This is a genomic window from Bradyrhizobium sp. USDA 10063, assembly GCF_054063735.1.
On sequence record NZ_JBSSGP010000002.1, the window covers coordinates 3,898,895 to 4,128,834 of the forward strand.

Here is a 229,940-nt window from a genome sequence, read left to right on the forward strand (position 1 = left end):
CGGCCTCGTTCTGCGCGGTTCGCGGTGACAAGGCGCCGAACACCACCAGCGTCTCGGTGTGCTGCGCGATGGTGTCGAGCGTATTGGCGCGACCGCCGCAGGCGTCGTCGCTGCCCAGCGTGTGCCGCAAGATCACGGGACCTGCCGCGATGGAATAGGTGTCCACATGCCTGGTGAAGCCGCCAACCAAGTTGAGCATGCGCTTCAGAAGCGACGAGGCATGGTGCAGGCGGCCCGAGTTCGTCCAGCCATAGGAGCCCGCGAAGATCGACGCGTTGCCGAAGGTGCCGGCCACGCGGCGTATTTCGTCGGCAACCAGCGTCGTCGCCTCGTCCCAGCTGACCGGCACGAATTTCTCCCGGCCGCGCCCCCGGCGATCGCTTTTCTCGCGCTTGTCGAGCCAGCCGGAACGCACCATCGGTCGCAGCACGCGGCGCTCCAGGTTCGCCCATTCGGCGACTGAGTGGATGATCGGGGAAGGTGCAGGATCGTGCTCGAAAGGCTCCACGCCTACAATGCGACCATCCTCGACGAGGATCGTATACGCACCCCAATGGCTGCAATGCGGGACCCGCTTGATCCTGCTCATGCGTCAACCGCCCCAAGTTCGCGCCGCATCTGCGCAGCGAATTCGGGATAGGTCTCGGCGAGTTCGTCGAACACGCGGCCGCGGAGCAGCTCCAGCGTCGATCCGTCGGGAAGCGCGGTCTGCTGTGGCTGAGCATCATGCTCGAACCGAAAGCCGGTCGATTGCCTGATTTCCGCAAGATCGTGCCCGGGATGCACACTCTCCAGCTCGAATCCCGGTCGGGTCTTGTCGAACCGAAAGAGTCCTTTGCCGGTCAGCAGAGCGATAGGGCCGCCGCTCCGGAAAACTCCCTCCGGGCTGATACCGGGGGCACTGATGAAGTCAACCTTATCGACGAAGACGCGCGGCGTATGCTCCTCCCGGAACAGGATGACTCGCGGCACGACGAAGTAGAGATAAGCCGATCCGAATGAGCCGGGCCAACGCACGCTCGAACGCGGATAGTTACCGGTTCCGACGAGGTTCACGTTGCCGAAGCCATCGATCTGGCCGCCGCCAAGGAAGAAAGCGTCGATCCGTCCCTGACCGGCACAATCGAACAGTTCCGCTGAACCGTTGGTGAAGAAATTGTGCTCGACAGAGCCGAGAATGGAGATGCGCGGGCCGACGGCACCGCTCGCTTCCTTCATCGCGCGCAGAAGCATCGCGCCGGCGGCGGGAATCGGAGAGGAGGCCCCGACGGCGACATGCCTGACCCCATCGAGCAGCCGCGCGATCGTGCAAATCAGCACTTCGCGAGGGAGAACGTCGGCCATCATGCGGGCTCCATCTGCGCCTGCGCCATATAGGCAGAGAAGCCCTCGGCCGTCCGTGCGGCTTTCGCATAGCGTGCGATCTCCGCGCTGTCGGGCGGATACTCGCCCCATAGACCGTAGGGCCACGCACCCTTTGGAGCGCGCGCGACGGCCGTGACGTAGAGTGCCGGCAGCACGCCGGCCGCGCTCATCTCGTCCGCGAGCAGGTTTTCCTCGACCACGCGCTCCACCGTGACGAGAACGGTGCGCGAGGCGTAAGCCATTGCGGCAAGCTCGCGGCGCCGCCCGATCCAGACATTGCCGAAGCGATCGGCCAGCGGCACGTGGAAGATCGTGACGTCAGGCGTGATGGCCGGAATTAGCACGATCGGATCGCCTCCGTCCGCCAGCGGATTGTCGACGACGCGCCAATCGTCGCGGTGACGAAGCAGATCCGTTCCGATCAGCCCACGAAGCGGCATGAAGGGACTGCCCTTCTGCGCCGCCATCAGCCCGGCATGGATGGCAGGACACGTCGCGTCCTTCAAGCGAACCGCGCCTTCCTTGACGGCAGCGTTGAACCGGGGCGCCCCACCCGCTTCGCCCAGAGAGACGGCGCTGGTCTCCACCGACCGCACCAGACCCGCGCCGACGAGCTGATCGACCTGCAATCCGCCGGTCGGCACGCAGACGAGATCGAGATTGCCCGCGCCGTGCTCAATGATTGGCAGCGTCATGGCCATGGACACGCCGGCGTAATCGACCGGCAGCGCAACCCGCATGCCGGCCTCGATGTGCTTCGCCAATGCGCGAGGCTCGCTCAACACCTTCATCCTCCCTGCGCTTGTTCTATATTATAGAACGCTATTCCAAAATTATGTTAGGCGGATTTGGACGGCACTGTCAATCTGACTTCGCCGGCGAGGCCTTTTTTTGCAGAGGTTCGCGCCTGCGCACCCGACTGCACCTGCGCGTGCTTGCGGGGCGGTCGGGCGGCTCGACTTGACAAGACGGCGCGCTGCGCCAACAATAAATGGAATATCGTTCTACAATATAGAACACATTGGGGAGGTGAGAATGGGTGAGCCTGCGGCTCTGCGCGCAATGCGTTCCGGCGATGCGAGCGCTCGGACGTCGCTGACCGGCCGCCTCCGGGAACGCGACGCCATCGGATCGGGCATCGCCGTCCGCGAGGCGGTGAAGACATACGGCAGCTTTCATGCCGTCGACCGGATCAGCATCGACATCGAGCCGGGCGAATTCATCACCCTTCTTGGCCCCTCCGGCAGCGGAAAGACGACGCTGCTCAACCTCGTGGCCGGATTCCAGAGCCTCGACAGCGGCGAAATCCTCGTCGACGGAAGGCCGGTCCACAATGTGCCGACCCACAAGCGCGGCTTCGGCATGGTCTTCCAGAGCTACGCGCTCTTTCCGAACATGACGGTCAGCCAGAACGTCGCGTTTCCACTTCGCATGGCGGGCGTCGATCGAGCGACCTCAGATCGACGCGTTGCCGAAACGCTGGAAATCATGCGGCTGACCGAGCATGCGACGAAATCTCCCTCCCAGATGTCGGGCGGGCAGCAGCAGCGCGTTGCGATCGCCCGCGCCATCGTCAAGAGGCCGAAGGTCGTGCTGATGGACGAACCCCTCAGCGCCCTGGACAGGCGGTTGCGCGAGTCGATTCAGATCGAGATCCGCGACCTCCATCAGACCATCGGCAGCACGATCCTGTTCGTCACGCACGACCAGGGAGAAGCGCTGACCATGAGCGACCGCATTGCGGTGCTCAACGCCGGCAAGATCGTCCAGATTGGACGGCCGCTGGACATCTATCGACATCCGACCGATCGTTTCGTCGCCTCGTTCGTCGGCGAGAGCAATCTGATCGAGGCGGAGATTCTCCAAAAGCGCGGATCGACGCTGACAATGAAGAACCGCGCGGGATATGTGTTCAGCGCCGAAAGCCGCGACACCATCGACGTTGGACGCGCAACCGTGCTGGTGCGTCCGGAACGCATTGCCGTGTCGAACGAGCCGACCGCGAATTCCGCGCCGGTCAGCGTCACATCTGCGATCTTCCTCGGCGAGATCCTGCGGATCGAGGCGCGAATGGAGGGCGGAGAGCCGCTCCTGATTCGGTGTACCGACATGGCCGACCGTCCCCTGCCGGCGGTCGGGGATCGCCTCCACGTGACCTGGGACGCCGCGGACTGCTGGGTGCTTGCATGACCTCCGCATCGATCGGCATCCAAGCGGACCGGCCTGCGGACCTTGATCTCATCAGGAGGTTGAAGGATCCGGCGCTGCTGCTCCTGCCTGCGCTTGCCTTCCTCGCCTTCATCTATCTTCTCCCGCTGATCGACCTCATCCGTATCAGCGTGAGCGGGCCGTCGTGGTCGTCGTATTTTCAGCGGGTCTTCGCGATACCGCTCTATTGGGATTCGCTCGTGCGAACGATGCAGATCTCGGTCACGGTCGCGGGTCTGTGCTTGCTGTTCGGATATCCGACTGCACTGCTCATTCACCGCAGTCGCGGCATCGCCCAGGTTCTGATCGCGACCGCGATCGTGCTGCCCTACTTCATTGCCATCCTGATCCGGACCTATGCCTGGATGGTCCTGCTCGGCCGCAACGGGCCGGTCAACAAGCTGCTGGTTTCGCTCGGCATATTGAGCGAGCCCGTGCAGCTTCTTTTCAACCGCGGCACGGTGCTTCTCGGCATGACCGCGGTGCTTCTGCCGCTGATGGTGCTGACGATCTATTCCAGCGTGGCGCGCCTGGATCAAAGCCTGACCCGGGCGGCGCTGGCGAGCGGCGCGGGGCCCATTGCGGCATTCTGGCGCGTGTTGCTTCCGCTGACCTTGCCCGGCATGGGCGCCGGCTTCCTGCTGGTCTTCGTCGCTGCGATCGGCTTCTTCATTACACCGACCCTGCTTGGAGGGCCCGGTGACCAGATGTTCGCCATGCATATCACCCAGCAGGCGGACTCGGTCACGTCGGAGGGATTCCTGCAAGCCTTGGGCGTGGTGCTGCTGACGATTACGTTGGCGGTGGTCGCGGTGGCCGGACGCTTCCTCGGCTTCGAGTTCATTTGGGGCGGTCGCAAGCTGACGGAGGCCACGCCAAGAGCCGCAGACCGCTCTGCAGCGGACGTCGGTCGCCGCAGTTTCGGCGCCTCGCTTGCCGACCTGATCGGTTGGCCGCTGCTACGGCTGTTCGGGCGTCTGCCGGCGAACTGCGGAACCTGGACCGTTCGCATCATGGGTGGCCTCGTCATCGCCATTCTCATCCTGCCGATCATCGTGGTGATGATCATTTCCTTCAGCAGCGCAAGCTATCTGACATTCCCGCCACCGGGCTTTTCACTCCGCTGGTACGAGCAGTTCTTCTCCGATTCGAACTGGATGCGGGCGTTCTGGACATCATTGATCGTCGCGGCGATGTCGGCCGGCATTGCGATCGTGCTGGGCGCGTCGGCGGCCCTCGGTATTGTCAGGAGCAGGATTCGCGGCAAGTCCGCCATCATGCTGCTTCTCGTGAGCCCGATCATCGTGCCCCCGGTCGTGCTCGGCCTGTCGCTCTACAGCCTGTTCCTGCGTTTCGATCTCGTCGGCTCCGTCTTTGGCCTCGCCGCCGCGCATACGATCGGCGGCCTTCCCATCGTCGTGGTCATCCTCTCCGCCTCGCTTCAAGGCGTCGATACCAGGCTCGAACAGGCCGCCGCCGTCCACGGCGCATCGTCGTTGACGGTGTTCCGACTGGTGACGCTGCCGGCCATCATGCCGGGCTTGGCTGCAGCGACGTTCTTCGCCTTCCTGCACTCATTCGACGAGCTAGTGCTGACGCTGTTCCTGTCGAGCGCGCAGCTCAAGACACTCCCGCTCATGCTGTGGGGCGACATCAATTATCGGCTCAATCCGGTACTGGCCGTGGTCTCGACGCTGGAGGTGCTGCTGGTGATCGCAGGGCTCGTCCTTGCGCGACCCGTTCTCGCCACGTCGCGAAAAACCGCATGATACAGATCAATTTCAGGTGGAGGAAAGAAAGAATGCTGGGAATGAAACGCTTGAGACCATCGGCTTCCGTATTGGCTTCGGCCCTGTTCATCGCGATGGGTACGGGCCTCGCTGAAGCTCAGAGCAACGTCGTAATCATGCAGGATCCGGGCGGCGGATATGGCGATGCATTGCGCAAGGTCATGTACGACCCGTTCGAGAAGGAGACCGGTATCAAGGTCGTGACCGTCCAGGAGGCCCGTAGCGGTCCGCGCATCAAGGCTCAAGCCGATGCCGGAAAGGCGCAATGGGACCTGACTTTCATCTTCGACCAGGAGACGAAGCTCCTCGGCGACTGCTGCCTGGCCGATATCGACTATTCCAAGCTTTCCGACGCGGCGAAACAGACGCTGGCGGCGATGCCGGACAATCTGAAGCGCAAGAAGGGCGTCGCATTGCAGGTGATCGGCGTCGGCCTCGTCTACAACAAGGACAAGTACAAGGGGGAAAATGTACCGACGAGCTGGGCCGACTTCTGGGACGTGAAGAAGTTTCCCGGCCGGCGTTGCATGCCTGCCTGGCCGCGTTTCGTGTTCGAAGCGGCGCTGATGGCTGACGGCGTGGAGAAGAGCAAGCTCTACCCGATCGACATGGAACGGGCGCTGAAGAAGGTGAAGGAGATCAAACCCCATATCGCCAAATGGTGGACGACGGCCGCACAGCCGCCGCAGCTCCTGCTTGACGGTGAGGCCGACATGTGCATGGCTTACACCGGTTCGATGAGCAAGCTCGCCCTTGAGGGCGCTCCGATCGACCTGACCTTCAATCAGGGCTTCGTCTACTACGACTTCTTCTCGATCCCCAAGGGGGCGCCGAACTACGACAACGCGCTGAAACTGCTTTCCTGGCGGCTTGACGCCAAGCGCGCGGCGCAGCTCACCTCGACCTTCCCGGTCGCCCTTCCCTCTCCGGTCGTGTTCGAGGCAGCAACCGACAAGAAGCTCGCCCGGTACTGGGCCAATAACCCGGACAACGTCTCGAAGGCGATCGAATGGAGCCCGGACTATTGGGGCGCACCTTCGCCGGCCGGAAATTCCACCAATGAAGAGTACGGGCAGGAGAAGCTCAACGCCTTGCTGGCACAATAGGCAGACCGATCAGCAGGTGGCCCCGATCCGCCACGATCGGGGCTGCCCATCCGCGGGCTATGGCCGATCGCCCGGCCATGCTAGATCGGTGAAAGATCATGCTATTTTGGCTGTTGGATGGATAAGGCTTTCACCAAGGGACTGCGTCTCCTGGAAGCACTTGCTCTGAGCGAGCAACCTCGCGGGGTCACGGACCTAGCGAGCGAGCTGAAGCTCACAAAAAGCAACGTGCATCGGCTGCTCATGACTTTGCAGTCCCAAGGATATGTGCGCCAGATCCCCCCGCACAGCACGTATGAGCTCACGACCAAGATCTGGGCGCTCGGCAGCCACGTCATCCACCGGATGGACCTCATCAACGTCGCGCGACCGGCGATGACGAAACTTGCCGAGATAACCGGCGAGACCATTCATCTTTCCGTGCTCGAGGATACCGACGTCGTTTACGTCGACAAGATCGAAAGCGCGCACCATATCCGCGCCCATACGAGCGTCGGCATGCGCGCCCCCGCCTTCACCATGGCGACAGGAAAAGCGATGCTCGCACATATGCCGGACGACTACCTGGAGCGATTCCGGCCTCATCTCAGGCGCTACACCGAAACGACGCGAACGACGATCAAGGAGCTGCGCGAGGACATCGAGCTGGCACGCGCGCAGGGTTACTCCGCCGTGCTGCATGGCGAGTGGCGCGAGGGCATCGCTGCCTGCGCTTGTGCGATCCTTGGCCGCTCCGGCGACCTCGTCGGAGCAATCGGCATGTCCGGGCCCGACACGCGCATCAAGCGCAAGCAGATCAAGGAATATTCGGTTCACGTGATGGAGGCGGCGCGAACCATCGGCGCTGCGCTTGGCTATTCCAACAGGCCGGCCTACCCCACCGTCAGAAGCGATTTGCCTGATCCTACGCCTTTACATCAATCACGACGCGCCCCTTGATCTTGCCGGCCACGATGTCCGCGGCAAGCTGTGGCAGCGCCGACAGGGGCTCGGTGCGGGCAATCTCGCCAAGATGCTGCTTGTCGAGATTGTCGGCCAATATCCGCCAGGCGCGCTCGCGCTTGGCGGGCGGTGCGAACACGCTATCGACTCCAATCAACGTCACGCCGCGAAGAATGTGAGGCGCGACGGAGGCAGGCAGGTCCATGCCCCCGGCCAGGCCGCAGGCGGCGACCGCGCCTCCGTAAACCGTTTGAGCAAGCACGTTGGCCAGCGTCGTCGAGCCGACCGAATCGACCGCTCCGGACCAGCGCTCCTTCTGAAGAACCGGCCCCTTCTCCGCGAGCGAGGCACGATCGACGAAACCACTCGCCCCTAGCGAAGCCAGATAGTCCTTCGTTTCGGACCGGCCGGTCGACGCCGTGACCGAATAGCCTTTCTTCGCGAGCAGTAAGATGGCCGTCGAGCCGACGCCGCCAGCGGCTCCGGTGACCAGGACTTCCCTGCCGCCGGGGCGCATGCCCCAGCTCTCCAGCGCGTCGACACATAGAGCCGCGGTGTAGCCGGCCGTGCCGATCGCCATGGCCTGTTCCAGCGTGAAGGCCTCCGGCAGGCGCGTGAGCCAATCGGACCTGACTCTCTGGAAGCGCGAATAGCCTCCCCATTCCGTTTCGGACAATCCCCAGCCATTGACGACGACCTTGTCGCCCGCTTTCCAGCCTGCCGACCGGCTCTCCACGACCGTGCCCGCGATGTCGATGCCTGCGACCATCGGAAGACGTCGAGCAATGCGCCCCTTGCCGGACACGGCAAGGCCGTCCTTGTAATTCAGGCTCGAGAACGCAATTTCCACCAACACGTCGTGTGCCGGGAGCTCGGCAAGGGTGAGATCGCGAAACTCAGCCTGGTGTTTGCCATCCCTCTCGACGATCATAAGGGCGCGGAAAGCGTCGGTCATTCACTCACTCCTGAACTACCGTGCGTGGTCACTTGCGTGCGGTCCTCTTGGTCAGCACATTCGTCAACAGATCGCGCATACCTTCGAGGTGTCGGCGCGTCAGGGTTGCAGCTTTCTCGCCATCGCGGGCTTCCACCGCATGCATGATCTGCTCGTGCGCATCGGCCGTGCCGCGCCGCTCGCGGGTTCGGTAGATCAACATGTTGGTGATGGGAATGAAACTCTCGATGACCATGTACATCATCAGGCGCAACGGAGCGTTCGCGGTCGCGTCGGCCAGAGCGCGATGAAACCGTACGTCCGAGGCGCAGAAGTCCTCATCCGAGAGGTCACCGCGCCGCTGCAATGCGATCTCGCTCTCCATTGCCCGGATGTCGGCCTCGCTGCGGTTTACGGCCGCCATCCTGCAGCAGACGGCCTCCGCCTCCATGCGCGCAACGATCATCTCGTCGACGTTGAAGGCGCCTAGACCGACCAGAAGGGTGGCGGCGCCGGTAATCGTCCGGCTCACGCCTTCGAGGTCCGGACGTACGACGAAATTTCCACCCGTGGGACCGCGGCGAGAGCGAACGAGATTTTGCGCGGCGAGGCGCTTGAGGGCCTCCCTGACGGTCGGGCGGGACACGCCGAAACGGCGTGCCAGTTCCTCCTCACCCGGCAACCGTTCATCGACCTTGAGATGCCCTTCAAGGATGGCCGTTCGAATGGCGTCGGCCACCTGTTTGGCAAGACCACCTTTGACGATCTCGTCGTACTTCAGAGACAAGCCTATCTCCCGTCTGCATCATGGGCACCCGAACAGTAGCATACCAATCCATTCAAATATAGGTTTGACAAATACAGAAACGACATTAGGGTCGACATGCATGCGTTTCCTTGGAGCAACGGTGCGGTGAAGCCGATCAAGTCTGGCGCCAATCCAGCCTCCCCTGAACCGGCCCGCCCGGCCCTGCTCGAACGGCTGTCCGCGAGATTGACGCCTGGCGCCCTTCTGGTCGGCGATGCCATCGACGCGCGCTACCGGGAAGACCGCAGAGGCAAGCACTCTGCGCCGCCTCGATTCGTCATGCGACCGACCTCAACGACGGAGGTTTCCGAATGCCTCGCCGCATGCAATGAATTTGAACAGCCGCTTGTCGTTCAGGGTGGTCGCACCGGCCTTTCGGGCGCACATCGGATCGTCGAGGGAGAGGCAATATTGTCGCTGGAGCGCATGACCGCTCTCGACGGGATTGGCGACGACAAGGCCACGATGCTCGTCGAGGCGGGATCACCGCTCCAGGCTGTGCAGGAGGCGGCTGACGCGGCCGGCTATCTTTTCGGGGTCGATATCGGATCCAGAGGCACGGCGACCATCGGCGGCAATATCGCAACCAACGCCGGCGGCATTCGCGTGTTGCGGTATGGGATGTTCCGGTCCCAAGTGGCAGGCCTGGAAACGGTGCTGGCTGACGGCACGATACTTTCCTCACTGCGCGGTCTGGACAAGGACAACACCGGCTACGATTTGAACCAGCTGTTCATCGGCAGCGAGGGCACGCTGGGCGTTGTCACGCGTGCGAGGCTCCGTTTGCACCCCAAGCCCGTCGCCGAGGCCAACGCTTTCCTCGCGGTGACGTCGGTCGAGGCCGCGCTGAGACTTCTTGGCCGGCTGCGGCGGGCTCTTGGCCCTTGTCTTTCGGCTTTCGAACTCATGCTTCCCGAAGCAGTCGACGGGGTCGTCGCGTTTCTCGACATTCCGCGGCCGATCCGGACCACAGCACCGGCCTACGTGCTCACCGAAGTCCAGTCCCTCAGCGATGCGTCTGTCGCCGAGACGTTTACTTCGTGCCTGATGCAGGAAATGGAAGACGGCCTCGCACTTGACGGCGTCGTATCGCAATCCTCGCGTGAATTCAGATCGTTGTGGGACATGCGCGATTCCTGCGCGGACTATGTCCGAAGCCTTCAATATGTCCTCGGCCTCGATATCAGCGTTCCAACCTGTCGGATCGCAGAATTTCTCCAGGACGGCCAAGCCGAGCTGAGGGCTGTCGATCCCTCAACCGATCCGATCGTGTTCGGCCATGTCGGCGACGGCAACTTGCACTATGTCATTCGAACACCCAGACAGGACGAGGCCGCAGAGAGGATCTATCGTCTGGTCGCCCGACACGGCGGCTCGATCTCGGCCGAGCACGGAATCGGCGTCGACAAGAAACCTTGGCTGCACCTTTCTCGAAGCCCGGCCGAAATCGCGACCATGCGTCGACTAAAGGCCGCTCTCGACCCAAATGCGATCTTGGGTCGGGGACGCATCTTCGACTGACCCGCTTGCGTGCAAACTCGGCTCAAGCACGGATCGCCTCGTCGGCACTAGAAGGTCACCTTTCTGAAGCACATCCAAGACCTTCAATAGGTTCTCTCAACTGACAAATTCTCGGCAGCGCTCCGACGGCTACCGTCCGGAGTGCAAAATCACGACGATCGTAGATTAGCGCACCAGATCGTTGCCGCTGGTAGCGGGGGAGCGCTAAATTGCGAAACCCACTATTTCGGAAGCCCTGTTTTCTTATCGGCGGGCAGCGTAACTGGTCTGCTGCAGCCTTTATAGTCCGCCAAGAGCCGCCATTTGTGCGCGATCTAACTATGCTTCGAATGTTATCGAGCAAGTTCAACCCCCGGACTTGCAACATCCGATTCTTGCGAATGGTCGAACGGGAAATCCGAGGGCTCATTGCATGAACGGAGTTGGCTCTGTGACCTTTCCCGAATCCCTGTATTCACTAACTTGCTGATCGCATCGACGAAGTAAGCCGCCGGACCGTTCCAGGCTAGTCCGGCGCTTACACCCGAACCGGATGTCCGTTGAGCCCATTTGGGCGCGCTGTCACCGCCGGCCGAGCCGATCTCTACGTAAATCTGCTAACAGCACCCCACGGAGCCCCAGTGCCTGACCCCACCCGATCGTGACAGCGGGCCCCTGACGTCGACCAAGAATGGTATTGGTTGTGCCATCGAGTCTATCATTTCACCATAGGGAGGTGAATACGTGGGAAATCCGAAGCAAAAGCGGCTCGCGGCGACCACACAACTGGTTAGATCTGGAACTCAACGGCTAAGCAAATCAGCCAGAAACGTCATAGCGTACGTGGAGAGCCACCCTAACGCGGTATTGGTGAGTTCTGCGGCGGATCTCGCGTCATGTATCGGCGCATCGGATGCCACGGTGATCCGCGCGATACAATCGCTCGGCTATGAAGGCCTCCCCCACCTGAAATCTGTCATTGCCGCCAAGCTCGACGCAGGAACGCGCGACGCGCCGGACAAGGTCAGCACCACCGTGAAGACGCTGAACGAGCGGCACGAGGCATCGCCGTTTGCCTTGACCGTGGAGGCCTATGCGCATTCACTCGAAATGCTGCGTCATTCGCATACCGACCTCTCGATCGCCGCTGCCGGGTCCGTCCTCGGCAAGGCGCGCCGAATCGCGCTGTATGGAGCCGGCCCCTCGGCCATGATCCTGCAGCAGACGGCAATCCATCTCAATCGGATCGGCCGACACGCTTATCTGCTGGCCGGCGCCGGCGGCTATTTTGCGGACAGCCTGCTGCAGATCCAAAAAGGCGATGCGCTTCTGGTTCTGGCCTACGGGCAGGTGCAGAAGGAAGGCATGCTCGCCCAAAAGGAAATCCGCAAGCATGGCGGCGACATCGTTGTGATTACCGACAATCCCACGGGCAGGATGGCCTCGCAGGCGAATGCGATCGTGGTCGTACCGCGCACCGAAGTCGGCAACATGACCCTGTACGGGACGATCCTGATGACCCTTGAGAGCATCGTCCTGTCCCTGACGCGCGAGGAGCCCAAGCTAGCCCTCGCAACAGCAGGGCGCCTGAGGGATTTCAGGGTTGACCTCGCCGTTACGCCGAAGGACGACCGTTAGCGGGTTCATCGCGCAGCCGTAGCATTTATTACGATTCTAAACTAGATTCGCACGCAGGTTAGCTGACATCCCTCCCCCGGATCTGCTATTGTTGCTGTATCAGACGTAATTTCATCCATTTAAATGTAATGAACGCTACGTCTGACGTGAATGACGCCTGCTGAGGTCGCGGGCGCTCTGAGAAGCTCTTGGCGACCCTCTGCGACCGACGTCCGGCACGTTCCCATGTTCAGGGAATACCATGATATCCCGAAGGTCGCTTTTGACGGCCGGCATCGCAACCGGTCTCGCTTCGCGCGCCTCCCTCGGCGCGGCCCGCGAGAGCAGAGTCCTTCAGGTTGTCTCTCCGCGTGAGATCACCAGCCTGGAGCCGCGCGATACAGGATTTCACTTCCGCCGGCTTCGCGTCGCCGAGTGCCTGGTAACAATCGACCCGACCGGCAAGCTCGTGGGCGAACTTGCCGAAAGCTGGCATGTCAGCGCGGACGGCAAGACTTGGCGCTTCAAGATCCGGCCCGGCGTCAGATTTCATGACGGCACGACCGCGAGCCCCGAAATCATACGCCAGTCTTTCGAGCGTCTTCGCCCGACATCCGAACTCGTGGCAACGGCGCCAATCGAGAAGGTAACGGCAGAGGGCGACGAACTCGTGTTCGGTCTCACCACGCAGTTCAGCCTGCTGCCGGCATATCTTACCGATGCAACCGCAATTATCCTGGCCCCTGTCTCATTCGATGCGCGTGGAATGGTCCGGCAAGTCATCGGGACAGGCCCCTATCGAGCCGTCAAGATCATCGGCAGGGATGCAATCGATCTCGAAGCGTTTGCGGATTACTGGGGTCCGCAACCCCATATCGCCAAGGTTCGCTTTGCGGCGGCAAAGACACCGGACGCACTCGCCAACCTTGCCGAATCCGGGCAGGCCGACCTCACCTTCTCCGTTCCGCTCCTGCTCAAGAACCGAATTGAGTCCTCGGGGCGCACGCGAGTCATTGTCGTGCCGACCGCCCGGACCCTGACGCTGAGGCTCAATGTCGCCGATCCACTGTTCTCGGATGTCCGCGTCCGCAGGGCACTCTCCCTGGCAGTCGACAGAACTGGAATCGCGACGGCGCTTTATGCGAATCCAACGAGTGTCGCCAATCAGTTGGTTTCAAACGCATTGCCGGAGTGGCATGATCGGTCCATTCCGCAAGCTAGGCGCGACGTCGATGGCGCAAGAGCTTTGCTCGAACAGGCCGGCTGGAAACCGGGTGCCGACGGCATTCTGCAAAAGAACGGCGGACGGTTCGTCTTCAATCTCTTTACAGGCCCAGATCCCGAATGGGCCACGCTCGGACAGGCACTCCAGGACCAGTTCAGGGAGATCGGAATCGAGGCGGTTCTTGAACCTGGCAAATGGTCCGTGCTCCTCGACAAGGTCAAGACAAACACCGATCAGGCAAACATCGGCGCCCGCAACTATGCGCAGGTCCCCGATGCGATTGCGACCCTGCGGGTCGACTATTCAGCCGAGACGGCGGTCAATCACGTCTGGGGCGGACGCAACTTCATGGCTCCCGAACTTGACGGCGCCCTCCATGCCTACCTCGCTGCGACAACACCGGATGCACGGACAGCGGCGCGCAGATCCATACAGGACATTCTCGTCAGCGGCCTTCCGGCCATTCCGATCACCTATCGTGACTACGGCGTGGCGGTTTCAAAGAGGATCGCCCCAGGCAGCGTGGTTGTCGATCCACTGGAGTTCAGCTTCTGGATCGATCGCATCAGGTGGGCGACATGACAGACACGCTTGGCTGGAGACTTGGCACGAGCGTGACGAGACACGCCGCAGCCGCCATTGGCGTCGCGCTGGTCGTCGCGACACTTGCCTTCATCGGCACCCAATCGCTGCGCGGCGACATTGCGATGCGGGTCGCGGAAGCGCGGTATGGCGACGCCATCACCTTTGCGCTGGCCGACGATATCCGGCGGCACGCGGGGCTCGATCAGGGAGTGCTCGCTCAATACGTCCGTTGGATCGGATCGATTGCCGCGGGCAATCTGGGCCGCTCGATCGTCAGCAACCGTCCCGTCGTCGAAGAGTTGGGGCGCGGCCTCGCACCGACCTTGACTGTGATCGGCCTGGCCGTGCCCCTCGCCGTCATCCTGAGCGGCGCTATCGGCTTTCTTGCCGGGGTCAACAAGGGCGGCCCTGTCGATCGCTTGATGCTGGTGGTGGCCGCCTTCCTGTCCTCGATCCCGGCATTCCTGACAGGCGCTCTGCTGGTGACGGTGTTCGCCATCAAGCTCCAGTGGTTTCCGGTCGCCGGGACCAACTTGTCGCTTTATTTCGTCCTTCCCGCGCTGACCCTGGCGATTGCACTCGTGCCGGATCTTTCCCGGATCACGCGCAACGCGGTCGTGCGTACGCTGCGCGATTTCTACGTCACCTACGGCCGGGTCAAGGGCCAATCCTGGCTCCGCATCGTCTTCGTCCACGCGTTGCGCCCAACGCTTGTTCCGGTCGTGGCCTACCTTGGCCCGCTCGTTGCGCACATGGTCGGCGGAATGATCATCGTCGACGTCCTGTTCAATCTCGGCGGCCTCGGCTCGATTCTCGTGGAAAGCGTGCTTGCCTCCGACATCCCGCTGGCGCTTGGCGCCGGACTGCTCATCGGTGTCTCTGTCGTCGTCATCAACGGCCTCACGGACGTCGCCGTCAAAGTGCTCGATCCACGCGATTCCCTGTCCGGGAGCCCCCGATGAGCATGATGGTAGCCGAGCCGCGCCACTCAACGACGCAGCTATCGGCCTCGCTCCTGTGCCTTGGCCTCGCCCCCGCCGCTGCCATGCTGTCGCTCGCCCTGGTCGGACCGATATTTCTCTCTGTCGATCCCAACAAGCAGTCGCTGATGGCAGCCTATGCGTCGCCGCTCGGCGACTACGTTCTGGGAGCGGATCATCTCGGCCGCTCGATCGCGGCGCGTCTCATAGCGGGAGCGAGAACATCGCTTGGACTGGCTTTCGCCGGCGCTGTGGCGGCAGCATGCACCGGCACGGTGCTTGGCTTTCTCTCCGCCTATTTTGGCGGATGGCTTCGCTCCCTGGTGATGCGAACCACCGATGTCATCATCGCCTGCCCGGCGCTGCTCTTTGTCATCCTGGTATCCGGATTAATTGGTGGGGGATTGGGACCGGTTTTCTTCGCCTTGTGGATGTCGCAATGGCCGGGTTTCGCCCGCCTCGCCAGCGCCGCCGCCGGCCGCGAACTGAACTCCGATCACGTTGAGTCGGCACGGCTCCTCGGTTTCTCGACGCCGTACATCATCATGCGTCACGTACTGCCGGGCGCAGGCCCTTATATCTACTCGCTCGCCGCTCTGACGTTAGGCGGCAATGTCCTGACGATTTCCTCGGTCGGCTTTCTCGGCATCGGATTGCGACCTCCTACGCCGGAATGGGGCGCGATGATCGCAGAGTCCTTGAGCTTCGCCCGAACTGCGCCGCATCTGGTGCTGGTACCCGCCGCCGCAATCCTGATCTGCACGCTCTCCGCGACGCTGATTGGCGAACATTATGGCGCGCTTCGCCGCGATGGGATCGGTGACGCATGACCGCACTCGGCGTTGAGAACCTTTCGATCGGGACACCGACGCGAGGCATCGTCAATAATATATGCCTTCAGGTCGCTCACGGCGAAATCATCGCCATTCTCGGCGAGACCGGAAGCGGCAAGAGCATGATTGGCAGCGCCATTATGGGTTTGGTGCCGCGCGGGATGGAGGTCAGCGGCCGGATCGTCGTCAACGATCGCGTGATTGCCGTAGCCGACACCAGCGGCCTTCGGCGGCTCTGGTCCAGTGACCTGTTTCTTCTGCCGCAAGAGCCGTTGAGCGCGCTCGCGCCGCTGCTGAAAGCGAGCAGCCAGGTTGCCGAGCAAATTGCCGCAAGCGCCAATGTGCGCCGCCGCCTTGCAGCCGACGCGCTTGCGGCGATGCATCTGCAGATTGAGCACCACGGCAAGCGGCCGCACGAACTTTCAGGCGGCATGGCGCAACGGGTGATGGCCGCAATCGCCTCAGTGACGCGTGCGCGAATCCTGGTCGCTGATGAACCGACCAAGGGGCTGGACGCGGATCGACGCGACGCCGTGGCGGAAATGTTCAATCTCCTCAAGAACGACGGCAGGGCAATCGTGCTGATCACGCACGATATCGCCCTTGTCCGGCAGGTCGCCGACCGCATCGCCTTCCTGGATGACAGCAGAATCGTGGAAGAAGGGCCGAGTGCGCAGGTGCTCGGGGCGCCGGCATCCGACTATGCGCGGCGATATGTGAGAAGCGATCCGCGAAGCTGGACAGCGCGCCCTTATGTACGCTCATCGACGCCGAAAGTTCTTGAGGTCGAGGATCTCCGGATCGGGGTTGCCGGACGCGTCCTTGCAGAGAACGTCAATTTTCATTGCCATGCCGGCCACATCGCCGCGCTGCTGGGAGAAAGCGGGATTGGCAAGACCACACTCGGACGCACGATTCTTGGGCTCTCCGCGCCGATGGCGGGGGCCGTGAGGCGCCGCTTTGCCAAGACGCGCCCTGACGCTTTGGCGATTCAGAAGTTGCACCAGGATCCGACACGGGTCTTCTCCCCATGGCAGTCCATCGGACGCAGCATGCAGGATCTCATCAGATTGCCGGGCGGCCAGGATGCGGTGAAAGCCATTCGAGCCCTCATGCGTCGTTTCGGCCTCAACCAGGATCTGCTTGATCGCCTGCCAGGACAGATCAGCGGCGGCGAGGCGCAGCGTCTGGCGCTGACGCGTATCCTCGCGCTCAGGCCGCACTTTCTGATCGCCGACGAGCCGACATCGCGGCTCGATCCGCCGGTCCAGGCCGAGGTGATCAGGCACCTGCGGGAGACAGCCGATGAGGGCGATCTCGCGATCCTGCTGATCACCCACGACCGGGAGTTGGCTGAGGCCGTGGCTGATCGTTGCATGCTGATGAGCGCCGACACTTCTGCCCCCGCACGATTGCGTGACATTACGCGGCGCCCTGTTGGTGCCGACCGGCCTTAAGCCGGCCTGAATTCATCGGCAACGGCCCCGCTCCCACCAAGGCCCCCTTTTCAGCCGCAAATATCGTAGTAAATACTACGGCAAATGTCCTGGGAGTGCTCAAATTCGCGTCCAGGAAAGTCCGTTCGTGTGCATATCGTGTCGATAATCGTAGGCATTTACGACACACGACTGACAGCGAGATCGTAGTAATTAATACGGCCGGCGAATTGAGGTCGGCTCCAGGAGACCGTCATGCACTTCGATGTCCAACTCTGGCGTGCGACCAGGGGTTTTCGCGGCCGCATCCTGTGGGCGATGACGCTCGGCTTCCTGTCGCTGGCGCTCGGGATTGCACGGTTCGTCGCACTGGGTTGGATTCTGGCGCGCCTGTTCGAGGGAGTAGAGCTTTCCAGCCTGCTTTGGCCGCTCGGCGTCCTCGTCATGGTCGTTCTGGGGCGCATGGGCCTCGAATATTGGCGTGCCGTGGTCGCGCATCACACGGCGATGCTGATACAGGATCGTCTCCGCCTCCAGCTCTACGACCAGTTGGTGCTGCTTGGGCCTGCATGGCTGGCCGGCAATCGCACCGGGGGCATCGTGCTTTCGACGGTCGATGGCGTCGAACAGCTTCAGACGTTCTTCGGCCAGTTCCTTCCGCAGCTCGCGATCGCGCTGCTGACGCCGTTGCTGATGTTCGCCATCCTCGCTTTCTGGGATGTGCCGGTCGCGGCCGTTGTCTCCATGGCTGCCATATTGGCGCTTGTCCTGCCCGTGGTTCTGAAGCGGATCGGCGAGGCGTCCACGATGCGCCGCGTGGAGTCGTTCCGGGCATTCGGCGAAGAACTCCTGGATGCCATACAGGGCTTGCCGACACTCAAGGCCTTCGGCCAGAGCGGCGCCTTCGGCCGGAAGCTGGCCGAGCGTGCACACCAGCTCGCCGAAAGCACCCTCTTTGTCGTTCAGGCCAGCCTGATGAGCCGAGCTCTGACCGATCTCGCTATCGCCGGAGGCGCGGCGAGCGCGGTCGCACTTGGTGCCTGGCGTGTCAGCCAGGGCGCCATGAGCATCGAGGCACTGCTCATCGTGCTCATGGCGGGAACTGAAGTATTCAGGCCGCTACGCGATCTCCGTTCGCTGCTCCACAAGGGGATGACAGCGAACGCCGCCGCAGTCGGTATCAAAGCGCTGCTCGATACCTCGCCGCCCAAGCCTCCTGTCGAGGGCGAGATGAGATCCGCGCTGGAACCGACCATCGCATTTACGGATGTTCGATTCAGCTATGACGACGAACGCGGCGAAGCGCTGAAGGGCGTCTCTTTCACGGTCAGCGCCGGGGAGCGGCTTGCCATCGTCGGCTATAGCGGCGCAGGCAAATCTACCATCGTCAAGCTACTGCTGAGGCTCCACGATCCGGCCGCAGGGCGGATTTCCTTCGGCGGGCATGACATCCACGAATTATCCAGCGATCACATTCGCAACCAGATTGCGGTTGTCCAGCAGGACACGTATCTTTTCTACGGCAGCGTGGAGGACAACATCCGTCTGGCGCGGCCCGGCGCAACACAGGCCGAGGTCGAAGCAGCCGCCCGAGCCGCCAACGCCCATGAATTCATCTCTGCGTTGCCGAACGGCTATGCCACGCTTATTGGAGAACGCGGCCTTCGCCTCTCGGGCGGACAACGACAAAGACTGGCGATTGCGCGCGCCGTGCTGCGTGATGCGCCGATACTCATCCTCGATGAAGCGCTGTCGTCGGTCGACGCGGAAAATGAGAGCGTCATACAGGCCGCGCTCGACGATTTGACAGTTGGACGCACCACCATCGTTCTGGCGCACCGCCTATCGAGCGTGATCGACGCGGACAGGATCATCGTCGTCGAAGACGGCAGGATTGTCGATACCGGCACTCATGCCGACCTGATCGTCAAGGAGGGCCCCTACCGTCGGCTGATGATCGAGCAGATCAATACCGACGACAACGACCGGATCATTGACGTCTCGCGGATCGAGCCGCAGATAATAGCCGAGGCCGCGCACTCGGTACCGACAACCAACGCCGCGCTCATTGCGACTGAGGGCGAAAGGATCGCGGCACGATTGAGCAGCTTTGCGACACTGACCACGCTCTTTCATTTTGTCACGCCTTGGCGCCGGCAACTCGTCCTGACGGTCGCTTCAGGCGTCGGCCGTGTCTATGCGCTGATCGCCGTCAGCGCGCTCAGTGCCCTGACTGTTGCAGCGGTCCAGTCTGGCGCGCAATTCGGATCGCTCCTCGCATGGATGACGGCACTCGTGCCGCTTGCCGCGTTGCTGCAATGGAACGAATCCTGGCGCTCGCACGATATGGCCTATCGGTTGCTGGCAGAGATGCGCATCGATCTCTATCGCAGCCTGGAAAAGCTGGCGCCTGCCTACCTGCTTCGTCGTCGCTCCGGCGAATTGGTCTCGCTGGGCACCCAGGATGTCGAGACCATCGAATACTTCTTCGCCCATGTCGTCGCGCCCGCGATAGTGGCCTTGCTGGTTCCCGCGACCGTTCTCATCGTGCTTGGCATCATCGCTTGGCCCGCGGCACTGATCCTGCTGCTATTCCTCCTCTATGCAGCATTGGCGCCGGTATTGGACCGGCGCCGCGTCGATGCGATCGGATCCAAGGCGCGAAAGGGACTTGGGCTGCTGAGTGCCTTCGTCCTCGATACCGTGCAGGGCATGGCCGAGCTCGTCGCGTTTCGCGCCGTCAAGGTGCGACGCGATACCTTCGTTTCGCTCATCTCCGACTATCAGAAAACGCGTATCGCGCTTAACGCCGATCTATCATTCCAGACTGCCAAGCAGGAGGCGATCAGTGCCCTCGGCGCAATCGCGGTGATGATGGCGGGCGCGGTCCTCGCCCAACATGCCGGGCTCGATCACGGTCTGATCCCATTGATGGCCCTGCTCGCCTCGGCCGCCTTCGTCCCCGTTTCCGAGCTTGCGCAAGCAGCCCGGCAGCTTGCAGATTCCATCGCCTCGACAAGGCGCGTTCATGCCGTGCACGCCGAGCCGGTCAGCATCGTCGATGGAAAAGGCGCTTTTCCGGCCGCGCGAGGCGGATCCACTGTTCAGTTCGATGGCGTTTTCTTCTCATATGACGGAGCTGGCGCGCCCGTGCTGCAGAATATCGACATCGATATTCCATCGGGAACGCGAGTTGCCATCGTCGGCTCGTCGGGAGCGGGCAAGACGACGCTGGCGAACCTGCTGCTGCGGTTCTGGGATCCGCAGCAAGGCCGGGTGCTGATCGATGGGCGGGACCTGAAAAACGTGTCACTCGACGATCTGCGCGGGCGCATCGCACTGGTCGCCCAGGACACCTACCTGTTCAACACGACGCTCGCCGAGAACATCCGCATCGCCCGACCCGACGCCGGCGATGAGGATCTCAAACAGGCCATCGAACGGGCCGCTCTTTCCGAATTCATCGCCACCCTGCCGCAGGGTCTTAACACAAAGGTCGGCGAGCGCGGTGTTCACCTGTCGGGCGGTCAGCGACAGCGCGTCTCGATCGCTCGCGCATTTCTCAAGGGTGCGCCCATTCTCATCCTTGACGAAGCCACGTCGCATCTCGACGCTGTAAGCGAAAAACGTGTACGCCGGGCGCTCGACGAGCTGATGACCGACCGCACAACGATCGCGATCGCCCATCGTCTATCGACCATCCGTTCCGCCGACATCATTCTCGTCATGCACAAAGGCCGCATCGTTGAACGCGGCAACCATGCCGAGTTGATCGCGAGAGGCGGCTTCTACGCGGACCTGGTGAACCGCCAGACAATCGATGCACAGGTGGCGGCCCAATAGCCAATGGATCGGCCCGCTGATCAAAGAAAGAGCCCGCCGGTAGATCTGCGGGCTCCGTTTGCGTCGAGCAGCTCCCTTCCTTTGCAAGATTTCAGAACTTGCTCCGGAGGGTGAAGGTGGCGTTGAACGGAGCGCCATAGTTGTTGTTGTAGGCGGACGCGCCAACCGTCTGATAGTATTTCGTGTCGGTGATATTTTCGAGATTGAGCGATGCCGTGACGTGCTCATTGATCTTGTAGGCAATACGGGCACCGAGCGTCGCATAGGCTGGTTGCACGTAGCCGTTGTTGCCGAACTCGCTGACCGCGTTGATGCCCATGCCGAAACTCCAGTCGCGCAAAACGCCTTCGGTGACGTCGTAATTGGTCCACAGCCGGAAGATATGCTCCGGCGTGACGGTGCTGTAAGGCTGACCCTGGTAATTCTGGTCCCGGGTGTATCTGGTCGGATTGTAGGTATAGCCGCCGACGACGTTCCAGTTTGCCAGCAGGCGACCGGTTAGCTGCAGTTCGACGCCCTTGCTCTCGATCTCGCCGCCCGACGGCAGATAATAGCCGGGATGCGTGTTGTCCAATTGCGCGGTGTTCGCCTGCTTGATCAGGAACACAGCCGCGGAAGCTTCGAGGCGTCCATTCAGCAGGGATTGTTTCAGGCCGACTTCGTATTGCTCTCCTTCCACAGGATCGAGCAACTGCCCCTGATAGGTCTGAAAATTCTGCGGCTGGAAGATGCTCGTGTAACTCGCGTAAGCCGATAGGTCGCGGGTGATGTCGTAGATCAACGCGGCATAGGGCGTGAAGACCGCGTCCTCGCCGTACTTTGTCGGAGCCTGCACTGTCGGATACAGGGTCTGGATTTTCGCATCGTACCAGCTCAGCCGGCCGCCAAGAATCAGCTTCAGTGGATCAGCCAGGCTGATCCTGGCCGAAGCATAGGCGCCGTACTGTATCGTGTCCGTGTCGGTTTTCGATCGAAAGGGAAGCGACGCCGGCAGCGGAATATTCGGCGAAAGATTGTAGACGTTGAACGGCCCCCGGGATGAGAATCGTCGCTCCCGGCGTGTAGAGATAGTCTTCGTTTCGCCAATTGAACCCAAAGACGAGCTCATGGGTGCGACCGAAGAGGTGCAACGGACCGCTCAGCGACGTGTCGAGACTGGTCTGCTTGTCGGTATAGAGGGTCCTGACGCCGTAGTAACCCGGGAAATTGTTGGTTAGCGGGTTGACGGGGCCGGTGGGATAGGCGCGTAGCCAGTCCGTGTCTTGATAGAAATAATCGCCGGCAGCGCGGAACTTCCAATCGTTCTCGAACTGGTGCGTGAATTCGAAAAAGGGATTTGCGGTCTCCGCCGGCCGTTTTCCCCATGCGGCGCCTACGAAGGTCGACCGAGGAACATCCAGCAATTTCCCATTGCTGTAGGCAGGCAGACCTCCCATCGGGATAGCATCATTCTTCTGGTAGCTTGCGCCGACGCGCAGCATCGTGTCAGGCGTCAGATCGGCTTCAACGGTGCCGTAAAACAGTGCGTTGCGATTATGCGACGTATCGTAGAAATAGTCGTTGTCCTGAAAGGACGTCACGAAGCGCCCGCGGACTGTCGCCGCCTTGTTGAGCGGCCCCGTGACGTCAAGCATCCCTCTGTAGAAATCGAAGGAGCCGACGCTCACGTCGCCCCTGACCGAGAACTGACTGAGTGCGCGCTTGCGAATGAGATTGATCGTGCCGCTTGGTTGGCCAGCACCGGTGAAAAGACCGCTCGGTCCGCGCAGTACCTGGATGCTGTCGTACATAGCCAGGTCAAACGGGCCATAGGCTTGGTTGTTTGCATATTCCAGCGGCACCCCGTCCTGCTGGACCGTCGTCAACGCAAAGCCTCTGGAGAAGAACGTACTCATGAACGTGTTGTTGTTCACAACCGTCACCCCGGGCGTCTGCTGCAACGCATCGGACAGTGTGACGAGGTTCTGCTCTTTGATCTGCTGTTGGGACACAACGCTGACGGATTGCGGCACTTCGCGTGGTGACACCGGGATCTTCGACCCGACGGTGATGGCGCGCGCCGTATAATCTCCCGTTCCTTCGGTCACCTCCTGGCTGCCGAGCTTGCCTGCTCTCGAGGCCTGGCTGGAGCGCTCCTCCCTTGGCGGCGGTGAACGCTTCGACGAGGCCCGCAATCTCGTCGAGCGTTGCGTCGACTGCTTGGCACTCGATCGTGGAGGGGGCGGCGCAGTGACCACGATCGGATCGAGCGCAACCGGGGGAGCCGGCTCAGCTCTCGCCACAACACTCGCCGCCGCTCCAATTAAAGTAATAGATACTACGATTTTTGTCGTTGCCGACATTTCATGCCCCCCGCACTCTAGCCCACATCACGGGAGGCTACTAAGCTAAACAAAAAAACCTTTCAAATACAATATTTTACAGAAGTTCTAAGTTGAATGGCGCTTCGTCTCCTTAGCGCTCCACCGAACACTCTGCAGGTCGATCGTCATCCCAAAACCAGTAGTAAATACTACGATTTAGCTGATCCCGATGGGCTTTCTCCAGCACAAAGGCCGGGGGCTCTTGATCCCTGCACTGGCCGGTTATGGATCGCGAAAGCCACTGCGTCGCCTGCCGGAGCGGCACGGCTGACCTGTTTTCAGGATGCATCTGGACGGCACGGGGTGTCGTGAGCCGTGCTCTTGCGGCTCTTGCGACCCTCCTTGGTTGGCTGTTCTTTTTGCTTTAGGATTTCAGCCTGACTGCGATAGGCACTCGCCAGAGTTTGAAGCTCGGCGACAATCTCCGGATCCCGTGCCCGGCTCGGCGGTGGCCCGCCGTCAGTTACACCGCGCCACGGGACACGATCCGTCTCGGGGTTTAGAGGAAGGAACGAAGGAGGCCCCGATCTCCTCCTACCGCTCGCTATGTACAGCAATCGAGTCCTTGCGATCAGGTCACGGTAACCGCCGACTCCCTTGCAGAGGTGACCCGAGAGTCCTTGCGAGCACGCCACCCAAACCATCCGATGCCCATGTTCGAGGAGTGAGGCTGCCAAACGACCTCAAGATCAGTGTAATTGGCCTAATCCAACTCGACCTCATCATGATGGCGGTGCGGAGTTATGTCTGCGCGCGGCTGTCCTTGCGATGTTTCCTCAGTTTGCCGGATCCCGCCTCCGCCGTTGCTCACCTTCGGCAACGAGTTTTTTCTCGTCGTCTGTCAGAAGGCTGGTCTGCTCCGCGCTGATCGGGCCATTGCCGAGAACGCGGACTGTACTGTCGGAGTCATAGTTCAAGCGACTTTGCCGGTTGTTGTTTTTCGGCTCAGCCGGATGCTCGTCCTCACCCGACCTGCCCCCAAAGCCGAGAAACTCGACGATGATGATCGACGCCTGACCGGAAGCAGTGTTCTGGGTCGGCATGGTGGTCTGTTGGGCCGCGCCGGCGAGGTTCGAGGCCTGCGTCAAGCCGCCGATATTCGGCGCCTGGACAGTCGGCACGCCGCTGACACCGCCCTGCGCCTGGATGTTCGCCGCGTTGACGATTTGCAGAGCGGCAACGTTGACCTTTCCGGAGGAACGGATGCCGGCTTCGCCCACGTCGATCGTGCCCAGCGGCGCGATCAGGTCGACACGGGCGGCCGGAATGTCCGGCACCGACGCGATGGCGGCAATGCCTGCACCGGTCGATGGCACAGTCGGACTGAGCAGCACATGGCCATAGGGATCATAGCGGCGTCGCGTCGGCGTGTAGATCACGGTCGTTTTCGAGCCGTTGCCGGCGTTGATGTCGCCCTCCGCCGACCAGCCGAGGATGTCGCCGCCAAGGGTGGTCATGATGCGCGAGAGACCAAGCAGGATCGAGCCCTTGCTGTAGATTTCGATATTGCCCTTGCCTTGCGTGACCAGCCCTGCCGTGCTCGGGGGAACCTCGCCTTCCACGCCCAACACCACTTTGCCGCCCGGTGCAAGCAACTGGATGTCGCCGCCGAATTCGGTCGTGACCCCCGAGCCGCCGAACAACGTGATATCACCCTGATAGCGGATCGGGTTGCCATTGGCGTCCCTGTCCGGGAAAAGCGTCGCGATCGACTGGCGACCGCGCAGATAGCTGCCATGACGCGGACTTTCCGCATCGTTGTATTCGATGCCGCTCTGGCGCAGCTCGTTGTAGAAGACGTTGCGCAGGAACACCGCCTGCAAATCGCGCGGCAAGGTCTGGAAATAGCTCAGCGCGTCCTCATCCTTGCCGGCAAAGCCGCGCTGCTCTTTCAACCAGGCAACAAGTTCCTTCTCATAGGTCTTGGCCACCTTGCCCGGCTGCTCGGCGAGCGGCGTGCCTGACATCGCAAGATTGGCCGGATCGAGATAGCGTATCAGCGGGGCGTAGTCCGGCCCGCTGCTACCCGCACCTGCTTGCAGAACGATCGAGGCGCCGGGGCGCGTATCGCCAGGCACGGCAGGGGCGATGCTTTGCAGCCTGCCTTGATCGGCCTGATAGATGTGGCGGCCTGCGGTGAGCGCGAGCACACCGGGACCTGATACCTGCAAGTTCGCATAGATGATGTCGCGGCCGGCCTGGATGACCGAGATATCATCGTCACGGCTGTGGATGATCAGCCCGCCGCCCCCGGCCTCGTCACGCCAATCGCTATTGGGATCGTCGACCCCACCGGCAGCGATGATGTCACGCCCGGCACGCATCCACACCGGTCCGCCGATGTAGAGGGTCACCGGCAGGTCGAATGTAGGTTGTTGAATATATCCGACGTGGAAATTGGTGATATCCCCGTGCACCGCATAGAAACGCATCGGATTGTGATCCGCGCCGTCTCCCAAGATGGAGAGATAATTGCCCTCTGGGTAGCTGGGATTGTAGCCGTAATGGATCGAATCGCGCGCCAACAGATCAAGCCGCGCGTTCGGCAAAGGCGTCAGATTTGCCTGGCCAAACACCAGCACATCACCACCGGCGGCCACGACGCCGAGAGCCGGTGGATACGGGCGCCCGGTGTAATAGCTGTAATAGTCGTTCGGGCCCCTTGAGTCGTAGGATGTGATGGGCGCGACCGATCCTCCCGCCGAGAAGAGGTCCAGGGCGGTGCGGTTGGTCCACAGCGAGAAGCCAGATCCACCAGTGGACGGCAGAAGACCACGAGAAGCAGCCGGATCAGGTAGGCCAGGATCGGTGGCGTACAGGATGACGAGGTCGCCGCGCGTGTTGATCGTGGCGCGGCTGTCGCCCAGCGCCAGGTACAGACCGCTATCGGGGTAGTAGTCATACGGGCGTATGGGATCGATCGGCCGCGGATCGACATAGCCCAGCGGAGTGCCGTAATTCATTTCGCTCACGAGGCCAATGGCGGAGGCGGTGACCGACACGTCGCCCCGGACATTGACGAGCGTGCCTCCACCCGGGTTGTTCGCATAGTAGAGCGGCGCCGTATTCAGGCGGCCGCCGATATTCATCACGAGATCGCCGCCGCCCGTCTGCCGCAGCACACCATTGGCATCGAGGTAGCCGCTGCCGCCGATTGCGACAACCAGAGCGCTGGCCCTGGTTTCGAACAGGGTGTTGATCGGGCTAATTTCCGAAATCTGCGGCGTCATGATGCCGGCGTCGCCGCCTGCGATCACATTCACATTGCCGCCACCCAGCGCGCCGATGCCGGAAAAGCCCACGAGTTGATTCAGCCCCCAGGAATCTGGAACGTAGGCGCCGAAATTGATGCCCCACACGCCATCCTGCCAGCGCAGCCATTCATTGATGCGACTCTGGTTCGTGTTCAGGTCGGACATATAGTTGTAGCCGGTCATGGTGCCGCCGGCCTCAACGCGCACGTCGCCTCCGCCTTCGGTGAGCCACAGGCCAGCATAGTTTTGCGTTTCGGCCAAAGCCGTGCCGGCGGTGTAGACGCCAAAGAGAGAGGCATGCCGGTAATCGCCGCCGGCGATGAGATCGAGATAGCCGGTGCCGGTACGCACCACACTCATCACTTCCAGGATCCAATCTCCGGCACTGTGCCGATCATCGAGCACGAGGTCGCCGCCCTGGCCGAGCGAATGGATGGGCTTGACCGCCCGCGTATCGCTCGCGCCGAGATCGGCCCCCGAAATGAAACGCATGGACCATGACAAGGACCCTGGCGCAAGCATCTCCGACACCGCCCACAAGCGTCCCGCACGGCCGTCTGCCCAGTTGTAGTCGTCCTGCGTGGGTGGCGGCGGCGCAAAGCCGTCATTGATGCTGCCGTTGACCGTGAAATTTCCGCCGGCGCGCACGACGAGCACACCGGGCTCACCTGAACCGCGAATGTTGGCGTCGGCCGCAGCGCCGTAGCGGTAACCCGAGAGATCGAGATCGCCGCTTGTCACAAGATCGCCTTCGCTCGTGATCTCCACACCAGGGCGCAGATGGAAGGCAGAACCATAGGCTTTCAGCCCGGCAAGCTGCGCCTGCAACGCGCCATTCACACTTGCTGCGTCGATGAAAGCCTGGCTGTCGGCATGGATGCCATCAAGATAGGCCTGATTGATAACACCGTCCAAAGGCGTGTAGTTGCGGAAACCATCCACGGCGATACTGCCCGCGCCGAGAATGTTGACACGGCTCGCCGCGTTGATCGCGATCCCGTCCGCGCCTACACGTGGCGCGTTGATCTCAAGCCTGCCGCGGAACACGCCATCCGCCGAGCGCATGTCGATCGTCGAGCCGCCCGCCAGCGTGATGGCGCCGTTCCTCGCTGTCAGTTCGATCGAACCGCGATTGGAGGCATCGATCGCCGCGCCGTAGCTATCGGTCTGCAACACGCTGCCATGCGTGTCGAGAACAGCATTCGATGTCAGCGTGAGATTGTCGCGCGCCGAAAGGCGGATAGTGCCAACCTTCTCACCGCTCGCATCGATCCTGCCGTTTACAACCAAGCTACCGCCATCGGCCGAAATATTGACGATGCGCGCTTTTACCTCATCGCCGATGATAAGATCACCGCTCTTGGTGGTGAAGCTACGTACGCCGAAGAAGCCGCTTGCGTTGAGCTTGGTATTGAGGCTAGCGAAATCGGCGATGGTGTTCGCAGCAAGCGAAAAACTGCCCGCGCTGGAGCCGCCGCTGCTCCCGCCGCGCAATGTGCCGCCGAATGTTGCCGTGCCGCCGACTGCGGACGCCTTGATCGCCCCCGCGTCGTTGTTGCTGGCCGATACATCGATGAGCGAGCCCGCAGCCTGGATGATGCTTCCAGCGCGGCTCTCCATTCCCAGCGTCCCGCCCCAACTGTATTTCGTCACCTCGTAAAAGGAGACCGCGCGGCCGGCGAGATCGATGAGCGCGCCGTTGCCGAGCACGATGTCGTTCTGCGCCGTCATGACCAGGCGCCCGCTCGGCAGAGCGACCGTCGTGTCGAGCGCGATGGCGGCGCCCTGCAGGCGTATCTCGCCGCCGAGATCGCCGCGCGTTGATGGATCGATGGTCTTGCCCCCGGCGTTGACCGTGATCGAGCCGCCGGCGCGGATGTCGATCATGGCGCCGCTGTCGGCAGTGAAGAGCGGCGTCGAGATGGTGAGATTGCCGCCGCCATAGGATGCCGCATCGGCACCGGTGTGATAGAACGACACGCTTCCGCGATTGTTGGCGGTGACCTTCTCGCTGGCCTCGAGGTTCACGCTGGAGAAGCCGAGAGCCAGCCGTTCAAGCTCGGCGCTGCTCTGGCTGCGCGCCAGCGGATCATAACCAAAATGGATCTCGCGCGCCTGGAAGGCAAGCCGGCCGGATCCGGTGCCGGCGCCGTTCGGCTGTACGGTCGGCGGCTTCAGGCTGGCAAAAGGATTCTGCACTGACCCGTCGCCGCTTGCGACACCGTTCCAGATCAGCGTGTCGGCAGCGAGGATGGCGGATGTACCATCGCCCCAACCGTAGATCGCCGGCGTATTGAGCACCACCATGGTCTCCGCCGAACCGCCGGCACGACTGCGCGCATCGAGCGTGACATCGCCATAGAACTTGATCGCATCACGCACCGAGATCGACAGCCGCTCGAGTGCGGCAAGATTCGTTGTCACAGGATTGAGCAGGCGATCCAGCGTTGTCTGCGTCAGATTCCAGCCGGTACCGAGCACACCCGCCGCTTCCGCGGCGGCAAGGGAAGCTTCCGTTCCCACGTTAACGGCCGGCAGACTCAATGCGAGATAGCGTGTGTTGAGCTGCGCTTGTCCAAGCGAGAGTTGATCGGCGGCGATAAATCCGATGGTCCCGCGGGTGCGCAGGATGGCGCCGTCTGCCACCGTCAATGTGCTCGGCCGCGCATTCTTCGGAACCACCGCCGGCAACAGATTGAACCATCCGTTCGCGACCACAAGCACAGAACCGAATGGCACGTTATCTGGAGAGTTGCCGTTCGCAAAGACATAACCAAGGGTGGAGTCGGGTACCGCAAAGACGCTGCGGGTCGTGTCGAGGACAGCTCCGTCTTCGACCAAAACCGCATTGCCTGCCAAGAGGATCTGACCCGCCTCAAGCACGGCGCCAGACCGCACCGTGATCGCATCGCTGCTACCGAAACTGTTTTGTTGAAGAGTGATAAAGCCCCGGTTTGCCCAATACTCCGTTCCGACGAGCAGAGTTCCGGCGTTGAAGCGCGATATGTCTTCCGCATCGAGCGACGCCATGCCCGTCGTGGCGGCAGCGCCGGATGCCTTGATTTCCAGCGGCTTGATGCTCTGGACCAGCAGGGTGCCGGCATAGCCGCCTTCGCCCGGTGCGAACCGCGCGGTGCCCTTGAAGTCGAGGACGTCGCCGGCCTCCTCGAAGGAAAGCACGAGTTGCTTGCCGTCGACGGCCAGCCGCGCTCGGGTGGTGCCGAAGCGGGCTGCGGTCTCCAGCGCGAAGGTGCTGTAGCTCGCCGCGTTGTACTGGGAATGCGTGCGCACCGTCTTTTCGGGCGTGACTATGATCTGGTTCGGCAAGACGGAGCGGATCGCCGTATTGGCGACGCCGAGATGGGCGCTTGCAACATAGGAGCCGTTGCCAAGCGGAACCGCGCCGTTCTCGCGCGGCAGGCTGCCGCCGATCTCGACGCGATAGGCGCCGGGCATGAGTGCATAGGTTGACGGCAGCAAGGTGTAGGTGCCGGCCGGAAGTCCGGGAATGCCCGACGGAATGGTGATCTGCTGGCCGATAGCCGGATCGCCTGCTCCCTTTTCCTGGACGATTGGCGCATAACCCGAGGCGTAACCGGGTATGATGGCATAGACCTTGTTGCCTGCCGCGCTGTAACTGAAGGCGGGATTGGCGCTCAACAGCGGCGTCTTGAGGACATCGACCGAGCCGCCGCGGCCAGCCATGAAGCCCGCGCCAGCCAGTTCGCCACCGCCGGTAAGATCGAGCACCGCGCTGGGCGCTGCCTCAAACCTATCCGACACGATCTCGATCTGGCCCATGGCTTTGAGAACCATCAGGTCGGGAAGCGTCAATTCCCGGCCATTGTAGACGTATTTGATTCCATCAACCGTGCCACCATAGGGCACCACAAGACCCGCGGCGCTGACCGAGGTTATGCTGCCGTCACCTAGAGTGACGTGACCACCGCTCTGGTATTGGAAGAAGCCCGCCTGGCCCACCGAACCGCCGAAACGAATGGTGCCGAGCGGCGCGCGCAGGACGCCATCCTGCTCGATGATGCCTGCAATAAGCCCGAGCGAACCAAAAACGGACGAGGGCAGTTCAGCGGTTTTGCCATTGCTGCGGATGGCGAGAACGCTATCCGGGCGCGGCATGATTCCCGATGAGTTGTCCGGCATAGCCCCCGCAAGGATCGTCGCGCTGGCCCCGGTGACGGGATAAATCTGTGTCGCAGTCAGTGCCAGATTGCCCGCGGTGGCAAGCGAGCCCTCTCGGAAACGGATGTCGCCATGGCTTACGAGATGAATGTCCGCGAAGCCCGGCACCTCGATCGGAACGGTAATGGTTTGGGGGTACGCACCCGGGCGGAAGGCGATGTCATACATGTCGGACGCGCCAAACCGGACCCAATTGCCGATGTCGATCAGGTCCGCGTCCACCGTCAGCCGGCCGCCATTCGTCGTACCCGGCCGCCAGCTTCCCGCCGAGACGTTTCGAAGGGTGGGATTGATACCTCCAGCGCCGCTGATTTCACGCCGCACCGCGCCCTCCAAGCGGACGACTGGCGCGGCGAGGACGACCTGCGCCTGCGGCGTCGTATCCGCCACGGAAATAACTCCGCGCTGCAGGGTGAGGCTCCGGTCGAGATGAAGTGAGACATCGCCTTCGAAGGCGATGATGTCGGAGCTCCAGAGCGACAGATCGCTGAAGCCGCCTGCCTCAACCTGCTCAGCACTCAGTCGTGCCTTGGTGTAGCCCAGCGCGGCATGGTGTTCGCCGGGCCGAAGATCGGCCGGCAGCGACGACGGCTGGCGCGCCTGCGTAATGGTGAGAATGCGCGGCTGCCTGATCACATCGAGCGACGACTCAAGCTGGAATGTCGATTCAAGGATCAGATTGAGGCTGCCGCCTGCCGCCCCGGCACCGCCTGCTGCGGCGCGCATCTTGCCATCCAGCACAAGCCCAGTAGTGGATGCCAGCGCAATCGCGCCCCCATTGCTGGCCAACGTCCTGACATCAGAGCCCGTAAGCGGGTTGCCACCGGCTGCGAGGTCGATCGTGGCGCTCGCGCCTGACGCGTCGAGAACGGCGCCCGGCCGTATGATCACAAAGGCCGGCGTGAGCGAATCCAGGAGGCCGTTCGCGTTCGGCGTGAGGGAGCCAGCACCGATCTTGATCGTGCCGCCATTCGGAACGAGCGCATACGGCCGCCCGAGGCGATCAACCCCGATGACCGCGCGCGCGGCGACATCAAGCACCGCGTTGCTGCCGATCCAAATCGAGAGTCCCGGCACAAAAACACTGCCCGCGTTTGCGCCTGTGCCGTTTTTGATGCTGATTGCACCGCCCCAGGCGTTGAGCCGTCCGTCGATCGTGACTTGCCCGAGCGCCGAAATGGCAATGGACTGGCCTGAATCGACCTCGATCAGCGAGCCCGTCCCGAGAGTAAACTCTCCAACGTCGCTGAGCGCGACGCTAGCGCCTTTACGCTGAACGAAAGTGCTGTTCTTGATGTTTTCGACATAGAGCGGCGGCGTCCAGATTTCCAGCGCAGTGGCGGGATCAGCGTCGCTGGCCGTGGCATAGGCCGCGTCTGTGAAGCGGTAGACCGGCATCTCCACATCGACCGCGGTTCCTTCCGCGACGGTGACACTGCCGCTGTTGATGAGGCTGCCCTTGATCTCGTACTGCGAGAAGCCCTTCTTGAAAAAGTCGGGATTCAGGAGAATCTGCCCGGCTTCAAGCGCAACGTCATTGTTGGCGATGAGCACGGATGCTCCCCCGATGCTGAGCTTGCCGCCGCCTTCCACCCCATAGCCGCGCAGCTCGCCATCGAGCACCAACCTGCCCACAGTTATGCTGGACGAACCTACATAAACATTGGCTTCGACGGTAACATCGCCGCCCTTGCCGCCCTTGGTCTTTCCGTCCACCAAGGATCGCAGCGCCCGACGACACGTCGATCATGCTGCCGGATTCCACGATGACGCTTTGCGACGATTGCAGCGAGACAGATCCGCCATCGATAGACGCGAGCCGCAGCGTTGTCCGATCCAGGAGACCGTTGCTCCACAGTCCGCTCGCATCGAGCGTGACGCCCGCATGCAAGGTGACGGCGGCGAGGCCATCCAGTGTCAGCACCGTATTCGTTCGCTGCAGCACATTGTTCGTGCTGATGCTGCCCCCATGGGCGGTGACACCGGCCTTGAAGTCGATGACCGGCGCGGTGAAGGACAGTGCGCCGCCGTCCGCCAGCGCGAGCGGCGCATCGACCGTGATGCTGTCGCGCGTCCTGATCTGAAGGCCGCCCAATCCCTGCGCATTCAGATGCGCGGCGTCGAACCAGGCGGTGTTGACGCGATCGGACGGCAGGCTGTCGCCCGGCCTGACCGTGTTCGCGCTCGGCAAAATCTGGCCGAGGATCACCTTGGTCACATAGGCGTCGCGACCTTCGGTCAGCGAATATTTTCCAAGTTCGAGCGAACCAGCCTGCGCGACCACGTTCTGGCCGAGCTTGTAGCCGTCGCTCACGCCCGAGGGCCGTTTGCCGGTTTGCCGCTCGCCCGCGACCACGTCGGCGAGGATGTCGCCTTCGAAGACCGCGGTCGGCGTCGACAGCACCAGATGACCGGCATCGCGGCCAACCGTGTAGCCGTCCTCCCAGCGGCGGCTCGTGCGGCCCTTGCCGAACGGGCTGGCCCATACCTCCTTGACGTTCCAATGCTCGTGAGCGCGGATGAAGCCCTCACCCAGACCGAAGAACTGCATATCTCCGCGCGCGTCGTTGATGTTGTACGTGCGGCCGTCGGCGCCGAGGAAGTTCGAGTTCGTGATATAGCCGCCTTCGTAGGTGACCGAGCCGCCGGAGATGTCGAAGATCGAGTGCTGTTGCGCGACGACCTCCTTGGCGGAGAGCGTGATGGTGCCGCCGACGGCCGTCCACTCGCCGATCTTGTGCGCGACGTTGCCGAGATATCCAGAGACCTCCAACAACCCGCCCGGCGTGTAATAGCGGTCGCTCTCATAGCCACCGGTCCCGCCCGGTACCAGAACGAGATCGCGCAGATCGATCCAGACATCGGCGTTCTTCAGGCTGCTGCTTTCGCGATTTACCGGCGAGTCGCGCAGCTCATTACCCTGGATGTTGACCTCGATGTTGTTGGCAGACATCGGCAGCAGAACACCGCGCGTGCCGGACACATCCAGCATGGCGTTGCTTTCGGCGAAGATGCGCGCCTTTGGCGCCTCCACCACGATCTGCCCGCCTTGCGCCTGGGTGATCGAACCGCCCTTGAACACGACACTGCCGCCGGTGACGATTTCCATGCGCGACTGGTCGAGCCGGTCGTCCATGGTGGAGAGATTGTCGAACTGCGCGTTCGCGATCGGACGGTGCGGGAGTTCACCCGAGGCCTTGATCAGCGCATCACGCTTGCCATTCAGCGCGGTGGCATCGCTTGTCAGCTCCGGCAGGATCGTCGTCACGCTGCCAGCACCGAGGATAACGCCGCCTTTCGTATCTGACACCGAGTTCACAAGATGGATCGTACCGCGCGTGTCGACCGAAGTAGTCGAGATCAAGAGGCCATTCTGCTCGATGGCGCGCCCCGCGAGCGTGATATCGCCCTGCTGGCTGAAAACGACCCCGGAATTCCGCACCAGCCCGCTTGCGCCCGAGCCATTCAGGAGCGGTACGATCTCATTGCCGTTCGTGGTCGAAGACTGGTTCGCGTCGGTGCCGTAGCCAGGCCTGAGGATGAAGTTGTCGCCGGCAGCAAACTGCGTTTGCCCTTTCGGCGTCGAGATCGATCCCGCATTGTCGACCTCCGTGCCCAGGAAAAGCACAAAACCGCCGCCCTGCTCCGCCTTTTGCGGCGCATGGGTATTGATCTGTGCGCCCGCCTCCACCTTGATCAAGCCACCGGCATCGATGAAACTTGGCTGATAAGGGCTGTTCTGCTCCTTCGTCGAATAGATGCCGCTGTTCAGAAACTGATCGTTGGTGATATTGGCGGTCGAAGCGATCAGCGTGCCGACATTCACCTGGGAGCCGCCGCCGAAGATGATTCCGTTCTGGTTGATGACATAGACCGAGCCGTCGGCCTTGATGTTGCCGAGGATCTGGCTCGGCCGCGCGTGCGCACTGAGGACGCGGTTCAGCGCGACCCAGTCGCGGTTGCCCTGCTGGTCGAAGCGCAGATCCGTCCGGCCGCCCACATTGAAGCTGTCCCAGGTCAAGATCGCCCTCTGCTCGCGTTGCTTGATGGCGACGTTGACGCGATCGCCATTGGCAAACTCGGTCGGAAGGTCCGCACCTCTCCACAGGTTCTGGTTTACGCTGCCGTCGGCGCCGACGACGCCGATCCCAATCCGCAAACCGCCCGGCCGCAGACCGTTCGGCACGCCATCCGGCATCGCCTGCAGCGCCGCCCTTGCCGCGTCTCGCGCCGCCTGCTGAGCGGCCCGCTGCGCCTGGATCGCCAGCGCCGCGCGGTTCAGCGAATTGCCGGCGGACTGCGCCGCTTGTGCTGCTTCCTGTGCCGCCGATTGTGCTGCGGCGATTGCCGCCGCAGACGGGGTCGGCGCCGAACCGCCCAGGGGACGAGCCGCCGCATGTGGGTTGGACAGGAAGAGTGCCGCAATACTCACTCCGGCGAGAAGGGCGGCGTAACGAGTCCTGCAACGTGCTGTATCGATGGAGGAAATTGCTGTTAGGGGGGACATCGGGTGGTTCCTTCAGCCGACAATGGACGACCGACGCAGCAGCGTGATGACGCTGCCGCCCCGGCAAAAATTGGCTCTCATTGAGGGAGACTGAGTGACCCCGCAGGTTGAGCAACGTCGGAGAAGAAATTCTTAAAAAAATTCTATAGTGGTCAGCTGAGCAGGATGATTCCGCCTGGAAGGCGTTGAAGCTTCGCCTGAAAAGTGTGCTCCAGCTGCAGCAATGCCCGCTCCATCTGGTCGATCCGGAAACGGCCGCTGAGCAGCCTTCGCCCGAGGGCGGGGTTCACGAGGATGATGCGGCCCGGCCGGTATCGGTTCATTTCCTCGACTGCATCCGCAAGCGGTGTGCTGCGGAACTCGACAATGCCCCGCCGCCATTCCGATTCGACGGCCAGATCGACCGTGCCGATCTCGCTCAGGCCGGCGCCGTCATACCGGGCCCGTTGTCCCGGGCGAAGCTCAGCGACATCATTCCGGAATTCGATCCGCAATTGGCCCTCGAAACAAGTCACGCTGACCGCGGCATGATCGCTGGTCGCAATGTACCGGACGTCAAACCGGCCAGAATCGCTCACCGTCTTGCCGCTTGCGGCAAACACAGCCAGTGACCGTGCCAGACGCCCCTGCGTCGCAAACGATGCTTCCCCGGCAATCAACTCGATGCAATCCTCCCGCGCGGTCGCCGGACGGACCGCGAGACTCGTCTGTGTATTCAGGTCGATCGCAACGGCCTCAACGAAGCGGATCGTCCGTTGCTGGCCGGTGCCGGTGCGAAAATCAGCCCGCAGCTCCGAAAGCGATGGCCACAGGCCAAGCGGTGGATTCATCACGCCGTAAATGGCCGCTGCTCCAATCGCGGCCGCGCCGCCACCCAGCATCATGCGACGGGTCATCGCCGCCTTACGCTGCCCGAACTCCTTCAAGGGCCCCACGAAGTCCATGTCACGGCCGTGCTGCGCACGGCCAACCACACTCATCCTGTTCCAGACGCGTTCCGCGTCCTCATAGGCCTTGGCATGAAGCGGGCTCTGCGCACGCCAGCCCAGCGCCGCCTGCAATTGCTCCGGCGTCGCTTCTCCAGACGCGACCTTTTGGACCCAACCGACGGCTTCATGCTCGATGCGGCTGAGATCCGGCCCTTGGCCACGCTCTTTGCTCATCGCACTTCCGCGCTTCTATCCGCCCGACGCCCAAGGATACGGCTCGTAATCTTCATAGCCCTTACTACTAAGACGATTCTGGAAAACCGAAAGAGCAACGCTATTCCATCAATTCTTTCCAGCGCGACAGACAATGCTTGTGCGCCAGCATCAGCTCTCTGGCGACCAGCCGTCGCGAAATCCTCATTTGGTCGGCAATGACCTGGCGAGGGACGTTGCCGACACGCGCCGCCAGAAAAATGGCGCGCCGACGCGGCGGAAGTTCTGCCATGATCGTGTTGAATGCTGCAAGCTCCGACCGGGCGATCAACTCCTCCTCCGCCGTCGGCTGTTCGTCTCGTATCTCCAAAGCGCTATCCAGCTCGACGTTGCGGCTGTGACGCTTCTCGCGCCGGCGTCGATCATCCGCCGCATTCAAGGCGGCTCGAAAAAGATAATGCTCAGGCCGCTGGACAACACCGACCGGCTCCAGTCGCGCCAGCCGCAACCACGTATCGTGCATGGCCTCCCCGGCGAGGTCAGCCGAGCCCAGGCGTTGGGTCATGAGCGTGCAGGCGAGCGTCTGCGGCTGCGCAGCCCGAATTCACGCCAGGACCTTGCGGCACGAACAGCAGGCGAACCGGCTGCACGAAATCCGCTGGCGGCGGCTCCCTGAATTTCAGTCCGCGCAATGTCTGGTCGATCAGTTGATCGGTGCTCGCGCTTCCCGACGTGCCGACACGCAAGAGATCTTCAACAGCGCCGCTTTGCCCAATCCAGAACACGGTGACAAGGCGGTAATGGCTGGGCCGCGCTTCGCGCAGCCGGCACAAGGCGTCGAGCACATCTTCCTGGATAAGCGCATGATAGCGACGATGCGCAGCCGGCGTCGCTTGCTTCGATCGCAGCTCGGGCGTGGGCGCGAGGATGAAGGTGCCGTCGGCAACGAAGCGGGCAACGAGGCCGGTCCCTGCCAGGAGCCGCTGCAAAGCCTCGGTTGGCGTGAGGCGCCCTTGCACGTCGGCCGAGATTCGCCCGTCCGCGAGACCGCCTTCATAAAGCGCCTCATTTCCCGTGGCATCGCCGTAACCGCTGAGCGCCGAGGCAAGCGGCTGCGGCGGGATCGAGAAATCGATGACTGTCTCGGCTCCGGCTGACTGCGCCAGAACCGGTCGTCCAGCCGGCATCATGCCGGTCAGCGCAAGGCCAATAGCCCAAGGGGCGACGTAGCTGAACCAGCAACGCTGCAAATTGCGGTATGACCTAACGGCAGTATCAGCCGCTCGAAGCATTTTCACTGCCCGTTCAGCAGTAGAAGCTTCGGAAAGACACTGGCTGCTGACGATTCAAGTTGAACGCCAGCACATCAATCCCCACGCCGACGAATGCGGCCAAGACTAAAGACGCGATATTACAGTTTCACGACACGCGCCAGCCCGCTGAAGGCTGTGCTTACATGAATTTGACTCTCAGCAAGCGGTACCCTGCAGCGACCGGCAGAACAGATTGTCCGTTTTGCTCGCCCGAATATCCTATTCTACGACGAGCACGTAATCGACCTGTCCCATCGCATCTGCGCGCTGTATCGAATGGGGTGAAGATACATAAGCAAGGAGAAGATGCAGTAATAAAGGAAAAGTCGCGCGGCAATCCAGCCGTGCGACGTCCGATCAAGAAAAACGTCGCACGAGACCCGTCTGTTCTCAACCGGCATCTGTCGAAGCCATTGGAAACCAAAGACTTTCTTTGGTGGGCGCACCAGGGCTCGAACCTGGGACCCGCTGATTAAGAGTCAGCCACGGGTCAAGAACAATCAATGACTTGCCGGTCGTACCCCTGGGCTTATCCGGCCGAAAATGGGCATCCGTCGCACGATCAAATTGTTTCGTTGTCTCGCCTGCTATCCAAGTAGTCGGGATATTTATTCCCGCCTACTACTCTCGCGATCCAAGTGGGGGACAAGGCAAGCGCGACGTCTTCGGAGGGCAGTTACAGATCACAGCGGTGACAGGCATATGATCAATCAAGACCATGTTGTAAGGTCGCTCCACCCAATTCGTTGCGATTTCGTTGCGAGTTCTCGGGACTGACGGCTCTCACCCTGGAAATGGGTTGTTCAGAAGCATGTGGCTCGGCGAGCAGGTGTTCTTCCCTGCCGCGAGCCGGACCCAACCTCCGGGCCTGGAGCAACTAGGACTTATTGGCCACGAACGAAGTAAGGACCGGCGCCTGCATGCCGCCAGTCACGAAGCTCGTGACTGCGGTGAACACCTCTTCAGTATCGTTAGGATTGCAGATGCCCGGCGCCATCACTTCCAGGCGATGGGTGTCGGAGAACGCATAGAGGTAGGCGCCGACCACCAGCGTCATGCGCCAGTAGACATCCTTGGGCGACAGGTGCGGCAGCGCTTCGCACAATGCGTCCGCGTAGGCGCGCGTGGAGTCGTCGTAGGCGGCGTTGCGCAGCGGATAGGAGATCTCTGGCGGCTCGGTGTGCAACCGCGCGTTCAGCCGCATGAAGGTGCGGCCGCCCGGCACGTCGCGCATGGCGAGCGCGGGCGCCAGGAAAGCGCCCACGATCGTGCGCACGTCGAGCTTCTTGCCGGATTGCCGCAGCGCCGCCAGGCTTGCCATACGCTGTTCGGAGACGAGACGTCCCCGGCGCAGGAAGACCTCCTCGTACAGGCCGTTCTTGGAACGGAAATAGTAGTTGATCAGCGCCTGAGTGACCTTCGCCCGCTCGGCGACGTCGCGCAGGCTGGTACCCGCATAGCCCCGCGCGGCGAATTCGATCTCGGCGGCGTCGAGAATCTCGTCGCGCACGTTGCTGACACCCTCGGGACGGCCCGGTCCGGAGCGTCGGCGCCGTCGGGTCGCGGTGCCGGAGGCGGCGGTCTTCTTCGCCGCCGGCTTGATCCGGCCTTTCGATCGGGCGTCAGTCATGAGCAGGTACAGCGGATATCGGGCCAGCGCGATGCAGCAATTTGCTCTGGCCTAGCACCCTTTGCGTCCATTCACAAAGTTAGAACCTGTTCCGAGGCAATGACATCACCATATTTCTGGCCGATGTCGAACAGGCTGGCGTCATGGGGCGCCTGCGCCCGATCGCCCACACAATCAGCCATCACAACCGGACGGAAGCCGAAGCACATCGCGTCCACGACGCTCGCCCGTACGCAGCCGCTGGTGGTGCAGCCGGCGACCAGCAAGGTTTCGACCCCCTGCCGCGTGAGCCAGGGTGCGAGCGCAGTGCCGAAGAACGCCGATGGGACATTCTTGCGCACCACGAGTTCGCCCGCGGCCGGAGCGAGCTCCGGCACGATGGCGCTCGCCGCCGCGTGCTCGGTCAGCGTCAGCATGCCCGGCACCTTGATCGAGAAAACGTTGGCGTCGGCGCCATCGTCGGCGTAGACGATGCGGCTGTGCGCGATCGCCCAGCCCGCCTTGCGGGCGGCCGCCAGCACGCCGCGCGTGCTGGCGATCGCTGACGGGATGTTGCCGCCGCCGAAGATGTCGCGGTCTGCAAAGCTGTTCACGAAATCCACGATTAGCAGGCCGAGCCGCCCCTGGATGCCTAGGGCGCGGCCGAAGCCCTGGCGTCGATAGACATCAACATCGGATGCGGGACCACTCATGCGGCCTGCTCCAGCGGCAATAGCCTGCCATCGCGCACGACCTCGCGGTTGTCGAGCAGCACCGTGCAGTTGCGCATCGGAATGTCGATATGACACGCGGTGGTGCGGGAACCGCCGGCCTCGTTGTTCGGCCCCATCGAGAACAGAAAATTGCCGGCAAAGGCGCGCGCGTCCATCCCGATCGTTTCCTCGCGATCATACAGGCCAAGCGTCGACCAGCGGGCGCGGGTTTGCTGGCCCCAGCCGATGTGGGAAATCGCGTAGGCCTCCTTGTCGTCGAACGCCGCCATGTAGTCGTTGAGCAAATCGGCATCGAGATCGCCGGTGATTGAAGTGACGTAGCCGCGCTCGACTGTCATCTCGATCGGCGTCGTGACATAGGACTTCATCGGCAGCAGGATATCGCCCCTGTCGAGCACGACGCGGCCCGACGCCTGCCCCTCGTTCGGGAAGGTGAGGCTGAAGCCGCTCGGCCAGTGATCCCAGCGGCCAGGCTCGTCGACGAAACCGTATTCCTGGATCACCGGAAACTCACCCATCGGCAGCCGCAGGTCGGTGCCGACCTTCGAGGTGACGCGCATCTCCTTCGCCGCCTGCAGCATGGCAGCGGCTTTACCGACGCGCGTTTTGTCCTCGACTGAGGGCAGCATCCGCACCAACACCTCCGGCGGCTCGACCGCGAGCAGGATCTTGGTGCCGCCCTCGAGGATCTCCGCCTGCTCCGGCGAGAACAGCAGCGTCATCAGGTCGAGCACCAGGTCGCTCTTCTTCAGCGCGGCAATAGCGGCATGATTGCCGGTCAATGGCGTGGTGCCGAGATAGGCAAGGCTGTCGCGGCTGTGCGCAAGCTCGGCGTTGACAGGCGAAAGATCGAGCCGGTTTACGGTCGCGCCCATGTTGGTGGCGGCAATGCGCGCCGTATTCAGGGTCTGCTGATGGGTATTCTGGCTGGTCAGGATAGTCACTGTCTGCTTCGGCTGCAGCTTGGAGAGCGACAGCACATGGGTCCAGGCACGAACCATGTCGGCGTCACTGACGGGCATGTTCAGAATCCTTTCATTCGTTGATAGAGGCAGATCAGAGCGGTCGGCCCAGGAACGTACCGAAGGCGCGGTAGAAGCCCTCCTCGTCGTCCCAGGGAATCATGTGTCCGGCACCCTCGACGCGGACGACCTGCAGGCGCGGCTGCAGGGCGCAAATCTCGCGCTCCTCCTCAGGCAGGATGACGTCGCCACGACCGGCGGCCATCAACAGCGCTGGGCAAGAGAGCGCTGGAAAGTCCACATGGATGTCGTCCTTCTGGAAATCCTCGAAAGCGCGGACGATCGCCGGCGTGTAGCAAGTGTGCAGCCACTCGGCCCGGAGCGCCCGCTGCGCGTCGGTCCAGGAGGGACAGAACAGGCGCATCGCTTCACCGTCGCAGCCGGCGGCGGACAGGCCGATCGAATCGACGTACCACGGCAGCGCCGCCGGATATGGCCGCCGCCCCGGACCGGAGACCGGCGGATCCACCAACACCGCGGCGGAGGGATGCGCGCCATGTCGAGCGATCGCTCGCAGCGAGATCCGCGCCCCCATGGAGTGGCCGACCAGTGCATAGTCGTCGAGTTGCAGCGCCGCAGCGAATGCGGTGACATCCGCGGCCATGGCGTCGAGGCCGTAGTCGAGCCCGTCGCCCGACTGCGAAAGGCCGCGACCACGTACGTCGAGCACATAGGTATCGAAGTTGCGGCCAAACCGCTCGCCAACAAACCCCCACGTTACAGCCGGACTGGTGATACCCGGAACCAAAATCACGGGGCGTCCTCTACCGCCGTAGCGCAGATAGTGCTGTCGAATGCCGTTGGCGTGGACGTTGCCACCGCCGACGAACGTACCGTCTCGGTCTTGAGTCATAGCCATCGTCTCAATACGCGCCCGACAACAGCGCGCCGGCGCCCGGCACACGTGACGGGAGCTCAAGCGCCTTCAGCATGGCGTAGGTGGTTGCCACCGCTGCGGTGACGACCGGACGGCCCGTGCGCGCCTCCACTTCGGCAATCGCGGGAAGCGAGGGCATCTGCACGCAGGCGGACAAGACGATTGCATCGACGCCATCAAGCGCCATGCCGGCGACGATCTGCGGGAGACGGGACGGATCGTGGCGCCCGACAGCAACGTTGTCCGGGATCTCCAGGGCCCGCCAATCCTTGACCTCGACGCCCTCGTGAACGACGTAGTCGACCACCAATTCGGTCAGCGGCTTCATGTAGGGCGCAACCAGTGCGACCCTTTTCGCACCCATCACCTTGAGCGCCTCCACCAGCGCGCCGGCACTGGTGACGACGGGCGCTGCCGCGCCGTTCTCAACCGTGCGGCCATGCAACCGCTGCTGGGAGACGCGGTGATAGGAGTGGCCCATGCTCATGATGGCGACGAGGCAGGCGTAGCCGAGCACATCGACCCGTGCGTCCGACAGCTCGAGCGCGCAGCGATCGGATTCGGCGTCCATCGCCGCGAGTTCGTCCTTCTTCACCGTCTTCATCCGCATCCGGCTCGAATGAAACGTGAAGCGCGTGCCGTGGGCAAGCGCATGCGCGTTCAGCATCGCCGGAATCTCGGTTTCCATCGTGGTGTTGGAGCTCGGAACGATCTGGCCAATCCGATAGATATTGCTGGTCATGAGAAGAACAATCTCCGCTCTCAGGCAACGAGACGCCGCGCGGCGTCGGGCGGGGCAGGACGGAATTTGCGGGCGTCGTATTCGTAGACCCAGTTGGCGCGAATGCCGGACGCCTGCGGGTTGAACAAACCGCGCAGCCAGTACATGAAATCGCGGCGCGCCTGTGCGAAGGCCGACGGCAGATGATAGGTACGGCCACGCTCGCGCGCCTCGAGTTGGACGCGGCTGGTACGCGGCAGGCGCTCGCGCTCGTAGTCATTGAGCGCCGCGGCGATGTCGTTGCCGTGAGCGGCAAGTGAGGCAGCCAGGACATAGGCGTCTTCGATCGCCATCGCCGCGCCCTGGGACAGGAACGGCAGCATCGGATGCGCCGCATCGCCGAGCAGCGTCACCCGCCCCTGCGACCATCGCGTCATCGGATCACGATCGAACAGGCCCCATTTGTAGACCTCGTCAACCCGCTGGAACAGCGTCTCGATGTTGCGGTGCCAGCCACGGAAGGCGCCGAGCATCTCTTCCCTGCTGGAGGCGACGTTCCAGGATTCCTCGACCCAATCGGCGGTCTCCGCCACGGCAACGATGTTCACCGCCGCGCCGCCGCGCACGTAGTAGGTGACGACGTGGCCGTTTGGGCCGAGCCAGAACGAGGTGTCCGGGCTCACATAGTCAACGAGGCTGCCGACAGGAACGACGGCGCGGTAGCACATGTGGCCGGTGAAGCGAGGTTCTTCGGCACCAAACAGCGCGGAGCGGATCGCCGAACGCACGCCGTCGGCGCCAACGATCAGGTCCGCCTCGAACGCGCTGCCGTCGGCGAACGTCGCCACCACACCGGCCTTCTGCTGATGCACGCCCGTGCAGGTGACGCCGAAGCGCGGCACGTTGTCCGGGATGCCGGAGGCGAGGATGTGATGCAGGTCAGCGCGATGGATGTGGATGAATGGCGCGTCATAGAGCTGCTGGCAGACATCGATCAGTGGCGTGCGGAAGTTCTCCCGCGCCGAGCGCCAGTTGCGCCCGACCAGCGCGTGCGGCAGGAAGCCCGCCTCGAGCATGCGATCGAGCAGCCCGAGCGCCTTCATCACCTTCACCGCGTTCGGCGTCATCTGGATTCCGGCGCCGACCTCGCCAAACTCCTTCGCCCGCTCGAACAGCCGCACCTCGAAGCCGCGCTGCAGCAGGCTCGTCGCCAGCGCGACGCCGCCGATGCCGCCGCCGATAATGCCGATCCTCAGTCTCGCCACCGTCCACTCCATCTCACATATAATTAATTGTTCGATCTTTTAATTTTCTGGCCGCACGCGGTCATGCCGCGGCCGGCGCGCCGCCGAGATAGGCCTGGAGCAGCGCGGGATCGCCGCGCAACTCTGCCGATGGCCGCGCCGCGGTGATCCGCCCGGTCTCGATGACGTAGGCGCGGCTCGCGATCGACAGCGCATTGTGGATGTTCTGCTCGACCAGCAGCACTGTGACGCCGTGGGTATTGATCGCCCGCACCACCTCGAACACCTCGTCAGCTATCCTTGGACTCAGACCAAGGCTTGGCTCGTCCAGCATCAGCAGCGCCGGCTCAGACATCAGCGCACGGGCGATGGCGAGCATCTGCTGCTCGCCGCCGGACAGCGTGCCGGCGAACTGCCCTGCCCGCTCGCGCAACCGCGGAAACCGCTCGAACGCCAGCGCAAGGCGCCGCCTGATCTCCTCGCGCGAGCGGCAAAGGTAGGCGCCGAGGCGGATGTTCTCCTCCACCGTCATGTGCGGCCAAACGTGGCGCTCCTCCGGGCAATGCGCGACGCCGGCGGCAACGATGCGATCCGGCGCGAGGTTGTGGATGGGCCGCCCTTGCCAGACGATGGTGCCGGAGCGCGCCTTCAGGAGCCCAGAGATCGCGCGCAACGTCGTACTCTTGCCGGCCCCGTTGGCGCCGATCAGCGCCACGGTTTCGCCGGCGTGAACCTCGAGCGAGATGCCGTGGAGCGCGGCCACGCTGCCATAGGCGACGCGCAGGTCATCGACGATCAGCACCGGTTTGGCATGAGTCTCGATCATGCGGCGGCCTTTCCGAGATAAGCTTCGATGACGTCCCGATTGGCCTGGATCTCGGCCGGCCGCCCCTCCGCCAGCTTCTGACCGAAGTTCAGCACCAGCACACGATCCGACACGGCCATCACCAGGCTCATGTTGTGCTCCACGAGCAGCAGCGCCTCCACATACGTTCCGACCAGTGTCTTGAGCACGTCGCCGAACATCGCCGCCTCGTGACTGTTGAGGCCGGCCGCCGGTTCGTCCAGCATCAGCAGCGACGGCTTCGCTGCCAGCGCCACTGCCACCTCGAGCAATCGCAATTCACCGCAGGACAACAGATGAGCCGGCGCATTCATGCGCCGTGCGAGGCCGATCCGCTGCACGATATCAGCAGCGCTGTCGCGCATCGCCTGTTCCTGCCTGCGGACCCGCGCGGTCGGCAGGAAGGTGCCAAGCAGCGTCTGGCAGCCAGCCATGTAGTGGCCCGCCAGTACGTTCTCGAATACCGACAGCGTCCTCATCACGTTGGTCTTCTGGAAACTGCGCACCATGCCGCGGCGGGCGATGGCGTGCGGCTTGCAGCGGGTGATATCCTCTCCCTTGAACACCACACGACCTTCAGTCGGCGTGTAGAATCCGGTGAGCATGTTGAAGCAGGTGGTCTTGCCGGCGCCGTTGGGACCAATGAGGCCGACGATCTCGCCGGGCATGATCTCGAAGCCGAACTGCCTGACTGCCGTAAGGCCGCCGAAGCGCTTGGTCAGGTTCTCGGCCCGCAGCAGCGGGGCCGTTTCGCGCGTCATGGTCATGCGACACCTTCCTTCGGGACGATGCGGGCGACATCGCGCGAGCGCTGCTCGCGGCGCGATCCCGTCAGGCTAACGAGGCCGCGCGGCAGGAACAGCACCACCAGGATCACGATCAGCCCGAACAGCGTCAGCCGCAATTCCTGCGCCTGACGGAGGTATTCCTCGAGAATGGTGACGATCGCCGCACCCAGGATGGGACCGATCAGCGTACCCTTGCCGCCGATCAGCACCATGATGATCATGCTCGCGGTGAAGGTGAACTGAAAGACCTCCGGGCCGACGAACGAGATGTAGTGGGCATAGAAACCGCCGGCGAGCCCGGCGAGAAAGGCCCCGAGCACGAAAGCGAGCAGCGCCGAACGGAACGGATCGACCCCGATCGATTGCGCGACGTAGCGGTTCTCCCGCACTGCCACTGCGCCGCGGCCGAGATTGGAATAGACGAAGCGATAGCAGAGGTAGAGCGTCAACGCGGCGATGGCGAGAATGACGTAGAAGAAGCCACGCTTGTCGGCGATACCGCCTTGACTGATGCCCGCAAGCCCCATTGGTCCGTTGGTGAGCGTAATGAAATTGTTGGCGACGATGCGCAGCACTTCGGCGAATGCCAGGGTAACGATGACGAAGTACGGGCCCTGCAGGCGCAGTGTGATCGCGCCAATCAGGTAACCGAACACGGCAGCCATCAAGCCCGCGAGCGGAATCGTCGCCCAGAGCGGCAGGCCGACGCGGCTCGATAGCAGCGCCGCCGTGTAGGCTCCCACGCCGAGAAACGCGGTATGGCCGAGCGAAAACTCGCCGATATAGCCGACGATCAGGTTGAGGCTGCTCGCCAGCACCACATAGATCAGCGCCATGATGGCGAGATGCAGCAGATACGGGTCAGTTATTGTCACCGGCAGCAATGCCGCCGCGGCGAGAAGGGCGATGAGGGTATTGCGTTCGAACGTCATGCTCAGGCCCTTTCCACCCGGGTCGCGAAAATGCCCTGCGGACGCGCCAGCAGGATCACGATCACGAGCGCGAAGCCGATGATGTCGACCATGCCGGTCGACACGTAGCCGCCCCACATCGCCTCGGCGACGCCGAGCAGCAGGCCGCCGGCAACCGCGCCGGCGAAGCTGCCCATGCCACCAAGAATGACCACGACGAAGCTCTTGAGGCTGACGAGCCCGCCGACCGAGGCCTGGGTGGAATAGATCGACGCGAGCAGCATGCCTGCCATCGCCGCCAGCGTGCAGCCGAGCGCGAAGGTGCAGGCGTAGACATGGTCGGTGCGGATACCGGCGAGGCTCGCAGCCATCTGGTCCTGGAAGGTGGCGCGCATGGCCTGGCCGAGGCGTGTCATGCGGATCAGGACATTGACGCCAACAATCAGCGCAATGCCGACTCCGACAGCGAGCAGGCGCAACTTGGTCACGACCACCGGACCGAGGAAGATGACGCCTTCCCCGATCGGCCCCACAACCTTCATGGGTGCAGGTCCGACCACCAGCAGCGTCAGGTTGGCGAGGAAGATCGACAAGCCGATGGTCAGCAGGATGCCGGCCTCCTCGCCCTTGTCGCGGACCCGCTCGATCAGGACGCGGTCGACCAGCCAGCCGAACGCCGCGATGACCATCGCCACCACAAGCAGCGCCGTGAAGAAGTTCAGCCCCAGTGCCGTCGTGAAATACCAACCAGCGACACCGCCAAGCATATAGATTTCGCCGTGCGCGAAGTTGACTACGCGCATCAGCCCGAAGATCAGCGTCAGGCCGAGGGCGGAGAGCGCGTAGAACGCCCCGACCACGATGCCGTTCGCCAGAAACTGCAGGAACAGGTCCATCTCGAAGCCCTCGCTCATAGATGTCTCAGTGCGGCAGCTCGACCGGCGCCGAGGCCATCACCTTCGGCTCCTTGTTCTCAATGCGGACCAGCACCGCCTCGAAGCCATAGGCCTGGCCCTTGGCGTCGAACTGATAGACACCGTTCGGCGCCTCGTAGCGGGTCTTGTGCAGCGCCTCGCGGATCGCCTCCGCATCTATGCTGCCAGCCCTTGCGATCGCCGCCGCGGCGATATGCAGCGCATTGTAGCCAGCGGCGCCGTACTTGCCGGGCTTGACCTTGTAGGCCGCCTCGTAGGTCTTCACGAAGATCTGGTTGCGAGGGGTATCGAGGCTCGAGACGTAGGGCACGGCGGCGTAGATTCCTTCAGCAGCTTCGCCGGCGAGCTTGATAAAATCGGCCGTCGCCCAGGAGCCGACGCCGAACACCTTCGTCGTCAAACCCATCTCGCGGATCTGCTTCACAAGGATGGAGCCGTCCTGGGTCTCCGCCGCCACGAACAGGCCGTCGGACTTGGCGGCGCGCAGCTTCGCCAGCAAAGTGAAGAAGTCCGTGGCGCCGTGATCGAAATACTCGACCAGCGCCGCCTTGACGCCAAGCTCGGACAGATCGCGGTTGAACTCGTCGACGCCGCCACGGCCCCAGTCATCATTAACGCCGACATAGGCGACGCTGTTGAGCTTCAGTCCCTGCGCAAGGATCTTGGCGAACGCGCGCGCCATCAGCGCGTCAGTCTCGGCGGCGCGGAAGAAGTAGCGATTACGCTGTTCGGTCAGATCCGCCTTCGATGACACCGCGGTGATCAGCGGGATCTTGTATTTCTGCGCCACCGGCATGATCGCCGCGGTCGCTGAGCTACAGAACGCCCCGACCAACAAGGCAACCTTGTCCTTCTGGACGAGCTTCTCCACCGCGTTGACCGACGCTGCCGGTTGGCACTGCCCGTCCTCAATCACAAGGCGGACCTGCTTGCCGAGAATCCCGCCTGCAGCGTTGACCTCGGAGATCGCAAGCTTCGCGCCTTCGACGACCGAGTTGCCGTTGTAGGCGACCGAACCGGTAAGCGGCTCGACGAGTCCGATTCTGACCTCTTCCTGCGCCATCGCAGGCGTCGCAACAGCGGCAAAGGCCAGCATCGCAGCCCGCAGAAACAACTTCTTCATAACGCCTCCCATCCTGATAGACTCCTGAAATACATAATGTTTTCAGGACCAGCCATTATTTATTGGCCAGACAATTAATTATTCAGATCATCGCGAACGCCCCCTCTGCTGTCAAGCTGAAACTTGTAGCAGCGAGCGCTAAACGCGCAGGCACACGATCAGCATTGGACGCCAGGACCCCGCACTAGCGCGCCTACCGCTGCGCGCGAGCGTGAGAACCGGCATGCCCAGGCCGTGGATGCGTTCACTCCGAGTGCAAAGATGCTGCGCGCAATGATGTTGTTACACACGAAAGTCCGCGCCAGCCTTCTGGCCAATGACCGCACCTCTCTCGCAAGGCCGGGTTTAGAAGTAACCCTCCGGTGAAGGCCGCGGGTTAGCTGCGTTTGGCGCGCTTGCCTGGGGGGTTGCGTGACCATTTTTTGGCGAGAGCCTCAACTTCCGTGGTGAGCCACTCGGCCTCGTCGGTGTCGGGATCGAAGTCGTCGCCGATCCATTCGGTGAGTTCGGCGTGGCGTTCGTGGGTGGGGTCCTTGATGGCTTCGAGGAGTTCGGCATAGCCCCAGGGACCGCCACAATCCTCGGGAGGACAGCGGCCGCGGACTTCGATCAGACGCGGATAGAGCCCGCCCGGCTCGGGATCGATGAGGCGCTCGACCTTGATCGAGTGCTCCCAACCGTCGCCGAAGTCATAGAGGTATGTGAGCTCCTTTATTCCAAGATCTTCGAGGGTATCGCTAAGCCGAGCCTTGCGGGCATCGAGGAACTCGCCGACGCCCCAATCCGCCTCCGGGTAAGGCGTGCTCCATCCGACGTCGCCGGCGCGCAGCTCGTAGAGATGGCTGTTGGTCCAACCCATGGCCGCCTGGATGGTCAGGTGCAGGCGGTCGAGCTTGATGTCGAACGGGACATCGACCCGGCGCAGAACCACCGGCTTGACGTCATCGAGCGTAATCCTGAGGCGAGCGATTCCGATCGTCATGCCGCCAGTTTACGACGCTCCGTCTCGCAGGCCCAGCTCCATGGCAAGAGTTCCTCGAGCCTGTGGACAGCGTGGTCGTTGATGCGGGCGAGCACGTCGGCGAGCCAAGCCTGCGGATCGACGTCGTTGAGCGTTGCCGTCATGATCAGCGTCGCCATGACGGCGGCGCGGTCGGAGCCACGTTCCGAACCGGCGAATAGCCAGGACTTGCGGCCGAGTACAAAGCCGCGCAGGGCGCGTTCGGCGGCGTTGTTGGTGAGGCAGATCCGCCCATGGTCCAGGAAGCAAGCGAACCGGTCCCAGCGGCGCAGCATGTAGTCGATCGGCTTGGCGACGGCGGAGGAGTTTGACAGGCGAACGCGCTGCTCGCGCAGCCATGCTTCCAATGCCGTTAAGAGTGGGGCGCTTTGTTCTTTGCGCACCCGCAGCCGCTCTTCGGCGCTCTGGCCGTTGATGCCGCGCTCGATATCGAACAGTGCATCGATGCGGTTGACCGCCTCCAGCGCGATCGGCGAGATCGCCGTGGCGTTCTTACCGCGCCTTGCATTGGCGGCGATGTCCGCCAGCTCAAAAAACTGCCGCCTGGCATGGGCCAACAGAGAGCGGGCGTGACCGGTCCCTGCGCGCGCGAGGCGTCATACAGCTCGTTATAGCCACTATCTATAGGCGTCGGCCTCGCTGGAAGGACTTGACGGTCTACGTCTGAGCTGCGGCCCTCTCAGCCGCCAGTTCGTCGTCGGTTGCGTTGCTTCCAGCTCCTCAAGCTGCAGCTCCATCTGCTCCAAGAGCCGTGCCTTGCGCTCCGAGCGGCTGCCGTAAATCTGGCGACGCATCTTCTCGATCTCGAGCTTGAGGTAACTGATCAGCGCCTCGGCCGCCTTCGCGTTGGCTGCTTCCGCTTTGGCGCTCGCCGCGACTGCTTCCGCTTGAAGGCGCTCGGCGAGGATCATCGCATGCGCGGCGGCAAGATCGGTGGGAAGCGATTCAGATGTGGTCACGGCGATGATGGAATCACATCCATCACGATCCGAGAAGCTCAAAAAAGCCTCATCCGACCGATGTCGGCCGCCACGTCTCTTGCGGGTGCCTCCAGTCGATGCCCGACAACGAAGGCGTCGGGAGATACCCATAAGAGTCACGATGACGTAGCCGCCGGCGAAGAGGTGGAAGTCGTTGATCCGCGTCATCCGCTTTATGGCCGGCGCTATCGATTGATCTCGATCGGCAAGGAGTCGACCACCCGTGGAGCGTGCAAGGAGCTCTTTGCTCGTGTACATTATCGATTCGGTCTCACGCGCTTCTTCTGCCGCTTGGAGTGACGAATCTTGAGCGGAACGGCTTGCCGTGCGCTACGCAGACTAAGCTGAGCCTCGACGCGCTGCAGAACTTACTCGCGTTGGCCGAAGAGAGCGGGGGCACATGCCCATCGAACCTCGAGAGGTCTGGCGCGGTTTTCATCCACTGCTCGACACCCGATCAACTCGTTGAGGTGGCCAACTATCTGTTCCGTGGCGAACGCGGTCTCGTGTTGCTTGTCATCGATCCAGATCGCGTGATCTCGCCTATCCGGTACGAGGACGCGGGCAACGGTAAGCTTTACCCGCACATCTATGGGCCCCTGAATTCGAGCGCCGTTGTCGCTGTCGAGCCTTTCGAACCAAGCCTGGATGGAACATTCGAACTGCCAAAAGGCCTCACATGAAGCGCTGCCGACGGGTGGCACACTCAAGGACCTACTTTGCCCGGCTTCGGCGCGGTCGCCGGTTGCGAGGCGGGATTTGATCTGAACGATTCCAGGCGGTTGTCGGAGAACTAGGGGACGTACTTTGCCTGGTGCTGCCCCCGAGCCTGAAACACATAAAACCCCGCCAGCGATGGCGGGGTTTTCATTTCGGATGCCGCCGATCGAGGACGAACTTCGACGAGCCGGCTTCCAGGATGGACGACGGGATCTTCAGGCCAGACGCGACCATAATCGCCGACGAACTTCACGCCCGGGAACTAATCCCTTTTGCGACCAATACTTCGTCGCCATCTTGGAGGCGAAGTCCGTTCTGGTCTAACGGGCGTGCGAAGACCCCACAAGCTCGATCCGGTCTACCCTAGAAAGCTGGGGATCTGGCGAAGTCTCGGCCTTAGGGGACGTACCTTGTTCACTAGCTCGCACTTGGTTGCCGAGTCCCGGAATCTGTCTCTGTCGCGCTCGCTGGCCCAGGAGTTGCGGTCAGCCCGGTTCTAGGCGCCGAACAGCCGGCGATCCCAAAACACCGGCTCGTGCAGGGTCGTGGTGATGTGACGGAATTCCGGGTGGGCAGGATTGATCAGCATGTTATGGTCAACCCGCGCGACGACGCTCGGCACCATCAAGATGAGACTCCTCTTTTCGAGACACCAGGCCTCGCCAAAACGCTTGCTGACCGTTACCGGCATCTGGTCCGAGCCGGGGAGTGAGGGGGGTGAAAAGACCTCGTATGTCATTCCACGTGGAATGGTAATGGTGATGAAATGCTGGTTCGGCGGCAACGCGCCGCTGCCATGCACCAGCTTTTCGAGCAGAGCCGTGGAATAATGCTCGCTTGCATAAATCATCGGGCTGCCGATGGTGTTCCAGCGCCCGGGCGCGATCGTCGAGCATGTCGCGTCGAAGATGGGATAAGCGCCGGCAGGGTCGCCAATGCGAAAACACGTTAGGCCGCGATCGAGAATCTGTGCCGTCACGCGGCCGTGCCGTATTTCAGACGGCCGAGAATATCGATGACTAACTCGGCCCCGAATTCGCTTTGGATGACGACGTCGATGGGCTGCTTGTCCTCGATCATGGGATGCGGCCGGAACAGAAAGTCGCGGGCGGCAGCTTCCGCTTGCCAGACATCGAGCGCCAGTGCCCAAACGCGGGCGACGCGGGCAAGCCGTCCGCCTTCCTCCGCGGAAAGCTTGTGCGCAGCCTTGCGGCGCTCATAGGTTGCCTTGGGAACGAGCCGGTATTTGAATTGAGCGTCGTCCGGCGCCAGGAGGCGCGCAACCCGGTCCAGGGCCGCCACGGGCAGACCGCCCTCGATCCGGGTGATCAGTGCGAAAGGCGAGTGGGACAGCCGCTGTTTGGTGCCCAAGCCCAACACATCCGCCACATTGCCGAAAGCGAGCATCATCGTCTCCATCCTCACATGAGGCGAAACATAGTCTCACTTGGGGCTTCCGGCAAAGGGTGGTTCGACGCCGCGGCTTTCTCAGGCCGGGCTTTCAGGTCCTCGTCCCAGTCGCTGGAACACGGGCGCAACCGGGCGAAGTCGCATCGTGCCTGTTCGGCGTACGGAGGCCTCGATCAATCTGAATATCGTCGACAATTACGTTGGCTGCTATCGCTTGCACGTCGCGATCACCGCCTGCGAGCTTTTGATCGTGTCCCCTGGCGTTGTGTAGCTGACGGCAGGTCACCGCCGATGCCCTGGCGGGTCGGGAAAAGCCTGTTTTTGAAGGACTTCTGCGCTGTCAAAAATCGATGGCGGAAAGGGAGGGATTCTCACCCCTCGACGCGCCGATCAAAATCCCTGAGCTGTAAAACAGAAAACCGCGAAGCGTCCGCGAATTCCTGAAGTATCTCGTCGCCGCAGCAAACGGTCCAGGTGAGGATCGGCGTGGATTTATACAGGCGTCGCGCGGCCCAATTGCAAGACCCCTCCCTGCTTCCCAATCTGCCCAACGGATCGTGTGATCTTTCAGGCCCGGGTTGGGCCCGAGAGCATTTCCCTTTCAACGGGCGCCCTCGACGGACTCGAACGGCAGAACGAAGGATTCGAATGCGAGCTCGACCTCAAGGATTCGACTATTGTTCACGAACTGCCTTGACGCTACCGAGTTGCTACGAAATTGGCACGCCAAATGCAATGTCCGGCGCGACAGACGTCAACCTTTTGATTTTAGGATATTTTCTTGGTAGCGGGAGAGGGACTCGAACCCCCGACCCCAGGATTATGATTCCCGTGCTCTAACCAGCTGAGCTACCCCGCCACGGCGGCGCCGTTGCGGCATGGAGATGCCGCGGCGCGAATGCGCGGCATATAAGGAGTGGGCGGACGGCCTGTCAAGCAAAGCAGGCCACCGGCGAAGTCCTCTGCCAAGTAGCTGCGAAACGGGGGCTATTTTGGCCGGACCGAGGGATCGCCGCCGGGGCTGCCGGGCGGTGGGATCACCGGGGTGTTGCCGCCGTCAGGGGCGGGTGCGTGCATGTCCGGGTCGACGCCCGCCGGCGGGCACAACACGCCGTCGGAACGCGAGAGCCTTTCGCCGAGCGGCTCGGATCGCTGGCCGGTGGTGGTGTCCGGCGCCGTGTTGGGGTTCGCCGGGCGTTGCATCGGCGTGCAGTTCTCGCCGCGTGGCGGCTGGGGCGGCGCGGTCTGGGCCGGAGGCGTCGTCGGCGCAGGCGGGGCCTGTGCGACCGCGGCACCCGAGGCAGCCATCAGCACACCGAATAAGAGGACTGACTGATTCATCCGCATGCCGAGAAAACGGCTCGCGCGCGCGGAGGTTCCGCGCCGACAACAGCCACGTTCACGATTTGCGGAAGCGGATCAGCGAAAAGTGCCCCATCGGCGGCATCGGGCGCCGCTCGGCGAGGATGACGCCGCCATGTTTCTTGGCCCAGTTGGCGAGCCGCGCCCATGGAAATTCCGGCCGCCAGCCAAGCCTTCGCGCAAATGGCGCAAAGGCTAGTTCGAACAGGCGCCGCGGCCCGCTTTCGGCGCCGATATGGTTGACCAGGATCAGTTCGCCGCCGGGCTTCAGCACACGGATGAAATCATCCAGCGTCGCCTCGGGATCCGGCACCGCTGTGATGACATATTGCGCCACCACCGCATCGAAGAATGAATCCGGGAACGCGAGGTTCTTGGCGTCCATCACCGCCAGCGTCTCGACATTGGTCAAGCCCAGCGCGCGCACGCGCTGCTGCGCCCGCCGCAGCATCGGCTCGGAAATATCGACGCCGCAAAGTCTGGTGCTGCGCGAATAGTCCGCCAGCGACAATCCGGTGCCGACGCCGACATCGAGCACGCGACCTCCGATCCGGTCGGCTTCCGCGATCGTCGATTGCCGGCCCTGATCGAACACCTTGCCGAACACGAAATCGTAGATCGGCGCCCAGCGCCCATAGGCCTTTTCGACCCCTTCGCGGTCGATATCCGCAGCCATCCCCTGCCCCGAATTTATCTCAGCGCACCGCCTCAGCGAGCGGCCGGGCCGCCGCAGCAACATTCCTCGCGGCTGCGCTCTTGATGAATCCGCCGCCGAGCACGCGCGCCTGGCCTGACGGCGCGTCGTAGAACACGCAGGCCTGCCCGGGCGATACGCCCTCTTCGCCGACAACGAGCTCGACCTCATAACCGCGATCGGTCCTGCGCAGCCAGGCCGGCTGCGGCGCGCGCGTCGAGCGCACGCGCACGAACATCTCGATGCCATCGCCGATGACACGATCGAGCGCGCCGTCGCCGATCCAGTTGACGTCGCGCAACAGAATACGATCCATGCGCAGCGCTTCGCGCGGGCCGACCACGACACGGCGGCTCGCCGCATCCAGCCTCACGACATACAGCGGCGCGCCGGTCGCGATCCCCAGGCCCTTGCGCTGGCCGACGGTGAAATGAACGATGCCCTGATGCTGGCCGATCACCCTGCCGTCGAGATCGACGATGTCGCCGGGCGCGACCGCATTCGGCTTCAAGCGGCTGATGATGTCGGTGTAGCGGCCGGTCGGCACGAAGCAGATGTCCTGACTGTCCTGCTTGTCGGCAATCTCGAGCCCAAAGCGGCGCGCGAGTTCGCGAACCTGCGGCTTGGTCATGTCACCGAGGGGAAAGCGCAAATAGTCGAGCTGCTCGCGCGTGGTCGCGAACAGGAAATAGCTCTGGTCGCGATCCGCGTCGGCGGCACACACCATCGCCCGCGATCCGTCGGCGAGGCGCCGCGAGGCGACATAATGCCCGGTCGCGAGCACCGCCGCGCCAAGCTCGCGCGCGGTCGCGAGCAGATCGCGGAACTTGATCGCGCGGTTGCACTCGATGCACGGCACCGGTGTCTCGCCAAGCGCGTAGCTGTCGGCAAAATTGTCGATCACCGATTCGCGGAAACGGCTCTCATAGTCGAGCACATAGTGCGGAATGCCGATCCGCTCGGCGACATTGCGGGCGTCATGGATGTCCCGCCCGGCGCAGCAGGCGCCCTTCCGATGGGTCGCGGCACCGTGGTCGTAAAGCTGCAGCGTGATCCCGACCACGTCATAGCCTTCCGACTTCAACAGCGCAGCCGTCACCGATGAGTCGACGCCACCGGACATGGCGACCACGACCCTGGTGTCCTCGGGACGGCCTTCGAGATCGAGACTATTGCGCATGGAAGAGGTCATCGATTTCTATCGCGAGCAGCTTTTGCCCCCGCGACCAGCGTTAAAAAGCGGACTTTGCCCAGAAGGCTTTGAAGCATCGCCGAAAAAGGCTGGTTTGCCTCGTCGCGGTGCAGGGAAAGCCACCCTTTAATATAGGCCGTATCGCCGCGAAGCAATCAGCCGTCCTTGGAAGAGATACAGACGGCAAATCTTGCCGCCGGGCAAAAAGCGAACCGCCGCAACATCGTTCCAAATTCGGCGCCGGCCTCCTAAGGCACTGTAACATAACGATATTTCGTCAAGCATCCAATGGCCCGCTCCTTGCTGATGGGGAACTGAAATTCCATCTCGAGGGTCCGTCGTGGTCAACGTCGCGCAAGAAGCATTGGCAAGCATGTCGTTTCAGGCCAATTCGCCGAGGTCGGCGCGGCCCGATTCCGGCCCCGCGGCCGGAAATGACAGTTTTGCCGCGCTGGTTGACAGCAACACGGCTGCCCGCGACGAGCGTCCCGACGATGGTTCCCGAGTGCCGCCTGCATTGGCGCGCCGGAACGATGATCCTGCTCCGGCAACGGACTCAAGGTCGCGCGATGACAACCGCGCGGGCCCTGACCGCCCTGAGCGGGACACTGTCGATGCGCGTAACGGCGCCGCCTCCAGCGGCCGGACGGACAAGCCCGATCGCGCCGATTCGAAACCCGAGACGCCGACGTCTGACCGGCCGAAATCCGATTCAGCGGAGGCGTCGAAGCCGAAGGACGATACCCCGGCCAAGGATGATGCCAAGGACGGCGACGAGTCCAAGCAGGACGACGGCACCGCTGCAACCACGGTGATCGCCGCAACGGTTTCCGCAGTCGTTACCGGCACCGCCAATGCATCGCCCGCGACGCCGCCCGCGTCCGACACGGCCACCGCTCCGCTCGCGACGGCGGCCGCCGCCATCGCGGCCGTAGCCTCGGTCGCCGGCGCAGCTCCGGCAGCGGCCAACGCCGTCAAGACCGATGCGCAAGCCGACGCCGAAGCGGTAGCTGCCGTTTCGGATGGTGCGCAGGCGGTTGGCTACACCGCCGCGACCGGCATCGCGCTGTCTGCAGCGTCGCCGACGCCGCAGGCGAAGGCAGCAGCCCAGTCAAAGCCGACACTGACCGCGAAGGACGCCATCCCGACATCAGGCCAGCAAGATAGCTCGACGGACTCTGCGCCGGCCGAAGCACCAACCGGCATTGTCCCTGATATCGCCCCGCCAACCGCGGCCGCGGGCAAACAGAAAGCCGAGCACGCCTTTGTTGACGCGGTGAAGGCGGACGCCTCGGGTAGTTCCGCGCAGACGCCGGCGGCACACGCGGCAATCCATGCGGAGACGGGTACCGCGAATGCGGCACAAACGCTTGCCGCCGCATCCGACAATGCTGCGCAGGCGGCCGCCATGATCCAGCCGCAGGTTCCGTCCGCGTCCGCGACGCCGTCGGCCAATTCGCAACTGACCGTGACCGCGGCAACGACCCATAACAACGCGGTGCCAGTCAGCGGTCTTGCGATGGAGATCGCGGCCTCGGCCAAGAACGGCAAGAGCCGTTTCGAGATCCGGCTCGATCCGCCCGAGCTCGGGCGCATCGATGTACGCATCCATGTCGACAACAATGGCCAGGTGACGTCGCATCTGACCGTCGAACGGCCGGAAACGCTGCAGATGTTGCGCCAGGACGCCAACCAACTGCAGCGCGCGCTGGACAATGCCGGTCTCTCGACCGGCAATAGCGGGCTGCAGTTCAGCCTGCGCGACCAATCGTCGTCGGGACAGAACGGCGGCAACCAGTCCAATCCCAATGCCCATCGCCTGATCGTCAGTGAAGAGGACAGCGTGCCGGCGACCGTCGCCGGCCGCAGCTATGGCCGCATGCTCGGCGCGAGCGGCGGCGTCGATATCAGAGTCTAGAGGAGACTGCCATGGCAACCGACGTATCCATGCCGTCGCCGGTCGTATCGGCGCCCGGGACCGGAACGAGCACCGGCAACAACGCCGCGTCAACCCAGACGCAGGGCATCGCCGACAACTTCCAGACCTTCCTGACGCTGCTGACGACGCAATTGCAGAATCAGAACCCGCTCGATCCGCTCGACACCAACCAGTTCACCGCGCAGCTCGTGCAGTTCGCCGGCGTCGAGCAGCAGCTCAAGATGAACGACCAGTTGAGCTCGATCGTCGCCCTGGAGAAGAGCGCGCAGTCGACGCAGGCGCTGATCTACGTCGGCAACACCGTTGCGGTCGACGGCAGCAAGGCGAATTTCAACGGCGCGGCGACCTGGAACATCAACTCCCCGAAGGACACCAACGCCACCATCACGATCACCGACTCGACCGGCCAGACCGCCTATTCCGGCACTTTTTCGCTGAAATCAGGTGGCTCCAGTTTCGTCTGGGACGGCAAGGGCAATGACGGCACGCAATGGCCGCCGGGCAGCTACACGCTGACAGCGACGGGCAAGGACTCGTCCGGCAACACCGTCGCGATCTCGACCGAAGTCCAGGGCATCGTCGATTCCGTCGACCTGACCGCCACCCCGCCGCTGCTCTCGATCGGTGGCGAGACCTATACGACCGACCAGATCAAGCGGGTGATCCGTCCGAGCACCGGCAACGGCAATGACAATGGCTCAGACTCCGGTTCTGACAACGGCTCCGGCTCCGATTCCGGCTCGAGCTAGTCCGCCGCGATGGCGGCGATGAAGAGCGCACAGGCCGCCGTGGAGGCGACCGTCCGCACGTGATTCCAGAATGTCCACTCCTTGAGATAGCGCGCCCACAGGGACGCCGCCTCAGTGCTCGCCGGATCGGCGTCGGCCAGCGCATTGTTGAGCGGCACGTTGAAGATCATCGTGACGACGAACATGCCCACCACGTAGACCACGCCGCCGGCGAGCATCGCCAGCGCGCCGGGCTCGCCCAGGCGGAAGACCGCGACGAGGGCCAGGATCGCGCTCACCAGCGTCGTACCGAGGAAGAGCGGCATGAACAGCGAGCGGACGATATCGACATTGATCGCATTCATCGCCGCGATGCCGGATGCCTGGCCGATGCGGCCGAGCGCGCCCATGATGAAGGTCGAGAACGCAAAATAGAGCCCAGCCATCAGGCCGCAGCCGAGCGCGGAGAACCAGAGCAGGATCGGCATTGCAATCTCGTGCACGGGCGAGCTTCCCCCCGGTTGTGATTCGACCCTCCCGGCGCCTGTCGGCGCCGGCCTGGTCGCTTTGCCACACTGGCACAGGTGCCGGGGCGGAGCCACCTTGCCGGCATTTCCAACGCGATTCGTATTGCACGCTTGCGCTTAGGTAAATTTTAAGCCGACACGCGTAGGTTGGCCGGGTGAGTTCAGTGGTCGAGAGTTTGTGAGTACGCCATGACAGAACCCCATCGCCCGAGGGTGAAATACGTCATCGGGCCCGACGGCAGTCCGCTAACCATCGCCGACTTGCCCGCGCCCGGTACAAAACGGTGGGTCATTCGCCGGAAGGCTGAAGTCGTTGCCGCGGTGCGCGGCGGTCTGCTCTCCCTTGAGGAAGCCTGCAGCCGCTACACGCTGACGGTCGACGAATTCCTTTCCTGGCAATTCTCCATCGATCAGCACGGCCTGGCCGGGCTGCGCACCACCCGGATCCAGCAATATCGCCAGTAAGCCCTCGAAACCAATCGAATTTGATGAAAACCGGCCTCGCTTTGCGAAGCCGGTTTTTTTCATGTCCTACATTCTGCCGCGGTTCTTAACCGTCGTTAACCAGATGGAAACCATACCCTAGGCAATAATTGCCCAGTCGGACCCTCGAGGGCCGAATCCCCTGGGGGCGGTTGGTGCAAAGTCTGGTTGCTTTCCTGAAGGGCCTGGGCGCGGCCCGGTTGGCGGCGATGGTGGCGGTCACCGCCGCGCTCATCGGCTTCTTCGCCTTCGTCATCATGCGCGTCACCACGCCGCAGTTGACGACCCTGTTCACCGATTTGAGCGTCGAAGACTCCTCCTCGATCGTCAAGGAGCTCGAGCGGCAGGCGATCCCGTTCGAGCTGCGCAATGACGGCGCCGTCATCATGGTGCCGAAGGACAAGGTCACGCGGCTGCGCATGAAGCTCGCCGAGGGCGGCATGCCCAAGGGCGGCGGCGTCGGCTACGAGATCTTCGACAAGTCGGACGCGCTCGGCACCACGAGCTTCGTCCAGAACATCAACCATCTGCGCGCGCTGGAGGGCGAACTCGCCCGCACCATCCGCGCCATCGACCGTATCCAGGCCGCGCGCGTGCATCTGGTGCTGCCGGAGCGGCCGCTGTTCTCGCGCGAGACGCCGGAGCCGTCCGCATCCATCGTGGTGCGGGTGCGCGGCACCCTCGAGCCGCAGCAGATACGCGCCATCCGTCACGTCGTCGCCTCCGCCGTCAACGGGCTGAAGCCGCAGCGGGTGTCGATCGTCGACGAGGCCGGCCAATTGCTCGCCGACGGCGCCACCAGCGATGCCGACAACGCGGTCGGCGACGAACGCCGCGCCGCTTTCGAGAAGCGGATGCGCAAGCAGGTCGAGGACATCGTGTCCTCCGTGGTCGGCCAGGGCCGCGCCCGTGTCCAGCTCTCCGCCGATTTCGACTACAACAAGATCACCCAGACCTCGGACAAGTTCGACCCCGAAGGGCGCGTGCTGCGCTCGAGCCAGACCCGCGAAGAATCCAGCCTCAGCGCCGACAACAGCGGCCAGGTCACGGTCAACAACGAGTTGCCGGGCAACCAGAACCAGGACAATGCCGCGCGCGCCCGCGACCAGAGCAAGAAGAGCGAGGAGACCAACAATTACGAGATCTCCCGCACCACCAAGACCGAGGTGACCGAAGCCGGCCGCGTCAACCGCATCTCGGTCGCGGTCCTCGTCGATGGCAGCTATGCCAAGAACGAGAAGGGCGAGATGGTCTATCAGGAACGCTCCAAGGAGCAGCTCGACCGCATCGCCGCCCTGGTGCGCTCGGCGATCGGTTTTGACCAGAAGCGCGGCGACCAGGTCGAGGTCGTCAACCTGCGCTTTGCTGAAGCGCCCTCGGTCACTCCGCTCAATGAACCGACCGGCCTGCTCGGCATGCTGCAGTTCACCAAGGACGACGTGATGTATGTGATCGAGCTCGGCGTGATGATGCTGCTCGGCCTGGTCGTGCTGTTCATGGTGATCCGCCCGCTGGTCAAGCGCATCCTGGCTGCGGAGGTCGTACCCAGCCGCGCCGAGGCCGCGGTGCCAGCGCTGACCGACAGCAGCGCACAAGCCGGCGGCGAAGGCGGACAAAGTCAGGCGCTCCTGCCCGGCGGCGGCGCTGCGCACATGATCGACGTCGCCCAGATCCAGGGCCAGGTCCATGCCCAGGCCGTGAACCGCGTGGGCGAACTGGCCGAACGCAATCCGAACGAAACCGTCTCCATTGTTCGCCAATGGCTGACCGAGCCTGCCGAGACCTGAGATGGCCAGCGTCCCACAAACCGCAAACGCCAACGACATCACGAGCGTCATCTCGACGCTGTCGAGTCGTCAGGGCGACCGTCCGAAGAGCAAGCCGATTTCCGGCCCGAAGCGCGCGGCGATCCTGATGCTGGCGCTCGGCGAGAAATATGGTGGCAAGGTCTGGTCGCTGCTCGATGACGACGAGGTGCGCGAGCTGTCGATGGCAATGTCGACGCTCGGCACCGTCGAAGCCGACGTGGTCGAAGACCTGCTGCTCGAATTCGTCTCGCGGATGTCGGCCTCCGGCGCGCTGATGGGCAATTTCGACGCCACCGAACGGCTGCTGCAACAATATCTGCCGCCCGACCGCGTCTCCGGCATCATGGACGAGATCCGCGGTCCCGCAGGCCGCAACATGTGGGAGAAGCTCTCCAACGTCCAGGAAGAGGTGCTCGCCAACTACCTCAAGAACGAATATCCGCAGACCATCGCCGTGGTGCTGTCGAAGCTGAAGCCGGAGCACGCCGCTCGCGTGCTGGCGATCCTGCCCGAGGACATCGCGCTCGATGTCGTGGGCCGCATGCTGCGGATGGAGGCGGTGCAGAAGGAAGTGATCGAGCGCGTCGAGCAGACGCTGCGCACCGAATTCATGTCCAACCTGTCGCAGACCCGCCGCCGCGACGCCCACGAAGTGATGGCCGAAATCTTCAACAATTTCGATCGCCAGACCGAGACTCGCTTCATCACCTCGCTGGAAGAGGAAAACCGCGAATCCGCCGAGCGCATCAAGGCGCTGATGTTCACCTTCGACGACCTGGTCAAACTCGATTCCGCCTCCGCCCAGACGTTGATGCGCCATGTCGACAAGGAGAAGCTCGGCATTGCGCTCAAGAGCGCCAACGAGGAGGTCCGCAACTTCTTCCTGGGCAACATGTCCTCGCGTGCCGGCAAGATGCTGATGGATGACATGGGGGCGATGGGACCGGTGCGCCTGCGCGATGTCGACGAGGCCCAGGCGCTGCTGGTCAATCTCGCCAAGGATCTCGCCGCCAAGGGCGAGATCATGCTGACCAAGAACCGTGCTGACGACGAGCTGGTGTACTGATGGCTGCGCCCGCAAAATTCCTGTTCGATACCGACTTCTCGGCGCCCGCCAAGTCGCGCGAGCGCGCCGCCACCGCCGCGGAGATCGCCCAGAAGATCGCGGAAGCCGAAGCGCGCGCCTATCGCAACGGCTACGATGCCGCCCAGCGCGAGGCGAAAGTGGAAAGCGACCGCCGCGCCGCGCTCGCGCTGGAAGAGATCGGACTCGCAATCAGGAACATCGCGTCGCGTTTTTCCGGCATCGAGGCGCGGATGGAGACCGAAGCCGTCGATGTCGCGGTCGCGGCCGCGCGCAAATTATGCAGCGAGCTGATCGCGCGCGAACCGCTTGGCGAGATCACGGCGCTGGTGTCCGACTGCTTCGCGCATCTGGTCTCGACGCCCCACATCGTCGTCCGCATCAACGATGCGCTCTACGACGGCGCGCGCGAGAAGATCGAGCGGCTGGCAACGCAGAGCGGCTTTCAGGGCCGCCTCGTGATCCTGGCCGAGCCGACAATTGCGACTGGCGATTGCCGGATCGAGTGGGCCGACGGCGGCATGGTGCTGGAACGCGCGGCCATCGAAGCCAAGATCGACGAGCTTGTCGGGCGCTACATGGCGTCCCGTGACCAACGGCCATGAGATTGAGCCAAAGGATCGACGATGAGTGACACCGACGCACATGTCCCGCTCCCCGACCTCAACTCGGCGGACGCACCAAGGGACGACGATGTGGGCTATCACGAGGATGAGCACGCTTCGCGCATCGCCTCCGACCTCGAGGCCGTCTTTGACGTACCGGTGCAGGTCTCGGCCGTGCTCGGCCGCTCCAAGATGGATGTCGGCCAGCTCCTGAAGCTTGGCCCCGGCACCGTGCTCGAGCTCGACCGCCGGGTCGGCGAAGCCATCGACATCTATGTCAACAACCGCCTGGTGGCGCGCGGCGAAGTCGTGCTGGTCGAAGACAAGCTCGGCGTGACCATGACCGAAATCATCAAGGCAGAGCGCACCTGATCATGATGAATCCACACTGGACAACGCCGAGACAGTGCGACGCCCCCTCTCCCGCTTGCGGGGGAGGGCTGGGGTGGGGGTCTCTCCGCGATGGGACAGTCTTTGAGTGGGGAAAGCCCCCACCCGGCGCTTTCGCGCCGACCTCCCCCGCAGGCGGGGGAGGTGAAAACAGGTTCATTTAACCGATAGACGCGCGACGGACGCGCGGGAGACAGGAGACACTCATGCGGCTTCTCATCGTTGGCACCCTCAAGGGCCAGCTCACGACCGCCACCAAGATCGCGATGGACAACGGCGCCTCCGTGACGCACGCGGAAGGCAACGAGCAGGCGATGGCGGTGTTGCGCAGCGGCAAGGGCGCCGACCTGCTACTGGTCGATGTCGGCCTCGACATCCGCGACCTCGTGATGCGGCTGGAAGCCGAGCACATCCACGTGCCGATCGTTGCCTGCGGCATCTCCAACGATGCGCGCGCCGCGGTGGCGGCGATCCGCGCCGGCGCCAAGGAATACATCCCGCTGCCGCCCGAGCCGGAGCTGATCGCCGCCGTGCTCGCCGCGGTCGCAAACGACTCGCGCGACCTCGTCTACCGCGACGAGGCCATGGGCCGTGTGATCAAGCTGGCGCAGCAGATCGCGGGCTCGGACGCCTCCGTGATGATCACCGGCGAATCCGGAACAGGCAAGGAAGTGCTGGCGCGCTACGTCCATTCCCGCTCAGCGCGCGCCAAGCGTCCGTTCATCTCGATCAACTGCGCGGCGATCCCCGAGCATCTCCTTGAATCCGAATTGTTCGGCCACGAGAAGGGCGCCTTCACCGGCGCGATCGCCCGCCGCATCGGCAAGTTCGAGGAAGCCACCGGCGGCACGCTGCTGCTCGACGAAATCTCGGAAATGGATGTGCGCCTGCAATCCAAATTGCTGCGTGCGATCCAGGAGCGCGTGATCGACCGCGTCGGCGGCACCAGGCCGGTGCCGGTCGACATCCGCATTATCGCGACCTCGAACCGCAATCTCGCAGACGCTGTGCGCGCCGGCACCTTCCGCGAGGACCTCTTGTTCCGCCTCAACGTCGTCAATCTGAAAATCCCGCCGCTGCGCGACCGGCCGGCCGACATCCTCGAGCTGGCGCAGCATTTCGCGAAGAAATACGCCGGGGCCAATGGCGTGCCGCCGCGGCCGCTGTCGGCCGAGGCACGGCGGGTGCTGACCACGAACCGCTGGCCGGGCAACGTCCGCGAGCTCGAAAACACCATTCACCGTTCGGTGCTGATGGCACAGGGCGATGAGATCGGCCCCGAGGCCATCGTAACCCCGGACGGCGATCGCCTCGACCTCGCCAGGACTGCGCCTGCGGTGGCGCATGCCACCCTCGCCGCCGAGCAGGTGACGCGCGCGCTGGTCGGCCGCACGGTTGCCGACGTCGAGCGCGACCTGATCCTGGAGACGCTGAAGCACTGCCTCGGCAACCGCACCCATGCCGCCAACATCCTCGGCATCTCGATCCGCACGCTGCGCAACAAGCTGAACGAATATGCCGACGGCGGCTTGCCGATCCCGCCGGCGGGATCTGGCACCGCCGATTATCAGCGCCTGGCGACGGCGGGGTAGCCCAGGCCACCAGCACCGTCATTGCGAGCGCAGCGAAGCAATCCATAGCACCGCACACGGAGACATGGATTGCTTCGTCGCTTTGCTCCTCGCAATGACGGATGCGGCTGCTTTCGCCTCGCAATGACGCCTCGGGCTATGAATATTCCGGCGCGTCGTGCTTTCTGAAGATGCGGATGGGATCACCGGGCGTAAGGTCGCGTCCGGTAAACGCGGCATAGGCATAGAGTGCGAGATAAGCGACCGCGAGCGCACCGATGCCGTAGAAGACCCAAGTTGCAAGACGTTTCATCAAGCCCATGATGCGCTTTGTTCCCCGGCAATAGAAGACCGATGCCTTCTATTGCGCGACAGGACAAAACGCCACGGCTGGCATCTCCGTTCCTAGCGCAGATGCACCCCGCGAGTGGGAACGCTGACGTCGGCCAGCTTGGCCGCATCCTCATCCTGGTCTACGGCGACATAACGGCCCTGCCAATAGGCGAGTGCGCCGGTGCGCGCAGAGACCTGCACATCGAGCACGCGCCCGATGACGATGGCGTGCGAATGGCGCTCCACGACGTCCTCGACTTCGCAATCGATCGCCGCCAGCGCGCCGACCAGAAGCGGCACGCCGGAGGCTCGCGTCGTCCATTGGGCGCCGGCAAAACGTTCGGCGCCCTTGAGCCCGTCCCTGCCGGTGAAGCGCTCGGCGATCTCGATCTGGTCCGAGCTCAGGATGTTCACACCGAAAACGCCGTGGCGTTTGACCAGCGGCCAGGACGATGCGGCGCGGTTGAGGCTCACGATCAGCGAGGCTGGCTCGACCGACAGCGAGGAGACCGAGGTCACCGTCATCCCGGAGATCTCCTTGCCCCGCCCCGCCGTGATGACGCTGACCCCGCCGGTCAGATGGCGCATGGCGCCGCGGAACTCGTCGGAGGTGACCACGGGATCGATCGCGATGTTGCGGACGGCGGAGTTCATGCAGGCCTCACAGGTCGTCGGAAGTGTCTTCGGTGCCTTTCAGGAGATTCTTCAGGATCGCACCCTCGAGCGCTGCGAGTTCTGCCGAGCCGCGCTCGCGCGGACGCGCGATGTCGACATTGAAATCGTGCGCGATGCGGCCATTTTCAATGACCAGCACCCGGTCGGCCAGCGCCACCGCTTCCGAGACGTCATGCGTCACCAGGATCGCGGTGAAGCCCTGATCGCGCCACACCCGTTCGAGCAGCCGCTGCATCGAGATCCGCGTCAGCGCGTCAAGCGCGCCGAGCGGCTCGTCGAATGCCAGTACCCGGGGCTGGCTGACCAGCGCACGAGCCAATGCGACGCGCTGCTTCTGGCCGCCCGAGAGCACCGAAGGCCATTGCCCGCGCTTCTCGCCGAGGCCGACCTCGACCAGCGCCTTTTCCGCGCGCGCCTGCGCATCCGCCTGCGACCGCTCGCGCCCGAGGCCGACTTCGACATTCGACAGCACGCGCGCCCAGGGCAACAGCCGCGGCTCCTGGAACATGACGCGGACATCCTCGGCGCGCGCCTGCTCGCCGAAACCGATGCTGCCGGCGGTCGGCTTTTCCAGCCCCGCGATCAGCCGGAGCAGCGTGCTCTTGCCGCAGCCGCTGCGGCCGACGATCGCGACGGACTGGCCGGCGGGGATGTGCAGGTCGATGCCGCGCAACACCTCGTTGTCGCCGAAGGATTTGCGCAAGCCGCGGATGGTCAGCGACAGCCCGCGCGACGGCACGTCGGGAGCACGGCGGAACTGGCGCGCCTCCTCGGCAAAATCCTCGCGCGCCACGGCCGCGGCCTCGAGCGAGCGAAAGCGAAGAACTTCCTGCATGTCTCTTCCTCAGTTCCTTAATGTTTCTGGAAGGCCGGGTGCCAGGACAGCGTCAGCCGCTCCAGCGCGCGCGAAGCGCTGTCGGCAAGCTTGCCGAGCAGGGCGTAGATCAGGATCGAGAGCACGACGACGTCGATCAGCATGAATTCGCGCGCCTGCATCGCCATGTAGCCGAGCCCCGAGGAGGCCGCGATGGTCTCGGCCACGATCAGCGTCAGCCACATGATGCCGAGCGCAAAGCGCAGGCCCACGAAGATCGACGGCAGCGCGCCCGGGAAGATCACGCGGCGGAACAACTCGCCGTCGCTCATGCCATAGATGCGGCCCATCTCGATCAATTGCGGATCGACGGTGCGGATGCCGTGCAGCGTGTTGAGATAGATCGGGAAGAACACGCCGAGCGCCACCAGGAACAGTTTTGCGGACTCGTCGATCCCGAACCACAGGATGACCAGCGGGATCAGCGCCAGGTGCGGGATATTGCGCACCATCTGCAGCGTGGTGTCGGTCAGTTTCGCCGAGAGCTGTGATAGGCCGTTGGCGAGGCCGAAAGCGAAGCCGATGCCGCCGCCGACCAGAAAGCCGATGCTGGCGCGCCAGAAGCTGACCCAGATATTGCGGACGAGTTCGCCCGACAACAACAGCTTCCATCCCGCCAGCGCGACGTCGGTCGGCGCCGGCAGCACCCGCGCGGGCACAAAGCCGGTGACGCAGGCAAGTTGCCAGATGGCAATGATGGCGAGCGGCACGATCCAGGGGATCAGGCCATCGGCCCGCGGCAATCTTGGCGCGCGGACGCGCGGGAGGCTGTCGATGAGGCTCATGATTCCGATACCTGTTTTTGCGGCCGATAGTCGTTGCCGATGGTCTCGCCGAACGGCCCGGTGTTGACGCGGATCGGCGTCACGTTGCCACCATGTTCGAGCGACAGCAGTGGGAACACCAGCTCGGCGAAGCGATAAGCTTCTTCGAGATGCGGGTAGCCCGACATGATGAAGGTATCGATGCCGAGGTCCTGATACTCCTTGATGCGCGCCGCCACCGTCTGCGCATCGCCGACCAGCGCGGTGCCCGCGCCGCCGCGCACCAGGCCAACGCCAGCCCACAGGTTCGGACTGATCTCGAGCTTGTCGCGGCGGCCGCCATGCAATTGCGCCATGCGCTGCTGGCCGACTGAATCCATCCGCGAGAAGATCTTTTGCGCCGCCGCCACCGTGTCGTCGGTGACGTACTGGATCAACTCATCGGCGGCCCTCCAGGCCTCCACATTGGTTTCGCGCACGATCACGTGCAGACGGATGCCGAAGGAGATCTTGCGGCCGCGCTTGTCGGCAACCGCCTTCACGCGCGCGATCTTCTCTGCCACCTGCGCCGGCGGCTCGCCCCAGGTGAGGTACTTGTCGACGGTGTCGACGGCGACGTCGATGCCCGCATCCGATGAACCACCGAAATAGAGTGGCGGCCGCGGCGACTGGATCGGCCGGAACAGCAGCCGGCCGTCCTCGATGCGGATGTGCTTGCCCTCGACATTGACGGTCTTGCCGGCGAGCAGGTCACTATAGACGTTGAGGAACTCGCGCGTCACCTCATAGCGCTCGTCATGCGCCAGGAAGATGCCGTCGCCCTTGTTCTCGACGGGGTCGCCGCCGGTGACGACGTTGATCAAGAGCCGTCCGTTCGACAGCCGGTCCAGCGTCGCGGTCATGCGCGCGGCGACGGCTGGCGATTGCAGGCCGGGCCGCACCGCCACCAGATAGCGCAGCCGCTCGGTCTGCGGCGCGACTGCGGAAGCGGCCACCCAGGAGTCCTCGCAGCTTCGCCCGGTCGGAAGCAGCACGCCGTAATAGCCGAGCTGGTCGGCGGCCTGCGCGATCTGGCGCAGATAGTTGAAGTTCACCTCGCGTCCGCCAATGGAGGTGCCGAGATAGCGGCCGTCGCCATGGGTCGGCAGGAACCAGAGGATGTTGGCGTTGGGTTGCTTAGTCACGATCCGGACCTCCGCGCGACGTCTGAAATCTTGATGGGTTTCGGCAACAGGCCGAGGGCAAAGAACGTGTCCGCCACCTTCTGCTGGTCGGCGACCACGGAGTCAGTGATCGGCTTGATGCCGTAGGACTGGCGCTTCAGCGCCACCTCGACTACCGGCACAGACAGGCCAATGGTCGGTGCAAGCTGCTCGGCGACTGCATGGATGTCGCCCTTGGCCCAATCATCGACCTCGCTCAATTGCGCGAGCACGAGATCGACGATGTCAGGATCGCTCTCCAAAAACCTCTTCGAGGAGAAATAGAATTGATAGTTGGAGACGATGCCGGTGCCATCAGCGAGCGTGCGTGCGCCGGTCGCAGCTTCCGCCGCGGCCTGGAAAGGATCCCAAATCACCCAGCCATCGACCGCGCCGCGCTCGAACGCCGCGCGTGCATCGGCGGGTGCGAGGAACACCGGCTCGATCTCGGAGTATTTAACGCCGGCCTTCTCCAGCGCCTTCACCAGGAGATAATGGACGTTGGAGCCCTTGTTCAGCGCGACCTTCTTGCCCTTGAGGTCGGCAACCGACTTCAGCGGGCTGTCCTTCGGCACCAGGATCGCCGTCGCCTTTCGGCGCCGGCGGCTCATAGGCGACATATTGAATGGGCGCACCGGCGGCCTGCGCGAAGATCGGCGGTGCTTCGCCGGTGTTGCCGAAATCGATCGCACCGACGTTGAGCGCTTCGAGCAGCGGCGGTCCGGACGGAAACTCGGTCCACACCACCTTGTAGCCGACCGCCTTCAACTTCTCCTCGAGCGTGCCCTTGCTCTTGAGCAGCACCAGCTTGCCGTATTTCTGGAAGCCGATGCGGACGGTTTTCTCCTGTCCGTAGGACGCGCTGACGGCCGCAGTGACGATGCTGACTGAAAGCACCGCGCTGGTGATCCAGCGTTGAACGATACGTCGCATAATGACCTCTGTGTGGAAATGAACTCAGCTCTGGGGATTGCGCCAGACGATGTCGCGGATCGCGATCTGTTTCGGGATCAGGCCGAGCTTGAAGAAGCGGTCGGCGACGCCCTGCTGGGTCGCGACGATGTCGTCGGTGACCGGCCCGATCCTGAACGCGGCTCGGTTGGCGGCGATGGTCTGGATGTCGAGCGGAATGCCGGTGACGGCGCTGAGCGATTTCGCCACGTCATCGCGGTGCGCCTCGGCCCACGTTGCCGTCGACGCGAGCACATCGATGACCTGCTGCAAAACGGGACCGTGATTTTTCGAAAAGTCGCGGTTGGCGATGAAGAACGAGTTGGTCTTGGTGATCTCGTGGGCGTTGACCAGGATGCGGCCGTTCTGCTTGGTCTCGCCGATCGCGAAATACGGATCCCAGATCGCCCAGGCGTCGATGCTGCCATTGGCGAACGCAGGTCCCGCATCAGGCGGCGCCAGATAGACCGGGGTGATGTCGCTATAGGTGAGGCCGGCCTTTTCCAGCGTCTGCACCACGATGTTGTGCGCGCTGGAACCCTTGGTGAAACCGATGCGCTTGCCCTTGAGATCGGCAATGATGCGGATCGCCGAATTCTGCGGCACCAGGATGCCCTGGCCATTGGTGATGGGCTGGCCTGCAGCGTAAACGATGGCCGCGCCGGCAGCTTGCGCAAAGACCGGCGGCGAGTCGCCGACCGCACCGAAATCGACGCTGCCGACGTTCATCGCTTCCATCATCGGCGGGCCCGAAGAGAACTCGACCCACTTCACCTCGATGCCGGCCGACTTGAAATGATTTTCCAACGTCGCGCGTTGCCGCGCGATAACAAGCACACCATTCTTCTGGTAGCCGATACGAACTTCCTTCACCGCCGCTTCGCCCCGCGCGCGCAAGGGCAGCGTAGCGACGGCGGCAGAGCCGAGCGAGAGCTTGAGGAACTCGCGGCGCTTCATCACAAAATTCTCCCGACGATCGAGCGCGTTATCGGCGCGCTATCATGCAACGTCATGAAATGATGGGGGGAGCGAATGAAGCTGTCGAGGACCCCGAAAAAATAGCGATGCCCGCACTGTCGTGCGGGCAATGCGCGTGACGTTTCTTTCAAAGCGCGGATTGTGCGTAGCGAAATTTTTTCTTCACGAAATCGGGATGCGAGTCGCGCTCTCCGCTGTCGTCCCGGGCTTGCGCGCCGCGGCGAAGCCCCTTGGCGTAGCCGGGACCCGGGACCCATGACCACAGGGCGTAGTTGTGCGCTCCGCTGCAACTGCTCCCTCGCCTCACAACTCCTCCCTGTGGTTATGGGTCCCCGCGTTCGGCAGGGCTATCGCATATGAAATAGAACTTGGTGGGCGGCCCTTCGCGGCCCATCCTTCGAGACGCACGCTTGCGCGTGCTCCTCAGGATGAGGTCTGATTTCGCGGCGGGATCTTAGACCGTCATGGTGAGGAGCGCCGCTTGCGGCGCGTCTCGAACCATGAGGCCCGCCTCGTTCACAGCCACCAAACTGCAATATGCGATAGCCCTGCCGCGTTCGCAGGGACGACGGCGGTGTGTGGTTTGCGAGAATCCGTCAGCCGGTCGCCACGACCTTCGGCGCCCCGCCGGGATTAATCGACAGTTTTCCGTAGCGATCCTTGAACGCTTCGGTGTCGATTTCCTCGAGCTTGATCTCGCCGCTCATCACGCCTTGCTTCCACGCATTGTGCTCGGGATCGCGCTGGAACTCCGGCATCACTTCCCTGGCGAACAATTCGAGCGACTCGCAGATATGCTCATGCGTGTTCTTGCCGGCTTGATTCAGCAGGATCACCTGGTCGATGTGGGAGGTGCGGAAGCGGCGCAGCTTCTTGCGGATGGTTTCAGGCGATCCGATCAGACCGCCGCGCAATGCAGCTTCCTGCGCTTCCGGATTCTCGCGCTTCCATTTGTTGTACTCGTCCCACATGTTGACGGCGCCTGGCGCCGGCCGCTGCCGGTTCTGCGACGCGCCATAATAGCGCAGCGCGAACTGGAAGAAGGTGGCGCCGTCGGCGCGCGCACGCGCTTCCTCGTCCGTCTTCGCGCACATGAAGAAGGAAACCAGCGCCATGTTCGGATTGATCTGGTAGTCGGCGAGCTTCTTCAGCCGCTTCGTGATCGCGTTGTAATAGGCATGCACCCAGGCATGCGCCGCTTCCGCGCTGACGAATTGGAAGCCGAGCGCGCCGAAACCGTGCTGCCCGGCGCGCTCGATGGTCGGCAATTGCGAGCACGCCATCCAAAGCGGCGGATGCGGCTTCTGCACCGGCTTCGGCACCACGTTGCGCAAGGGGATGTCGAAATATTTGCCGTGATGCTCGGTGCCGACCTTGGTGAACATCGGGAAGATCGCCGCGACCGCTTCTTCGAACACCTCCCGCTTGGTCTCCATATCGCGGCCGAACGGCGTCAGTTCGGTGATCGAGGCGCTCTCGCCCATGCCGAATTCGCAGCGGCCGTTACTGAGGAGATCGAGGACCGCGACCCGCTCGGCGACCCGCGCGGGATGGTTGGTCGTGAGCTGCAGGATGCCGTGGCCGAGCCGGATGTTCCGGGTGCGCTGGCTCGCCGCAGCCAGGAACGATTCCGGCACCGGCGAGTGCGAGTATTCCTCGAGGAAGTGATGTTCCACGACCCAGGCATAGTCGTAGCCGAGCCGGTCGGCGGTCTCGAGCTGCGTCAATGCGTCCTGGTAGAGCTTGAGTTCGTCGCCCTCGTTCCACGGACGCGGCAGTTGCAGCTCGTAGAAGATGCCGAATTTCATGGCGTCGCTCCCGTACGTCTTGTTTGTTTGCGCCAGTCTATTGCCGGGGCATGCGAAGTCCAGTCTCCGCCAATTCCGGGTGGCGGAAGATGCACGCTGCAACCAAACGGTAACCTTGCCGGTTGCCGCGCCGCCGAATCCCCTCCGTGCGGATACAATGCTGGCGCGCATTGATCTGGATCAGTGCTAAAATGTCCCAGCGACGTTACGTTTGAGGAAGGCAACGAGGCCTTCCCCCATACAACATGAATTGAAGCGAGACGACGTATGTCGGCAACCAGCGACGATGCGAGCGCGAGGCCGCGCCGTAGGCGCATGGAGATCTTCGCGTTTCTTTTTCTCACGGCAGTTGTGATGCCCGCTTTGGCCGTAGCCACGGTGGGCAGCTACGGCCTTGCTGTGTGGATCTATCAGATGATCGCGGGCCCACCGGGCCCTCCCCCGCCACATTGATCAGCCGACCTAAGGAGTACGCCATGATCAGAGCTCAGACTGCCATCGATCGCCGAGCGCTCATCACCGGCCGTGTCCTGCAAGCCGAGCCTGTCGTGCCGCCGCCCGGCGGCGAGATCGCCAGCATCCTCGTGCAGGTCCGGCCCGACCGGCTCGAAGCCACCGAGGCTGCGATCACGGCACTGCGCGGCTGCGAGATTTACGGTCGCGATGAGAAGGGAAAGCTCGTGGTCGTCGTGGATGCGCCCGATGCGAGTTCGCTCGGCGCCACCCTCAATGCGATTTCCGCGCTGCCCAACGTCTATTCCGCCTCGCTCGTGTTCCACGCCGTCGATCCAGGCGCTGTCTGATGTCGCGCGATCAAAGGCCCCTCAACCAAAGGGAAGGAAACGCCATGACCGCTCCCAAGCTGGATCGCCGTCAGGTCCTGAAACTGGAAGCCGCCGCGATGGCCGCGCTCGCCGGAGGCATGCCGGTTGCCGCAGGTGCCGCCAACCTCGTCACTGAGCGCGCCGAGAGCGAAATGAAGTGGGACAAGGCGCCGTGCCGCTTCTGCGGCACCGGCTGCAGCGTGATGGTCGCCACCAAGGACAACCGCGTCGTCGCCACCCATGGCGACATCAAGTCGGAGGTCAACCGCGGCCTCAACTGCGTCAAGGGCTATTTCCTCTCCAAGATCATGTACGGCCACGACCGCCTGACCAGGCCGATGCTGCGCAAGACGGGCGGCAAGTACGACAAGAACGGCGACTTCACCGAGGTCTCTTGGGACGAGGCTTTCGACGTGATGGCGGAGAAGTTCAAGGATGCGCTGAAAAAGCGCGGGCCGAGCGGCGTCGGCATGTTCGGCTCCGGCCAGTGGACGATCTTCGAAGGCTACGCGGCCTCAAAGCTGTTCAAGGCCGGTTTCCGTTCCAACAATATCGATCCCAATGCGCGGCATTGCATGGCCTCCGCAGCCGTCGGCTTCATGCGCACGTTCGGCATCGACGAGCCGATGGGCTGCTATGACGACATCGAGGCCGCCGACGCCTTTGTGCTGTGGGGCTCGAACATGGCTGAGATGCACCCGATCCTGTGGACTCGGGTCGCCGATCGCCGCCTCTCCGCGCCGCATGTGCGCGTTGCCGTGCTTTCCACCTTCGAGCACCGCTCGTTCGACCTCGCCGACATCGGCCTCGTGTTCAAGCCGCAGACCGATCTCTATCTGCTCAACGCGATCGCCAATCACATCGTCAAGACCGGACGGGTCAACAAGGATTTCGTGGGCAAGCACACGCTGTTCAAGCGCGGCCAGACAGATATCGGCTACGGCCTGCGGCCCGACCACCCGCTGGAGAAGAAGGCGACCGGCCGCGCCAAGGCGGGCGATGCCCAGGACATGAGCTATGACGACTACGTCAAGTTCCTCTCCGACTACACGCTGGAGAAAGCAGCCGACATGGCTGGCGTCCCGCTCAACCGGCTGGAAGCGCTCGCCGAGCTCTATGCGGATCCGAAGGTCAAGGTCATGAGCTTATGGACCATGGGCTTCAACCAGCACACCCGCGGAGTCTGGTGCAACAATCTCGTTTACAATCTGCACCTCCTCACCGGAAAGATCTCCGAACCCGGCAACAGCCCGTTCTCGCTGACCGGGCAACCATCGGCCTGCGGCACCGCCCGCGAGGTCGGCACCTTCTCGCACCGCCTGCCGGCCGACATGGTCGTGACCAACAAGGCGCATCGCGAGAAAGCCGAGCACATCTGGAAGCTTCCGGAAGGCACCATTCCCGACAAGCCCGGCTATCACGCCGTGCTGCAGAACCGGATGCTGAAGGACGGGCTGCTCAACGCCTACTGGATCCAGGTCAACAACAACCTGCAGGCCGCCGCCAACGGCAACGAGGAGACCTATCCCGGCTATCGCAACCCCGAGAATTTCATCGTGGTGTCGGACGCCTATCCGACCGTGACGGCGCTCGCCGCCGACCTGATCCTGCCGGCGGCGATGTGGGTCGAGAAGGAAGGCGCCTATGGCAATGCCGAGCGCCGCACCCATAACTGGCACCAACTGGTCTCGGCGCCGGGCGAGGCGCGCTCGGATCTCTGGCAACTCATGGAGTTCTCCAAGCGTTTCAAGGTTGAGGAGGTCTGGCCGGAAGAATTGATCGCGAAGATGCCGGAGTATCGCGGCAAGACGCTGTTCGACATCCTCTACCGCAACGGCCAGGTCGACAAATTCCCGGTCACCGACATCGAAGCCGGCTACGTCAATGACGAGGCGAAGGCCTTCGGCTTCTACGTCCAGAAGGGCCTGTTCGAGGAATATGCCTCGTTCGGCCGCGGCCACGGCCATGACCTCGCGCCGTACGACACCTATCATCAGGTGCGCGGATTGCGCTGGCCTGTCGTCAACGGCCAGGAGACCCGCTGGCGCTTCCGCGAAGGTCTCGACCCCTACGTCCAGCAAGGCACCGGCGTCCAGTTCTACGGCTTCCCCGACGGCAAGGCGCGGATCTTCGCGCTACCCTACGAGCCGCCGGCGGAATCGCCCGACAAGGATTTTCCGCTCTGGCTCTCCACTGGCCGCGTCCTGGAGCATTGGCACTCCGGCAGCATGACCCGCCGCGTTCCCGAGCTCTACCGGGCATTCCCGGAAGCCGTCTGCTTCATGCATCCCGACGACGCGGCCGAGCTGAAGCTGCGCCGCGGCGACGAGGTCAAGGTGGAATCGCGGCGCGGCTTCATCCGCGTCCGGCTCGAGACGCGCGGCCGCGACCGGCCGCCACGCGGGCTGGTGTTCGTGCCCTGGTTCGATGAATCCAAGCTCATCAACAAGGTGACGCTGGACGCGACCGATCCGCTGTCGCTGCAGACCGACTACAAGAAATGCGCCGTGCGCGTCGAGAAGGTGACGACGACATGATCGGAAAGTCCGCTATCGTTGTTCTCGCCATCGCGCTTGTTGCTGCTTCGAGCTCGATGCTCGCGCAAGGCGTCACATCCAGTCTGCGCGGTCCCGCTCCGCTCAACGAGGAGGGACCGGCGCCACCGATGACGCCGATGCGCAACACTGCGGAACGGGAGATCCGCAACTACCCGGAGCAGCCGCCGGTGATCCCGCACACGATCGACGGCTACCAAATCGACATGAACGGCAACAAATGCCTGTCCTGTCATGCCCGCGCCCGCACCGGCGAATCGCAGGCGCCGATGGTGAGCATCACCCATTTCATGGACCGCGACGGCCAGTTCCTCGCCTCGGTATCGCCGCGCCGCTACTTCTGCACGGAGTGTCACGTTCCGCAGAACGTCGCGACGCCGCCGGTGACCAATGATTTCGTCGACATCGACACCATCCTGAACCGCGCAGCACCGGGTGGCCGCCGATGAGCGACGTCGACAAGGCGCCGCCTCGCCCCGGCTTCTTCGCGCGGGCGTGGAGCTTTGCCCTCGAAATATGGGACGTGCTGATCCGGCCGAGCTCGGTGTTCGGGCTCGGCGTGCTGGTGCTCGCCGGCTTCGTCGCCGGCGTGATCTTCTGGGGCGGCTTCAACACCGCGCTGGAACTGACCAACACCGAAAAATTCTGCACCGGCTGTCACGAGATGCGCGACAACGTCTTCGCCGAACTGAAGTCCACCATTCACTTCACCAACCGCTCCGGCGTGCGCGCGACCTGCCCGGACTGCCATGTCCCGCACAACTGGACCGACAAGATCGCCCGCAAGATGCAGGCCTCCAAGGAAGTCTGGGGCCATATCTTCGGCAGCATTGACACCCGCGACAAGTTCGTCGACAACCGGCTCGAGCTCGCGCTGCATGAATGGGCGCGGTTCAAGGCCAATGATTCGCTCGAATGCCGCAACTGCCACAGCGCTGACTCGATGGACATCACCAAGCAGTCGCCGCGGGCGAGCGTGGCGCATCAACGCTTCCTGTTCACGGGCGAGAAGACCTGCATCGACTGCCACAAGGGCATCGCCCACCATCTGCCGGACATGCGCGGCGTTCCCGGCTGGCAATAGGTTTGGGTAGCCTCAGCGGCCCGGCCGGCACCTTGCGCCGGCAGCGCGAATGAGTAGGTTGAGGGGCCGAGTCGCGGCAGTATGTGCCCGCTCCTCTCCGCCCGAGACCCATGACCACCTTTACGCCGCATCAGGATTCTGCGCTGCAAGCCGTCGCCGACTGGCTCAAGGCAAAACCCGGCCGGAACGGAACACCGCCGATCTTCCGCCTGTTCGGCTATGCCGGCACCGGCAAGACCACGCTGGCACGCCACATCGCTGAAGGCGTCGACGGCGAGGTGAAGTTTGCGGCCTTCACCGGCAAGGCCGCGCTGGTGATGCGCAACAAGGGCTGCGAGAACGCCTCCACGATCCACTCCCTGATCTACCGCGCCCGCGAATCCGGCGTCGAGCAGCCGACCTTCGAATTGTGGGACGACGCGCCGGCATCGAAAGCCAAGCTGATCGTGATCGACGAGTGCTCGATGGTGGACGCCGAGCTCGGCCGCGACCTGATGTCGTTCGACTGTCCGCTGCTCGTGCTCGGCGATCCCGCGCAGCTTCCGCCAATCCAGGGCGCCGGCTTCTTCACCAATGCCGAGCCCGACGCGATGCTGACCGAGGTGCATCGCCAGGCGCAGGACGATCCGATCGTGCGGATGTCGATGGACATCCGCGAAGGCCGCGAGCTCGAGATCGGTCGCCACGGCGAGAGCGAGGTGGTGCCGCGCAACGAGCTCGATCCCGAGCGCGTCATGAACGCCGACCAGGTGCTGGTCGGCCGCAACAACACCCGCCGCGCCTACAACATGCGGATGCGACAACGGCAGAACATCGAGGATCCCTTGCCCGTCGCCGGCGACAAGCTGGTCTGCCTGCGCAACAACCGCAAGAAGGGCCTGTTCAATGGCGGGCTATGGCGGGTGAAGGCGCGCGCGCAATCGAAATCCAAGATCATCACCATGCGCGTGATGCCGGACGAGGATTTCGGCCACAAGGTCACCAAGGTCTCGGTGCGCGGCGAATGCTTCGGCGGCGCCATCGAGACCATCCCGTGGGAACAGCGCAAGCCCTATGACGAATTCGACTACGGCTACGTGCTCACCGTGCACAAGTCGCAGGGCTCGCAATGGGACGACGTCGTGCTGTTCGACGAAAGCTTCGCGTTCCAGGACAGCCGCGCCAGGTGGCTGTACACCGGCATCACCCGCGCCGCGAAGCGGCTGAGTGTGGTGGTGTAGGTATCTCCGCGCATTCAGCCCTCATCCCGAGGAGCCGCGAAAGCGGCATCTCGTGGGATGGCCGCGGGCGAGATCCGGGCCTCATGGTTCGAGACGGCGCTTCGCGCCTCCTCACCATGAGGGGCGGCAGCCGCACGAGGGCGGGTAGACAAGCGTGTGCTGCTCCATCTCCGAGCGACCAGCTTTCCCCTCATCCTGAGGAGCGCGAAGCGCGTCTCGAAGGATGAGGCCACCGGCGGCGCCGCCCTCGCATCCGCCTGCAGCGCCCTGGTTCACAGACTCGTGTCCGTCCGGCCGTAACAACCCCGTCCCCGGCCCGTATTTCCAGACATCCAGGGGAAGACCGCCCGATTTCCGAAACCCGGCTTCCGTTCTAGACTGGCCCCTACCCTCGCATCCCAAGAGGAAACCATGTCCACTCGCCCGTTCCGCCGCCTGTCGCTCGGCGCTGCCGCCCTCGGCGCGCTGGCCATCGCCTCCTTCGCCGCGGCCCCTTCGCGCGCCGCTGAAGACGCCGTGATCATTCCCACCCCCACGGCCGACGCCAAGGCCGCCGATGGCATCCAGACCGCGGTGCTCGCGGGCGGCTGCTTCTGGGGCGTGCAGGGCGTGTTCCAGCACACCGCCGGTGTCGTCAGCGCCGTCTCCGGCTATGCCGGCGGCAGCAAGGCGACCGCCGACTACAACATGGTCTCGACCGGCACGACCGGGCACGCGGAATCCGTCGAGATCAAGTACGACCCGAAGCAGGTCTCCTATGGCAAGCTGTTGCAGATCTTCTTCTCGGTCGTGCACGACCCGACGCAGTTGAACCGCCAGGGCCCGGACACCGGCACGCAGTACCGCTCGGCGATCTTCACAACCAACGACGATCAGAAGAAGGTCGCGGACGCCTATATCGCCCAGCTCAATGCCGCCAAGGTCTACAGGAAGCCGATCGTGACCAAGGTCGGTGCGCTGCAGGCGTTCTATCCGGCCGAGGCCTACCATCAGGACTACCTGACGCTGCACCCCAACCAACCCTATATTGCGTATAACGACATCCCGAAGGTCGAGAACCTGAAGAAGATCTTCGCGGAGAACTACATCGAGAAGCCGACACTGGTCGGCAACACCAAGGTCACGAATTAAGCGACCTCGCTTTCACTTCAAGGAGGTTAGATGTCCGACACCAAGACCCCAGACAAGGTCGTCAAGAGCGACGCCGAATGGCGCAAGGAATTGACGCCGATGCAGTATGCGGTGCTGCGCGAGAAGGCGACCGAGCGTCCTTTCACCGGCGAGTACGAGCACGAGCACCGCAAGGGCACCTATGTCTGCGCCGGCTGCGGCCAGACCCTGTTCGAGTCCGATGCCAAGTTCGATTCCGGCTGCGGCTGGCCGAGCTTCACGCAGCCGGCGACGGAAAGCCATATCGACGAGGAGACAGACGTCAGCCACGGCATGGTCCGCACCGAAGTGCTGTGCTCGAAATGCAGCGGCCATCTCGGCCACGTCTTCCCCGACGGCCCCGGCCCGACCGGCCTGCGCTACTGCATCAACTCGGCAGCACTGAAGCTGCAGCCGAAGTAACGGGTACTCCACCTCTCCCGCTTGCGGGAGAGGTCGCTGTGCTCGAAGAGCGCAGCGGGTGAGGGCTTTCTCCCCACGGACAGTCCCATCGCGGAAACACCCTCTCCCCAGCCCTCTCCCGCAAGCGGGAGAGGGAGCGCAGCCGATCCAATCTCATCACCTCTACGCCGCCAGCGCGCTGCGCTCCATCGCGAGCTCGGCCTCGAGACTGGCAATATCCCGATAGATCGACGCCACCGCGAGCACGCGGCCGCTTCTCTTGTACCGCACCACGCAGTCCCGCGCGGCAATATCGCCATCGACCTCGATCTCGTCCCACTTCTCGGCGTGGCCGACATAGTTGATCGGCACGTCGTAATGCTGGCTCCAGAAGAACGGCACCGCATCGTAGACCTCGCGCTGACCCAGCATGTTGCGCGCAGCTAGCTGGCCCTGGCGCTCCGCCACCACCCAGTGCTCGACGCGGATGTTCTCGCCGGAATGCGGATCCGGCCAGCGAGCAATATCGCCCGCCGCATAGATGCCGGGCTGACTGGTTTCCAGATAGGCGTTGACGGTGACGCCGCGATCGATCGCAAGTCCTGCCTTTTCCGCCAGCGCGAGGCGCGGCCGCACGCCGACGCCGATCACGACCAGATCGGCCTCGAGCACGCCGCCGCTCTGCAAGGTCGCGCGCTTGCCGTCGATCGCGGTGACGGTGTCGCCGAGATGAAAGACGACGCCGTGCTCCTCATGCAGGCTGCGGACGAAGTCGCCCATCTCAGGCCCGAGCACGCGCTCCATCGGCCGCTGCTCCAACCCGACGACGTGGACCTCGATGTCTCGCGCCCGCAACGATGCCGCGACCTCGAGCCCGATGAAACTGGCGCCGATCACGACCGCGCGGCGCGCGCCGCTCGCGGAAGCGATGATCGCACGGCAATCATCCAGCGAGCGCAAGAGATGGACATGGGGCTGGTCCGCGCCCGGGATCAGGAGACGCACCGGCTCCGCGCCGGTCGCCAATAACAACCGGTCGTAGGCAATCGCCTTGCCATCGGCGAGGACCACCTGGCGCGCCGACGGCTCGATCGACGCAGCCTTGGTCTTGAGCCGCAGATCGATCGCGGCGTCCGAATAGAAATCGTCCGGCCGCAGCGGCAGCCAATCCTCCGGTGCGCTGCCGGCAAGGTAGTCCTTCGACAGGTTCGGCCGATCGACCGGCGCTGCCGCCTCGCCGCTCAGCATCACGATGCTGCCGCGATAGTCCTGCCGCCGCAGCATCTCGGCGGCGGCAAATCCCGCCGCGCCGCCACCCACGATCACGATGCGGCCGGGCGCATCGATCACGCCCTTCACGCGGGGCTTGGGCTGCTCGACCTTCTCGCGGACGAAGATGCGCTCGCCCTCGTGCTCGACCTTCCACACCGCGAGCGCGTTCAAGGCCGGAGCGCGTGAAGCCTCGCCGGTCCGCAGATCGAAACAGGCGTGATGCCAGGGACAACGGACGCTTTCGCCGACGACGAGGCCTTCCGCGAGCGGCCCGTGATAATGGCTGCAATGGGCGTCGATCGCGAAGACGTCCGACCCTGAACGCACCAGCAGCACGTCCTCGTCGCCGACATGGCCGAGCAGGGTCGCGTCGGAGAAGTCGGCAGGCTCCACACCCTGCGACAGATCGGGACCGGAGGGCTGGGCTTGCTGGTCGGCCATGATTTCCTCCGCTTGTTTGAAACTTGGTCCCGCTTGAAGCCTATCCCGCCAGCGCCGCCTTCACCAAGCCGCTCGCCTTGGCGAAATCCATCTGCCCGGTGTACTTCGCCTTCAGCGCACCGATCACCTTGCCCATGTCCTTGACGCCGGCAGCATTGGTCTCGGCGATCGCGGCCGATATCGCGGTCTTCACCTCGTCCTCCGACATCTGCTTCGGCAGATAGGCCGAGATCACCGCGATCTCCTCGCGCTCCTGCGCGGCGAGCTCGGCGCGGCCGCCCTTGTCGTAGAGCTCGACCGCTTCCTGGCGCTGCTTGATCATCTTCTGCAGCACGCCAAGTAATTCGGCATCCGAAAGCGGCGGCTTACCCTGGCCACGCGCGTCGATATCGGCGTTCTTGATGGTCGAATTCACCATGCGCAGCGTGGAGAGTTTTCGCTCCTCCTTCGCCTTCATGGCTTCTTTCACTGCATTGTTGATGTCGTCGCGCAGCATGGCGGTATCCTTGAATGATCAAACCCCTCATCTAGGCCGTTCGTTCCGCGAGAACAACCTCAGTTCCGCAGCCACTCGACCAGTGCATCCGCCGTCGCCTCGGGCTGTTCCGGCTGCGGCAGGTGCCCGCAATTGGGCAGGATCACGAGCTTTGCGCCGGGAATGCCGTTCGCCATCTCTACCGACAGCGGATTCGGGATGGTGTGGTCCTCGTCACCGGTCAGCACCAAAGTCGGGCACTTGATCCAGGCCAGCGTCGGCCGCGAGTCGGGCCGACTGATCACCGCCGTCTGCTGGCGGATGAACCCCTCGACCCCGACATCGTCGCCCATGTCGTGGACGAGCCGGCGCAGGCTCGCATCCTCGCGCCGCGACGGATGCACGAAGCCGGGAAACAACTCATCCAGCACACCACGGAAATCGCCACTCTTGGCGCGGGCCATCATGCCTCGGCGGCGCTCGGAGGCCTCCGGCGTGTCGGGACGGGCCTGGGTGTTGATCAGCGCCAGCTTTGCCACCCGGTCCGGCGCCTGGCGCATGATCTCGAAAGCGATGTAGCCGCCCATCGAATGCCCGGCCAGCGCAAAGCGCGGCGGAGCTTCCGCCAGGATCCGGCGCGCGATCGCGCCCATATGGTCGTCGCGGATGTGGTTGGCGACCGTGACCGGCCCGAACCGCCACAACGCCGGCACGACCGGGGCAAAGATCCGCGGCGAAGAAACCAGGCCCGGGACGAGCAGGATCGGCATCGTATTGTCCATGCGGGGCTCCGAACCAGGCAATCTTGGCGGGAAACGAGGCTATGGCGGGAACCCTAGCTTAAAACCCCGGAACCGCCAGTCAAATAGGCGCAAAAACCCGTGTGAATGGACACCCTTTCGCTTTGACGCGGCAGGATGTGGGAACTATGTAAAGGGCTCATGACCACATCCGAAAACGCATCAGCCTGGCCGGACCTCAAGCCGACCGCGCTCCTCGTGCTCGCCGATGGCACCGTGCTGGAAGGCTTTGGCCTCGGCGCGGAAGGCCAGGCCGTCGGCGAAGTCTGCTTCAACACAGCCATGACCGGCTATGAGGAGATCTTGACCGATCCCTCCTATGCCGGGCAGATCATCACCTTCACCTTCCCGCATATCGGCAACGTCGGCACCAACGACGAAGACATCGAGACGGTGAACATGGCGGCAACGCCGGGCGCGCGCGGGGTGATCCTCCGCACCGCGATTTCAGATCCCTCGAACTACCGCGCCACCCGCCATCTCGATCAATGGCTGAAGGCGCGCGGCATCATCGGCCTCTCGGGCATCGACACCCGTGCGCTCACTGCGCTGATCCGCAGCAAGGGCATGCCGAACGCCGTCATCGCGCATTCGAAAGAAGGCCGGTTCGACCTGCACGGCCTCAAGGAAGAAGCGCGGGAATGGCCCGGCCTCGAAGGCATGGACCTGGTGCCGATGGTCACGTCCGGCCAGCGTTTCACCTGGGACGAGACGCCGTGGGAATGGGACAAGGGCTTTGGCCGGCAGACCCATCCCGAATTCAACGTGGTCGCGATCGACTACGGCATCAAGCGCAACATCCTGCGCCTGCTCGCCGGCGTCGGCTGCAAGGTCACGGTGGTGCCGGCAACGACTTCCGCCGAAGACATCCTGGCGATGAACCCGGACGGCGTGTTCTTGAGCAACGGCCCGGGTGATCCCGCGGCGACCGGCAAATATGCCGTGCCCGTCATCCAGAAGGTCATCGACTCCGGGACGCCGACCTTCGGCATCTGCTTAGGGCACCAGATGCTCGGCCTTGCTGTCGGCGCCAAGACCAGAAAAATGCACCAGGGCCATCATGGCGCCAATCATCCGGTGAAGGACGAGACCACCGGCAAGGTCGAGATCACCTCGATGAACCACGGCTTTGCCGTGGACCAGGCAACGCTGCCTGCGGGCGCAACGCAGACCCATGTCTCGCTGTTCGACGGCTCCAATTGCGGCATCCAGCTCGACGGCAAGCCGGTGTTCTCGGTGCAGTATCACCCGGAAGCATCACCCGGCCCGCGCGACTCGCATTATCTCTTCAAGCGCTTCGCCGACCTGATGCGCGAAAAGAGGCGCGCGTAGGAACGTAGGCGGCCAAAACGGGGTTGTAGGGTGGGCAAAGCGCAGCGTGCCCACCATCAACATTCCGCTCGCAATGGTGGGCACGCTTCGCTTTGCCCACTCTACGGGAGGCTTCCATGCCCGTCGTCAAAGCCGACGCAAAGCCGCTCACGATCGTCTTCGAAGATGACGGCCTGGTACCGAACAATCGGCTGCCGTTCCTGGTCTACAAGGCTACCGTCGAGGTCGACAACGACCACCCGGAGAAGACCATCGAAGGATTGTTCGGCGCCAATGGCTGGGGCGCGATGTGGCGCAACGGCATCTTCGATTACGTGCACTATCATTCGACCGTCCACGAAGTGCTCGGCGTCTCCCGGGGAAGCGCGCGCGTGCAGTTCGGCGGCGAGCGCGGCAAGGCGCTGGAGATCTCCGCCGGCGATGTCGCGATCCTGCCTGCCGGCACCGGGCACCAGTTGATTTCCGCAAGTGATGATTTCTGCGTGGTCGGCGCCTATCCGCCGGGACCACCGATGGAGATCACGCGGCCGACGCCCGAAAATCACGCCAAAGCGCTGAAGACGATCCCGCAGGTCGCGACACCCAAGACCGATCCGGTGATGGGCGAGAACGGGCCGCTGGTGAAGCTATGGAAGCGCGGCTGACCGTGCGGCCAAATGTCGTCGCGAGGGCGGTCGCGCGACTGAAAAAAACGGGAAGCCTGCGGGAATGCCCATCAGCGAGCACACGGCGCAACGCAACGCGGATGACCGGACTGGTTCACATTTCGCGCTTGTGCTAGATTGCTGCTCGTGGAGGTAGTCGAACAGTCGTTCTTCGACAGATGGTTCTTTAGCATTTAATTCAACAATCTGCAGGCGCCATACGGCGTCTTATGCAGCAAGTGCTGCATCCCCTCTTGCGCACGCGACGTTCCGTGCTTGAGCGCGAACACGTCGAAGTCGAAGCATCCAACAGTTGTAGAGGCCGGCCACCCCCACAAATCACGACAGCACATCAGTTGAGGAGTAGTCGACATGTTTCGAGGAATTCTGACGCTGACATTGTCTCTCTGCCTGGGCGCGGCGGCTGCGCCGACGGCGCTGGCACAAGCAGCGCCTGCAATCACCGAGCAGGAAGCACACGCCATCGCGGTGGACGCCTACATCTATTTCTACCCCATCCTGTCGATGGATGTGACGCGGAAGCAATTGACCAACGGCACGACCGGTCTCAAGGGGCCGATGAACACATTCGTCAACGTGCCCGAATATCCATCGGCGGATTTCAAAGGCGTGGTGCGCTCCAACTTCGACACGCTGTATTCCTCTTCATGGCTCGACATGACCAAGGAGCCCGTCGTGATCTCGGTGCCCGACACCGATGGGCGCTACTACCTGCTGCCAATGCTGGACATGTGGACCGATGTTTTTGCGTCGCCGGGGTGGCGAACGACGGGCACCAAGGCGGGCACCTTCCTGCTGACGCCCGCCGGCTGGCGGCCGGACCTGCGCGACAGGTTTGTCGAAGAGTTCAAGCTCCCGAAGGACACGCAACGGATCGAAGTGCCGACGCCCTATGTCTGGGTCATCGGCCGTACCAAGACGGACGGACCGGCGGACTACGATGCGGTTCACAAGATCCAGGCGGGCTACAAGGTCGCGCCGCTGTCCGAATTTGGCAAGACGCCCAAGCCCGTCGAGTTCAAGCCCGACCCGAGCGTCGACATGAAGACGCCGCCAAAGGTCCAGGTCGATACGATGACGGCCGGCGTGTATTTCGCCTATGCCGCCGAACTGCTGAAGCTTCACCCGCCGCACATCACCGATGAGCCGATCATCGCGCAGATGAAGAAGATCGGCATCGAGCCTGGCAAGAGCTTCGATATCGGCAGGATCGATCCTGTCCTGCAGCGAGCCTTCGAGACCGCCCCGCAGGACGCGCAGAAGCTGATGGCCTGGAAGGTGCCGACTCTGGCGCGGGTCGCGAATGGCTGGTCGATGAACACCGATACGATGGGTGTCTACGGCAACTACTATCTGAAGCGTGCCATCGTCGCGCAATTGGGGCTCGGGGCGAATCTGCCCGAGGACGCCATCTATCCGCTCAATCTCGGCGACGAAACCGGCAAGCCGCTCGATGGTGCAAACAAATACACCATCACGTTCGAGAAGGGCGCTGCCCCGCCGGTCAATGCATTCTGGTCGATCACGCTCTACGACACGGAAGGCTTCCAGGTCGGCAATGTGCTGAACCGCTTCGCCGTCAGCAGCTGGATGCCGTTCAAGTACAATGCGGACGGCTCGCTCGACCTGTACTTCCAGAACGAAAGCCCGGGCAAGGACAAGGAAGCCAACTGGCTTCCGGCGCCGAAGGGCCCCTTCAACCTGACCATGCGCCTCTACAGTCCGAAGTCCGAGGCGCTGACCGGAAAATGGAATCCTCCGCCCGTCGTGAAGACGCAGACAACGGTGGGATTGTCGGCACAGTAAATCCTGACGGAGCGTCGATGCTTTTCGCGTCGGTGCTCCGTGCCGAAAACGACCCGATGATGGGCGAAGATGGCCTGCTAGAGCATGATGCCATTTGGTCGAATCGGCCTGTCCGCGAGCTCGCTTCACCTCTCCCGCTTGCGGGGGAGGTCGGCGCGAAGCGCCGGGTGGGGGCTCTCTCCCCACGGATAGTCCCATCGCGGAAACACACCCCGGCCCTCCCCCGCAAGCGGGAGAGGGAGCGCAGCACGCATCCGGGAGGCAACCTGATCTAATCTCATCGTGCTCTGGTCCGGTTGTGGAAGCGAGGCTGACCGATCTCTGCGGATCATCACAGTAACTTGCGAGAACCGTGTGAGCCAGCTCACTTAACGGACTCAATCCTAGATAGACAATCGCCCGACTGCACGACGCTTCATTGTTGTTCTGCTTCTTACAAATGGGAGATTGTCATGCGTGCAAGTTACTGTCGTTGCGTCAATTGCATTACGCCCCCTCACGTTCTCAAGAAACTGCTCGACAATTCCGACACCAGGGTGCGCGACGCGGCGTTGCGCACATTGTTGGCCACCTCGCGTCTGCGCGGCGAGCGAAGCGTCCGGAGCCTTTTTGCATCGGCCGCGGCGGCCTCATCTCATGGCCGGCGCACGATCTCCGACTGCGCGAACAGCACTTTCCTCGCCGCGGCGGCGCTCGCCCGGAGCGAAGATGGTCCGGCCGCGAACGACGAAGCGGTCAATCGTGCCTTCGACGGGCTCGGCGACACACGCGCATTCTACAGCGAGGTCTTTGATCGCGACTCGCTTGATGGACAGGGCATGCGGCTCAATGCCTATGTGCACTACGGTTCGGAATACAACAACGCCTTCTGGGACGGCAGCGAGATGGTGTTCGGCGACGGCGACGGCGTGCTGTTCACCGACTTCACGAAGTCGATCGACGTCATCGCGCACGAACTGACGCATGGCGTCACCGAGTTCACCGCCGGACTGCAATATCATAACCAGCCCGGAGCGCTGAACGAGTCGATGTCCGATGTCTTTGGCTCTCTGGTCAAGCAGTGGGTCGGCAAGCAAACGGCTGTTCAGGCCGACTGGCTGATCGGGACCGATATCTTCACGCCGGCGATTGGTGCCGACGCGCTGCGGTCGCTGAAGGAGCCGGGCAAGGCCTACAACAGTCCCACCCTGGGACGTGATCCGCAGCCGGATCATATGAGCAAATACGTGAACCTGCCTGACAACGATGTTGGCGACAACGGAGGCGTGCACATCAATTCGGGCATTCCGAACAAGGCGTTCTATCTGACCGCCATCGGCATTGGCGGATTCGCATGGGAAGCGCCGGGCCATATCTGGTACGCGGCGCTGTTGGCGTCGACGGCCTCGACGGATTTTCAGGAATTCGCCGATACGACTTACCTCAAGGCCGGCCAGCTCTATGGGACGCATAGCGCCGAGCAGCAGGCGGTGCTGTCGGCCTGGAAGGACGTCGGCATCCGCATCAGCGGTGTTCAGAGCCTGGCCGGGACCGCGACGCGCATGCGTCGACAGGCGATGGCGAGCGGCAACGGGCACGACGAAGATCCGGCAGATGTCGCACGGAAGATCGAGCAGCTTTCCGGCCAGCTTGCGATGCTGACAAAGGAAGTTGCGAGCCTGAAAAGCAAGAGCAAGGCGCACTAGCCGCCGAGCGGATCGGACTTTGTCCTGGGCCTTACCGCTGGTAGGTTGGCGGACATGAAAGTCACCCTTGTCCAGCGCGGCGGTCTGGCGGCCGGCATCAATCTGCAGCGCCCGCCGCAGGTCGTCGACGCCGCGACGCTGGACGGCCCATCGGCAGCCGAACTCAAGGCGCTGGCGGACGCTGCGATCGCGGCGCCTACCGGCGCGATCGCCTCCGGAAAAGCTCGTGACGAGATGAGCTACGTGATCACCATCGAAGATCAGGGACGCGAAACCGTCCTTTCGCAATCGGATACCACGATGTCAGCCGAGTTCGCCAAGCTGCTGGCTTGGCTGCGTCGCCATCTCAAGAGCCACTAGATCGCCGCTTCGCCCGCCGGTCGGACTGGCTGCTCAAGCGGCTGGCGCGCAATACAGCCGATAAAGCGTCTGAAGGACTTCGCGGACTTCCAGGCTGGCCAGACGATAGTAGATCGTCTGCCCATCCCGTCTGGTCGCGACCAGGTCGAGCGCGCGCATCTTGCCGAGGTGCTGCGACAGCGCGGCCGAGGAAAGCCCCACGATGGCGGCCAGATCCCCGACCGACTTTTCTCCGTCGAGCAGATTGCAAAGCACCATCAACCGCTTCGCATTCGCCATCGCGGTGAGCAGGCGCGATGCCTCCTCGGCCTTCTCTTCGAGGTCGACGATGGCAGTATCCGGAATCTTGCGCCTGGCCTGATTCTTCATGCTTGATATATTAGAATTTGCGAATATAATAATCAACTGAAATTATGAGAACCTGATCCGGGCCGAGACCACCGCACTTCGGATGCAGGCTGCGCCTGAACGGGTGACGGCTATCGAAGGGAGCAATGCAGGATGCCAACCGCTTTCACGCCGATCACCGCGCTCGTGGGCGGAGCCTTGATCGGCCTTTCCGCCGTGGCGCTGATGGCGTTTACCGGTCGCATCGCGGGCGTGAGCGGCATCGCCGCCCGCCTGCTTCCGCCCTATAGTGATCGCGAATGGGCCGGTCGCTTCACCTTCGTCGCCGGACTCGTCGCCGCACCAATCATGGTGCGCGTTGCGACCGGCAGCCTTCCGCCGCAGGCCATCGAGACCGGCGGTGTCCTTCTGGTCTTGGCGGGTGTTTTGGTCGGCTTCGGTTCGGTATGGGGCAGTGGCTGCACCTCCGGCCACGGCGTCTGTGGAATATCGCGGCTCTCGCTTCGATCCATCGTGGCCACGCTCGTCTTCATGGTGACGGGATTTGCGACCACCTTCGTCATCCGGCATCTGTCGTGAGGCCCGCCATGCCTGTCCTGATCCAGTTCGTCATCGGCCTCACGTTCGGACTCGGGCTGTTGATCTCCGGCATGTCCAATCCGGCGAAAGTCCTGAACTTCCTCGATCTCGCGGCGATTCGCACGGGATCGTGGGATCCCAGTCTCATGTTCGTGATGATCGGTGCCGTTGTTGTCACCTTTCTCGGTTTCCGCCTTGTGCTGAAGTGGCCACGCCCTATCCTTGGCGGGACATTTCGTCTCCCCGCCAAGACCGACCTCGATCTTCGCGTTATCATCGGGCCGGCGATTTTCGGCGTCGGCTGGGGCATCGCCGGCTTCTGTCCCGGCCCGGCCTTCGTGGCGCTTGGCTATGGATCGTCGGCGTCGATCCTGTTCGTGATCGCCATGCTGGCCGGAATGGCTGTCGCCCGCGCGCTTGCGGACCGGCGGCCCGCGCTTGCAGGACCACTTTACGAGTAGAGGAGCAGCCCATGTCCGACATCCCGCACACGGTCAATCTCTCCGTGAAGCCAGAGGTCACCGCATTCTTCGATCCGGCGACCAACACCGTCAGCTATGTGGTCAAGGACCCCGGCTCGAAGGCCTGCGCCGTGGTCGACTCCGTGATGGACATCGATTACGCCGCCGGCCGCATCGCCTACCAGTCCGCCGACAAGATCATCGACTTCATCACGCAAGCCGGCCTCAAGCTGGAATGGCTGATCGAGACCCATGTTCACGCCGACCACCTGTCCGGCGCGCCCTATATCCAGAGCAAGCTCGGCGGCAAGATCGGCATCGGCGAGAAGATCACGGTCGTGCAGGAGACGTTCGGCAAGATCTTCAACGAGGGCACCGAATTCCAGCGCGACGGCAGCCAGTTCGACCGCCTGTTCAAGGACGGCGACACCTACCAGATCGGCGCGATGCAGGCCTTCGCGCTCTATACGCCAGGCCATACTCCGGCCTGCATGACGCATGTGATCGGTGACGCGGCCTTCGTCGGTGACACCTTGTTCATGCCGGACGGCGGCTCGGCGCGCGCGGATTTCCCGGGCGGCAACGCCCGTGACCTCTATCGTTCGATCCGGCGGATTCTGTCGCTGCCAAACGAGACCCGGCTGTTCATGTGCCACGATTACGGCCCGAACGGCCGCGAGATCCGCTGGGAGACGACGGTCGCCGAGCAGCGCGCCCACAATATCCACGTCCACGACGGAATAACGGAAGACGAATTCGTGGCCACGCGCGAAGCGCGCGACCGGACGCTGCAGATGCCCAAGCTGATCATCCCCTCTCTGCAGATCAACATGAAGGCCGGCAAGCTTCCGCCGCCGGACGCCGACGGCAAGCGATATCTGAAGGTGCCGATCAATCTGCTGTAGCAGGCAGCGCGGCGACCTGTGCGCCGCCACCAGTAATCATTGCTCCCGTCGTCGTTACGCGGAGTTCCTTTCCGGAGCATGGACATGGCTGCGCTCTCGACGGCGCAAATGGCACTCGGCTCGATTTCCGGCTCGCTGGTCGGCCTCTCGCTCGGGCTGGTCGGCGGTGGCGGATCGATCCTGGCGGTTCCTCTCGTCATCTATCTCGTCGGTGTTCCGAATCCGCATGTTGCGATCGGGACGAGCGCGGTCGCGGTGGCGGCAAACGCCGCGGTCAACCTGGCCAACCATGCTCGAGCGGGCCATGTGAAATGGCCTTGCGCGACCGTCTTTAGCGCGGCGGGCATCGCCGGCGCATTCGGCGGTTCAACCCTCGGCAAGATGCTCGATGGCCAGAAGCTTCTCCTGGTTTTCGCGCTGCTGATGCTGGTCGTGGGCGCGCTGATGTTGCGCAGGCGCGCAGATGAGGGCGACTTTGCCGTGAGGCTCGGCCGTGACAACTTTCCGGCGCTCGTCGGCTTCGGACTCGCGACGGGTGCCCTGTCGGGCTTCTTTGGAATCGGCGGCGGATTCCTGATCGTCCCTGCCCTGATGTTGGCGACCGGGATGCCGATCCTCAATGCCATCGGCTCGTCGCTCGTTGCGGTCACGGCGTTCGGGCTGACGACCGCGTTCAACTACGCCCTGTCCGGCCTGGTCGACTGGGCGCTCGTTATCGTCTTCCTGGCGGGTGGCGTGATCGGAGGCCTGATCGGGGGGAAACTGGCCAAACAGCTCTCCGACAAACGAGGTGCGCTCAACAACCTCTTCGCCGCGCTCATCTTCGCCGTTGCGATCTATATGTTGTATCGAAACTGGATGGCCCTGAGCTTTCAAGGCTAGGCGGGCTCCCGCCAATCGCACCGCATGGCCGCGTCCCGACCGATCAAGGGCCGGGACGACGGCCAGCTTGCATGCCGTTACGCCGCGTTGCTGCCTTCCTGACGGCTGGCCTCGAACAGGAACCAGGTGCGGCGCTCGGTCTCGTCGATGAAGTTCTCGAGGATGCTCGCGGTCGCAACGTCGCCGTGCTCGTCGGCGAGATTGCGCGCCTTCCGCATCGCGGCGGCGATGTGCTTGTTGTCCTCCATCAATTCGCGCAGCATCTCGCGCGGCGGCACGTAATCCTCGTTGTTGTCCTTGATGGTCTGGAGCTTGGAGACCTGGCTGATCGACTTCAGCGTGGTCCCGCCGATCTTGCGCACCCGCTCGGCGAGCTGATCGGTGGTGGCGAAGATCGCGTCCGACTGCTCGTCCAGCATCAGGTGATAATCGTGGAAGTGCCGGCCGCTGACATGCCAGTGGAAATTCTTGGTCTTCAGGTACAGCGCGAAGGCGTCCGCCAGCAGCGTATTGAGCGCCACCGAGACCTTGGTGACCGCCTCGTTGGGCAGATCGGTCGGCGTGTCGAGGTCGGGGGAAATTTTCTCGGATTTTGGATCAGGCTTGGCTTTGCTCACGTTGAACCTTCCTGTTAGGAAACCGGACACCGGCGGCCCGAACTCCCTGGTCGCCGGCCCCTCTAACGCATCATACAGATGCCGGTTCCTATGCCGGAACCCCAAGTTTTTGCCGGGCACCCTGCCGATGGACGAATGGATCGATTATTACGATTCCACGCATACGATCTATGTCAGCAAGCTGCATCGCGACCTGCATTTTCAGATCATTGCGCGGGACATCATTGCCTATATTTCCTCGCCCGACGCCGTCGTGCTCGACTATGCCTGCGGCGAAGCGCTGTCCGCGGGCGAGGTGGCGGATGCCTGCGCCAAGCTTTATCTCGCGGAGCCCGCGCCCGGCGTGCGCGGGCGGCTGATCGCGCGTTTTGCGTCCAACGGCAAGATCCAGGTGCGCTCGCTGGATGACGTGCGACAAATGGCCGAGGGCTCGATCGATCTCGTCGTCATGAATTCGGTCGCCCAATACATGACGCCGGACGAGCTGGATGCCGCCTTCGCCGTCATTCGCCGCCTGCTCAAACCCTCCGGACGCTTCGTGCTCGGCGATGTCCTGCGCCCCGAGGTCGGCATGGCGAGGGACGTCGTCGCGCTGCTCCGCTTCGGCGCCCGGCACGGCTTCCTCAGGGATGCCCTGCTCGGGCTGATCAGCACGGCGCTGTCGGACTATCGGCAATTGCGCACGCGGATCGGCCTGCAGCGTTACGGCGAGGAGGAGGTGCTGAAGAAGCTCGCGGCCGCAAGCTTCAAAGCCTCCCGCGCACCCCGCAACATCGGCCACAATCCATCGCGGATGACGTTCGTCGCGCATCACGCCTAGAGCGTTTTCGAGCGAAGTGGACGCCGGTTCGCGTGAAAACGCGTCAAAACAAGAAGCTAGAGCTTCGGTTCTGATTCAATCAGAACCAAAGCTCTAGGCACGATCACGCAACCGTTAGGGTTAATCCGGGGTAAGGATGGCTAGCGCCCGCGAAATAGGCAATGGTCGCCTCGGCCCGGTGGCGGAACGCGTCGACGCGGGAGCAGTGCATTGCTCTTTATCCTGGTTCAAATCCAGGCCGGGCCTCCAACCTTCGTCACTCCGGCAGCTTCGGCTCGGCAAGCCGGTCAGTTGGCAGCGACCGCTTCGCACTCCGGAAATTGCAGCCGCTCGGCATCGCGCGCGGCCGATGCGATGATCACATCGAGCAGACCGGGAAAGCGCGAGTCGAGATCCGCGCGACGCAGCCTCATATAGCGCGTGGTGCCGACGATGCGGGTCTGCACCAGGCCGGCCTCGCGCAACTTCGCAAAATGATAGGCCAGGTTCGACTTGCCGCTGAAGGCATTGAAATCGCCACAGCGCAGCTCAGTGTTCGCGGAATCGTATTTCGCCAGATTGTAGACGATCGCGAGCCGCGTCGGATCGCTCAGACAGTCCAACACCATCGGCAGTTCAAGTTGATCCCGCGTGGGGTGTAAGGGCGTTCGGCTCATGAACCGAACATAGCCACGTAGATTCTTTGTTGCAATGTTCAATAATGATTGAACCAATTGACATTCGCTACAGCGTCGTCGATAGTTCAATAAACATTGAACATCGGAGATCATTATGAGCGTGTTCTGGCTGGCGCTCGCGGCCTTTGCGATTGGCACGGAAGTCTTTGTGATTGCTGGACTTTTACCGAGCATCGCCAGTGACATTCAGATCTCGGTGGCGGCAGCCGGGCAATTGGTGACGGCCTATGCCCTCGCCTATGCGATCGGCTCGCCGATCCTGGCCGTGGTCTTCAACAATTTCGATCGCCGGAATGCGCTGACGCTGGCGCTCTCCTGTTTCATCGCCGGCAATCTGGTGGCCGTATTCGCCTTTGGGTTTTCGATGCTGCTGGCCTCGCGCGTGCTGATGGCGCTCGGCGCCGGGCTGTGCATGCCGACGGCTCTGGGCGTGGCGGCTGCCGTCGCCTCTCCCGAACGCCGCGGCCGGGCGGTTGCGCTCGTCACCTCAGGTATCACGGTCGCAACCGTGGTCGGCGTCCCCTTGGGCACCATGATCGGACACCAGTTCGGCTGGCGCGCGACCTTTGTCATGGTCGCGATCCTGGGCGCGGTCGCGCTGGCCGGCCTGCTGTTCGGGTTGCCGCGCGGCCTGCCGAGCAGCACCGCGACTCTCAGCGAGCGGCTCGCCATCGCGCGTCACAGCGCCGTCCTCTATGCGCTCGGAACCACCGTGCTGTGGGCGCTCGGGGGTTTCACCGTCTTCACCTATCTCTCGGTCCCGCTGCAGCAGCTCGGGTTCGGCGCCTCGGATATCAGCCTCACGCTGCTGGTGTTCGGCTCGGCGGCCGCGATCGGCAACATGGTCGGCGGCACGCTGGCGGATCGATTTGGCACAACGCCAACTTCGGCGCTTGGGCTTGCCGGCATGTCGATGGCGCTGGTTCTGCTGTCAGTCGCACTGAAGACCGCCACCCCCGAATCGGCGCGCTACATCGTGCTTCTGCTCGTGTTCTGCTGGGCAATCTCGGGATGGGCATTCTATCCCGCCCAGATCGCCAGCATCATCCGGATCGAGCCCCACGCCTCGATGATCGCGGTCTCGCTGAACGCCTCCAGCATGTATCTCGGCTTCGCTCTTGGCGGGGCAGTCGGCGGGGTCGTGCTATCGGCGTTTGGACCGACCGACCTCGGCTGGGTCGGCGGCGGCAGCGTCGCCGCGGCACTTGCGGTGCTGTGGCGGCGCGCCAGGCAGGAACGGCTCAGACCATACAAAATTGCCGGTTGACGGGGACTTTTTCGGGGTTTCGCAGGCCAAAAATCTGGTCTAAAGACCACCCGCGCGCGAGGGCATCCCTCACGCTGTGGCGATAGGGACGCGCGGTAGCGCGCCCTTTTTTTGTGCCGAAATTCCTTCTTCCGCGAGAGCCGATGCCCAAACGAACCGACATCTCCACCATCCTGATCATCGGCGCCGGTCCCATCGTGATCGGCCAGGCCTGCGAATTCGATTATTCCGGCACCCAGGCGGTGAAGACACTGAAGGAAGAGGGCTACCGCATCGTCCTGGTCAACTCCAATCCGGCGACGATCATGACTGATCCGGAACTCGCGGACGCGACCTATATCGAACCGATCACGCCCGAAATCGTCGCCAAGATCATCGAGAAGGAGCGGCACGTCATTCCCGGCGGCTTTGCGCTGCTGCCGACCATGGGCGGCCAGACCGCGCTGAACTGCGCGCTGTCGCTGCGCCGCCAGGGCACGCTGGAGAAGTTCGACGTCGAGATGATCGGCGCCACGGCCGACGCCATCGACAAGGCCGAGGACCGTGGCCGCTTCCGCGAGGCGATGACCAAGATCGGCCTGGAGACGCCGCGCTCGACCCAGACCAAGACCCTGCCGGACGCGCTGCGCGCGCTCGACCATATCGGCCTGCCCGCCATCATCCGCCCGTCCTTCACCATGGGCGGCACCGGCGGCGGCATCGCCTACACCAAGGCGGAATTCATCGAGATCGTCGAGCGCGGCATCGACGCCTCCCCCACCGACGAAGTCCTGATCGAGGAAAGCGTCCTCGGCTGGAAGGAATTCGAGATGGAGGTGGTGCGCGACAAGAAAGACAACTGCATCATCATCTGCTCGATCGAGAACCTCGATCCGATGGGCGTGCACACCGGCGATTCCATCACCATCGCGCCGGCGCTGACGCTGACCGACAAGGAATACCAGGTCATGCGCGACGCCTCGCTGGCGGTGCTGCGCGAGATCGGGGTCGAGACCGGCGGCTCCAACGTGCAGTTCGGCATCAACCCCGCCGACGGCCGCATGGTCGTGATCGAAATGAATCCGCGCGTGTCGCGCTCCTCCGCGCTCGCCTCGAAGGCGACCGGCTTTCCGATCGCAAAAGTCGCGGCCAAGCTCGCGGTCGGCTACACGCTGGACGAGATCGCCAACGACATCACCGGCGGCGCGACGCCGGCCTCGTTCGAGCCGACGATCGATTATGTCGTGACCAAGATCCCGCGCTTCGCGTTCGAGAAGTTTCCGGGCGCCTCCGCTACGCTGACCACCTCGATGAAATCCGTCGGCGAGGTGATGGCGATCGGCCGCACCTTCCAGGAGAGCCTGCAGAAGGCGCTGCGCGGACTGGAGACGGGGCTGACCGGCCTCGACGAGATCGAGATCGAGGGCCTCGGCCAGGGCGACGACAAGAACGCAATCCGCGCCGCACTCGGCACGCCGACGCCGAACCGTCTGCTGCAGGTGGCGCAGGCGATGCGGCTCGGCTGGTCGAATGATGAGATCTTCAATTCCTGCAAGATCGATCCCTGGTTCCTCAGCGAACTGCGCGGCATCGTCGAGATGGAAGCCAAGGTCCGCGAGCACGGCCTGCCGCCGAACGGCTACGGCATGCGCATGCTGAAGGCGATGGGCTTTTCGGACGCGCGGCTCGCCGTGCTGACCGAGACCACGGAAGCCGAGATCACCGCCAAGCGCCACGCGCTCGGCGTCCGCCCGGTGTTCAAGCGCATCGACACCTGCGCCGCCGAATTCGCCTCGCCCACGGCGTATATGTACTCGACCTATGAGGCGCCGTTCGCAGGTCTCGCGGCCGACGAGAGCGCGCCGTCGGACAAGAAGAAGGTCGTCATCCTCGGCGGCGGGCCGAACCGCATCGGCCAGGGCATCGAGTTCGACTATTGCTGCTGCCATGCCTGCTTCGCGCTCGATGATGCCGGGTACGAGACCATCATGGTCAATTGCAATCCGGAGACGGTGTCGACCGACTATGACACCGCCGATCGGCTCTATTTCGAGCCGCTCACCGCCGAGGACGTGCTCGAGATCATCGCGACCGAACGCAAGAACGGCACGCTGCACGGCGTGATCGTGCAGTTCGGCGGCCAGACCCCGCTGAAGCTCGCGCGCGCGCTGGAGGCCGCCGAAGTGCCGATCCTCGGCACCTCGCCCGATGCGATCGATCTTGCTGAGGACCGCGACCGCTTCAAGCGCGTGCTGGACAAGCTCCGCCTCAAGCAGCCGAAGAACGGCATCGCCTATTCGGTCGAGCAGGCGCGCCTGGTGTCCGCCGATCTCGGCATGCCGCTGGTGGTGCGCCCGTCCTACGTGCTCGGCGGCCGCGCGATGCAGATCATCCGCGACGAGAACCAGCTTGCCGACTACCTGCTCGGGACGCTGCCCGAGCTGGTGCCGGGCGACGTCAAGGCGCGCTACCCGAACGACAAGACCGGGCAGATCAATACCGTGCTCGGCAAGAACCCGCTGCTGTTCGACCGCTATCTCTCTGACGCGACCGAGGTCGATGTCGACTGCCTCTGCGACGGCGAGGAAGTCTTCATCGTCGGCATCATGGAGCATATCGAGGAAGCCGGCATCCACTCCGGCGATTCCGCCTGCTCGCTGCCGCCGCACTCGCTCGATGCCAAGACGATCGAGGAGCTCGAGCGGCAGACCCGCGAGCTCGCGCTCGGCCTCGACGTGGTCGGGCTGATGAACGTGCAATATGCGATCAAGAACGGCGATATTTACGTGCTCGAGGTCAATCCGCGCGCCTCGCGCACGGTGCCGTTCGTCGCCAAGGTGATCGGCACGCCGGTCGCGAAGATCGCCGCGCGCATCATGGCCGGCGAGAAGCTCGCCGACTTCAAGCTCAAGAAGAAGAAGCTCGAGCATGTCGGCGTGAAGGAATCGGTGTTTCCCTTCGCGCGCTTCCCCGGCGTCGACACCGTGCTCGGGCCGGAGATGCGCTCGACCGGCGAGGTCATGGGCATCGACCGCTCCTTCGAAGTCGCCTTTGCCAAGAGCCAGCTCGGCGGCGGCACGCGCGTACCGCGCAAGGGCACGGTATTCGTCTCGGTGCGCGAGACCGACAAGAACCGCATCACCGATGCGGTGAGATTGCTGCATGGGCTCGGCTTCAAGGTGATGGCGACGTCGGGCACGCAGCGCTTCCTCACCGACAAGGGCGTGCCGGCCGAGAAGGTGAACAAGGTGCTGGAAGGCCGGCCACACATCGTCGACGCCATCACCAATGGCGACGTCCAGTTGGTGTTCAATACCACCGAAGGTCCACAGGCACTCGCCGACAGCCGTTCTCTGCGGCGCGCTGCCCTCTTGCATAAAGTGCCGTATTACACCACTCTTTCAGGCGCTGTGGCGGCGGCCCAGGGCATCCGCGCCTATCGGGACGGGGACCTTGAGGTCCGGACGCTGCAGAGTTACTTTTCCGAATACTGACCGTCAGCTTCGGCCCAAGATCCGCTCCCAGGCCCCGCTAAACGGTTGGTAATGAAGCCGATACGGCTGGAACTCACCGCCCGTTTGGATGTTGTCTCGGCCCTTCAGGGGCCGAGAATCACTAAGCGGGCGGGCTGGCGTTTTGAGCCGTGACGGCCCTAAGTCCAGCGCAACCGAAGCAACGCCTCCCCGCGCGCCGCTGCGGTTCGCCCCGATTTGAAGGATGAGAGATGATGGAAAAGGTTCCGATGACCGCGACCGGATATGCGGCTCTCACGGACGAATTGAAGCACCGCCAGTCGGTGGATCGTCCGCGCATCATCGAGCACATCGCCGAGGCGCGATCACATGGCGACCTCTCGGAAAACGCGGAATATCACGCCGCGAAGGAAGAGCAGTCCCATAATGAGGGCCGCATTGCGGAGCTCGAGGACAAGCTCGCGCGCGCGGACGTCATCGACATTAACAAGCTCTCGGGCGACACCATCAAGTTCGGCGCCACCGTCACGCTGGTCGATGAGGACACCGAGAAGAAAGCGGTGTGGCAGATCGTTGGCGAAGTCGAGGCCGACGCCAAGAAGGGCCGCATCTCCATCACCTCGCCGCTTGCGCGCGCGCTGATCGGCAAGACCAAGGGCACGACCGTGGAAGTGATGGCGCCCGGCGGCGCCAAGGCCTACGAGATCACCAAGGTCGAGTGGCGCTAGATTTCTTCCACTTCGAATCTGCAAAAGAGCCGCGTTTCTCGACGCGGCCTTTTTGTTGGCTGGGCCCGCGCCAGATTCTTGTTTGGCGTTCTTGACGCGAACCGATAGCCACCGCGCTCGGAAACGCGCCCTGGTTCACATCCCGTTAACAGGATTGTGAGTGGAACCGGCATCGCATTTCCCTCGTCGGCGAGGCCTGCATTTGATTATGTTACATAACTATCGTGAGGGGACACTCCGGTAGCGGCGCTGCATCTTTCGTTCGGCATTAGGAACTGTGCGGGCAGTTCTGCGTATCGAGGCTGACCGGATGTGCAGCGGCACGCTGTCGCGAGAGGAATCACCGGCAACGACGTACGAAATCATTCGCCGCGACAATGCGCTCACGCGGCAATCAACCATGAGGGGCTAAGATTACATGGACAAGGTTTTCTCGAAATGGCAGCCGCTCGCGCTCAGCCTGTTTCGCTTCATCACCGGACTTCTGCTGCTTCAGTACGGCGTCGCCAAGATCTTCAAGTATCCGGCGATGGAATATTTCGCCAATCCGCCGCCCCTGATCATGGTCGCCGGAGCGCTTGAGCTCGTGCTGGGTGCGCTGTTGATGATAGGCCTTTTCACTCGGCTGTCCGCCTTCATCCTGTCCGGCGAGATGGCCTTCGCCTATTTCCTCGGCCACATGTTCAAGAACCCGGCCGCGCCGGTCTTCCTGCCACTGCTCAACGGCGGCACCGCGGCGATCCTGTTCTGCTTCGCCTGCCTCTATCTCGCAACCTCCGGCGGCGGCCCCATCAGCATCGACGCAGCAAGGAAGAAGTAGCCTTCTTCCTCACCTCCCCTTGAAAAGGGGAGGTCGGTTTGCGCTGCAAGCGCAAATCGGGTGGGGATCAAGTCTCTCCACACGAACAGTGTGACTCGCGGCAGACCCCCATCCCGACCTTCCCCCTTTCAGGTGGAAGGAGAAGGATCTCACCCTCCCGCCTTCACATCCAGCGGCACGGCGGCTTCGTATTTCGAGTTATGCAACACCAGCGATGTCCTGACGTTGCGCACGTGAGGCGCGGCGGTGAGTTGGGTGACGAAGTTCTGGAACGTCGCCATGTCAGGGGCGACGCATTTCAGGATGAAGTCCACCTCGCCCGACAGCATCCAGCACTCCCGCACCAGCGGTTCCTTGCGCACGAAATCCTCGAACGCGCGCAGATCCGCATCCGCCTGGCTCGACAGGTGCACCGCGGCAAATACCGTCACGTCGAAGCCGAGCCGCTGCGGGTCGAGCAGCCCGCGGTAGCCCAGGATATAGCCGGCTTCCTCCAGCGCCCTGACGCGGCGCAGGCAGGGCGGCGGCGAAATGCCGACACGCTTGGCCAATTCCACATTTGTGATTCGGCCATCGGCCTGGATTTCGGCGAGAATTTTGAGGTCAATCTCGTCAAGGTTCTTAGACACGCGGGTCCGATTCCCAGGAGCTTGGAGAAGTTGGAGGTTCTGATGGCAACTCTCATAGCCCAGTCGGCTCGGCAGGCGCAATTTTATTGCGCGTGCAGTGCAGGATTTGCCGCGGTTCCGGGGAAAAATCGCTGATATGGATTGCAATTCTTGCATAGCTACCCAGATAGAATAAAGTTGGGCACGACTCTGGCGGCGCCGCCGCGATGCCTTTCCAGGCGCTTTCCGCACAGTCCTGACAAAATCTCCCTTGAGAAGGGATTCGCCTATGCCTGCTCCCATCCATGCCAAGGTCGTCATCATCGGGTCCGGTCCGGCCGGCTACACCGCGGCGATCTACGCAGCACGAGCGATGCTGGAGCCGGTACTGATCCAGGGCATCCAGCCGGGCGGGCAGCTCACCATCACCACCGATGTCGAGAATTACCCGGGCTTCGCCGACGTGATCCAGGGCCCCTGGCTCATGGAACAGATGGAAAAGCAGGCGGCGCATGTCGGCACCAAGATCGTCACCGATCTCGTGAGCAGGCTCGAGCTGTCGCAGCGGCCGTTCCGCCTGACCTGCGATAGCGGCGATGTCTATCTCGCCGAAACCGTCGTGCTCGCCACCGGCGCGCAGGCGCGCTGGCTCGGGCTGCCGTCGGAAGAGAAGTTCAAGGGTTTTGGCGTCTCGGCCTGTGCAACCTGCGATGGCTTCTTCTATCGCGGCAAGGAGGTCGTGGTGGTCGGCGGCGGCAACACCGCGGTCGAGGAAGCGCTGTTCCTCACCAACTTCGCCTCGCAGGTCACCGTGGTGCATCGCCGCGATCATTTCCGCGCCGAGCGCATCCTGCAGGATCGCCTGTTCAAGCATCCGAAGATCAAGGTGGTCTGGGACAGCGCCGTCGACGAGATCCGCGGCGCCGAGAACCCGACCAAAGTCACCCATGTACGCTTGAAGAACGTCAAGACCGGCGCACTGACCGAAGTGCCGGCCGACGGCGTCTTCATCGCCATCGGTCATGCGCCTGCGACAGACCTCGTCAAGGGCCAGATCAAACTCAAACCCTCCGGCTATGTCGAGGTGGCGCCGAATTCGACTGCGACCTCCGTGCCCGGGCTGTTTGCCGCCGGCGACGTGGCGGACGAAACCTATCGCCAGGCGGTGACGGCCGCCGGCCTCGGCTGCATGGCAGCGCTCGAGGCCGAACGCTTCCTGGCTTTGCGCGCGAGCGATCGCGCGGCGGCGGAATGATCATGGCTAGAACACGCGATGGATTTACGGACATGGACTGGGACAAGCTGAAGGTGTTTCACGCAGCGGCGGAAGCGGGCAGCTTCACGCATGCCGGCGAGCAGCTTGGCCTCTCGCAATCGGCGGTGTCGCGGCAAGTCAGCGCGCTGGAGCAGGAGCTTTCGGTCTCGCTGTTCCACCGCCACGCCCGCGGCCTGATCCTCACCGAGCAGGGCGACCTCCTGTTCCGCACCGCCCACGACGTCTTCATGCAGTTGCAGGCGGCGCGGGCAAAACTCACCGACAGCCGCGAGCGGCCGAGCGGCGATCTCAAGATCACGACGCCGCCCGCGCTCGGCATCAATTGGCTGATCCCGCGGCTCGACGAATTCACCGCGCTCTATCCGGACATCCGGATCTCGCTGATCGTCACCGACGAGGATCTCGATCTCTCGATGCGCGAAGCCGACGTCGCGATCCGCACCCGCAAGCCGACGCAGCCGGACCTGATCCAGCGCAAGCTGTTCTCGATCGGCTTCCACGCCTATTGCTCGCCGGAATACATCAAGCGCTTCGGCACGCCGCGCACGCTCGACGACCTCGACTCGCACCGCATCATCATGCTCGGCGACTCCCAGGTTCCGACCCATCTGCAGAACCGAAGCTGGCTGATCGATGCCGGCCGCAACGGTTCGGGTCCGCGCGAGCCCTACTTCAAGGTCAACAACATCCTGGGGTTGGTACGCGCCTGCCAGCAGGGCCTCGGCATCGCAGCGCTGCCGGATTATCTGGTCGAGGAAGACAGCCGCCTGGTGCAGCTCTTCGGCGAGTCCGACTCGATCCAGCTCGACACCTACTTCGTCTATCCGGAAGAGCTGAAGACGGTGGCGCGGGTGCAGGTCTTCCGCGACTTCGTGGTCAGCAAGGCGCAGCGCTGGCCTTCGTAGTCGGCCGCATTTCATAGAGGCCCCGGACTCCGCATGTCTGACATGCGGCTCGGATGGTTGCTGCATGGCGCCGATGAGGATCATAGTGCTCGTGCGCTGAGCGGTCGCGCTACGCTTATGTCCCCCTCCTCCAGTGGTGCGGAAGCTCAGTAATCCCTCTTGGAAGGTGATTGTGTCGGCCTCACGTGGCCAATACCTTAAGCCGGGCTCGATCGAGCCCGGCTTCTTTTCGCCTTCTGCCCGCTAACATGCATTGACAACCTCCGGCTGTCCCAGCAGTATCGCAACATGATCACGAATTCGTGCGCAGTTCTGTCGTCGAAAAAAGCTCCCCATGCGGGGAGCCGAGATCGACGCGCGCGATAGAGTTAAATCGACCGAACCGATCCCGAAGACCCCGCCGCCTGGACGGGGTTTTTTGTTGGTCCCGTCTCCGGCGTTTCACGCACCTTAAGGAGAAGGACCATGACTGATCTATCCGACCCATTGCAGGGCCTGTGGCTGCCCCTCGTCACGCCGTTTCGCGACGGCAGGCTCGACGAGCCATCGCTGCGCCGTCTGGTGCGGCACTACGCGAGCGGCCCGGTCGACGGGTTGATCCTGGGCGCCACATCGGGCGAAGGCATGTCGCTCGATATGAGCGAGCTCGAACGGCTGGTCGCGCTGGTACGGGCGGAGATCAACGATATCAGGCGCTATGTGCCGATCTGTCTCGGCCTCTCCGGTGCCAGCACCGCCAAGCTCAAGGATGTGCTGGACGAGACGGCGGCCTGGCCGATCGACTTCTACCTGATCGCAAGCCCCTATTACGTCAGGCCGTCGCAGCGCGGCCTGCTGCAGCATTTCACCGCGCTGGCCGATCACGCCTCGTGGCCGCTCCTGATCTACAACATCCCCTACCGGACAGCGGTCAACGTCACCAACGAGACGCTGCTCGAGCTCGCAGAGCATCCGAACATCGTCGGCATGAAGGATTGCTGCGCCGACCGCGCGCAATCGATCGACTTCCTCAAGCGCCGCCCTGCCGGCTTCCGCGTGCTGACCGGCGAGGATGCGCAAGTTTTCGACGCGCTCAGCGACGGGGCCGACGGCGCGATCCTGTTGTCGGCGCATGTCGAGACGGACGCCTTCGCCTCGGTACGGACGCTGCTGAGGCAGGGCAAGCGCGATGCGGCAGCGGCAGCGTGGCAAGGCATCGCCGACCTGACGCGCCTGTTGTTCGTCGAGCCCAGCCCGGCGCCGGCCAAGCATTGGCTGTGGCGCACGGGCCTGATCGACAGCGCGGAGGTGCGGCTGCCGATGGTGGGGGTGAGCGCGGCGCTTGCGGCGAGGCTGGATGCTGAGATCGAGCGGCGGGCATCGGCGCTGGCAAGCGTGTAGAGCACAATGAGATGAGCTCAAATTGCTTCCGCGATGGACGCTGCACTCCCTCTCCCGCTTGCGGGGGAGGGCCGGGGTGGGGGTGCTTCCGCGATGGGACTTTCCGTGGGGAGAGAGCCCTCACCCGGCGCTGCGCGCCGACCTCTCCCGCAAGCGGGAGAGGTGAAGGAAAGTCGCTGCTTCAATCCAGCTTCACCCTCGCCAGCCGCAGCGCGTTGCCGATGACGCTGACGGAGGACAGCGCCATCGCGGCGGCGGCGATGATCGGGGACAGCAGGATGCCGAACACCGGATAGAGCACGCCGGCCGCGATCGGCACGCCGGCGGCGTTGTAGACGAAGGCGAACATCAGGTTCTGGCGGATGTTGCGCATGGTCGCGACCGACAATCGCCGTGCCCGCACCAGGCCACGGAGATCGCCGGTGAGCAGCGTCACGCCGGCGCTCTCGATCGCGACGTCGGTGCCGCCGCCCATGGCAACGCCGACATCGGCGGCAGCCAGCGCCGGCGCGTCGTTGACGCCGTCGCCGACCATCGCGACGATACGGCCCTCGCCACGCAGCCGCTGCACCACCTCGCTCTTGCGGTCCGGCAGCACGCCGGCCTCGACCTCATCGATGCCGAGGCGCTTCGCCACCGCGCGCGCGGTGGTCGCATTGTCGCCGGTCAGCATCACGACGCGCAGGCCATCGCCGCGCAGCGCCGCCAGCGCGTCCCTGGCCGACGGCTTGATCGGATCGGCGATCGCGATCACGCCGGCCACCCGCCCGTCGACCGCGACATAGATCGCGGTCGCGCCGTCCTGCCGCGCGGTTTCCGCGGCCGCATCGAGCGTGCTGGTTGCTATCTTCAGTTCGCCCATCAGCATGGCATTGCCGAGCGCGACCTGTTTGCCTTCGATCGCGCCCGTCGCCCCCTTGCCGGACGGAGAGGTGAAGCCGCTGACTTCGGCGAGCGCAAGCTCGCGCTCCTTGGCGGCGTTCAGGATCGCCAGTGCCAGCGGATGCTCGCTGCCCCGCTCGACGCTTGCCGCAAGACGCAGCAGTTCGGTCTCGTCAAACTCCGTTGAAGCGATCACACCAACCACCTTCGGCTTGCCCTCGGTGAGCGTGCCGGTCTTGTCGAGCACCAGCGTATCGATGCTCTCCATCCGCTCCAGCGCCTCGGCGTTGCGGATCAGGATGCCGGAATGCGCGCCGCGTCCGACGCCGACCATGATCGACATCGGCGTGGCGAGCCCGAGCGCGCAGGGACAGGCGATGATCAGAACGGTGACGGCCGCGACCAGGCCGAAGGTGAAGCGCGGCTCCGGCCCGAACGCCGCCCAGGCGGCGAAGGCCAGCACCGCGACCACGATCACCGCGGGCACGAACCAGCCGGCGACCCGATCGGCCAATCGCTGGATCGGCGCGCGCGAGCGCTGCGCCTTCGCGACCATGTCGACGATCCGCGCCAGCATGGTGTCGCGCCCGATCTTTTCGGCCTGCATGACAAAGCCGCCGCTCTGATTGACGGTGCCGCCGATCACCCGGTCGCCCTCGTTCTTGGAGACCGGCATCGACTCGCCGGTGACCATGGATTCGTCGAGCACTGCATGGCCTTCGGTGACAATGCCGTCGACCGGCACCTTCTCGCCCGGACGCACGCGCAGGCGATCGCCGACCGCGATCGCCTCGATCGCGACGTCTTCATCGCCATGCTCGGTGATGCGCCGCGCCGTCTTCGGCGCCAGCCCGAGCAGCGCGCGGATCGCGCCCGAGGTCTGCGCGCGCGCCCGCAATTCGAGCACCTGCCCGAGCAGCACCAATACCGTGATCACGGCGGCCGCCTCGAAATAGACCGCGACCTGGCCGTGCATGTCGCGGAAGGCCGGCGGGAACAGGTTCGGAAACAGCGTGCCGACCACGCTGTAGACATAGGCCACGCCGACGCCCATCGCGATCAGCGTGAACATGTTGAGGTTGCGCGTCACGACCGACTGCCAGCCGCGCACGAAGAACGGCCAACCGGCCCACAGCACCACCGGCGTCGCCAGCACGAACGAGATCCAGTTCGCCCAACCCATCGGCACCAGTTCTAAGCCGCCGACATGGCCGGCCATCTCGATCGCGAATACCGGCGACGTCAGCACCAGCGCGATCCAGAACCGGCGCGTCATGTCGACGAGCTCCGGATCGGGCTTGTCGTCGAGCGTCACCTCCTCCGGCTCGAGCGCCATGCCGCAGATCGGGCAGGAGCCCGGCCCGAGCTGCCTCACTTCCGGATGCATCGGGCAGGTGTAGATCGTGCCGGCCGGCAGCGCCGGCTCGCTCTCGCGGGGTTTTAGGAATTTCTCAGGTTCGGCCGCAAACCGTTCGCGGCAGCGCGCGCTGCAGAAGAAGTAATCGTCGCCCTTGTAGCTGAAGCGATGCTTTGCCGTCGCCGGATCGACCTTCATGCCGCAGACCGGATCTGTCGCGAGCGCGCCGTTGTCGTCCGCTGCACCGTGCTTGCCGCCGCAGCAGCCAGCCGCCGGTGTGCCGTGATGATGATGCGCGTGCCCCTCATGCGCGTGATCGTGACCTGCCTCTACCATGGCAAACTCTTCCCGGCCGAACTCCGGCCCTTGAACCTGATACCCTATGGGGGTATATGAGCCCTATGCGTGACGAGATCAAGAGTTCCTGTCTAAAACGGCTGAAACGGATCGAAGGCCAGATCCGCGGCCTCGCCAAGATGGTCGAGGACGATCGCTATTGTATCGACGTGGTGACCCAGATCGGCGCTGCGCGCGCGGCGCTGCGGCGGGTCGAGGAGGAAGTCCTGCGCGACCATGTCGCCCATTGCGTCGAGCACGCGATCTCCTCCGGCGACAAGGCCGACCAGCGCCAAAAGATTGCCGAGTTGATGGACGTGATCGGCCGCGCCGATCGGTGATGCTCTCGCTTCCCCTCGAACAGCGTCAAGCGCGGCGGACCCCCATCCCAGCCTTCCCCCTTTCAGGGGGAAGGAGCGCAGCGGGTAAACGGCTGCGTGGTCACCTCCCCTTGAAAAGGGGAGGTCGGTTTGCGCGTCAGCGCAAGCCGGGTGGGGATCAGCTCTCTCCACACGCGCAAGAAGAGGCCGCCGCGCCGTGGTTAATCCGCGGTAGCGCCTGCGGTCAAATCCGAGCGAAATTGCGAGCGGGAACTTAAAACCATTCGCGTATCGATCGCCCCGCCAAAGAATATGGGGCGCATCGTGCACAAAGAATTTGATCCAATTTCAGACCATCAAGGATTTACGACCGGCGACATCCTCTGGGCGCTCGGCATCTGGTCGGTGATCCTCACCCTCTCGCCGGTGATCATCCTCTACATGCTGATGGTGGCGTGAGCGTCATCACGCACTCCGTCATTCCGGGGCGCGCGCAGCGCGAGCCCGGAATCCATTTATCCGCAGATTGCGCGGAGCAATGGATTCTCGGCTCATCGCTTCGCGATGCCCCGGAATGACGGGGAGCATTGGCGCTGGCCACGAACAGCCACCCACCAACAAAAACGCGCGGAGGGCCGCGCGTTTTTGTCAGTCTGGAGCGCCTGTCGTGATCAGGCCGCCTGCTTGTGCATCGCGCCGCTTGCCGATGCCGCGCCGCGGATCGCCTTGATCGAACGTTCGATCGCGGCCCACAGCCGGCCGACCTCGGCGGCGGCGCGCCCCTCTGCATCATATTCGCGGGCGCCTTCACCATGGCTCAAAGCCATCAGGAGATCGGCGCGGTTGGTGATCTGTCCGCTCCACACCGGTGCACGGAATTTCGCCAGAGACTCGCGCGCGATCGTGACGATCGGGCTTTCGGCACCATCGCGCTGGGCCGGCGCGCCGTTGATCACGACCGCGTAGGGCTTGCGCGATGAACGGCAGTTCTGGATCGTTTCCTGCACCGCGTTGACGTCGAACACGCCAGGCCGCGCCGGAATGATCACCATGGTCGCATTCTTGATGGCGTCGTCGACGACGGCCGACAGGTTCGGCGGCGTGTCGATGAACACCCACTCGATTCCGTCGCGCTTGGCTGCGGCGACGATGCCGCTCACGGAATTGACCGCGGTCTTGATCGGCGGTTCGTTGGTGCCGCGCAGCTTGTGCCACAGCGTCAGCGAGCCCTGCGGATCGGCGTCGATCAGCAGACAGGGCTTGGTCGATTTGTGTACATGGGCAGCCAGGTGAGCAGCCAGGGTGCTTTTGCCCGAGCCCCCCTTACGCGAAGCAAAAACAATCACGTTCATTACGTTGGCCTCCAGATTGACCCCAGACCACGAAAATGAATCAGCGTGGTGATTCGCGAAAGCACAAATTTGCGAACAATGCGGCGTGAGCCGCAAATTGCCGGAAAATGTTGTTGTTTGAGTCACACCCTGCGGCGCACACAACCGGCAATAGAAGCCGATGCGGGTTTTTTCGGCGGATTACGGCACGTTTTTGGCGCGCTGACGCTCGGTCCACTTGCGCTCAACCCACCCGAGAGTCCGTGCGGTCGGCTTTTGTAACACTGGCACGTCCTGTGCGAACAAAAGGAGTCCAAGCGGCAGCATCCAGAGCCCGAGCACCGGCAGGAAGCTGAAGACGCCGCCGAACATCAGGAGAATGGCAAGCGGCATCCGCGCATAACGCGACGACGGCCTGCGCAGCCACGCGACGAACCTGGCGGGCCGCGTCGGCAGCTTGCCTTCGAGCCAGGCAAAGTGCCGGTCTATTTCCATCTTGTAATGTTCGCTCACCGGATTCTCCTCGCGCGAGAAGATGTTGACGAGCGAAGCCGCCGCAAGGCGTCAGTCTGTCGCGCGCACAGGACTTGAAACGGCGCCCGCGCGATTCGTGCCGGAGAATCGCGCTGCTTCGCGGTTCGCGATGGCGCTTTAATTTTCGGGTCTGGCGCGCCGCCTGCGTTCGCGTCGTTCCTCCGGGTCAGGACCGAAGAACACGCGGCATGGCGGCGAGAGCTGCGCCTTGTTGCGGATCATGCAGGCGGTGATCATATCGACGTCCGGAATGAACGCACTGCAGAGTCGCATCGCATCGGGCGAGCAAGCCTGCTGCTGCTCGGGCGTGTAAGCAGCGCTGGGTCGCGGCCACATCGCGAGCATCACCGTCGCGGCCAACAGCAAACCGAACCTGAAATAAGTGGAGCCGACAATCGTCATTGTTCCTCTCGCGTCGCGTCGCGGGAAGTGTCGGTGAAGGTCGTGGCCTTGGCAAGGCGACGCGGAGGGAACATCACAGCCAAAGCGCATCGACCTCCCTCCGACGGCAATGATGACTTCATGCGTGATACCGTTGGGCGGCGGCACTGCTGCCCGCCAGCTTTCGCCTTGATAAACCTACTTTTTTGCGCGCTCACGACATCACGTCGTGCAGGAATTTATATTCCGTACAGCCCTCGGGGCGGTGGTGTTGCGGCGGCGCTGCAGGCGGCACGAAAAAAGCTCGGAACACTCACTTTGCCGGCATCGTATGGCGCAATTGGTGCGCGATGCAGCGAGGCAGGCTTTCTGGCTGGCGTTGCATCGCGTGATCCGCGGCATTGATCTAAGTCAACATGCACTTCTTGCCGTCCTTGCCTATGGGCGCGTGGCCTTGGCACCAGCCTGGGCGAGCTGAGGGCTTTCCGGATTATCGCCAGGCCCGCCTCGAACGGAGCGAGACCGCATCACGCTGCAACCAACGTCTTCAAGGAGGCAAACTATGCTGGGTACGCGGACATTGTTGGCGGTCGCTATTCTTCCATTCCTTGCAGCCGCATCATGGGCACAAACAGCAAAACCAATGGATAGGACCCAAGCCATACGCGCTGAATGCTTCAGGCAGGCCAATGAGGCGGCAAGAGCCCAAGTGGGCATGGCTTCTGCCAATCCCGCCGCTGCGGCCGAAGGGAACTCTGTCGGGGCGAATGCCTATTACTCCTGCATTCGCAAAAACGGCCTCCGGCGGTAAGCACGCCCTCGGCGAGGATCGCTCTCCCCTGCATTCTGGTGGCGCCGCCGCTGTCCTCGGGATGCGGCGGCTCGCTGCTTCGCGTCTGATCGCGTGGTGGGCGGATAACTTCAAATGAGCTTCGCGACCAACACCGTAGAGCTGTGCATGCTCTTCACGCACATCCTCGGACATGGCTTTGTGCGCGAATCGTCGCCGGCCTTCTCGGCTCAATGCGATCGTGCGCAATGCCATTTGTCGCGCTTTCGTGAGGCGCAACGGCATCAGGCTTATCAGTAAGCTGGTTATCCGCCCCAGGTAAGAGCGAGTCGTCTAGACTCAATAAAACCGGGCTTTTTTGAATCCGCGGTGAGTCGGATTTCGCAATAACAGCGAGTCGAAACCGCGGGCTTTCAGGATAACAGCGAGTCGATGTACTTCGATCTACCTCTAAGCCATTCTACTATCTATGTTTATTGGCGCGTCTTACGTTGGCTCTTCGTGGTACCATCACTACGTGATGGCACCTGCGGCTGGGACCCAGCCTACCGGTTTGTTTGCCGAGGCCTGCCTTATTCGGCTTCAGCAGATGAGGAGCCATCACCGGCGTTGACCGGACCTGCCGCGCGCGGACTCGCGCTCATGATCGTGTCGTACGATACCGGACTCCACTTTCTGGTCTCGCGGTCGAATTCCACGAACTGCCCACCGTGCACGGAAAATATCCGAAATTGCGGAAAGCAAGCGAAGGCGGCGTCTCGGTCGACTTCTCCCTCGCCGCCGGTGAAATGCCTGACGAGGATCGGGCCGAAGGCGAATATTCCGACCGTGCGGTAGCCGCGAACGAGCCACTCGTTGCTGGTTCTGCGCTCGTCGATACTCCGTGCGCAGCTTTCCGAGGTAGGAGTGTAGCCGCCCGATATGATTTCGCCGGTTGACGGGTTGAACGAGGTGCCGTCGTCGTTGGCCCCAACGGTGACAACGGAGTCGTTCGAAGGGATATCGACAATGATGCCGATGCTGCCACCGGCATTCGCGTCCGCAGGGTGCATGTCGGGATGCTGATATGGCCCGACATCGCCGGCCATGATCGTGCTGAAGGAGAGCGGGACGTCGGCCAGACCGGCCGCCTGCCGAAGGTCGTCAGGAAAGACTAGGCCGGGGTGGTTGCTCATCAGCGTCGAGAAATGGACCAGCAGTGCCTGGCGCTCCCGGAGGAAAGACCGGATTGAGAAGTCGGTCTGGCTGGGCGGCGTGGTTTCGGTGGTGTCTTGAGTGTTCATGGGTATCCTTCTTGGGACCGTTGATATCGTCCTCAGGTTCCGGTCAGGCCTTGGGAAGGACCCCAGGAATTGGGGATCGTTGTATTTAGAAATCGGCAGACTTTGCCCGGGGGATTCCGGCGCCAAAGCCGAGAATATTTTTGCGTTCCTGGCAGACCTCTTGGCGCCCGGACAAGGTCCGCCTTCCTAATGGAAATCGCGATCTTAACCCTCGAGGACCCGGCCCGAAGTTCCTAGGACGCGAGGCTTCCGGACGAGCAACACGGTGGTCGCCCGGAAGATTTGCTCACTACGCCATCATGAGCCGGGGCGGACCTGATTTCTCCCGTAGCTGAGATCCCTCAGGACTCCCGCCGGCATCCGAACGTTGCCCACGGACGTGACCATCAGCGGCAACAGGTCGATCAGCAGCGGCAATCCGGTGATACCGAACGACTTCAGGCGGACCTCTTCCTCGGCCTGGCGATGCCGATCCTCCCACGGTGCGGTGGCATCTTCCCAGAACCACATTTCGTCCTGGTGCTTGATCCAGTCTGTCGATGGGACCTGCTGCGGCCGCTGTCCGTCGCGCAGGCGCCAGAGTGGAGCGTAATCTCGCGAGAACAGGACCTTGCTGCCGTCCGACTCCGTCCAGGCGCCGTAGACGAAGTAAAGCCGGTGCGGCAGAAACGGCGGCAGCGGATCGCGAGGAATGGAGATCTCCTCGCGCGTGCAGATCCCACAGCGATTATCGGTGATGATCTGCACCGGGGAATCGCGCTCACGGCCGAAGTCGGCCGTCAGCATGGCAAGGCGCCGGGGTCCGGCGAAGCTCCCGCGGAAACGAACGGTGGTCCCCGCCATTCCAGAAGCGGGCCAATCGCCGGTCGCCTTCCAGCACTGCAGGCGGATCGCGAACTGATCCTCGATGGTGCCGGGTCACCGGTCAGTCTGGACGCCAACAGGACGTACAGCGCCTCCCCGGCCGTGATGTCGAGAGCCCGGGCGAGCTTCAACGTCAGGTCGGCGCTGCGGCTGCGGAAGTCCCCGCGGGAAAGGTCTTGGTCGAGCGGCACCGGCGGCTGGGCGGAGTGGGCAAACTCCAGTTCGTGCCAGTCGCGATAGCCGAGCACCGTAGCGAGGCCGTTCTGAACCTTCGACAGCGGTAGGCGATCTCCGAGCAGCCGGGCAACGCGTTTCGCGGCCTTTTTGGGTCGGTCGAGATTGGGATAATGGAAGCGCATGACAGTCCTCATCGCGGGCGCGCGATATGGCGAGACAGGTCCACTTGGCTCAAGGCGCCCTAGAAAAGGATGTCCATTGAGAGTTAGTTGCGATTAGTCTGTCCTGCCCCGAAGGCTTCGCCAATGTGGACGGCCCGGCTGGACAAGCCGGTACCCGGACAGAATGGATGACGGACGCCGATTGTCAAGGATCGGTCCAGGCGAAACGCTCGGGCATCGCACGCGCCTCCATCCGCAATGGTTGGGACCGGCCGCTCATAACGGCCTAGGTGCAGATTCGGATTCTTGTGCGGACACCCAAAGGTTGTTTCCTGTACGGACAACGAAAGAACGACTCGATTTCGCTTTAAGAACGACTCGATTGCTCCCTTAAGACGGACTCGATTTCCCATCCTGCTGACACAACTTAGGATTTTGCCTCGATTTTTACGCCGCTTTCTTTAACGCCGAAAAACCGAGGGGGTCTGTTCGCACTCGCGTAGCTTTTCGCCGGAAAATCGGCAGCCGAAAGCGAAGCTCCAAGAAGACCTCTGAGCGCCTGCTAGATCGCGGGCTGATCGAAAAGTTGGAGAAGGTCCACTTCGGCGATGGTTTACCTTCGCTTCTTACCGCTAGGCCGCGGAAGCACGCCGTCGAGCTCGCGTAGCCTGTAGGAATCCTCGTCCCATTGTTTTCGTTCCGGAGTCGGCGCCGACAGCTGCTCGTCATCGAACCGCTGACCGAAGCGCTTGATGCGCCCGATGCGCTGCTCCAGGCGCGAAGGATTCCAGGGTAGGTCGATGTTGATCAGGGTGCCCAGGGTCTGGAGGTTCAGGCCTTCGCAAGCCGCATCGGTCGCCACCACCAGGCGGATCGTTCGATCCTTCACGGCCTTTTTGATCTGCTCACGCTCGACGCTCTTCCACTCGCCGCTGATGTACATGCCGGACTTGCCGGCGCCGGCGTACACCGCGATCGGCTCGTCCGGGATCCGCTGCGTCAGCGCCTCGCCCACCCACTTGCCCTTCGGAAGCCAAGGATCTGGACGTTCCAGGAGGTAGTACAGGACGGCATCGAGCTTGGCGTCCGTCAGATGCGGCGAGAGGACGTCGATGATTGCTTGGAGCTGGCGGACCTCTTCGTCCACGAAATCCAGGTTCTCGTCGCCGAGCTCGAGTTCCATCTCCTCGTCGTCCAGAGCGCGGCCGGAGAGCAGCTTCTCGGCGGTGGCCAGGCCGCTGCGTTGCGCCGCGTATGTCTGGACCGGAAGAGTACCATCCCTCCTGCGCGACTTTGATGGTTAGAACTAGCCGTCCATAACAGTCTGGGTGCAGGTTCGGATCCTGCCGGGCCCACCATGGTCCAAATCATGTGTACGGACAACGAAAGAACGACTCGATTTCGCTTTAAGAACGACTCGATTTCGCTTTAAGAACGACTCGATTGCTCCCTTAAGACGGACTCGATTTCCCATCCTGCTGACACAACTTACGATTTTGCCTCGATTTTTACGCCGCTTTCTTTAACGCCGAAAAACCGAGGGGGGTCTGTTCGCACTCGCGCAGCTTTTCGCCGGAAAATCGGCAGCCGAAAGCGAAGCTCCAAGAAGACCTCTGAGCGCCTGCTAGACCGCGGGCTGATCGAAAAGTTGGAGAAGGTCCACTTCGGCGATGGTTTACCTTCGCTTCTTACCGCTAGGCCACGGAAGCACGCCGTCGAGCTCGCGTAGCCGGTAGGAATCCTCGTCCCATTGTTTTCGTTCCGGAGTCGGCGCCGACAGCTGCTCGTCATCGAACCACAGCAGTGTCAGTGTCTGGTCCCAATGTCCCAAATGCAGCGCATCTTCGAAGAGCGCTCCATCCCGCGCAATATCCTCGAACCATGAATCCGGATCGGCGTCCTCGACGCCCGACGGCGCTTCGCCGGCGCGAACACGGGCGCTGTAGGAGTCCGTCGGCAGAGGCGAGCCTGGCCTGATCCACCCCTTCGCTTCGCGGAGCCGGGCAGAGCGGGCGCTGTACCGGACCTTGCCTCCCTCGGAGACGACGAAGGCACACAGTTCGCGAGAAAAGGTCGCGAAACGCGAGCCAGTGGAGATCACGGACGCGTCGAACTCGTCCGCCAAGCTGCTGATCGCCGAGATCGAGATGTCGGCGCCGTCGACGCGCGGCTTGAACAGCTGATACGGCAGGAGCAGCTCGGCCGCAAAAACATCGCAAGCGATCTCGCCTGGGGGACGGCGCGAATAGCTCCAGCTCGGCGTCGCATGATCGGAATTAATCTCAAGGACGACGTGGGCCACCTCATGACAAACGCTGAACCGCTGGCGCCTCCCGTTATGGGCGCAATTCACACAAATGCGGTACTTGCCCCTCTTGTCGCGGAAGGACCAGGCGTCCTCGTTCTCCTCCAACGCCTCTTTGAGCACTTCCCCGCCGATCTGCGAGGCGTAGGCATCGACCGAAACCGGCAGGGCCAACGGTCCACAACGCCTGATGAACTCACGCGCCTTTATAGCGATACTGAGTTCATCGATCATCGCTTGCCTTCCTATTTCATGAATTTGCGGATGCGGGCGAGCGACGTAGCGTAGTCGGGGCGCGCGCCGCGGTTCACGGTCGTCGTCAGCATGTGAAATTCTTCGAAGTCGATGTCTGGATCGCCCCGCACGAATTCGATCAGCTTGACGTCGATATTGGCGTGGTTGACGAGGAAGCGAAGTATCTCCGCGTCGCGCTCGGGCGGCGTCAGCGCCGATATCAGCTTGCCGACCACTTCGTCCGAGGGAGCCTCTTTCGTGCCGGTCTCGAGGCGATAAATGTAGGCGTGGTCGACGCGGCTGCGCTCAGCGACCTCCCGCAAGCTCATGCCGCGGCGGTCCCGCAGATCCCTCAACCAGATCCCAAGCGCCGTTTCCGGCATCCGTCCTCCCGACAAAATCTTGCCACAATCATACTGTTGTCTGGCTGGACAACACGCCCTTACCCGCTGCGCGGACTGGGCGTTTTTAAGAGCCCGGGTGTTGTCTGGCTGGACACCAGCTATACAGCCCCGAGCGCGGAATGCAAGCGCCGAAAGGCAGGAAAGGCACTGGAATGTCTGTCGAAGTCGTCGCGCATTTGGTGCGCATCCATATCAACCGCGAGCCCTACGACTCGCCGAACGCCACGACTGGCGAAGCCCTCTACGGGCTCGCGCAGATCCCTCCCCATGAGCGGCTGTACCGGGAGGTCAATGGGGACAAGGAAGACAAGCCGATCCCCCGGGACGCCGAGACCATTCACCTGAAGGAAAACGCGCACTTCTACAGCCAGAAGGTGTTCGAGATCTTCGTCAACACCGACGAGCACGAGATCGAGCAGAAGCACATCTCGTACGCCCAGGTTGTCGAGCTCTATCTCGGCAGCGGCGGCAGCCCGTCGAACGAATACCTCGTGAAGTATTCCCACGGCCCCGCGGAGAACCCGAGCGGCACTTTGGCTCCTGGACAGAAGGTTACTGTGAAAGATGGCATGCGCTTTAGAGTTGCCGGAACTGGCGAGTCATAATCCGTTCGTCCAGGATCTCGAGGAGCTCGGCTACGAGCTTGGCTTCGTGGGCGGCTACTTCGTCATCTACGGCTTGCCCCATCTGGACGATCAGGGCGCGCTTCAGCATGGCGATTGGGCCAGCCCGCTGGACCTGAATAACGCCGTGATCGACCCGCCGTCCGATCATCAGGCATGGTGGCGAGGTACCAGACCGTTCGACCAGGAAGGGCGCCAGATCAGACTAGGCGGGGGACCGAATCCTGTGACGATCGCTCCGGATCTCGTCGCCAATCAATCGTTCTCGTTCAAGCTGCAGGAAAACGGCGAGAACCGCCCCTATCGCTCGTTCGAAGAGAAGGTGCAGACCTATCTCGACGCGATCACCGCCCCCGCGCTCGCCGCCTATCCGGACGCGACGCCCCTGCGCGGCATCGCCGTAAAGGCGGCGGCGCAAGGCAGCCCCCTGCGTTTCCCGGACACGATGTCCTCAAGGTACCATATGAACGACATCTCCTCCCTGCTTCGCGGAAAGTGCGTGGCGATCATCGGCCTCGGCGGTACAGGATCCTACATCCTGGATTTCATCGCGAGGACGCATCTCGATCGCATCGCGCTGTTCGACGATGACAAGGTGCACGTCCACACGATCTTCCGGATACCGGGCTTCGTTCCCCGCGCCATCGGCGAGCTCAAGGTGAACGCGCTGGCCCGACAGTACGGAAACTGGCATGCGGGATTGGAGCCGGTGCCGGAACGCATCGCCGCCGCCAACATCGAACGGCTGAGCGCCTTCGACTTCGTCTTCGTGTCCGTCGACGACGGACCGGCCCGCCTCCTGATCGTCGATTGGCTCAGCTCGCGCGGCATTCCGTACGTCGATTGCGGCATGGGACTCGATCGATCCCTCGTCGGCCTGAGCGGATTCGTCCGCGTGACCGGCACCGACCGCAAGGCCTTCGACGACAACGTCGGAACCGCGCGGCTGCCGACGGAGAACGCAAAGGCCAACGAATACCGCAAGCAGGCGCAGATCACCGAGCTGAACGCTCTCAACGCCGTCATGGCCGTGATCAGGTTCAAGCAGCACTTCAAACTGCTCGAACGCCTCGACGAGGCAACCTGCAGCATCTTCGACACCGCCACGCTGGAGGTCGACAAGCAAGATGACCGCGATGCGCTTCACTTACCAAGCTGTCGAGCGCTTGCCGAAGCAGCTTGCGGAGGGCGTGCTATATCACTCCGAGGAGTTCGAGGTGGCTGCCCTTTCCTGCGCGTGCGGCTGCGGGCATCGGGTCATGCTGCTGGTGCCCGACAGCCACCAGGTGTTTGCTCAGAACGGCACTCCTACCGTCCTGCCCTCGATTTCGGTCTGCGATGCGCCTTGCAAATCGCACTACATCATCGCGGGCGGCAAGGTCGAATGGCTGCCTGCGTTCTCGGCGGCTCAGGCGTCAACCGTCATGCGCAATCAGATCGCGCGTCATGTCGTTCACGACGAGCGGCACCGGCCGTGGATCAGCCGAATCTGGATTGCGATCTCGCGTGCTTTCGTCAAGCTCAGGTCGGCGCTGCCCATATAGCACCGCGCAGTGGTCGACCAGCGTTAGCCCGGCCTTGGGACAGCTTCTTCCCGCTTGGCCTGGCTGCGCAAGCCTGGATACGCGAGCGGCCGGGGCAACAATTGGGTGAAGAAGACCTGCGCGCAACGGGAGACCTTGACCATAGCCGGCTTCGCCCTGGAAGACGGCAAATGGGACGGCATCTATCTCGGGCGACACAAGGGTGCCGACCTGGTCTATGCCGGAAAGGTAGACTATGGCTTCGACAAGGCCACTACCGCCGCCCTGCAGAAGCGGCTGAAGCCGTTGATCCGCAAGTCGCAGCCCTACGCAAAGCGCATCGCGCGCAAGGGCATCTGGGTCGAGCCGAAGCTCACAGCAGAGATCGAGTACCGGGCCAAGTCAGCCGAAGGAAGGTCCGGCACCCGTTTTTCAAGGGACTGCGGGAGGACCTCTGAGGAGCCAATCACGCAGGTCGTTCGTGCGCCACGCCAGATGCCACGGACCGATCGGCAAGGCCACCCTGCAACACGTCCAGCAGCCGCTGCTCGCGCTCGATCCGCCTTTGATAGAGCTGGCGCTCTTTCTCGGTTCTGGCGTTCGCCAGCAGCAGTCGATAGTGTCCAATGACCTCTTCGCTGCCGCGCATAAGGAGGTCGCGAAGGTCGCTCATTGCTAGGCCCCTGCCCCTGCGGGATCTGATGGACCTTGTGTCACCGTAAACGCGACTGGGAAGGACGTGGCGGGAATGGATTCGAGGGAAGACTTCTCCTCGGCGAGGCGGCGTTCGATGAACTGACGTTCGAGCTCCGACAGCTTGGTGCGAAGCAGTCGCCGGTAGCGATGGATGTTGTTGCGGTGCGCGCGAATGCGGGCCAGTTCTTCATCGAGCATCGTCGTCACTCCTGACGGTCGTCGCAATCCTTCATTGAGATGGCCGGAAGAGCTTTCCCGGCGAGAAAATATTCAGGCGCGGATCACTGTCAAGATCCCTCTTGCCGCACATGTGAGTCCTTGAGGCAGGCCCAAGTTTCTCTAGTTGGAGAGAGGCACGGGCAAGACGGGATCGAGTTCCTCCTGCTCGAGCGTCTTGGCATCTTCCCTCGCCAGGTACCCTGCCAGGGTCGCAATCCCTGAGTCCGGCGCACATCGCGCCGGCGCGGACTTTTTAGGCGGCAGCTCGCCAGATCGTTCGGCGATCTCGACGCTCATCAGATGAGGACGAACGGGGCGACCGATGGCGCGTTCGATCGTATGGAAGATCCAAGTGCCGTCAGGATCGATGTCCGACCAATGGAAAAGCGGCGTGCCCTCGGATACCATTCCCGCGATCGTCCGCAGCGCTTGTTGGGTGGAGAGCGAAGGATAGCCGCCTACGTACATCGTCGTTCCGAGTCGACCGGGATCCGCCTCGGCGATGTGTCTGTTGAAGCTTGCGAAGTTCTCGATCGTCAGGATGTAGGCGGGCGGCGCGCGAAAACGGATGCGATCCGCCTCCTTGGGCGTGATTCCGAGATAGTGGGGAGCGGCCCGCGACAGATCGGCCGCGTCGAGGTCGATCCGGCCCGCGATCAGGAGCGGCGGGGCGAACCGCTCCAGCCCGATGGTCCGAAGTGCCTCTCGAGGGCGGGCGGCTGGCGGAAACTCGAGGATCCCGCTGAGAAGCCGCACAACGACGCCTTCTATGTGTTCGAGCGTCTTGCTGTAGCCCACCGTCCTACGCGAAAACGTCTTATAGTCTACGTCGAGATGCTTGTTGTCCAGGATGGCCTGGGCAAGAGCGAAACCGTCACGAAGCTTGTCGGCATCGGACGAGGCGAAGCCATGCCAGCTCTTCCCTCTCCCCCAAGCGTCGGTGATCGAAGGGATAGCCTTGTCCAGGCGTTCATCCAAAGTGAGGCCGGCGACCAGACGCGCGCCGGCGTCTTGCGCGAGCTGTCCTGCGGGAACGCGATCTAGATGACCATAGAGCGCATCGGCCGCGCGGAGCCTCACGTGGGCGATCTGATCCCGTCTGGCCCCCCTTCCCATTCCGAGACTGACGGCGCCGACCTCGCCGGCACGCGCGATTTGCTTCAGGAAGGTGTCGGCGGCCACCACGGAAGGAAATGCGTCGTAGTCCGGATGCGCGATGGGGCTCACGACCCCGCCTTCGTAGCGGTCCAGCAGATCGTTCAGCAGTTCGTTCGCGTCAGTGAAGCGCCGTGCCATGGCTACTCGGCCGCGAGACGCGTGGCGAGCTCATCTTCGGACATCAGGTCCGGGTCGATCGCCATCAGTTCGCGCTTCGCCCTCTCCTTCAGCGCGACTACCGTTGCTCTCGACTGCTCGCCGATGCGATCCACTTCCACGATCGTGTCCATGTGCTCCAGCACCGCGACGCGCTTCTCGAACGGTGCCGCGATCACGAATTGCAGGCCGAGATTCTTATAGAAGCTCATCATCTGCCGTTGGTTCTTGCCGTCCATCTTCGAGAAAGCCTCGTCGAACATGGCAAGCGCGAAGCCCGAAGGCTTTCCGGCACGGCGCTCCGCGCTGCCGTAGACGGCCGCGAGCGACGCGCCGATGGCCACGTAGATCGGAACCTGCTGTTCGGCGCCGGATCCGGTGCCGCGCCGCTGCTCCCAGCGGCTCGAACGTCCGGTCGCGACGTCCTCCATATGGATTTCGAAGGTGTAGAAGTTTCGGTAGTCCTCGAATTGGGTGAAGTCCTTCTCCGGATCCTCGAGCAGCGCCTCGAGCGCCAAGATCGTGTCCTTGTGCGGAAAGTCGTCGGGAACGTCGCCGCGGAACAGCATGTCCAACGCCTCCGGAGACGTCTTGCCGATCTCGATGATCTTCAGGATAGGCTGGAATTCCACCACCTGGGTCCGGTGGAACGAATAACGCTCGTTGTGGAAGGGATGGGCCTGGAGACTGCGTGTCAGCGACTGCAGATCCCGCTCCATTTTACCGATCCGAGAGGTCAACGCGTTGATGAACTCCCCGCGCAACAGCGTGGCGGCTTTCTCGGCCGCTTCACGGGCCTGCCGTTCGTACTGGCGCAACTCGTTCGACTCGATGTCGTCGATCAACTGCGTCATCCAGGGCTTCACCTCCTGGAGAGGCTCGCTTTCGATCCCGACCTGGGAACTGACGCCGAACTCCCCGAAATACATCTCCAGCGCCTCGCGTACCTCCCTCTCGATCTCTCTGCGCCTGTCGTTCGCCTCCCCGACGTCCTTGAGAGATTTCTCCGCGATGACGCGATGACGTTCGACCTCGTTCTTGTGTGGGCGGGCGTCGAGGCGCGCCCGGTGCACGGGGCGGCCTTTCGCCACGGAGTAGAGCGACAGATTCTTGGCGAAGAGGGACCAGGCGATCTTCAGGTTGAGCTGGGAGCCAGGTACGTTTTCGCCGTCGCTCAATCTGCTTTGCGCCGTCCTCACCTCCCCGTCGTGCCTGTTGAAGGCATTCTGCTGGACTTTGCGCTCCGAGAGCCTCGTCTGCTTGAGTTGTTGCTGGGCCTGCTTTTTGTCCCGAAGGCCGCCGTCGCCGGCGCTGTCGAGAGCCGCAAGCCTGGCCTGGGCATCCGCCGCATCGGCTTGAGCCACGGCAAACGCCGCGGCTGCGGCCTTCAGGTCGTCGGAAGGCACATCGCAAAGGGTCTTCAGCGCCATGAATGCACTATCGGCGATTTGAGCTTCCTTTTCTGCCTGCGCCAGCGAGTCCGCCAGATCTTCGGCTCGTTCCTGCAGGGCGCGGAGCGCGCTCGCCTGCGCCGCCTTCCCGATCTTGTACTGCGAGGGGTCGATCGACCGATGCGTCCGGACGAGACCGTCGTCGTAAAGGCCGTCCTTCATGATGGCGCGGCCCGGCCTATTGAACTGGTCCAACGTGTCCGCAAGCCGTACCGAGCCGTATCGGCGCATGATAAACGAAAGCGCATCTGGATCCTGCGTCCGGAAGATCGAGGGGAACGTTCCCCGCTCGGGCTTCGCCCTGAACTGTTCCAGCTTGTTGAGGCTCACAAGGGACGTACGGCGGAACTCGCGTCGCCCTTCCTTGAAAATTCCCGTGGCCGTCCCGATCTGCGACCGGTCGACGAACACCGCATCGCGGTCGCGGCCAAGCAGCGCCTCGGCTGCTCCTGCCCATTCACGTTCGGCGACTTCGATCAGTTCGCAAAGCACGCGCGGCGCCATTCCCTTCTGCCGGAGCCGTTGGCAAAGGAGTTTCGTATCATCCTCCAGATGGGCTCCAGGTCCCCCAGATGCATGCTGCCGGATCCGCTCGATGAGCTCGTTCCGCTCTTTGCGCAGCTTCGACACCTCTGCGATGATCGCTTGGCGCGCCACGTCGACCTCGGCGAGCCGCTGCGCGCCCAAGCCTATCACGGCGGCTTCGGCGGCCGAGACTTCTTCAGAAACCGAGTTGACGGAGCCCGTACTTGTAGCGGCAATGAGCCTCTCGACGGCGGGAATGAGATCGTCGAACCCGTGTCCCGCCATCGCGCACAGCGGCTGCAATCGCCGGATCGTCTCGAGCCGCGCGCCGAAATCGGACGCCGCGCGTTGCGCGGATTGCTCGGCTACCGAGGCGCTCTGCTGCAACGACTTCCTGCCGGTCTTGGCATCGTGCTGCGCGATGGCCTCGGTCAGTCGCTCGATCTCGTCGTCGATCGCCCTGATGTCGTCGTCCAGGAACTTTAGCTCGCCAGTGGCAGCGTCGCGCTGGGCCGTCGCGAGCCGCAGCCTGCTCCTGAATTCGCGGTTGGCGGCCCGCGCCGCGAGCCATTCCGCGCGCTTGGCGATCCACTGTTCGCGGAAAATGATCTCGAATGTCGCCTCCAGGTTTGCGAGAATCGCCCTGAGTTGCTTGAGCGCCTCCAGTTTCAGGCGCATCTTCCGGATGGTATCGCTGATGTTGCGGTAGGTCTGGATCGACTCGCGCAGCTCCTTGATCCCGATCGGACTGTCTTCGAGGATGTAGTTCCGTACGAACTGGGTGGCCGTCTGATTGTGCTCGAGCGTCATGGCGTTGACGATCGACTTCTGCAGCGCGCTCGCGTTCTGCTCGCCCCACGGCGAGTGCGGCAGGAGATGCCGCATGTACTCGCGGACGTAGTCGCCCGCCCGGTCGCGGTGATTGACGAAATTCGCCTCGCCGACCGCCGCGACTATCCTGGCGCGCACGTCCTCCCATTGCGCGGGGAACTGTGACTTCCCCTTCTCTTCGATGAAATCCTTGGACTTCAGGATCGCTCCGACAGCGACGAACAGCGCCAGCACGGTCTCCCGGGTGTCCGATTTTCGGGCCTCCAGAGCCATGCCGATCGTGACTGGCGGTCGCTCTCCGTCCGTGTCTTCGAAGCCGAGCGCGATGTAGGTCCGCGCCTCGTCGCGCCGCCGCTGGTCCTCTCCAAGAGTTCCAAGGCAGTAGTCGACGACGCTGCGCTTCGAGGCGCTCCGGGATTTTCCGCTGTCCCCGGCGACGGCGTTCAGGCGCAGGAAGCGGCGGCTGCCGCCCGTGAGAACGACCTGCGCCATGTCCAGGATCGTCGATTTGCCGGAGCGGTTTTCGCCGAGCACGCCGACGTGACCGGCCACTTCGATGTCGGCCACATCGAAGAGATGCCAGTTCACCATCGTGAGGTAGCGCAGCTCCATCATGACTCTCCTCCGGCGCTGCGCGGGAAACGGGCCTCCTCACTCCGGACGTAGCGTTCGAGACGCTGGAGGGCGTCACCACCGCTGATCAGCTTGATCATTGGCCGGATCCTGACTTCCCAATCCTGCTGCTCGTCGTCGAACTCGCCGATCTCGACCAGATTTCGCTGGGCGACTTCGCGCAGAATGTCGCGGAAACGCGCCGCCGAGATCGCCCCTCCCCCGCTGTGCTGCGCCATCTCCCGGTAGCGGTCGAAGAGATCGTTCAAGGTCGCCACGACCACCGCGCGATCCTCGACCGCGCCGATGTTGACCTCCTGCTGCCAATATGCCGCCAGGACCAGGACCACGATGGTTTCGTCGAGCTTCATCCGGGGCAGCGGCACGTCCTCGTCCATGGCGACGATGCCGGCCCACTGCGCCTCCGGATCGCGATGGACGCGATATCCGCAACTGTCGAAGAAGCCGTCGATCACATCGCGGAAGCGGCCGTCCATGATCGTGTTGAACACGGTACCGGTTCGTGGGTCTCCGGCGAAGACGAACTGCCGGCGCAGCAGGAAGTGCAGCGCCTTGCGCAGATCGGATGCCTTTTCGGCGCCGGCGGAGTTCTCGATGTTCTCGAATTCGCTAAGCATGGGCCGTCCTGCCCTTCCGGAGCGGGCCCGATCGCCGGACCACGAAGTTGGCACACCGGAGCCAGTCGCTGTCGTGCGGCGGCGTATCTGGAGACGGCTCGAGTTCGAATCCGGCGGCGATCTGCACCGGCACCTCGCCGGTCAGCGCGTAGCGGCGGGCGCAATCGAACGCGAGAAAGTCGTCGACGGTGTCGATCTCCATGAACCGGGCTTCCTTGGTCGCGTAGGGAGGCACCTGCCCTTCAAGGAAGCGTCTCACGTCCTCAGGGTGCGGCGCGATGCGCGCGATGTATTCGAGACGCAGCTTCTTGCGCAGTTCGTACAGCGGATCCGAAGGCGGCCCGGCGAGCGGCCTGGCCTCGACGGGGCGGCGCGGCTGCCTGGTCGGCGCCTGGTGATGCTCCGACCAGGGTGAGCGCAGCGGCTCGACGCTCCACTCGACCGTCGCCGTGTCGTGCCTGCCGTCGCGCAGCAGGGCATCCAGGCGGCGCACGAGGTCGCCGGCTCGTCCGACGAGCCCTTGGGCTCCGCGCTCGGCATATTTGATCGTGTTGCGGACCCGCGCCTCGAGCTGCCTGCGGAAGGTCTCGATCCGCTCGAACATCTCACCGATCTGCTCGAAGATGTTTTCGATCGCCAACAGATCGTCCGTGGCGGCCGCTCGCCCGTCTTCGACATCGGGCGCCATACTGGCCGCCACGTATTCCTCGGCGAGCACCTGCATGGTCTCAGGGGTATAGGAGATCCGTCGTGCGAGGTCGACGATGGCGTCGCGGAACCGGTACGGATGGTTGACGGTCAGGATGGACTCGAAGTCCTTCAGCAAGAGCTGGTCCACGAACTCTTCGAAGAAGGCCTCAAGGCGAGTGCCCACGGTCTTTGATTCCATGACCGTCCGGCGGATGCGCTTAAGGTCGGCGAGAATGGCTCGCAGGCTCTTGGTGAACTGGTCGGCCTGGTTACGCGCCTCGCGGACGGCGAGTGCGGCTTCGCGCTGCTTCCGGTCTGTGATCTCGGGCGTCAGCTTTTCGACCGCCTCGAGATTGAGACGGATCTGCACGATCAGTCCGCCGAAGCGTTGCGAGAGATCCTTGTTGAGACTTGCCAGCCGTTGAATGACCAGGAGCGGACCCATCGCCATGTCGACGGTAACCCGCAGGCCGTATTCCTCCTCTTCGAGCCATCCCCAGGCGAGCAGCCGTGCGTAGAGCTGCCGCGCCAGGCCAAGCGCTTTGTCGCCCTTCTCGGAGGCGAGCGCGACATCCGCCTTCCGGATGCGGCGGCGGCCCGCCGAGATCATTTCCGGCAAGGCGCCGAAGTCGTCGCCGTCGCTCCACAACGCAGGATTCGCTCGCATGACATCGTAGATGGCGTGAACGACCTGTTGGGGCGTCGGAAACGCCGGCGCGCCCGAAAAGAAGCGCTCATGGAGATCCAGCAGGCAAGCCGCGTACAGGTGCTTGTGATCGCGCGAAAAGGCCAGAAAGGCGTCGTCATGCAAATGGCGGAACAAGGACAATGGATGCTGCTCCTTGGATCGGCTTCATCTCAAAGGATTCAGCAAATCGGGCTCTAAAGTCATGATTTGACGGCGGTATTTCAATCGAGGGTGAGTTCAGAATGGTGCAACCAGAGGAATATAGTTCTTACTATGTTCTGATATAGCTGTCGAGGCTCCGAAAGTGTCAGTCGGAGACGATGGGCGGCAGCGAGGAGATCTAATCTAACGATCAAGTGGCAATTCCGCCCCCCCGGCCCACTGTGCGATACGGCCCAGTTGGAACGGGCAGCGTGATCGTCGGCGGAATCGGCCCCCAGGAGGCCCGAGGGGCCAAATCCTTCCTTGGGGTGGAAGGGCCGCGCCGTCGGTTGGTAATATATTAGTTGCAGGGTGCTCACCGCTTCTGTCAAGAAACGCGCAGTGCCCAGCAATTCGCCCGGATTTCTATTGTGGGTCCGTTCGATCTGTAAGGACGAGATTTGTCAAGGTACGGTGCTGGCAAGCGCATCGAGCTTCAGGCAATCGCCTGTCGTCACATACTGCCGGAGCGCCTCCTGAGAAACTGCCGATCCGCCTGTCCTGAAGACGTCGCGTCAATTGTCGTATATAAAACGACACGTGACGGAGGTTGCAATGCCGAATCCAAAAACCGACCAACCCGAGCCGGTCGAGAAGGCACGGCTGGCTGCAGTAGCCAGCCTGCTTGGGGCGCCATCCACCCTTCGAAAGGTGCCGCGGAGCCCGCTGGAAGCGCATGAGATGCTTCTGAGCGGCCTGCCGTCCAGAGCGCTGTCGCACCTGGTTCAGAACCTGGTGTTTCTCCGCTGGGATGACTCGTTCACCAAGGCGATTGGAATAAGTCATCGCACCTACCAACGCCACGTCTCCGCGGGAGCCAGGCCACTGAGCCCCGAGCAGAGCGGGCGAACATGGAAGCTCGCAGAAGTCCTGGCGAAAGCGACTTCCATTCTGGGCTCCAAGGACGAAGCCGAGCAGTGGTTGGAACGCCCGGCCATGGGCTTGAACCAGCACAAACCGATCGAGCTGTTGGCAACGCCGGCCGGCGTCGAACTGGTGGAAGAGTTCCTCGCTCGACTTGAGTACGGTGTCTACGCGTGACGCCATTGCCTGGGGCGCTCGGCGGCGCCGAGCTCGTCGCTTGGCGGTTGCACCAAGCGACGTACGCGTCCACGTGGGACAGCGGTGAGGGAGCCTTTCTGGTCGGCGGCCGCTGGAACAGCCGAGGACTTCGGGCCGTGTACTGCTCGGTCGATCCCGCTACCGCGATTCTGGAGGTCGCAGTCCACAAGGGCTTCAGGGCGCTCGACACGGTCCCCCACGTACTCACCGCCGTCACGGTAGACCCGACAAGCGTGTTCGTGGTCGACCCGACAATGATTCCCAACCCGAATTGGCTTCGGCCCGGCATCCCCAGCGCCGGACAGCAAGCATTCGGCGACGATCTCCTTGCCAGACATAGGGTCGTGCTAATTCCGAGCGTCGTGTCGACCGCGAGCTGGAAGCTGATGTTTGTCGGCTCAAATGCCGTCGGCTCCTACAAGCTAAAGTCGCAGGAGCCGTTCGCACTCGATCCTCGCCTGCACCCTCCGGCCAAGCCCTAGCGTCAACGGTTGCGATCTCTCAGCCCATGGGCGGAGCCTCAAGGATGCGCGTTTCCCAGTGATTCCTTACAATCGGCAAGATTGCAAGTGTCGGCCCTCGCCTCTGGAGGCGACGTTTCCACGGACGACAGGAGCTTCCGCTATCTCTTTGGGCCGACCATGATGTGTACGGCGTGCGGATTGCCGTTGACGGAGGTGTACGGAGCCTCGCGGGCGTCGATGCCGATTTGGTTCAGGGCCAGGATCAATGCCTCGGCCGCCGGCAGCAAGGCTTGTCGCTGGTTCGGGTCGATTTCGATCTCCACGTTCTGAGCTAGGGCGGCCCCGGAAATGGGGCGGTGGCTGCGCCGGATAGCGGAGGCGTTTGCGGGCGCGGCCCAATCGATCTGTTGCCAGCCGGCGGCATGAAGGGCCTCTTCGATGTCCCACAGGATGTCGCCGATCTCTCGTTCGAAATGGCTCATGGCGGTGTCGAAGACCGTCCCGGCGAATGGACGCGTCAAGCCTGTGAGCTCGGCTCGCTGCGGACCGATCACATGACGCCTTGTCGTGCGGAACGCGACGAGGTCCTCCTCCGCGGAAGCGGCTCGATTGAGTGCCGCCGCGAGCTTTGCGTCGTTCTCGGCCTCCGCTTCTCTGGACGCAATGATCGTCCCGCGGATGCAGAAATACTCGATCGCGAGCCCGATGCCGATGAGAGCGTTCGCCAGAATAGAAAGCCAGAACTTCGCCTCGCCCGGGTGGTATTCGAATTAGGACTTTGCAGTGGCTGACGATCTGCTCAACGACACGAAGACCTACCCGCGAATGGCACACTGGTTCGATCTGGTGCTGTTGCTCCAGCCCAAGGCCACTCGGCAGGCCTATGCGAACCAACTGCGACAGCCCTACGCATGGGCGGCTCCCGATCCCGACAAGAAGAACGACGAAGGCAGGCCGCTGCTCGCGATTCCCGGCAACCACGATTGCTACGACTGTCTCGTCCTCTCCTCGCGCTCTTCTGTAAGGAGAAGCCGTGGCATGTCGGAGCGTGGCGGTCCTACAGCGCCGAAGCTACTTCGCCGTCCGCTTGACCGAGACCTGGTGGCTCTGGGCGACCGACATACAGCTCGCCGACGACATGGACGGGCCGCAGGCGGACTACTTCAAGCACATCGCCGCCGCAATGCCGGAGGGGTCCCGGATCATCCTGTGCAGCGCGGAGCCCGGCTGGCTGTACACCGACAGCAACTGCAAATCCTGGGAGATCATGGAGTACGCGGCCGGCATCGCGACGAACGCCAGGCGGGGACACACAATTCCGGTTCTGCTACAGCCGCTAGGTCGGCAAGGAAGGCCGTCAGTGCGTCACCTGGGGTGGCGGGGGCGCCTTCCTCCATCCGACGCACCAGCTCGAGCGGGAAGTCTCGGTGAATTTCGTCGGTCACCGCGAGGAACTGACGCTCGGCACCATGCCGGATCCCGAAGACCCGAAGAAGACGGCGGCCGCGGCGTACCCGTCGTTCTCGACGAGCAGATCGCTGGCGCTGCGGAACGTAGTCTTCGCGTTCACCAACTGGGACTTCTCGCTGCTGATGGGCGGAATCTACTTCCTTTTCGCGGCGCTGATCTCTCTGCGGGACCGCCCCGACGTCTACGCGCTGATCGCCGCGGTGTTTGGCGCCTCGCTGATTGGCTACACCATTAAGCAGGAGGTCTCCAACAAGTTCAAGATCTGGAGCACGGCCGCCGTACACGCGGCCGCCCACGTCGTCGTCCTCGTCTGCGCGGCGCTACGCCATCGCGTTCGACAACGCGCATTTCGCCTGGAGTGGCGAATGGCGGGAGGTCTGGAAATGGTTCGGCCTTCTGCCCGTCGGCTTTCTCGTCGGGAGTACGCTGTTCGGACTGAACATGCTGATCACGTGCCTTCGGTTCGGGGAGCGTTCGAAAATCAACCGCAACAAATTTGCGACAAGTTCAGGACTTGGACGATGCTTGATTTCAAATTGGTATTGCGGACTCGTGGCCGAGGAGTGATCCACATCAACGCAGCACCAGAGCATGTGCTTGGGATCCAGATTAATAATGATAAAATGAGTGACTACAACAGAGATCCATAAATAGCGACTGACGCCTGGTTTTGATCGTCGCTCGACTGAAGAGATTGAACAGAGGATTGCTTTTGTTGAGCAAGAGCTAATTCGCAAAATCTCGACTGCCGCAGACGAGTTGCGCCAGGAAATCCGGAAGACCGGCTGATTTCGGATGCGCTGGACCGCACGGCGAGATGGTCGAATAAACCTCCCTTAGTCATCTTGCGGCGGCTGTTGTTGATATGACTGTTTTCGCCGACGTCGATCAAAGGATGCTCGTTTTCCGTGCGCTGCGCGTGCCCGGTGTCAGGGCGCCCGTACCTTGACGCCGCCGAGGGTGTTGGCGGCTTTGGCGAAATTCTGGTCAAAGCTGATGAAGGCCTCGCAGCCTTCCGCTTTGGCTAGATGCAGGCCGTCTGCAAAATCCAAACCCCGCCGCATCTAGGTCAACGCCTTGGCCGCGGCGGTTGCATCTTCCAGAGTCGCGCGCGGCAGTCCGGCGAAGTCGGAGAGGGCCTTGGCGCGCTGGGCCGCGGAAAACCCATATACACTCCGCAGCACCCACTCGGTCTCTAGCAGGACTGTGGTGCAGACGAAGACGTCGTTGTTATCGATCAGCCTTCGTGCCCGGGCAGCCTGTCCGGGATCATCACCCACCAGATAGCGCACGATGAGATTAGTATCGATTGCGAGCATACCGCCGCTTCGCCTCGGCGGCGATCCCTGCTTCCATATCCGCGATCGACTTTGCCGGCCCCTTGTACGGCAGGGAGCCGAATACGTCTTTCGGCCGGGTGGGCGCAAAGGCGGGCATCGCCTTCAGCAATACGCCCTCGGGGGTATTCTCCACAATCAGTTCCGTTCCGGCAGGCCAGTGCCGCTGTTCCCGGATAGCCTTAGGCAATATCACCTGGCCCTTGGTCGAGACGGTGGTCGTCAGTTTCTGTTTGGCGGACATGGCGGCTTCGTTGGTAAGACGAAAGTAAGATAGGAGGGCTTCGGCGGGATGGCAAGAGTGGCCGTCCAGCTGCTAGTCTAGGGGACGTACTTTGCTCCCGCGGCCGCCTATCCGGTCTGAGGAGACGTCGAATCCAATGGTGCGATTTCAACGACTTGCGGGTGAGCTAGGGGACGTACTTTGCCGCGGCGCTGCACCGTTGCAGCCGTGGGCAAAGTTGGTCCCCTATAAGTTGGTCCCCTAATCGGGGCAAAGTAGGTCCCCTAGCCTGAAACACATTAAGCCCCGCCAGCGATGGCAGGGCTTTTATTTCGGATGTTGATGGGGTGGGGACGATGACGATCGATCCGAGCGATGTCCGCTTTAGGTCGACGAACCGACCTCCCAGAGGTCAAAGGCACCGCCAGCTACGGGCCAATAGCTCCGTCGCGACGTGGCCGAACTGCTCTACCGACCCTATGCGAGCCTCGGGTAGGCATCGGGATCAGCTTGGCCATCTTTCGAAGGTTCTGGGCGGTGGCTGCGAGGATGAACTCGTCGCGCGCGCCGTTTGGACCTCGTAAACGCAAACGGTCGAGCTTGAGAATGCGCTTGAGGTGCGCGAACAACATCTCGATTTTCTTGCGGAGCCGGCGCGAGGTGCCTCCCTCCCACGATCTCGCGATCTGGCGCGCCATGTCGCGAGCGCCCTCGTAGATCGAGCGCGGCACTCTCCGTGAAGCCTGCTTGGGGCAACACCGAGCCTTCAATGCGCATCGATCACAATCGCGCTTGCTGGCGAGGTAAAGCACGGTGGCACCATCATTCACCAACGTTCCGGTCGTGGTAAGAACTTTGCCACCTGGGCAACGATAGATGTCCCCAGCATGGTCATAGGTGAAGTCGTCGCGCGAGAAGATCCCGTCTGTGCGGGCCGACTTGCCAGGCGAGCATCTCGGCCGAGCCATAGCCGCTGTCACCGAGGAGCCGGCTCCGATAGAGATCAAACCGCTCCAGCGAGCGCTCAATCATGCGCTTAGCGGCCAATACCTCCGCCTGCCGGATTGCCGTCGTTGCCTCAACATCGACGATGATCGCGTTCTCGATGTCGACCAGATAGTTCGTCGAATGGGCGAAAAACGCTTGGCCGCCGTGCGCCCCCGTCCAGCGCGCCGCCGGATCGGAGGGTGATACGAACTTCGGGGTAACCTCGGTCGCGGCTCCGAAAGCGGCATCATCGAGGACAGCCAGATACTCATCGATTGCTCGGCCGGCAGCCTCCGGCGGAAGTCCCTTATCGCCCTCGATCCCCTTCTGCCGATTGGCATCGGCCTTGATTAGGCTCGCATCGACTGCAAATCCTTCACCGCCGACCGGTCGTTACTCGATGCAGCGGGGTAGCACGCTCTCGAACACGCGACGGAAGAGGTCGCTGTGCCGGAAGCGGCCATGCCTGTTCTTGGAGAATGTCGAATGATCCGGCACCGCCCCATCCAGACCGAGCCGGCAAAACCACCGGTAGGCCCAAATTGAGGTGAACCTCATCGCACAGGCGCCGCTCCGATCGGATGCCGAAGCAGTAACCGATCAGGAGCATCCGGATCATCAGTTCGGGATCGATCGAAGGCCGACCGATGCTGCTGTAGAAAGGCGCCAGGTCCCGCCGGACCTATTCAAGGTCGACAAACCTGTCGATCAACCGCAGCAAGTGATCAGTCGGGATATGTCTTTCGAGCGAGAACTCATAGAACAACGCAGCCCGTTCGACTTGCCGACGCCCCATCATGATCTTCAGTCCCGCCAACTAGACAGACTGAATCACTGATATCTCTGCGTCGCAACAGCCGCCTTTTTCAACAGAATCGGCCCATCCCGACATTTGCTGCGATTGTACAAAGGAGGTTGGTGCCGGGGCGAACCCGACATCGACGAAAATCGATGAGTACGCGCCCAAATGTCGCCAGGGCCTCATCTTTCCTAAACCTGACCAACCATCCTTGTGGCAGAAAGCGTCGACTTCTCGAGGTGCGGAGCCTCGGCTGCCATACGCACCACACCGTCGCCCTCGATATCATCCGCGGGCTTAAGGCGGCGCCGATCTACGAGCTCAAGCACTACATGTGCTCGGAGAAACGACGGCTCTCCCCTGCGAGCGTAACTACCTGGTGGCCTTGCGGCCAACCACGATCACGGCGCAGAACCCGCCAACCCGTTGTCGGCCGGGCGAACTCTGTTGTCCCTAGCTGATCGGCTGCGCCTCACACCACGGCAAGCCCTAGCGTCTTGCCCGTGCGGCAATTCCCACAAATCTCCGGTTCCAAATTGCTTTGGCGGCTGGATCGGGGCAGAATTACAACCTTAAGGTCGTTTGGGAGGTTGCGATGGACCAACCGTCACCCAAAGCGCCGCAGTTCTGTACCTTGGAAGGGACTCCAGCGGGGCGACAGATCCGCGCCGCGCAATACATGCGGATGTCGACTGACCTTCAAAAATACTCGATTGAGAACCAGGCCGCGGCCATCGCCGCATACGCCATCCAGCGCAACTTTTCGATCGTCCGGAGCTACCAGGATGACGGACGCAGCGGACTTCACATTGACGGACGAGATGCGCTGAAGGAGTTGATCGAAACCGTTCAACGCGGGCGCGCCGATTTCGAAGCGATCCTGGTCTACGACGTCAGCCGCTGGGGACGCTTTCAGAACACCGATGAGAGTGCCTATTACGAATTTATCTGCAGCGAGGCAGGCATCCGGATCCACTACTGCGCCGAGCAATTCGAGAACGATGGAAGCTTGCTGTCCACGATCATCAAGAACATCAAGCGAGCTATGGCGGCCGAGTATTCCAGGGAGCTATCGACTAAGGTTTTCGCTGGACATTGTCGCCTTGTTCGCATGGGGTTCCGACAGGGAGGGCCACCAGGATACGGGCTCAGACGAATGCTGGTGGACGAAAATCGACAGCCCAAAGTGCTGCTGAAGCCCGGCGAACGAAAATGTCTGCAGACAGATCATGTTGTCCTCAGACCGGGTAATTCGCGCGAAGTGAAAGTGGTTCGGCACATCTTTGATCTCTTTGTTCGATGCGGAAAAAGCGAGTCGCAAATCGCGTGCGAACTCAACGCCGACGGCGTCTTGAACCATTGCGGCCGAGCATGGTCAGGCTCTACGGTCCGGAACCTCTTAAGAAACGAGAATTACATCGGCAACAATGTCTATAACCGAATGAACTTGCGTCTCGGGCAAAAAGCCCGACGAAATCCGCCCGACCTTGTGATCAGAGCTCCAGAGGTATTCGAGCCAATCGTCGACAAAAGCATCTTCTTGCAAGCCCAGGAGAAGATCCAGCCGCAACGGCGCCTGCTTCTGACGAGTGACGAGATGCTCAGCCGCCTCAGGACGGTTCTACAAGAAAAAGGTAGACTGAGTCGGACGATCATCGACAAGTCGCCCATTCTGCCAACCAACGACGTCTACGCGTGGCGATTTGGCGGTTTGAAAAATGCTTACAGCCTGATCGGCTACTTTCCTGACGAGAATTTCAGAAACGTCGAGGCCAAACACGCGCTCGTTGAAACATTGTCCGCCGCAGCCGATGAAATCGTTGCTGGAATCGAAAACGCCCGGCAGTGGGCCGCATATGACCCGGCGACGAGCGTCTTAACTGTCAACGGTGCGCTGACCGTTTCGATTTCCATTGCCCGCTGCGTGCGCGATCGCAAGTGGCCTCGCTGGATTTCATCTCGTCGAATTGACTACACACGTGACCTGTATCTTGCGGCAAGAATGAACGAGACCAACAGCAGGATCCTTGACTACCTTCTGCTACCAGCCCCACAGATGCTGGAGTTGAAGCGAATCAGCTTTGCGCAGAAGAAGCTCCGGCAGCTTCGTGATTACCGGATAAAGAACATTGACGGATTGATACAAACCATTCTCGCTCACCAGAAGCATCGCGACGTGCAGCGAACAGTAGTCGGCAAGAACGGAATCGGAAAATAGGACTGTCTGCTGATTGTCGGCCGAATTTTGCAACGGTACCCAAGAGCCATCATCTACGACAAAGGAATCGGTTGGCTCCCTTGCCGCGGCCCTTGCCCTCGCGCCTGAGTTGCTATTGGATGCCGCCCCGGCTGAGGGAGTTTTGATTGCATGCGGGATATATGGGTGCTGGCGCTTTGCGCCGTTTTGGGCGGCTGCGCCGCTTCGAGCCAAGAAGTTGTTACTCGGCTCGGACAGGAATACATCGGACAGAACGTCGATAAGCTTGTGCTCAAATTTGGTCCGCCCAGCAACACGTTCAAGATGAATAGCGGTCAGACCTCGTACAATTGGCAGTTAACATCGGTAACGGACATTGCGGTTGACCGCGGCATCGGCCAGGCGTCAACGCGGTTCTGTAAGGTGAGCGTCATCGCGTCGCCAACCGGCATTGTCCAGCAACTGGATACCGAGGATTCAAACGCAGGCTATGGTCTTCCCGGCGTCATAGGCGTTTACGGGAGTATCTGTGGTCAGCGGCTCGGAATGAGACCGCAGGGTTAGTATTGGCTCGCTCGAGAGACGAGGGCATGACGTCACAACCGTGCGCCCGCAGGCGCCGGTGACCAACATCCGCGATACCGGCTAGTCTCAGCGTAGACTTCCCGCCACCCGCAGCGACCCATCACGTCGCACATCCGAACCTTACCGCCTGCTGCTCGTCGCGCAGCAGTTCGCCGTGAAGAATCTCTCAAGTCCTTGAGCGGGAGTCGATTTTTCTGGGCACAACGGCATTCGAGATTGCCAGCTTTTGGCCCTTGAGACCCCAAGAGCTTGCAATTTCTTTTTTGCGATTCCCTCGAATCGCGGGTCGTGATTCCGTGGTCGTATCGGAGGGGACGATGCGACCCAAGGAACGACGGGACAGCGGACAGGCCGATCTTCTGCGCTCGCGGCTGGACGCGATCATCGACATGAACCATGCGCTGGTGAAGTTGGCGCGGACGATCGACTGGTCGTTCCTCGAGGAACGGTTCGGCGCGGTCTACGAGGACAAGCCGGGCCGGCCGCCGTTGCCGACGCGGCTGATGGCGGGATGGGCCATCCTCAAGCACACCTACGACCTCTCCGATGAGGTGCTGTGCGAACGCTGGGTGGAGAACCCGTATTACCAGTTCTTCTGCGGCGAGGAGTTCTTCCAGCACCGCTTGGTGTTCGACCGCTCCTCGCTGACGCGCTGGCGCCAGCGCACGGGCGAGGAGAAGCTGCAGGCGCTGCTGCAGGAGAGCCTTGCGGTCGCCACCAGGACCGAGGCGATCAAGCCAAGCGACCTCAACCGTGTCATCGTCGACACCACGGTGCAGCCCAAGAACGTGATGTTCCCGACCGATGCCAGGCTTCTCAACCGCGCCCGCGAGATCCTGGTCCGGCTGGCAAAGCGGCAGGGCCTTTCGTTGCGGCAATCCTATGCTCGGGTGGGCAAGTTCGCTCTGATCAAGCACCAGCGCTATGCCCACGCCAAGCAGTTCAAGCGCGCCAACCGGGCCTTGAAGAGGCTCCGAACCTATCTCGGCCGCGTCATCCGCGACATCGCCCGCAAGATCGAAGGCCGCACCGACTGGCTCGGCGAGATTGTCCTTGGACGCATGCTGGCGCTGGCGCGACGGGTGCTGGACCAGAAGCAGCACCAGCGCGGCCCCAAGGTCTACTCACTGCACGCGCCAGAGGTGGAATGCATCGGCAAGGGCAGCGCCCGGTACGGGCCGTAGCGCCGCTTGCCAGGTTTGAAGGGCCCGTTCGAAGCGTTGAAAAAGGTAGCGAAGAACGACCGCCAAGGGCTCCCGGGGGCGGTCAGCGGATTCTGCCGGTCGACGTGCTGAGGCGTTCCGAGAAACGAGGCCCGCGCTTCGGCCGTGCCGATGAAACGCATGAAGTCGTCGAGCATGAACGCGCTGGACTTTTCGTTGTTAACGATCTCGTCCAGCGATGCCGGTCCGCATTGGACGACGATGCCCTGGATGAGCGGAGCACGCAATTTCGCAGACGCACCCGGCTGTTTTTCATTGTGCTCGCGCAGATGGGCCTTGAATGCTTCCAGGACTTTGCGGGCGACGAAGCGGACCTTCCCGACCGGCGAGCCCATGTCGAGTTTGCCATGGTACCAGCGGCCCTCGCCGCAAGTGATTCGTTCTTTCCAGTCCTTCAGGTCGACGAGCAGAACCCTGTCGTCGATGACCATGATGGCATCGATCTCGCGGTATTGTCCGGGTCCGACAGCGACCTCGAGATTCGTGTAGGCGTACCACTCTTGCGGCAGATGCCGAAGCTGTCCCAGACCGTGAATCTCGCGCGCATGGACGCCCTGCCCTTGGATTCTGATGTCCATGCCGCCCCCCAACAGTCGTCCGCAACGCCCTATAGCATTTGCCTGCGGTCGGTAATGCTCCGAATTGCCAATTGCCCGGGGACCACCCTCTGAGCGAATCCCTCGCTGCCAGCGTTCTCAGGAAGCGGCCGATTTTCCATTCGTTCGGACCGGCGCCTTCCGTGCAGAAGATCGCCACGGGCAGACACGCCATGCCGCACCAGCATGTCGAGATCGAACCCCGCCCACGATGGCCAAGCGGCTGTTAGGTGTGGCACATGAGTGCACCATACCGGCACGCTTCAGACATGTCATTTCAGAAGATCGCTTCACTGACATTCAGGAATTGATTTCATCAAGCCATCTCTCGGTGGCAGCTCGCAACAGGCTTGTTCAATACTCGAAGGCTTACAGAAGCGAGCGGCCAGTTGGATCGCGTAGCTTCATTGAGTGGCAGAGAGCAGTTTCTGCCGGTGCATTACAAAAAACGACCGAAGCAACTCGCATGCAGCGAGGCCCTCAACAATCGCCTGGTGCTGCTCCTAGGGCGGCCGAGCAAAATCGACGGTCGGCACCACCATCCTGCCGGTATTGCCATTTGCCGTCCGGCCCTAGGCGTCGCCAAACTTGGCCAACCAACGCTAGCCGGTTGCCACAGACACCGCGGGCGCCGAACAGCGGCAGCTCGCATTGATGCCAAGCAAAATCGCTTGGCCGCGCCAGAAATAGGCGCAAAGCCTCGAACATTGATCTGCTCCCCAGCCGATCGATGGGGAGATCACTAACACTACGGCCGCCGCAGGCACAATCCATCCGCAGCCGGTAGACACCCTACAAACATACCGCTTTCACAGGCGAGATATGTCAATCGTCACTTCGACCCGCGCGCCACGAAGGACCGGCTTGCCCCAAGCTTTTCGCTGTGCAACTTAGGAGCGTTTCACTTCCTTACCGTTCCTCCTGAATTTTCGCCGCGATGAAAAGTCTGTTTCGGGCTGAGATCGTACAGCTCAGAGCACTCGCCGTCTTATGCGTTGTGCTCTTTCACTTAAAGATACCGGGCTTCGAGGGCGGCTTCGTTGGGGTTGACGTATTTTTTGTCATCTCCGGCTACTTGATCACACGCAACATCTTGAACGACCTGAAGCTAGGCAGCTTTTCGTTCGCCGGGTTTTATGTGCGCCGGACCAGGCGCATCTATCCGGCCCTTATCGTCACGGTAATTGCGACCTACTTGGCCGGGGCGCTGTGGTGCGCGCCGCTCATGTTGCTGGATATCGCAAAGGAATGCACCCACGCGCTGTTGTCGATCGCAAATATCCAGTATTGGCGGGAATCACATCAATACTTTGCCCGAAGTTCGGATGAACTGGCCCTACTGCACTTCTGGTCTCTCTCGCTGGAAGAGCAATTCTATCTCGTCTGGCCAGCATTAATTGTGCTCGCGAATAGAAGCCGCCGGCAACGCGAAATCATCCTGCTGGTAACGATCAGCTCTCTCGTTGGCGCATATTTAGTGGGAAGGAGCGATCCGTCAGCGGCATTCTTCCTGATGCCTTTTCGCATTTTTGAGTTTGGCTGCGGCGCTTTGGTGCTGTTTTGGGATAGCGATCATCTCAGCCGGATAACTAAGGAAGTTATTTCTACCCTCGGCCTACTATTCATCGTCGCGAGCGCAATAGTTCTTAGGCCAACGACCCCAAAATTGGAAGTGATGGCCCTCATTCCGTGCCTCGGTGCTGCGGCAACAATTCTTGGCGGGCAGAGTACGGTAATCTCAAGGATTCTTTGGCATCCGCTCGTCGCGGGCATCGGTACCATTTCGTACTCCCTCTACCTGTGCCATTGGCCAATCATTTTCTTCGGCCGCTTTATCTTCGGGGAAAGCGCCGACAGCCCGGCCGGAATCTTGACGATGTTGCTAATCATGCACATCGTCGCAATCGCGATGTACCGCTTCGTCGAGCGTCGCTTCATTCTGCCTCAGGGATTTAGCGTGAGCGCATGGAAGAATGCTTTCCAGTTTGGAGGCATCGTCCTCCCGCTCGTCGCTGTCACACATCTGACGTTCGTCTCCAAGGGCTTTGATTGGAGATTGTCCGAAACGCAGACCGAGCACGCAACCATTAACGGGCCATCGTTGGCCAAAGATATTGCGGCGTTGGATGGACCTGTAACGTTCCTTCTTGCTGGCGATTCACACTCGGAACACTACAGCAGAGGACTCGAGCCGCTCATGAGGCGAATGGGCATTCGCATGGAGCTAGTCGGCAGTGCCGGCTGCCCAATCCTGGAGGGTGTAGCCCTGAAATCCCGCCGGAGGGAAGACTGTATCAGAGCACGAGATCAAGCTATCGCGCGAATGAGAGACAATCGCCTCCCGATGATCTTTGTCCAGCGGTGGGATCTCTATGATGATGCGAGCATCGAATACCAAGGGATGGCGGACGGCACCGATAGCGAAGCGTCTTACTTTAAGCTGGAGCGCGCGCTTGAGCGCACCCTTGGAACGGCAGTTGAACAACACCGGATCTTGCTGATCGGCGCCCAAGTCGAAGCAAGCTGCGAGATAAATCGTCCCCGGCTATTGCAGGGACCTCTGCCTCATGCGCCTCTGATTCCATGTCCTCCCTCGAGCAAGGAAAGCGTCGAGCGTTCGGGTGCCAAAGTAAACGAAATGCTTTCTCGTGTTCAGGCGAAATGGCCGGATCGTATCGAACTGCTCAGGCCCGTTGATTATTTCTGCGATACGGATTGCCCGGTCGTCTCTGGCGGTGCTTGGCTCTATTGGGACCGAACTCACTTCAGCTTTGCGGGCTCGCGCTACATGGTTGAACGAGCTGCAAAGCCATTCACTAGGTTTCTTGAGCTAAGTGTACCTCAGAATATAGAGAAAGATGGTTGAAAGCCGCATAGGGCGGCCGGTCACCTCTCCCACATTGATCGGCGCGAACCTCTTCGCGTTCGAGCTCAACCTCCCCCGCATCCTTGTCGTCAAGGTCGGCAACAGCCCCACGCGTGTGGAAAAGCGGCTGGCGAGGAAAAGGCAGGCACCGCTCCTAGGCCAACAACTCAGGCGCGGCGTAGCAGAGCGGCGCCTAACCACGCCGGCGTCCAGTCTTCAAGTCTTCAAAATCGGGAAGGCGCTCGAATGACCTTGGACGCAAATCGACACGCTTTGCTCCCAGTGACACAAGCTTTGCCAATTTTTGACAGTCACTGTGGCGCGTCCTGCATTCGGATCTCGACGTCTTGCGCTGCGCTGACGAATGTCGCGGACCAGCGTCGAGCCCGTTCTGGTCTAAAACGGGAGGGCGAAGACCCCACAAGCTCGGTCCGGTCTACCCAGAAAGCTGAGGATCTGGCGAAGTCTCGGCCTTAGGGGGTGCACCTTGCTCACTAGCTCGCACTTGGTCGCCGAGTCCCGGAATCCGTCTCTGTCGCGCTCGCTGGCCCAGGGGTTGCGGTCAGCCGCAGTCTAGGCGCCGAACAGCCGGCGATCCCAAAACACCGGCTCGTGCAGGGTCGTGGTGATGTGACGGAATTCAGGGTGGGCGGGATTGATCAGCATGTTGTGGTCAACCCGCGCGACGACGCTCGGCACCATCAAGATGAGACTCCTCTTTTCGAGATACTAGGCCTCGCCAAAACGCTTGCTGACCGTTGCCGGCATCTGGTCCCAGCCGGGGAGTGAGGGGGGGTGAAAAGACCTCGTAGGTCATTCCACGTGGAATGGTAATGGTGATGAAATGCTGGTTCGGCGGCAGCGCGCCGCTGCCGATGCACCAGCTTCTCGAGCAGAGCCGTGGAATAATGCTCGCTTGCATAGATCATCGGGCTGCCGATGGTGTTCCAGCGCCCGGGCGCGATCGTCGAGCCTGTCGCGTCGAAGATGGGATAAGCGCCGGCAGGGTCGCCAATGCGAAAACACGTTAGGCCGCGATCGAGAATCTGTGCCGTCACGCGGCCGTGCCGTATTTCAGACGGCCGAGAATATCGATGACCAACTCGGCCCCGAATTCGCTTTGGATCACGACGTCGATGGGCCGCTTGTCCTCGATCATGGGATGCGGCCGGAACAGAAAGTCGCGGGCGGCAGCTTCCGCTTGCCAGACCTCAAGCGCCAGTGCCCAAACGCGGGCGACGCGGGCGAGCCGTCCGCCTTCCTCCGCGGAAAGCTTGTGCGCAGCCTTGCGGCGCTCATAGGTTGCCTTGGGAACGAGCCGGTATTTGAATTGAGCGTCGTCTGGCGCCAGGAGGCGCGCAACCCGGTCCAGGGCCGCCACGGGCAGACCGCCCTCGATCCGGGTGATCAGTGCGAAAGGCGAGTCGGACAGCCGCTGTTTGGTGCCCAAGCCCAACACATCCGCCACATTGCTGAAAGCGAGCATCATCGTCTCCATCCTCACATGAGGCGAAACATAGTCTCACTTGGGGCTTCCGACAAGGGGTGGTTCGACGCCGCGGCTTTCTCAGGCCGGGCTTTCAGGTCCTCGTCTCAGTCGCTGGACGCGGGCGCAACCGGGCGAAGTCGCATCGTGCCAGTTCGGCGTACGCCGGCGAGGGGTGGTGGAAGGCGGTACCCGGTTTTCGTCCTAGCGATGACCCAGTTCAACGTTCGGATTGAAGGCCTGGATGTCCGCTTGCCTCCCAACAAGAGAGGCTCAAGCGGTTTTGCGTGCGCTCGGCTTTGGGCCGATTCTGTTGACAAAGGCCGGCAGTAATTCGTTTGTAATGGCGCGAGCGGCGCCTTTGCCGGCTTCTATGTGGGCCTCGGGGCAGGAGTCTGGATCAGCTTGGCCATCTTCCTCGGGTTCTGGCGGTTGCTGCGAGGATGAACTCATCACGCGCACCGTTTGGGCCTCGTAACCGTAAGCGATCGAGCTTGAGAATGCGCTTGAGGTCGCGAACAGCATCTCAATCTTCTTGCGGAGCCGGCGCGAAGTGCGGCCCTCCCACGACCCTGCGATCTGGCGCGCCATATCGCGAGCGCCCTCGTAGATCGAGCGCGGCACCCTCCGTGAAGCCTGCTTGGGACAACACCGGGACTTCAATGCGCATCGATCACAATCGCGCTTGCTGGCGAGGTAAAGCATCGTGGCATCATCGTTCACCAGCGTTCCGGTCGTGGTAAGGACCTTGCCGCCCGGACAACGATAGACGTCGGCGGCATGGTCATAGGTGAAGTCCTCGCGCGAGAAGAGCTCGTCTGTACGTGCCGACTTGTCGAACACTGTAACGTGTGGCTCGATCCCGTGCTCATAGACCAACCAGCCGAGCATCTCGGCCGAGCCATAGCCGCTGTCGCCGAGGAGCCGGCTCGGATAGAGATCGAACCGTTCGAGCGTGCGCTCAATCATGCGCTTGGCAGCCAATACCTCCGCCTGTCGGATTGCCGTCGTCGCCTCGACGTCGACGATGATCGCGTTCTCGACATCGACCAGGTAGTTCGTCGAGTAGGCGAAGAAGGCTTGGCCGCCGTGCGCCCCCGTCCAGCGGGCTGCCGGGTCGGGGGGCGACACGAACTTCGGGGTAACCTCGGTTGCTGCTCCAAAAGCGGCATCATCAAGGACAGCCAGATACTCATCGATCGCTCGGCCGGTCGCCTCCGGCGGAAGTCCCTTGTCGCCTTCGATCCCCTTCTGCCGATTGGCATCGGCCTTGATCAAGCTCGCATCAACTGCGAACCCTTCACCGCCGACCGGTCGCTCCTCAATGCAGCGGCGCAACACGCTCTCGAACACGCGACGGAAGAGGTCGCTCTGCCGGAAGCGGCCATGCCTGTTCTTGGAGAAAGTCGAGTGATCCGGGACCGCGCCATCCAGACCGAGCCGGCAGAACCACCGATAGGCCAAATTGAGGTGAACCTCATCGCGCAGGCGCCGCTCCGATCGAATGCCGAAGCAGTAGCCGATCAGGAGCATCCGGATCATCAGTTCGGGATCGATCGAAGGTCGCCCGATGCTGCTGTAGAAAGGCACCAGGTCCTGCCTAACCTGTTCAAGGTCGACAAACCTGTCGATCGACCGCAGCAGGTGGTCGACGGGATTATGCCTTTCAAGCGAAAACTCATAGAACAACGCAGCCTGTTCGACTTGCCGATGTCCCATCATGATCCTCAGTCCTGCCAATAAGACCGACTGAATCACTGATACCTCTGCGTCGCAACAGCCGCCTTTTTCAACAGAATCGCCCAGAAGCTGACTTAAAAGCGACGACTCGAATTGCCTCCTTGTCCTCAGTTGCAGACCGAGGACGGAGGACTGAGTTACTGGACCTCGGCGATCCTCGTTCCAGATGACAGCATCTGCGCGTTGGTTGCCGAGGGCCGGTTCGACGGCGATGCCGGGTCCGGCGATCGGAAAGCGGCGTCGGGCGGCGCTCCCTGGGATGGTCGACGGGCAGCGGGTGCCGGAAGCACGATCACTTTCGCTCCGACTTTCACCTGCTCATAAAGGTCCACGACGTCCTCATTGGTCAGCCGGATACAGCCGGACGAAACCCGCTTCCCGATCGTATCGGGCTTGTTGGTGCCGTGAATTCTATATTCGGTCTCGCCCAGATACATCGCCCGAGCGCCGAGCGGGTTGCCGGGACCGCCAGCCATAAACCGCGGCAGATAAGGCTGACGCGAAATCATCTCTACAGGTGGACGCCAATCCGGCCATTCTGTTTTACGGGCCACAGTCTGTTCACCGGACCACGTGAAACCTTCGCGGCCAACACCGATGCCGTAGCGCATTGCTTGCGTGTCGTTCAGAACGAAATAAAGGAATGTGTTCTTGGTATCGATGATCACGGTGCCCGGCGTCTGGTGGCTGGCGTAGTCAACCACCTGCCGAACGAATGCTCCGGGAACGTCAGCGGCTTTTGGTGTTTCGACCTGAGGCGCCGGGGCCGGAATCGGAGCTGATGCATGAACTGGAGTTGACACGTAAACCGGAGTTGACGACGCCAGGGCTTGGTGCGCGGACGGCTTTCGTATCGGTTGCACGCTCGTTGGGCGAGACAGCAAACTGTACCCCAATGCGGCGACGGCCACGGCGCCAATTGCAACTCTCCCGACCATTGGTAGTGCGAGCGTCTCTGCCTTTCCACGTTTGGCCCGCTTATTCATATCTTTCCCCAGGTCACCATGCCTGGAAGAGGTACCCAGCAATATTTAAGAAACTTCGAAGCGATTTCGCTCAAACTGGAACCGTTAGCGGTGGTTAACGCCGAACTCTTGTTCGGCAACATAAGAATTGGGAGTGACGCTCGATATCAATTTGGCGACGTGGACGACGCACGTCTCATTGCGGAACGAGTCGAAGTCTGAATTGCCCGGCGGAGCGGACACGCTCCGCTCTTTGGTTAACGGCGGCTTCGGATCTTGGCTGTGTGGAAATGGATAGCTTGGAAGCGGCCGGGGTCGACAATCGTTGCGGGCCGCCAATGTTTTCGCGTCGGATCGTCCAATAGCCGGCCTGTCGCGCTTTTGGCTGCAATCAGGCTCGGTTTGCCGACGATGTTCATCACCCGCGTAAGGTTGTAGGCGAGGACGTGCAACGCCATCTCGGCGGCGACGTTCCGTAGGCGCTTCATCAGGAAGTGGGTCGCCCCCATGCGCGCCCCTTGATCGTGCCGAAGGGATGCTCGACTGTCTCGCGTCGCGTCCGCATGGCGTCAGGATTGGAATCGAGCCGTCTCTGGACCTCTTCGACCACATGCTCACGCTCCCAGCGTGTGATGCGGCGCTCCTTGGACGGCGTACATTGGCACTTGATCGCGCAGCCTTGGCAAGCCGCCGTCGACCAGTAACGGCGCAGCGTCATCCCATGCTCGACGTTGGTGTAATGATAAGGCAACAGCTGGCCGGACGGGCAGCGGTAGACGTCATCCTGAGGCAGATAGGCGAAGTCTTGCTTGCCGAACCGGCCCTCCGCCTTTGGCGCCCGACGTCATGGGCTTGGGCAAGGTGACTGCAACGCCAGCCTCTTCGCAGGCCAGTATCTCCTCTCCATCGAAGTAGCCACGGTCGGCGATTGCCTCGAGCTTGTCGACCTCGAGCACTTCTTTGGCTTGCTTCGACATCCGAGCAAGCTGCCCACGGTCGTTGCCGACGTTTATGACCTCGTGCGTAACGATCAGATGGTGCTCGGTGTCCACGGCGACCTGGACATTGTAGCCGACGACGCCCGATCCGCGCCCGCTGGTCGCCATCGAACGGGCATCCGCATCGGTGAGCGATATCTGTTGATCTGGCGTGTCGCGCATCTGCACGTCAAGCACACCCAATCCTCCTGGCATTCCGGGAAGAGCGTCAGCTGGGATCTATCCGCGCCTTCGACTAAACGTCCCATCCGTATCCCCCATCAGGAAACGGACGAATCCTAGCTGACTCGCGACTTTTCACACAGCCAGGATCAATTCCGGACATTGATCGCGCCCAAAGACCTGCCTAAAATTTCAATCTCTGGGGGAGGAGGGATCGGATGGCATCGCAAAGCGCTACGGATCGGACGAAGTCGAGACTAGCCGAGTTCTTCAGCGACCGTCACAACAATACGTCGCGTGAAAAGATGTTCTTCAACCGTCTCCACTTTGACTTAAAGCTATCGGCCGCGCATTCAAACTACGCGCTGTCCATCTTCGCGCCCGAGGTGGATCGCGACGGCTTCGATGTGTCCTTAGACGATGGCGATCTTGATCGAAGATTTCAGCTGAACACCGTGCTGAAAATCGCGGGTACAAGTAGCTGGGACATCCATAAACGTTTGCTTCGTCCCTCGCTCGCATACGCGCAATTGCTGGGATTTCCTCAATCTCAGGCAGGTATTGGACGATCTTGGGCCCCGGCACGCTGACCCTGAGTGCAGACAGCAGCGGCACGCTGTCCGGTCTGATCAGGGTGAATGGGGGCACGCTGATTGCGGGCGGTACCGGTGGATCAGCAACCGGTGCCGGCGAGGTGCTGGTATCCTACGCGGCGACGCTGGAGGTCGCCGGCACGGTGACCGGTGCGGTTTTCGTCGGCGAGTCGGGCACGCTGTTCATGAATGGTGGGACGGTTTCGGGCCCGGTCACCGTTGCAGCGACCGGCACCGATTCGCCTGCTCCCGGCGGCATACTACAGGGGAGCGGAACAATCAGCGGGACCACCTCCATCAGCGGCATCATTCAGTCAGGCCCGCAGGCTGGCCTGATCACGTTCACGGGCGCGACCACTATGACCGGCGATGCGAGCTTCTACTGGCGGCTGCAGAAGCTCGTGGACGATAATGATCCGGGATCCGGACCGGGGATCTACTGGAACGCACTGCAGTTCAACGCCGGATACGAACCTCGGTACCGACACTGCACCTCTTTGGCTCTTCCTTGACTTCAGCGCGCTCGACGGGGACCCGGACGGCGGCAACGCGTTCTGGAAGGAGCCCCATACCTGGACGGTCTTCACCTACGCGGCCAATCACGGCCTTTTTTGGCCGGGGGGCGAGAACTTCTCCTACCAGTCCGGGAGCTTCGACACCGTCTTCGACAACTGGGTCGTGTCCCTCCAGTGGAAACCGGCCACCTCGCCGCGGAGCCTCTCCGAGCGATGGCGCGCGAACGCTCGGGCGAGAACCCGGTAACCGACCCGCGGCAGCCGGATAGCCGTACTATCGGCCATGCCTCGCAGCGGCCTAGAGCGTCATGATTTTTCTTCGAATCATCGTTCCGCTCTATCTTTTTGTTTGAGCATGATCTCCGCGCAAACGCTTCGCGTTTGTCGCGAGGGAAAACCGGTATCCACTTTTTCGGATCATGCTCTAGTCTGCGCCCAAATTGCGCGCGCCAGTCTAATATCGGGGGACTTCCACTTTTCCCCCGATAGCGGCCACAGACCGGATGCCGCTGGATGTCTCAAACGGGCCCAAAGCAGCCGTATGGGCGAGTGCCGTTCCGATCGGCAGCGGTTCTCATCCAGGTGTGCAAAGAAGGGCTCAATAGACCCGCGCGCCGCTGCAACTCGCGCAGCGGCCTCACCATTCGCTCCGGTGACAACTCGACCTCGACTATCCCGGCGACGCGCATCGGTCGCATGGGCGGCTGGGTGCGCCTAAGCAACCACGAAATTAGCGCTCGGCGGCGCCTCCATGAAGAGCCCGCAGCCCGCGGATCCGGTAGATCACGTCACTGGCTAGAAAGCCGTCCCTCACGATGGAATCGAGCGCTTGTCGTACCTCGTCCAGGTCCAGCGGTCGATGATTCAGAAAGTTCCGAGCGGCCTGAGCGTAAGTGACTATCGCCGCAATGCGCTGCGTCACTTCAGCCAAATTGTCTGATACTGCGCCCACATGTCCAGGGTCCACCATAGTACTCTCCATTGCATGTTCGGAGCGGAGCACAAGATCGCGAAGGTCTGTCTGAAGTGAGCATCCCACGAATGATCTAGGCCCTCTTGGAGGGATTTGATCCGGCCCGGAGGCCCTTGCTCTTTTACCGGGCATTTTGATCTATTGTTGCGTCGGGATCAGCACTGCTAATACGCGAAAAGAGTTCCGTCAGTTCCGTCAGTTGCGGTGATTGCGGGGGTACTCCGCGCGGTGTAGCTTGAGGCCGCTTCGGCAAAGCTTTTTTGGTATCCGCGGTGCTTTGATGGCGCCGTTCGCCACGACAGCGTGTTTCGCCATAGTCGGAAACTGGACGGCGCGCCATTGCTATAAGCCGCGATCGTGAACCAGGTGCGGTGATGGAGCGCTCTGCAAGCTCGCTGGGCACAATCGTGGGGCACGCTGAACACGTTTGTTCGGTTGCCGAGGGGGCGACGCCTCCGCCGGGGATAGAAGCGGTATCAAGCTCCTGGCAAAGATCAGCAAAAAAATACGGCCTCGATCCAATCGATAGCAAGGCGCCACGTATCCTCACGCCTGCTGAGCTGAAAAGTTTTTGCGAACCGCTCGATAAGCTCATCTACATCGCCCAGGAAGAGATAGATCAATTATACGAGGTTGTTCGCGAAGCTGGATATACCGTCTTGTTCTGTGATAGCTCGGGCGTCGCAGTCGCACATCGCGGCGAACACACGCGGGCGAGGGAGTTCCAACATTGGGGAACTTGGCTCGGCGGGGTGTGGTCCGAGGAGGTGGAAGGTACAAACGGCATCGGCACCTGCATCGTCGATGAGCGGCCTGTCACTGTTCACAGAAGCCAGCATTTTAGGTCCAGACACATTAACTTAAGCTGCTCTGGCGCGCCGGTGTTCGGGGTCGATGGGCGACTGATAGCAGTCTTGGACGTCTCCGCCATCGATCCCGAACTCTCCGAACGAGCGCACGCGCTGACTGGCGCGCTAACAGTACGATCAGCGCACGTGATAGAAGAGCGATATTTTCGTGAGCAGTTCCGTCAAGAGTGGATCGTCGCGGTAGCGCCGCCGGCGGGAGGGGGTGCAGGGATGCTGCTGGCGATTGACGGCAACCAACGCATTGTCGGCGCAAACCGGGTCGCCCGCGCGTCCCTCATGCTCGATGATCGCGGCCTCCGGGCGGGTATCAGCTTGTGGTCGATCTTCGAGCGAGACGTCCACCTCTTCCGGCGTCAGGACCGGACCGATATCTCTGCGCGATTGCTGATCGCCGGCAGCAATGACAGCCGGCCCGCGCTTGTGACCCCACCCGATCACCCTATGCGTGCCTCGAGCAATCCAACGAACCGCAACCTGCACACACGCCCGCGCCTGGGCTCGATTGATATTTCGACGCTGCCGCAAGCACAGCAAGCACGCGGCGGATTGTCCCCCCGCACGATGCGTCGGGTGCAGGAATACGTGGAAGTGCATTTGGGCGAAGGTATCGATCTGTCGATGCTGGCTGGAGTAGCAGGAATATCAGTGCATCATTTTGCGCGACAATTTAAGCAATCCGTCGGGGTAACCCCGCATGTCTACCTCACGCAAAAGCGAGTCGAGCGCGCCCAGGAGATGCTGGTTCAGACGGATCTCTCGTTGGCGGAAATTGCGATCGCCGTGGGCTTTTTCGACCAAGGTCATTTAGCGCGTCATTTCCATTATATGCTCGGTACTACTCCTCGCGAATTTCGGTGGTCGCAACGCTAGAAACAAACGACGCTTTGGATCGCATTTACCGAGATTTCGCTACGAGATGGCGCATGTGATCGTGATCCTGCAACTCGAACGTTAAAGTCTCTTTTGGGTCGATGCTGTCAAAAAAGGCCCTGTGGCGATCGGCCCGCTGTTTGGAAAGCGGTTTCGGCGTCTTTCTCGCTGACGTCACGGCCTAGTCGGCGAACACCTCGCCCGGATTGCGGTGACACTTACGCAAGCGACGCGCACACTCGACCTGTTGGCGAACCGAGTAGACGGACCGCCATCGTCTTGAGATTCTGCACGATGGCGGCAAGGTGAAACTCGTCGCGGGCGCCGGAGAGGCCTCTAAGCCGCATGCGCTCGAACCCGTGGTGGGTCTTGAGATGAGCAAAACGCATCTCGACGCGCTTGCGCTCATCCCGCGATTTGAGGAAGCGCTTTGTCCCCATCAGCCGTCGCGCGATATCGCGGGCATCTTCGTGGACATCACGGGGTATCTGTCGGGCAGCCATATTCGGACAGCATCGCATCTTCAGCGCACACGCATCGCAGTCGAATTTGGAGGCGCGGTAGCGGAGCATATTGCCGTCGTGCACGGTGCCGGTGGTGTGTAGCACTTTGACATTGCGCCGAGCGGCTATGCAGCCGATAGAGCGAGCGTTCGACAGAAAAAGACTGGTCGGGCGGTCAAATTCGAACTTACTGAGGCGACCCGCCAGGCCATCGATGACTATCTGAGGGCAAGCGGCAAAAAGCCAGGAGATCGTCTATTCACCGGCCGCAGGGGGCCGGACCGCAGCTTGACGACGCGGCAGTATGCACGCCTGCTGTCGGACTGGCTGGCTGGTATAGGATTGGACCCTCGCCTGTTCGGAACGCATTCACTTCGTCGAACCAAGGCGACGCTTATCTATCGTCGCACCGGCAACTTGCGAGCCGTGCAACTTCTGCTGGGGCATACAAAAATCGAGAGCACGGTCCGCTACCTCGGAATTGAGGTCGATGGCGCACTCGCAATAGCAGAACAGGTGGAGGTCTCAACTGACTGGGCAGAGCGGATATGCTCTGCCCCTCCGTCGCAACCGGCTCTGGGCCCAGGCCGTGTGGAAATGGCGCAACTTGGAGCGCACCGGCGCATTTCGTGGCCGCCGAGTTTCCATCTCGGTGGAATCGACCTCCTGTCATTTCAGTAGCAACCAAGAGCTTCATGTAGGCGCTGATTTGGTCGCGCAGAGGCTGGCCTCAGGCCCGCGTCGCCTCCAGCAATCCGCCTACGCCCATGATCGTCATCACGCGTTTCATGTTGTAGGCGAGCACGGTGAGCGTCATCTCGGTGGCCACCTTTGGCAGCTTTTTCGTGAGAAAGTGCGTTGCTCCCATCCAACACTTCATCGTGCCGAACGGATGCTCCGCTGTCTGACGGCGGACCCCCATTGCATTGGGGTTGTGGTCGAGCCGATCTTGAACCTTCTCCAGAACGGCCTCGTGCTCCCAGCGTGAGATGCGGCGCTCGGGGCCTGTCGTGCACTGGGCTTTTAGCGCGCAGGTTTTGCAGCTGCTTGTCCAATAGCGGCGCAGTATCTTTCCGTCCTCTACATTCGTATAGTGATAAGTTAGCCGCTCGCCGGCGGGACAGCGATAGACATCGTCGGCGGCGACATAGACGAAGTCCTGTTTGCCGAAGCGGCCAGCAGCTTTGGCGCCCGAAGTCATCGGCTTCGGCAATGTCACCGTGATGTCGGCTTCCTCGCAGGCCCTGATCTCGTCTCCATCGTAATAGCCGCGGTCTGCGACGACTTCGAGCATCTCGACAGCCATCTCGTCGCGCGCCTGTCCGGCCATGTTGGCGAGTTGGTGGCGATCGGTGCCCACGTTGGTCACCTCGTGAAACCTCGCAACTTTCGCCTCTGGCACTGCATCGCCGTGCCGATCGGCGGTCTCGAGCTGCGAGAGATAGCGGGCGATGCTCTCGTCGATCCGCTCCAGGCGCCGCTTCATCTTCGCCTCGGTGAAGTTCTTGTCCCGCGCATTGACGGCCTTGAACTGCGATCCATCGATGGCGACGCTCGCTGCAACAAGCAGATCAAGCTTGCGGCACAGCGCGACGAACTCGCGGCAGACTTCACGAATGGCCTTGCCATTGTCCTTGCGGAAATCCGCGATGGTCTTGAAGTCCGGCGCCAACTGCCCGGTCAGCCAGATCATCTCGATATTGCGCTGGCATTCCCGCTCCAGGCGTCGGCTCGACGGCACGCGATTGAGGTAGCCGTAGATGTAGAGCTTGAGCATCATGCCGGGATGGTAGCCGGGTCGCCCCGTCTCGAGTGGCTGGACGCCAACGAAGCCGAGCTTATCCAGATCGAGCCCGTCGACGAACACATCAACCGCACGCACCGGATTGTCCTCGGCCACGTAGTCGTCGAGCAGCGCGGGGAACAACGTGCTCTGTCCGCGATCAACCCCTTCCACGAATCCCGCCATCGCTCGTCCCCGCCGATTCATTGGAGAATAATAGCAGAGGCGGAGTTTTCATACGGCCTGGGCCAAGAGGCGACGTAACGCGTCCGGGTCAGCTCGGATCGAGTGGTGGGTCGGGGACTTGGCTTCATGCTACCACCAGACCTGAGTGTGCAAGAACAGCTTGATCGTTACCCAGGTAACGCAATTCCGGATTTCCGAAATTTTTCCGTAGCCATCCTGCCCCATCTGCAAAATGACGATGTCTTTCCCCCTCTTACCTCGGTCCGGCATCCGGTCGGCGACGTGGCACACGACAAATCAACCGTAGGAGCGGCGTCATGGTCAAGGACGGCAGCGCGTTGGCACGCGCAACCTCGATTGGTCCAGGGGCGGCAACGGGAGTCTCCGCAGATGCGGCTGGTGGCATTCGTCGCTACGCATCACGCGGCGCGGCGTCAATAACGATCGTCTATCGACTCTATGGCGAGAGGTGATTTCCCTCGCCGGGGTTGCAAGGTCATTCTCCAGAGCATCGTCGTACCGAACTTTTCAGTGCCGCCACCGAGACGCGATGCCAGATTGAGAAGTCAGGAGGCCCGATATGCAAAGCAATGACGTAAACGCAGCCGTGGTGAATGGTAGAGAGGCCGCCTATTTCGGCGTGCCGTGGGAAGATGCGTACGGATACGCACAGGCGATCAAGGTTGGTGACACGATCCACGTCTCGGGTCAGCTCAGCCACGACGAGAAGGGGAACCTGATCGCGCCTGCTTCTGTCGACGAATCCGGCAAGCCGGCCGAGTTCTCGATGATGGAACAGCAGATGCGTGCGACCTACGCCAATGCCGTCAAGCTTTTGGCGCGCTTCGGAGCAACGCTGGACAACGTCGTCGAGGAGACGCTCTATGTCCTCGATGTCGACGCCGCATTCGCCGCCGCGGGCAAGGTGCGCAAGGAGGCCTACGGCACGGCACGACCTCAGTGCGCTAGCAACCTGATCGGTGTGACGAGACTGGCCTTTCCTGAACAGCTGATCGAAATCACCTTCAAGGCTATGCTGTCGGGAGCAGAAGCAAAGCCGCGGTACTAAATCCCCAATGTTTGGAGTTAACGGAATCATGACACACGGACCTGGAACCGCAAGGCCAATGCCCGACATTCTGGCCGAGCCAAAGGATTGCGCCTTGGTGCTGGTCGATCAGCAAGCCGGACTTGCTTTCGGCGTGGGTCGATCGATCGCCAAATGCTTCTGAACAACGTGATCGCTCTAGCGCGCACTGCCACCGTTTTCGGCATGCCGATCGTGGCGTCTACGTCCGCCACCAAGGTCTACAGCGGCCCCCTGATGACCGCGATTCACGCCGCGATTCCCGAAGTGGTCGCGATCGAACGCCGCAACATGAACATGTGGGAGGACGACGCTGCGCGCGGCGCGATCGTGGCGACCGGACGGCAGAAGCTGATCTTTTCGGGGCTGTTGACAGAAGCGTGCGTGACTTTTCCGGTGCTCTCCGCCCGCGCGGCGGGGTATGAGGTACACGTCGTAGGCGACGCTTGCGGTGGGCTCACTCCGGTCAGTCACGATCTGGCGATGCGACGGATGGAAGCGGCGGGGGCGAAGCCGACGTCGTGGATCCAGGTCCTTCTTGAACTCCAGCGCGACTGGACCCGGCATGAGACCTATGACGGGGCGCGAGCGATCGTGGAGGCTCACGGTGGCGGATATGGTATCGGCCTGGCCTATGCACGGGATATGATCAAGCCCGCGTAAGAAACGCGCCGATTATCCATCGGAGTTGTTCCTGCGCCACGTGCCCTGGCTGCAGGCGCTTGGCTTCATTCTACGGCGCGCGCATCCAAAGGTCTCGCTCCTCGTCGGTGGTCAGGATCACCGGCGCAGGATAATCCGGAAAAACGCCCGGCATCAGCGGCAGGTTGCCGTAGCGGTGGATAAGGCGAACGAGGCGGATGATCGCTTCTTGGTTGGTCGTGATGCTGTAGAGGTTGCACATGTCGATGAGCGATTACGTATCCTGGTGGAGGTTGTGATCCAGTCTCATCTTGAATGAGCCCGGCTCTTTTTGTGCTTCCTCGGACAGCGTCTTATAGATGGCAAAGTAGACCTTACGAAGAAGCTCGTTGGTATCGATCAGAAGATCGCCCAACAGGGTGGAGTCTGTCTCAAATTTGTCGGACGCATTTGCGCTTTGGCCGTAACGGCCCGCGGCGTAACGCACCGTAGCGCTTGACCGTAACGCACCGTGGCGGCGTGACAACATAACGCAATCCCGCTGATCCCGAGGCTGTGACGATTGCCTACAGCAGGCAGATCCACTCCTGTGCCTGCTGCAAGGCGCGAACTGACTGATCCTGAGAGCATCGCGACCGGCCATGGGGGCCAGTCATGCCCGAAGAAGTGGAGGATGGTGATGGAGAACCCGTGCTCTACAGCAGACCAATCTCAGCCGTATGGTCGCGGTCAACCTGCTTTCGCCGGATAACTGATAGCTCATTGGCGCAAGCGAGAAACTCGCTGGTCCCGGCGCACATTCCAAACTTCGCACAGAAATCACGATTTTCTTCTGCTATCGCGAGATCAAGTCGCTCTTTCGCACTCGCGCGCACGGCTGGTCCGGCGATGAAGGCCACATACCGACCACACGCCAATAGCGCAGCAAAAAACAATGAGTACGCAAGGCATGAATGTCTTTCAGCGTTCGTCACGATAGGAGGAGTGGTGCTAGCTTTGGTCATTGCAATCTCCTTCACGTGGAAGTCATTAAATAAGCCGCGAACCCAGACGCCCAACTCGTGGTGCATTGAGCTGCCATGGTTGGCGGAAACCGCCAGCCCTTCGAGAGCCGGAACACGTTGACCAGCCGCGGCCCCGGCGAAATCTTGATCATCCCGAGATGGTCGAGCAGCTTCAGCGACCGCGACACCGCAGCCCGTGCGATGTGGTAGTCCAGCCGGAAGGCGACGTAGCTCACGCTCGCCTTGCTGCCGTCACCGATGGCCGCCTCGCCGCATAGGCCGGGCTTTCTGATCGATCCGCCATCGTTGCCTCCCTCTATCGTTGGCTACAGAGCCATCCACACTGCCAGCGCGACCATGACAACCGTCGCGACGAAGATCAGCGCCTAAGCGTTCGACATGCGCGACATCGCACACCGCCTATCGTGTACTAGCTGGTACATAATTTACAGCGATATGATAATTTGCAAATATCTTCATACTGCGCCATCGTGCGGTCTCGGCACTTTGCTCTGTGCCCCAAAGGACCCGGAAAACGAGGGCAGCGCACACAAAAAGAAAGGCCGCCCGCGTCCTAACAGGCTGTTGAAGAAGTCTCTGGCAGGATGGAATTGGACGTGATTCTCTCGATGATTGAATCTTGAGGCCAGGATGCGGGGATCGGACGAGCGGTCAGGATCGCTGTTCAGTTACGTGGACCGTGAAGCGCGGGTTCGCCCGGATCACCCCCTACGGAAGATCCGGGAGATCGTAAACGCTGCGCTGAGCGATCTATCGACGGCTTTTGCGGGGCTTTACACGGACTTTGGCCGGCCCTCGATTGCACCGGAGAGGCTGCTTCGGGCCATGTTGCTGCAAGCCTTCTATGGCATCCGCTCGGAGCGACAATTGATGGAGCGGCTAGAGTTCGACCTGTTGTTCCGCTGGTTTGTCGGTCTGGGCGTGGACGATCCTGTATGGGACCACTCGACCTTCTCCAAGAACCGCGACCGGCTGTTGGAGGGCGAGATCGCTGCTAAGTTCCTCTCGGCGGTAATGGCTCAGCCGAAAGTGAAGCGGCTATTGTCGAGCGACCACTTCTCGGTGGACGGCACGCTGATCGAGGCGTGGGCTTCGATCAAGAGCTTCCGCAGGAAGGACGGAGACGACAACGACAGTGAGGGGCCGGGACGCAACGCTGAGCGCAGCTTCCACAAGGAAAAGCGTTCAAACGAGACGCACCAAAGCACGACCGACCCGGAGGCCCGGCTGTACAAGAAGGGAGACGGGCGGCCGGCCAAGCTCTGCTATATGGGGCATGCTCTAATGGAGAACCGTCATGGCCTGGCGGTCGGCGGCATCGTCAGCCAGGCCACCGGCACTGCCGAACGAGAGACAGCGCTGGCGTTGATTGATAGTCGCCATCCCAGGGGGCGGCGGATCACGCTCGGCGCGGACAAGGCCTATGACGTTACGCAGTTCGTGCGCGACTTGAGAGAACGATCAGTGACGGCGCACATCGCGATCGACGGACACCTCAGCAAGACAGGCGTCCCGCGCAAGACGGCGGTCGACGCCCGCACCATCCGCCATGCCGGCTACGAGATCAGCCAACGTTGCCGCAAACGGATTGAGGAGGTGTTCGGGTGGATCAAGAGTTCCGCCGGTCTGGCCAAGGTAAAGCTGCGTGGGCGCGAGCGTGTGGACGCCGTCTTTACGTTGGCGCTTGCGGCCGACAATCTGATCCGCCTGCCCAAGCTGCTGGCGGTGCAGCTATGAGCGTGCGGGGCAAATGGCGTGTGGTGGAAACGCCCGATCACGACATGGCTGGAGCGGAATCTTACATTCTGTTCACAAACGAAGGCTGTGAGTTCGCCCTGGATTGACTCACGGGGGCAATATATGGCCGATGCGACAGTGATGCCGTCGAGTTTACATGGGATGGCAACGACGAGATGGAGCCCGCAGGAGGCCATGGCTGGGCAGAAAAACGCGCCGATGGCTCCCTTGAAGGTGAGATATGCCTCGAAGGCGGCGACGACATTCCCTTTATCGCCCGCCGATTGGCTACTTCTTCAACAGCCTGCTAAAGGTCAGGTGTCGAAAAAAATGTATCGACTGATAATCCGTTCGTGCTTCACCGTGATCACATCGCGGCCCTTGACAACGGGGTTGCCGTCTTTCCCCGCGAGCGCCCAAGTGTACGTAGACACGTCCCCCGTTGTCTGGATCGGGCCGGTGACCGCAAGGTCCATTCCCGGCATCTGTGCCTGTACCGCTCTAATCGCAAGTTCAATGCCCGCAAAACCTGAAAACCACGCCGTCGGCTCGCCGATGACCACGTCTTCTGCATAGGTTGAAGGGATACTCGTGATGCGCTCAGCGGCGTGTCGAGTGTTCCAGATTTTCAGGTGACGATCGACGATTTTTGCGACGGGATTGGACATATCTCACTCACGCTTATGTGCAAGGCGTGATCGGCCTGCGGTCGCGATCAGCCCATGCTCCCCGGCAAGAAGCATCTGACGCCAACTAAAGCGCCGTTCAGATAGTAGGGCCAGACCATCGTGCGACCAGCGCGGTTCGGTCCATCCACGACGGCGTCGTTCGGAACATCAACCCACTCGCCATCAATGCGTGCGCGATAGTGACCGTCCTTAGTTTCCCAATCGGCGTCATCAACGCGCCTCGCATCACTGCCATCGCAGCAGGGCCCTTTGCCACTGTACAAGCTCTCATACCAACTGTTCAACTCAGGGTGTTGATGATCGTGGGCGCGAGCGTGACCGATTGTGGAAATCGACAGCATGACGGTGAATGCAACAAGCCTTGCATGCCAAAAGCGATTGTTCATCTTGCGCCCAATGTCGTTCGCTGTTCGTCCATCATCCCATTTTCACTGTCGCACTTCATGAGCGTATGCACTTTTCCAACGCACCCAGCCTAAGACGATCGCGATCAGCGGCTCAATTGAACGTAGGTAACCGTGCGGCATCTAAAGGGGTCACGGATACGATACGAAGGTTTATGGCGCTCGCCCCTAAAGCCAACCACTTCCGCAACGGTCAAACTGAGAAGAGCCTAGTGTGAGCTCATGTTCTCCGCTTTGTCCTCGAATGCGGACATCCAGCATAGCGGTCGGCATGTCTCTGAAGGGCCCAAAACCGGACCCTAGCCAAACGGCCGGCGATCCTTGGCGCCTCGATGCTAGTTTGCCGAGGCTACGGTTCAGCGCTGAAAGACGACCTTGCCGCCGACCAGCGTCAGATCCGCCTTGATGTCCTTGATCTGCTCTTCCGGCACCGCCATGTAGTCCGCGGAGAGCACCACGAAGTCGGCAAGCTTTCCAGGCTCAATCGTCCCTTTCCGCTCTTCATCGAACGTGTAGCGCGAAGCCGCACTGGTGTAGAGGCGCAGGGCCTGCTCGCGAGTAATAGCTTCCGCTGCGCCAAAGACGTTTCCGTTCGGATCCTTCCTGGTCACCATGATGTACATGTTGAGAAAAGGGTTGATCGGATTGACGGGGAAGTCCGTTCCGGCACCGAGACTGTCGAGGCCCATTTTCGCAATCAACGTCCTGGTCGGCACGGCGCGGTCAGCGGTCGCCCGCCCCAGAAATCGCTCGACGGTCGCGGCCTTGTCCCACATGAAGACGTTCTGGAAATCGATGCGGACCCCTAGATTGCGCGCGCGCTCCATCTGCTCCGGCCTGATCAGACTGGCGTGGATGAGGACGAAACGACGATCCCGGATCGATTTTTCTTTGTCGGCTGATTCGAGCGCGTCGAGCACTTGGTCGATACCGAGGTCGCCGACGACGTGCACGCCGACACGCCAGCCGTAGCGGTTGCAGATCAAGACGAGTTGCTTCAGCCGGTCGGGTGTCTGCTGCGCGATGCCGTGGTAGTTGTCATGTGAATCGGGATAGACGTCGTGCATGAGCGCTGTTTTCAGCGTCATGCCGCCGTCGTAGAAGATCTTGATGCCGGCGAATTTGAGCCAGTCGTCGCCAAAGCCCGACGAGGCCCCGTTGCCAGACATGATCGCTTCCCACGCGGTCAGATCAGCTGGCGGCTCTGGCCGGAACATCACGCCGGTGCGCAAGGTGGCTTTTCCGGACGCGGCAAGCTTCTGCAGCGTGCGGATATCGCGGGCTTCCGTTGCGCCTTCGACCGCGCTGGTGATTCCAAAGCTGTTCAGCACGCTTTCCGCAATTGTGAACTGCCGTATCTCGTCGTCTTCCGTCCAGGGCGGCACGGCCTTCTCGACCCGATCGATCGCTGTCTCGACAAGCACGCCGGTCAATTCGCCGGTAGCGTCGCGCTCGAATGATCCACCGCTCGGATCCGCGGTGGTCTTGTCGACCCCTACCTCTTGCAGGGCCATGGTGTTCGCCATCGAGAAATGCCCGACGGTGCGCAGGTAGACCGGATTGTTCGGGGCAACGCTGTCGATCTCTTGCCTGGTCAGATAGCGTTTCTCGGCGAGTTGCGACGGCGGATGCCATGCGCCACCCACGATCCACTCGCCCGGCTTCTTCTTCGCCGCGAATGCCTTGATCGCCTCGAGCGCGTCCGCAACAGTCTTTGCCCGGCCCATGGTGACGACATAGTCGCCAAGACCAGCGGCCTTGAAGTGAGCGTGAGTATCTATCAACCCGGGAATGACGGTCTTGCCGGACACATCGAGCACGCGCGTCCCAGCGCCGGCAAGCGCCTTGATCGATGCGCTGCTTCCGGTCGCGAGAATCTTTCCGTCTCTGATGGCGACCGCCTCTATGACGGTGGATCGTTCGTCCAGCGTCAGAACCTTTCCGTTGATGAGGACGAGGTCAGGCGCGTTGAAGTTTCCCTGCTGGGCTGCCCAGGTGCAGCGCTAGCGAGCCACATTCCCGCTCCGAAAACCGCAAGCGCCGTCGACTTGGAGACCATTGGATCCTCCCTCACCAATTTTGTTCAAGAGACGAACATTTGTTCTATTTTTTGATGGTAATTCCAATCTCAACGCGGTTCAACGCTTCTTGGCCGAGCCCGACGACAGTTCACTCGTCCGCTAGGAGTCGACCGCGCTAATGAATGGACAGGTCAGCTTTGGGTCATTCGCGTCGTCTTGGCCCTACGCCAGCTATTTCCGGTCTACCCCGGATTGTGTTGAAAAACTCGATTTGCGCTGAGATGCAAAATCTTTAAGCCTCGCCAATGCGCCCTCGCGGCGGAGACGTAGGGGATTGCATCAATTCGTGTAGTTGCAGCCAGCGATCCTCGTATTGGCTATGAGAAGGATCGCACCGCCCAATATCGCTACCGCGATTCTCTTGCGAGAATTTCGCACTCGCTCTGATTTTGAGTTTTTCGAACAATCCCCCGGACAGGCGACACGTCGACGAACGATGGTTTTCGTCGGTATGGGCCAATGGGCGACATTGGCATGCTTTCCCCGGCAAAAAGCGAAACGACGCGTGAAGGTCACCACCACCGGATGGGGCCAGGCATTGCTCTCATTGGCGCGTCGCGTGACGAGATTGTTCCCAGCAAAAGCAAACGTTGCGAGCAGCAGGCGAGGCCGACTGGCACAATCATAAAAGTCCAAGACATATTATTGACGACAACAACCAGTGGATCAATGCCGGCAGGCAGGTGAAACGTGTAGGTCAGATGCATTGCGACCATTGCCAAGCCAACGGCGACCGCGGCGGCCCACGGCGCTGGACCGCACAATTTCACAACCAGCAGTCCAACGACGGTGGAGACAAGATGACCGCCGACAGGAGCACGGTGTTGCGCCGGTTCTGCTTTTGGTGACCCCAATACTGTTACGATCGAGGTCCCGAATGGAATCGCGAAGAGCGGAAATGCGCTCTCAATGGAGAACGCCTCCATGCTCCCGATAGCAACTGCGCTCGCGGCCGCTCCGGCGAGGACGGCAAGTAGTTGAGGTCGGTCTAACATCAAGCCTAATATCAGTTTCTAGGTCACGGCCGGCATCGGCCCCGGACAAGCTTACTTCGCCGGCGTGATCTGACGGGATTCCATTTTGCGGGGTCGTCAGGGTTCATCCTAAATCACGACTCATGATCCAAGAAAAGTAGGTACTAGTGAAGCGACGCACGAGGCAGATTCGATCGGAGAGCGGCTTTCGACGTTGCCTGTCCGCGACGATGCGGCCGGAAAACTGGATTGGCCGCTTCCGAAGGATCGGTTGCACCAATTTGGAACTACAAGAACTGGAGGCGTCAATGGCCCCATCTGCAGATGCCAAGGATACCAGCTCATTAGTGTAGGCTTGGAATGGCATTCACGCCGGCAATCCCTAGTCACTGCGGCGCGCGTTGCGAGGGCCAGAAGCTATCCATGGCCAAACATCGATAGTTCGAGAGGACGTCATTCCCGACGGGCATTAATTTCATGACCCTTTGTTGCTTTCGCGTTTGGGCACCCACGTTTAATCTAACCTGTGAGTAGTTAATGAGACCAGCTGCGCAGGAATGCCGTCATTACCTCATTCGGCGACATATAGCTGGTGAGAGGAGAGGGATCATGAGACGCACATCAATCTCTTACAAGGATGACATCCATTCCCTGTTCCGCGATTTTGATAGAAAATCGATGCTCGCAAAGTTTGATCTCTGGAAGTATGACGACGTAAAGAAATGGGCGGACACTATTCTGGTCAAGATCGAGAACGGCCTGATGCCTTGCGACGGAGCTTGGCCCGACAAGAATGTTCAACTTTTCAAGCAGTGGATTGCTGACGGGAAGCTGCCCTGAGTGCCTAAAGGCACTGTTTCTTAATTCAGCGAACATCCAAAATTTGAGGAGCTGGCGCGTCGTACGGTGTTGGTCTGGTTCGCTCACGAGCGGTAATGCTGTAACGATCCGTAGCATTTCAGCTCGACCATCAACAGCTGACGTTCGAGGCACCTTAGCCCTTCTAGATCCATACGCCGTCAGTCCATTCATACTCGCCGAACTCGATGTCGGGATCGTCGCTTGCCTGTCCAGCGGGTTATGGTGCACATCACGCCGTCGAAGAGATAGTCGACTGTAGCGTATGCAGCAGCTTCTCGGTGCCGCGAACCGTTATCTCATCGTAAAGCGGGTTTGGTTCGCCGGTGAGGTCGAAATAGGACGGAAGGTGGATCACTGATGCGATACGGTTACCATGGGCCGTCCGTATACGTTGAAGACCGACTGCGATCGAATCTTCCGAAGTCAGATCGACGTAGATGCAGTCGATCGTTGGCTGCGGTTGGTGTGTAGTCATCCGATCAAGTCCGACGAGTGCGAATCGCCTAGCCAATTTCTTGATTGGGGCTGAACCGATAAAGCCCGGACTGCCGGTGACAACGATCGTATCGTTGCACTCCGCCATTCGGGCTTCTCGTGTAGGGAAGCGGCTTCTGTTCTTCTCCATTTGCCCGTGGAGGGCATAAGCTTCGCCGAGAGGCTCGCAAGCGCCGGGTGGTTATAGAGTCGATTGCCGGGCCTGGTCTCCTCGTTCACCTACCTTCCAAGACGTGCACCAACCTGACGGCTTCGCCGACGAAGCGGCGGACGGTGGAGGATGATCCATCTTCTTCGGAGACGAAGTGCAAGAGCGGGCCGAAGGTAGGCCCACCCCGCTCATCGCCCAGAAGAGCCAGGACATCGCTTGTTCGTGGCGACCGATGCTGGCAACAGCATGCCGGTCTTCTCCGCAAGATACACAAGGATCGCGCCCGGCTCGCAGACTGTCCTTGCGCCGCCCACGCCGTCGTGGTCGACGATCGCCGGTATCTCTCCATTGGGCGAGACGGCGAGAAACGCGGTGCGTGCTGCTCGCCTGAGCCGAGATTTACGAGGTGGACCGAGTAGGGGCGCCCACCTCCTCGAGCATTATCCAAGGCTTCGTCCCGTTGGGCGTGGGCCACGTGAACAACTCAATCATCGCGACGCCTTTCTGGAGCTGTCGTGCCGGATTGCAAGGGTGGCCGCTTCCGGCGGCGAAGCAGCGCGCCGATCCACACATTTTGTAGGAACGCGGAAGGCCTACACGTTGGAAGCCCGGATGCTGGTCGTGGCACGCCGGCGCTTTGCTGTTCGCGGTTCAAGCGGCGCGCAGGCTGCGCAGGTGATCCAGCACGGGCAAGACGTCTCGCGGCGGAGAGCGGCCGGACTGGCCCGGGTTGATCTCGGAATAGGCGATGACCCCTGCCCTATCGAGGATGAAGCGGGCCGGGATCGGCAGCGTCCAACTCTCGTCGCCGTTGAGGAGTGGGAGGTCGATGCCGCTCTTCCTGTGGACGTTTCGGAGGAGCTCCGGAATGCACCAGCGTACGCCGAACAGCTGGGCAATCCGTCCACCTAGATCGGAGAGAATGGGAAAACCCAGCTTCAACTGCGCGTGAGCCTTTGCGTTCTCAGCGACCGTCTGCTGCGAGATGCTCACGACAGACGCCCCCCGCGCCTCGACCGACGGCCGGAGGGACTCAAACGCCTGCAAGTCGCGGCTACATGCCGGGCACCACAAGCCGATATAGAAGGTAAGGAGCAGCGGACCAGGACTGAGCAGTGTTTCCGACGCGACCTCGGCGCCGCGCTGATCCCGCAATCGAAAGGACGGCGCGCAGGTGCCCGCCTTGAGCCCGCGCTCTGCCTGTCGTGTTGCGATCAGATATTCGGTCGCGCTTCGCATCGCATCCGCAGCGTCCCGCTTGCTTCGCTTTGTCGAAGCCGCCGCAGGCATGTTCTCGTTTTTCCTCATGTCCGGCCTTCCCTCGACCCGCGGTCTTCAGTGACCTCAGCAATTCTAGTCCAGGTTGATCGAGAGCAGTAGTCCTCGTCAGTAACTTTGAGTTATTCGCGCAGGCTATGACCGGACGTGTTTGCGCCGGCAGCTGTTTTCCAGAGGCGCGTCAGGCGTCGGCGATCAGTGAGGCGATGTCCTCGAGCGGACGCCGGCTGAAGTCCTTCGCGAGCTCGCCTATGATCTTGCCTCTCAGGTCGCGGTGGAAGTGCTTGCGCATCTCCCCCAGGGTCCTGGGGTCGGAGACAACGACCAGGTGTTCTATGGTCCCGTCGAGGCTGAGCTTGTTCAGGAACGCAGCCGTCGCTGCCGCGAAGTCGTCCTCGACGAGCCGCCTGCCATCGGGGTTGGCAGTGCCGGTGTGATGCCGCGCACCCGAGCCTGAGTGGGCGGGCGCAGGCGGAGCCGCCGTGATCTCGACCAAGTGCACCCCAGGTTTCACGCCTGTATTGTGGAACAGGCGGATCGTCTCGCCGTCAGCGACTGCTACTGTCGTACCGATAGGTAGAATCATCGAAAGACCTCCCGTTCACGATCCCGCATAACGCCCGCGGGTTATGATACTTGCATGCCAGCGCTCTGCGGCGCCTCTTCGATAAGCTCCTGGCGCGAAGCTCCCCAGAGCAGGGCAGTCCCAACGACGGCCGAAAGAATCGACGCGGCGAACACGGCAATCTTGGCGGCCGAGAAGTCGGTGGCGTTTGGAAACGCCTGCCCGGCGGTGAAGAGCGACATCGTGAAGCCGATGCCAGCGAGGGCTCCTGCCCCGGCCAACTGCCGCCACGTGTACTCTGCCGGCTTGGCGGCCATGCCTGCGCGCACGGCCGCGGCGGCCGCGAGGAAGACGCCGAGCGGCTTTCCTATGGCGAGGCCAGCGACGATCGCGGCCATGAGCCAGCCATGCCCAACGAAGGCGCCAGGGTTGATCGTCACGCCCGCATTAGCCAGTGCGAAGATCGGAAGGACAGCGTAGCTCGACCGCGCGCCTGCGTGCCGTAGCAGCCGGTCGGCGGGCGATTCAAGTCTGTCGTAGATCGCGTCGAGCGCATGCAGTGCCGGCGTGGAGGGGCCGTGCCTGAGCACCTCGCCCTCATGCCGGGCCTCGGAGGCGATGATGGTGCTGGCCTGCGTCATCAGGGCGGCCAAGTCGGCTGGCGGCCGCGTCGGAATGAACAGCGCAAGTACCACGCCGGCCAGCGTAGCGTGGAGGCCGCCCGCGTAGACGAACGCCCACAACGCGACGCCCAACAGGATGTAGGGCGACAGCAGATAGACCCTCGATCGGCTCAGCAGCGCCAGCGCAACGACCATCGCCGCAGCCGCGGCCAGGTAGCCCGGATGGATATCGCCGGAGTAGAACACAGCGACGACGACGATCGCACCGATGTCGTCGACGATGGCCGCCGCGGTGAGGAAGATGCGCAGCTCGACGGGGACGCGGGCGCCCATCACGGCGATCAAGGCAATCGCGAACGCGGTGTCGGTCGCCATCGGAACGCCCCACCCGTGCGACCACGTCCCCGCAGGGATGACCAGCGCATACAGAAGCGCCGGCACGACCATGCCGCCGAGCGCGGCCGCGATCGGAAGCGCGGCGGAGCGGCGGCTTGCGAGGTGGCCAACTGTCATCTCGCGCTTCACTTCCAATCCCACGACAAGGAAGAACACCGTCAGCAGGCCGTCGTTGACCCAATGGAGGATAGCCATCTGAAAGGCTGCGTCGCCTAAGCTCACGCCGAGCTCCTGGCGCCAGAGCGCCTCGAACGCCGGCCCGACCGGCGAGTTCGTCAGGACGATCGCCGCCACGGTCGCGAGGATCAGCAAAATACCGGCGGATGGGCCCCAGCTCGCGAAGTCAAGGGCCGCCGTACGGACGCGGTGGCCGAGCGTGCCAAGCATCGCGTCGGCGAGAGAGCTCTCGTCCCAGGGCCCGTCGTAGCGCCGGCGGTTGATGTAGAAGGTCGGCGTGAACCTCACGCCGCTCGCGCGGGAGCTTGCGATATCCGCCTCCACCCTCGTCCTCGCGCGCCGCACGTTGTCGCTATCGCCGAGCGCGAAGTCGGCGTTCACGCCGAGGTCGGCGGCCACCGCGGCGAGGTCGTCCTCTGTGAGCTGCGTCGACCTCGTCATCAGCTTGATGTGCGCGGACCAGAACGCCTCGGGCGTCTGGGCAAGCTCAGCGAGCTCGGCGGCCCGAAACGCAAGGCTGTTGTCCGTGAGCGGCCTGTGGCGGAAGGCGTAGCAGACGCGGTCGCCAAGTTGGTCGCGTGCTTGCGCGATGGGCTCGTTGGCAGCCCTGCAGTGCGGGCAAGCGTAGCTGCCGTACTCGACGAGCGAGATCTCGGCATCGGTGGGGCCGAGCACGTGGTCCGTCTCGTGGTCGACCGGACGGTCGAGGCGGCCGGGCGGGATCATGAGCTCCATCGCTGGGCCGGTCTCCAAGTGTTTCGCGCCAGTTACGACGTCGGCGCAGCCTTCGCTGGGTTGACGATGTGGAATACGCCGCCGTTGGGTGACGACGTGTAGGTGATCTCCCTGCCGGCGGGGCTGCTCGGGACCGCCGCGCCTCCGACGCGCGGGAGAAGGAGGCGCACGAGTGTGCCGGCACCCAGCCTGCTCTCTATACCGACCGCGCCGCCTCGCCCTTCGGCGAAGCGCTGGACCTGGGGGAGTCCGAGACCGGTTCCGCTGCCCGGGGCCTTTGTCGTGAAGTACGGGGTGAAGGCCTGCGAGAGGACCTCCTCGGGCATGCCCTCCCCGTCGTCGGCGACGATGATCTCGACGAGCCCCCCGACCGCGCCGGCGGACGGCTCGACGTTCCGCGCCGCGACGGTGATCATGCCGCCGTCCGGCATAGCATCGGCCGAATTGCGGCAGAGGTTCAACAAGGCGAAATACAGCTCTTCCGGATCAGCGCTGAAGTCCCATAAGCCAGGGGCGATCTCGGTGCGGACCGTGATGTCCGGACGCAACGCCCGATCAAGCGAGCCCGCCAGCGCTGCGAGGCGACTGCCTTCGACAAGTCCGTCGATCGACTTGGGGCCCGGTCGCGCAGCGTCGAGGAGCTGCCGGCTGAGTAACGCGGCTCGCATGATCGCCTCCTGCATTTTGCCGACGATGGCCTTTCGGTAGGCGGCATCGTCCTGGCACTCGAGCAGCCGCAGGCCGCTGCCGATCACGGCGAGAAGGCTGTTGATATCGTGGACGACGAACTGCGCGACGTCCGCTATCGCCCTCACCCTTTCCCGCCTGCGAGGGGCGACCGCGCCACGCATGTCGGACCGCGCGCCGGTGTGGCACAAAATCCCCGAGACCTCGCCGTTGGACTCGACGCGCGGGATCTCCACGCATCTGGACGCAATGAGGCCGCTACCGCCATCGCGGACGCTCCGCACCCTTGCGCTCAACGCACGCTGAACTCCAAGCGCGACGCCGGCGCCGTGCGCGAGCACGACGACATCCTCCAGCGGCGGGCCTTCGACAGAACCGGGAAATGAAATGCCGGTTGTCCCTTTGATGTGCATGTCGGAACTCCTGGCCTGCGATCGTTCAACGGAATGCCGACTTCGGCCCGTACACGAGGGTGGGCGACGAGAGGTCGAAGATTGAGTCCATGACGGTCGAAAGGAAAATCACCTCTCGCCATAGAGTCGATAGCCGACCGTTATCGAAATGAGTGAGGGCGCCTAGGGCGCTGCCCGAAGGTGTGCGCCGCGTCTCCCTGCGAAGATTTGCCGAGCAGCACTCTTGGCGGCCGAGAAAAGGTCTTACGCGGCTATCCTGCCGGCCGCGCCGCATAACGGGCGGTTATCGAAATCATAGCCTTACCAGCGGATTCGACGGCGATACGGCTGGTGCCGCGAGCGCAGTCGAGAGGCCGAAGCAACGGGGTACACCGCACCGCAACCAGAATAGCGAGTATAGCCATGACTCAGAGCATCGCAGGACGGCCTGCTCCCGAACTCGCGATCCCCTTCTGGATCGATGCTGAAAGAAAGGAACGCGCGCATCTCAGTCTGAAGGAGCTCGCGCCGCGGCACAGGCTTCTCTTTTTCTACCAGCATTGGTGCGGTGGCTGCCACTCGCACGGATTTCGAACTTTCCAGGCGTTGGTTCAAGATCAACGCACCAAGGATGTCGGGCTCGCCGCAGTCCAGACCGCATTCGAGGGCGCCTAGCTCAATACGCGCGACAAGCTACCCTTGGACCAGCAGCGTTACGGCCTCCGGATTCCCTTCGGCCATGAGGGTCGGTCGCCGCTCGGTGTCTAGGCGCGATAACCGTCCAAAAGCTTCGCCGCAAAGACGCAAATACCGACCCACACGGCAAACGCCGCGAGGATCAGATCCCTCGCCTGCGAGAAGCGGCCGGCGATTGCGATAGACGCTGTCACGCCCACGACGGTGGCGAGCACCGAAAACCTGCCTTGTCCAGCGCTTGGCCCCGGGTCGGTTCGGCAAGAATTCCAACGGTTAGCGCAGCTGTCGTCGGAGCTTCAAGCTGCAGCCAAAAGCTCACGAACAACACCAGGATTATAGCGAGCCAGATGCGGACGGCGAAGCTCCAGAAGCTGACGGGAATGTTCGCTACAGTGAACGGCTGCTCTGCTATTGTCGCGACCACGGTAATGCCTTATCCGAATTTGCCGATGCTTCGCCAGTTGTGCTCAATTGTCGTGAGCCGACATAGTGACTGAGGCGACGAAGCAGTAGCCGCGTCCGTGGATGTTGACGATGAAGCGATTCCTATCCTGACCGTCCCGCAACGCGCGACGCAGCGCTGACATATGAACCGTGAGGTTGGCGGGCTCGACGAAAACATCGGGCCAAACGCGTGCCATCAAATCCTGCTTGCTGACCAACTCTCCGTGGCGTTCAAGCAAAGCAATCAGGATTTCCAGAGCGCGACTTCCGAGAGGCACCGGCTTGTCGCCTTCCAGCAAAAGGAACTGCGTTCGAAGCAGGCGAAACGGTCCGAACAAAACTTCTGTTGGCGTTGCGCCGACTGATTCGGTTCGTTTCTCGAGGAATGGCCTTGCCGCATCCGGACGCTGAACGGCGCGTCCGACGTCAAGCTCCGGTTCGAGATGGAATTGTTCCAAGCGTCCGAAAGCTGCAGTCGATCGCATAGTGACCTCGCTTGCTTTGGTATGGCTATCCCCGCAAAGAGGCTAGTGACCCCTAATCTGACGATTTGGAGTACTGCGAGCTATTCTACACTGGTGTCGCGCAATCAAAGATTTGTTTGCGTTGCCTAAACCTAGATTTACAAGCCGGGAGACGGCTCCAATCGGCGGCAGATTGTGAGTGCTATGGCGGGATCAAGTCAGGGGGATGCCGTAGATTACATCATTTCGCGATGGCACCCCTTGGTACAAATCACAATAGTCACCAGTCACCCAAGAGGAAGAACTTGAGGCTACCGCGCATCTGCGCGGGACTTCGTGATCAATAAATCGGCGTATAATTGGCTGTATCCGGATTCGGTAATGCGAACCTCCCTCGGTACATTCGCGCCATACCAGCGTACGATAGCGGCGGTGGCCCCTCTGTGGTGCCGATTCAATCTATGCGGACCGCTAAGTGCACAGCAGCCCACTCTTGTTTGCTCTGGCACTCAGTACAGAGAATCGCAGCGGAACCGGACCCGCTAACCGGCAGTTGCAAGAAGAGGTCGGCGGCGTAGCGTCCGCCGGCCTTTTCTCTTGGTTTGCGTTGAAGATCGCGCGACTGCTTAACTCATCCGGCCGCGCGAATAGCACATCGGGCAAAACGCACACCTCAAGAGCGTTGCGGCGTGTCAGGCACCAGCTTGAGCTTATCAGCCATCCGGCCGAGTTCGGGAAGCGAACCGGCCTGCATCTTCTGCATCGCCCTGCTGCGATGCACCTTCACCGTGGCTTCGGCGATGCCGATATCGTGGGCAATCTGTTTGCTCAGGCGGCCGCGCGCCACCTGAATTACGATCTCGCGCTCCCGGGGGCTTAGGGAGGCGAAACGCTGCCTTAGGGAGACCAGGTCCTGGTCATTCTCCCGCCGCGCACGATCGCGGGCCAAGCCAAGCTGAACGGCATCGAGAAGATCCTGGTCGCGGAACGGCTTGGTGAGGAACTCGATCGCACCCCGCTTCATTGCCTGCACAGACATCGGTATGTCGCCGTGGCCCGTGACGAAGATGATCGGGATCTCCCTGTTTGCCGCAGCTAGCTCGCGCTGGAAATCGAGACCGCTTTGGCCGGGCAACCTGATATCGAGCACCAGGCAGGTGGGGCAATCCGGTGGATCGGATTTGAGGAAGTCCGAAATGGAGGCAAATAGCTGAACGTCAATGCCAAGCGATCGGAGCAGGCGCCCGACCGACGCGCGGAGATCCGGATCGTCGTCGATGACCAACACGGTGGAGGTTGGGTCAGACATCGCTGCCACTCGGGAGAGATCACGAAAATCAGCTTGCATGTTGGTTTGCAGGTCCGGCAGACCGCGTATTTCTAATCCCAATCCTGGAATCTGAACAGCCCCTTTTTCTGAAGGGATGCGCGCCGATATACCAAAGCTTGCGCGCAGACACAGCTCACTCCCCTCCCGACGCTCGGGGCGACTTTCGGCTGAAGTTCGATCTCCGGTCGGCCCGATAGCCTCCGAGGGAAGTTGCCCATCAGCTCATATATATGCCACTCGTATTCAGCGCTCGGCGGATCGAGCCAATGCTTTGGCTGCATCGTCGAGCGAAGCCTTCTCGGCTCGCCCCTCGTACCAGTCGGCAAGAGCCTTGAGCTGAGCCGCAATCTCTTGGTCAGTCACGGTTTCCACAGTGCGGAGCAAAGCCTGCGCTGTCTTCAAATATTCCTTGCCTCGTTGTGAGATCTGAACCGTCATGACACCTTCGCGCGGTTTTCGGGCGCTTGGTCGAAAGCGATCAGGAACCAGCCCATCCAATTGTGGTCACTTTGGCGGCGCGCCTTGAAGCGATCGACGCACTTCCTGGAGCAAAGCGACCTTCGCCACGAGTAATGACGGACGAGACCAAACTTTCCTTCACAGAATGCGCATCGCATGGCCTTGTCACACCTGTGACTTTCCAAGCGGTAAGGCATTGTTTTCTCCTTTCGGCCTGTGCGCATTTCGGATGTAGCAAGACTAAGAGGATTGTCACCAACGGCTCAATTGAGCGCGGGTTGAGCGCGGGCATCCAAAGGGGGCGGGACGATGATACGAAGGCTTAGGGCGCTCGGACGAGTCCTGGAGTTCGCCCGCTGCGATCCCGCGACCGCCTTCGTCCGGCGGAATCCTCGATCACAGGGCATGCCGGATTGGTTTCGCAATCATCGTCCAGATAAACCAAAGTTTACGGGGCATAAGCGGCACACTGGTGGCATCCTCTCAGAGATCATGCAATTCGATGCGGAGCGTCACCATGATTGGATAATTGGCTGCCCGCACGACGGGTCCAGCGGATAGCCATAGGCGGCATGATGAAAAAGGTACTGATTTCGGTCGTTGAAGATGATCAGTCCTTTCGTGAGTCCATGGGTAGGCTCATGAGATCGCTGGGCTATACGGTCGAGCTTTTTTCATCTGCAACCGAATTTCTCGCGTCCCCACGCCTGGCCAAAACCGCCTGTCTGATCGCCGACATCCACATGCCTGTCCTGACGGGGCTCGAGCTCTATCGACGCCTCATCGATGCGGGCCACGCGATTCCGACAATTCTCGTGACCGCTTTCCCCAATGATGTTGACCGGGCTCGCGCCTTGAACGACGGGGTCGTGTGCTACCTGCGCAAGCCAGTTGACCAAGAGCATCTCACTCAATGCGTTTGTGCGGCTCTAAGGTCCCGTGACCCACCTGAAGCGGACTCCTGAGTTCGCCGTCGGTGCCGGGCAAGGTGAACTGAAATACGGCGCCGCGAGGCTCATTCGCTTCCGCCCACAGGTTGCCTCCATGAGCATGGATGATGGAGCGGCATATCGACAGCCCCATACCCGTTCCGCTGGACTTCGTGGTGTAGAAGGCGTCGAAGACTCGATCGAGATGGGCCGGATCAATGCCCGGCCCGGAATCGCGCACAGCCACGAGTACGCCTGTCTGGTCTTGCTCGGTAGTGATCAACAGCTCTCGTACTCCCACCTCAACCGAATCCATTGCTTCAACTGCGTTCAGGATCAGGTTCAGCAAGACTTGTTGCAGTTGAACCCGGTCCCCTTGGATTTGGACCAGTCCTTGCGAAAGCCGGGTCTGGACTGAGACGCCATACCGAATGATTGCGCTTCTGGCCAATACAACCATCTCGTTGATCGCCACATTAAGATCGAAACGCTCCTTTCGCGGCGGTGCTTTCTTGACGTGCTCACGCATGCGATCGATGATGTTCCCGGCCCGATCGGTATCTCCGACGACGCAAGCAAGTGCTTCCATGACCTCGCCCAGGTCCGGCGGCTGCATCTTTAGGAAATTCTGAGCCGCGCGCGCGTTATTGCGCGCGCTGGCAATTGGCTGCGTGATTTCATGTGAAAGCGAGGCGGCCAATTCTCCCATCATGCTCACCCGGTTCATGTGGGCGAAATCCGATTGCATCTGCTGCAGTCGCGCCAGCGCTTGCGTGCGATCTTCGATGTCGGTCAGCAGACAGTGCCAACGCGTGATACGCCCGGACTCGTCGCGAATTGGGGCGCCGCGATTTTCAAACCACCGATATTCGCCGTCAAAGCGTCTCAGGCGTAGCTCGTGATGGAAGGGAGTACCGGCGGCGATTGACGTCTCATAAGCTTCAAGGACACGGGGAAGGTCTTCAGGATGTACCGCATCGCTTGTCCCCCAGTTCTTCAGCTCTTCGACAGTCCGACCGAAATACTCGGTGACTGGGCTGTTGACGTATTGGAGTTCCCCGCTCGGAGCCAGGATCGTAACAAGTCCGGCTATCCCGTCAATGGCTGACCGAAACTTCGCTTCGCTCGCCCGCAGCGTCTCTTCCGCCCGCTTGCGCTCTGTCAAATCGAGCACGAATCCAAGGCCCTCGTCGCCTCCTTCTTTGAACAGAGCTGCTCCAATAAGCACAGGAACGCGGCTGCCGTCTTTCCGAATATACTCCTTCTCGAAGGGCTGAACTCTCCCGGTTGAGTTCAGTTCGGCCCGAGTCAGTATGTCGCGCTCACGCCATTCGGGCGGGGACAGCTCATTCCAGCGTACGCGGCCCGAAACCAAGTCTTCACGGTCATATCCTGTAATATGTAGAAACGCGTCATTGGCTTCAAGAATTCGACCTTCGCGGTCGGCAATCAAGATCCCGATGATATTGGCGTCGACCAAACGTCGAATCTTTCCTTCGCGATCTGCGACGTCGCTATAAAGCTGCGAATTTTCGAGCGAGATCGCCGCCTGCGACGCAAGCACCGTCAACAATGCGACGCGATCGGGCGTAAAGATTCGGGGTGTCAGATTGTTCTCCAGGTAGAGAATGCCTGTAAGCCTTCCCTGGTTGATTAACGGAAAGCAGAGAATGGAACGGGGATGATTCTCAACGATGTAGGTATCGGCAGAAAATGGATTGGGAGATGACGCATCGTCGAGAATAACGCTTCCCCGGGTGCGCTGGACATAGTGGAGCACCGATTCCGGCAGCACTGTCGCAGCCGCGTCCTTGTCGCGCAGATGCACGGTCACCAAATCGCCATCGGTCGTGGCTTCGGCGGCGATCCGCTGCTCAGCTCCACGTGAGAGAATCAACAAGCCTCGTTCGCCGCCAGCCTGTTCGAGCGCCGTGCGCATAAGCATTTCAAGCAGCTTCTCCAGCACGATCTCGCCCGATATGGCTTGCGATACCTTGATCACCGTTGCGAGGTCGAGTTGCTCGACAGACGCTGCGATTGTGCTTGTCGGAGCGGGTGCGGGCTCTTCCATTCTGAGGTGCGGATACATCGCATCGAGTTGGCGCACCTTGCCGTCCGCGCCCCAGCGCAGGTAGCAGTCCCGGGCGTTTCGCAAATATAGGTGCGCGATTTGTTCGAAGCCGCGCGCGGCGTAAAAGCGCGCCGCCAGCTCGTTGGCGAGCGCCTCGTTATGGACAAAGCCGTTTTCCTGTGCCGAACGGATGGCTTGTTCGTAAAGCTCCATGGCATCGAGAGCGCGGCCATCGATCCGGGCTATCTCCGCACCAACCAACGTAGCGCGGTCTTCGAAGTTTTCCGGACAGGCCGCGCTCCAGCTGGCGAGCTGACGGTGATGAGGGGCCGAGGCCTCCAGAGTCGACGTCCGCTGGCCGGCGGGCATCGAATCGCAGAACGCCGCGTACGACAAGGCGGTGTAGAAGTGATAGTCGGCCGCCTCCATGATCGTGAGGGACATGCTCAGAAGCGGCCGCGCCCTCGATGCAGCATCAACCGCCATCGCATAGTCACCAGCCATAAAGCGGGCCTGCAACTTGCAGATCCAATACAAGCATTGGCCGGCCGTCACGTCCGAAGTGTTTGCGAAATCGCGTTCGATTCGTTGCTCATCAAACTGCCCGTCATCCAAGAAGCCGAATCTTGCCGTCGCGCCGCGCAGCATTCGCACTATAGCGAGTGTCACACTGGTGATTTCGAGGTTGGTGCCAAGCTGTATGTGGCCAAACTGTACCCTCTCAGCTTCACGTTCGATGTCGGCAAGCGCATCACCGACCGTAAGAAGATTCAGGACCCTCAACCCGGAGCAGATCCCCGCATACACGAGGTCGCCTGATTTCTGCGCGGCGTCAAATGCGCGGCCAATGAGTTCGCAGCATGTTCTCATATGCCTTGTCCAAGGCATGACCATATTTCCGAAATTCAGGTACACACCCGCCTGGAAACGCCATAGTCCACGCTGCTCGACGAGCTCATAAGCGAGTTGCCCGACGCGGTACGCGCCCTCGTACTCGCCGAACCGCAGCCCGGCGATCATTCCAAGCCGGCCATAGGCGACGGCAGACGCGTCGCTGTTGCCACGATCCAAGGTAAGACGGAGCATTTGGCAGACGACGAGCGTGTAGAGGTTGAGGTCGGTGTATTGTGCCGGCGAAGAGAGCCGGTTCAGGACATCCAGCGCGGCGAGGGATGCCGGGTCGGTCATCAAGGGAAGGGCGATCAGCTCCTCGGTCGCGCGCCGGCCGAGCTCCGACCAGACACGCTGATACGCCCGGCGCGCCTCCTCATCCGTCGGATGCGGCGACCAGCTGATGCCGAGGTGTCTTAGGTACTCGAGACCGACGGCGACCGAGCGGCTGGGCTGATTGAGCGTGAGATAAAGGTCGATTCCGAGGCGCGCCACACACGCTCGATCTGCCATATCCGTGACGCGAGCAGATAATGCAGCCAAGTGGTTTTCTGCGTCCGAGAGCGCGCCAGTCAAGAGCTCGCACTCGGCGCGATGGAGGTCGAGTGCGAAGATGAGCTCCCACCGATGCTCCCAGCAATCCTCTGCCAATAGGCCTCGACCGGTGGTAAAGTAACTGAGCGCCGAAACGTAGGCAGTCGAAGCGTTAGCGCGCCGGCCTGCTGCCAGGTTCAATTCCGCGGCCTGCTCGCGTTCATCGACCGATGTGATCAAGCCAAGACCTCGGTTGAGCTGATTAACGATTTCAAAGGTCGCCTCGTCCCGCTTCTCCGGAGATGTCCGCGCCGCGAGCAGTCTCCCTATTCGAAGGTGCGCCTCGCCGCGCAGTTGCTCCGGGATCAGCCCATAGGCGGCCTCCTGAACGCGATCGTGGACGAACCGGTAAGCGCCTGCCACACGCTCGACCAACTCCTGATGGCGGGCCGGCCACAGAGTCGTATCGAGCTGCTCCTCCGAAATCCCGAGGACCATCGAAAGTGCTGTGCTCTCAGCAATGTTTCCAAGACAAGCCAGCTGCTGCAATGCATTCTGCGACTCGGTCGGCAGGCCGGTGAGCTTCGCGACCATAAGATCAACGACGTTATCGGTGTAGCCCTTGGCGTGAATGCGGTCGATATCCCAGGACCAGCGCGCGCCATCATGATCGAATGCGAGTAATCCTTCCTCGACGAGCGAAGACAGGAACTGAATGGCGAAAAACGGATTGCCGCCGGTCTTCATTTGCACCAGCTTCGCAAGCGGCGCAGCGCGCTCTAACTCGCAGCGAAGTGCATCCGCAACCAACTGCCCAAGATGCTCTTGGGCCAGCGGCGACAGCTTGATCTCCGCGACCTTTCCGCCGGCGGTCTTGATGGCGTCGAGCTTTTTCATTAGCGGATGGGCCGCAGCGACTTCGTTGTCGCGATAGGCACCGATCAGCATAAGTTGCTCCAAATCTGGCCGCAACAGGTCCTCCAGCAGATCAAGCGTCGCCGCATCGATCCACTGCAGGTCGTCGAGGAAGAGCACCAGTGGCTGGTTCGGTCGGGCAAATGCGCCAATGAAGCGCCGAAACACGAGTTGAAAACGGCTTTGTGCCTGCTGTGGCGGCAACTCAGGAACCGGTGGCTGGTCTCCGATGATTAGCTTGAGTTCGGGTATGAGGTCGATCATGAGCCGTCCGTTCGATCCCAGCACCTCTAGAAGCGCGTGGCGCCAGCTTGCCAACTCGGTGTCGCTTTTGCCGAGGAGAGGCCGGACGAGACTTTGAAAAGCCTGCACCAGTGTCGCGTAAGGGATATTGCGCTTGTACTGGTCGAACTTGCCGGACGCGAACAGGCCGCGCGGCGGCACCAGCACCTTGTGCAGTTCGTCGACGACTGAGGACTTGCCGATGCCGGAATATCCTGAGACCAGCACCAACTCTGGCACACCGGTCTTGAGGATGCGATCGAAGCAGGAAAGCAACGTCGCAATATCACGATCTCTTCCGTACAGCTTTTCGGGGATCAGCAGCTGGTTCGGCGTGTCCTGCAGACCGAGCGGGAAGTCATCGATGCGGCGTCGCGCTTCCCATTCAGCTAGGCAGTGTCGCAGATCGCGCTCGACACCACTGGCGGTCTGGTAACGATCCTCGGGTGTCTTGGCGAGCAGTTTCATGATGATCGCCGAGACGGGCGCTGGGACACTCTTTATCCGCTCCCCTGGCGGCACCGGCTTTCTGGCAATATGGCAGTGCACCCACTCCATGGGATCGGCCGCCGTTAAGGGCAGAACGCCCGTGAGCATCTGGTACAGCGTGACGCCGAGGGCGTAGAGATCGCTGCGGGCGTCGACTGAGCGGTTCATCCGCCCGGTTTGTTCGGGTGCCATGTAGGCAAGCGTACCGGCGATGGTCTCGGGCGGCTCGGGCGCCTGCCGCTCGCGGGACAGGCGCGATGCGATGCCAAACCCGGTGAGCCGCACGTGTCCATCCGCACAGTCCACCAAAATATTAGCTGGCTTGATGTCTTTGTGGATGAGCCCGCGCTGATGAAGCTTGCCCAGAGCCGAGGTAACAGCGATAGCCAGGCGCAGGAAGCGTCCTACCTCCATGGGCCCACCGAGCAAACGGTCGAGCGGCTCGCCGCCCAAATCATCGAGCACCAGTACGGTCCGACCGGCGTCGCGCATGAGGGCCAACGGCCGCGCCGCCCATGCCCCGTCGAGCTCATCTTTCAGCTCGTATTCGTGCGTGAGGCGATCGAGTCTTGTCCGGGACGGGTGGTCGGCGGCAGGGGCAACAAGCAGCACGGCGACCCGGTTGCCATTGTCGTCGAGTCGCCAGCCACGACTGAACACGCGCTCGCCGTCTTCCCACAGCACCTGAGAGCTACCGTCCGAGTACGCGACGTTCAGCGACCGCTGCACCATCTGTCAGACTCCGGCGTCGGGCTTCGGCTTGAAGTCGACTGATCAAGCTCTTCGCGTGCCGCACGCGCGGCCTGTCTCCAGCCTGAGGAAATCGTACGCCATCGCCCTAGAAATGCCAGCCGTCCCTAGTCTTGCCGGATGCGGCGGACGCAGATCCTCCTTCTTTTTTGCAGCAATTTGGAGCGATTTGCCGGGCTTTACTCGCTGCGGCAGCGCACGCGGGTCAATAAGTGCCAGGCCCGCTGGTTCCGAGGGAACTCGGAGCGCAAGTGCGACCCAGAAGGAATGATCATGATGGTACTTGAAACAAGCAAGTCGACGAATGAAGGCGCGGATGGCTTCGCGGCTTTGTGCGCCGGAAAAACGGCGTGCAGCTCGACCTCGCCCATGTCCCAGTTGACGAGGACGCGCACGAGCAGACCCTCCGTAATCTCCTTCCTCGCCGCGCCAACGATCATCGAGAGGACCCCGAGCCCGGCGACGGCGACCGCCAACCCGACCTCGTTGAAGGTGACGACCAGGCGGACGTTGACGGTCACCGAGGTCGCCCTCTCCATCTCGGTGAACGACCACGAGCGCCCGAGTCCGAACAGGGCGACGCAAGGCTCGTCTGTATAGTCCGCGGCAACTTGACGGAGAACAGCCCATGGAGCTTCATCAAGTTCGCTACTTCCTCGCCGTCGCGTCCACACTCAACTTCACCCGCGCGGCCGAGCAGTGCAATGTTACGCAGCCCGCCCTGACCAAGGGGGTGCAGAAACTCGAGCAGGAGCTCGGTGGCCAGTTGATCTACCGCGAGCGCCAGCTGACCCAACTCACCGATCTTGGAAAGGAAGTCCTTCCGATGCTGGAGCGCACGCTGGCCTCGGCAGAGACGGTGCGTCGCAGAGCCCAGGAGTTCCAACGCAAGGAGGTCGCGCCACTGAAGATCGGCCTCGCTCCCTCCATCTCGGCGTCGCTCGTCCTCGATCCGATCGCGGAGATCGCAAAGCACGTCCCTGGACTTCACGTCGAGCTGCGCGAGGGCGCGGCGGAGAAGCTTGTCGATCTCTTGCTTGAGGGGGAGATCAACGCTGCAATGGTCGGGGACGTGCAGGACGTGCCCGCCCGCATCGACGACTGGTCGCTGTTCGAGGAGCGCTACGTCGCGGTTCTCGCGCCGACACACCAGCTCGCAAACCGTCCCTCGATCGGCATCGACGACCTTCGCGAAACCGTCTTGCTGGAACGCGCCGGATGCGACGTCGCCTCGAAGATCCAACGGTCATTTTTCCCCGAGGAGCCGCTCCAGCTCGGCTACTGCAGCGGTCACGACTTGCACCTGCAGCACATGGCCGCAGCTGGCTTCGGCGTGATACTCGCGCCCGAGCACATGCCGCGCCTTCCGACGCTCAAGACCATTCCGCTCGAAGGCGACCCGGTCTCGCGAGAGGTGCGCCTGCTGGCTGTGCAGGGGCGCTGCTACTCCCCGGCGCTGGACGCTTTCGTCAAGGTCGCGCGGCTTCGCGACTGGTCGGTCGTCGTTCGCACGGCGTGAAATCGTGGAATGTGTCCAGCATCCGAGGAGAGCATGCGGCGCATGCGTGCACTGCGGCTACTGCAAAAGCAACCTAAATGCGTTGCGCAGCTCAGTCGTGCCGTTTGTGTCGTGCCAACGGCCGCGCGCGAAGATGATGCGCTCGGGCTCCCAGGACAGCATCGTCTGGACAGCTGCCGCCAATTCGTGCCTGTGCCGCCACGTGCAATTCAGCCGCAGATCACGCGACACGCCGCCGTACGGTGGTGCGATGCCACCGATCGACTTCAGCAACAACAGCAACAAGTGGTTGACCTTCCCAGGTTCAGGATTCGCCAGCAGGTCGGTGAGAACGAGCCTGCGGCTCGATGCGCAGCGGCGGCCGAGTGAGAACGAGCTTGCCGGCGCCCGGTACCAGCGGCGCGCCGTCGCGGAGACCGCCGCGAAACTCCACGGCTGAACGGCTCGATCGGAACGCGGCAGGGCTCTGGCCGCGTCGGCCGCGCAGTCGAGCGGAACGGGTGCTGGCAGCATGGAAGAGAAGGCGGAAGACCGGGGCGGCATGGAACAGCCGAGCACGACCTGCTCGCCGACCTACGGCGAGCGCGCCGCTCGCTTCGGCTTCAGGGCATGGATGAGCTCCAGCGGTTGCGCACCTGACGCCGGGGCAAAGAATAGCTGACGCGGTCGCCACCGCCATGGGATCGTGGAGCTTCATCATCGTCCAGAGCGTGATCCTGTTCGCCTGGATAACCGCCAACCTGGTCGGCGCCATGAAGGGCTGGGACCCCTACCCATTCATTCTTCTCAATCTCGCGCTTTCGTTCCAGGCGGCCTACGCCGCGCCAGTCATCATGATGAGCCAGAACCGGCAGCAGGACATCGATCGCAAGGCCCGCGCAGAACGACTACCGGATCAACGCGAAGGCGGAGCCCGAGATAGAGTTGCTGCATGAGAAGATCGACCAACTGCACGAGCGCGAAGTCCCGAGGCTAACGGACGCCGTCAGGATGCTGACCGAACTGCTGGAGCAGTCGGCCTCGGATGCACGCCCGTCCGATGCGGAAGGCCTACGGCCATCATAACGCGCGGCTATCGACTTCATAGCGTAACGTCATTTCCCGTTCGCCGCGCCGAATCCCATGCTCCGGGGTCTCGCGCTCATGCGCCGCACAACACCAGTCTTCTGCCGTGAACGCGGCGCGTGGTCGGGGCACTTCGACATCGCGATCGACTACGTCACAGCATTCTAGGAGCGGGATACGACCATGTTTTCAGTGATTTTCGAGGTTCTCCCCAATAGAGGGAACTGGGATGACTACCTCGACAACGCCAAGATGCTGCGCCCCGAGCTGGAGCAAGTCGAGGGCTTCGTCGATAACATCCGCTACAAGAGCCTGACCCGCGAGGGCTGGATCCTTTCGCTTTCGAACTGGCGGGACGAGAAGTCGCTCGTCCGCTGGCGCACCCGCATGCGCCATCACGAGGTTCAGCAGAAGGGCCGCGACGAAATCCTCGCAGACTACCACCTGCGTGTCGGCCAGATCACAGCCGACAATCAGATACCCGCGGGGCACGCCCTCAACGAGCAGCGGCTCGACGAGACCGAGGTCGGGGAGGGAACGACGGTCACGCTGATCAACGCGACGCGCCCCGCGGAGTGGAAGCAGACCAACACCCCCTACGATTGCGCCGCGCCGCTACTCGCCGGCGCTGGACGCTTTCGTCAAGGTCGCGCGGCTTCGCGACTGGTCGTTCGAAGTCGCCCCAACGGGGCATGCCGCATGCAGCGGTCCCGGAGGTTGCGAGGGCGCCCGCATGACCACGACACGCACGCCGGCGGCCGACCGCTTCCAGCCAATCGATCCGCAGCCTGACAACGCCCCACCGATGCCAAACCAGACCGACAAGACACTCGCCCGGATTCGCACCGAGCTGTTGACGACGTTCAGCACCGCGGACTGGGAGTCATACAACTACCTCGTGGGCTGGCTCCGGGATACAGACGTGGCATCGCATGCGTTGAAGGTCGGAGACGACGCGCCGGACTTCCTCCTGCCGGACGCTGACGGCCGTCTCCACTCCTCCGAACAGCTGCGCCGCAACGGACCCCTCGTCCTGAGTTTCTTCCGAGGCGGCTGGTGTCCGTTCTGCAGCGCTGAGCTCTGCGCCCTCCAGGCTGCGAAGGATGAGTTCGAGAGCGTCGGCGCGACCCTCGCAGTCGTGACACCCGAGACAAGGGACTTCCCGCGGCAGCTCAAGCGGAGCCTGGGCTTGGATCTGAAGGTGCTCTCCGACGTCGACTACGGCGTTGCCATGTCGTATGGCGTGCTGTTCCGGGTGCCTGACGAGACCAAAGCGCACTATTCCGGGCTAGGCTTCGACTTCGGCGCCCGGCACGGGTCACCGGTGTGGATGTTGCCCATTCCCGCGACCTACGTGATCGACGCGGAAGGCCGGATCCGCAGCGCATTCGTCGAGCCGGACTTCACGATACGGGAGGAGCCGGCGCAAATCTTGGCCTCGCTGCGCCAGGCCGCTTCCATGTCCTCGCTGGAAGGGCCCGCCGTCCAGCGCCAAGACCTCCCAGTCGCGGACTAGGGAGGTTGGGCGCGTCGGCGCGAGGAGGATCGGGTTGGTAGGCTTCCAGAAGGCACCGTGCGAGACGCCATCAGCGGTACGCTCTGCCGGACGCGACCCGCGTTGGGTGTTGCCCACGTCCATACTCGAGTCAGCCTCGCGTTCATCGACAGCTCAGTCGTCAACGTCGCGCTTCTGAAGGTGCCGGCAGCGCTGGGCGTTGGGTTCGAGGCATCGCAGTGGGTCGCGAATGCGTATCTGCTGACCCTTGCCGGCCTGATCCTTTTCGGCGGGTCGGTCGGCGACACGTTCGGTCGGCGGAGGACGTTCATTCTCCGCCTCTCGGGATTCGCCGCCGTGTCGATCGCCTGCGGGCTTGCACCGACCGCAGGGGCGCTTGTGCTCTTCCGCGGTGGGTCGGGGCATATACCCGAGAACAAACGCGACAGCCTTCTCGGCCGGCATTTCGCAGGGACGCAAAGAGTCCTCGCCAACCTCAACCGGTAAAGCTTGAAGCTGACGACGTCGCCGCCCGCGAGCGCTCGCGCGAACAGGCTGGGTCCGCTTTCCATCGCGAAACTTTCGCACGGTGGCACCATACCGCAGCCCCTCGTACGCCTTCGCCGTAGCCGCTCGGTATCGCGGCGAGCGCCGATTCAAAGTCCTGTTCCAGCAATGTCAGACCCATCGCCCGAGGCAATGAATCGGCCCCGACAGGTTGAAACACCTCGGGGGTCGATCCGCATGGCATCGTTTCGATAGCGGAGGTGATTGGACGGTCGACCATCCCGTGCCTATCTTCAATGCTGTACGAAAGGGGTACGCGAATGCCGACCTACAGGAAAAACCCCGAAGCGGTCTCGAAGTTGACTCCCGAGCAATACCGCGTCACGCAAACTGACGGGACCGAGCGCCCCTTCGTCAACGAATACTGGGACAACAAGGAGCCTGGCCTCTACGTCGACGTGGTTTCCGGCGAGCCGCTCTTTGCGTCCTTCGAATGCATGCCCAAGTGGAATTTTCTAATTTCGTCGGCTGTGTCCGATTCTCGGGTCCGCTGGGCCGCCCGAGCACGCGCGGCCACCTCGACAGCGATTGAAACCGTTGCGCCGAGTCACCGTGCCGCGTGCGAGCAGCAAAGGAGACCCCCATGAAATTACCGAGGACTGTCGGTCTGGCTTTCGCCGTCTTACTGGTCGCCGGCGCCGCGGCGCCGCTCGCGTAGATCAGTGGAGCGGCTCCATCCGGCCCGACCGCAAATGTGGTGGACGCTGATGTGTCACTGGTCAAGCCGCTGCTCGAGCAGTTCAGGAAGCGAGGTCACGCTGTTCGTTGCACGAAGTTTCATGAAATTGGCTCTTCTCTTGGACCAATCTAATCAGCTCACATGGCCGCCACAACTAGACGAGTCTGCCATGGCGAACACCAACACAAGAATGGCCGAAACGACTGAACACTGGAAACGCCGGATAAGCAAGCAACCACTCCGGCTGCTCTCGACCATTTCGGCGGGGTGCCTTGTCCGCATAGCTGCAATCCTCGAGGTGATCCTCGAGCAGACGCTGGGATCGGGAGGGACTAGGCGGAAGCTCACGGCGATGCTCCTGGAGTATCCGCCCGGCGCCGCCTCGGCTCCGCATCAACATCCGGCGGCTGTTTTTGTGTATGTGCTTGACGGCGAGGTCATCTCTCAGCTGGGTGGTGAATCCAGTCTCGTGACTTACCGTCGCGGCCAGTTTTGGTTCGAAGCGCCGAAGCAGGGGCATTCGGTTTCGCGCAATGCCAGTCTGACGTTGCCGGCGCGCCTCCTTGTCGTCTTCATTTCGAGTGTCGGCAACGGCGCGCTCACAGTACCGATCCCCAAGGTTCCCGCCCCACCCACACGTAGGATTGCGTTCTGATAGCAACAACCGAAACGCTTCGTGGCGTCCTGCGCACTTCGTGTGGCCAACCCATGCTCAAGCTGCAATCCGCGGAGCAACGAGCTTCTCTTGCCCTCGATCTTCTTTCGCTGGGAAGCCGCGCGGCACTGGGGGTCTCGTTCCTGTTGTCGGTCAGCGACCGGCTCGGGTTCTACGGCAATCCAGGCGAACGCGGAGTTTCTTGGGGAACATTCGAGCGATTCTTGGGCTACGCGGCCAAGGTAAATGCGTTCGCACCAGCATGGATGATACCCTTTCTCGGCGTGGGCGCGACGGTGCTGGAGCTCCTATTTGGCGTTACGATGGTACTCGGACTCGCGCTGCGGTGGGCGGCTTTCGGCGGCGCGGGCCTGCTCTTCCTATTCGGTTCAGCCATGGCGATTTCGTTTGGGATCAAGTCGCCATTCGACTACTCTGTATTCGCCGCGATGTGCTGCGCCCTATTTCTGGGTCTCGCCGGCTCGAATCGATGGACCGTCGACTCTTTACTATGATGCTTCACGAGGTTGAGAAACGTGCAATAAGCGCTATGCAGCGGCTCCTTCAACCAGGCTTGGCTCGTGCTTGGCTGAGGCGCACTCCGCGCAGCCTTTCTGCTTGCCTATACGGCGCTGCTGACGAGGCCCTTTGCGTTATGGCACTTATCGTTTTATCACTGCGTGAATGCATTGTGACAACCGGAACCGTAAGCAGTACCGGCACCCTCGCTGGCTGGTTCGTCATGGTGAAAGACAACGTCGGCCGATTTCCAGGAAACAAGCTTTGGGGCGACGGCTGGGTTGGTCCTGGTTACTACCCATGGCCCCTGCCATTAGATGTTGAACGGCCTTTTTATCGCTGGAACATATCCAGCAAAGAGACAAACGACCGAGGAGAAAATTACCATGAAGGCAATCGTGGCAACGAACCAGGCTCCGGGAACAGCCGGGATTAAGCTGGTGGAGCGGCCCCGAGCCGCGGGCAGCGACAAACGGCGTCGTCGTTCAGGTTGATGCGTCGGGATTCGTCGCGACTGAGTTGGCGTGGCCCTCGAGATGGCCGATCGCCTCGACCGTGACCGAACGTCGTCCTGAACAACTCGACGTCTCAACGCATGCCGTGGCTACTCCACGGGCTGGGGCTGCCCTACGAAATCAAGTTCTACAAACGCAACGCGCAGACGAACGGCGTGCCCGAGGAATTGAAGGCGGTCCACCCGCTGGCAGGTCTCCGATCATCACGGACGGCCGACAAACCGTCACGGAATCCAAGGCGATCATCGACTACGTGATCGTGCTCAAGGTGAACGCCGCTCGACTAGGCGACGTGCCCCTCCTATTGACGCGCAAATCGAGCGCGAGCTCGCGAACGACCTTGGCTACATCGACCGCTGGCTCGGGGCCGCGACTATCTGCTCGACAGTGAGCTGTCCGGCACCGACATTCAACTGAGCTTCATCGAAGAGTTGGCAGGCCGATGGACGGACCGTTCGCGCTAAGCCTGGGTGCGCTCGTTTCCAGTTGCGGCCGGCCTACCTCGCCGCGGTCGCGTACAACGGTGCCTACGCTCTCGCGGAGTGACGGCCGGCTCAGGCTGCATCGCCTCGATCGCATCCTCGGCCGGTGCGGCGCTTGAGGACGGGGTGCGCTGCGCCCGGGTACGGTATTCTGACGGGTCGCTGCCGTAGTACCTGCGGAACGCGCGCGTGAAGCTGCTCCGGCTCTGGTAGCCGGCGTTGAGGGCGACCTGGTCGATCGACAGCGCGTTGGCTGAGAGCAGGTCTGCCGCATGGCGCATCCTCACGCGGCGCAGCAGTGACATGGGCGACTCTCCGAATGCGGCGGAGAAGCGCGCCATGAAAGCTGAGCGGCTGAGACCGGCGGCGTGCGACAGGCTTTGAACGGTGTGCGGCGATGACAGGCAAGACGCCATCTCGGCAAAAGCCCGTGCGATCGGGGGGTCGCTCAAGATCGAGAAGCGCTCCACCCACGCTTTCGTCGACACCAGGCAGCGCCGAAGTAGCGCAAGCAGCACGAGCTTCAGCAGCGCCGCCGACATCGGCCCTCCACCAACGTCCTGAGCCGCGAGCTCGGCCATCGCGTAAGCCATCACCTGGTCGAGGTGGTCGTGCACGTCGAACGTTTCGACAATAGGCGTTGCAAGGGATGCGAACAAGTCCAGTGCCGGTCCGTAGTTGGCTCGGAAGGTCCCGCACGCAAGCACCAGTGTCGGCTCGCCGTCTCCGACAGTGTGCCGACGCGACGAGCCGGGCGCGAAGGCGCCTTCGCCGAGCTTGCCGGCGTTCCGTCGTGCGATCGGGTGCTCCGTGGCGGCGACCGTCATCGCTCGCCCTGGCGGGACGATCACCAGCGTGTGCGGCGTCAGGCGTATGGGCGTTTCGTCGTCCAGGAGGATGAACCCGGCGCCTCGAAGACAGTAGTGGATGGCGCAGGCGCTGGTGCGGGCGACCACCAGGTTCGCACCCGCCGCAAGCGCGCACTCCGAAAGCGTGACCAAGGTGACGTCCAGGGTGGTCATCAACTTGTCGAGGTCTTGTCGCGATATACGCCAGAACGGCTCGCCTACCACGTCCAGACGCCTTTATGTTGCTCAGGTCCATATCAGCTCGGCTTCGAGACGGCGGGTCAGTGCCGTCTCACGCCGGCATCCAGCCTGCGCAACTGGGGTGAAGGGCCCTTCCGCGCTCCAACCTGATCTGGGGTCTTGATCGGTTCGATCTTGGTTGCCTTCAACTGAAGACGCTGAACAAATATCCAGTTGCGACCGACCGAGTAGTGGTTGCAGCCGAATTAGATATATTCAGTTGTAACATGAATGATGCGGCTCAGCGGCCAGCGGGGACTGGGCGCGTGGATGTGGATGTCGCTCCCTCAAGCACGCCGAGGCCAACGCCGAGCTCCGACGACCGTGTCTTCACGAGGGTCAATGCAGCCTTGGCGCCCTCCCGCATAACGTCGCCCAGCTGTCCGGTCAGGATGAGAGCGCCCTTGCCGGGCGTTCGCGTGGCCTCGATGAAGAGGATGTCGCCGCCGACCGGCGTCCACGCCAAACCCGTTGCAACGCCGGTGACGCTCGTCCGCATGGCAACCTCGCTCTCGAACCGAGGCTGGCCTAGCACGGCGCCGATGTCCTTCGAGGTCAGCCTGACCGCGCTCGCGCTTCCCTCCGCGATCCGGGCCGCGACGTTGCGCAGGCTCCTGCCGATCTCCCGTTCGAGGCTGCGGACACCCGCCTCGCGGGTATATCCATTGATGATGAGGCGGAGGATCTCGTCATCTACGCCAGCTTGCTCGGACGTCAGACCGCTTCTGTGGAGTCGCCGGCGCATGAGGTAGCGTCGCGCGATCTGCAGCTTCTCCCACCGACTACCATTACCCGCGTCGCGCCAATCAACATGTGCCCGAGATCGTCGCCGGCCCGCAGCAACTGTCCGAAGTCTGCGCAAAGCAACGTTCTCATGATGCTTTCCATTCCGAGCAGCGCATAGACGCCGTAGCCGCGCCCGCTGAGCGCTTCCGGCGCCGCCTCAATCGCCGCAGCAACATCGCGGAGAAAACAGGCAGACAACTCTGACGCGGCGACAGCTCAGACGGCCTTCGCAAGCCGCGTTTTTGACAAACCCACTTGCGGCGCCTTGCAAAACGATGCCAATCACCACGCTGCTCACAGCTCGAACAGACCTGTCAATTGCAGCGCGTCATCAGCATTGACCACCATACGGGCAACCTCTCCATTGCTGGTTCATAGGTAACGTTTGGCGCGGCGATGGGCAAGCACCACCAGCTTACCGTGCGCCGGGAACGGGTTCACAGCTGCCAAAATATATTCTCAAGAGGTGATAAAGAAAGTCTGGGGCGCCGAGAATGAACAACAGCATAGCCAAATGGACAGTGCTAAAGGTGCACGAGTCGAAGGCCGAGACCAAGCACAAGGACTGGCCTTGTCTGGTCTACCTCTTCTGCTTTTTGGTGGGGATAGTCGCGGTTGGTAGGGAGATGATTGACTTCGCGAACCACCACCCGCGGCCGATCGTAACCATCGTTATGGGTCTAGTTTGGCTGGACATACGAGACATGTAGGGAGCACGATCTCTCCCTCCCCGTCCTAAAGCATCAGCGTCGAGAACTCGCGCCAGCCCTCTCGGTAAGCCTCCGGAATGGCCTTCCGACTGCCGCGTCAACTTCATCGCCGAGCAGGGATTTGAATCCTACGTCGTGTCGAGCCCGCCCATCCGCACCACTAACGACTATCTGCGGGGGCGCGAGCCGCAGAGCCGCACCGATCGCGACCACAACTGAACAACCACCATATCATTCCGCTGCCGTCACCGATGCTGTCCGTCGCGGCCTTCGCTGGCCAGCTTCTTGGCGAGCCACCGATCGTGATGTTCTTTGGCCCAGTTGAGATCGACCTCGCCGGTGCCCATCGCCTCGAATGCGCCCTCCATCCCGACCGTGCCGATATAGATGTGGGCCAGGATAAGGGCGATGAACAGGATGGCCACGACGGCGTGCGCCACCTGCGCCAGCCGCATGCCGAGGATATCGGTCCCGTAGAACGGAAACAGCAGCAGGAATCCCGACACTGATACGGCGATGCCGGCCGCAATCGAGAGCCAAAACACGATCTTCTCGCCGAAATTGAAGCGGTCCGCCGGCGCATGCCTGTTCTTGATGAATCCGCCGCCCTGCTTGAGCCAATCGATATCCACTTTCTCCCGCTGATTGTCCTTGAAGAAGATCACCATGATCAGGACGAGGCCGGCCACGAAAGCGAAGCTCGTGAAGTTGTGTACGTACTTCGCGATCTGCGAGATGTCAGCGAACAGGTCCGGCCCGACCAGCGGCAGCAACGCGATCTTCCCGAAAGTAATTAATGTTCAATCCGGTCAACCCGAGCACGCCGAACGACGCCGCCGTCAGCCAGTGTGCAAAGCGCTCGATCGCCTCGAACCGAACCACCTTCTGCCCCGAGCGCCCGGCTGAGACCGGATTTCAGGTGCAGTTTACTAGCAGCCGCTTTCAAATTCGCACGATCACATCGGCACGTTCGCGGCCGATCGAAAAAACTTGAACGCGCTGTTCTCTTGCTTGTCACTTTCTCTCGCCGAAAGACACCATTCGATCATCTGCATCGACGAAGTCGCGAAGCTGCGCGCGCAGTACCCTCGTTGAGAGCTTTCGTGAAACCTCAGACTCGCCAATGTCCTTCGTCGAAGAATCATTCGTTGGTGAAACCCACGACTGGGCAGTTCACCAGATGTCCGGTCGTTTTAACCGGACCTCCGACAGGGCTTACCAATAAGCCAGCTTCGCTTTTTGCCACAATGTCATTACCGTCAGTAATCAGGTTCCGTTGATTGTTCTCAACAGCCTCTTTGGTCCACTCGGCCAACTGAACATCCCACATCGGTGAATATCCGGCACTGATCTCCTTGAAATTCGCAAGGATGTCGAGTGCAGGGCCTTCGCCACTGAGCGTGCTGTTAAGCCCTTGGCGCTCGGGATCCTTCGGACCGGTCCTACCATTTACGATTGTGTAGATAATCTCCGTCGCGCCGCTTTGGAGGATGTCGCTTTCGGCAGGCGCAAAAGTAGATGCCTCGAGTGCTGCTGATTCCTCGAAGTTGGCGTCGAAGCTGAGGTACCGCAGGTGCTTGCCGTCCGCAAAGCCAAAGCGGAGTTTCAAGTCGACGGTGCCATTGTCAGGGCAGATGCTTGCCACCGAGTCTGTCACAACCGAGTAATCGGGATTGCCGCCGCAGAACGAGATTTTCTCTGGTCCGACGTTGAAGGCGATCATGGGGGCGTTGAAAACAATGTCATTACGGTTTGCCATCCGGACCAACGGGCTGTAGTGCGCATCCCCGACAGACCCGGCCCGCGCCAACCTAGGCGGAAAGAAGTTTGGCGTCTCTCCGGCCGTCAACGTTTGAACCGGTGAGAAATCAACCCGCCCCGATTTGAAGGTGAAGTTATTGGACTCATCCATGTCCGCAACCCGCGTGCTCGCGAGGTCTTTTGCCTTACTGAGGCTCGGCGCCCATGTGAGGCCCATTTTCTTGGAAATAGCGAAATCACTTACGTCGGTGAGAACAAACCAAACGGTCTCTCCGGAAGAAAGACGACCGCGATGAAGCGGCAATCTTACCACTTCTCTTGCAAGATCGACTAGGCCTGACGTGAGGAATAGCTTGGTGATTCTCTTTTCGGTCGATGTATCCGCCGCCAAACTCCTCTCAGTCGCGAAAAAAGACAGAAGAAGAACCATTATCGGTCCGTAGAGGCATTTCCCAAGAGGTTTGCTGGATTTCATAATCGGTCCGATCACTGGCTTTCGTAGCCGGCCTTGTTGGCCGGCGTACCATTTGTCGCGATTCCGCACCTACTTCTTCAATTCGGGGTATCCGGAGACATAGATCCAATCCGTTGCCTTGGCTGGAACGTGGCAGCCCAGACAATCAGTACGGAAATCCTTCGAGGTGGTCTTGACCTTGTTGTCGGCATCAAACCAGGACCAACCCCAGCCGTTGCCCCACAGCTTGTTGTCAGGGTGGCTGTTCTTGCTGTCCTTCACCATCATGAACCAGCCCTTGAGACGATCTACATGACTGACCGTGCCCGTGGTCATGACTTCAGTCGCTGTGCTCTGGACCTCTTTTACTAAGACCGATCCATCAGGGAACTTGCCCGTAGCGCGATAAGCCTTCGCAGCTCCCGGCGAGGCGTAAACAGTGTGCATCTCTTTCGCACCCTTCTCGTCGCCTGCGACAGACCAACTTCCCAGGTATTCATAGCTCGTGCGGTAGTCGTCCGGTATGCGCATATTGCCAGCCGCGTCGACGAGTTGAACCTTCCCAGAGGCGGCCTGACTACCCGCTGGCAGCGATACAAGGTATCCAACGCCCGCTGCAATTATTGGCACCGACAAAGCCGCCATCGCCGACCTGAGGATCTTCATCGCGGCCCCTTACTTCTTTTTTTGGTCGGCGGGGACGGGTACGCTATCAAGCAGGGCATAAAACTGCGTCCACACGTCATCGCGTTTAGCACTCGAGATGTGACAATACGCGCATTCTTCGAGTGGCCTGACCTTGGCGGTGGCGGCCTTCGGCTCGAAGTGGTTGAAGTTGTAGTAACCCCAGCCATTGGTCTCGGGGTATCGTTTGGTGTCTTTGACGGTTACGTCGGCCCCGTTAAAGGGTCCCGGAAAGAAGCCGCGCCCAGAGGGTTCTTGCCTCGAACCGTCCGCACGATCGGCGGGGAGCATAAGTTGTAGCTCCTTTACGAATATGGTTCCTTCGGGGAAGACGCCCGTCTTCTTATAGATCTCATACGAACCCGGCTCGATGTACACATTGTGGAATTCCGGGAAGTTTGCTTTCCCATTGTTCAATGCGTTTGGTGTCAGAGGCGAGCCAACATAAACCCATTCATGAAAGTTTTTCGGTAGCACGAGATCACCATCACTCGTGTATTCCGGAAGATAGCGCCCAGTCGCATGCCAGTCGTCCGGTGGAGGAAGCTTTGGTTGCTGCGCGAATACCGCCGTTGTGATCGCGCCGACAGCAAGAACGCTGGAAAGTAATAGTGACACCGTGTGCTTCATGATTTTCTCCAGTCAAACCGCGATTCGCTCGCGTCGGCGATGAGAATGACTTCCTCCGCCCAGCAGGGCGAGATTTAACCCAAGGCCCTGCTTCGCGAAAATTGAATGTGGGCATCGAATCGATGCACATTGGGAATGCGCATCCCGGGCAGTTTATCCTTCGAGACACGATACTCCCTTGGCCAGGCACCTTGCTGCCTCGCAAGGCGGCGGCAATTGTGTTGCAACTCGACGAGGCGATCTCTGCGCTCAACGTAGCAAGCGCGCACCTAGTCCAGCACTCACTAGCAGTGTGCTGAAATACCCCTCGCCGTAGCGAGAATTTGCTGCTTCACCTTTTTTATCTCGAATTGGTGGAAGCTCGTATGCGGGGCACATGTGTGGATCAGGGCCGGCCGCTTTCGTACATCTCGCCGGAATGTTGGTGCCGCCGAACCATCCGCTGAGAAGGACTCGTGCGGTTGTTGTAGTGTGCTGCGCAAACTGAACGGTTGCTTTGGTAAGCTCTATTCGAACTAAGGAGCCCCTCGATCCCTCTGGAGCAATTGCTGTGCAGGCGTTCTAAGGCATTCGATCGGAACGACGGCTGATCGGCAATCGAACTACAATCGCTTGTACTGCTGGTTCGTGGGCTGTCGCCGACGATTCGGTCTGGGATCCGGCTAGCTTCACGAGCAATCGACCGCATCACCAGAGCCACGCTCACAAGAGAAAACCCAATACCATCCTCGGCGAATTTCAATTTCAAGGCGGCGGTTATAGGCATTGCCAAGCTGCGCGCTGACGATGTTGCTCGTGCACCAGGACAATATCAACTTACCGCGCGGCAGCGCAGCCAAGGCGAGCATCTGGTATCTCAGCGGTGAACGCAAGATCGGTAAATTGGCCGACGCGACCTCACCGCATATGATGAGAGACCCGGAAGCGTTCCTATCGAGGATCGCCATCATCGCTGAGGGCGCGACAGAAGTCGGTTTCGTCAAATGTGCCCAATGATGCACGATGCGGGAGCCGCACTTGGACAGAGTCCAACGCGCACTTTGTCCAGCCAGTCCAAAAGCCAGTAGCACTGAGATACGGCTAAAGATTTTCGGCTCTGAGCCATCCGAGGTTGAAACGTCACCAGAACGACCCAGCCACCAAATCGCGCTCAAAGGTTGAAACGTCCACACCATGACTAATCGCTTCGTCATTTTCGCCAGCTACGGCCCGGCTGGGCTACGGAAGGCTGGGAGAAGCGCGTCCTCGAAAAGGAGGAATGGGTTCGATCGCTTGGTTTGGCGCCTTACCGGACCAATGCGATCGGCTTCCGCCAGCTCCGTTCATGACAAAAAGGGATTCCCGACGCAGCGCTACCAGTGGTGCTCCTATATCCTCAAGATCGAGCCCGGCATGCGTTGGCTCGAAGAGAACGACCCACACAAAAGCACTATCTACATCGTCGGCGCGCGACGGGATGAAGCTGCAGACCCGCTGAGCACCCTCGCCAAATTCCCGGAATACCTCGTGCGAAGCGAAAATCACGGCGGCCGGATGATGCTGGCTCCGATGGTAGACTATGACGCGGATGCTCGTGACGCCCCGCTCAAGCGCGCTGGCGTTGAGCCGCTGCCTCATCGTTCCGGTGAGTGCAAATGCATCAATTCAAACAAGAGCGATCTGAGGCGCTTTTCCGAGGGCGACATCGCAGAGACTGCAGACGCAGAGGCTGAGATCGGCAGACCCATGTTCTGTCCTCACCGGCACATGGAGCGACCGGGATCAAGGAAGTAATTCGATGGGCCAACAGCGCGCGCGGCAAGTACGAGCCGGAACCTGAAGCCGAAACCTGCAACGCGGCATCGTGCGAACAATGATCACGGACGACCCACTGCGCACTTCTTGGCGATCAGAACGCCATCAGTGCCCACGCGGGGAACGGCTAGGTGTTTAGTCCCAGTTTTTGATAGTGCATTCTTGTCGCACGATTCGAAGGATGCGCTATGGGACAAGTTTTACACGGCTGCGCCAGTGGTGGCCGAGTCGCGCAGTGTCGACGCGGCCCGCGACCGCATGATCAGGCTCTTTTCTGCGAGCGGCGTAACCACTCCTCGAGATTGAGACGGCCGAGACGCGCCTCGCCCAATGGTACGAGCGGCTTTTCCTCGAGTCGCCCGCCGAAATATCGCGCTTCGGTCTTTCACGACCTTGCGCGGGTCGCCGACAGCCTTCAAATAGCAAGCGACGATTTCGGTGAACGGCGCTCGTTCCGGGCCTGCGATCTCGATGATCCCGTTTCGCGGATCAGCGCAGGCCACTTCGGCGATGACGGCAGCAACGTCCTCAACCGCGATAGGCTGAAACAGGCCCGGCGATGCCGCCGAGGAATTCCAGAAACTGGGTCGAGCGGATGATCGTGTAGGGGATACCGGAAGCCTCGATCAGTTGCTCTTGCGCCACTTTGGCGCGGTAATAGCCTTAGTCGGGTAACCAGTCCGTCCCGACGATGGATAGCGTAACATGGTGCTGAACGCCTGCCGCGGCCTCCGCCGCGACAAGGTTGCGGCCGGAGGTCTCGACGAATTCCAACGCCACCTGGGGTCAAATGAAGGCGCATTGGAGACGTCGATCACCACCTGTGCGCCGGCCATGGCTTCTTTGAGCCCCTCTCCGGTGACGGTGTTGACTCCAACTTTGGGCGACGCCGCGACGTCCTCGTGGCCGCCCTGGCGCAGAATGGCAACGGTCTTCGAGCCAATCAGGCTAGTGCCGCGATCACGATTATCTTCATGGTTTACTTTCCTTCCTCGGTCGCCCGACGCTCATCGTCGTTTCGATACGTCGCGAGATGAGACGCAGCGCTCTTTCCTGGGACGGTACGGCAGAAAGCCAGGAAGGAAAACTTCTCGGGCAGCGCGCGCCCATGGGAGTTCCTACCGTCGCCATTGAGGCGTTGCAGGATGAAATTTGGTGGGATGAGGACCCCCTCCGCCTCGCGACGGAAGACCCTCGTTCCTCTCAACGCGTCTGAAGGTTTATTTGACGGGTGTCGTCAGCGTGCGGTCATTGGTATCGAGGACGAACACAGCGAGCAGCTTCGCCGGCTCGGTCTTGCTCGCGTTGCGGCTGATCGAATGGCTCGCACCCGGCGGTTCGGACCAGCTCTCACCCGCCCGATAGATGCGCGTCTCGCCGTCATTCACCTTCGACTCGATCGCACCCGAGATCACATAGGCGTAGATGAAAGCCGACTTCGCGTGGGTGTGGGACGGGGAGGCCGCGCCGGGCGCATAATCGACCTCCACGACGATCAGCGACTTGCCAGGGATATTGGGAATGGCCGCCTCGAAGTTCTTCGTGACGGTTTGCGCTTCGCTATCATGGGCGTGGATGGGGCCGGCCATCGAGATGGCGAGGGCGGCGCAGGTAGCGGCGATGATGGTTCGGATCTTCATGGACTTTCTCCTTCTGCCTATAGGTCGGTCTTCGTTTTTCGCGGACCCCGCACCTATGCCCCCATGGGTTTCACACCGTACTTTTGGTAGTAGGTGCTCCTGATTTCGTCTTGACTTCGAGGAGGGTGGGCAAAGACATGGGCTGGAGACAGCAACGGGGCGATCGAAGTGGTTTCGATTTTGACAACGTGATCGACAGGATACTCTAGACCATTCGTCGCCCGAACCCAGTCGGCGACTATCAAAGACTCGTCATCTTCTAGCGGCAGTATCAACGCGCGGCCTTTGAATCGATAACCGCGCCTCTGGAAGATGTCGACTACGTTAATTTCGACGGCGGGATTGCGCTTCAAGTTCAGTATCGTCCGCGGTGATGCGATATCCGCGAAGTAGAGAACGCCGTTTGTGACCGTCAAAGACGCCTTCGGCGAAAGATTGGGCGTTCCGTCCTCGTTGACTGTCGCGACGAACGACAGTATCGCCTGCTTGATGATCGCCTCCATGTCAGCAGTGATTTCAATCATAGATATCCTCGCTTCGTTCTTCGCGAACCCTCTCTAGCCTGCTTACACGTGCAGCCCGCGCTGCACTGCCGGACGCGCAAGTCCGCGGTCGAGCCACGCCTTCACATGAAGAAAGCGGTCGAAGCCGACGAGCTCGCGTGCTTCGTAAAAGCCGATGAGGTTGCGCACCCAGCCGAGCAGCGAAATATCGGCGATGCTGTAGTCGACGCCCATCACCCAGTCGCGGCCCGCGAGCCGTTCGTCGAGGACACCGAGCAGCCGCGCCGATTCGGTCGCGTAGCGGTCGCGCGGGCGCTTGTCCTCATAGGTCTTGCCGGCGAATTTGTTGAAGAAGCCGACCTGGCCAAACATCGGCCCAACTCCGCCCATCTGCCACATCACCCACTGGATCGTTTCGTAGCGAGTGTTCGGATCGGCCGAGATAAATTGTCCCGTCTTGTCGGCAAGATAGAGGAGGATCGCGCCTGATTCGAACAGCGCGAGCGGCGTGCCGCTCGGCCCGTCGGGGTCGTAGATTGCGGGAATCTTGCCGTTGGGGTTGAGCGCGAGAAAGGCCGGGTCGTGGCTTTCGTTCGTGATGATGTCGATCCGGTGCTGCTCGTACGCGAGGCTCGTTTCCTCAAGCATGATGCCGACCTTCACCCCATTAGGCGTCGGGGCGGAAAAGAGTTGCAACCGATCAGGGTGCTGCGCCGGCCAGCGAGTGAAAATCGGATGATCGAGCGTCACTTTCTTCCTCCTGGATGAGCAGCCGAGCTGCGCGGGACATGGCCGAATCTTCTACCTAGATGTGTGCTGAGCTGACACGCGGGCGAAGCCAAAAAGCAGGAAACGATACGGCCTCGGTACACGCTTGTTCCGACCGTGGCGTATCGAGCACCGGACACATTTGATAACGGTGTCGCTCTTCCGTGATCATCGAGTAGATTCCTTGACGCCGTGCACGACCGTGGGGGTCGACGAGCTGTCGCAGGTGTTGTTTCCGGTCGTGTCAGTGTGCGGGTTGCGTGCGGAGAGGACAGTGAACAGGGTGGTGCCGAGGGCAAGTACCCCGTATCCGAACGCGATCTGCGGTAGCGAGAAGGTGTTGGAAAGCTTGCCGGAGATGAGGCTGGGGAAGGTGGCGCTGCTGTAGCAGAGGAGATAGATCGCGCTGAATATCGGTGCGCGGTCGGCTAGCGTGCTGCCGTGCAGCAGCCCACGGGTGGCGGCAGTGATAGCGATGCCTTGGCCGGCGCCGGCGACTGTGGTTGCGATGATGAATAACGCCAATGTGCTGGCGTTGATCGCTGTGATGATGCCGATCATTCCGGCCAGGAAGGTGATCATGCCGACGCGTTGGGCTATCGCGGGTGTGAATCGGCCGCCAATGGGAGCACCGACGACGCTGGGGGCCATATAGGCGGCGAACACCAATCCGAGGATGAGCGAGCTGCGGGTGTGGAGTTGATCTTCGACCAGCGCAGGCACGAAGGCTTGGTAGAAGGCGCCGGTTGACCAGGTGGCCAAGAACACCGCCGCCGCTACAGGGACCAGATGCCTGACCTGAGCCGGTACGCTCACCCGGGGCAACAGCGATCGCCAAACGCCCGGTGTCGGAGTTGCTGTTTCCGGGCTGATGGCGATAAGTGTAGCAGACAGTAATAGGAAGCCGACGCAAACCAGGTAGATGAGGTCGCGTGGCCAGGGACCGAACTGGACCAAGGCGCCGGAGGTGATGGCACCGACAGTGAGGCCGAGCATCGGTCCTTGGCTGGAGGCGACGGAGGCCAACCATTCTGGCCTGCTGGGGGCGGCGTCGACGATGTAGGAGGTCAGGCTGCTGCTGGCCAACCCGGTACCGACGCCCACCAGGAACCGACCGGCCAGCAGCATGTCGATGTCGCGCACATTCAGCAACAGCAGACAGCCCAGCAGCAGCAGGCTGAGGCTAGTGATCGCAGTGAGCCGGCGGCCCAGATGATTGGACAGTCGTCCCAGCACCAACAGTGCGGCGATGGTGCCGACGGCGTAGGCGACCACAGCCATCGAGATGCCGGCGTTGGTGAACCCGTCCTCTGCCCGGTAGATGTTGTAGAGGGGGATCGGAGCGGCCGCCGCAGCAAATGAGGCCACCAGGGACGCCACGGCGGACATGAAAGCGAGCTGGCGCGTTCCGCCTCGGGCAGCCTCGTTGATCACTGGTGCCACGTTTTGCGTCGAGCCGCGCATTTCTGTAATATCCGTCGCAGGTTGCACTGCGCGTCGCTCGATAAAATCCGCGACAACGATAACCATCGATCGCAGCGAGGGACGAAATTTTCCAATAGCCGGTGCGTATAGTTTTCATAGCGGCGGAGAATAGCGCTGCGACGGGTCTGTCGTGAAACGTAAGTCAGTGATTTGTGAAGCTATTATTTCTAATCGGACACTGGGCAACTACGCTCGGCGGCTGAAGACCCTGAAGGGCCTCACACCTAACGAGTACATCTGCAAATGCTGGACTTCCCAGCCCGAACGATTCAAACTCAATCCGCTCCAGCAAATGCCGGGACTAAGCACCTAGTCCTCACGCTACTTGGCTTCTCAAGTTCACACCAAAACTCCAATTTAGGCGATGCACATAGCGATAATCAGAAGGCATACAAACAATAACTTGTGCGAGACGAGAAGGCCTGAAAGATATTGAGCCATGCACAACCGGGCTTCAGCTTTAGGGCCAGACAAAGATGGCAGATGACGTTATAGTGGCGGAATTGCTGGCCAAACGTCAAACTCGCGCGCCTGCCAGCAAAGCACGTACGTGCTTGGACGCGATGTCGGGGCAGGGAGCGCCAGCCGTGCACTTGCCCGCAAGGGTGTCGTCCAGTCCGGAGGGCGCGGACCAATCGTACGAGCGCCACTTTCGCGACGCCCTCGATCGCCTGCACGATGAGCGGCGCTACCGTGTTTTCACCGATATCGAGCGCATTTCTGGCCGCTTCCCGGTCGCCAAGTGGCGCCGGCCCGACGGGATGATCACCGAGATCACGGTCTGGTGCTCCAATGACTACCTCGGCATGGGGCAGCACCCTGAGGTCCTAGCCGCGATGATCGAGACTGCCCGGTGCTGCGGCGTCGGCGCGGGCGGCACGCGCAACATCGCGGGAAACAATTCGCCGCTGGTGGACCTTGAGCGCGAGCTCGCCGACTTGCACGGCAAGGAGGCGAGCCTTGTCTTCACTTCGGGCTACGTCTCGAACCAAGCCGGCATCTCGACGATCGCCAAGTTGATCCCGGACTGCTTGATCCTGTCCGACGCCTCCAACCACAACTCGATAATCGAAGGCGTCCGTCAATCCAGCTGCGAGAAGCGGATATTCCGCCACAACGATCACGGCCATCTTGAGGCTTTGCTACAGGAGGCGGGCGACCGCCCTAAGCTCATCGTGTTCGAGTCCGTCTACTCCATGGACGGCGACGTGGCACCTATCGGCAGGATCTGTGACCTTTCGGATCAGTACGGCGCGATGACTTACCTCGACGAGGTGCACGCGGTCGGCCTTTACGGCCCCCGCGGCGGCGGGGTCAGCGAGCGCGACGGGGTGATGCACCGCGTGGATGTAATCGAGGGCACCCTCGCTAAAGGCTTCGGCTGCATCGGGGGCTACATCGCGGCCTCGCCGACAATCTGCGATGCGGTACGCAGCTTCGCCTCGGGCTTCATCTTCACCACGGCCCTGCCTCCTGCGGTTGCCGCCGCTGCCCTCACTTCCGTACGCTACCTCAAGCACTCGAATGCCGAGCGCAAGGCGCACCAGCGACAGGCCACTGCAACGAAAGCCGCACTCAAGGCCGCCGGTCTGCCGGTGCTCGCCACCGACACTCACATCGTGCCGGTGATGGTCGGTGATGCAGAGCGGTGCAAGGCGGCTGCCGATCACCTGCTTGAGCGCCACGCCATCTACATCCAGCCGATCAACTACCCTACTGTCCCGCGCGGCACGGAGCGCCTACGCATCACACCCTCGCCCTTCCACGGGGCGGCGCACATAGCCAAACTAACGGCCGCGCTCGTCGAGACCTGGGATACTCTGGCTCTCGATTGAGCCGTGTCCCTGGACGAGCTGGGTCCTCGACAGCGGAGTGCTCGGCCACACGTGAACAGGGCGCTCCAATGGTTCGGCCAAGAGGCGAGCCTGGGTCGAGCCACCGAAGTTCCGCCATCGACGTTGTCGGGGTCATCGGCCCAATTGTGGCCTCACGTCTGGCACCTTGTGTCGCAAAGTCGGGTCTCTCACGCGATGTGATGCCAACCTGGGCTCGTGCGGCGCCGCGGCGAGCGAGAAGCAAGCAGGGGGAGCGGTGTAAAAATGCGAGCGGCACGAGACATAGCTGACTGAAAGCGAAAATGAGCCACACACAATCCTGCCATCTCCTAGTCGCGGACCTCTGGGTCGTGCGTGGGGGGCGCACAGTACTCCGTGGCGTATCGTTACGGCTGGACGCCGGACAGCTTGCCGAAGTAACGGGCTCAAATGGCGCGGGCAAATCAACTCTCCTGCGTGTGATCGCCGGCTTCTTACCCCCGGCGTCCGGCTGCGCGTCGTGGAACGAGTGGAGAGCCAAGGATCCGGCGCCTCTTTCAGAGCGCGTCCACTACGTCGGTCACCTCGACGGATTGAAGTCCGCGCTGACCGCTCGCGAAAACCTCCAATTCGGTCTGACCCTTTCAGGGCAGGCCCGGCTCACCCCTCGGGAGGCGCTCGACCGCGTCGAGCTCGCCCACGTTATCGACCTGCCGGTGGGCTATCTTTCGGCGGGTCAGCGCCGCCGCGTCGCCTTGGCCCGGCTCCTGGTCGCTGACCGCCCTCTATGGCTGCTCGATGAGCCATTGACCGCACTCGACGGGGCCGCACGTGTCATGCTGATGGGTATTGTGGCCGATCATCTCGGACGCGGCGGCTTGGTGCTTGCGGCGACTCACGAACCATTCGGTCTGCCAGGGACCCTCGAACTGAGGCTTCAGGCGCAATGAGGGCGTGGCGCCCTCCCCGCCTGCTCCACTTCCATGCGCCCCGGAGCGAGACACAAGGCCGGGCCGATCCTTTTCTTCAAGGCAAACGGTCACGCCGCGATGGCGGCGGCGGATGGAGGCCATGACAGCTACTCTTCTTGCCGTCTTTTACCGCGATCTCGTGCTATCGCGCCGCATCGGCGGCGGAGGGTCTCTCGCGATAGTCTTCTTCCTCGGTCTCGTCACGATCGTGCCCTTCGCGATCGGACCCGACTTGAACCTGCTATCGCGAATCGGTCCGGCCATCCTGTGGCTCGGAGCACTCCTGGCGACCCTGCTAGGCCTTGACCGGTTGTTCCAGGCCGACCACGAGGATGGTTCGCTGGACCAGATGCTTCTGTCACCGGCACCTCTAGAACTCGTTGTCCTGGTAAAGTGCCTGGCGCACTGGTGCGTCACAGGGCTACCGCTGGTGATCCTCTCCCCTCTGTTCGGCCTGATGTTGGCCCTGGATGGCCCGGCGCTCGGGGGAGTGGCCATGAGCCTGCTAGTAGGCACACCAGCTTTGACTTTTCTGGGCGCGATCGGCGCAGCCCTTACCCTCACGTTGCGACGTGGCGGCCTTCTGCTCTCGATTCTCGTCGTACCGCTGGCGGTGCCAGTGATGATCTTTAGCGTCTCGGCGGCCTCGGCGGCGGCGAGTGGCACGGTGTCATTCCTAACGCCGTTTCTGATCCTCTGCGCGCTTGCTCTTGCGTCCTTCGCGCTCGCCCCGATCGCTGCAGCTGCCGCGCTTCGCGGGGCGGGGGAACAAAAGATGCAAGCGATGGAAATAAGTTCGTTCCGAAGCGGATCACGTCAGTGAAACGGCTCCAATATGTGGACTATCTGCCGCGCGATGCGGCTAACGCCACCGTTCGACTGGAGGCTTGAAGCGAAGAGATGAAATGCCTCAGCACGTGCATCTCGCAAGATAAAACGATCCGACCAATGCCAAGATCACTTAGAGGGAATATCGGCGTTCAATACCGACGCCAGCCGGTCGCACTCGGCTTGGCTCAGCGGATCAGGCGGTGGGGACCGCCTGCGGCGGCGCAGTCCGAGAAGAAGCGGGATCGCGCCTACCGCAAACAGGAGGGCCGGCATGCCCCAGAGTAGGGCGGTTTCCGAGTCCAATGGCGGTTTCAACAGCATGAAATTTCCATAGCGTCGCACCAGGAAATCGCGCACCTGCGCGTCGCTGTCGCCCGCCTTCAGACGTTCGCGAACCAGTAGCCGGAGATCCCGCGCAAGCTCCGAGTTTGAATCGTCGATTGACTGGTTCTGACAGACAAGACAGCGCAGCCCAACGGAAATTCCCCGCGCGCGCGCTTCGAGCTTTGAATCGGCTAGGATCTCGTCGGGCTGCACCGCGCTCGCCAGACCGGGCGCGAACCCCACGAGCACGACCAAAAGAATGAAAAAGCGACGGAGCGCGGTCATTCTGCGGGCTGCGGCGCTACAGGATCGCCAGATAGGCGGCCGTGAATGGCGCGATGCGCAAAGCCGATCCTGAGACGCCGATCGGACAACGACACAATTCCTCCAATCGCCATCACGATCGCGCCAATCCAGATTGTCGTAACGAGCGGCTTCCAGAACATGCGGGCATCGATCGAACCATCCGGGTGCTGATTCCCGAGCGAGATGTAGACCTGCCCGAAACCTAGGGTCACGATGCCGGCTTCCGTTATCGTAGTCTGGCGCACCGGAAACGTGCGCTTGGCCGGCTTAATCGTCGTCACCGTCGACCCATCCTGGCTGATAATCGCACGGACCCCTATTTCGGAATAGTTGGGGCCCTGTCGCTCCTCAAAGTTGACTATGGTGGCTTGATAGGGTCCGAGATCGACTGTCTGCCCCTGCTTGACCGCCGCAATCCGTTCCACGCCCCAACCGGTTGCGGCGAGCCCCAACAATGTCACGCCGAGCCCCGCGTGGGCGATAGCCGTGCCCCAAGCCGAACGCGGAAGCCCAATCGCGCGGGCCAAAGTCACCCGCCAGGCCTGCCCCTTGCCCCAGATCCGCGACGCCAGTTCGCTGGACGATCCGAGGATCAGATAGACCGCCAAGCCCACACCTATCGGGGCGAGGACCGGGCCGCCACGCAGGGTCGCCGCGAGAACCAGTGAAAGGGCCACGCCCGCCATCGCCGCAACCATGACCCGTTGCGCTGCGCCCAGAAAGTCGCCGCGCTTCCAGGCAAGCGACTGGCCGATCGGCATTAGTAGCAGGATGGGGATGACCAACGGGCCGAAGGTCAGATTGAAAAAAGGCGCGCCGACCGAGATCTTGTCGCCGACCAAGGTCTCAAGCACCAGAGGGTAAAGGGTGCCGGTGAGGACGATGGCGCAACAGATGGTCAGCATTAGGTTGTTGATCACGAGCGCACCCTCCCGAGACACAGGCGCGAACAGGCCGCCGGGTCGCAAGGCCGGAGCGCGCCAAGCGTAGAGAACGAGCGACCCGCCGATAAATAGGATAAGGATCGCGAGGATGAAGAGGCCGCGTGATGGGTCGCTGGCGAAGGAGTGCACCGAGGTAAGCACGCCCGAACGGACCAGGAACGTGCCGAGCAGCGAAAGCGAGAAGGTGAGAATCGCGAGGAAGATGGTCCAGATCTTGAGCGCGTCTCTCTTTTCCATGACGGCCGCAGAATGCAGCAGCGCCGTGCCCGCGAGCCAGGGCATCAATGAGGCATTCTCGACCGGGTCCCAGGACCAGAATCCACCCCAGCCCAGGGTGTAATAGGCCCAGTATGAACCCATCGCGATGCCGAGCGTCAGGAAGCTCCAAGCGATCAGCGCCCATGGTCGAATGTATCGGGCCCAGGCGGCATCGACGCGGCCGCTAATCAGCGCCGCCGCCGCGAAGGAGAACACAATCGAGAAGCCGACATAGCCGAGATAGAGCAGCGGCGGATGTATCGCGAGGCCAGGGTCCTGAAGCAACGGATTGAGGTCTTGCCCCTCGAAGGGTGCGGGAAACCGGCGCGCGAAGGGGTCGGATGTGAGCAGAATGAAGAGCAGGAAGACAAACGCGATCCAGCCCTGGACCGCCAGCGTATTGGCCCGCAGTTCATCTGCCATGCTGCGGCTAAAGCTCGCCACCGCGGCTCCGAAGATCGCGAGGATTAAGACCCAGAGCAGCATAGAGCCTTCATGATTGCCCCAGACGCCCGCGATCTTGTAGACGAGCGGCTTGGCGGTGTGCGAATTCTCAACGACCGTTACGAGACTGAAGTCGGACACCACATGAGCGTAGGTCAGTGCCGCAAAGGCATAGACCACCAGCGCAAATTGGGTAATCGCGGCAGGCACTGCCATGGAGGCAAGCCCGAGATCGCCGCGGCGAGTACCCCAGATCGGCAGAACCGACTGCAGCAGTGTGACCGCCAAGGCAAGGGCGAGCGCATAATGTCCAGTTTCGACGATCACCCGGTCACTCCTGGAGGCTGATGTGAACCATAAACGGCAGCTCTATTGTGTCTGCGCGGATTTCTCGCCGTCACGCCAAATGCCCTGCCGTTTGAGCCCGTCGGCAACGTCCTTGGGCATGTAGCGCTCGTCATGTTTGGCGAGCACAGTGTCGGCATGAAAGAGGCTTGGGCTCTCCACCGTGCCCTCGGCCACGACACCCTGCCCTTCCCGGAAGAGATCGGGTAGCAATCCTGTGTAGATGACCTTGATGTGCTTCTTAAGGTCGGTCACCGCGAAAGTGACGGTCGACGGCCCCTCATGGACCAGTGAGCCTCGCTCCACCAGCCCGCCGATGCGCAACCGGGTTCCCAGCGGCGGCGCTTTCTCGGCCATTTCGGTCGGCCCGTAGAAGAAGACGATGCTGTCGCTTAGCGCAAAGAGTACGAGACTCATCGCGATCGCCAAAGTTATACCGGCCGCGCCGATGAGGAGGAGGCGCCTTTTCTTTCTTGCCAAAATTTATCCTTTCAGCCCGAGCTATTTGACGAGCCTATCAACGCGTGCCAACGCTTCATGTTGCCCGAATGCCTAGCCCGCGCATTTGCCACGGCCTCGTCGACCTTCTCTTGCTTACACAGGACCGCATAGGCCCTGATCAATCGCAGCCGCCCGTCGAGATCGTGATCGTCCTTCGCGGGCTTCTCAGCGAGTCCCTCCACCATCCCACCGATCGCCCCTGTCCTCTGCTCCGGAGGCGGCGCCGCAACGCCAGTCCTGTCTAGGCCAGACCGCGCGGCCTCCACGCCCGGCTGCGGCGCTCCGGCAACAGCAGCCAAATGCGGATGTACTGCATCCGTCCACGGCGCGTCGGATAGCGAATCCGCTCGTAGCGCCTCCCAGAGTTGCCTCGCTTTTTCTGTGCTGCCGTCTTGCTCGATCGTCATCGCCTGGAAGTCGTATCCGTCGTTGGAGTTTACCCGCCTGATGAGCTCCGATCTTGGGGATTACAGCTGTGGGATTGAACTCCGCACCCGTCCGACGTGACGCTGGCATGTCAAGTTGGCTAGGCGCACCCACCCTAAGATAAAGCGCCAGCGCGACAAACGGCAGCACCACAACAACCGCCAGAACGGCGCCGATGCGGCTCGGTCGCGCCGATGCATGCGGCCGATCCTTCGGCAAGGAGTCGACGGAGGCGAGCAGCCGGCGCGCTATTTCGGCTCGCGCCGCTGCGGCATCGTCAGCCGCGACTAAGCCTCGGCGGACATCATCATCCGTTTCAACCAATAGGCTTCGATAGAAAGCGATGTCAGAAGCGCGCGGGTTACGCTCTTCGTGCGGCGCCGAGAGCGGCCGGAGCAGCGCCAGCGAGACCGCGGCCGTCATCATTGCGAAGGCAAGCCAAAGCATCTCTCAAGGTCCTTCACCAGCGACTTTCGCGAACGCGTGAGCTTGCAAAACATGGTACGTTCGCCATTCTCAACGACCAAACTGCTCCTGCAGCATAGCTCCTTCGAACTAATCGATTGCCGGCCGGCGGCGCAAGCCAGTGACGCCGCGCGTAAAGACAAGATCAGACTTTTTGGACCTGTTGTATATGGATCGAGACTTGGCAAGGTGGCCGTCATGGCGATTGCGCGCTTGCGATTGCCGCCGTCAAAGCGGGACGCGTCGCGTCCGAGATGCCGCCCACCAGCTTGTAGGCGATGGTGCCGTTTCCTTTGACTACGTAGGTCTCGGGGACGCCATAGACGCCGAAATCAATACCGGTCCTGCCGGACGGGTCAATGCCGACCTGTGCGAACGGGTTGCCCTTGGCGTCGAGATAGCTCCGCGCACTCCCTGGGTCGTCCTTGTAGATGATGCCGGTAAGCTTTACCCCATGCTGCTGCAGCGCCGGGTCGCGCGACAAGGCCATGAGCGCCTCGTGCTCGCTATGACATTCAACGCACCAGGACGCGAACACGTTCACAAGCGTCACATGTCCTGCCTTCAGGTCGGCGCTCGACAGGCCGGGCGGCCCGGGCGTGGCGAGCCCTTCAAGCGCCGCCAACGCGAATTGCGGTACCGGCCTGCCGATCAGGGCCGAAGGCACGAGCGACGGGTTGTTGACACCCAGCCGCACCGCGAGCAGTGCGGCAATTCCGAGGAAGACCGGAATCGGGACCGCCGCCACAATGCGGACCAAGTGGTTCCGAATGGCCGCGATATCGGGCGAGAGGAATTTCGAGGGACGAGTGTCGTTCATGAGCGATTGCCGAGACGGTCTGGTGCAAGGCGGGCCAGCGCATGGAGCTGAAGCCGATAGTCGAAGAGGACGGTCGCGATCGTTCCGATCAGGATCGTGCCCGTCACCAGATAAGCTGCCACGATGAACCCGCTATGCTGAGCCATCGCACCCTCAGGAAACCGCTTCGATCGATTGCATTCGTGCCCCAGTGGATTCGCCAACGGTCGCCAGCATGATCGCGAGCCGCTGAGCGCGGCGCCGCATGATTTCGTTGCGGATCGCCATAACGTGGAGCGCCGCAAATAGAAGCGTGTATGCAAGCGACATGACGAGGAGTGGCCAAAGCATCGGGCCGGCGATCGTCGAGCCTTCAATCCGCAACACGGAGGCTGGCTGGTGGAGGGTATTCCACCAGTCGACGGAAAATTTGACGATAGGAATATTGATGAACCCGACCAGCGTCATGATCGACGCAGCCCGCGCGGCCCTGCTGGCGTCCTCGATTGTCTGCCAGAGTCCGATCAGACCGAGATAGATCAGGAAGAGGACCAGCACAGAAGTAAGCCGGGCGTCCCACACCCAGTACGTACCCCACATCGGCTTGCCCCAGAGGGAGCCGGTGACAAGGCAAATAAAAGTGAAGGCGGCACCGAGCGGTCCCGCGGCCTTCTGCGCCGCATTCGCAAGCGGATGGCGCCAAACCAACGAGCCCACCGCCGAGATCGCCATCAGCGTATAGGCCAGCATCGCCACCCAGGCGGCCGGAACGTGAATGTACATGATGCGCACCATCTCGCCCTGCTGGTAGTCGGGTGGTGCCGTGAACGTACCGAAGAGGCCGAGCGCGAAAGCTAACGCCGTCAAACCCCACAGCCACGGCAGAAGCTTCGCGGCAATGTGCAAAAAATTGGTGGGATTGGCGTAGGCGATGAAACCGACCTTCAAGTTTGCGATCTCCTGAAATCGACCGTCCCGGATGTGGGGGTCGAGAGCTCTTTCGAAACTGGTTGCCAACGGCTAGTGCCCAATTGCATCATCAGCAAAGTCGGTGCCGAGACTATCGCGTAATACAATGCGTCCGCGGCAACTTCGCCAATTACAATCGGTTATCGTTTCGATGCCGTAGGCCGCATCTGAATGGAACCCTTTGCCACGTATCAGCGCAGTCGAATGGCCTGACCGGCTTAACCGGTTTTCCCTTATTCCCAGGATCCGACGCGGGTCGACTTCGTCTTCCAACAGCGATTTGATCCTGGCAGTCAGGCTCTAGGAGTGCCTCCATGAGCTGTTGGGCAACCACATCGACGCGCGCCACGCTTTCCGGCGATATCCGAAGCCGTCATCCGCTCTTGGATGTGCAGCTTCCGCACGACGATGTCATTCGGCATGCAAATTTGGGAGCGAGGCTCTGATGCTCTTGTTCGCTCTATGGCAACCGTTCGCGCCCCGCCGCAGCCTCGCCTGCCTTCTTCTTGGCCGCTGCCGCGGCATAGCCTCCATCGGCCCCGTCAATGAAGTGGACGTGATCGGACCGAATGTTTGAAGGAACGTAACAGGTGAGATGTGCGCTTTTCTGACGATGTGTACCCGCCGAACAAACGCCAGAACGCTGAGCGGAAACCAGTCGAGCTTCGATAGCATCTGCAATTTCTGGCGAACAATCCACCGTCATTTTCAGTCCATCATCGAACTTCCTGAAGTCCGTATTCTGCCAGATCTCTCGTCTATACTTGAAGGGCTCGAACCGGCCTATGCGAATACCCGTCGCAAAAACGATTCGCGTCTTGATTGCTCGTAGTGCATCTGCGGCGGCTGTCAGGAGGTTCGCGTGCGGGGAGTCCCTACTAAGCAGTCTCTGGATCTCGCCTCCGAGCCAGCTGGGTAGTGGACCGCCCTCAGGCAACGGATGTCCCGACCGGCGCGAAGAAAATTCAATCAGGGCCAAAACATCTGCCACCAACGCCGTATACGACCTTTGCTCTTCGATCGGTGAGGCAATAATAGACAGAATGATCCCCTGCTCGGCAGGGATTGGACCGAACCCGCAATAGAGCCCTGATAGATTGGGCTTGGCATCCAACGGTGCGCGGCGTACGGCGAATTCCCCCTTCTTTAGCTGCGTCTCCGCCCAGGCAACGCCACCCCCGGTGAACATGGCGTACGAGACGTTCTCGGATGCTGCATATCGCGCGACACGGACATCGTGACCAGCTGCGCGGATTGCCGAAACGGGAACGATCGTGACTCGAAGCATAAGATCGAGAAAATCTTCGGCCCAAGCCGCAGTTCGCGCCAATTCATACCGCACTTCATCGAGATACTTGCCTGGAATGGCTACGGCCGCTCCGTCGCCGCCGAAAACATAGGGAAAGCGGAGTTTAGGTAACGCGTTGGTTATGGCGACCAGCACCGCAGCACCTACAGTGTTGACGGCCTTGTATCGACCGGTCTCGATCGCTCGAGTCGATTGGACAACATCGGCTATCCCGATGAACCAATCGTCCGGCAAGGGAAGATAGCGATTGAAATTCGTTAGTTGCGAGAAGTTGTCGAATGGCTTCAGATCGGCGTAGAAATGCTCTGTATTCGTGCTTGCGAAAGCAGGTTCTTGAGCAATCTTGCCCATCAAGCCGTCTTGGGGTGATGTCATTTGCCGGTTCCCTTGTCGTTTTTCTCAATCCATTCAACTAGTCCGATATATGCGCGTGAGATGACACAATCTGTATCCGATGCAGTTTGATGTGGCACGCTTCGCACTTTCGCTTGGCATGGCGGTCTTTTCGTAAAGGGTCGCCCGTGACCAAACGTGAAATACACCCCGGTTTCTTTTGCGCTCGCGCGAACCTCTTGGCATCCTTTCATCATGCCAAGCCGACACATCCCGTCTCGAAGACGCTCTCTCCGAATCCACCTTTGCAATAAGCCGTATCCGGATCGCATCCTGCGCCCTTCTCCACCGCGCTGAACTCCTTCACTATCTGCGTGCCATCCGCCCATCGCCTGGTGCTTTCGAACTCGCCCATGGCATTCGGTTCGAGATGTACGCGTTGAGTAACCCGGGTTGCTTCGTTGGCAGTCGATCGAGGATATTGATGTCGGCTACGCCGCTCGATACGACCAACGCTCCAACCAGCAATAGCTGCGATATCTTCACTACATGCATCTTTCCACGTTCGCCCCCAGCGCATTCCGACAACGGCGTTTCGCCGAAGCAACGTCGACTTCCCATGGATCATTTCTATTCCCGCAGCGCATTGAGTAAAGTTATTGAAACTATAGCGGATCGCGATAGCTTGGAGTTGCGCCCCGAAGCTGCACCGCCGAGCCATTCACGACGTGAAAGACGAATTGCCTGTTGTCGGTCGGAGGGTGTCAGTGTGTCCATGGTCGAGAAGCGCCGATCTTGAGGCCTTCGTCCGGCTTTCTTCCATCTGTCAGATTTCTGATGACCACCTTCATTAGGAGAAAGGCAAAGTCCGGATCGATGAAGATGAGGCTAATCTCTTCCTCTGCACCCAGATTCGATACTTACACCCCGCGGGTGAAGCGGATTAATGGCTTGCGACAACGGCTTTGCGCAACGGGCGATCAAGATGATCCGCGTTGATTGATCGCGCGACAGTCCCGCGTTCGCGCAGTCTGCAAGACACCATTCTTTTGACAGGAATTCCAATCCTGCATCTCAGTAGCTAGATGAAGACCCCCAGCGCTGGACCATATGGCCTTCCGGCGATCACAATAAGCCGTATCGATTGCCGCAGCGCATCGCCGTCGACTGGACGCGCCACGTATAAGAATATCGATCGGATCCCATCCCTTCACGTCAGGCATACCGCATGAGCGCTCCGCGTACTGCACAGATGCCATTGTCGTCATCGATGATCGCGACCGAGGTTACACGGCTCGCAGTCGAGGGGGTGCGCACCCGACAGCTCCAGCGAACCGGCTACCGCTCCCACCCAGCCGCAGGCTCAGTCGGCGCTTATACGTCGGAGCCGAACCGATTACGCTCGGAGCCCGCACTTGAGGTGAACACACTTCATAATCAACCCTGTCATTCGGTTGGCCCACTGAACTATCCTGAACGGCAGACGGTGACGTTGTTCGCAGCTGGGACGCCTAAGTTGCCTGCTTCCTAAGCAGATGGAAAATACCGTAACGCTCCCTGAACGCTCCTGGCTCTTCCTCATAGCGGCAGCGCTAACCGAATAGTCAGGCCGCAATCCTCATTCCTTTCTGCCCAGATCCGCCCACGATGCGCCTCTATGATGCGCCGGCTTATGAATAGGCCTAAACTCATTCCAGAGTCTCTTGTGGTGAAGACCGGATCGAACAAACGATCCGCATCGTTTGTGTTTGTTCCCGAGCCACCACTACAATCGCGAAATGTCGTTAGCATTTCGACGTCGTCGGCACGGCACGATATTTCCAGCCTTCGCGGCCGGCCGTGCACATCCTTCATCGCATCGATACCGTTTCGCAGCAGGTTGAAAACAACCTGCTGTAGCTGCAGGCGATCTCCCCTCAGCTCCGGCAACCCTTCATCGATATCGGCACGCACGGCAATGGATGACTTCTCCAACTCGTGACGAAACATGCCTAATACTTCCAAAATGACGCCGTCGATCCTTATGAAGCTGACGTTTGCCTGCGCCCCCTTGGCTAGCACTTCCAATCCACCCACGACCGCAACATCCAGCTTTCTTTTGTTTACAACCTGGTTGGCGGCTTCGACCACCTCGGATATGTCCATTGGACATCTTGACGACCAACAGCGGCACGCCTCCGCGCTGGTTATCAGCGCGGTCAGTGGTTGATTCATCTCGCGCACGATCGAGACGGCAAGCTCGCTCAAAGCCGCCGGGCGCGAAGCGGTCGAAAGCTCGGCCCGAGTTTCGGCAGACAATCTTTCGGCCGCCTTCCTTTCTGTAATGTCGGTGACGATTCCCCGGTACAGGAGATCTCCATCCCCGTTCGTCTCAGGATGACCTTCCGAGTAGACGTGACGCACCCTACCATCTTTTATGATCCGGTATTCCAGCTGGAGAGTGCTCCCGGTCGCGACGGCAATAGAGGTTTCGCGTTCGACACGAGCTCGATCGTCCGGATGCAGTTTGCCGATCCAGATTTCCCGATCGAGCTTCTCCACCTCGGGTGAGACACCGAATATCCGAAAAAACTCTCTTGAGCCGATCGACACTCCCGTCGTGGGGTCGAACTTGAAATCACCTATCTTTCCGATGCACTGATGTCGACGCGTCGAATCATAAATTTCGTCGCGACTCGCCTCTGCGTGCTGCCTTAGCCCTATTTCTCGCGCGAGATCATCGGTTAATCGAAGGTTGACCAGAACGGCGGCAGCTTGGATCGCGATGGCGCTGAAGCTTTCGATGGAGGTTGCTCCGAAGCTTCCGCCTCGATCCGCTTCCAGGTAGATCAGACCCACTGTGTCCTCTTGATACCTTAGAGGTAACCACAGGACGGAGAATTCGATGCCATCGAACCCAGAAAGAACCTCGTTCCTCGAAATGGGATCGAGCATCCTGGCAGCATGATCATGAGCCCCAACGCCCAACGCAAACCGCAAGGAGGAAAACCGAACACCGCTCACAGCGTTCTCGGCCCAGTTCGATGTGGCGAACGGTACGAACTGACCGTTCTCGTTGAATAGCACAGCGCCAGTTGACGCTCGTGACCACTGAAGAGCGATCTCGAGGAGCTTCTCTCCAAGTTCCTCTCGGCTTCTCGCCTCGAAAAGAGCCAAGGTCGGGCTTTGCTCTTCCTCAACTCTTTCGCGCTGTACACTTATCAGCATCGCCAATTGGTCTCGCAGGTTTTGCAGAACACATCATTGCTGAAGATGACTCACGAGAAGTTTCCAGGTGATCGCGCGATCCCGTTTGACTTTTCGTTGAGAGCGAAGTGCTTCGTATCCGGGATGTCACCATCCCAGAGCGCGAGCACATGCTGAAATGAAGATTGGGAATGTTACCGATAATGACTGGTTATCGGGCGATAACAGCAACGCTCAAATTACAGCTGTAGTCGAAAATCTTCGCGTCACGCCTTCGACCCTGAGGTCAGATTCGCATCATCCATGCTATTCCCAAAGCCCGCCTCGAGCGGGACTTCACCTCGACCAACTCCAGCCTCTTAATACGCGCCTCAAGTCGAAGGAAGAATGAAATGCGACGATACCTATGGGCGGTCGGCTTGCCGATCGCTTTGTTCATCATGGTTGACCAACCGCCCGGTTATTCGAAAGAGCCACGCTCGGCTGCCAACATGCACTTCCATGAGGCTGTCCTATCACCTCCGGAACTTCGCGCGTTTCTTCAAGAGATGCCAAAAGGGGCGGACCTGCACTACCACTTGACCGGGGGCGCCTACGCCGAGAACCTGATAAGGTCGGGCGCCAATAGAGGCGCATGCATTGACGTGAATAAACTCGTCGCCATGACACCACCATGTGATCCCGACCGCGGTCTCCGGCCGATTTCGAACGCTCTGCAGGACGCAGATTTGAATCGAAAGATCGTGGATGCGTGGTCCATGCGAGGCTTCGTCGCTGATGCGGGGATCACTAGTCACGATCAATTCTTCAGGACATTCAGTCTGTTTGGTAACGCAGTCGAACCAGGCGCGTTGGTCGCCGAGGTCTCGAATCGCGCCGCACGCGAACGGCTCATCTACATAGAGCTGATGACCTCGCTCCAGACCCAGGCGATCAAGCAAATCGCTTCCAACGTCACGTGGACCGACGACTTCGGCACGATGCTGGGCAAGTTGTCGAGCCTCGGCATCGAGCGAATTGTCGAGAACGCGGTTGGCGACCTCGATAAGGTTGAGAGAGAGAGGAGACGCATTCTCAAATGCGACCAGCAGGACGCCGAACCCGGATGCACCGTCGAGGTGCGCTATTTGATGACGACGAGTCGAACTGCGACGCCTGCAGTTGTCTTCGCCCAGACCGTATTCGGTTTCATGCTGGCAGGGAAGGATCCGCGCGTCGTCGGCGTCAAATTTTGTCGGAGCCGAGGATGCCCCCGTGGCACTCGCAGACTATTCCCTGCACATGCGAATACTGAACTACCTCGAATCAAAAATGCCGAACGTAAACGTTGCTCTACATGCCGGGGGAGCTGACGCTTGGACTCGTCACGCCCGAACAGTTGCACTCTCACATTCGAGAGGCGGTCGTCACCGGCGGTGCCCGGCGGATCGGTCATGGCGTTGATGTCATGTACGAGGATCGACCGTACGAGTTGTTGCAGATGCTCTCCAATCGGCACATTGCCGTGGAAATCGCTCTCACCAGCAATCGGCTCATTCTGGGCGTAGCGGGCAAACAGCATCCGTTTCCAATCTATCGGCGCCTTCATGTCCCTCTGGTAATCGCGACCGACGACGAAGGGGTTTCCAGAACCGACATGACCAATGAACTGGTCACCGCCGTCACGTCCTACGGATTGACTTACAGTGATGTGATATCCCTCGAACGAAACAGCTTGGAATACTCTTTCCTGCCCGGCCAGAGCTTGTGGGAAGACACGACCAATTGGCAACTGACGCCAGTCTGTCGGAACAGTCCGAAAGATCATCCGTCTTCGGCTTGCACGGCGCTCTTGAAGCGCAGCAAGAAGGCCGAACTTGAGTGGAAGTACGAGAGGGCACTTGAACAGTTCAATGGCGTCGGCAATTAGCGGTCGCGGCCTAAGACACCCCGCGGTCGAAGCTGCCAAGGCCGACGTCCCTAAGATCGTTTTGAAACGGCCAAGACCCACGGCAAATGCTGGCTCAAGACGGCCGTCAGGCAAAGCGCGAAAGAGTCGATCAGATACTCCGCCGGAACGGAGCCCGTTACGCCTGTAATGCTTTGCTTTCCAGGTGGAACTCGCGCCGTAACGCTCGAAGTCAAGGAATGCTGGCCCCTCCTGCCTATGCGCGCGGGTTCAAGACATTCACCTTCCTGTCGCGCACTTGCAATTTGCCGGTCCGCCGAATCTGCCTAAGTCGTTCGAGGAAGCCTTGGACGACCGTTTCTGCCTGGTCGGATCACCATGCACGGTGCGAGAAGCGCTCAAGAGCCAGGTCGTTGAGGCTGGTGTTACATACGTCATGTGCCAACTCGCTTTCGGAGGCTTACCGCCTTGCGATCGATCATCATTCCGGATTTCGCGCGACAAGTGCCAGATTTCGTGCAGCGCGAGCATCATTGAAGGCGGTAGCCCGCGCGGCCGCGCGCCGCTGCAGGACATCCGGCTTATTGAGAAGATCGCGCACTTCGATCGCGAGGTGATCCCGGAGCGGCGGATGCACGCGAAGGGCTGCGGCCGCGAAAGGCCTAGTTTTGCGTTACTAAACGCTCGTTCGTCCGTGGTTCCAAGCGCAGGCTCCGTATGTCCGGAATTTCCATGTGCGACATTTCCAAGGCCAGCGTCGTTCGGCAAATGCGGATGAAGCATGCATCCGATATGCTCGCCGCGAGGGTATTTTCAGTTGAGCAGATCGCGCGGGCGGTCGGTTATAGGAGCTGCAGCAGCTTTCTCCGTGCCTTTCGCCAAGTGCATGGATACGTCCCGGCAAAATCTGAGGGTGATGGACAGAACTCCGATTGAAGATACGGCGAGGTGGCAGCCGCAGCAGCCAAGGCCGCCGCGATGCGATCGCGTCTGAATTAAGATCCATGATAAATGGTTATCGGATAGATAGTCACAGGGCATTTCCTTTTACCCGGCGGCGGCGGCATCCTCCAATTAATTCGCAGTATGCGTTTAAGGCTTTGCCACATAACTGCGCTGCCCCTGTTCATGCGGTGGAGCGCAATCGGTCTCTCAGCCACTGACGCTTGCGAGCATACTCTTGGCCGGTGATCGCGAATAACCTCGGCGCCAACGCTCGAACACATGATCTGCTTTAACTCAGTTAGGAGAACTATCGTGACCAAGCGGTCGCTTCTAATCGCGGCAACAAGCTACTTCATTGCCTTTGCACCGGCAGCATACGGACGCTCGGCGTACGACGGCTCCTGGGACCTCGTCTTCGTAACGCAAAGAGGAACCTGCGATTCCAGTTACAGCTTTACTGTCGATGTGACCAACGGAATTGTCACGCATCCCAATCTCGTGAGATTTCGAGGTCACGTCGCAAAATCCGGCGCGGTTCGCGCTTCGGTGACGGTCCAGGATAAATATGCCTCGGGTGCAGGCAAATTGTTCGCAGCGTCCGGCCAGGGGACCTGGAACGGCCACTCAGGAACTGCGCGATGCTCGGGCTACTGGACGGCGCGACGCAACTGAAGGACGCAACGGCGGCACGCGATTGGGTGCGACTGTGGCGCGAATGCTGGCGGCGCCAAGCCATCTTACGGAGAGAAGCGCTTCCTCGGTGAACCGGAGCTCATAATGAGATGACAGTTCCTAGAATACTAGTCAGCGTTGCAGTCCTGCTCGGCTTGCTCTCGACCGACCTCGGCAAGACAATGCGGCTGGAGGAGGCTCATGGCCAGCCCATGAGCGCGCCCGGCTGGTTGGGTGAATCCGCCCCCCTCGATACTAATCGGCTAGCTCTGGTGATCGGCAATTCAAACTATCCCGATGCCGACTCTCCTCTTCCCCAAATGACACGCGATGCGGAAGGTTTGACAAATGCTCTTCGCAAGAACGGCTTCCTGGTGGACGCCGTTGTCAATGCGACGCGCCGCGACATGACCCGCGCAATCGATGATCTAAGGGCAAGAGCACATTTGAACTCGATTGTGCTAATCTATTTTGGAGGTTACGGAGTTCAGTCTGACGGTCAAAATTACTTAATCCCAGTCGATGCGAAGATCTGGTATGAAGAGGATGTTCGTCGACAAGGTGTGAGCATTGACCTCCTCCTTTCGAAACTCAAGACTTCCGGAGCACGCGTCCGGCTCGTAGTCATCGAAGCCTCACGCCGCAACCCCTATGAACGACGTTTCAGGACTTACTCACACGGACTTGCACCCATTCAAACGAGTGAGAACACGTTCATCCTGAGCTCAACAGCGCCTGGCCAGGTCGTCGACGAATCGGATGAACTACATAGTCAGCTGATGACCGCTCTTCTTACGCAGGTGAATTCTTCGAAGGGGATCGAGGAGATCTTGAACAACACTCGAAACGCGGTGGCGACCGCTACTCAGGGCCAACAGATTCCAGCTGTGTCATCTACGCTAACCGAGAGTGTAACCTTTGGCCGGCGCGAACCGGCGATCCCGTGTCCTCCGTCGGCTCTGCCGCTAGCGGCCGCCGCGGGTGATCGAACAGATTTCTGCTGACCTCCGAAGATCAAAGGTCAAGACTGACTTCCCGTGGCGGGCGGCCCTCAATCATCTCCGCCTCGTTTGGAGCCACCAACGCGCGCGGCGGCGTTGCGCATTGCGACAGCATGTGCCTGTTTGCTGACGGGCGGACCACGGAACGGACGGTTGTCCCCGCTGAGCGCCTCGGACGCGCCCTCCGCGTGCCGATGAAGGTGCTGCCAGATTGGGGAGAACTCATCGTCGAGATCGAAAGCACACCTTGTCACAGGTCGTTTCCACGAAGCCACTTGTCGTGGACATGAACAAGGTTCGGGTCAACTCGGTTCGAGTGGCGGGTCAGGGGACTTGGCTTCGTGCCATCACCAGACCTGAGTGTGCAAGAACAGCTTGATCGTTACCTACGTAACACAATTCCGGATTTTCGAAATTTTTCTGTAGCCATCCTGCGCCAGCTCCAAAATGGCGATGTCTTTCCCTCTCTTACCTGGTCCGGCATCCGGTCGGCGACGTGGCGCACGACAAATCCACCGTAGGCGCGGCGTCATGGTCAAGGGCGGTGGCGCGTTGGCACGCGCAACCTCGATTGGTCCAAGGACGGCAACGGGTTTAGAAGTTTCTGCAGATGTGGCTGGCAGCACTCCTCGCTACGGCATCACGCGGCGCGGCGGCAATAACGATCGTCTATCGACTCCATGGCGAGAGGTGATTTCCGTCGCCGGCGTTGCAAGATCATTCTCATCGGTGGTGGATAGTCATCTTTTACACGAACAGGAGCTACCATGAAGATTCAAGTCGGCAGCCTCGTGATTGCGCTCGCAATTGCTGTCCCTATCGCAGTTGCCACCACGGCCGAATCGTCTGCTGCGCCGATCAATGGCACGTCGATCAAGGCGGCGGTACCAGCCGTGACGACGGACGTGCGCTATCGGGTGCGGCGGAATCGGGGAACACGCGGCGTGCAACGCACGCCGACTGATTATCCCTACCCTTCGTACTGGGGCTATTCCAGCTATGATTCGTACTGGAGCCATCCGCCCTATGATTCATACTGGCGCTATCCGACCTATTACTATCCTAGCTTCTCCTACGGCTGGGGTGACTACAACGGCTGGTGACGCCAAAACTTGGCAGCGTGCGGCTCCCTCGAGCCGCCGCTAGCCAACATGTATTTGGGAGATTTGAGGGTCCCTGAGTCATGCGCACATCGCTCTTGGTTACGAGCGGTAACGTTCAGATTGATCGCGATCTGTGCGCTTGGCCGATAGAAGCTGACATCTACGCCTTTAGTACGTGCCCTAGCTACAAAATTCAGTATCAGCGCTCTACACGACTGAACAGGCAATCCAACGCCCATCCTGAAGAACAATAAGCATGAGTTGTTCGCTCAGCCCGACTACAACTGTGCAAGATGGCGCCGCCATCACGGAAAAGCCGGACGGCTCGGTTTCGATCGATCTTCCAGGTCGGGCCGCTGCGCCGTCCGTCGTCGATGACAAGTTCTATGCGAACTTGGCTACGAATGAATGCGAGCTGAACATCACCGCAAGCGAATTGCTCGAAGGTATCAGGCGCCATGACGAATCCCGCCGCGAGCACTTGGAGATGCTGTCGGAAGGCTTCAAGCTGCTCGGGCTGGTAATCGAGACCGCCACCGCAACATCGGTCTCACCCTCGGTGCCGCTGGAAGGCATGTCGACGGTGCGCCACGCGTTGTTGCTCGCAGCGTGCTCGCTGTTCCAGGCGAATGCCATGGGCGAGATGCTGCCGGCGGCCGGTCCTATGAAGGTTGGCGATGATCAGCCACAGAAGCCGAAGAGCGCCGACATGATGGGCCGCAATGGCGCTCCGGCGCTTCGATGGCACCAACCGGTTCTCCACTCCGCCGGCGCCGCAAGCGCCGGCACAAGCTACGCCGGGAGTCCCCCCAGCCCGGCGTCGGCGCTCCCGGCGGCAGTCCCCCGCGTCCCTCCCGCTGCCGCCGGGATGCGGCCTTTGCGACCGCCGATTGCCGAGCCCGGCCCTGCGATACGTGCGCCTGCCGCTGCCGGCCCTATGCCCGGTGTTGGGCCGGGTGCCTCCCGGCGTCGCCCATACGGCAACGCCCGTCATTTCGGAAGAGCAAGAGCGCGACGCGATCGAGGACGCGCTTGAAAAGGACATGAACCACCATTTGACCCTTTTGGCGAATGCCCCCAATTTCCGCGGCAGCTGCGCTGAACATTTCCCTCTTGCAGTCCGGGTTGAAGAGTGCTGGACGCTGGGGCGCCGATTGAGGGCGCCAGGGCAATGGGTTCATCATAACGTAAAGTCGGGCGCCGGGGGGAACCGGCCAGCTTACCAAGCGCTCAAATCTCTGGCGACACGCCGCCACCGTTCGTCAACCGCTGCGGCGGGCTTAAGATCGGAGTAATCGGTTTGCGCAGCACTTCCTCTCGCTACGGCGTCGGCGCCCAGGCGTTCCATTGGCTGACCGTCATGCTGGTTGTTGCCGCCTATGTGCTGAGCAAGGGCGACCCCGATTCTCTCTATTCCGCTGGCGCGGACGGGCTCCGCAGGATTCACGAGACGCTCGGGGTGCTCGTCTTCATTGTCGTCGTGCTGCGGCTGCTATGGCGGCTGATCGACAGCGCGCCCGCAAAGCAGCCGATGCCGCGATGGATGGCTGCGGCCGCGAAGCTCGTGCAGTTCGCGCTTTATGCGCTCCTCATCGCGATTCCAGCAACGGCGGTGCTCGGTACCTGGCTCGTGGGGATTCCCGTCACTCTTCCCGGATTCGACGTCGCCCCCCAGATCGCGAAGGCGCATGGACTGGGGCGGCTGATCATGGAAATACACACCACCCTCGGCGACGCCATCCTCTGGGTTGCCGGCGTGCATGCGGCCGCGGCTCTCTTCCACCACTTCTATCTGCGCGACGGAGTCTTTCAGTCGATGACTCCGGGCGGATGAATGATTAGTCCGAGCCACTGCACTGACTACGTGCCGCAAAACCAGCATAAGCGCGCGTGGCGTACTCGGATTAGAACGAGGTGTCCGACATCTGGCAAATCCCTGTTGACTTGCGCCGCTGGCGTTGCTTGCGGCCCATTTTCTTAAGCGTGTGTATTTGGGTGCAATGAAAAGACCCGCTAACGCATTGCATGCTAGACGCGCAACGAATCTGCGCGTGTCGGCTAGTTCTTTGCAATTCGGGATGGGAAAAATATGCCGAAAACGAGGCGACGGATACGCGGATGCCCTACGAGCGCAAGCGGTCCCGCCGGCGACGTCGACATGAGACCGATAAAGCATACAAACGTTCAAGCTGACATTCAAAGTCTCGTGCTGGCTTTGATGAAGTCACTCCGCACATTCGTTGCTCAACTCGATGACCACGGAGTGTCACCATTTCCCGCCCTACTAAACTCTAGTCCGCAAGCACCGTCGCGAGACAGTTCTTAAAATTGAGCGCCGCGCCCATTGCCCCGTTGTTGGCACTCGCTCTCTTCTCGATCTCGGCGCGGGCCCTCCTTGCTGTGTCGGACTACCTGTTAAACCAGGACATCGCACGCGTCATACAACGGTGAGCAACGCGATGACCAAGCGCTGCTTGCTGCCGGCGGAGTTCAGACCCCGCCAGCCCGGTACTGCAATCCCTGCCAGTGAGTGTCGGCCCGCCCGCATATCGCTCCTCACGACTCAATTCTAACTAGCGGCGATCACGTCGAGGATACTATCGATCGACTGTCGGCATTTTCCTGGTCTTGTCGCGAACCGCGGGGTTTTCAACTAACCTGCTATGGCACGTTAGTTAAGTGTTATGGGCAGTGATCAGTTACGAGGCGGCCGAAGCCCTACGGAGAGGTGTTGAAATCGAGAGAGCGATTGAAGTCGGCCGCCTTGTTGCGGGATTAGAGCATATTCGCATTAGGACGGTCGTTAGATCACGTACGACATTTTCGCGCCGAGCGAACCGATCTGCGGAGGAATGGAAAGGATGACTTCATCGATGCCGAATCCCCGCGGAGCATCTATCTGCTCTCTTACGTCCTTTTGGCAGCGTGAGAAGGCAAAGCGCCGAACCAATTAGTCGGGAATTGGCCAAGCAAGTTCCGCCACCAGCCGCGGTCGGCGTTCGTCGTTGTCCGGCCGTAGTTGCGAGCCAAACGAAGCAATCCCGAGCCTCGCCTGTGACTCTGGATTGCTCTGCCGCTTCGTTCCCCGCAATGACGCTCTATCCCACCGGCCGGCCGCGCTCGATGATCTCGGCAGCGCCTCTGGCGAGCAGCTCCATCCCCACTGCGCGGCCGAGTTCGCGCGGGCAGCTTGCGCGGCCAACACGCGAGGCCTCGATGATGCGACCGCCCGCATGATCGAGCACGGATGCGGCGAGCTGCATCTCCGCGCCTATGACTTCCGCAAATCCCGCGATCGGCGAGTTGCAATGGCCGTTGAGCACCCACAGCACCTCGCGCTCGGCGTCGGCGCACGCGTGGGCCGTCGCGTCGTCGATCGCTGACAGGATACGACGCGTCTCGAAATCGCGCGCGGCGCATTCGACTGCGACGATCCCCTGCCCCACTGCCGGCAGCATCTCAGAAATCGAAAATTCGTACGCGATCCGGCTCGTAAGCCTGACGCGCTCGAGGCCTGAGCGCGCCATGATCAACGCATCCGCGGGCCCTACCGCACCTCCATCCGGCAGCTTCTGCTTTGCGCCGTGGTCAAGCTTGCGCACGCGGCTGTCGGCGGCGCCGCGGAAATGGATAACCTCGATCTCCGGAAACAACCGCCGCACATAGGCCGCGCGGCGAACGGAGTTGGTGCCGATCTCGAACCCCTTGCCACGCGCGCGTTTGAGCTCGTCGACCGAGGTGCCCGGCCGCAGCACCAGGACGTCGCCGGGCGGATCGCGCGAGAGCGTCGCGCCGATCACAAGCCCGGGCGTGTCCTCATTGCCCGGCACGTCCTTCAGCGAATGCATCGCGGCGTGGAGCCTTCCGTTAAGCACCGCCTTGCGAATCTGCGCCACGAAGGCCCCACCTTTGCCGCCATGCGGCAAGAGCTTGCCAACCTGGTCGATATCGCCCGTGGTCTCAAACTTGACGATTTCGACCTCGGTGCCGACGGCTTTCAGGCGTCGCGCGATCTCCTCAGTCTGGGCGATCGCCATTGCGCTTTTGCGCGTGCCGATTCGCAATCGATCCGATGCCATGCGTATCCCCTTCAAGGCCGCGGGCCTCACTCCCGCGCCTGTTCCGACCTTCTAAACTGCGCATGAGCTTTCTCAAATAAAATTAATGTCCTGGAAGATCTTTCGCCTCTGTTTAATCCCGCTAACAAGGGAGTCGGACGTGGCAAAAAGGCTAGGCGCTAAAGCTTGATGCGCGAAATATAGCATTATTGACGCACCGATGGCAGAAACGGACAAGCCGACTTCGACATCGGGGTCCGTTTGCGGATGAACTTGGCCGTTGGCGGTTTCGAGATGAAACTGCCAATGGACGCGGAACATGGCTCAGCTCTACTTCCATTGCTCGAACGGTCGCATTTCACCACATGGTGCACTATCATTTATGTCGGTTACCGTACTACCAACCAGCACGCTTTCGTCCGCTAGGACCTCCGATGTTTGACTCCCCAACAATAGCTTCCTGAGGCCGCGACGCCCATGAGAGGCGATCCTTTGGTGCCACGTCGAGCGGCTGGTTTTTTGCGGCGTCGGCGACGCAGCTCGCGACCAAGATCGATCAGATCATGCTGTCGAGCGTAAAGGTCGCGGCCAACGCGCCATTTTCTCCAATCTCGATCACCAGCGGCGTGCTGGCGGACGAAGCGGCGTTGTTCAAGTAGCGAAGATACTCTCGCCATCCGGGGAGAGCTCCGAAGGGGTCTCGTTGCACGTTGGTGATGGGCGTGCGTTCGATGCCGGCATGGTTCGCATCGCGGTCGCGCTGATGCCGCGCTCGATGCTCGACGTAATGCGCTGGCAGTGATGACCTAAGCCTTGCGGAAGTAGTCGGCTTTAGGGCGGGCGCCTTAAACCTTCGTATCGGTCCGTTACCCGTTTAGATGCCCGACGTTTACCGGCGTTTAATTGAGCTGCCAATCGCGATCGTCTTATATATAGGGTATGCGGTAGTGCTCCCGCTATCGCTGCCCGCCCTGGGCGTTTCCTCCTTGGACTTGGGTCGCTTGTGGCAAAGCAGGCGGCCTCTCTTTTTGTGTCCACCCTGGGATTAAACCGACGTCTGGTCGACTTATACCGATTCACTAGCCCGAGCCTACCTCAGTACGGTCGCTTCATACTCGCGCGCAATGGCGTCAACCAAGTGCTCGGTGCTAACTAATGTGTGTGGTGTGAGTAGCAACGGAACCGGCCAGCGAGCAGGCAGTTGCGGGACAAGGTCGGCGGCGTAGCGCCCGCCGGCCTTTCCCTTGATCGAGCCGCGCGTTGCCGCTCCAGTAACTGGTGTCTACTGCCATAGTTGGCCGCAGAGAGTACGCTATGAAAAACATCGCCGATCTCCTAATGCGATTTTGGCAACGGAGTCAGCCTGCGTCCAATGCTCAGGTTTCGGCTATGGCCGAAAATCGGGATCGATCCAGCATGGCCGATTTTGTCCGCATCCTGCAGGCCTACGATCATGACCAGTACGACAGGAGTTAGGGGCGGCGACCGCGTCCCAATCGGTTTCTCGGGTGCTTTGGGGAGCGTGAGGAAATTCGGGGAACCGCGCGACCGTACTTATCGAAGATATCTGCTGCGAGAAAATCCGTGGTTGCAGTTGCAGGGCAGGCAGCACGATCTTAAGTGCCATCGTGAGCACCTACGTGTCCGAATGCTTCGCTCGATACAGTAGCGAGCATTATTAGTGCCGAGGGCCAGGCCCCAAGCCCAAGCGCGCTACTACGGAAAAGATCACGTCGCGCGACGATGCGGGAGGCGAGATCGGGGTCGATGGCGTCGAAAACGTGACTTTCGGTCATGAAGACTGCTCCTGAAAGCTGCTCGTGAAGTCTGCTCCTGAGGCCACCTCGCCGTATCTTCAATCGGCGTGCTGTCCATCACCCTCAGATTCTGCCGGGACGTATCCATGCACTTGGCGAAAGGCACGGAGAAAGCTGCTGCAGCTCCTATAACCGACCGCCCGCGCGATCTGCTCAACTGAAAATGTCCTCGCGGCGAGCATATCGGCTGCACGCTTCATCCGCATTTGCCGGAGCGCAACCATTGGCGAACACCCGATTGCGCGCACAAAGCGCGCCATGAATGCGGATCGGCTCAAGCCGGCCTTCTGCGCCAAGGCCATGACAGAGTGATCGGCCGATGGTCGCGCCACCATATCGGCGAACGCAAGAGCGATTTGACGGTCACTCAGAACAGAAAAGCGTTCGAGCCAAACGCTGGTCGAATTCAGACTCCGACGGATGAGCGTGACGAGCACCTGCTTCAGGATAGCAGTCGTCATCGCCTGCATTCCAACCTGCCGGCCGCTGATTTCCGCCAACGCAGCCTGCAACTTTGACCCCAGTTCATCAGTGGGTTCGAAGCGCTCGACAATCGGTGTCGAAAGGCCTGCAAAGAGGTCGATCGACAAGCCGTAGGTGGCGCGAAAGTACCCGCAGATCAGCATAACCATCGGGTCGACGTCTCCGGCGACGAATCGCTGGACACGCTCGCCGAAGCGCGGATCCCATTGCGCTTCGACCACCTTCACTGTTTTGGCCGCGGTGCGGTCATCGACCTCGATGTGAAACGGCTTCTTGGCCGGTGTGATGACAAGGGTGTGAGGTACCAGAGGAAATGCGGAGAAACCACCCACGGCCATTCGTCCGGTCCCGGAAAGATTGTAGTGGATAGCCGGCGCGTCCGCGCTCCCGAATGACAGGCGCCAACCCGGACTGACCAAACACTCGATGAGCCCGATGACGTCGACATCCAAGGTTGCCATCAGCACATCGAGGTCGGATCGAGGTAATGCGAGATTTGGACGATCGGACATGTGTTTCGGACCCTCCGATTGAGCTAGTGTCCTAGTATTCGGACAGGACAATGCCTTCCGACAACTCGGTCGATGGGGAGCGCAGTCATCGCCCGATGATACACTCGGAATTGCAAATCTTGGTACTGCTTTATGACTAGGACGGTGCGCACCTGCTCGCCGCGACCAGCGGACTCGGCGGAAGCTGGGAATGAGACCTTAGGAGACTCTAAATGAGCAAAGACCACCTGATGCAAGGATGGCCTAGCTGGTCCCGGTCTGCAAACACCGACATTTATTGCTGGTCTCGCCCAACGATGTTCTACGCAATCGCACAATATCTATTTCGTCGGACGCCTCCGCGACAAACCGCTTGACCATCGCCCTTGCTTACTATGGCAGCGGACTCGAACGGTCCGAACCACGGCAACTCTTTCGAGTATGAGTATGCAGCTGCAGCTTTATCAGGTGCGGTATTTCTTGGCCCTAGCGAAGACTCTCAATTTTACGCGGGCTGCGCAGCAATGCAATGTGACCCAGCCGGCACTGACAAAGGCGGTACAAAAGCTGGAGCAAGAACTCGGTGGCACATTAATTCACCGTGAACGTCACCTCACCCAGCTCACCGAGCTGGGCAAGATGATTTTGCCTACGCTGGAGAAAATGTTTGCCGCTGCGGAGGCGGTACAGCTTCAGGCGCGAGGCTATCAGAAGAAGACAATCGCCCCGCTCAAGATCGGGCTGGTGCCGTCAATCTCCGCCGCACTCATCACGGAATTGCTCTTGGAGCTCGCCAGGATCATTCCTGACCTTCGAGTCGATCTGCGCGAGGCGGATGCCAACGGGCTCGTTGCGATGCTTTTGGATGGCGAGATCAATGCCGCGCTCGTCGGTGACGCGGTGGAGCTACCTGAGCGTATCGACCGCTGGCTGCTGTTCGAGGAGCGGTATGTGCTCGTCGTGTCTCGGAAACATCCGATGGCGAGGCAAACCATTATCCCGCTCCAAGACTTGCATGAGGCGGTATTTCTCGAAAGGGTTGGATGCGACGTCGCAGGCCGATTCAAGCAGGCTTGTTTTGCCGACCATCCAGGCCCTAGGGTTGTACACAGGAGCGCTGAGGAAAGGCACCTTCAGCAAATGGCATCCGCCGGTTTTGGGGCCATCCTGGCGCCAGAGCACGCTCCCAGACTGCCGTCGCTTGCCGCTATTCCAATTGAGGGCGACCCCGTCCGGCGCGAGGTGCAGCTTTTGGCCGTAGCGGGGAGGCAATATTCGCCGGCGCTCGACGGCTTTATCAAGGTTGCTCGTGTTTGCGACTGGACGAGTGCGCTGGACAAACTCCGCCGCGCGTCTGGCCCTGCGTCGAACAAGGACAATGTTCGCAAGGCTGAAGCACAAGGCGCAGGCTCCTTGATCTGAATCACGGGCCCCGGTCCTGCGTCCTCATGCCCAAGCGTGTCGCGGGCATCCAACCGTCGTTGCTCAAGTGAATCGAAGTCGTGGATGGCCAGGCCAAACCCGGTCATGACGTTGCAGTCGCCACGCGTAGCTCTTGAATTGACTCGTCTCATTTCCGGTCAGGCTCTAAGGCCGAGGCGTAGGGCCGTCCAATTCGGACAAGGCGGCAAGCAGGGTTTCGGTCGTCGTGACGGAGTCCGGCCCGACACACGCGCGACGGATGATCCCCCGCTGGTCGAGGACATAGATGGCCGGCATTGGCAACATCCAAAAGGAGAAGCCATGGGGAGCGGAGAGATCAAGGCCGCTCTGCAAGAGACGTCTCTTTATCTCCGCCGGCACCACGGACACCAGGCCGAACGAAAGGCTCACCCCAAGATCTAGGTCGGAGAGGATTTCCAGATCCAGTCGGTGATCGCGTTTGAAATTGCGTGGCAAGTCTCCAGTCTCGGGCGTTATGGCAATTGCTCTGGCGCCGGCAGCACGGATACTAGGGGTGGCCCCGTGAAGAGCGCGTAGTCCAGCTGCGCACAATGCGGGGGACCAAGTTCCGTAAACGAAGGTGACAATCAACGGTGCAGTTTGTCGCAATTCCAAAGATGAAACGAGCTTTCCATTTGCCTCGGGCAGAAGGAAATCGGGGGCAGGTTCGTTCGCCTTCAGGCCGCCGTCAGGAACGCACGCCTCTCGCAGCCATGATGAAAGCAGCCGGTCGGTTTGAATGTCCAGTGTGCCAAAGCCCATTCTAGTTCTCCCCCAAACGGTTGCCCCTCGCGGCACTTGCCCGCGTATGTTTCTTGCATGGTGACCGTGCGTTTTGGAAAACGAAAATTCAACTTTGGAATGATAATCGTTGACGAATAATGGTTAGGAATAGTCGGCGGGCAAATATCGCGATGTGCCGCCGGGCAAACGAAGCACTGGGCGCCGCTTTAGGCCGCGACCGCTGACTCTCATAGTCACTGCGTCCGTGCTTCCGCATACCGAGCGACGTCGCCGCCCGCGAGCGCTCGCGCGAACAGGCTGGGTCCGCTTTCCATCGCGAAACTTTCGCACGGTGGCACCATACCGCAGCCCCTCGTACGCCTTCGCCGTAGCCGCTCGGTATCGCGGCGAGCGCCGATTCAAAGTCCTGTTCCAGCAATGTCAGACCCATCGCCCGAGGCAATGAATCGGCCCCGACAGGTTGAAACGCCTCGGGGGTCGATCCGCATGGCATCGTTTCGATAGCCGGAGGTGATTGGACGGTCGACCATCCCGTGCCTATCTTCAATGCTGTACGAAAGGGGTACGCGAATGCCGACCTACAGGAAAAACCCCGAAGCGGTCTCGAAGTTGACTCCCGAGCAATACCGCGTCACGCAAACTGACGGGACCGAGCGCCCCTTCGCCAACGAGTACTGGGACAACAAGGAGCCTGGCCTCTACGTCGACGTGGTTTCCGGCGAGCCGCTCTTTGCGTCCTTCGACAAGTTCGACAGCGGGACGGGATGGCCGAGTTTCACGCGGCCCCTCGAGGCCGCGAACGTCGTCGAGAACGTTGACAGCTCGCACGGCATGACGCGAACCGAGGTTCGCTCCAAGCACGGCGACAGCCACCTTGGCCACGTCTTCCCGGATGGGCCGCGCGACAAGGGCGGCTTGAGGTACTGCATGAACTCGGCCTCCCTGAGGTTCATCCACCGCGACCAATTGGAGAGCGAGGGATATGGCGAGTACGCGAAGCTCTTTTCAAAGCACGAGGCCTGACGATGGCAGCGACTACAGAACGCGCAATCCTTGCAGGGAGTTGCTTCTGGGGAATGCAGCAGCTGGTGCGGCGCCTGCCCGGCGTCGTCTCGACGCGGGTCGGCTACTCGGGCGGCGACGTCAAGAACGCCACCTACCGCAACCACGGCACGCACGCGGAGGCGATCGAGATCACGTTCGACCCGCGTCAGACGAGCTTCCGCGACCTGCTGGAGTTCTTCTTCCAGATCCACGACCCGACGACGCCCAACCGGCAGGGAAACGACCGGGGCACAAGCTACAGGTCGGCGATTTTCTACACGAGCGAGGAACAACGCCGCATCGCCGAAGACACCATCGGCGACGTTGAGGCTTCAGGGCTGTGGCCGGGCAAGGTGGTGACCGAGCTTTCGCCCGCTGGCGATTTCTGGGAGGCGGAGCCCGAGCACCAGGATTACCTGGAACGCTATCCGAACGGCTACACCTGCCACTTCGTCCGCCCGCAGTGGAAGTTGCCGAGGAGGAGCGCCGCCTGACAGCGACCGCGGTGCATGTGGCCTGCGGCAGGCGCAGCCTCACGGCGTGTATGTCGTAAGGCGTTTGCCAAGTGTCCCCGCCGCCCCCGCGAAGTCGCTCACAACGCGACAAGGTGGCGAGGTTTGGACGGCCGGGCACGGCTTTGAGATTCTCGACCTTGGATGATTGCATGTCGTTTAGCGTGCGCGGTGCCGTGCCCGTTGCGACAGCCCATTTCGAATTCATCGTGAGGATATGCCATAGTCCCTCGCGCATTTTTCCAGTCGGCACTCGCGCTCAGCGATCTTGAGCGGTTCTACCGCGAGGTCCGGCACACCAGCGAGAGGCTCGGCGAACCGCTTTCCGACGCGGACACAACGGTGCAGTCGATGCCCGAGCCGAGCCCTGCCAAGTAGCACCTCGCGCACACGACTTTGGTTTTGAGGCGATGGTTCTCTCGCCTCACCTGAAGGGCTACAGGTTGTTCGATGATCGGTTCACGTTCCTGTTCAATTTCTACTACGAGGCACTCGGGGCGCCGCAGCGGCGTCCTCGGCGCGACATGGTCACGCGGCCGGCGTTGGACGAAGTCTACGGATACCGGGCGCATGTCGAGCAGACAGTCGCCAGGCTGCTTGGCTCGCGGCCAACCCAGAAGATCGCTGAGCTGATCGAGTCGCCTGCTCGCAAGCGGGTTGCTCACGACTTTAATAATAGATTGCAGAGCATGGCCAGCGCCCTCAGCCTGATACGCGTGCGCGTTGCCGTGGGGTGCACGTCTGACCTCGGTTCTCTCATAGAAGTTGCAGAACGGTCATTAGTTGGCGCCGGCAAGCTCGCGCATCGTCTCATGACCGTTGCGCGTAAAACGCATCATCAATCAGACAATCTATTTCAACTTAACGATGCCCTCCTTTTAATGAGTGATCTGCTACGCTGCGTCGTCGGAGAAGGAATCGTGCCACGCTTGGCTTTATCGGATTCAGCAACTCGGATCCGATGTGATCTCCACCTGCTCGAATGCGCGATCATAAACCTTGTGATAAACAGTCGAGGCGCTATGCCCAAGGGAGGTATTATTACAATCGAGACCGGCAAGACTTGCTCGCCCAAAGGCGACGATGGCCGAGAGTATGTTTCCCTATGCGTCACGGATTCCGGATGCGGCATTACCTCCGACGTCCTGCAAAAGATATTCGAACCATTCTTTACGACGAAACCTCAAGGTGTTGGAACAGGGCTTGGACTTCCCATGATACGCCATTTTGTTGATCAGGCGCGCGGCCACATTGAAGTTCACAGCATGCCGCAACAGGGCACATGCATAAAGCTCTACTTACCGGTCGCGGCCGAAAGCTAGGGCCGTACTCATAAAGCGAATGCCTGACTGATGCCTGCTCAACCCCCAACAGCGGCGAGATAGAGGTCGCGAACCTGCATTGTGCTCCGTGAACGGCTCCACGAAGCCATGTATGCGCGAAAATCCGTTTCGGTGGAGGTTCGCCGCTCATTTCTGGCACGCGGTGGGTAGCTCCGCGCGCTGCCCCAGCATTTGTGGCTGCGCTGAACCGTAGTAATCGCCTTCACTGAAACACGATCCGCGGCCTGCGTAGCGTTGGGACGCTCGCGAACCACACTCGGCCCTGACTGCCTCAAGGCATTGCCTTTGCTTCTGGAGTGAGGACGATCACGTCGATGCCAATCTCGCTGAATGGCAGCGCCTCGCCAATAACCGTTGTTCATCGCAAGTTCGGTTCCTTTGACGGGATCGCATAGATAAGTATACAGGATTTGCTCGCGAATTTCTTTGGTGATCCTGTTGCGGCTATTCCACCTTCCAGTTGTCATTTGGCGCGTCCTTATGCGAAGCAATAGACGGCATCGGACGAGTTGGTGCTAGTGGGTGGGAACTGCTGATCGCCCTGCGCTCGCGATCGGCCCATGCTCCCCGCATGAAGCAGCGCGCCTTCGGCTGACCATTTAGGTCGTAAGGCCAGATCATCGTACGGCCAGCGCGGTTCGGTCCATCCACGACAGCGTCGTTCGGACTATCAACCCACTCGCCATCAATGCGTACGCGATCGTGACCATCCTTAGTTTCCCAATCGACGTCATCAAGCGCTTCGCATCCCTGCCATCGCAGCAGGGCCCTTTGCCGCTGTGGAAGCTCTCATACCAACTGTTCAACTCAGGCTGCTGATAATCGTGGGCGCGGACGTGACCGATTGTAGACGTCGGCGGCATGACACACCGAATACAACAACCGTTGCATGCCAAATGTGATTGTTCATCTCACACCCAATCCCGGAATCTCTCTGCAGTCAGGAAATTCATCCATCCGCACCAACATGCGAAGCCTTCTCAGCTCGCCGCTGGTAGTCGTCGGCAAGGGCCTTAATATGATCCGCAATCACTAAGTCGGTTATGGTTTTGGCGGCGCGGAGCAAAGTTTGTGCTATCTCTAAATATTTCTCGCCTCGTTGTGAGTTCTGGACCGTCATAAAGCCCTCGCGCGGTTCCCGGGCAGTTGGTCGAGGGCGAATTGGAGCCAGCTGACCCAATTGCGGTCATTTTCCCTGCGAGTTCTGAAGTGATCGACGCACTTCTTGGAACAAAGCGGGGTTCGCCACGAGTAGTGTCGGACGAGACCAAACTTGCCATGACAAACTGCGCATCGCGCGGCACTGCCAGATCTAAGATTATTGGAGCAATGGGGCATCGTAGTCTCCTCTTGGTACTCTCATCGCTGTTCGTCGATCATCCTTTTCCACCGTCGCACTGCATGGGCCTGCGCGCTTTTCCTACATGTGCAGCCTAGGACGATCGCGGTCAGCCGCTCAATTGAACGTGGGTAATGCGCCGGCCATCCAAAGGGGCCAGGGGAATGATACGAAGGTTTAGGGAACGCGGCCCTAAAGCCGACCACTTCTGCAACAAGCTCCAGGACAGCATAATAGGTCCGCTTTCGGGTGCATGGTGACCGCCCCACCCCTTGGTCGGGCCAAGTTGAGCTCAGCTCCGAGCC

Annotated in this window: 205 protein-coding genes, 3 tRNA genes and 19 pseudogenes (1 of these 227 cut by a window edge); 103 read left to right on the plus strand and 124 right to left on the minus strand. The window is 61.6% G+C overall.

Annotated features, from left to right (window positions below; translation table 11 throughout):
• The 3 genes in view from ACVJGD_RS20445 to ACVJGD_RS20455 are tightly spaced (each overlapping or abutting the next) and all read right to left on the minus strand, a layout consistent with a single transcriptional unit that may run on beyond the window.
• Positions 1-589 carry the 5' portion of a molybdopterin-dependent oxidoreductase gene (locus ACVJGD_RS20445; protein ID WP_456636038.1) on the minus strand. 1,724 nt of this gene lie to the left of the window's left edge, so 589 of the gene's 2,313 nt are visible here — the first part of the coding sequence; the start codon lies at positions 587-589; the stop codon falls past the left edge of the window.
• Positions 586-1,344 carry a CoA-transferase gene (locus tag ACVJGD_RS20450; RefSeq protein ID WP_456640312.1) on the minus strand — a complete coding sequence of 253 codons (759 nt, stop codon included), beginning with the start codon at positions 1,342-1,344 and terminating at the stop codon, positions 586-588. The genes ACVJGD_RS20445 and ACVJGD_RS20450 overlap by 4 nt, the downstream gene beginning before the upstream one ends.
• Positions 1,344-2,156, minus strand: a complete 813-nt coding sequence (locus ACVJGD_RS20455; protein WP_456636039.1) for a CoA transferase subunit A — start codon at positions 2,154-2,156, stop codon at positions 1,344-1,346. The genes ACVJGD_RS20450 and ACVJGD_RS20455 overlap by 1 nt, the downstream gene beginning before the upstream one ends.
• A gap of 244 nt (positions 2,157-2,400) precedes the next feature.
• Between ACVJGD_RS20455 and ACVJGD_RS20460 the strand changes: the two genes are divergently transcribed.
• The 4 genes from ACVJGD_RS20460 (at position 2,401) to ACVJGD_RS20475 (ending at position 7,408) form a co-directional block, all read left to right on the plus strand.
• A complete protein-coding gene (locus tag ACVJGD_RS20460; protein ID WP_456636040.1) occupies positions 2,401-3,555 on the plus strand; it encodes an ABC transporter ATP-binding protein in 1,155 nt (384 codons plus the stop codon).
• On the plus strand, positions 3,552-5,342 hold the full coding sequence (locus ACVJGD_RS20465) for an ABC transporter permease subunit (protein ID WP_456636041.1): 1,791 nt from the start codon (positions 3,552-3,554) through the stop codon (positions 5,340-5,342). The genes ACVJGD_RS20460 and ACVJGD_RS20465 overlap by 4 nt, the downstream gene beginning before the upstream one ends.
• Before the next feature lie 32 nt (positions 5,343-5,374).
• Positions 5,375-6,469 (plus strand): extracellular solute-binding protein, encoded by a 1,095-nt coding sequence (locus tag ACVJGD_RS20470; protein WP_456636042.1) that lies wholly within the window; start codon positions 5,375-5,377, stop codon positions 6,467-6,469.
• A gap of 117 nt (positions 6,470-6,586) precedes the next feature.
• Positions 6,587-7,408, plus strand: a complete 822-nt coding sequence (locus tag ACVJGD_RS20475) for an IclR family transcriptional regulator (protein ID WP_456636043.1) — start codon at positions 6,587-6,589, stop codon at positions 7,406-7,408.
• Here ACVJGD_RS20475 and ACVJGD_RS20480 read toward each other — a convergent pair.
• Both ACVJGD_RS20480 and ACVJGD_RS20485 read right to left on the minus strand, forming a co-directional pair.
• Positions 7,374-8,366 (minus strand): MDR family oxidoreductase, encoded by a 993-nt coding sequence (locus tag ACVJGD_RS20480; protein WP_456636044.1) that lies wholly within the window; start codon positions 8,364-8,366, stop codon positions 7,374-7,376. The two genes, ACVJGD_RS20475 and ACVJGD_RS20480, sit on opposite strands and share 35 nt — an antisense overlap.
• A gap of 28 nt (positions 8,367-8,394) precedes the next feature.
• The gene (locus ACVJGD_RS20485; RefSeq protein WP_456636045.1) at positions 8,395-9,132 is read right to left on the minus strand and encodes a FadR/GntR family transcriptional regulator; all 738 of its coding nucleotides are present in this window, start codon (positions 9,130-9,132) and stop codon (positions 8,395-8,397) included.
• A 126-nt stretch (positions 9,133-9,258) separates the two neighbouring features.
• Between ACVJGD_RS20485 and ACVJGD_RS20490 the strand changes: the two genes are divergently transcribed.
• From ACVJGD_RS20490 to ACVJGD_RS20515, 6 genes are all read left to right on the plus strand, one after another.
• Positions 9,259-10,674: an FAD-binding oxidoreductase gene (locus ACVJGD_RS20490; protein ID WP_456636046.1), complete on the plus strand. Its 1,416-nt coding sequence runs from the start codon at positions 9,259-9,261 to the stop codon at positions 10,672-10,674.
• Between the two features lie 723 nt (positions 10,675-11,397).
• Positions 11,398-12,291: a MurR/RpiR family transcriptional regulator gene (locus ACVJGD_RS20495; protein ID WP_456636047.1), complete on the plus strand. Its 894-nt coding sequence runs from the start codon at positions 11,398-11,400 to the stop codon at positions 12,289-12,291.
• 241 nt (positions 12,292-12,532) lie between these two features.
• Positions 12,533-14,077: an ABC transporter substrate-binding protein gene (locus ACVJGD_RS20500; protein WP_456636048.1), complete on the plus strand. Its 1,545-nt coding sequence runs from the start codon at positions 12,533-12,535 to the stop codon at positions 14,075-14,077.
• On the plus strand, positions 14,074-15,042 hold the full coding sequence (locus ACVJGD_RS20505; protein WP_456636049.1) for an ABC transporter permease: 969 nt from the start codon (positions 14,074-14,076) through the stop codon (positions 15,040-15,042). Before ACVJGD_RS20500 ends, ACVJGD_RS20505 begins: the two co-directional genes overlap by 4 nt.
• Positions 15,039-15,890 carry an ABC transporter permease gene (locus ACVJGD_RS20510; RefSeq protein ID WP_456636050.1) on the plus strand — a complete coding sequence of 284 codons (852 nt, stop codon included), beginning with the start codon at positions 15,039-15,041 and terminating at the stop codon, positions 15,888-15,890. Before ACVJGD_RS20505 ends, ACVJGD_RS20510 begins: the two co-directional genes overlap by 4 nt.
• A complete protein-coding gene (locus ACVJGD_RS20515; RefSeq protein ID WP_456636051.1) occupies positions 15,887-17,350 on the plus strand; it encodes an ABC transporter ATP-binding protein in 1,464 nt (487 codons plus the stop codon). Before ACVJGD_RS20510 ends, ACVJGD_RS20515 begins: the two co-directional genes overlap by 4 nt.
• A gap of 192 nt (positions 17,351-17,542) precedes the next feature.
• Here the strand turns inward: ACVJGD_RS20515 and ACVJGD_RS20520 are convergent, their stop codons facing one another.
• Positions 17,543-17,827 (minus strand): hypothetical protein, encoded by a 285-nt coding sequence (locus ACVJGD_RS20520; protein WP_456640596.1) that lies wholly within the window; start codon positions 17,825-17,827, stop codon positions 17,543-17,545.
• Between ACVJGD_RS20520 and ACVJGD_RS20525 the strand changes: the two genes are divergently transcribed.
• Positions 17,747-21,172: an ABC transporter ATP-binding protein/permease gene (locus tag ACVJGD_RS20525; RefSeq protein WP_456640313.1), complete on the plus strand. Its 3,426-nt coding sequence runs from the start codon at positions 17,747-17,749 to the stop codon at positions 21,170-21,172. The genes ACVJGD_RS20520 and ACVJGD_RS20525 overlap by 81 nt on opposite strands.
• A 91-nt stretch (positions 21,173-21,263) precedes the next feature.
• Here the strand turns inward: ACVJGD_RS20525 and ACVJGD_RS20530 are convergent, their stop codons facing one another.
• From ACVJGD_RS20530 to ACVJGD_RS20635, 22 genes and pseudogenes are all read right to left on the minus strand, one after another.
• Complete coding sequence (locus ACVJGD_RS20530; RefSeq protein ID WP_456640314.1) at positions 21,264-22,172, minus strand: TonB-dependent siderophore receptor; 909 nt, start codon at positions 22,170-22,172, stop codon at positions 21,264-21,266.
• Positions 22,078-23,514: a TonB-dependent siderophore receptor gene (locus ACVJGD_RS20535; protein WP_456636052.1), complete on the minus strand. Its 1,437-nt coding sequence runs from the start codon at positions 23,512-23,514 to the stop codon at positions 22,078-22,080. Before ACVJGD_RS20535 ends, ACVJGD_RS20530 begins: the two co-directional genes overlap by 95 nt.
• Positions 23,515-24,311: 797 nt before the next feature.
• Positions 24,312-32,387: a filamentous haemagglutinin family protein gene (locus ACVJGD_RS20540; RefSeq protein WP_456640315.1), complete on the minus strand. Its 8,076-nt coding sequence runs from the start codon at positions 32,385-32,387 to the stop codon at positions 24,312-24,314.
• A gap of 136 nt (positions 32,388-32,523) precedes the next feature.
• Positions 32,524-35,496: a two-partner secretion domain-containing protein gene (locus tag ACVJGD_RS20545; protein WP_456636053.1), complete on the minus strand. Its 2,973-nt coding sequence runs from the start codon at positions 35,494-35,496 to the stop codon at positions 32,524-32,526.
• A 152-nt stretch (positions 35,497-35,648) separates the two neighbouring features.
• On the minus strand, positions 35,649-36,659 hold the full coding sequence (locus ACVJGD_RS20550; protein ID WP_456636054.1) for a FecR family protein: 1,011 nt from the start codon (positions 36,657-36,659) through the stop codon (positions 35,649-35,651).
• A gap of 100 nt (positions 36,660-36,759) precedes the next feature.
• Entirely contained in the window at positions 36,760-37,203 is a 444-nt protein-coding gene (locus tag ACVJGD_RS20555; RefSeq protein WP_456636055.1) for an RNA polymerase sigma factor, read from the minus strand.
• Positions 37,178-37,930 carry an STN domain-containing protein gene (locus ACVJGD_RS20560; RefSeq protein ID WP_456640316.1) on the minus strand — a complete coding sequence of 251 codons (753 nt, stop codon included), beginning with the start codon at positions 37,928-37,930 and terminating at the stop codon, positions 37,178-37,180. Before ACVJGD_RS20560 ends, ACVJGD_RS20555 begins: the two co-directional genes overlap by 26 nt.
• Positions 37,931-38,385: 455 nt before the next feature.
• Positions 38,386-38,475: transfer RNA gene (locus tag ACVJGD_RS20565), tRNA-Lys, on the minus strand.
• 353 nt (positions 38,476-38,828) lie between these two features.
• A complete protein-coding gene (locus ACVJGD_RS20570; RefSeq protein WP_456636056.1) occupies positions 38,829-39,581 on the minus strand; it encodes a TetR/AcrR family transcriptional regulator in 753 nt (250 codons plus the stop codon).
• 71 nt (positions 39,582-39,652) lie between these two features.
• Positions 39,653-40,273: an isochorismatase family protein gene (locus ACVJGD_RS20575; RefSeq protein WP_456636057.1), complete on the minus strand. Its 621-nt coding sequence runs from the start codon at positions 40,271-40,273 to the stop codon at positions 39,653-39,655.
• A complete protein-coding gene (locus ACVJGD_RS20580; protein WP_456636058.1) occupies positions 40,270-41,316 on the minus strand; it encodes a 2,5-dihydroxypyridine 5,6-dioxygenase in 1,047 nt (348 codons plus the stop codon). Before ACVJGD_RS20580 ends, ACVJGD_RS20575 begins: the two co-directional genes overlap by 4 nt.
• 34 nt (positions 41,317-41,350) lie before the next feature.
• A complete protein-coding gene (locus tag ACVJGD_RS20585) occupies positions 41,351-42,169 on the minus strand; it encodes an alpha/beta fold hydrolase (RefSeq protein ID WP_456636059.1) in 819 nt (272 codons plus the stop codon).
• Positions 42,170-42,179: 10 nt separating this feature from the next.
• Positions 42,180-42,935, minus strand: coding sequence for a maleate cis-trans isomerase family protein (locus tag ACVJGD_RS20590; RefSeq protein ID WP_456636060.1), 756 nt, complete (start codon positions 42,933-42,935; stop codon positions 42,180-42,182).
• A 20-nt stretch (positions 42,936-42,955) separates the two neighbouring features.
• The gene (locus ACVJGD_RS20595) at positions 42,956-44,179 is read right to left on the minus strand and encodes an FAD-dependent monooxygenase (RefSeq protein ID WP_456636061.1); all 1,224 of its coding nucleotides are present in this window, start codon (positions 44,177-44,179) and stop codon (positions 42,956-42,958) included.
• A 61-nt stretch (positions 44,180-44,240) separates the two neighbouring features.
• Positions 44,241-44,960: an ABC transporter ATP-binding protein gene (locus ACVJGD_RS20600; protein WP_456640317.1), complete on the minus strand. Its 720-nt coding sequence runs from the start codon at positions 44,958-44,960 to the stop codon at positions 44,241-44,243.
• Between the two features lie 20 nt (positions 44,961-44,980).
• Positions 44,981-45,769: an ABC transporter ATP-binding protein gene (locus tag ACVJGD_RS20605; RefSeq protein ID WP_456636062.1), complete on the minus strand. Its 789-nt coding sequence runs from the start codon at positions 45,767-45,769 to the stop codon at positions 44,981-44,983.
• Positions 45,766-46,722 carry a branched-chain amino acid ABC transporter permease gene (locus tag ACVJGD_RS20610; RefSeq protein WP_456636063.1) on the minus strand — a complete coding sequence of 319 codons (957 nt, stop codon included), beginning with the start codon at positions 46,720-46,722 and terminating at the stop codon, positions 45,766-45,768. Before ACVJGD_RS20610 ends, ACVJGD_RS20605 begins: the two co-directional genes overlap by 4 nt.
• A gap of 2 nt (positions 46,723-46,724) precedes the next feature.
• Entirely contained in the window at positions 46,725-47,615 is an 891-nt protein-coding gene (locus ACVJGD_RS20615) for a branched-chain amino acid ABC transporter permease (protein ID WP_456636064.1), read from the minus strand.
• A gap of 7 nt (positions 47,616-47,622) precedes the next feature.
• Complete coding sequence (locus ACVJGD_RS20620) at positions 47,623-48,759, minus strand: ABC transporter substrate-binding protein (RefSeq protein ID WP_456636065.1); 1,137 nt, start codon at positions 48,757-48,759, stop codon at positions 47,623-47,625.
• A 376-nt stretch (positions 48,760-49,135) separates the two neighbouring features.
• Positions 49,136-49,741: a plasmid pRiA4b ORF-3 family protein gene (locus ACVJGD_RS20625; protein ID WP_456636066.1), complete on the minus strand. Its 606-nt coding sequence runs from the start codon at positions 49,739-49,741 to the stop codon at positions 49,136-49,138.
• Positions 49,738-50,399: pseudogene (gene tnpC / locus ACVJGD_RS20630) on the minus strand (IS66 family transposase); the annotation flags it as partial. The gene ACVJGD_RS20625 and the pseudogene tnpC, both read right to left, overlap by 4 nt.
• Positions 50,398-51,018, minus strand: coding sequence for a transposase domain-containing protein (locus ACVJGD_RS20635; RefSeq protein ID WP_456636067.1), 621 nt, complete (start codon positions 51,016-51,018; stop codon positions 50,398-50,400). The pseudogene tnpC and the gene ACVJGD_RS20635, both read right to left, overlap by 2 nt.
• Before the next feature lie 38 nt (positions 51,019-51,056).
• Between ACVJGD_RS20635 and ACVJGD_RS20640 the strand changes: the two genes are divergently transcribed.
• On the plus strand, positions 51,057-51,443 hold the full coding sequence (locus ACVJGD_RS20640; protein ID WP_456636068.1) for a DUF952 domain-containing protein: 387 nt from the start codon (positions 51,057-51,059) through the stop codon (positions 51,441-51,443).
• Between the two features lie 533 nt (positions 51,444-51,976).
• Here the strand turns inward: ACVJGD_RS20640 and ACVJGD_RS20645 are convergent.
• The 6 genes from ACVJGD_RS20645 to mnmA all read right to left on the minus strand — a co-directional run bounded on the left by ACVJGD_RS20645 (position 51,977) and on the right by mnmA (position 56,126).
• The gene (locus ACVJGD_RS20645; protein ID WP_456636069.1) at positions 51,977-52,459 is read right to left on the minus strand and encodes an RES family NAD+ phosphorylase; all 483 of its coding nucleotides are present in this window, start codon (positions 52,457-52,459) and stop codon (positions 51,977-51,979) included.
• Positions 52,456-52,887 carry an antitoxin Xre-like helix-turn-helix domain-containing protein gene (locus ACVJGD_RS20650; RefSeq protein ID WP_456640318.1) on the minus strand — a complete coding sequence of 144 codons (432 nt, stop codon included), beginning with the start codon at positions 52,885-52,887 and terminating at the stop codon, positions 52,456-52,458. The genes ACVJGD_RS20645 and ACVJGD_RS20650 overlap by 4 nt, the downstream gene beginning before the upstream one ends.
• A 785-nt stretch (positions 52,888-53,672) precedes the next feature.
• Positions 53,673-53,749, minus strand: a tRNA-Met gene (locus ACVJGD_RS20655).
• 128 nt (positions 53,750-53,877) lie between these two features.
• Positions 53,878-54,237, minus strand: a complete 360-nt coding sequence (locus ACVJGD_RS20660) for a hypothetical protein (protein ID WP_456636070.1) — start codon at positions 54,235-54,237, stop codon at positions 53,878-53,880.
• 52 nt (positions 54,238-54,289) lie between these two features.
• On the minus strand, positions 54,290-54,928 hold the full coding sequence (locus tag ACVJGD_RS20665; protein WP_456636071.1) for a class I SAM-dependent methyltransferase: 639 nt from the start codon (positions 54,926-54,928) through the stop codon (positions 54,290-54,292).
• Between the two features lie 19 nt (positions 54,929-54,947).
• Positions 54,948-56,126 (minus strand): tRNA 2-thiouridine(34) synthase MnmA, encoded by a 1,179-nt coding sequence (gene mnmA, locus ACVJGD_RS20670; RefSeq protein ID WP_456636072.1) that lies wholly within the window; start codon positions 56,124-56,126, stop codon positions 54,948-54,950.
• On the opposite strand from mnmA, the gene ACVJGD_RS20675 reads away from it, so the two are divergent.
• From ACVJGD_RS20675 to ACVJGD_RS20685, 3 genes are all read left to right on the plus strand, one after another.
• Complete coding sequence (locus ACVJGD_RS20675; protein ID WP_456636073.1) at positions 56,125-56,268, plus strand: hypothetical protein; 144 nt, start codon at positions 56,125-56,127, stop codon at positions 56,266-56,268. The genes mnmA and ACVJGD_RS20675 overlap by 2 nt on opposite strands.
• 243 nt (positions 56,269-56,511) lie before the next feature.
• The gene (locus ACVJGD_RS20680) at positions 56,512-58,056 is read left to right on the plus strand and encodes a flagellar hook-length control protein FliK (RefSeq protein WP_456636074.1); all 1,545 of its coding nucleotides are present in this window, start codon (positions 56,512-56,514) and stop codon (positions 58,054-58,056) included.
• 11 nt (positions 58,057-58,067) lie between these two features.
• Positions 58,068-58,826: a flagellar hook assembly protein FlgD gene (locus tag ACVJGD_RS20685; RefSeq protein ID WP_456636075.1), complete on the plus strand. Its 759-nt coding sequence runs from the start codon at positions 58,068-58,070 to the stop codon at positions 58,824-58,826.
• On the opposite strand, the gene ACVJGD_RS20690 is transcribed toward ACVJGD_RS20685, so the two are convergent.
• The gene (locus ACVJGD_RS20690; RefSeq protein ID WP_456640319.1) at positions 58,823-59,293 is read right to left on the minus strand and encodes an anthrone oxygenase family protein; all 471 of its coding nucleotides are present in this window, start codon (positions 59,291-59,293) and stop codon (positions 58,823-58,825) included. The two genes, ACVJGD_RS20685 and ACVJGD_RS20690, sit on opposite strands and share 4 nt — an antisense overlap.
• Positions 59,294-59,521: 228 nt before the next feature.
• Between ACVJGD_RS20690 and sciP the strand changes: the two genes are divergently transcribed.
• From sciP to flbD, 6 genes are all read left to right on the plus strand, one after another.
• Positions 59,522-59,797, plus strand: a complete 276-nt coding sequence (gene sciP / locus ACVJGD_RS20695; protein ID WP_002714638.1) for a CtrA inhibitor SciP — start codon at positions 59,522-59,524, stop codon at positions 59,795-59,797.
• Between the two features lie 173 nt (positions 59,798-59,970).
• Positions 59,971-61,602 carry a flagellar basal-body MS-ring/collar protein FliF gene (fliF, locus tag ACVJGD_RS20700; protein WP_456636076.1) on the plus strand — a complete coding sequence of 544 codons (1,632 nt, stop codon included), beginning with the start codon at positions 59,971-59,973 and terminating at the stop codon, positions 61,600-61,602.
• A 1-nt stretch (position 61,603) separates the two neighbouring features.
• Positions 61,604-62,689: a flagellar motor switch protein FliG gene (gene fliG, locus ACVJGD_RS20705; RefSeq protein WP_456636077.1), complete on the plus strand. Its 1,086-nt coding sequence runs from the start codon at positions 61,604-61,606 to the stop codon at positions 62,687-62,689.
• A complete protein-coding gene (locus ACVJGD_RS20710; protein WP_456636078.1) occupies positions 62,689-63,312 on the plus strand; it encodes a FliH/SctL family protein in 624 nt (207 codons plus the stop codon). Before fliG ends, ACVJGD_RS20710 begins: the two co-directional genes overlap by 1 nt.
• 21 nt (positions 63,313-63,333) lie before the next feature.
• Positions 63,334-63,684, plus strand: coding sequence for a flagellar motor switch protein FliN (gene fliN, locus ACVJGD_RS20715; protein WP_456636079.1), 351 nt, complete (start codon positions 63,334-63,336; stop codon positions 63,682-63,684).
• 224 nt (positions 63,685-63,908) lie between these two features.
• Positions 63,909-65,294, plus strand: coding sequence for a sigma-54-dependent transcriptional regulator FlbD (flbD, locus tag ACVJGD_RS20720; protein ID WP_456636080.1), 1,386 nt, complete (start codon positions 63,909-63,911; stop codon positions 65,292-65,294).
• A 136-nt stretch (positions 65,295-65,430) separates the two neighbouring features.
• Here flbD and ACVJGD_RS20725 read toward each other — a convergent pair whose 3' ends face one another.
• The 8 genes and pseudogenes from ACVJGD_RS20725 to ACVJGD_RS20760 all read right to left on the minus strand — a co-directional run bounded on the left by ACVJGD_RS20725 (position 65,431) and on the right by ACVJGD_RS20760 (position 72,858).
• Positions 65,431-65,595 carry a hypothetical protein gene (locus tag ACVJGD_RS20725; RefSeq protein ID WP_456640597.1) on the minus strand — a complete coding sequence of 55 codons (165 nt, stop codon included), beginning with the start codon at positions 65,593-65,595 and terminating at the stop codon, positions 65,431-65,433.
• Between the two features lie 83 nt (positions 65,596-65,678).
• Positions 65,679-66,260 carry a flavin reductase family protein gene (locus ACVJGD_RS20730; protein WP_456636081.1) on the minus strand — a complete coding sequence of 194 codons (582 nt, stop codon included), beginning with the start codon at positions 66,258-66,260 and terminating at the stop codon, positions 65,679-65,681.
• A 7-nt stretch (positions 66,261-66,267) separates the two neighbouring features.
• Positions 66,268-67,116, minus strand: a complete 849-nt coding sequence (locus ACVJGD_RS20735) for an ATP-binding cassette domain-containing protein (RefSeq protein ID WP_456636082.1) — start codon at positions 67,114-67,116, stop codon at positions 66,268-66,270.
• Positions 67,117-67,133: 17 nt separating this feature from the next.
• A complete protein-coding gene (locus tag ACVJGD_RS20740; protein WP_456636083.1) occupies positions 67,134-67,940 on the minus strand; it encodes an ABC transporter permease subunit in 807 nt (268 codons plus the stop codon).
• Entirely contained in the window at positions 67,937-69,103 is a 1,167-nt protein-coding gene (gene ssuD, locus ACVJGD_RS20745) for an FMNH2-dependent alkanesulfonate monooxygenase (protein WP_456636084.1), read from the minus strand. The genes ACVJGD_RS20740 and ssuD overlap by 4 nt, the downstream gene beginning before the upstream one ends.
• A pseudogene (locus tag ACVJGD_RS20750) lies at positions 69,100-70,054 on the minus strand (sulfonate ABC transporter substrate-binding protein). The gene ssuD and the pseudogene ACVJGD_RS20750 overlap by 4 nt, the downstream one beginning before the upstream one ends.
• Before the next feature lie 24 nt (positions 70,055-70,078).
• Entirely contained in the window at positions 70,079-71,029 is a 951-nt protein-coding gene (locus ACVJGD_RS20755; RefSeq protein WP_456636085.1) for a sulfonate ABC transporter substrate-binding protein, read from the minus strand.
• 617 nt (positions 71,030-71,646) lie between these two features.
• The gene (locus tag ACVJGD_RS20760) at positions 71,647-72,858 is read right to left on the minus strand and encodes an LLM class flavin-dependent oxidoreductase (protein WP_456636086.1); all 1,212 of its coding nucleotides are present in this window, start codon (positions 72,856-72,858) and stop codon (positions 71,647-71,649) included.
• Positions 72,859-73,125: 267 nt separating this feature from the next.
• On the opposite strand from ACVJGD_RS20760, the gene napE reads away from it, so the two are divergent.
• The 8 genes from napE (at position 73,126) to msrB (ACVJGD_RS20800) (ending at position 80,113) form a co-directional block, all read left to right on the plus strand.
• On the plus strand, positions 73,126-73,311 hold the full coding sequence (gene napE / locus ACVJGD_RS20765) for a periplasmic nitrate reductase, NapE protein (RefSeq protein ID WP_028165371.1): 186 nt from the start codon (positions 73,126-73,128) through the stop codon (positions 73,309-73,311).
• A 23-nt stretch (positions 73,312-73,334) separates the two neighbouring features.
• Positions 73,335-73,661 (plus strand): chaperone NapD, encoded by a 327-nt coding sequence (locus ACVJGD_RS20770; RefSeq protein ID WP_456636087.1) that lies wholly within the window; start codon positions 73,335-73,337, stop codon positions 73,659-73,661.
• Positions 73,662-73,705: 44 nt separating this feature from the next.
• Positions 73,706-76,219 (plus strand): periplasmic nitrate reductase subunit alpha, encoded by a 2,514-nt coding sequence (napA, locus tag ACVJGD_RS20775; protein ID WP_456636088.1) that lies wholly within the window; start codon positions 73,706-73,708, stop codon positions 76,217-76,219.
• A complete protein-coding gene (locus tag ACVJGD_RS20780) occupies positions 76,216-76,686 on the plus strand; it encodes a nitrate reductase cytochrome c-type subunit (RefSeq protein WP_456636089.1) in 471 nt (156 codons plus the stop codon). The genes napA and ACVJGD_RS20780 overlap by 4 nt, the downstream gene beginning before the upstream one ends.
• A complete protein-coding gene (locus ACVJGD_RS20785; RefSeq protein WP_456636090.1) occupies positions 76,683-77,321 on the plus strand; it encodes a NapC/NirT family cytochrome c in 639 nt (212 codons plus the stop codon). The genes ACVJGD_RS20780 and ACVJGD_RS20785 overlap by 4 nt, the downstream gene beginning before the upstream one ends.
• Positions 77,322-77,431: 110 nt before the next feature.
• Entirely contained in the window at positions 77,432-78,541 is a 1,110-nt protein-coding gene (locus ACVJGD_RS20790) for an ATP-dependent DNA helicase (protein ID WP_456636091.1), read from the plus strand.
• Positions 78,542-78,952: 411 nt separating this feature from the next.
• Positions 78,953-79,672, plus strand: a complete 720-nt coding sequence (gene msrA / locus ACVJGD_RS20795; RefSeq protein ID WP_456636092.1) for a peptide-methionine (S)-S-oxide reductase MsrA — start codon at positions 78,953-78,955, stop codon at positions 79,670-79,672.
• A 30-nt stretch (positions 79,673-79,702) separates the two neighbouring features.
• The gene (msrB, locus tag ACVJGD_RS20800) at positions 79,703-80,113 is read left to right on the plus strand and encodes a peptide-methionine (R)-S-oxide reductase MsrB (RefSeq protein WP_456636093.1); all 411 of its coding nucleotides are present in this window, start codon (positions 79,703-79,705) and stop codon (positions 80,111-80,113) included.
• A 162-nt stretch (positions 80,114-80,275) separates the two neighbouring features.
• On the opposite strand, the gene ACVJGD_RS20805 is transcribed toward msrB (ACVJGD_RS20800), so the two are convergent.
• The 3 genes from ACVJGD_RS20805 to ACVJGD_RS20815 are packed head-to-tail and all read right to left on the minus strand — an operon-like array spanning position 80,276 to position 83,062.
• Positions 80,276-81,805: an FAD-dependent oxidoreductase gene (locus ACVJGD_RS20805; RefSeq protein ID WP_456636094.1), complete on the minus strand. Its 1,530-nt coding sequence runs from the start codon at positions 81,803-81,805 to the stop codon at positions 80,276-80,278.
• 40 nt (positions 81,806-81,845) lie between these two features.
• Complete coding sequence (locus ACVJGD_RS20810) at positions 81,846-82,301, minus strand: GatB/YqeY domain-containing protein (protein ID WP_454631959.1); 456 nt, start codon at positions 82,299-82,301, stop codon at positions 81,846-81,848.
• A gap of 59 nt (positions 82,302-82,360) precedes the next feature.
• Positions 82,361-83,062 (minus strand): alpha/beta fold hydrolase, encoded by a 702-nt coding sequence (locus ACVJGD_RS20815; RefSeq protein ID WP_456636095.1) that lies wholly within the window; start codon positions 83,060-83,062, stop codon positions 82,361-82,363.
• A 159-nt stretch (positions 83,063-83,221) separates the two neighbouring features.
• Here ACVJGD_RS20815 and carA point away from each other — a divergent pair, with 159 nt between their 5' ends.
• From carA to ACVJGD_RS20840, 5 genes are all read left to right on the plus strand, one after another.
• Complete coding sequence (carA, locus tag ACVJGD_RS20820) at positions 83,222-84,412, plus strand: glutamine-hydrolyzing carbamoyl-phosphate synthase small subunit (RefSeq protein WP_456636096.1); 1,191 nt, start codon at positions 83,222-83,224, stop codon at positions 84,410-84,412.
• Between the two features lie 116 nt (positions 84,413-84,528).
• Positions 84,529-85,056 carry a cupin domain-containing protein gene (locus ACVJGD_RS20825; protein ID WP_456636097.1) on the plus strand — a complete coding sequence of 176 codons (528 nt, stop codon included), beginning with the start codon at positions 84,529-84,531 and terminating at the stop codon, positions 85,054-85,056.
• Between the two features lie 372 nt (positions 85,057-85,428).
• Positions 85,429-86,883 (plus strand): DUF1254 domain-containing protein, encoded by a 1,455-nt coding sequence (locus ACVJGD_RS20830; RefSeq protein WP_456636098.1) that lies wholly within the window; start codon positions 85,429-85,431, stop codon positions 86,881-86,883.
• A gap of 452 nt (positions 86,884-87,335) precedes the next feature.
• On the plus strand, positions 87,336-88,568 hold the full coding sequence (locus tag ACVJGD_RS20835) for a M4 family metallopeptidase (RefSeq protein WP_456636099.1): 1,233 nt from the start codon (positions 87,336-87,338) through the stop codon (positions 88,566-88,568).
• Between the two features lie 54 nt (positions 88,569-88,622).
• A complete protein-coding gene (locus ACVJGD_RS20840) occupies positions 88,623-88,928 on the plus strand; it encodes a protealysin inhibitor emfourin (protein ID WP_456636100.1) in 306 nt (101 codons plus the stop codon).
• 33 nt (positions 88,929-88,961) lie between these two features.
• Here the strand turns inward: ACVJGD_RS20840 and ACVJGD_RS20845 are convergent, their stop codons facing one another.
• The gene (locus tag ACVJGD_RS20845) at positions 88,962-89,297 is read right to left on the minus strand and encodes an ArsR/SmtB family transcription factor (protein WP_456636101.1); all 336 of its coding nucleotides are present in this window, start codon (positions 89,295-89,297) and stop codon (positions 88,962-88,964) included.
• A gap of 132 nt (positions 89,298-89,429) precedes the next feature.
• Between ACVJGD_RS20845 and ACVJGD_RS20850 the strand changes: the two genes are divergently transcribed.
• From ACVJGD_RS20850 to ACVJGD_RS20865, 4 genes are all read left to right on the plus strand, one after another.
• Positions 89,430-89,855 carry a YeeE/YedE family protein gene (locus ACVJGD_RS20850; RefSeq protein ID WP_456636102.1) on the plus strand — a complete coding sequence of 142 codons (426 nt, stop codon included), beginning with the start codon at positions 89,430-89,432 and terminating at the stop codon, positions 89,853-89,855.
• A gap of 8 nt (positions 89,856-89,863) precedes the next feature.
• A complete protein-coding gene (locus ACVJGD_RS20855) occupies positions 89,864-90,316 on the plus strand; it encodes a DUF6691 family protein (protein WP_456636103.1) in 453 nt (150 codons plus the stop codon).
• Positions 90,317-90,327: 11 nt separating this feature from the next.
• Complete coding sequence (locus tag ACVJGD_RS20860; protein WP_456636104.1) at positions 90,328-91,221, plus strand: MBL fold metallo-hydrolase; 894 nt, start codon at positions 90,328-90,330, stop codon at positions 91,219-91,221.
• An 84-nt stretch (positions 91,222-91,305) separates the two neighbouring features.
• On the plus strand, positions 91,306-92,103 hold the full coding sequence (locus ACVJGD_RS20865) for a sulfite exporter TauE/SafE family protein (protein WP_456636105.1): 798 nt from the start codon (positions 91,306-91,308) through the stop codon (positions 92,101-92,103).
• 77 nt (positions 92,104-92,180) lie between these two features.
• On the opposite strand, the gene ACVJGD_RS20870 is transcribed toward ACVJGD_RS20865, so the two are convergent.
• Positions 92,181-92,720: a Dps family protein gene (locus ACVJGD_RS20870; RefSeq protein ID WP_456636106.1), complete on the minus strand. Its 540-nt coding sequence runs from the start codon at positions 92,718-92,720 to the stop codon at positions 92,181-92,183.
• A gap of 127 nt (positions 92,721-92,847) precedes the next feature.
• Here ACVJGD_RS20870 and ACVJGD_RS20875 point away from each other — a divergent pair, with 127 nt between their 5' ends.
• Positions 92,848-93,540 (plus strand): methyltransferase domain-containing protein, encoded by a 693-nt coding sequence (locus ACVJGD_RS20875; protein ID WP_456640320.1) that lies wholly within the window; start codon positions 92,848-92,850, stop codon positions 93,538-93,540.
• A 172-nt stretch (positions 93,541-93,712) separates the two neighbouring features.
• Positions 93,713-93,789: transfer RNA gene (locus ACVJGD_RS20880), tRNA-Ala, on the plus strand.
• Between the two features lie 38 nt (positions 93,790-93,827).
• On the opposite strand, the gene ACVJGD_RS20885 is transcribed toward ACVJGD_RS20880, so the two are convergent.
• The gene (locus tag ACVJGD_RS20885; RefSeq protein ID WP_456640321.1) at positions 93,828-94,196 is read right to left on the minus strand and encodes an ArsR/SmtB family transcription factor; all 369 of its coding nucleotides are present in this window, start codon (positions 94,194-94,196) and stop codon (positions 93,828-93,830) included.
• Between the two features lie 115 nt (positions 94,197-94,311).
• Between ACVJGD_RS20885 and ACVJGD_RS20890 the strand changes: the two genes are divergently transcribed.
• The 4 genes from ACVJGD_RS20890 to ACVJGD_RS20905 all read left to right on the plus strand — a co-directional run bounded on the left by ACVJGD_RS20890 (position 94,312) and on the right by ACVJGD_RS20905 (position 100,484).
• The gene (locus tag ACVJGD_RS20890; protein WP_456636107.1) at positions 94,312-95,484 is read left to right on the plus strand and encodes an MFS transporter; all 1,173 of its coding nucleotides are present in this window, start codon (positions 94,312-94,314) and stop codon (positions 95,482-95,484) included.
• Between the two features lie 143 nt (positions 95,485-95,627).
• A complete protein-coding gene (gene carB, locus ACVJGD_RS20895; protein ID WP_456636108.1) occupies positions 95,628-98,957 on the plus strand; it encodes a carbamoyl-phosphate synthase large subunit in 3,330 nt (1,109 codons plus the stop codon).
• A 233-nt stretch (positions 98,958-99,190) separates the two neighbouring features.
• The gene (gene greA / locus ACVJGD_RS20900; RefSeq protein ID WP_456640322.1) at positions 99,191-99,664 is read left to right on the plus strand and encodes a transcription elongation factor GreA; all 474 of its coding nucleotides are present in this window, start codon (positions 99,191-99,193) and stop codon (positions 99,662-99,664) included.
• Positions 99,665-100,082: 418 nt separating this feature from the next.
• Positions 100,083-100,484 (plus strand): DoxX family protein, encoded by a 402-nt coding sequence (locus tag ACVJGD_RS20905; RefSeq protein WP_456636109.1) that lies wholly within the window; start codon positions 100,083-100,085, stop codon positions 100,482-100,484.
• 149 nt (positions 100,485-100,633) lie between these two features.
• On the opposite strand, the gene ACVJGD_RS20910 is transcribed toward ACVJGD_RS20905, so the two are convergent.
• Positions 100,634-101,113, minus strand: a complete 480-nt coding sequence (locus ACVJGD_RS20910; protein WP_456636110.1) for an Lrp/AsnC family transcriptional regulator — start codon at positions 101,111-101,113, stop codon at positions 100,634-100,636.
• 268 nt (positions 101,114-101,381) lie between these two features.
• Here ACVJGD_RS20910 and trxB point away from each other — a divergent pair, with 268 nt between their 5' ends.
• The 3 genes from trxB to ACVJGD_RS20925 all read left to right on the plus strand — a co-directional run bounded on the left by trxB (position 101,382) and on the right by ACVJGD_RS20925 (position 104,653).
• Positions 101,382-102,347: a thioredoxin-disulfide reductase gene (gene trxB / locus ACVJGD_RS20915; protein ID WP_456636111.1), complete on the plus strand. Its 966-nt coding sequence runs from the start codon at positions 101,382-101,384 to the stop codon at positions 102,345-102,347.
• Positions 102,348-102,349: 2 nt separating this feature from the next.
• Complete coding sequence (locus ACVJGD_RS20920; protein ID WP_456636112.1) at positions 102,350-103,273, plus strand: LysR family transcriptional regulator; 924 nt, start codon at positions 102,350-102,352, stop codon at positions 103,271-103,273.
• Between the two features lie 465 nt (positions 103,274-103,738).
• Positions 103,739-104,653: a 4-hydroxy-tetrahydrodipicolinate synthase family protein gene (locus tag ACVJGD_RS20925; protein WP_456636113.1), complete on the plus strand. Its 915-nt coding sequence runs from the start codon at positions 103,739-103,741 to the stop codon at positions 104,651-104,653.
• A 181-nt stretch (positions 104,654-104,834) separates the two neighbouring features.
• Here the strand turns inward: ACVJGD_RS20925 and ACVJGD_RS20930 are convergent, their stop codons facing one another.
• Positions 104,835-107,228 carry a heavy metal translocating P-type ATPase gene (locus ACVJGD_RS20930; RefSeq protein WP_456636114.1) on the minus strand — a complete coding sequence of 798 codons (2,394 nt, stop codon included), beginning with the start codon at positions 107,226-107,228 and terminating at the stop codon, positions 104,835-104,837.
• A gap of 65 nt (positions 107,229-107,293) precedes the next feature.
• Here ACVJGD_RS20930 and ACVJGD_RS20935 point away from each other — a divergent pair, with 65 nt between their 5' ends.
• Positions 107,294-107,569: a metal-sensitive transcriptional regulator gene (locus tag ACVJGD_RS20935; RefSeq protein WP_456640323.1), complete on the plus strand. Its 276-nt coding sequence runs from the start codon at positions 107,294-107,296 to the stop codon at positions 107,567-107,569.
• 303 nt (positions 107,570-107,872) lie between these two features.
• Positions 107,873-108,007 carry a hypothetical protein gene (locus ACVJGD_RS20940; RefSeq protein ID WP_456640598.1) on the plus strand — a complete coding sequence of 45 codons (135 nt, stop codon included), beginning with the start codon at positions 107,873-107,875 and terminating at the stop codon, positions 108,005-108,007.
• A 212-nt stretch (positions 108,008-108,219) separates the two neighbouring features.
• Here the strand turns inward: ACVJGD_RS20940 and ACVJGD_RS20945 are convergent, their stop codons facing one another.
• The 3 genes from ACVJGD_RS20945 to ACVJGD_RS20955 form a co-directional block, all read right to left on the minus strand.
• On the minus strand, positions 108,220-108,900 hold the full coding sequence (locus ACVJGD_RS20945) for an AAA family ATPase (RefSeq protein ID WP_456636115.1): 681 nt from the start codon (positions 108,898-108,900) through the stop codon (positions 108,220-108,222).
• A gap of 180 nt (positions 108,901-109,080) precedes the next feature.
• Positions 109,081-109,374: a hypothetical protein gene (locus tag ACVJGD_RS20950; RefSeq protein WP_456640324.1), complete on the minus strand. Its 294-nt coding sequence runs from the start codon at positions 109,372-109,374 to the stop codon at positions 109,081-109,083.
• A gap of 156 nt (positions 109,375-109,530) precedes the next feature.
• Positions 109,531-109,815 carry a hypothetical protein gene (locus ACVJGD_RS20955; RefSeq protein ID WP_456636116.1) on the minus strand — a complete coding sequence of 95 codons (285 nt, stop codon included), beginning with the start codon at positions 109,813-109,815 and terminating at the stop codon, positions 109,531-109,533.
• A gap of 904 nt (positions 109,816-110,719) precedes the next feature.
• Here ACVJGD_RS20955 and ACVJGD_RS20960 point away from each other — a divergent pair.
• Entirely contained in the window at positions 110,720-110,884 is a 165-nt protein-coding gene (locus tag ACVJGD_RS20960; RefSeq protein ID WP_456636117.1) for a hypothetical protein, read from the plus strand.
• Between the two features lie 272 nt (positions 110,885-111,156).
• On the opposite strand, the gene ACVJGD_RS20965 is transcribed toward ACVJGD_RS20960, so the two are convergent.
• The 6 genes from ACVJGD_RS20965 to ACVJGD_RS20990 all read right to left on the minus strand — a co-directional run bounded on the left by ACVJGD_RS20965 (position 111,157) and on the right by ACVJGD_RS20990 (position 115,991).
• The gene (locus tag ACVJGD_RS20965; RefSeq protein ID WP_456636118.1) at positions 111,157-111,867 is read right to left on the minus strand and encodes a hypothetical protein; all 711 of its coding nucleotides are present in this window, start codon (positions 111,865-111,867) and stop codon (positions 111,157-111,159) included.
• 297 nt (positions 111,868-112,164) lie between these two features.
• Positions 112,165-112,653 carry a hypothetical protein gene (locus ACVJGD_RS20970; protein WP_456636119.1) on the minus strand — a complete coding sequence of 163 codons (489 nt, stop codon included), beginning with the start codon at positions 112,651-112,653 and terminating at the stop codon, positions 112,165-112,167.
• Entirely contained in the window at positions 112,647-113,090 is a 444-nt protein-coding gene (locus ACVJGD_RS20975) for a hypothetical protein (RefSeq protein ID WP_456636120.1), read from the minus strand. Before ACVJGD_RS20975 ends, ACVJGD_RS20970 begins: the two co-directional genes overlap by 7 nt.
• Positions 113,091-113,682: 592 nt before the next feature.
• Positions 113,683-114,252 (minus strand): C-terminal helicase domain-containing protein, encoded by a 570-nt coding sequence (locus ACVJGD_RS20980; protein WP_456636121.1) that lies wholly within the window; start codon positions 114,250-114,252, stop codon positions 113,683-113,685.
• A 492-nt stretch (positions 114,253-114,744) separates the two neighbouring features.
• The gene (locus tag ACVJGD_RS20985; protein ID WP_456636122.1) at positions 114,745-115,608 is read right to left on the minus strand and encodes an ImmA/IrrE family metallo-endopeptidase; all 864 of its coding nucleotides are present in this window, start codon (positions 115,606-115,608) and stop codon (positions 114,745-114,747) included.
• Between the two features lie 11 nt (positions 115,609-115,619).
• A complete protein-coding gene (locus ACVJGD_RS20990; RefSeq protein ID WP_456636123.1) occupies positions 115,620-115,991 on the minus strand; it encodes a helix-turn-helix domain-containing protein in 372 nt (123 codons plus the stop codon).
• A gap of 173 nt (positions 115,992-116,164) precedes the next feature.
• Between ACVJGD_RS20990 and ACVJGD_RS20995 the strand changes: the two genes are divergently transcribed.
• The 4 genes and pseudogenes from ACVJGD_RS20995 to ACVJGD_RS21010 form a co-directional block, all read left to right on the plus strand.
• Complete coding sequence (locus ACVJGD_RS20995; RefSeq protein ID WP_456636124.1) at positions 116,165-116,617, plus strand: multiubiquitin domain-containing protein; 453 nt, start codon at positions 116,165-116,167, stop codon at positions 116,615-116,617.
• Positions 116,577-117,695, plus strand: a pseudogene (locus tag ACVJGD_RS21000) (ThiF family adenylyltransferase); the annotation flags it as partial. The gene ACVJGD_RS20995 and the pseudogene ACVJGD_RS21000, both read left to right, overlap by 41 nt.
• A 199-nt stretch (positions 117,696-117,894) precedes the next feature.
• Positions 117,895-118,179 (plus strand): DUF6527 family protein, encoded by a 285-nt coding sequence (locus ACVJGD_RS21005; protein ID WP_456640325.1) that lies wholly within the window; start codon positions 117,895-117,897, stop codon positions 118,177-118,179.
• Between the two features lie 78 nt (positions 118,180-118,257).
• Positions 118,258-118,616, plus strand: a pseudogene (locus ACVJGD_RS21010) (ATP dependent DNA ligase); the annotation flags it as partial.
• An 8-nt stretch (positions 118,617-118,624) separates the two neighbouring features.
• On the opposite strand, the gene ACVJGD_RS21015 reads toward ACVJGD_RS21010, so the two are convergent.
• From ACVJGD_RS21015 to ACVJGD_RS21040, 6 genes are all read right to left on the minus strand, one after another.
• Complete coding sequence (locus ACVJGD_RS21015; RefSeq protein ID WP_456636125.1) at positions 118,625-118,831, minus strand: hypothetical protein; 207 nt, start codon at positions 118,829-118,831, stop codon at positions 118,625-118,627.
• Between the two features lie 2 nt (positions 118,832-118,833).
• The gene (locus ACVJGD_RS21020; RefSeq protein WP_456636126.1) at positions 118,834-119,052 is read right to left on the minus strand and encodes a hypothetical protein; all 219 of its coding nucleotides are present in this window, start codon (positions 119,050-119,052) and stop codon (positions 118,834-118,836) included.
• Between the two features lie 141 nt (positions 119,053-119,193).
• Positions 119,194-120,369 carry a Wadjet anti-phage system protein JetD domain-containing protein gene (locus ACVJGD_RS21025; RefSeq protein WP_456636127.1) on the minus strand — a complete coding sequence of 392 codons (1,176 nt, stop codon included), beginning with the start codon at positions 120,367-120,369 and terminating at the stop codon, positions 119,194-119,196.
• A 2-nt stretch (positions 120,370-120,371) separates the two neighbouring features.
• On the minus strand, positions 120,372-123,809 hold the full coding sequence (locus ACVJGD_RS21030) for an SbcC/MukB-like Walker B domain-containing protein (protein WP_456636128.1): 3,438 nt from the start codon (positions 123,807-123,809) through the stop codon (positions 120,372-120,374).
• Positions 123,806-124,444, minus strand: coding sequence for a DUF4194 domain-containing protein (locus ACVJGD_RS21035; protein WP_456636129.1), 639 nt, complete (start codon positions 124,442-124,444; stop codon positions 123,806-123,808). The genes ACVJGD_RS21030 and ACVJGD_RS21035 overlap by 4 nt, the downstream gene beginning before the upstream one ends.
• Entirely contained in the window at positions 124,437-125,963 is a 1,527-nt protein-coding gene (locus ACVJGD_RS21040) for a Wadjet anti-phage system protein JetA family protein (RefSeq protein ID WP_456636130.1), read from the minus strand. Before ACVJGD_RS21040 ends, ACVJGD_RS21035 begins: the two co-directional genes overlap by 8 nt.
• 615 nt (positions 125,964-126,578) lie before the next feature.
• Between ACVJGD_RS21040 and parS the strand changes: the two genes are divergently transcribed.
• Together parS and ACVJGD_RS21050 are read left to right on the plus strand one after the other, a co-directional pair.
• Entirely contained in the window at positions 126,579-127,064 is a 486-nt protein-coding gene (gene parS / locus ACVJGD_RS21045; RefSeq protein WP_456636131.1) for a type II RES/Xre toxin-antitoxin system antitoxin, read from the plus strand.
• Positions 127,061-127,567, plus strand: coding sequence for an RES family NAD+ phosphorylase (locus ACVJGD_RS21050; RefSeq protein WP_456636132.1), 507 nt, complete (start codon positions 127,061-127,063; stop codon positions 127,565-127,567). The genes parS and ACVJGD_RS21050 overlap by 4 nt, the downstream gene beginning before the upstream one ends.
• Before the next feature lie 140 nt (positions 127,568-127,707).
• On the opposite strand, the gene ACVJGD_RS21055 is transcribed toward ACVJGD_RS21050, so the two are convergent.
• Positions 127,708-128,070, minus strand: coding sequence for a hypothetical protein (locus ACVJGD_RS21055; RefSeq protein WP_456636133.1), 363 nt, complete (start codon positions 128,068-128,070; stop codon positions 127,708-127,710).
• Positions 128,071-128,976: 906 nt separating this feature from the next.
• On the opposite strand from ACVJGD_RS21055, the gene ACVJGD_RS21060 reads away from it, so the two are divergent.
• Positions 128,977-129,669: a hypothetical protein gene (locus ACVJGD_RS21060; RefSeq protein ID WP_456636134.1), complete on the plus strand. Its 693-nt coding sequence runs from the start codon at positions 128,977-128,979 to the stop codon at positions 129,667-129,669.
• On the opposite strand, the gene ACVJGD_RS21065 is transcribed toward ACVJGD_RS21060, so the two are convergent.
• The 5 genes and pseudogenes from ACVJGD_RS21065 to ACVJGD_RS21085 form a co-directional block, all read right to left on the minus strand.
• Entirely contained in the window at positions 129,651-129,911 is a 261-nt protein-coding gene (locus tag ACVJGD_RS21065; RefSeq protein ID WP_456636135.1) for a hypothetical protein, read from the minus strand. The genes ACVJGD_RS21060 and ACVJGD_RS21065 overlap by 19 nt on opposite strands.
• A 37-nt stretch (positions 129,912-129,948) precedes the next feature.
• Entirely contained in the window at positions 129,949-130,083 is a 135-nt protein-coding gene (locus ACVJGD_RS21070) for a hypothetical protein (protein ID WP_456636136.1), read from the minus strand.
• Complete coding sequence (locus tag ACVJGD_RS21075; protein ID WP_456636137.1) at positions 130,084-130,338, minus strand: type II toxin-antitoxin system VapC family toxin; 255 nt, start codon at positions 130,336-130,338, stop codon at positions 130,084-130,086.
• Positions 130,319-130,600, minus strand: coding sequence for an AbrB/MazE/SpoVT family DNA-binding domain-containing protein (locus ACVJGD_RS21080; RefSeq protein WP_456636138.1), 282 nt, complete (start codon positions 130,598-130,600; stop codon positions 130,319-130,321). Before ACVJGD_RS21080 ends, ACVJGD_RS21075 begins: the two co-directional genes overlap by 20 nt.
• A gap of 407 nt (positions 130,601-131,007) precedes the next feature.
• Positions 131,008-132,365: pseudogene (locus tag ACVJGD_RS21085) on the minus strand (transposase).
• 595 nt (positions 132,366-132,960) lie between these two features.
• On the opposite strand from ACVJGD_RS21085, the gene ACVJGD_RS21090 reads away from it, so the two are divergent.
• From ACVJGD_RS21090 to ACVJGD_RS21100, 3 genes and pseudogenes are all read left to right on the plus strand, one after another.
• Complete coding sequence (locus ACVJGD_RS21090) at positions 132,961-134,583, plus strand: recombinase family protein (protein ID WP_456636139.1); 1,623 nt, start codon at positions 132,961-132,963, stop codon at positions 134,581-134,583.
• Between the two features lie 150 nt (positions 134,584-134,733).
• Positions 134,734-135,126, plus strand: coding sequence for a hypothetical protein (locus tag ACVJGD_RS21095; RefSeq protein ID WP_456636140.1), 393 nt, complete (start codon positions 134,734-134,736; stop codon positions 135,124-135,126).
• Positions 135,127-135,464: 338 nt separating this feature from the next.
• Positions 135,465-136,316, plus strand: a pseudogene (locus ACVJGD_RS21100) (IS5 family transposase); the annotation flags it as partial.
• Here ACVJGD_RS21100 and ACVJGD_RS21105 read toward each other — a convergent pair.
• Positions 136,268-136,948, minus strand: coding sequence for a nuclease-related domain-containing protein (locus ACVJGD_RS21105; RefSeq protein WP_456636141.1), 681 nt, complete (start codon positions 136,946-136,948; stop codon positions 136,268-136,270). The pseudogene ACVJGD_RS21100 and the gene ACVJGD_RS21105 sit on opposite strands and share 49 nt — an antisense overlap.
• 955 nt (positions 136,949-137,903) lie before the next feature.
• Here ACVJGD_RS21105 and ACVJGD_RS21110 point away from each other — a divergent pair.
• Together ACVJGD_RS21110 and ACVJGD_RS21115 are read left to right on the plus strand one after the other, a co-directional pair.
• On the plus strand, positions 137,904-139,832 hold the full coding sequence (locus ACVJGD_RS21110; protein WP_456636142.1) for an acyltransferase family protein: 1,929 nt from the start codon (positions 137,904-137,906) through the stop codon (positions 139,830-139,832).
• Positions 139,825-140,082: a hypothetical protein gene (locus ACVJGD_RS21115; protein WP_456636143.1), complete on the plus strand. Its 258-nt coding sequence runs from the start codon at positions 139,825-139,827 to the stop codon at positions 140,080-140,082. The genes ACVJGD_RS21110 and ACVJGD_RS21115 overlap by 8 nt, the downstream gene beginning before the upstream one ends.
• A 323-nt stretch (positions 140,083-140,405) precedes the next feature.
• Here the strand turns inward: ACVJGD_RS21115 and ACVJGD_RS21120 are convergent.
• From ACVJGD_RS21120 to ACVJGD_RS21140, 5 genes and pseudogenes are all read right to left on the minus strand, one after another.
• Positions 140,406-140,890, minus strand: a pseudogene (locus ACVJGD_RS21120) (RES family NAD+ phosphorylase).
• Complete coding sequence (locus ACVJGD_RS21125; protein ID WP_456640326.1) at positions 140,887-141,318, minus strand: antitoxin Xre-like helix-turn-helix domain-containing protein; 432 nt, start codon at positions 141,316-141,318, stop codon at positions 140,887-140,889. Before ACVJGD_RS21125 ends, ACVJGD_RS21120 begins: the two are co-directional and overlap by 4 nt.
• A 371-nt stretch (positions 141,319-141,689) precedes the next feature.
• Positions 141,690-143,040 (minus strand): annotated as a pseudogene (locus ACVJGD_RS21130) (transposase).
• A gap of 155 nt (positions 143,041-143,195) precedes the next feature.
• Positions 143,196-144,044 (minus strand): L,D-transpeptidase, encoded by an 849-nt coding sequence (locus tag ACVJGD_RS21135; RefSeq protein WP_456636144.1) that lies wholly within the window; start codon positions 144,042-144,044, stop codon positions 143,196-143,198.
• A gap of 353 nt (positions 144,045-144,397) precedes the next feature.
• Positions 144,398-145,204 (minus strand): annotated as a pseudogene (locus ACVJGD_RS21140) (transposase); the annotation flags it as partial.
• Between the two features lie 197 nt (positions 145,205-145,401).
• Here ACVJGD_RS21140 and ACVJGD_RS21145 point away from each other — a divergent pair.
• From ACVJGD_RS21145 to ACVJGD_RS21155, 3 genes are all read left to right on the plus strand, one after another.
• A complete protein-coding gene (locus ACVJGD_RS21145; protein ID WP_456636145.1) occupies positions 145,402-145,773 on the plus strand; it encodes a hypothetical protein in 372 nt (123 codons plus the stop codon).
• Positions 145,755-146,288: a hypothetical protein gene (locus ACVJGD_RS21150; protein WP_456636146.1), complete on the plus strand. Its 534-nt coding sequence runs from the start codon at positions 145,755-145,757 to the stop codon at positions 146,286-146,288. Before ACVJGD_RS21145 ends, ACVJGD_RS21150 begins: the two co-directional genes overlap by 19 nt.
• Positions 146,289-147,638: 1,350 nt before the next feature.
• Positions 147,639-149,003: a helix-turn-helix domain-containing protein gene (locus tag ACVJGD_RS21155; protein WP_456636147.1), complete on the plus strand. Its 1,365-nt coding sequence runs from the start codon at positions 147,639-147,641 to the stop codon at positions 149,001-149,003.
• Between the two features lie 218 nt (positions 149,004-149,221).
• On the opposite strand, the pseudogene ACVJGD_RS21160 reads toward ACVJGD_RS21155, so the two are convergent.
• Positions 149,222-149,590 (minus strand): annotated as a pseudogene (locus tag ACVJGD_RS21160) (transposase); the annotation flags it as partial.
• 27 nt (positions 149,591-149,617) lie between these two features.
• On the opposite strand from ACVJGD_RS21160, the gene ACVJGD_RS21165 reads away from it, so the two are divergent.
• Positions 149,618-150,187, plus strand: a complete 570-nt coding sequence (locus ACVJGD_RS21165; RefSeq protein ID WP_456640327.1) for a tyrosine-type recombinase/integrase — start codon at positions 149,618-149,620, stop codon at positions 150,185-150,187.
• 49 nt (positions 150,188-150,236) lie between these two features.
• Here ACVJGD_RS21165 and ACVJGD_RS21170 read toward each other — a convergent pair whose 3' ends face one another.
• Entirely contained in the window at positions 150,237-151,475 is a 1,239-nt protein-coding gene (locus ACVJGD_RS21170) for a transposase (protein ID WP_456636148.1), read from the minus strand.
• A gap of 580 nt (positions 151,476-152,055) precedes the next feature.
• On the opposite strand from ACVJGD_RS21170, the gene ACVJGD_RS21175 reads away from it, so the two are divergent.
• Together ACVJGD_RS21175 and ACVJGD_RS21180 are read left to right on the plus strand one after the other, a co-directional pair.
• The gene (locus ACVJGD_RS21175; RefSeq protein ID WP_456636149.1) at positions 152,056-152,544 is read left to right on the plus strand and encodes a Rid family hydrolase; all 489 of its coding nucleotides are present in this window, start codon (positions 152,056-152,058) and stop codon (positions 152,542-152,544) included.
• 153 nt (positions 152,545-152,697) lie between these two features.
• Positions 152,698-153,225, plus strand: coding sequence for an isochorismatase family protein (locus ACVJGD_RS21180; protein ID WP_456636150.1), 528 nt, complete (start codon positions 152,698-152,700; stop codon positions 153,223-153,225).
• A gap of 82 nt (positions 153,226-153,307) precedes the next feature.
• Here the strand turns inward: ACVJGD_RS21180 and ACVJGD_RS21185 are convergent.
• The 4 genes and pseudogenes from ACVJGD_RS21185 to ACVJGD_RS21200 all read right to left on the minus strand — a co-directional run.
• Positions 153,308-153,466, minus strand: a pseudogene (locus ACVJGD_RS21185) (SOS response-associated peptidase); the annotation flags it as partial.
• A 12-nt stretch (positions 153,467-153,478) separates the two neighbouring features.
• Entirely contained in the window at positions 153,479-153,733 is a 255-nt protein-coding gene (locus ACVJGD_RS21190) for a hypothetical protein (RefSeq protein ID WP_456636151.1), read from the minus strand.
• A gap of 166 nt (positions 153,734-153,899) precedes the next feature.
• Complete coding sequence (locus ACVJGD_RS21195) at positions 153,900-154,208, minus strand: hypothetical protein (RefSeq protein ID WP_456636152.1); 309 nt, start codon at positions 154,206-154,208, stop codon at positions 153,900-153,902.
• An 11-nt stretch (positions 154,209-154,219) separates the two neighbouring features.
• On the minus strand, positions 154,220-154,444 hold the full coding sequence (locus ACVJGD_RS21200) for a hypothetical protein (protein WP_456636153.1): 225 nt from the start codon (positions 154,442-154,444) through the stop codon (positions 154,220-154,222).
• 415 nt (positions 154,445-154,859) lie between these two features.
• Between ACVJGD_RS21200 and ACVJGD_RS21205 the strand changes: the two genes are divergently transcribed.
• Positions 154,860-155,966: an IS5 family transposase gene (locus tag ACVJGD_RS21205; RefSeq protein ID WP_456636154.1), complete on the plus strand. Its 1,107-nt coding sequence runs from the start codon at positions 154,860-154,862 to the stop codon at positions 155,964-155,966.
• Between the two features lie 314 nt (positions 155,967-156,280).
• On the opposite strand, the gene ACVJGD_RS21210 is transcribed toward ACVJGD_RS21205, so the two are convergent.
• The 4 genes from ACVJGD_RS21210 to ACVJGD_RS21225 form a co-directional block, all read right to left on the minus strand.
• Complete coding sequence (locus tag ACVJGD_RS21210) at positions 156,281-156,634, minus strand: hypothetical protein (RefSeq protein WP_456636155.1); 354 nt, start codon at positions 156,632-156,634, stop codon at positions 156,281-156,283.
• 47 nt (positions 156,635-156,681) lie between these two features.
• A complete protein-coding gene (locus tag ACVJGD_RS21215) occupies positions 156,682-157,041 on the minus strand; it encodes a hypothetical protein (protein ID WP_456636156.1) in 360 nt (119 codons plus the stop codon).
• 374 nt (positions 157,042-157,415) lie between these two features.
• Positions 157,416-158,879, minus strand: a complete 1,464-nt coding sequence (locus ACVJGD_RS21220; protein ID WP_456636157.1) for an amidohydrolase — start codon at positions 158,877-158,879, stop codon at positions 157,416-157,418.
• A 773-nt stretch (positions 158,880-159,652) separates the two neighbouring features.
• Entirely contained in the window at positions 159,653-160,135 is a 483-nt protein-coding gene (locus tag ACVJGD_RS21225; protein WP_456636158.1) for an HPP family protein, read from the minus strand.
• Between the two features lie 588 nt (positions 160,136-160,723).
• Between ACVJGD_RS21225 and ACVJGD_RS21230 the strand changes: the two genes are divergently transcribed.
• Positions 160,724-160,954, plus strand: a complete 231-nt coding sequence (locus ACVJGD_RS21230; protein ID WP_456636159.1) for a hypothetical protein — start codon at positions 160,724-160,726, stop codon at positions 160,952-160,954.
• Positions 160,955-161,204: 250 nt separating this feature from the next.
• Here ACVJGD_RS21230 and ACVJGD_RS21235 read toward each other — a convergent pair whose 3' ends face one another.
• The 5 genes from ACVJGD_RS21235 to ACVJGD_RS21255 form a co-directional block, all read right to left on the minus strand.
• Positions 161,205-161,558, minus strand: coding sequence for an NAD-dependent epimerase/dehydratase family protein (locus ACVJGD_RS21235; protein WP_456636160.1), 354 nt, complete (start codon positions 161,556-161,558; stop codon positions 161,205-161,207).
• Between the two features lie 714 nt (positions 161,559-162,272).
• Positions 162,273-162,929, minus strand: coding sequence for a peroxiredoxin-like family protein (locus ACVJGD_RS21240; protein ID WP_456636161.1), 657 nt, complete (start codon positions 162,927-162,929; stop codon positions 162,273-162,275).
• A gap of 151 nt (positions 162,930-163,080) precedes the next feature.
• Positions 163,081-163,485, minus strand: a complete 405-nt coding sequence (locus ACVJGD_RS21245) for a baeRF12 domain-containing protein (RefSeq protein WP_456636162.1) — start codon at positions 163,483-163,485, stop codon at positions 163,081-163,083.
• Between the two features lie 41 nt (positions 163,486-163,526).
• Positions 163,527-165,395 carry a Na+/H+ antiporter NhaA gene (gene nhaA / locus ACVJGD_RS21250; RefSeq protein WP_456636163.1) on the minus strand — a complete coding sequence of 623 codons (1,869 nt, stop codon included), beginning with the start codon at positions 165,393-165,395 and terminating at the stop codon, positions 163,527-163,529.
• Between the two features lie 32 nt (positions 165,396-165,427).
• A complete protein-coding gene (locus tag ACVJGD_RS21255; protein ID WP_456636164.1) occupies positions 165,428-166,495 on the minus strand; it encodes an ATP-binding protein in 1,068 nt (355 codons plus the stop codon).
• A 402-nt stretch (positions 166,496-166,897) separates the two neighbouring features.
• Here ACVJGD_RS21255 and ACVJGD_RS21260 point away from each other — a divergent pair, with 402 nt between their 5' ends.
• Positions 166,898-167,149: a hypothetical protein gene (locus tag ACVJGD_RS21260; RefSeq protein WP_456636165.1), complete on the plus strand. Its 252-nt coding sequence runs from the start codon at positions 166,898-166,900 to the stop codon at positions 167,147-167,149.
• A gap of 89 nt (positions 167,150-167,238) precedes the next feature.
• Here the strand turns inward: ACVJGD_RS21260 and ACVJGD_RS21265 are convergent.
• The 4 genes and pseudogenes from ACVJGD_RS21265 to ACVJGD_RS21280 all read right to left on the minus strand — a co-directional run bounded on the left by ACVJGD_RS21265 (position 167,239) and on the right by ACVJGD_RS21280 (position 169,846).
• A pseudogene (locus tag ACVJGD_RS21265) lies at positions 167,239-167,594 on the minus strand (FUSC family protein).
• Between the two features lie 43 nt (positions 167,595-167,637).
• The gene (locus tag ACVJGD_RS21270) at positions 167,638-168,099 is read right to left on the minus strand and encodes a winged helix-turn-helix domain-containing protein (protein ID WP_456636166.1); all 462 of its coding nucleotides are present in this window, start codon (positions 168,097-168,099) and stop codon (positions 167,638-167,640) included.
• Between the two features lie 652 nt (positions 168,100-168,751).
• Complete coding sequence (locus ACVJGD_RS21275) at positions 168,752-169,387, minus strand: response regulator transcription factor (RefSeq protein ID WP_456640328.1); 636 nt, start codon at positions 169,385-169,387, stop codon at positions 168,752-168,754.
• A 264-nt stretch (positions 169,388-169,651) separates the two neighbouring features.
• Positions 169,652-169,846, minus strand: a complete 195-nt coding sequence (locus ACVJGD_RS21280) for a hypothetical protein (protein WP_456636167.1) — start codon at positions 169,844-169,846, stop codon at positions 169,652-169,654.
• 593 nt (positions 169,847-170,439) lie between these two features.
• Here ACVJGD_RS21280 and ACVJGD_RS21285 point away from each other — a divergent pair.
• On the plus strand, positions 170,440-170,832 hold the full coding sequence (locus tag ACVJGD_RS21285) for a response regulator transcription factor (protein WP_456636168.1): 393 nt from the start codon (positions 170,440-170,442) through the stop codon (positions 170,830-170,832).
• On the opposite strand, the gene ACVJGD_RS21290 is transcribed toward ACVJGD_RS21285, so the two are convergent.
• Entirely contained in the window at positions 170,774-176,710 is a 5,937-nt protein-coding gene (locus ACVJGD_RS21290) for an AAA family ATPase (protein WP_456636169.1), read from the minus strand. The genes ACVJGD_RS21285 and ACVJGD_RS21290 overlap by 59 nt on opposite strands.
• A gap of 197 nt (positions 176,711-176,907) precedes the next feature.
• Complete coding sequence (locus tag ACVJGD_RS21295; protein ID WP_456636170.1) at positions 176,908-177,402, minus strand: LysR substrate-binding domain-containing protein; 495 nt, start codon at positions 177,400-177,402, stop codon at positions 176,908-176,910.
• On the opposite strand from ACVJGD_RS21295, the gene ACVJGD_RS21300 reads away from it, so the two are divergent.
• Positions 177,357-178,247 (plus strand): LysR family transcriptional regulator, encoded by an 891-nt coding sequence (locus ACVJGD_RS21300; protein ID WP_456636171.1) that lies wholly within the window; start codon positions 177,357-177,359, stop codon positions 178,245-178,247. The genes ACVJGD_RS21295 and ACVJGD_RS21300 overlap by 46 nt on opposite strands.
• 57 nt (positions 178,248-178,304) lie before the next feature.
• On the opposite strand, the gene ACVJGD_RS21305 is transcribed toward ACVJGD_RS21300, so the two are convergent.
• A complete protein-coding gene (locus ACVJGD_RS21305; RefSeq protein WP_456636172.1) occupies positions 178,305-178,532 on the minus strand; it encodes a hypothetical protein in 228 nt (75 codons plus the stop codon).
• A gap of 61 nt (positions 178,533-178,593) precedes the next feature.
• Here ACVJGD_RS21305 and ACVJGD_RS21310 point away from each other — a divergent pair.
• The 10 genes and pseudogenes from ACVJGD_RS21310 to ACVJGD_RS21355 form a co-directional block, all read left to right on the plus strand.
• Positions 178,594-178,686, plus strand: a pseudogene (locus ACVJGD_RS21310) (NAD(P)H:quinone oxidoreductase); the annotation flags it as partial.
• A 238-nt stretch (positions 178,687-178,924) separates the two neighbouring features.
• Positions 178,925-179,182, plus strand: a complete 258-nt coding sequence (locus tag ACVJGD_RS21315) for a DUF1003 domain-containing protein (RefSeq protein ID WP_456636173.1) — start codon at positions 178,925-178,927, stop codon at positions 179,180-179,182.
• 313 nt (positions 179,183-179,495) lie between these two features.
• A complete protein-coding gene (locus ACVJGD_RS21320; protein ID WP_456636174.1) occupies positions 179,496-180,104 on the plus strand; it encodes an antibiotic biosynthesis monooxygenase family protein in 609 nt (202 codons plus the stop codon).
• Positions 180,046-180,828 carry a peroxiredoxin-like family protein gene (locus ACVJGD_RS21325; RefSeq protein WP_456636175.1) on the plus strand — a complete coding sequence of 261 codons (783 nt, stop codon included), beginning with the start codon at positions 180,046-180,048 and terminating at the stop codon, positions 180,826-180,828. The genes ACVJGD_RS21320 and ACVJGD_RS21325 overlap by 59 nt, the downstream gene beginning before the upstream one ends.
• 102 nt (positions 180,829-180,930) lie before the next feature.
• On the plus strand, positions 180,931-181,314 hold the full coding sequence (locus ACVJGD_RS21330; RefSeq protein ID WP_456636176.1) for an MFS transporter: 384 nt from the start codon (positions 180,931-180,933) through the stop codon (positions 181,312-181,314).
• A gap of 320 nt (positions 181,315-181,634) precedes the next feature.
• Positions 181,635-181,802 (plus strand): annotated as a pseudogene (locus tag ACVJGD_RS21335) (peptide-methionine (R)-S-oxide reductase); the annotation flags it as partial.
• A 420-nt stretch (positions 181,803-182,222) separates the two neighbouring features.
• On the plus strand, positions 182,223-182,708 hold the full coding sequence (locus ACVJGD_RS21340; protein ID WP_456636177.1) for a cupin domain-containing protein: 486 nt from the start codon (positions 182,223-182,225) through the stop codon (positions 182,706-182,708).
• A gap of 53 nt (positions 182,709-182,761) precedes the next feature.
• The gene (locus tag ACVJGD_RS21345; RefSeq protein ID WP_456636178.1) at positions 182,762-183,223 is read left to right on the plus strand and encodes a hypothetical protein; all 462 of its coding nucleotides are present in this window, start codon (positions 182,762-182,764) and stop codon (positions 183,221-183,223) included.
• A gap of 140 nt (positions 183,224-183,363) precedes the next feature.
• Positions 183,364-183,663: a hypothetical protein gene (locus ACVJGD_RS21350; protein WP_456640599.1), complete on the plus strand. Its 300-nt coding sequence runs from the start codon at positions 183,364-183,366 to the stop codon at positions 183,661-183,663.
• A pseudogene (locus ACVJGD_RS21355) lies at positions 183,614-183,799 on the plus strand (NADP-dependent oxidoreductase); the annotation flags it as partial. The gene ACVJGD_RS21350 and the pseudogene ACVJGD_RS21355, both read left to right, overlap by 50 nt.
• Positions 183,800-184,202: 403 nt before the next feature.
• Here the strand turns inward: ACVJGD_RS21355 and ACVJGD_RS21360 are convergent.
• The 3 genes and pseudogenes from ACVJGD_RS21360 to ACVJGD_RS21370 all read right to left on the minus strand — a co-directional run bounded on the left by ACVJGD_RS21360 (position 184,203) and on the right by ACVJGD_RS21370 (position 187,581).
• Entirely contained in the window at positions 184,203-185,246 is a 1,044-nt protein-coding gene (locus tag ACVJGD_RS21360) for an AraC family transcriptional regulator (protein WP_456636179.1), read from the minus strand.
• Between the two features lie 311 nt (positions 185,247-185,557).
• Positions 185,558-186,087: pseudogene (locus ACVJGD_RS21365) on the minus strand (S16 family serine protease); the annotation flags it as partial.
• Positions 186,088-187,053: 966 nt separating this feature from the next.
• A complete protein-coding gene (locus ACVJGD_RS21370; protein WP_456636180.1) occupies positions 187,054-187,581 on the minus strand; it encodes a formate dehydrogenase subunit gamma in 528 nt (175 codons plus the stop codon).
• A gap of 23 nt (positions 187,582-187,604) precedes the next feature.
• Here ACVJGD_RS21370 and ACVJGD_RS21375 point away from each other — a divergent pair, with 23 nt between their 5' ends.
• Positions 187,605-187,802 (plus strand): hypothetical protein, encoded by a 198-nt coding sequence (locus ACVJGD_RS21375; protein ID WP_456636181.1) that lies wholly within the window; start codon positions 187,605-187,607, stop codon positions 187,800-187,802.
• 147 nt (positions 187,803-187,949) lie between these two features.
• Here the strand turns inward: ACVJGD_RS21375 and ACVJGD_RS21380 are convergent, their stop codons facing one another.
• The 3 genes from ACVJGD_RS21380 to ACVJGD_RS21390 form a co-directional block, all read right to left on the minus strand.
• Entirely contained in the window at positions 187,950-188,999 is a 1,050-nt protein-coding gene (locus ACVJGD_RS21380) for a DUF7482 domain-containing protein (protein WP_456636182.1), read from the minus strand.
• 114 nt (positions 189,000-189,113) lie between these two features.
• Positions 189,114-189,689, minus strand: a complete 576-nt coding sequence (locus ACVJGD_RS21385) for a cytochrome P460 family protein (protein ID WP_456636183.1) — start codon at positions 189,687-189,689, stop codon at positions 189,114-189,116.
• 9 nt (positions 189,690-189,698) lie between these two features.
• Entirely contained in the window at positions 189,699-190,337 is a 639-nt protein-coding gene (locus ACVJGD_RS21390; protein WP_456636184.1) for a cytochrome P460 family protein, read from the minus strand.
• Between the two features lie 786 nt (positions 190,338-191,123).
• Here ACVJGD_RS21390 and ACVJGD_RS21395 point away from each other — a divergent pair.
• On the plus strand, positions 191,124-191,333 hold the full coding sequence (locus tag ACVJGD_RS21395; RefSeq protein ID WP_456636185.1) for a hypothetical protein: 210 nt from the start codon (positions 191,124-191,126) through the stop codon (positions 191,331-191,333).
• 396 nt (positions 191,334-191,729) lie between these two features.
• A complete protein-coding gene (locus tag ACVJGD_RS21400) occupies positions 191,730-192,110 on the plus strand; it encodes a hypothetical protein (RefSeq protein ID WP_456636186.1) in 381 nt (126 codons plus the stop codon).
• A 283-nt stretch (positions 192,111-192,393) separates the two neighbouring features.
• On the opposite strand, the pseudogene ACVJGD_RS21405 reads toward ACVJGD_RS21400, so the two are convergent.
• From ACVJGD_RS21405 to ACVJGD_RS21425, 5 genes and pseudogenes are all read right to left on the minus strand, one after another.
• Positions 192,394-193,107: pseudogene (locus tag ACVJGD_RS21405) on the minus strand (SDR family oxidoreductase).
• A 244-nt stretch (positions 193,108-193,351) separates the two neighbouring features.
• Positions 193,352-193,771 (minus strand): cupin domain-containing protein, encoded by a 420-nt coding sequence (locus ACVJGD_RS21410; RefSeq protein WP_456636187.1) that lies wholly within the window; start codon positions 193,769-193,771, stop codon positions 193,352-193,354.
• 53 nt (positions 193,772-193,824) lie between these two features.
• Complete coding sequence (locus tag ACVJGD_RS21415) at positions 193,825-194,295, minus strand: pyridoxamine 5'-phosphate oxidase family protein (protein WP_456636188.1); 471 nt, start codon at positions 194,293-194,295, stop codon at positions 193,825-193,827.
• A gap of 42 nt (positions 194,296-194,337) precedes the next feature.
• A complete protein-coding gene (locus ACVJGD_RS21420) occupies positions 194,338-195,024 on the minus strand; it encodes a glutathione S-transferase N-terminal domain-containing protein (RefSeq protein WP_456636189.1) in 687 nt (228 codons plus the stop codon).
• 186 nt (positions 195,025-195,210) lie between these two features.
• Positions 195,211-196,572, minus strand: a complete 1,362-nt coding sequence (locus ACVJGD_RS21425; protein ID WP_456636190.1) for an MFS transporter — start codon at positions 196,570-196,572, stop codon at positions 195,211-195,213.
• A 139-nt stretch (positions 196,573-196,711) separates the two neighbouring features.
• Here ACVJGD_RS21425 and ACVJGD_RS21430 point away from each other — a divergent pair.
• The 4 genes and pseudogenes from ACVJGD_RS21430 to ccmB all read left to right on the plus strand — a co-directional run.
• Positions 196,712-196,840, plus strand: a pseudogene (locus ACVJGD_RS21430) (IS481 family transposase); the annotation flags it as partial.
• Between the two features lie 274 nt (positions 196,841-197,114).
• Complete coding sequence (gene hemA, locus ACVJGD_RS21435) at positions 197,115-198,362, plus strand: 5-aminolevulinate synthase (RefSeq protein ID WP_456636191.1); 1,248 nt, start codon at positions 197,115-197,117, stop codon at positions 198,360-198,362.
• 302 nt (positions 198,363-198,664) lie between these two features.
• On the plus strand, positions 198,665-199,291 hold the full coding sequence (ccmA, locus tag ACVJGD_RS21440) for a heme ABC exporter ATP-binding protein CcmA (protein WP_456636192.1): 627 nt from the start codon (positions 198,665-198,667) through the stop codon (positions 199,289-199,291).
• Positions 199,292-199,412: 121 nt separating this feature from the next.
• Positions 199,413-200,135 (plus strand): heme exporter protein CcmB, encoded by a 723-nt coding sequence (gene ccmB, locus ACVJGD_RS21445; RefSeq protein WP_456636193.1) that lies wholly within the window; start codon positions 199,413-199,415, stop codon positions 200,133-200,135.
• A gap of 134 nt (positions 200,136-200,269) precedes the next feature.
• Here the strand turns inward: ccmB and ACVJGD_RS21450 are convergent, their stop codons facing one another.
• The 9 genes from ACVJGD_RS21450 to ACVJGD_RS21490 form a co-directional block, all read right to left on the minus strand.
• Positions 200,270-200,752, minus strand: coding sequence for a cytochrome c-type biogenesis protein (locus ACVJGD_RS21450; protein WP_456636194.1), 483 nt, complete (start codon positions 200,750-200,752; stop codon positions 200,270-200,272).
• Positions 200,749-202,746: a heme lyase CcmF/NrfE family subunit gene (locus tag ACVJGD_RS21455; protein WP_456636195.1), complete on the minus strand. Its 1,998-nt coding sequence runs from the start codon at positions 202,744-202,746 to the stop codon at positions 200,749-200,751. Before ACVJGD_RS21455 ends, ACVJGD_RS21450 begins: the two co-directional genes overlap by 4 nt.
• Before the next feature lie 42 nt (positions 202,747-202,788).
• On the minus strand, positions 202,789-203,244 hold the full coding sequence (ccmE, locus tag ACVJGD_RS21460; RefSeq protein ID WP_456636196.1) for a cytochrome c maturation protein CcmE: 456 nt from the start codon (positions 203,242-203,244) through the stop codon (positions 202,789-202,791).
• Positions 203,245-203,430: 186 nt separating this feature from the next.
• Positions 203,431-204,138 carry a c-type cytochrome biogenesis protein CcmI gene (ccmI, locus tag ACVJGD_RS21465; protein ID WP_456636197.1) on the minus strand — a complete coding sequence of 236 codons (708 nt, stop codon included), beginning with the start codon at positions 204,136-204,138 and terminating at the stop codon, positions 203,431-203,433.
• A gap of 214 nt (positions 204,139-204,352) precedes the next feature.
• Entirely contained in the window at positions 204,353-204,976 is a 624-nt protein-coding gene (locus ACVJGD_RS21470) for a DsbE family thiol:disulfide interchange protein (protein ID WP_456636198.1), read from the minus strand.
• Positions 204,973-205,122, minus strand: coding sequence for a heme exporter protein CcmD (gene ccmD / locus ACVJGD_RS21475; protein WP_456636199.1), 150 nt, complete (start codon positions 205,120-205,122; stop codon positions 204,973-204,975). Before ccmD ends, ACVJGD_RS21470 begins: the two co-directional genes overlap by 4 nt.
• A gap of 7 nt (positions 205,123-205,129) precedes the next feature.
• Positions 205,130-205,903: a heme ABC transporter permease gene (locus ACVJGD_RS21480; protein ID WP_456636200.1), complete on the minus strand. Its 774-nt coding sequence runs from the start codon at positions 205,901-205,903 to the stop codon at positions 205,130-205,132.
• Between the two features lie 481 nt (positions 205,904-206,384).
• Entirely contained in the window at positions 206,385-207,608 is a 1,224-nt protein-coding gene (locus ACVJGD_RS21485; RefSeq protein ID WP_456636201.1) for a DUF3095 domain-containing protein, read from the minus strand.
• A 1,536-nt stretch (positions 207,609-209,144) separates the two neighbouring features.
• Positions 209,145-210,773, minus strand: a complete 1,629-nt coding sequence (locus tag ACVJGD_RS21490; protein WP_456640329.1) for an ATP-binding protein — start codon at positions 210,771-210,773, stop codon at positions 209,145-209,147.
• A 371-nt stretch (positions 210,774-211,144) separates the two neighbouring features.
• On the opposite strand from ACVJGD_RS21490, the gene ACVJGD_RS21495 reads away from it, so the two are divergent.
• The 9 genes and pseudogenes from ACVJGD_RS21495 (at position 211,145) to ACVJGD_RS21535 (ending at position 218,195) form a co-directional block, all read left to right on the plus strand.
• A complete protein-coding gene (locus ACVJGD_RS21495; protein WP_456636202.1) occupies positions 211,145-212,104 on the plus strand; it encodes a hypothetical protein in 960 nt (319 codons plus the stop codon).
• Positions 212,089-212,661 carry a hypothetical protein gene (locus ACVJGD_RS21500; protein ID WP_456636203.1) on the plus strand — a complete coding sequence of 191 codons (573 nt, stop codon included), beginning with the start codon at positions 212,089-212,091 and terminating at the stop codon, positions 212,659-212,661. The genes ACVJGD_RS21495 and ACVJGD_RS21500 overlap by 16 nt, the downstream gene beginning before the upstream one ends.
• Positions 212,662-213,130: 469 nt before the next feature.
• Positions 213,131-213,286 (plus strand): annotated as a pseudogene (locus tag ACVJGD_RS21505) (catalase); the annotation flags it as partial.
• Between the two features lie 86 nt (positions 213,287-213,372).
• Complete coding sequence (locus ACVJGD_RS21510; protein ID WP_456636204.1) at positions 213,373-213,576, plus strand: helix-turn-helix domain-containing protein; 204 nt, start codon at positions 213,373-213,375, stop codon at positions 213,574-213,576.
• 321 nt (positions 213,577-213,897) lie between these two features.
• Entirely contained in the window at positions 213,898-214,257 is a 360-nt protein-coding gene (locus ACVJGD_RS21515) for a hypothetical protein (protein WP_456636205.1), read from the plus strand.
• A gap of 110 nt (positions 214,258-214,367) precedes the next feature.
• A complete protein-coding gene (locus tag ACVJGD_RS21520) occupies positions 214,368-215,261 on the plus strand; it encodes a caspase family protein (RefSeq protein WP_456636206.1) in 894 nt (297 codons plus the stop codon).
• Between the two features lie 764 nt (positions 215,262-216,025).
• Complete coding sequence (locus ACVJGD_RS21525) at positions 216,026-216,361, plus strand: hypothetical protein (RefSeq protein WP_456636207.1); 336 nt, start codon at positions 216,026-216,028, stop codon at positions 216,359-216,361.
• A 256-nt stretch (positions 216,362-216,617) separates the two neighbouring features.
• Entirely contained in the window at positions 216,618-217,397 is a 780-nt protein-coding gene (locus ACVJGD_RS21530) for a hypothetical protein (RefSeq protein ID WP_456636208.1), read from the plus strand.
• Between the two features lie 324 nt (positions 217,398-217,721).
• A complete protein-coding gene (locus ACVJGD_RS21535; RefSeq protein WP_456636209.1) occupies positions 217,722-218,195 on the plus strand; it encodes a cytochrome b in 474 nt (157 codons plus the stop codon).
• Between the two features lie 1,264 nt (positions 218,196-219,459).
• On the opposite strand, the gene hemC is transcribed toward ACVJGD_RS21535, so the two are convergent.
• Together hemC and ACVJGD_RS21545 are read right to left on the minus strand one after the other, a co-directional pair.
• Positions 219,460-220,440: a hydroxymethylbilane synthase gene (gene hemC, locus ACVJGD_RS21540; protein ID WP_456636210.1), complete on the minus strand. Its 981-nt coding sequence runs from the start codon at positions 220,438-220,440 to the stop codon at positions 219,460-219,462.
• A 1,834-nt stretch (positions 220,441-222,274) separates the two neighbouring features.
• Positions 222,275-223,231 (minus strand): helix-turn-helix domain-containing protein, encoded by a 957-nt coding sequence (locus tag ACVJGD_RS21545; RefSeq protein WP_456636211.1) that lies wholly within the window; start codon positions 223,229-223,231, stop codon positions 222,275-222,277.
• A gap of 426 nt (positions 223,232-223,657) precedes the next feature.
• On the opposite strand from ACVJGD_RS21545, the gene ACVJGD_RS21550 reads away from it, so the two are divergent.
• Complete coding sequence (locus tag ACVJGD_RS21550; protein WP_456636212.1) at positions 223,658-224,632, plus strand: LysR family transcriptional regulator; 975 nt, start codon at positions 223,658-223,660, stop codon at positions 224,630-224,632.
• A 165-nt stretch (positions 224,633-224,797) separates the two neighbouring features.
• Here the strand turns inward: ACVJGD_RS21550 and ACVJGD_RS21555 are convergent, their stop codons facing one another.
• The gene (locus ACVJGD_RS21555; RefSeq protein WP_456636213.1) at positions 224,798-225,415 is read right to left on the minus strand and encodes a redoxin domain-containing protein; all 618 of its coding nucleotides are present in this window, start codon (positions 225,413-225,415) and stop codon (positions 224,798-224,800) included.
• 552 nt (positions 225,416-225,967) lie between these two features.
• Here ACVJGD_RS21555 and msrB (ACVJGD_RS21560) point away from each other — a divergent pair.
• The 3 genes from msrB (ACVJGD_RS21560) (at position 225,968) to ACVJGD_RS21570 (ending at position 228,275) form a co-directional block, all read left to right on the plus strand.
• The gene (gene msrB, locus ACVJGD_RS21560; RefSeq protein ID WP_456636214.1) at positions 225,968-226,420 is read left to right on the plus strand and encodes a peptide-methionine (R)-S-oxide reductase MsrB; all 453 of its coding nucleotides are present in this window, start codon (positions 225,968-225,970) and stop codon (positions 226,418-226,420) included.
• Between the two features lie 2 nt (positions 226,421-226,422).
• Positions 226,423-226,935, plus strand: coding sequence for a peptide-methionine (S)-S-oxide reductase MsrA (msrA, locus tag ACVJGD_RS21565; RefSeq protein ID WP_456636215.1), 513 nt, complete (start codon positions 226,423-226,425; stop codon positions 226,933-226,935).
• 461 nt (positions 226,936-227,396) lie between these two features.
• Positions 227,397-228,275, plus strand: a complete 879-nt coding sequence (locus tag ACVJGD_RS21570; RefSeq protein ID WP_456636216.1) for a sensor histidine kinase — start codon at positions 227,397-227,399, stop codon at positions 228,273-228,275.
• Between the two features lie 970 nt (positions 228,276-229,245).
• On the opposite strand, the gene ACVJGD_RS21575 is transcribed toward ACVJGD_RS21570, so the two are convergent.
• Complete coding sequence (locus tag ACVJGD_RS21575) at positions 229,246-229,416, minus strand: hypothetical protein (RefSeq protein WP_456636217.1); 171 nt, start codon at positions 229,414-229,416, stop codon at positions 229,246-229,248.
• Positions 229,417-229,940 lie beyond the last annotated feature (524 nt).

Coding starts and splice junctions, on each gene's coding strand:
- ACVJGD_RS21235 (WP_456636160.1), bottom strand. CDS start 161,558: ATGGCGGAGTGCAACGATACGATCGTTGTCACCGGCAGTCCGGGCTTT.
- mnmA (WP_456636072.1), bottom strand. CDS start 56,126: ATGCGCAATAGTCTCGATCTCGAAGGCCGTCCCGAGGACACCAGGGTC.
- ACVJGD_RS21280 (WP_456636167.1), bottom strand. CDS start 169,846: ATGACGGTTCAGATCTCACAACGAGGCAAGGAATATTTGAAGACAGCG.
- msrA (WP_456636092.1), top strand. CDS start 78,953: ATGTCCACTCGCCCGTTCCGCCGCCTGTCGCTCGGCGCTGCCGCCCTC.
- greA (WP_456640322.1), top strand. CDS start 99,191: ATGGAAAAGGTTCCGATGACCGCGACCGGATATGCGGCTCTCACGGAC.
- ACVJGD_RS21520 (WP_456636206.1), top strand. CDS start 214,368: ATGACAGTTCCTAGAATACTAGTCAGCGTTGCAGTCCTGCTCGGCTTG.
- ACVJGD_RS20830 (WP_456636098.1), top strand. CDS start 85,429: ATGTTTCGAGGAATTCTGACGCTGACATTGTCTCTCTGCCTGGGCGCG.
- ACVJGD_RS20725 (WP_456640597.1), bottom strand. CDS start 65,595: ATGGGCTTGATGAAACGTCTTGCAACTTGGGTCTTCTACGGCATCGGT.
- ACVJGD_RS20770 (WP_456636087.1), top strand. CDS start 73,335: ATGATCAGAGCTCAGACTGCCATCGATCGCCGAGCGCTCATCACCGGC.
- ACVJGD_RS21315 (WP_456636173.1), top strand. CDS start 178,925: ATGGGATCGTGGAGCTTCATCATCGTCCAGAGCGTGATCCTGTTCGCC.
- ACVJGD_RS20550 (WP_456636054.1), bottom strand. CDS start 36,659: ATGAGCAAAGAGCGTGGCCAAGGGCCGGATCTCAGCCGCATCGAGCAT.
- ACVJGD_RS20960 (WP_456636117.1), top strand. CDS start 110,720: ATGAGCTTCGCGACCAACACCGTAGAGCTGTGCATGCTCTTCACGCAC.
- ACVJGD_RS21005 (WP_456640325.1), top strand. CDS start 117,895: ATGCTGCTGGTGCCCGACAGCCACCAGGTGTTTGCTCAGAACGGCACT.
- ACVJGD_RS20805 (WP_456636094.1), bottom strand. CDS start 81,805: ATGGCCGACCAGCAAGCCCAGCCCTCCGGTCCCGATCTGTCGCAGGGT.
- hemC (WP_456636210.1), bottom strand. CDS start 220,440: ATGGCATCGGATCGATTGCGAATCGGCACGCGCAAAAGCGCAATGGCG.
- ccmD (WP_456636199.1), bottom strand. CDS start 205,122: ATGGCTCAGCATAGCGGGTTCATCGTGGCAGCTTATCTGGTGACGGGC.
- ACVJGD_RS21135 (WP_456636144.1), bottom strand. CDS start 144,044: ATGAATAAGCGGGCCAAACGTGGAAAGGCAGAGACGCTCGCACTACCA.
- ACVJGD_RS20470 (WP_456636042.1), top strand. CDS start 5,375: ATGCTGGGAATGAAACGCTTGAGACCATCGGCTTCCGTATTGGCTTCG.
- ACVJGD_RS20985 (WP_456636122.1), bottom strand. CDS start 115,608: ATGATCGATGAACTCAGTATCGCTATAAAGGCGCGTGAGTTCATCAGG.
- ACVJGD_RS21105 (WP_456636141.1), bottom strand. CDS start 136,948: ATGGACATCAGAATCCAAGGGCAGGGCGTCCATGCGCGCGAGATTCAC.
- ACVJGD_RS21535 (WP_456636209.1), top strand. CDS start 217,722: ATGCTGGTTGTTGCCGCCTATGTGCTGAGCAAGGGCGACCCCGATTCT.
- ACVJGD_RS20465 (WP_456636041.1), top strand. CDS start 3,552: ATGACCTCCGCATCGATCGGCATCCAAGCGGACCGGCCTGCGGACCTT.
- ACVJGD_RS20710 (WP_456636078.1), top strand. CDS start 62,689: ATGGCTGCGCCCGCAAAATTCCTGTTCGATACCGACTTCTCGGCGCCC.
- ACVJGD_RS20480 (WP_456636044.1), bottom strand. CDS start 8,366: ATGACCGACGCTTTCCGCGCCCTTATGATCGTCGAGAGGGATGGCAAA.
- ACVJGD_RS20850 (WP_456636102.1), top strand. CDS start 89,430: ATGCCAACCGCTTTCACGCCGATCACCGCGCTCGTGGGCGGAGCCTTG.
- ACVJGD_RS20930 (WP_456636114.1), bottom strand. CDS start 107,228: ATGGTAGAGGCAGGTCACGATCACGCGCATGAGGGGCACGCGCATCAT.
- ACVJGD_RS21555 (WP_456636213.1), bottom strand. CDS start 225,415: ATGGGCTTTGGCACACTGGACATTCAAACCGACCGGCTGCTTTCATCA.
- ACVJGD_RS20845 (WP_456636101.1), bottom strand. CDS start 89,297: ATGAAGAATCAGGCCAGGCGCAAGATTCCGGATACTGCCATCGTCGAC.
- parS (WP_456636131.1), top strand. CDS start 126,579: ATGCCGAATCCAAAAACCGACCAACCCGAGCCGGTCGAGAAGGCACGG.
- ACVJGD_RS20450 (WP_456640312.1), bottom strand. CDS start 1,344: ATGGCCGACGTTCTCCCTCGCGAAGTGCTGATTTGCACGATCGCGCGG.
- ACVJGD_RS20545 (WP_456636053.1), bottom strand. CDS start 35,496: ATGTCCCCCCTAACAGCAATTTCCTCCATCGATACAGCACGTTGCAGG.
- ACVJGD_RS21385 (WP_456636183.1), bottom strand. CDS start 189,689: ATGAAGATCCTCAGGTCGGCGATGGCGGCTTTGTCGGTGCCAATAATT.
- ACVJGD_RS20475 (WP_456636043.1), top strand. CDS start 6,587: ATGGATAAGGCTTTCACCAAGGGACTGCGTCTCCTGGAAGCACTTGCT.
- ACVJGD_RS20975 (WP_456636120.1), bottom strand. CDS start 113,090: ATGCGCTTCCATTATCCCAATCTCGACCGACCCAAAAAGGCCGCGAAA.
- fliG (WP_456636077.1), top strand. CDS start 61,604: ATGGCCAGCGTCCCACAAACCGCAAACGCCAACGACATCACGAGCGTC.
- ACVJGD_RS21180 (WP_456636150.1), top strand. CDS start 152,698: ATGCTTCTGAACAACGTGATCGCTCTAGCGCGCACTGCCACCGTTTTC.
- ACVJGD_RS20855 (WP_456636103.1), top strand. CDS start 89,864: ATGCCTGTCCTGATCCAGTTCGTCATCGGCCTCACGTTCGGACTCGGG.
- ACVJGD_RS20825 (WP_456636097.1), top strand. CDS start 84,529: ATGCCCGTCGTCAAAGCCGACGCAAAGCCGCTCACGATCGTCTTCGAA.
- ACVJGD_RS21155 (WP_456636147.1), top strand. CDS start 147,639: ATGGAGCGCTCTGCAAGCTCGCTGGGCACAATCGTGGGGCACGCTGAA.
- ACVJGD_RS20970 (WP_456636119.1), bottom strand. CDS start 112,653: ATGCTGACGGCCGACTTCGGCCGTGAGCGCGATTCCCCGGTGCAGATC.
- ACVJGD_RS20580 (WP_456636058.1), bottom strand. CDS start 41,316: ATGCCCGTCAGTGACGCCGACATGGTTCGTGCCTGGACCCATGTGCTG.
- ACVJGD_RS21195 (WP_456636152.1), bottom strand. CDS start 154,208: ATGACCAAAGCTAGCACCACTCCTCCTATCGTGACGAACGCTGAAAGA.
- ACVJGD_RS21025 (WP_456636127.1), bottom strand. CDS start 120,369: ATGGCACGGCGCTTCACTGACGCGAACGAACTGCTGAACGATCTGCTG.
- ACVJGD_RS21425 (WP_456636190.1), bottom strand. CDS start 196,572: ATGGTTATCGTTGTCGCGGATTTTATCGAGCGACGCGCAGTGCAACCT.
- ACVJGD_RS20955 (WP_456636116.1), bottom strand. CDS start 109,815: ATGACGATTGTCGGCTCCACTTATTTCAGGTTCGGTTTGCTGTTGGCC.
- ACVJGD_RS20735 (WP_456636082.1), bottom strand. CDS start 67,116: ATGCAGGAAGTTCTTCGCTTTCGCTCGCTCGAGGCCGCGGCCGTGGCG.
- nhaA (WP_456636163.1), bottom strand. CDS start 165,395: ATGGAGCTCATGATCCCGCCCGGCCGCCTCGACCGTCCGGTCGACCAC.
- ACVJGD_RS20990 (WP_456636123.1), bottom strand. CDS start 115,991: ATGCCGGAAACGGCGCTTGGGATCTGGTTGAGGGATCTGCGGGACCGC.
- ACVJGD_RS20505 (WP_456636049.1), top strand. CDS start 14,074: ATGACAGACACGCTTGGCTGGAGACTTGGCACGAGCGTGACGAGACAC.
- ACVJGD_RS21500 (WP_456636203.1), top strand. CDS start 212,089: ATGCCGGGGGAGCTGACGCTTGGACTCGTCACGCCCGAACAGTTGCAC.
- ACVJGD_RS21125 (WP_456640326.1), bottom strand. CDS start 141,318: ATGCTCGCTTTCAGCAATGTGGCGGATGTGTTGGGCTTGGGCACCAAA.
- ACVJGD_RS20665 (WP_456636071.1), bottom strand. CDS start 54,928: ATGGCTGCGGATATCGACCGCGAAGGGGTCGAAAAGGCCTATGGGCGC.
- ACVJGD_RS21260 (WP_456636165.1), top strand. CDS start 166,898: ATGACTCAGAGCATCGCAGGACGGCCTGCTCCCGAACTCGCGATCCCC.
- ACVJGD_RS21395 (WP_456636185.1), top strand. CDS start 191,124: ATGTTGCTCGTGCACCAGGACAATATCAACTTACCGCGCGGCAGCGCA.
- ACVJGD_RS20815 (WP_456636095.1), bottom strand. CDS start 83,062: ATGGACAATACGATGCCGATCCTGCTCGTCCCGGGCCTGGTTTCTTCG.
- ACVJGD_RS20810 (WP_454631959.1), bottom strand. CDS start 82,301: ATGCTGCGCGACGACATCAACAATGCAGTGAAAGAAGCCATGAAGGCG.
- ACVJGD_RS20520 (WP_456640596.1), bottom strand. CDS start 17,827: ATGCGCGACCACGGCACGCCAATATTCGAGGCCCATGCGCCCCAGAAC.
- ACVJGD_RS20560 (WP_456640316.1), bottom strand. CDS start 37,930: ATGCTTCGAGCGGCTGATACTGCCGTTAGGTCATACCGCAATTTGCAG.
- ACVJGD_RS21170 (WP_456636148.1), bottom strand. CDS start 151,475: ATGGCGGGATTCGTGGAAGGGGTTGATCGCGGACAGAGCACGTTGTTC.
- ACVJGD_RS20690 (WP_456640319.1), bottom strand. CDS start 59,293: ATGCCGATCCTGCTCTGGTTCTCCGCGCTCGGCTGCGGCCTGATGGCT.
- ACVJGD_RS21510 (WP_456636204.1), top strand. CDS start 213,373: ATGTGCGACATTTCCAAGGCCAGCGTCGTTCGGCAAATGCGGATGAAG.
- ccmI (WP_456636197.1), bottom strand. CDS start 204,138: ATGCTTTGGCTTGCCTTCGCAATGATGACGGCCGCGGTCTCGCTGGCG.
- ACVJGD_RS21485 (WP_456636201.1), bottom strand. CDS start 207,608: ATGACATCACCCCAAGACGGCTTGATGGGCAAGATTGCTCAAGAACCT.
- napE (WP_028165371.1), top strand. CDS start 73,126: ATGTCGGCAACCAGCGACGATGCGAGCGCGAGGCCGCGCCGTAGGCGC.
- sciP (WP_002714638.1), top strand. CDS start 59,522: ATGACAGAACCCCATCGCCCGAGGGTGAAATACGTCATCGGGCCCGAC.
- ACVJGD_RS21035 (WP_456636129.1), bottom strand. CDS start 124,444: ATGCTTAGCGAATTCGAGAACATCGAGAACTCCGCCGGCGCCGAAAAG.
- ACVJGD_RS20510 (WP_456636050.1), top strand. CDS start 15,039: ATGAGCATGATGGTAGCCGAGCCGCGCCACTCAACGACGCAGCTATCG.
- ACVJGD_RS21175 (WP_456636149.1), top strand. CDS start 152,056: ATGCAAAGCAATGACGTAAACGCAGCCGTGGTGAATGGTAGAGAGGCC.
- ACVJGD_RS20625 (WP_456636066.1), bottom strand. CDS start 49,741: ATGACGATCGGAATCGCTCGCCTCAGGATTACGCTCGATGACGTCAAG.
- msrA (WP_456636215.1), top strand. CDS start 226,423: ATGGCAGCGACTACAGAACGCGCAATCCTTGCAGGGAGTTGCTTCTGG.
- ACVJGD_RS21230 (WP_456636159.1), top strand. CDS start 160,724: ATGAGACGCACATCAATCTCTTACAAGGATGACATCCATTCCCTGTTC.
- ACVJGD_RS20965 (WP_456636118.1), bottom strand. CDS start 111,867: ATGAACACTCAAGACACCACCGAAACCACGCCGCCCAGCCAGACCGAC.
- ACVJGD_RS20920 (WP_456636112.1), top strand. CDS start 102,350: ATGGCTAGAACACGCGATGGATTTACGGACATGGACTGGGACAAGCTG.
- carA (WP_456636096.1), top strand. CDS start 83,222: ATGACCACATCCGAAAACGCATCAGCCTGGCCGGACCTCAAGCCGACC.
- ACVJGD_RS20515 (WP_456636051.1), top strand. CDS start 15,887: ATGACCGCACTCGGCGTTGAGAACCTTTCGATCGGGACACCGACGCGA.
- ACVJGD_RS20635 (WP_456636067.1), bottom strand. CDS start 51,018: ATGTACACGAGCAAAGAGCTCCTTGCACGCTCCACGGGTGGTCGACTC.
- ACVJGD_RS20675 (WP_456636073.1), top strand. CDS start 56,125: ATGGAAGAGGTCATCGATTTCTATCGCGAGCAGCTTTTGCCCCCGCGA.
- ACVJGD_RS21360 (WP_456636179.1), bottom strand. CDS start 185,246: ATGACCACCCTGGACGTCACCTTGGTCACGCTTTCGGAGTGCGCGCTT.
- msrB (WP_456636214.1), top strand. CDS start 225,968: ATGCCGACCTACAGGAAAAACCCCGAAGCGGTCTCGAAGTTGACTCCC.
- ACVJGD_RS21075 (WP_456636137.1), bottom strand. CDS start 130,338: ATGCTCGCAATCGATACTAATCTCATCGTGCGCTATCTGGTGGGTGAT.
- ACVJGD_RS20575 (WP_456636057.1), bottom strand. CDS start 40,273: ATGAGTGGTCCCGCATCCGATGTTGATGTCTATCGACGCCAGGGCTTC.
- ACVJGD_RS20840 (WP_456636100.1), top strand. CDS start 88,623: ATGAAAGTCACCCTTGTCCAGCGCGGCGGTCTGGCGGCCGGCATCAAT.
- ACVJGD_RS20455 (WP_456636039.1), bottom strand. CDS start 2,156: ATGAAGGTGTTGAGCGAGCCTCGCGCATTGGCGAAGCACATCGAGGCC.
- fliN (WP_456636079.1), top strand. CDS start 63,334: ATGAGTGACACCGACGCACATGTCCCGCTCCCCGACCTCAACTCGGCG.
- ACVJGD_RS20790 (WP_456636091.1), top strand. CDS start 77,432: ATGACCACCTTTACGCCGCATCAGGATTCTGCGCTGCAAGCCGTCGCC.
- ACVJGD_RS20590 (WP_456636060.1), bottom strand. CDS start 42,935: ATGACCAGCAATATCTATCGGATTGGCCAGATCGTTCCGAGCTCCAAC.
- ACVJGD_RS21495 (WP_456636202.1), top strand. CDS start 211,145: ATGCGACGATACCTATGGGCGGTCGGCTTGCCGATCGCTTTGTTCATC.
- ACVJGD_RS21320 (WP_456636174.1), top strand. CDS start 179,496: ATGTTTTCAGTGATTTTCGAGGTTCTCCCCAATAGAGGGAACTGGGAT.
- ACVJGD_RS21115 (WP_456636143.1), top strand. CDS start 139,825: ATGGTTGAAAGCCGCATAGGGCGGCCGGTCACCTCTCCCACATTGATC.
- ACVJGD_RS21270 (WP_456636166.1), bottom strand. CDS start 168,099: ATGCGATCGACTGCAGCTTTCGGACGCTTGGAACAATTCCATCTCGAA.
- ACVJGD_RS21240 (WP_456636161.1), bottom strand. CDS start 162,929: ATGAGGAAAAACGAGAACATGCCTGCGGCGGCTTCGACAAAGCGAAGC.
- ACVJGD_RS21030 (WP_456636128.1), bottom strand. CDS start 123,809: ATGATGGAGCTGCGCTACCTCACGATGGTGAACTGGCATCTCTTCGAT.
- ACVJGD_RS20540 (WP_456640315.1), bottom strand. CDS start 32,387: ATGCCGGTCTACCGCTTCACAGACGCGGCCTATGCCACGGCCAGCGAC.
- ACVJGD_RS21490 (WP_456640329.1), bottom strand. CDS start 210,773: ATGCTGATAAGTGTACAGCGCGAAAGAGTTGAGGAAGAGCAAAGCCCG.
- ACVJGD_RS21070 (WP_456636136.1), bottom strand. CDS start 130,083: ATGCGGCGGGGTTTGGATTTTGCAGACGGCCTGCATCTAGCCAAAGCG.
- ACVJGD_RS21390 (WP_456636184.1), bottom strand. CDS start 190,337: ATGAAGCACACGGTGTCACTATTACTTTCCAGCGTTCTTGCTGTCGGC.
- ACVJGD_RS20620 (WP_456636065.1), bottom strand. CDS start 48,759: ATGAAGAAGTTGTTTCTGCGGGCTGCGATGCTGGCCTTTGCCGCTGTT.
- ACVJGD_RS20945 (WP_456636115.1), bottom strand. CDS start 108,900: ATGAACGTGATTGTTTTTGCTTCGCGTAAGGGGGGCTCGGGCAAAAGC.
- ACVJGD_RS20535 (WP_456636052.1), bottom strand. CDS start 23,514: ATGTCGGCAACGACAAAAATCGTAGTATCTATTACTTTAATTGGAGCG.
- ACVJGD_RS21255 (WP_456636164.1), bottom strand. CDS start 166,495: ATGCACATCAAAGGGACAACCGGCATTTCATTTCCCGGTTCTGTCGAA.
- ACVJGD_RS20760 (WP_456636086.1), bottom strand. CDS start 72,858: ATGAAATTCGGCATCTTCTACGAGCTGCAACTGCCGCGTCCGTGGAAC.
- ACVJGD_RS20650 (WP_456640318.1), bottom strand. CDS start 52,887: ATGCTCGCTTTCGGCAATGTGGCGGATGTGTTGGGCTTGGGCACCAAA.
- napA (WP_456636088.1), top strand. CDS start 73,706: ATGACCGCTCCCAAGCTGGATCGCCGTCAGGTCCTGAAACTGGAAGCC.
- ACVJGD_RS20680 (WP_456636074.1), top strand. CDS start 56,512: ATGTCGTTTCAGGCCAATTCGCCGAGGTCGGCGCGGCCCGATTCCGGC.
- flbD (WP_456636080.1), top strand. CDS start 63,909: ATGCGGCTTCTCATCGTTGGCACCCTCAAGGGCCAGCTCACGACCGCC.
- ACVJGD_RS20875 (WP_456640320.1), top strand. CDS start 92,848: ATGGACGAATGGATCGATTATTACGATTCCACGCATACGATCTATGTC.
- ACVJGD_RS20995 (WP_456636124.1), top strand. CDS start 116,165: ATGTCTGTCGAAGTCGTCGCGCATTTGGTGCGCATCCATATCAACCGC.
- ACVJGD_RS21285 (WP_456636168.1), top strand. CDS start 170,440: ATGATGAAAAAGGTACTGATTTCGGTCGTTGAAGATGATCAGTCCTTT.
- ACVJGD_RS21530 (WP_456636208.1), top strand. CDS start 216,618: ATGAGTTGTTCGCTCAGCCCGACTACAACTGTGCAAGATGGCGCCGCC.
- ACVJGD_RS20570 (WP_456636056.1), bottom strand. CDS start 39,581: ATGACTGACGCCCGATCGAAAGGCCGGATCAAGCCGGCGGCGAAGAAG.
- ACVJGD_RS20835 (WP_456636099.1), top strand. CDS start 87,336: ATGCGTGCAAGTTACTGTCGTTGCGTCAATTGCATTACGCCCCCTCAC.
- ACVJGD_RS21470 (WP_456636198.1), bottom strand. CDS start 204,976: ATGAACGACACTCGTCCCTCGAAATTCCTCTCGCCCGATATCGCGGCC.
- msrB (WP_456636093.1), top strand. CDS start 79,703: ATGTCCGACACCAAGACCCCAGACAAGGTCGTCAAGAGCGACGCCGAA.
- ACVJGD_RS20740 (WP_456636083.1), bottom strand. CDS start 67,940: ATGAGCCTCATCGACAGCCTCCCGCGCGTCCGCGCGCCAAGATTGCCG.
- ACVJGD_RS21225 (WP_456636158.1), bottom strand. CDS start 160,135: ATGTTAGACCGACCTCAACTACTTGCCGTCCTCGCCGGAGCGGCCGCG.
- ACVJGD_RS21545 (WP_456636211.1), bottom strand. CDS start 223,231: ATGTCCGATCGTCCAAATCTCGCATTACCTCGATCCGACCTCGATGTG.
- ACVJGD_RS20885 (WP_456640321.1), bottom strand. CDS start 94,196: ATGAGCCGAACGCCCTTACACCCCACGCGGGATCAACTTGAACTGCCG.
- ACVJGD_RS20980 (WP_456636121.1), bottom strand. CDS start 114,252: ATGGAACTCGAGCTCGGCGACGAGAACCTGGATTTCGTGGACGAAGAG.
- ACVJGD_RS21080 (WP_456636138.1), bottom strand. CDS start 130,600: ATGTCCGCCAAACAGAAACTGACGACCACCGTCTCGACCAAGGGCCAG.
- ccmA (WP_456636192.1), top strand. CDS start 198,665: ATGAGCCACACACAATCCTGCCATCTCCTAGTCGCGGACCTCTGGGTC.
- ACVJGD_RS21375 (WP_456636181.1), top strand. CDS start 187,605: ATGTTCAATCCGGTCAACCCGAGCACGCCGAACGACGCCGCCGTCAGC.
- ACVJGD_RS21210 (WP_456636155.1), bottom strand. CDS start 156,634: ATGTCCAATCCCGTCGCAAAAATCGTCGATCGTCACCTGAAAATCTGG.
- ACVJGD_RS20890 (WP_456636107.1), top strand. CDS start 94,312: ATGAGCGTGTTCTGGCTGGCGCTCGCGGCCTTTGCGATTGGCACGGAA.
- ACVJGD_RS21325 (WP_456636175.1), top strand. CDS start 180,046: ATGACCACGACACGCACGCCGGCGGCCGACCGCTTCCAGCCAATCGAT.
- ACVJGD_RS20685 (WP_456636075.1), top strand. CDS start 58,068: ATGGCAACCGACGTATCCATGCCGTCGCCGGTCGTATCGGCGCCCGGG.
- ccmB (WP_456636193.1), top strand. CDS start 199,413: ATGACAGCTACTCTTCTTGCCGTCTTTTACCGCGATCTCGTGCTATCG.
- ACVJGD_RS21345 (WP_456636178.1), top strand. CDS start 182,762: ATGCTCAAGCTGCAATCCGCGGAGCAACGAGCTTCTCTTGCCCTCGAT.
- ACVJGD_RS21020 (WP_456636126.1), bottom strand. CDS start 119,052: ATGCTCGATGAAGAACTGGCCCGCATTCGCGCGCACCGCAACAACATC.
- ACVJGD_RS21245 (WP_456636162.1), bottom strand. CDS start 163,485: ATGATTCTACCTATCGGTACGACAGTAGCAGTCGCTGACGGCGAGACG.
- ACVJGD_RS20500 (WP_456636048.1), top strand. CDS start 12,533: ATGATATCCCGAAGGTCGCTTTTGACGGCCGGCATCGCAACCGGTCTC.
- ACVJGD_RS21525 (WP_456636207.1), top strand. CDS start 216,026: ATGAAGATTCAAGTCGGCAGCCTCGTGATTGCGCTCGCAATTGCTGTC.
- ACVJGD_RS21275 (WP_456640328.1), bottom strand. CDS start 169,387: ATGTCTGACCCAACCTCCACCGTGTTGGTCATCGACGACGATCCGGAT.
- ACVJGD_RS21350 (WP_456640599.1), top strand. CDS start 183,364: ATGGCACTTATCGTTTTATCACTGCGTGAATGCATTGTGACAACCGGA.
- trxB (WP_456636111.1), top strand. CDS start 101,382: ATGCCTGCTCCCATCCATGCCAAGGTCGTCATCATCGGGTCCGGTCCG.
- ACVJGD_RS20610 (WP_456636063.1), bottom strand. CDS start 46,722: ATGACGTTCGAACGCAATACCCTCATCGCCCTTCTCGCCGCGGCGGCA.
- ACVJGD_RS21380 (WP_456636182.1), bottom strand. CDS start 188,999: ATGGTTCTTCTTCTGTCTTTTTTCGCGACTGAGAGGAGTTTGGCGGCG.
- ACVJGD_RS20555 (WP_456636055.1), bottom strand. CDS start 37,203: ATGACCCAACGCCTGGGCTCGGCTGACCTCGCCGGGGAGGCCATGCAC.
- carB (WP_456636108.1), top strand. CDS start 95,628: ATGCCCAAACGAACCGACATCTCCACCATCCTGATCATCGGCGCCGGT.
- ACVJGD_RS20755 (WP_456636085.1), bottom strand. CDS start 71,029: ATGAAGCGCCGCGAGTTCCTCAAGCTCTCGCTCGGCTCTGCCGCCGTC.
- ACVJGD_RS21290 (WP_456636169.1), bottom strand. CDS start 176,710: ATGGTGCAGCGGTCGCTGAACGTCGCGTACTCGGACGGTAGCTCTCAG.
- ACVJGD_RS20585 (WP_456636059.1), bottom strand. CDS start 42,169: ATGACTCAAGACCGAGACGGTACGTTCGTCGGCGGTGGCAACGTCCAC.
- ACVJGD_RS21145 (WP_456636145.1), top strand. CDS start 145,402: ATGGCATCGCAAAGCGCTACGGATCGGACGAAGTCGAGACTAGCCGAG.
- ACVJGD_RS20785 (WP_456636090.1), top strand. CDS start 76,683: ATGAGCGACGTCGACAAGGCGCCGCCTCGCCCCGGCTTCTTCGCGCGG.
- ACVJGD_RS21550 (WP_456636212.1), top strand. CDS start 223,658: ATGCAGCTGCAGCTTTATCAGGTGCGGTATTTCTTGGCCCTAGCGAAG.
- ACVJGD_RS20660 (WP_456636070.1), bottom strand. CDS start 54,237: ATGCGGATGAATCAGTCAGTCCTCTTATTCGGTGTGCTGATGGCTGCC.
- ACVJGD_RS21110 (WP_456636142.1), top strand. CDS start 137,904: ATGAAAAGTCTGTTTCGGGCTGAGATCGTACAGCTCAGAGCACTCGCC.
- ACVJGD_RS21190 (WP_456636151.1), bottom strand. CDS start 153,733: ATGTTGTCACGCCGCCACGGTGCGTTACGGTCAAGCGCTACGGTGCGT.
- ACVJGD_RS21410 (WP_456636187.1), bottom strand. CDS start 193,771: ATGAAGATCCGAACCATCATCGCCGCTACCTGCGCCGCCCTCGCCATC.
- ACVJGD_RS20935 (WP_456640323.1), top strand. CDS start 107,294: ATGCGTGACGAGATCAAGAGTTCCTGTCTAAAACGGCTGAAACGGATC.
- ACVJGD_RS20950 (WP_456640324.1), bottom strand. CDS start 109,374: ATGGAAATAGACCGGCACTTTGCCTGGCTCGAAGGCAAGCTGCCGACG.
- ACVJGD_RS21215 (WP_456636156.1), bottom strand. CDS start 157,041: ATGAACAATCGCTTTTGGCATGCAAGGCTTGTTGCATTCACCGTCATG.
- ACVJGD_RS20865 (WP_456636105.1), top strand. CDS start 91,306: ATGGCTGCGCTCTCGACGGCGCAAATGGCACTCGGCTCGATTTCCGGC.
- ACVJGD_RS21400 (WP_456636186.1), top strand. CDS start 191,730: ATGCGTTGGCTCGAAGAGAACGACCCACACAAAAGCACTATCTACATC.
- ACVJGD_RS20460 (WP_456636040.1), top strand. CDS start 2,401: ATGGGTGAGCCTGCGGCTCTGCGCGCAATGCGTTCCGGCGATGCGAGC.
- ACVJGD_RS21090 (WP_456636139.1), top strand. CDS start 132,961: ATGGACCAACCGTCACCCAAAGCGCCGCAGTTCTGTACCTTGGAAGGG.
- ACVJGD_RS21205 (WP_456636154.1), top strand. CDS start 154,860: ATGCGGGGATCGGACGAGCGGTCAGGATCGCTGTTCAGTTACGTGGAC.
- ACVJGD_RS21575 (WP_456636217.1), bottom strand. CDS start 229,416: ATGACGGTCCAGAACTCACAACGAGGCGAGAAATATTTAGAGATAGCA.
- ACVJGD_RS20780 (WP_456636089.1), top strand. CDS start 76,216: ATGATCGGAAAGTCCGCTATCGTTGTTCTCGCCATCGCGCTTGTTGCT.
- ACVJGD_RS21095 (WP_456636140.1), top strand. CDS start 134,734: ATGCGGGATATATGGGTGCTGGCGCTTTGCGCCGTTTTGGGCGGCTGC.
- ACVJGD_RS21450 (WP_456636194.1), bottom strand. CDS start 200,752: ATGACCGCGCTCCGTCGCTTTTTCATTCTTTTGGTCGTGCTCGTGGGG.
- ACVJGD_RS20615 (WP_456636064.1), bottom strand. CDS start 47,615: ATGAGCGAGGGCTTCGAGATGGACCTGTTCCTGCAGTTTCTGGCGAAC.
- ACVJGD_RS21340 (WP_456636177.1), top strand. CDS start 182,223: ATGGCGAACACCAACACAAGAATGGCCGAAACGACTGAACACTGGAAA.
- ACVJGD_RS20730 (WP_456636081.1), bottom strand. CDS start 66,260: ATGAACTCCGCCGTCCGCAACATCGCGATCGATCCCGTGGTCACCTCC.
- ACVJGD_RS20925 (WP_456636113.1), top strand. CDS start 103,739: ATGACTGATCTATCCGACCCATTGCAGGGCCTGTGGCTGCCCCTCGTC.
- ACVJGD_RS20605 (WP_456636062.1), bottom strand. CDS start 45,769: ATGACCATGACGCGCGAAACGGCCCCGCTGCTGCGGGCCGAGAACCTG.
- ACVJGD_RS21415 (WP_456636188.1), bottom strand. CDS start 194,295: ATGATTGAAATCACTGCTGACATGGAGGCGATCATCAAGCAGGCGATA.
- ACVJGD_RS21015 (WP_456636125.1), bottom strand. CDS start 118,831: ATGAGCGACCTTCGCGACCTCCTTATGCGCGGCAGCGAAGAGGTCATT.
- ACVJGD_RS21300 (WP_456636171.1), top strand. CDS start 177,357: ATGGAGCTTCATCAAGTTCGCTACTTCCTCGCCGTCGCGTCCACACTC.
- ACVJGD_RS20860 (WP_456636104.1), top strand. CDS start 90,328: ATGTCCGACATCCCGCACACGGTCAATCTCTCCGTGAAGCCAGAGGTC.
- ACVJGD_RS20905 (WP_456636109.1), top strand. CDS start 100,083: ATGGACAAGGTTTTCTCGAAATGGCAGCCGCTCGCGCTCAGCCTGTTT.